This is a genomic window from Flavobacterium chilense, from assembly GCF_001602525.1.
GTDB classification, from domain to species: domain Bacteria; phylum Bacteroidota; class Bacteroidia; order Flavobacteriales; family Flavobacteriaceae; genus Flavobacterium; species Flavobacterium chilense.
The window spans coordinates 576,714-807,399 of the sequence record NZ_LSYT01000002.1 but is presented as its reverse complement, the minus strand read 5'-3'; the positions used below and the strand labels follow the sequence as shown (position 1 = coordinate 807,399).

The 230,686-nt window shown below is 33.3% G+C and carries 221 protein-coding genes and 2 tRNA genes (1 of these 223 running past the window's edge); 97 read left to right on the top strand and 126 right to left on the bottom strand.

Features of this window, described 5'->3' with window-relative positions:
• Window positions 1-63: 63 nt before the first annotated feature.
• From A4F88_RS08670 to A4F88_RS08665, 3 genes are read right to left on the bottom strand one after another with little or no spacing between them, the layout of a single operon-like run.
• Window positions 64-516 (bottom strand): 6-pyruvoyl trahydropterin synthase family protein, encoded by a 453-nt coding sequence (locus A4F88_RS08670; protein ID WP_068842164.1) that lies wholly within the window; start codon window positions 514-516, stop codon window positions 64-66.
• 31 nt (window positions 517-547) lie between these two features.
• Complete coding sequence (locus A4F88_RS25620; protein WP_167349259.1) at window positions 548-724, bottom strand: hypothetical protein; 177 nt, start codon at window positions 722-724, stop codon at window positions 548-550.
• Window positions 725-728: 4 nt separating this feature from the next.
• On the bottom strand, window positions 729-1,493 hold the full coding sequence (locus A4F88_RS08665; protein ID WP_068842163.1) for an enoyl-CoA hydratase/isomerase family protein: 765 nt from the start codon (window positions 1,491-1,493) through the stop codon (window positions 729-731).
• Window positions 1,494-1,601: 108 nt separating this feature from the next.
• Between A4F88_RS08665 and A4F88_RS08660 the strand changes: the two genes are divergently transcribed.
• The 6 genes from A4F88_RS08660 (at window position 1,602) to A4F88_RS08635 (ending at window position 6,198) form a co-directional block, all read left to right on the top strand.
• Window positions 1,602-1,675: transfer RNA gene (locus A4F88_RS08660), tRNA-Ala, on the top strand.
• 114 nt (window positions 1,676-1,789) lie between these two features.
• Window positions 1,790-2,674 carry a hypothetical protein gene (locus tag A4F88_RS08655; protein ID WP_068842162.1) on the top strand — a complete coding sequence of 295 codons (885 nt, stop codon included), beginning with the start codon at window positions 1,790-1,792 and terminating at the stop codon, window positions 2,672-2,674.
• Between the two features lie 123 nt (window positions 2,675-2,797).
• The gene (locus tag A4F88_RS08650) at window positions 2,798-3,094 is read left to right on the top strand and encodes a helix-turn-helix domain-containing protein (RefSeq protein ID WP_068842161.1); all 297 of its coding nucleotides are present in this window, start codon (window positions 2,798-2,800) and stop codon (window positions 3,092-3,094) included.
• The gene (locus A4F88_RS08645) at window positions 3,091-3,984 is read left to right on the top strand and encodes a hypothetical protein (protein ID WP_068842160.1); all 894 of its coding nucleotides are present in this window, start codon (window positions 3,091-3,093) and stop codon (window positions 3,982-3,984) included. Before A4F88_RS08650 ends, A4F88_RS08645 begins: the two co-directional genes overlap by 4 nt.
• A gap of 60 nt (window positions 3,985-4,044) precedes the next feature.
• Window positions 4,045-5,292, top strand: a complete 1,248-nt coding sequence (locus tag A4F88_RS08640; RefSeq protein ID WP_068842159.1) for a site-specific integrase — start codon at window positions 4,045-4,047, stop codon at window positions 5,290-5,292.
• A gap of 36 nt (window positions 5,293-5,328) precedes the next feature.
• Window positions 5,329-6,198 (top strand): AAA family ATPase, encoded by an 870-nt coding sequence (locus tag A4F88_RS08635; protein ID WP_068842158.1) that lies wholly within the window; start codon window positions 5,329-5,331, stop codon window positions 6,196-6,198.
• A gap of 224 nt (window positions 6,199-6,422) precedes the next feature.
• Here A4F88_RS08635 and gapS4b read toward each other — a convergent pair whose 3' ends face one another.
• Both gapS4b and gapS4a read right to left on the bottom strand, forming a co-directional pair.
• Window positions 6,423-7,535, bottom strand: coding sequence for a GapS4b family protein (gene gapS4b / locus A4F88_RS08630; RefSeq protein ID WP_068842157.1), 1,113 nt, complete (start codon window positions 7,533-7,535; stop codon window positions 6,423-6,425).
• Entirely contained in the window at window positions 7,528-8,487 is a 960-nt protein-coding gene (gene gapS4a, locus A4F88_RS08625; RefSeq protein ID WP_068842156.1) for a GapS4a family protein, read from the bottom strand. Before gapS4a ends, gapS4b begins: the two co-directional genes overlap by 8 nt.
• A gap of 552 nt (window positions 8,488-9,039) precedes the next feature.
• On the opposite strand from gapS4a, the gene A4F88_RS08620 reads away from it, so the two are divergent.
• On the top strand, window positions 9,040-9,435 hold the full coding sequence (locus A4F88_RS08620) for a hypothetical protein (RefSeq protein WP_068842155.1): 396 nt from the start codon (window positions 9,040-9,042) through the stop codon (window positions 9,433-9,435).
• 78 nt (window positions 9,436-9,513) lie between these two features.
• Complete coding sequence (locus tag A4F88_RS08615; protein ID WP_068842154.1) at window positions 9,514-9,948, top strand: JAB domain-containing protein; 435 nt, start codon at window positions 9,514-9,516, stop codon at window positions 9,946-9,948.
• Between the two features lie 188 nt (window positions 9,949-10,136).
• Here the strand turns inward: A4F88_RS08615 and A4F88_RS08610 are convergent, their stop codons facing one another.
• Complete coding sequence (locus A4F88_RS08610) at window positions 10,137-10,370, bottom strand: helix-turn-helix domain-containing protein (RefSeq protein ID WP_068842153.1); 234 nt, start codon at window positions 10,368-10,370, stop codon at window positions 10,137-10,139.
• Between the two features lie 100 nt (window positions 10,371-10,470).
• Between A4F88_RS08610 and A4F88_RS08605 the strand changes: the two genes are divergently transcribed.
• Window positions 10,471-10,875, top strand: a complete 405-nt coding sequence (locus A4F88_RS08605; RefSeq protein WP_068842152.1) for a hypothetical protein — start codon at window positions 10,471-10,473, stop codon at window positions 10,873-10,875.
• Between the two features lie 145 nt (window positions 10,876-11,020).
• Window positions 11,021-11,665: a hypothetical protein gene (locus A4F88_RS08600; RefSeq protein WP_068842151.1), complete on the top strand. Its 645-nt coding sequence runs from the start codon at window positions 11,021-11,023 to the stop codon at window positions 11,663-11,665.
• Window positions 11,666-11,945: 280 nt separating this feature from the next.
• On the opposite strand, the gene A4F88_RS25615 is transcribed toward A4F88_RS08600, so the two are convergent.
• A complete protein-coding gene (locus tag A4F88_RS25615) occupies window positions 11,946-12,122 on the bottom strand; it encodes a hypothetical protein (RefSeq protein ID WP_167349258.1) in 177 nt (58 codons plus the stop codon).
• A 225-nt stretch (window positions 12,123-12,347) separates the two neighbouring features.
• Between A4F88_RS25615 and A4F88_RS25840 the strand changes: the two genes are divergently transcribed.
• From A4F88_RS25840 to A4F88_RS08525, 17 genes are all read left to right on the top strand, one after another.
• A complete protein-coding gene (locus A4F88_RS25840; RefSeq protein ID WP_262494449.1) occupies window positions 12,348-12,482 on the top strand; it encodes a hypothetical protein in 135 nt (44 codons plus the stop codon).
• A 112-nt stretch (window positions 12,483-12,594) separates the two neighbouring features.
• A complete protein-coding gene (locus A4F88_RS08595; protein ID WP_068842150.1) occupies window positions 12,595-13,776 on the top strand; it encodes an ankyrin repeat domain-containing protein in 1,182 nt (393 codons plus the stop codon).
• Window positions 13,777-13,814: 38 nt separating this feature from the next.
• Entirely contained in the window at window positions 13,815-14,267 is a 453-nt protein-coding gene (locus tag A4F88_RS08590) for a hypothetical protein (protein WP_068842149.1), read from the top strand.
• Window positions 14,264-14,701: a hypothetical protein gene (locus A4F88_RS08585; protein WP_068842148.1), complete on the top strand. Its 438-nt coding sequence runs from the start codon at window positions 14,264-14,266 to the stop codon at window positions 14,699-14,701. Before A4F88_RS08590 ends, A4F88_RS08585 begins: the two co-directional genes overlap by 4 nt.
• Before the next feature lie 151 nt (window positions 14,702-14,852).
• Entirely contained in the window at window positions 14,853-15,452 is a 600-nt protein-coding gene (locus A4F88_RS08580) for a hypothetical protein (protein ID WP_068842342.1), read from the top strand.
• 14 nt (window positions 15,453-15,466) lie between these two features.
• Window positions 15,467-15,934, top strand: a complete 468-nt coding sequence (locus A4F88_RS08575; RefSeq protein ID WP_068842147.1) for a hypothetical protein — start codon at window positions 15,467-15,469, stop codon at window positions 15,932-15,934.
• 157 nt (window positions 15,935-16,091) lie between these two features.
• A complete protein-coding gene (locus tag A4F88_RS08570) occupies window positions 16,092-16,520 on the top strand; it encodes a DUF2262 domain-containing protein (RefSeq protein ID WP_068842146.1) in 429 nt (142 codons plus the stop codon).
• Between the two features lie 171 nt (window positions 16,521-16,691).
• Window positions 16,692-17,051 (top strand): MmcQ/YjbR family DNA-binding protein, encoded by a 360-nt coding sequence (locus tag A4F88_RS08565; RefSeq protein ID WP_068842145.1) that lies wholly within the window; start codon window positions 16,692-16,694, stop codon window positions 17,049-17,051.
• 151 nt (window positions 17,052-17,202) lie between these two features.
• Window positions 17,203-17,472, top strand: a complete 270-nt coding sequence (locus A4F88_RS08560) for an Imm17 family immunity protein (RefSeq protein ID WP_068842144.1) — start codon at window positions 17,203-17,205, stop codon at window positions 17,470-17,472.
• A 35-nt stretch (window positions 17,473-17,507) separates the two neighbouring features.
• Complete coding sequence (locus tag A4F88_RS08555; protein WP_068842143.1) at window positions 17,508-18,050, top strand: hypothetical protein; 543 nt, start codon at window positions 17,508-17,510, stop codon at window positions 18,048-18,050.
• Window positions 18,047-19,072, top strand: a complete 1,026-nt coding sequence (locus A4F88_RS08550; RefSeq protein WP_068842142.1) for an oxidoreductase — start codon at window positions 18,047-18,049, stop codon at window positions 19,070-19,072. Before A4F88_RS08555 ends, A4F88_RS08550 begins: the two co-directional genes overlap by 4 nt.
• A gap of 87 nt (window positions 19,073-19,159) precedes the next feature.
• Window positions 19,160-19,720 (top strand): hypothetical protein, encoded by a 561-nt coding sequence (locus A4F88_RS08545; RefSeq protein WP_068842141.1) that lies wholly within the window; start codon window positions 19,160-19,162, stop codon window positions 19,718-19,720.
• A 308-nt stretch (window positions 19,721-20,028) separates the two neighbouring features.
• The gene (locus A4F88_RS08540) at window positions 20,029-20,436 is read left to right on the top strand and encodes a YybH family protein (protein ID WP_162268789.1); all 408 of its coding nucleotides are present in this window, start codon (window positions 20,029-20,031) and stop codon (window positions 20,434-20,436) included.
• Between the two features lie 28 nt (window positions 20,437-20,464).
• Window positions 20,465-20,917, top strand: coding sequence for a hypothetical protein (locus A4F88_RS25390; protein WP_143155016.1), 453 nt, complete (start codon window positions 20,465-20,467; stop codon window positions 20,915-20,917).
• A 10-nt stretch (window positions 20,918-20,927) separates the two neighbouring features.
• Window positions 20,928-21,152, top strand: coding sequence for a hypothetical protein (locus A4F88_RS25565; protein ID WP_068842139.1), 225 nt, complete (start codon window positions 20,928-20,930; stop codon window positions 21,150-21,152).
• 291 nt (window positions 21,153-21,443) lie between these two features.
• The gene (locus tag A4F88_RS08530) at window positions 21,444-22,397 is read left to right on the top strand and encodes a hypothetical protein (RefSeq protein WP_162268788.1); all 954 of its coding nucleotides are present in this window, start codon (window positions 21,444-21,446) and stop codon (window positions 22,395-22,397) included.
• Window positions 22,398-22,669: 272 nt separating this feature from the next.
• Window positions 22,670-23,146: a hypothetical protein gene (locus tag A4F88_RS08525; protein ID WP_068842138.1), complete on the top strand. Its 477-nt coding sequence runs from the start codon at window positions 22,670-22,672 to the stop codon at window positions 23,144-23,146.
• Window positions 23,147-23,370: 224 nt separating this feature from the next.
• Here A4F88_RS08525 and A4F88_RS08520 read toward each other — a convergent pair whose 3' ends face one another.
• The 4 genes from A4F88_RS08520 to A4F88_RS08505 all read right to left on the bottom strand — a co-directional run bounded on the left by A4F88_RS08520 (window position 23,371) and on the right by A4F88_RS08505 (window position 27,224).
• Complete coding sequence (locus A4F88_RS08520) at window positions 23,371-24,291, bottom strand: hypothetical protein (protein ID WP_068842137.1); 921 nt, start codon at window positions 24,289-24,291, stop codon at window positions 23,371-23,373.
• Window positions 24,292-24,392: 101 nt separating this feature from the next.
• Window positions 24,393-25,349 carry a lipid A deacylase LpxR family protein gene (locus A4F88_RS08515; protein ID WP_068842136.1) on the bottom strand — a complete coding sequence of 319 codons (957 nt, stop codon included), beginning with the start codon at window positions 25,347-25,349 and terminating at the stop codon, window positions 24,393-24,395.
• A complete protein-coding gene (mtgA, locus tag A4F88_RS08510) occupies window positions 25,339-26,112 on the bottom strand; it encodes a monofunctional biosynthetic peptidoglycan transglycosylase (RefSeq protein WP_068842135.1) in 774 nt (257 codons plus the stop codon). The genes A4F88_RS08515 and mtgA overlap by 11 nt, the downstream gene beginning before the upstream one ends.
• Window positions 26,112-27,224: an NAD(P)/FAD-dependent oxidoreductase gene (locus tag A4F88_RS08505; RefSeq protein WP_068842134.1), complete on the bottom strand. Its 1,113-nt coding sequence runs from the start codon at window positions 27,222-27,224 to the stop codon at window positions 26,112-26,114. Before A4F88_RS08505 ends, mtgA begins: the two co-directional genes overlap by 1 nt.
• A 604-nt stretch (window positions 27,225-27,828) precedes the next feature.
• Here A4F88_RS08505 and A4F88_RS08500 point away from each other — a divergent pair.
• Together A4F88_RS08500 and A4F88_RS08495 are read left to right on the top strand one after the other, a co-directional pair.
• Entirely contained in the window at window positions 27,829-29,730 is a 1,902-nt protein-coding gene (locus A4F88_RS08500) for a S9 family peptidase (RefSeq protein WP_068842133.1), read from the top strand.
• Between the two features lie 180 nt (window positions 29,731-29,910).
• Window positions 29,911-32,349, top strand: a complete 2,439-nt coding sequence (locus tag A4F88_RS08495; protein ID WP_068842340.1) for an ATP-binding protein — start codon at window positions 29,911-29,913, stop codon at window positions 32,347-32,349.
• Here the strand turns inward: A4F88_RS08495 and A4F88_RS08490 are convergent.
• The 13 genes from A4F88_RS08490 to pdxA form a co-directional block, all read right to left on the bottom strand.
• Window positions 32,346-33,695 (bottom strand): sigma-54-dependent transcriptional regulator, encoded by a 1,350-nt coding sequence (locus A4F88_RS08490; RefSeq protein WP_068842132.1) that lies wholly within the window; start codon window positions 33,693-33,695, stop codon window positions 32,346-32,348. The genes A4F88_RS08495 and A4F88_RS08490 overlap by 4 nt on opposite strands.
• Window positions 33,696-33,824: 129 nt before the next feature.
• Window positions 33,825-34,121 (bottom strand): PepSY-like domain-containing protein, encoded by a 297-nt coding sequence (locus tag A4F88_RS08485; protein WP_068842339.1) that lies wholly within the window; start codon window positions 34,119-34,121, stop codon window positions 33,825-33,827.
• Between the two features lie 10 nt (window positions 34,122-34,131).
• Complete coding sequence (locus tag A4F88_RS08480; protein ID WP_068842131.1) at window positions 34,132-34,437, bottom strand: hypothetical protein; 306 nt, start codon at window positions 34,435-34,437, stop codon at window positions 34,132-34,134.
• A 44-nt stretch (window positions 34,438-34,481) separates the two neighbouring features.
• Window positions 34,482-34,778, bottom strand: coding sequence for a PepSY-like domain-containing protein (locus A4F88_RS08475; protein WP_068842130.1), 297 nt, complete (start codon window positions 34,776-34,778; stop codon window positions 34,482-34,484).
• A 28-nt stretch (window positions 34,779-34,806) separates the two neighbouring features.
• Window positions 34,807-35,097, bottom strand: coding sequence for a hypothetical protein (locus A4F88_RS08470; RefSeq protein WP_068842129.1), 291 nt, complete (start codon window positions 35,095-35,097; stop codon window positions 34,807-34,809).
• A 29-nt stretch (window positions 35,098-35,126) separates the two neighbouring features.
• A complete protein-coding gene (locus A4F88_RS08465) occupies window positions 35,127-35,423 on the bottom strand; it encodes a hypothetical protein (RefSeq protein ID WP_068842128.1) in 297 nt (98 codons plus the stop codon).
• A gap of 110 nt (window positions 35,424-35,533) precedes the next feature.
• Entirely contained in the window at window positions 35,534-35,830 is a 297-nt protein-coding gene (locus A4F88_RS08460; RefSeq protein ID WP_068842127.1) for a hypothetical protein, read from the bottom strand.
• A 301-nt stretch (window positions 35,831-36,131) separates the two neighbouring features.
• Entirely contained in the window at window positions 36,132-37,481 is a 1,350-nt protein-coding gene (gene accC / locus A4F88_RS08455) for an acetyl-CoA carboxylase biotin carboxylase subunit (protein ID WP_068842126.1), read from the bottom strand.
• Between the two features lie 110 nt (window positions 37,482-37,591).
• Window positions 37,592-38,080: an acetyl-CoA carboxylase biotin carboxyl carrier protein gene (gene accB, locus A4F88_RS08450; RefSeq protein WP_068842125.1), complete on the bottom strand. Its 489-nt coding sequence runs from the start codon at window positions 38,078-38,080 to the stop codon at window positions 37,592-37,594.
• A 23-nt stretch (window positions 38,081-38,103) separates the two neighbouring features.
• On the bottom strand, window positions 38,104-39,102 hold the full coding sequence (locus tag A4F88_RS08445; protein ID WP_068842124.1) for a beta-ketoacyl-ACP synthase III: 999 nt from the start codon (window positions 39,100-39,102) through the stop codon (window positions 38,104-38,106).
• A 173-nt stretch (window positions 39,103-39,275) separates the two neighbouring features.
• Window positions 39,276-39,470, bottom strand: coding sequence for a 50S ribosomal protein L32 (rpmF, locus tag A4F88_RS08440; RefSeq protein WP_068842123.1), 195 nt, complete (start codon window positions 39,468-39,470; stop codon window positions 39,276-39,278).
• A gap of 9 nt (window positions 39,471-39,479) precedes the next feature.
• A complete protein-coding gene (locus tag A4F88_RS08435) occupies window positions 39,480-40,028 on the bottom strand; it encodes a YceD family protein (protein ID WP_068842122.1) in 549 nt (182 codons plus the stop codon).
• A gap of 106 nt (window positions 40,029-40,134) precedes the next feature.
• Window positions 40,135-41,184 carry a 4-hydroxythreonine-4-phosphate dehydrogenase PdxA gene (gene pdxA, locus A4F88_RS08430; protein ID WP_068842121.1) on the bottom strand — a complete coding sequence of 350 codons (1,050 nt, stop codon included), beginning with the start codon at window positions 41,182-41,184 and terminating at the stop codon, window positions 40,135-40,137.
• 57 nt (window positions 41,185-41,241) lie between these two features.
• Here pdxA and A4F88_RS08425 point away from each other — a divergent pair, with 57 nt between their 5' ends.
• Complete coding sequence (locus tag A4F88_RS08425; RefSeq protein ID WP_068842120.1) at window positions 41,242-41,832, top strand: riboflavin synthase; 591 nt, start codon at window positions 41,242-41,244, stop codon at window positions 41,830-41,832.
• 33 nt (window positions 41,833-41,865) lie between these two features.
• Here the strand turns inward: A4F88_RS08425 and A4F88_RS08420 are convergent, their stop codons facing one another.
• The 16 genes from A4F88_RS08420 to A4F88_RS08345 all read right to left on the bottom strand — a co-directional run bounded on the left by A4F88_RS08420 (window position 41,866) and on the right by A4F88_RS08345 (window position 50,987).
• Complete coding sequence (locus A4F88_RS08420) at window positions 41,866-42,057, bottom strand: hypothetical protein (protein WP_162268787.1); 192 nt, start codon at window positions 42,055-42,057, stop codon at window positions 41,866-41,868.
• 625 nt (window positions 42,058-42,682) lie between these two features.
• Window positions 42,683-43,027 (bottom strand): hypothetical protein, encoded by a 345-nt coding sequence (locus A4F88_RS08415; RefSeq protein ID WP_068842118.1) that lies wholly within the window; start codon window positions 43,025-43,027, stop codon window positions 42,683-42,685.
• 329 nt (window positions 43,028-43,356) lie between these two features.
• On the bottom strand, window positions 43,357-44,346 hold the full coding sequence (locus A4F88_RS08405) for a hypothetical protein (protein WP_068842116.1): 990 nt from the start codon (window positions 44,344-44,346) through the stop codon (window positions 43,357-43,359).
• Window positions 44,347-44,658: 312 nt separating this feature from the next.
• Window positions 44,659-44,895 (bottom strand): hypothetical protein, encoded by a 237-nt coding sequence (locus A4F88_RS08400; protein ID WP_068842115.1) that lies wholly within the window; start codon window positions 44,893-44,895, stop codon window positions 44,659-44,661.
• Window positions 44,896-44,916: 21 nt separating this feature from the next.
• A complete protein-coding gene (locus A4F88_RS08395) occupies window positions 44,917-45,639 on the bottom strand; it encodes a hypothetical protein (RefSeq protein WP_068842114.1) in 723 nt (240 codons plus the stop codon).
• Window positions 45,623-45,949 (bottom strand): helix-turn-helix domain-containing protein, encoded by a 327-nt coding sequence (locus A4F88_RS08390; protein ID WP_068842113.1) that lies wholly within the window; start codon window positions 45,947-45,949, stop codon window positions 45,623-45,625. The genes A4F88_RS08395 and A4F88_RS08390 overlap by 17 nt, the downstream gene beginning before the upstream one ends.
• A gap of 616 nt (window positions 45,950-46,565) precedes the next feature.
• Window positions 46,566-47,522 (bottom strand): hypothetical protein, encoded by a 957-nt coding sequence (locus A4F88_RS08385; RefSeq protein ID WP_068842112.1) that lies wholly within the window; start codon window positions 47,520-47,522, stop codon window positions 46,566-46,568.
• Between the two features lie 85 nt (window positions 47,523-47,607).
• Window positions 47,608-47,892: a helix-turn-helix domain-containing protein gene (locus A4F88_RS08380; RefSeq protein ID WP_068842111.1), complete on the bottom strand. Its 285-nt coding sequence runs from the start codon at window positions 47,890-47,892 to the stop codon at window positions 47,608-47,610.
• A 7-nt stretch (window positions 47,893-47,899) separates the two neighbouring features.
• Window positions 47,900-48,511 carry a hypothetical protein gene (locus A4F88_RS08375; RefSeq protein WP_068842110.1) on the bottom strand — a complete coding sequence of 204 codons (612 nt, stop codon included), beginning with the start codon at window positions 48,509-48,511 and terminating at the stop codon, window positions 47,900-47,902.
• 26 nt (window positions 48,512-48,537) lie between these two features.
• Window positions 48,538-48,843, bottom strand: a complete 306-nt coding sequence (locus A4F88_RS08370) for a hypothetical protein (RefSeq protein ID WP_068842109.1) — start codon at window positions 48,841-48,843, stop codon at window positions 48,538-48,540.
• Complete coding sequence (locus tag A4F88_RS25385; RefSeq protein WP_156062656.1) at window positions 48,834-48,983, bottom strand: hypothetical protein; 150 nt, start codon at window positions 48,981-48,983, stop codon at window positions 48,834-48,836. The genes A4F88_RS08370 and A4F88_RS25385 overlap by 10 nt, the downstream gene beginning before the upstream one ends.
• Before the next feature lie 6 nt (window positions 48,984-48,989).
• A complete protein-coding gene (locus tag A4F88_RS08365; RefSeq protein ID WP_068842108.1) occupies window positions 48,990-49,322 on the bottom strand; it encodes a hypothetical protein in 333 nt (110 codons plus the stop codon).
• 19 nt (window positions 49,323-49,341) lie between these two features.
• Entirely contained in the window at window positions 49,342-49,626 is a 285-nt protein-coding gene (locus A4F88_RS08360) for a hypothetical protein (protein ID WP_068842107.1), read from the bottom strand.
• A gap of 14 nt (window positions 49,627-49,640) precedes the next feature.
• Window positions 49,641-50,255 (bottom strand): DUF6046 domain-containing protein, encoded by a 615-nt coding sequence (locus A4F88_RS08355; protein WP_068842106.1) that lies wholly within the window; start codon window positions 50,253-50,255, stop codon window positions 49,641-49,643.
• 148 nt (window positions 50,256-50,403) lie between these two features.
• Window positions 50,404-50,751 carry a hypothetical protein gene (locus A4F88_RS08350; protein ID WP_068842105.1) on the bottom strand — a complete coding sequence of 116 codons (348 nt, stop codon included), beginning with the start codon at window positions 50,749-50,751 and terminating at the stop codon, window positions 50,404-50,406.
• A gap of 17 nt (window positions 50,752-50,768) precedes the next feature.
• On the bottom strand, window positions 50,769-50,987 hold the full coding sequence (locus A4F88_RS08345; protein WP_068842104.1) for a hypothetical protein: 219 nt from the start codon (window positions 50,985-50,987) through the stop codon (window positions 50,769-50,771).
• Between the two features lie 120 nt (window positions 50,988-51,107).
• Here A4F88_RS08345 and A4F88_RS08340 point away from each other — a divergent pair, with 120 nt between their 5' ends.
• Window positions 51,108-51,629, top strand: a complete 522-nt coding sequence (locus tag A4F88_RS08340) for a helix-turn-helix domain-containing protein (protein WP_068842103.1) — start codon at window positions 51,108-51,110, stop codon at window positions 51,627-51,629.
• 48 nt (window positions 51,630-51,677) lie between these two features.
• Here A4F88_RS08340 and A4F88_RS08335 read toward each other — a convergent pair whose 3' ends face one another.
• The 6 genes from A4F88_RS08335 to A4F88_RS08310 all read right to left on the bottom strand — a co-directional run bounded on the left by A4F88_RS08335 (window position 51,678) and on the right by A4F88_RS08310 (window position 57,342).
• Entirely contained in the window at window positions 51,678-51,896 is a 219-nt protein-coding gene (locus tag A4F88_RS08335) for a hypothetical protein (RefSeq protein ID WP_068842102.1), read from the bottom strand.
• Window positions 51,897-52,011: 115 nt separating this feature from the next.
• Window positions 52,012-53,205 (bottom strand): site-specific integrase, encoded by a 1,194-nt coding sequence (locus A4F88_RS08330; protein ID WP_068842101.1) that lies wholly within the window; start codon window positions 53,203-53,205, stop codon window positions 52,012-52,014.
• A gap of 182 nt (window positions 53,206-53,387) precedes the next feature.
• Window positions 53,388-53,461: transfer RNA gene (locus A4F88_RS08325), tRNA-Ile, on the bottom strand.
• Window positions 53,462-53,608: 147 nt separating this feature from the next.
• Window positions 53,609-54,013, bottom strand: coding sequence for a methylmalonyl-CoA epimerase (mce, locus tag A4F88_RS08320; RefSeq protein ID WP_068842100.1), 405 nt, complete (start codon window positions 54,011-54,013; stop codon window positions 53,609-53,611).
• 1 nt (window position 54,014) lies between these two features.
• Window positions 54,015-56,378 carry a hypothetical protein gene (locus tag A4F88_RS08315; protein WP_068842099.1) on the bottom strand — a complete coding sequence of 788 codons (2,364 nt, stop codon included), beginning with the start codon at window positions 56,376-56,378 and terminating at the stop codon, window positions 54,015-54,017.
• Window positions 56,338-57,342 (bottom strand): hypothetical protein, encoded by a 1,005-nt coding sequence (locus A4F88_RS08310; protein WP_082815723.1) that lies wholly within the window; start codon window positions 57,340-57,342, stop codon window positions 56,338-56,340. The genes A4F88_RS08315 and A4F88_RS08310 overlap by 41 nt, the downstream gene beginning before the upstream one ends.
• 172 nt (window positions 57,343-57,514) lie before the next feature.
• On the opposite strand from A4F88_RS08310, the gene A4F88_RS08305 reads away from it, so the two are divergent.
• On the top strand, window positions 57,515-59,203 hold the full coding sequence (locus A4F88_RS08305) for an Ig-like domain-containing domain (RefSeq protein WP_068842098.1): 1,689 nt from the start codon (window positions 57,515-57,517) through the stop codon (window positions 59,201-59,203).
• 65 nt (window positions 59,204-59,268) lie between these two features.
• Here the strand turns inward: A4F88_RS08305 and A4F88_RS08300 are convergent, their stop codons facing one another.
• Together A4F88_RS08300 and A4F88_RS08295 are read right to left on the bottom strand one after the other, a co-directional pair.
• Entirely contained in the window at window positions 59,269-59,457 is a 189-nt protein-coding gene (locus tag A4F88_RS08300; RefSeq protein ID WP_143155014.1) for a hypothetical protein, read from the bottom strand.
• 353 nt (window positions 59,458-59,810) lie between these two features.
• Window positions 59,811-60,578, bottom strand: coding sequence for an amidohydrolase (locus tag A4F88_RS08295; protein WP_068842096.1), 768 nt, complete (start codon window positions 60,576-60,578; stop codon window positions 59,811-59,813).
• Between the two features lie 233 nt (window positions 60,579-60,811).
• Here A4F88_RS08295 and A4F88_RS08290 point away from each other — a divergent pair, with 233 nt between their 5' ends.
• From A4F88_RS08290 to A4F88_RS08255, 8 genes are all read left to right on the top strand, one after another.
• On the top strand, window positions 60,812-63,967 hold the full coding sequence (locus tag A4F88_RS08290) for a SusC/RagA family TonB-linked outer membrane protein (protein WP_068842095.1): 3,156 nt from the start codon (window positions 60,812-60,814) through the stop codon (window positions 63,965-63,967).
• A gap of 34 nt (window positions 63,968-64,001) precedes the next feature.
• Entirely contained in the window at window positions 64,002-65,531 is a 1,530-nt protein-coding gene (locus A4F88_RS08285; RefSeq protein WP_068842094.1) for a SusD/RagB family nutrient-binding outer membrane lipoprotein, read from the top strand.
• A gap of 213 nt (window positions 65,532-65,744) precedes the next feature.
• Complete coding sequence (locus A4F88_RS08280; protein WP_068842093.1) at window positions 65,745-67,064, top strand: GntP family permease; 1,320 nt, start codon at window positions 65,745-65,747, stop codon at window positions 67,062-67,064.
• Window positions 67,065-67,068: 4 nt separating this feature from the next.
• The gene (locus tag A4F88_RS08275) at window positions 67,069-67,536 is read left to right on the top strand and encodes a RidA family protein (protein WP_068842092.1); all 468 of its coding nucleotides are present in this window, start codon (window positions 67,069-67,071) and stop codon (window positions 67,534-67,536) included.
• 173 nt (window positions 67,537-67,709) lie between these two features.
• Window positions 67,710-68,738, top strand: coding sequence for a sugar kinase (locus A4F88_RS08270; RefSeq protein ID WP_068842337.1), 1,029 nt, complete (start codon window positions 67,710-67,712; stop codon window positions 68,736-68,738).
• 9 nt (window positions 68,739-68,747) lie between these two features.
• Window positions 68,748-69,395 carry a bifunctional 4-hydroxy-2-oxoglutarate aldolase/2-dehydro-3-deoxy-phosphogluconate aldolase gene (locus A4F88_RS08265; RefSeq protein ID WP_068842091.1) on the top strand — a complete coding sequence of 216 codons (648 nt, stop codon included), beginning with the start codon at window positions 68,748-68,750 and terminating at the stop codon, window positions 69,393-69,395.
• Window positions 69,396-69,399: 4 nt separating this feature from the next.
• Window positions 69,400-70,515 (top strand): D-TA family PLP-dependent enzyme, encoded by a 1,116-nt coding sequence (locus A4F88_RS08260; RefSeq protein ID WP_068842090.1) that lies wholly within the window; start codon window positions 69,400-69,402, stop codon window positions 70,513-70,515.
• 18 nt (window positions 70,516-70,533) lie between these two features.
• Window positions 70,534-71,604, top strand: a complete 1,071-nt coding sequence (locus tag A4F88_RS08255) for a dipeptidase (RefSeq protein ID WP_068842089.1) — start codon at window positions 70,534-70,536, stop codon at window positions 71,602-71,604.
• Here the strand turns inward: A4F88_RS08255 and A4F88_RS08250 are convergent.
• Window positions 71,601-72,380: a DeoR/GlpR family DNA-binding transcription regulator gene (locus tag A4F88_RS08250; protein ID WP_068842088.1), complete on the bottom strand. Its 780-nt coding sequence runs from the start codon at window positions 72,378-72,380 to the stop codon at window positions 71,601-71,603. The two genes, A4F88_RS08255 and A4F88_RS08250, sit on opposite strands and share 4 nt — an antisense overlap.
• Window positions 72,381-72,569: 189 nt before the next feature.
• Between A4F88_RS08250 and A4F88_RS08245 the strand changes: the two genes are divergently transcribed.
• On the top strand, window positions 72,570-74,873 hold the full coding sequence (locus A4F88_RS08245) for a family 20 glycosylhydrolase (RefSeq protein WP_068842087.1): 2,304 nt from the start codon (window positions 72,570-72,572) through the stop codon (window positions 74,871-74,873).
• Between the two features lie 66 nt (window positions 74,874-74,939).
• On the opposite strand, the gene A4F88_RS08240 is transcribed toward A4F88_RS08245, so the two are convergent.
• From A4F88_RS08240 to A4F88_RS08230, 3 genes are all read right to left on the bottom strand, one after another.
• Window positions 74,940-75,686 (bottom strand): succinate dehydrogenase/fumarate reductase iron-sulfur subunit, encoded by a 747-nt coding sequence (locus A4F88_RS08240; RefSeq protein ID WP_068842086.1) that lies wholly within the window; start codon window positions 75,684-75,686, stop codon window positions 74,940-74,942.
• A 96-nt stretch (window positions 75,687-75,782) separates the two neighbouring features.
• Complete coding sequence (locus A4F88_RS08235; RefSeq protein WP_068842085.1) at window positions 75,783-77,783, bottom strand: fumarate reductase/succinate dehydrogenase flavoprotein subunit; 2,001 nt, start codon at window positions 77,781-77,783, stop codon at window positions 75,783-75,785.
• Between the two features lie 15 nt (window positions 77,784-77,798).
• Window positions 77,799-78,464, bottom strand: a complete 666-nt coding sequence (locus A4F88_RS08230; protein WP_068842084.1) for a succinate dehydrogenase cytochrome b subunit — start codon at window positions 78,462-78,464, stop codon at window positions 77,799-77,801.
• Window positions 78,465-78,785: 321 nt separating this feature from the next.
• Between A4F88_RS08230 and A4F88_RS08225 the strand changes: the two genes are divergently transcribed.
• Entirely contained in the window at window positions 78,786-80,147 is a 1,362-nt protein-coding gene (locus A4F88_RS08225) for a hydroxymethylglutaryl-CoA synthase family protein (RefSeq protein ID WP_068842336.1), read from the top strand.
• 88 nt (window positions 80,148-80,235) lie between these two features.
• Here A4F88_RS08225 and A4F88_RS08220 read toward each other — a convergent pair whose 3' ends face one another.
• The 6 genes from A4F88_RS08220 to A4F88_RS08195 form a co-directional block, all read right to left on the bottom strand.
• The gene (locus tag A4F88_RS08220; protein ID WP_068842083.1) at window positions 80,236-80,973 is read right to left on the bottom strand and encodes an SDR family NAD(P)-dependent oxidoreductase; all 738 of its coding nucleotides are present in this window, start codon (window positions 80,971-80,973) and stop codon (window positions 80,236-80,238) included.
• Between the two features lie 79 nt (window positions 80,974-81,052).
• Window positions 81,053-81,622, bottom strand: coding sequence for a Crp/Fnr family transcriptional regulator (locus A4F88_RS08215; protein WP_068842082.1), 570 nt, complete (start codon window positions 81,620-81,622; stop codon window positions 81,053-81,055).
• Window positions 81,623-81,675: 53 nt separating this feature from the next.
• Window positions 81,676-81,861, bottom strand: a complete 186-nt coding sequence (locus tag A4F88_RS08210; RefSeq protein WP_068842081.1) for a hypothetical protein — start codon at window positions 81,859-81,861, stop codon at window positions 81,676-81,678.
• Window positions 81,862-81,940: 79 nt separating this feature from the next.
• Window positions 81,941-82,312, bottom strand: coding sequence for a hypothetical protein (locus A4F88_RS08205; RefSeq protein WP_143155013.1), 372 nt, complete (start codon window positions 82,310-82,312; stop codon window positions 81,941-81,943).
• A gap of 294 nt (window positions 82,313-82,606) precedes the next feature.
• Window positions 82,607-83,155, bottom strand: coding sequence for a hypothetical protein (locus A4F88_RS08200; protein WP_068842079.1), 549 nt, complete (start codon window positions 83,153-83,155; stop codon window positions 82,607-82,609).
• Window positions 83,156-83,257: 102 nt separating this feature from the next.
• Window positions 83,258-83,998 (bottom strand): LytTR family DNA-binding domain-containing protein, encoded by a 741-nt coding sequence (locus tag A4F88_RS08195; protein WP_068842078.1) that lies wholly within the window; start codon window positions 83,996-83,998, stop codon window positions 83,258-83,260.
• Window positions 83,999-84,260: 262 nt separating this feature from the next.
• Between A4F88_RS08195 and A4F88_RS08190 the strand changes: the two genes are divergently transcribed.
• The gene (locus A4F88_RS08190) at window positions 84,261-84,446 is read left to right on the top strand and encodes a bacteriocin-like protein (protein WP_068842077.1); all 186 of its coding nucleotides are present in this window, start codon (window positions 84,261-84,263) and stop codon (window positions 84,444-84,446) included.
• An 88-nt stretch (window positions 84,447-84,534) separates the two neighbouring features.
• Here A4F88_RS08190 and A4F88_RS08185 read toward each other — a convergent pair whose 3' ends face one another.
• The 3 genes from A4F88_RS08185 to A4F88_RS08175 are packed head-to-tail and all read right to left on the bottom strand — an operon-like array spanning window position 84,535 to window position 86,775.
• Window positions 84,535-84,912, bottom strand: coding sequence for a nuclear transport factor 2 family protein (locus A4F88_RS08185; RefSeq protein ID WP_068842076.1), 378 nt, complete (start codon window positions 84,910-84,912; stop codon window positions 84,535-84,537).
• Between the two features lie 20 nt (window positions 84,913-84,932).
• A complete protein-coding gene (locus tag A4F88_RS08180; RefSeq protein WP_068842075.1) occupies window positions 84,933-85,373 on the bottom strand; it encodes a GNAT family N-acetyltransferase in 441 nt (146 codons plus the stop codon).
• A gap of 16 nt (window positions 85,374-85,389) precedes the next feature.
• Window positions 85,390-86,775, bottom strand: coding sequence for a polymer-forming cytoskeletal protein (locus tag A4F88_RS08175; RefSeq protein ID WP_245179061.1), 1,386 nt, complete (start codon window positions 86,773-86,775; stop codon window positions 85,390-85,392).
• Between the two features lie 150 nt (window positions 86,776-86,925).
• Here A4F88_RS08175 and A4F88_RS08170 point away from each other — a divergent pair, with 150 nt between their 5' ends.
• Window positions 86,926-87,330, top strand: coding sequence for a helix-turn-helix domain-containing protein (locus A4F88_RS08170; protein WP_068842074.1), 405 nt, complete (start codon window positions 86,926-86,928; stop codon window positions 87,328-87,330).
• A 200-nt stretch (window positions 87,331-87,530) separates the two neighbouring features.
• On the opposite strand, the gene A4F88_RS08165 is transcribed toward A4F88_RS08170, so the two are convergent.
• Complete coding sequence (locus A4F88_RS08165) at window positions 87,531-88,427, bottom strand: hypothetical protein (RefSeq protein WP_143155012.1); 897 nt, start codon at window positions 88,425-88,427, stop codon at window positions 87,531-87,533.
• Window positions 88,428-88,888: 461 nt separating this feature from the next.
• Between A4F88_RS08165 and A4F88_RS08155 the strand changes: the two genes are divergently transcribed.
• The gene (locus A4F88_RS08155; protein ID WP_068842071.1) at window positions 88,889-90,181 is read left to right on the top strand and encodes an aminopeptidase P family protein; all 1,293 of its coding nucleotides are present in this window, start codon (window positions 88,889-88,891) and stop codon (window positions 90,179-90,181) included.
• A gap of 195 nt (window positions 90,182-90,376) precedes the next feature.
• Window positions 90,377-91,153: an alpha/beta fold hydrolase gene (locus tag A4F88_RS08150; protein WP_068842070.1), complete on the top strand. Its 777-nt coding sequence runs from the start codon at window positions 90,377-90,379 to the stop codon at window positions 91,151-91,153.
• Window positions 91,154-91,228: 75 nt separating this feature from the next.
• Here the strand turns inward: A4F88_RS08150 and A4F88_RS08145 are convergent, their stop codons facing one another.
• The 9 genes from A4F88_RS08145 to A4F88_RS08100 all read right to left on the bottom strand — a co-directional run bounded on the left by A4F88_RS08145 (window position 91,229) and on the right by A4F88_RS08100 (window position 103,245).
• Window positions 91,229-91,603: a hypothetical protein gene (locus A4F88_RS08145; RefSeq protein ID WP_068842069.1), complete on the bottom strand. Its 375-nt coding sequence runs from the start codon at window positions 91,601-91,603 to the stop codon at window positions 91,229-91,231.
• Between the two features lie 18 nt (window positions 91,604-91,621).
• On the bottom strand, window positions 91,622-91,942 hold the full coding sequence (locus tag A4F88_RS08140; RefSeq protein WP_068842068.1) for a roadblock/LC7 domain-containing protein: 321 nt from the start codon (window positions 91,940-91,942) through the stop codon (window positions 91,622-91,624).
• A gap of 437 nt (window positions 91,943-92,379) precedes the next feature.
• Window positions 92,380-92,763, bottom strand: a complete 384-nt coding sequence (locus A4F88_RS25910) for a P-loop NTPase family protein (RefSeq protein WP_394332902.1) — start codon at window positions 92,761-92,763, stop codon at window positions 92,380-92,382.
• 292 nt (window positions 92,764-93,055) lie between these two features.
• Entirely contained in the window at window positions 93,056-95,821 is a 2,766-nt protein-coding gene (locus A4F88_RS08130) for a PD-(D/E)XK nuclease family protein (RefSeq protein WP_068842066.1), read from the bottom strand.
• A gap of 63 nt (window positions 95,822-95,884) precedes the next feature.
• Window positions 95,885-97,348, bottom strand: coding sequence for an OmpA family protein (locus tag A4F88_RS08125; protein WP_068842065.1), 1,464 nt, complete (start codon window positions 97,346-97,348; stop codon window positions 95,885-95,887).
• A 112-nt stretch (window positions 97,349-97,460) separates the two neighbouring features.
• A complete protein-coding gene (kbl, locus tag A4F88_RS08120) occupies window positions 97,461-98,654 on the bottom strand; it encodes a glycine C-acetyltransferase (RefSeq protein ID WP_068842064.1) in 1,194 nt (397 codons plus the stop codon).
• 81 nt (window positions 98,655-98,735) lie between these two features.
• Entirely contained in the window at window positions 98,736-101,894 is a 3,159-nt protein-coding gene (locus tag A4F88_RS08115) for a UvrD-helicase domain-containing protein (RefSeq protein ID WP_068842063.1), read from the bottom strand.
• Window positions 101,895-102,299: 405 nt separating this feature from the next.
• Window positions 102,300-102,908: a lipoprotein signal peptidase gene (locus tag A4F88_RS08105; RefSeq protein ID WP_068842061.1), complete on the bottom strand. Its 609-nt coding sequence runs from the start codon at window positions 102,906-102,908 to the stop codon at window positions 102,300-102,302.
• Between the two features lie 121 nt (window positions 102,909-103,029).
• On the bottom strand, window positions 103,030-103,245 hold the full coding sequence (locus tag A4F88_RS08100) for a hypothetical protein (RefSeq protein ID WP_068842060.1): 216 nt from the start codon (window positions 103,243-103,245) through the stop codon (window positions 103,030-103,032).
• Between the two features lie 181 nt (window positions 103,246-103,426).
• On the opposite strand from A4F88_RS08100, the gene A4F88_RS08095 reads away from it, so the two are divergent.
• Together A4F88_RS08095 and A4F88_RS08090 are read left to right on the top strand one after the other, a co-directional pair.
• Window positions 103,427-103,783, top strand: a complete 357-nt coding sequence (locus A4F88_RS08095) for a roadblock/LC7 domain-containing protein (protein WP_068842059.1) — start codon at window positions 103,427-103,429, stop codon at window positions 103,781-103,783.
• Between the two features lie 33 nt (window positions 103,784-103,816).
• Complete coding sequence (locus A4F88_RS08090; RefSeq protein ID WP_068842058.1) at window positions 103,817-104,197, top strand: hypothetical protein; 381 nt, start codon at window positions 103,817-103,819, stop codon at window positions 104,195-104,197.
• A 250-nt stretch (window positions 104,198-104,447) separates the two neighbouring features.
• Here A4F88_RS08090 and A4F88_RS08085 read toward each other — a convergent pair whose 3' ends face one another.
• Window positions 104,448-104,828, bottom strand: coding sequence for a TraR/DksA family transcriptional regulator (locus A4F88_RS08085; protein WP_068842057.1), 381 nt, complete (start codon window positions 104,826-104,828; stop codon window positions 104,448-104,450).
• Between the two features lie 7 nt (window positions 104,829-104,835).
• Entirely contained in the window at window positions 104,836-108,237 is a 3,402-nt protein-coding gene (gene ileS / locus A4F88_RS08080; RefSeq protein WP_068842056.1) for an isoleucine--tRNA ligase, read from the bottom strand.
• A 300-nt stretch (window positions 108,238-108,537) separates the two neighbouring features.
• Here ileS and A4F88_RS08075 point away from each other — a divergent pair, with 300 nt between their 5' ends.
• A complete protein-coding gene (locus tag A4F88_RS08075; protein ID WP_068842055.1) occupies window positions 108,538-109,332 on the top strand; it encodes a T9SS type A sorting domain-containing protein in 795 nt (264 codons plus the stop codon).
• 129 nt (window positions 109,333-109,461) lie between these two features.
• Here the strand turns inward: A4F88_RS08075 and recO are convergent, their stop codons facing one another.
• The 3 genes from recO to gdhA all read right to left on the bottom strand — a co-directional run bounded on the left by recO (window position 109,462) and on the right by gdhA (window position 113,979).
• Complete coding sequence (gene recO / locus A4F88_RS08070) at window positions 109,462-110,175, bottom strand: DNA repair protein RecO (protein WP_068842054.1); 714 nt, start codon at window positions 110,173-110,175, stop codon at window positions 109,462-109,464.
• A gap of 47 nt (window positions 110,176-110,222) precedes the next feature.
• On the bottom strand, window positions 110,223-112,505 hold the full coding sequence (gene porZ, locus A4F88_RS08065) for a type IX secretion system anionic LPS delivery protein PorZ (RefSeq protein ID WP_068842053.1): 2,283 nt from the start codon (window positions 112,503-112,505) through the stop codon (window positions 110,223-110,225).
• Window positions 112,506-112,635: 130 nt separating this feature from the next.
• Window positions 112,636-113,979, bottom strand: coding sequence for an NADP-specific glutamate dehydrogenase (gene gdhA / locus A4F88_RS08060; protein ID WP_068842052.1), 1,344 nt, complete (start codon window positions 113,977-113,979; stop codon window positions 112,636-112,638).
• A gap of 324 nt (window positions 113,980-114,303) precedes the next feature.
• Between gdhA and A4F88_RS08055 the strand changes: the two genes are divergently transcribed.
• Window positions 114,304-115,098 carry a THC0290_0291 family protein gene (locus tag A4F88_RS08055; RefSeq protein WP_068842051.1) on the top strand — a complete coding sequence of 265 codons (795 nt, stop codon included), beginning with the start codon at window positions 114,304-114,306 and terminating at the stop codon, window positions 115,096-115,098.
• Between the two features lie 55 nt (window positions 115,099-115,153).
• Here A4F88_RS08055 and A4F88_RS08050 read toward each other — a convergent pair whose 3' ends face one another.
• A complete protein-coding gene (locus A4F88_RS08050) occupies window positions 115,154-116,296 on the bottom strand; it encodes a cystathionine gamma-synthase (protein WP_068842050.1) in 1,143 nt (380 codons plus the stop codon).
• Between the two features lie 105 nt (window positions 116,297-116,401).
• On the opposite strand from A4F88_RS08050, the gene A4F88_RS08045 reads away from it, so the two are divergent.
• Window positions 116,402-117,145, top strand: coding sequence for a DUF3298 and DUF4163 domain-containing protein (locus tag A4F88_RS08045; RefSeq protein ID WP_068842049.1), 744 nt, complete (start codon window positions 116,402-116,404; stop codon window positions 117,143-117,145).
• Window positions 117,146-117,151: 6 nt separating this feature from the next.
• Here A4F88_RS08045 and A4F88_RS08040 read toward each other — a convergent pair whose 3' ends face one another.
• From A4F88_RS08040 to A4F88_RS08030, 3 genes are all read right to left on the bottom strand, one after another.
• Window positions 117,152-118,309, bottom strand: coding sequence for an ATP-binding protein (locus A4F88_RS08040; RefSeq protein WP_068842048.1), 1,158 nt, complete (start codon window positions 118,307-118,309; stop codon window positions 117,152-117,154).
• A gap of 126 nt (window positions 118,310-118,435) precedes the next feature.
• Window positions 118,436-119,188, bottom strand: a complete 753-nt coding sequence (locus A4F88_RS08035; protein WP_068842047.1) for an SDR family NAD(P)-dependent oxidoreductase — start codon at window positions 119,186-119,188, stop codon at window positions 118,436-118,438.
• Window positions 119,189-119,327: 139 nt separating this feature from the next.
• Complete coding sequence (locus A4F88_RS08030) at window positions 119,328-120,203, bottom strand: aldo/keto reductase (protein WP_068842046.1); 876 nt, start codon at window positions 120,201-120,203, stop codon at window positions 119,328-119,330.
• Window positions 120,204-120,426: 223 nt separating this feature from the next.
• On the opposite strand from A4F88_RS08030, the gene A4F88_RS08025 reads away from it, so the two are divergent.
• The 9 genes from A4F88_RS08025 to A4F88_RS07985 all read left to right on the top strand — a co-directional run bounded on the left by A4F88_RS08025 (window position 120,427) and on the right by A4F88_RS07985 (window position 130,184).
• Complete coding sequence (locus A4F88_RS08025) at window positions 120,427-121,431, top strand: AAA family ATPase (protein ID WP_017497457.1); 1,005 nt, start codon at window positions 120,427-120,429, stop codon at window positions 121,429-121,431.
• 80 nt (window positions 121,432-121,511) lie between these two features.
• Window positions 121,512-122,375: a DUF58 domain-containing protein gene (locus A4F88_RS08020; protein ID WP_068842045.1), complete on the top strand. Its 864-nt coding sequence runs from the start codon at window positions 121,512-121,514 to the stop codon at window positions 122,373-122,375.
• A 63-nt stretch (window positions 122,376-122,438) separates the two neighbouring features.
• Window positions 122,439-122,795, top strand: coding sequence for a four helix bundle protein (locus tag A4F88_RS08015; RefSeq protein WP_068842044.1), 357 nt, complete (start codon window positions 122,439-122,441; stop codon window positions 122,793-122,795).
• 98 nt (window positions 122,796-122,893) lie between these two features.
• Complete coding sequence (locus A4F88_RS08010; protein WP_068842043.1) at window positions 122,894-124,528, top strand: hypothetical protein; 1,635 nt, start codon at window positions 122,894-122,896, stop codon at window positions 124,526-124,528.
• Window positions 124,528-125,529: a vWA domain-containing protein gene (locus A4F88_RS08005; protein ID WP_068842042.1), complete on the top strand. Its 1,002-nt coding sequence runs from the start codon at window positions 124,528-124,530 to the stop codon at window positions 125,527-125,529. Before A4F88_RS08010 ends, A4F88_RS08005 begins: the two co-directional genes overlap by 1 nt.
• A 51-nt stretch (window positions 125,530-125,580) precedes the next feature.
• Entirely contained in the window at window positions 125,581-126,615 is a 1,035-nt protein-coding gene (locus tag A4F88_RS08000; RefSeq protein WP_068842041.1) for a vWA domain-containing protein, read from the top strand.
• A gap of 142 nt (window positions 126,616-126,757) precedes the next feature.
• Complete coding sequence (locus tag A4F88_RS07995; protein ID WP_068842040.1) at window positions 126,758-127,534, top strand: tetratricopeptide repeat protein; 777 nt, start codon at window positions 126,758-126,760, stop codon at window positions 127,532-127,534.
• A 105-nt stretch (window positions 127,535-127,639) separates the two neighbouring features.
• Window positions 127,640-129,388: a BatD family protein gene (locus A4F88_RS07990; RefSeq protein WP_068842334.1), complete on the top strand. Its 1,749-nt coding sequence runs from the start codon at window positions 127,640-127,642 to the stop codon at window positions 129,386-129,388.
• A 49-nt stretch (window positions 129,389-129,437) separates the two neighbouring features.
• Window positions 129,438-130,184, top strand: a complete 747-nt coding sequence (locus tag A4F88_RS07985; protein WP_068842333.1) for a tetratricopeptide repeat protein — start codon at window positions 129,438-129,440, stop codon at window positions 130,182-130,184.
• Window positions 130,185-130,357: 173 nt separating this feature from the next.
• Here the strand turns inward: A4F88_RS07985 and A4F88_RS07980 are convergent, their stop codons facing one another.
• A complete protein-coding gene (locus A4F88_RS07980) occupies window positions 130,358-130,927 on the bottom strand; it encodes a 5-formyltetrahydrofolate cyclo-ligase (protein ID WP_068842039.1) in 570 nt (189 codons plus the stop codon).
• The gene (locus A4F88_RS07975; RefSeq protein ID WP_068842038.1) at window positions 130,914-131,894 is read right to left on the bottom strand and encodes a succinylglutamate desuccinylase/aspartoacylase family protein; all 981 of its coding nucleotides are present in this window, start codon (window positions 131,892-131,894) and stop codon (window positions 130,914-130,916) included. The genes A4F88_RS07980 and A4F88_RS07975 overlap by 14 nt, the downstream gene beginning before the upstream one ends.
• Window positions 131,895-132,030: 136 nt before the next feature.
• Between A4F88_RS07975 and uvrC the strand changes: the two genes are divergently transcribed.
• The 14 genes from uvrC (at window position 132,031) to A4F88_RS07905 (ending at window position 149,620) form a co-directional block, all read left to right on the top strand.
• Window positions 132,031-133,824: an excinuclease ABC subunit UvrC gene (uvrC, locus tag A4F88_RS07970; RefSeq protein WP_068842037.1), complete on the top strand. Its 1,794-nt coding sequence runs from the start codon at window positions 132,031-132,033 to the stop codon at window positions 133,822-133,824.
• A 9-nt stretch (window positions 133,825-133,833) separates the two neighbouring features.
• Window positions 133,834-136,191 carry a patatin-like phospholipase family protein gene (locus A4F88_RS07965; protein WP_068842036.1) on the top strand — a complete coding sequence of 786 codons (2,358 nt, stop codon included), beginning with the start codon at window positions 133,834-133,836 and terminating at the stop codon, window positions 136,189-136,191.
• Between the two features lie 255 nt (window positions 136,192-136,446).
• Window positions 136,447-137,604 (top strand): homogentisate 1,2-dioxygenase, encoded by a 1,158-nt coding sequence (locus tag A4F88_RS07960; protein WP_068842035.1) that lies wholly within the window; start codon window positions 136,447-136,449, stop codon window positions 137,602-137,604.
• A 58-nt stretch (window positions 137,605-137,662) separates the two neighbouring features.
• Entirely contained in the window at window positions 137,663-138,094 is a 432-nt protein-coding gene (locus A4F88_RS07955) for a four helix bundle protein (protein ID WP_317041607.1), read from the top strand.
• Window positions 138,095-138,183: 89 nt separating this feature from the next.
• Complete coding sequence (hppD, locus tag A4F88_RS07950; RefSeq protein WP_068842034.1) at window positions 138,184-139,344, top strand: 4-hydroxyphenylpyruvate dioxygenase; 1,161 nt, start codon at window positions 138,184-138,186, stop codon at window positions 139,342-139,344.
• A gap of 299 nt (window positions 139,345-139,643) precedes the next feature.
• On the top strand, window positions 139,644-140,414 hold the full coding sequence (locus tag A4F88_RS07945; RefSeq protein ID WP_068842033.1) for a DUF3108 domain-containing protein: 771 nt from the start codon (window positions 139,644-139,646) through the stop codon (window positions 140,412-140,414).
• On the top strand, window positions 140,414-141,355 hold the full coding sequence (locus A4F88_RS07940; protein WP_068842032.1) for a tryptophan 2,3-dioxygenase family protein: 942 nt from the start codon (window positions 140,414-140,416) through the stop codon (window positions 141,353-141,355). Before A4F88_RS07945 ends, A4F88_RS07940 begins: the two co-directional genes overlap by 1 nt.
• A gap of 23 nt (window positions 141,356-141,378) precedes the next feature.
• On the top strand, window positions 141,379-142,599 hold the full coding sequence (locus tag A4F88_RS07935) for a M23 family metallopeptidase (RefSeq protein ID WP_068842031.1): 1,221 nt from the start codon (window positions 141,379-141,381) through the stop codon (window positions 142,597-142,599).
• A 24-nt stretch (window positions 142,600-142,623) separates the two neighbouring features.
• Window positions 142,624-143,244 (top strand): hypothetical protein, encoded by a 621-nt coding sequence (locus A4F88_RS07930; protein ID WP_068842030.1) that lies wholly within the window; start codon window positions 142,624-142,626, stop codon window positions 143,242-143,244.
• A gap of 41 nt (window positions 143,245-143,285) precedes the next feature.
• Window positions 143,286-143,621, top strand: coding sequence for a hypothetical protein (locus A4F88_RS07925; RefSeq protein WP_068842029.1), 336 nt, complete (start codon window positions 143,286-143,288; stop codon window positions 143,619-143,621).
• A 113-nt stretch (window positions 143,622-143,734) separates the two neighbouring features.
• The gene (pgi, locus tag A4F88_RS07920; protein ID WP_068842028.1) at window positions 143,735-145,378 is read left to right on the top strand and encodes a glucose-6-phosphate isomerase; all 1,644 of its coding nucleotides are present in this window, start codon (window positions 143,735-143,737) and stop codon (window positions 145,376-145,378) included.
• A 321-nt stretch (window positions 145,379-145,699) separates the two neighbouring features.
• Entirely contained in the window at window positions 145,700-148,510 is a 2,811-nt protein-coding gene (locus A4F88_RS07915; protein ID WP_068842027.1) for a TonB-dependent receptor, read from the top strand.
• A gap of 105 nt (window positions 148,511-148,615) precedes the next feature.
• Window positions 148,616-149,038, top strand: coding sequence for a hypothetical protein (locus tag A4F88_RS07910; protein ID WP_068842026.1), 423 nt, complete (start codon window positions 148,616-148,618; stop codon window positions 149,036-149,038).
• 90 nt (window positions 149,039-149,128) lie between these two features.
• Window positions 149,129-149,620 carry a septal ring lytic transglycosylase RlpA family protein gene (locus A4F88_RS07905; RefSeq protein WP_068842025.1) on the top strand — a complete coding sequence of 164 codons (492 nt, stop codon included), beginning with the start codon at window positions 149,129-149,131 and terminating at the stop codon, window positions 149,618-149,620.
• A 29-nt stretch (window positions 149,621-149,649) separates the two neighbouring features.
• On the opposite strand, the gene A4F88_RS07900 is transcribed toward A4F88_RS07905, so the two are convergent.
• Window positions 149,650-150,105 (bottom strand): DinB family protein, encoded by a 456-nt coding sequence (locus A4F88_RS07900; protein ID WP_068842024.1) that lies wholly within the window; start codon window positions 150,103-150,105, stop codon window positions 149,650-149,652.
• A 77-nt stretch (window positions 150,106-150,182) separates the two neighbouring features.
• On the opposite strand from A4F88_RS07900, the gene A4F88_RS07895 reads away from it, so the two are divergent.
• From A4F88_RS07895 to nadD, 4 genes are all read left to right on the top strand, one after another.
• Window positions 150,183-150,533, top strand: a complete 351-nt coding sequence (locus A4F88_RS07895; protein WP_068842023.1) for an arsenate reductase family protein — start codon at window positions 150,183-150,185, stop codon at window positions 150,531-150,533.
• 199 nt (window positions 150,534-150,732) lie between these two features.
• The gene (locus A4F88_RS07890; protein WP_068842022.1) at window positions 150,733-151,593 is read left to right on the top strand and encodes a YicC/YloC family endoribonuclease; all 861 of its coding nucleotides are present in this window, start codon (window positions 150,733-150,735) and stop codon (window positions 151,591-151,593) included.
• A gap of 77 nt (window positions 151,594-151,670) precedes the next feature.
• Window positions 151,671-152,243, top strand: coding sequence for a guanylate kinase (gmk, locus tag A4F88_RS07885; RefSeq protein ID WP_068842021.1), 573 nt, complete (start codon window positions 151,671-151,673; stop codon window positions 152,241-152,243).
• A gap of 109 nt (window positions 152,244-152,352) precedes the next feature.
• Window positions 152,353-152,934 carry a nicotinate (nicotinamide) nucleotide adenylyltransferase gene (gene nadD, locus A4F88_RS07880; protein ID WP_068842020.1) on the top strand — a complete coding sequence of 194 codons (582 nt, stop codon included), beginning with the start codon at window positions 152,353-152,355 and terminating at the stop codon, window positions 152,932-152,934.
• 190 nt (window positions 152,935-153,124) lie between these two features.
• On the opposite strand, the gene A4F88_RS07875 is transcribed toward nadD, so the two are convergent.
• The 18 genes from A4F88_RS07875 to A4F88_RS07790 all read right to left on the bottom strand — a co-directional run bounded on the left by A4F88_RS07875 (window position 153,125) and on the right by A4F88_RS07790 (window position 166,553).
• Entirely contained in the window at window positions 153,125-154,594 is a 1,470-nt protein-coding gene (locus A4F88_RS07875; protein ID WP_068842019.1) for a nicotinate phosphoribosyltransferase, read from the bottom strand.
• A 13-nt stretch (window positions 154,595-154,607) separates the two neighbouring features.
• The gene (locus A4F88_RS07870; RefSeq protein ID WP_068842018.1) at window positions 154,608-155,543 is read right to left on the bottom strand and encodes an ADP-ribosylglycohydrolase family protein; all 936 of its coding nucleotides are present in this window, start codon (window positions 155,541-155,543) and stop codon (window positions 154,608-154,610) included.
• A gap of 16 nt (window positions 155,544-155,559) precedes the next feature.
• On the bottom strand, window positions 155,560-156,012 hold the full coding sequence (locus A4F88_RS07865) for a nucleoside 2-deoxyribosyltransferase domain-containing protein (RefSeq protein ID WP_068842331.1): 453 nt from the start codon (window positions 156,010-156,012) through the stop codon (window positions 155,560-155,562).
• Between the two features lie 4 nt (window positions 156,013-156,016).
• The gene (locus A4F88_RS07860) at window positions 156,017-156,748 is read right to left on the bottom strand and encodes a metallophosphoesterase family protein (RefSeq protein WP_068842017.1); all 732 of its coding nucleotides are present in this window, start codon (window positions 156,746-156,748) and stop codon (window positions 156,017-156,019) included.
• A 2-nt stretch (window positions 156,749-156,750) separates the two neighbouring features.
• Window positions 156,751-157,311: a prolyl hydroxylase family protein gene (locus A4F88_RS07855; protein ID WP_068842016.1), complete on the bottom strand. Its 561-nt coding sequence runs from the start codon at window positions 157,309-157,311 to the stop codon at window positions 156,751-156,753.
• Between the two features lie 15 nt (window positions 157,312-157,326).
• A complete protein-coding gene (locus tag A4F88_RS07850; RefSeq protein ID WP_068842015.1) occupies window positions 157,327-158,166 on the bottom strand; it encodes an ADP-ribosylglycohydrolase family protein in 840 nt (279 codons plus the stop codon).
• Window positions 158,167-158,185: 19 nt separating this feature from the next.
• A complete protein-coding gene (locus A4F88_RS07845) occupies window positions 158,186-158,740 on the bottom strand; it encodes an RNA 2'-phosphotransferase (protein WP_068842014.1) in 555 nt (184 codons plus the stop codon).
• Window positions 158,733-159,380, bottom strand: a complete 648-nt coding sequence (locus tag A4F88_RS07840; RefSeq protein WP_068842013.1) for a DUF4291 domain-containing protein — start codon at window positions 159,378-159,380, stop codon at window positions 158,733-158,735. Before A4F88_RS07840 ends, A4F88_RS07845 begins: the two co-directional genes overlap by 8 nt.
• Before the next feature lie 115 nt (window positions 159,381-159,495).
• A complete protein-coding gene (locus A4F88_RS07835) occupies window positions 159,496-160,014 on the bottom strand; it encodes an O-acetyl-ADP-ribose deacetylase (RefSeq protein ID WP_068842012.1) in 519 nt (172 codons plus the stop codon).
• A complete protein-coding gene (locus A4F88_RS07830) occupies window positions 160,011-160,424 on the bottom strand; it encodes an ADP-ribosylation/crystallin J1 (protein WP_068842330.1) in 414 nt (137 codons plus the stop codon). Before A4F88_RS07830 ends, A4F88_RS07835 begins: the two co-directional genes overlap by 4 nt.
• A 6-nt stretch (window positions 160,425-160,430) precedes the next feature.
• Window positions 160,431-160,958: a riboflavin biosynthesis intermediates N-glycosidase gene (locus A4F88_RS07825; protein WP_068842011.1), complete on the bottom strand. Its 528-nt coding sequence runs from the start codon at window positions 160,956-160,958 to the stop codon at window positions 160,431-160,433.
• A gap of 8 nt (window positions 160,959-160,966) precedes the next feature.
• Entirely contained in the window at window positions 160,967-162,049 is a 1,083-nt protein-coding gene (locus tag A4F88_RS07820; protein ID WP_068842010.1) for an adenylosuccinate synthetase, read from the bottom strand.
• Window positions 162,050-162,213: 164 nt separating this feature from the next.
• On the bottom strand, window positions 162,214-163,083 hold the full coding sequence (locus A4F88_RS07815; protein ID WP_068842009.1) for a hypothetical protein: 870 nt from the start codon (window positions 163,081-163,083) through the stop codon (window positions 162,214-162,216).
• A 2-nt stretch (window positions 163,084-163,085) separates the two neighbouring features.
• Complete coding sequence (locus A4F88_RS07810; protein WP_068842008.1) at window positions 163,086-163,418, bottom strand: hypothetical protein; 333 nt, start codon at window positions 163,416-163,418, stop codon at window positions 163,086-163,088.
• 120 nt (window positions 163,419-163,538) lie between these two features.
• Window positions 163,539-164,372, bottom strand: a complete 834-nt coding sequence (gene prs, locus A4F88_RS07805; RefSeq protein WP_068842007.1) for a ribose-phosphate diphosphokinase — start codon at window positions 164,370-164,372, stop codon at window positions 163,539-163,541.
• A 74-nt stretch (window positions 164,373-164,446) separates the two neighbouring features.
• Complete coding sequence (locus tag A4F88_RS07800; protein WP_068842006.1) at window positions 164,447-165,139, bottom strand: NUDIX hydrolase; 693 nt, start codon at window positions 165,137-165,139, stop codon at window positions 164,447-164,449.
• A gap of 104 nt (window positions 165,140-165,243) precedes the next feature.
• Complete coding sequence (locus A4F88_RS07795) at window positions 165,244-165,612, bottom strand: PKD domain-containing protein (protein WP_068842005.1); 369 nt, start codon at window positions 165,610-165,612, stop codon at window positions 165,244-165,246.
• A gap of 38 nt (window positions 165,613-165,650) precedes the next feature.
• Window positions 165,651-166,553, bottom strand: coding sequence for a LysR family transcriptional regulator (locus A4F88_RS07790; protein WP_068842004.1), 903 nt, complete (start codon window positions 166,551-166,553; stop codon window positions 165,651-165,653).
• Window positions 166,554-166,638: 85 nt separating this feature from the next.
• Between A4F88_RS07790 and A4F88_RS07785 the strand changes: the two genes are divergently transcribed.
• The 7 genes from A4F88_RS07785 (at window position 166,639) to A4F88_RS07755 (ending at window position 177,188) form a co-directional block, all read left to right on the top strand.
• Complete coding sequence (locus A4F88_RS07785; protein WP_178368484.1) at window positions 166,639-167,400, top strand: type 1 glutamine amidotransferase domain-containing protein; 762 nt, start codon at window positions 166,639-166,641, stop codon at window positions 167,398-167,400.
• Window positions 167,401-167,560: 160 nt separating this feature from the next.
• Window positions 167,561-168,718: an iron-containing alcohol dehydrogenase gene (locus tag A4F88_RS07780; RefSeq protein WP_068842003.1), complete on the top strand. Its 1,158-nt coding sequence runs from the start codon at window positions 167,561-167,563 to the stop codon at window positions 168,716-168,718.
• Window positions 168,719-169,067: 349 nt separating this feature from the next.
• The gene (locus A4F88_RS07775) at window positions 169,068-170,063 is read left to right on the top strand and encodes an NAD(P)H-dependent glycerol-3-phosphate dehydrogenase (protein ID WP_068842002.1); all 996 of its coding nucleotides are present in this window, start codon (window positions 169,068-169,070) and stop codon (window positions 170,061-170,063) included.
• A gap of 375 nt (window positions 170,064-170,438) precedes the next feature.
• Window positions 170,439-173,111, top strand: a complete 2,673-nt coding sequence (locus tag A4F88_RS07770; RefSeq protein WP_068842001.1) for a TonB-dependent receptor — start codon at window positions 170,439-170,441, stop codon at window positions 173,109-173,111.
• Between the two features lie 17 nt (window positions 173,112-173,128).
• Window positions 173,129-174,436 carry a DUF4876 domain-containing protein gene (locus A4F88_RS07765; RefSeq protein WP_068842000.1) on the top strand — a complete coding sequence of 436 codons (1,308 nt, stop codon included), beginning with the start codon at window positions 173,129-173,131 and terminating at the stop codon, window positions 174,434-174,436.
• 11 nt (window positions 174,437-174,447) lie between these two features.
• Window positions 174,448-176,046 carry a DUF6850 family outer membrane beta-barrel protein gene (locus A4F88_RS07760; protein ID WP_068841999.1) on the top strand — a complete coding sequence of 533 codons (1,599 nt, stop codon included), beginning with the start codon at window positions 174,448-174,450 and terminating at the stop codon, window positions 176,044-176,046.
• Window positions 176,047-176,048: 2 nt separating this feature from the next.
• A complete protein-coding gene (locus tag A4F88_RS07755; RefSeq protein ID WP_068842328.1) occupies window positions 176,049-177,188 on the top strand; it encodes a cytochrome-c peroxidase in 1,140 nt (379 codons plus the stop codon).
• A gap of 142 nt (window positions 177,189-177,330) precedes the next feature.
• Here the strand turns inward: A4F88_RS07755 and A4F88_RS07750 are convergent, their stop codons facing one another.
• The 4 genes from A4F88_RS07750 to A4F88_RS07735 form a co-directional block, all read right to left on the bottom strand.
• Window positions 177,331-177,738: a hypothetical protein gene (locus A4F88_RS07750; protein ID WP_068841998.1), complete on the bottom strand. Its 408-nt coding sequence runs from the start codon at window positions 177,736-177,738 to the stop codon at window positions 177,331-177,333.
• Window positions 177,739-177,818: 80 nt separating this feature from the next.
• Entirely contained in the window at window positions 177,819-178,838 is a 1,020-nt protein-coding gene (gene pheS, locus A4F88_RS07745; protein ID WP_068841997.1) for a phenylalanine--tRNA ligase subunit alpha, read from the bottom strand.
• A gap of 100 nt (window positions 178,839-178,938) precedes the next feature.
• Window positions 178,939-179,388, bottom strand: a complete 450-nt coding sequence (locus A4F88_RS07740) for a hypothetical protein (protein WP_233173294.1) — start codon at window positions 179,386-179,388, stop codon at window positions 178,939-178,941.
• A 136-nt stretch (window positions 179,389-179,524) separates the two neighbouring features.
• Window positions 179,525-179,881 carry a hypothetical protein gene (locus A4F88_RS07735; protein ID WP_068841995.1) on the bottom strand — a complete coding sequence of 119 codons (357 nt, stop codon included), beginning with the start codon at window positions 179,879-179,881 and terminating at the stop codon, window positions 179,525-179,527.
• A gap of 272 nt (window positions 179,882-180,153) precedes the next feature.
• Between A4F88_RS07735 and A4F88_RS07730 the strand changes: the two genes are divergently transcribed.
• Window positions 180,154-180,681 (top strand): CvpA family protein, encoded by a 528-nt coding sequence (locus A4F88_RS07730; RefSeq protein ID WP_068841994.1) that lies wholly within the window; start codon window positions 180,154-180,156, stop codon window positions 180,679-180,681.
• 326 nt (window positions 180,682-181,007) lie between these two features.
• On the opposite strand, the gene A4F88_RS07725 is transcribed toward A4F88_RS07730, so the two are convergent.
• The 10 genes from A4F88_RS07725 to A4F88_RS07680 form a co-directional block, all read right to left on the bottom strand.
• Window positions 181,008-183,416 (bottom strand): glycoside hydrolase family 95 protein, encoded by a 2,409-nt coding sequence (locus A4F88_RS07725; protein ID WP_068842327.1) that lies wholly within the window; start codon window positions 183,414-183,416, stop codon window positions 181,008-181,010.
• A 106-nt stretch (window positions 183,417-183,522) separates the two neighbouring features.
• Complete coding sequence (locus A4F88_RS07720) at window positions 183,523-185,469, bottom strand: sialate O-acetylesterase (protein ID WP_082815721.1); 1,947 nt, start codon at window positions 185,467-185,469, stop codon at window positions 183,523-183,525.
• Between the two features lie 103 nt (window positions 185,470-185,572).
• Window positions 185,573-186,808, bottom strand: a complete 1,236-nt coding sequence (locus A4F88_RS07715; RefSeq protein WP_178368483.1) for a glycoside hydrolase family 5 protein — start codon at window positions 186,806-186,808, stop codon at window positions 185,573-185,575.
• 1 nt (window position 186,809) lies between these two features.
• The gene (locus A4F88_RS07710) at window positions 186,810-189,044 is read right to left on the bottom strand and encodes a glycoside hydrolase family 3 C-terminal domain-containing protein (protein ID WP_068841992.1); all 2,235 of its coding nucleotides are present in this window, start codon (window positions 189,042-189,044) and stop codon (window positions 186,810-186,812) included.
• Between the two features lie 80 nt (window positions 189,045-189,124).
• Entirely contained in the window at window positions 189,125-191,131 is a 2,007-nt protein-coding gene (locus A4F88_RS07705) for a glycoside hydrolase family 97 protein (protein ID WP_068841991.1), read from the bottom strand.
• A 309-nt stretch (window positions 191,132-191,440) separates the two neighbouring features.
• A complete protein-coding gene (locus A4F88_RS07700; protein WP_068841990.1) occupies window positions 191,441-193,834 on the bottom strand; it encodes a glycoside hydrolase family 31 protein in 2,394 nt (797 codons plus the stop codon).
• A 129-nt stretch (window positions 193,835-193,963) separates the two neighbouring features.
• A complete protein-coding gene (locus A4F88_RS07695) occupies window positions 193,964-196,411 on the bottom strand; it encodes a glycoside hydrolase family 2 TIM barrel-domain containing protein (protein ID WP_068842325.1) in 2,448 nt (815 codons plus the stop codon).
• Between the two features lie 136 nt (window positions 196,412-196,547).
• Window positions 196,548-197,408, bottom strand: a complete 861-nt coding sequence (locus A4F88_RS07690; protein WP_068841989.1) for a hypothetical protein — start codon at window positions 197,406-197,408, stop codon at window positions 196,548-196,550.
• A gap of 20 nt (window positions 197,409-197,428) precedes the next feature.
• The gene (locus A4F88_RS07685) at window positions 197,429-199,006 is read right to left on the bottom strand and encodes a RagB/SusD family nutrient uptake outer membrane protein (protein WP_068842324.1); all 1,578 of its coding nucleotides are present in this window, start codon (window positions 199,004-199,006) and stop codon (window positions 197,429-197,431) included.
• 12 nt (window positions 199,007-199,018) lie between these two features.
• Entirely contained in the window at window positions 199,019-202,108 is a 3,090-nt protein-coding gene (locus tag A4F88_RS07680; protein ID WP_068841988.1) for a SusC/RagA family TonB-linked outer membrane protein, read from the bottom strand.
• A gap of 489 nt (window positions 202,109-202,597) precedes the next feature.
• Between A4F88_RS07680 and A4F88_RS07675 the strand changes: the two genes are divergently transcribed.
• From A4F88_RS07675 to A4F88_RS07655, 5 genes are all read left to right on the top strand, one after another.
• On the top strand, window positions 202,598-203,314 hold the full coding sequence (locus tag A4F88_RS07675; RefSeq protein WP_068842323.1) for an NUDIX hydrolase: 717 nt from the start codon (window positions 202,598-202,600) through the stop codon (window positions 203,312-203,314).
• A 17-nt stretch (window positions 203,315-203,331) separates the two neighbouring features.
• Window positions 203,332-204,042, top strand: a complete 711-nt coding sequence (locus A4F88_RS07670; protein ID WP_068841987.1) for an NUDIX hydrolase — start codon at window positions 203,332-203,334, stop codon at window positions 204,040-204,042.
• A 162-nt stretch (window positions 204,043-204,204) separates the two neighbouring features.
• Window positions 204,205-206,001 (top strand): translation elongation factor 4, encoded by a 1,797-nt coding sequence (gene lepA / locus A4F88_RS07665; RefSeq protein WP_068841986.1) that lies wholly within the window; start codon window positions 204,205-204,207, stop codon window positions 205,999-206,001.
• Window positions 206,002-206,275: 274 nt separating this feature from the next.
• Window positions 206,276-206,890 (top strand): outer membrane beta-barrel protein, encoded by a 615-nt coding sequence (locus A4F88_RS07660; RefSeq protein WP_068841985.1) that lies wholly within the window; start codon window positions 206,276-206,278, stop codon window positions 206,888-206,890.
• A gap of 129 nt (window positions 206,891-207,019) precedes the next feature.
• Window positions 207,020-207,979 carry a helix-turn-helix transcriptional regulator gene (locus A4F88_RS07655; protein ID WP_068841984.1) on the top strand — a complete coding sequence of 320 codons (960 nt, stop codon included), beginning with the start codon at window positions 207,020-207,022 and terminating at the stop codon, window positions 207,977-207,979.
• A 42-nt stretch (window positions 207,980-208,021) separates the two neighbouring features.
• Here the strand turns inward: A4F88_RS07655 and A4F88_RS07650 are convergent, their stop codons facing one another.
• A complete protein-coding gene (locus tag A4F88_RS07650) occupies window positions 208,022-208,522 on the bottom strand; it encodes a DinB family protein (RefSeq protein WP_068841983.1) in 501 nt (166 codons plus the stop codon).
• Between the two features lie 39 nt (window positions 208,523-208,561).
• Window positions 208,562-209,044 (bottom strand): DinB family protein, encoded by a 483-nt coding sequence (locus tag A4F88_RS07645; RefSeq protein WP_068841982.1) that lies wholly within the window; start codon window positions 209,042-209,044, stop codon window positions 208,562-208,564.
• 221 nt (window positions 209,045-209,265) lie between these two features.
• Between A4F88_RS07645 and thiL the strand changes: the two genes are divergently transcribed.
• Complete coding sequence (gene thiL, locus A4F88_RS07640) at window positions 209,266-210,312, top strand: thiamine-phosphate kinase (protein WP_068841981.1); 1,047 nt, start codon at window positions 209,266-209,268, stop codon at window positions 210,310-210,312.
• Between the two features lie 56 nt (window positions 210,313-210,368).
• On the opposite strand, the gene A4F88_RS07635 is transcribed toward thiL, so the two are convergent.
• The 5 genes from A4F88_RS07635 to A4F88_RS07615 all read right to left on the bottom strand — a co-directional run bounded on the left by A4F88_RS07635 (window position 210,369) and on the right by A4F88_RS07615 (window position 216,254).
• Window positions 210,369-211,067: a response regulator gene (locus A4F88_RS07635; protein WP_068841980.1), complete on the bottom strand. Its 699-nt coding sequence runs from the start codon at window positions 211,065-211,067 to the stop codon at window positions 210,369-210,371.
• Window positions 211,067-213,115 carry a tetratricopeptide repeat-containing sensor histidine kinase gene (locus A4F88_RS07630; RefSeq protein ID WP_082815735.1) on the bottom strand — a complete coding sequence of 683 codons (2,049 nt, stop codon included), beginning with the start codon at window positions 213,113-213,115 and terminating at the stop codon, window positions 211,067-211,069. Before A4F88_RS07630 ends, A4F88_RS07635 begins: the two co-directional genes overlap by 1 nt.
• A gap of 101 nt (window positions 213,116-213,216) precedes the next feature.
• Window positions 213,217-213,528 (bottom strand): hypothetical protein, encoded by a 312-nt coding sequence (locus A4F88_RS07625; RefSeq protein ID WP_068841979.1) that lies wholly within the window; start codon window positions 213,526-213,528, stop codon window positions 213,217-213,219.
• Between the two features lie 112 nt (window positions 213,529-213,640).
• Window positions 213,641-214,447: a LytR/AlgR family response regulator transcription factor gene (locus A4F88_RS07620; RefSeq protein WP_068841978.1), complete on the bottom strand. Its 807-nt coding sequence runs from the start codon at window positions 214,445-214,447 to the stop codon at window positions 213,641-213,643.
• 268 nt (window positions 214,448-214,715) lie between these two features.
• Complete coding sequence (locus A4F88_RS07615; RefSeq protein ID WP_068841977.1) at window positions 214,716-216,254, bottom strand: glycine--tRNA ligase; 1,539 nt, start codon at window positions 216,252-216,254, stop codon at window positions 214,716-214,718.
• Window positions 216,255-216,352: 98 nt separating this feature from the next.
• Between A4F88_RS07615 and A4F88_RS07610 the strand changes: the two genes are divergently transcribed.
• Window positions 216,353-217,036, top strand: coding sequence for a ComF family protein (locus A4F88_RS07610; protein WP_068841976.1), 684 nt, complete (start codon window positions 216,353-216,355; stop codon window positions 217,034-217,036).
• Window positions 217,037-217,115: 79 nt separating this feature from the next.
• On the opposite strand, the gene A4F88_RS07605 is transcribed toward A4F88_RS07610, so the two are convergent.
• Window positions 217,116-219,809, bottom strand: a complete 2,694-nt coding sequence (locus A4F88_RS07605; RefSeq protein WP_068841975.1) for a zinc-dependent metalloprotease — start codon at window positions 219,807-219,809, stop codon at window positions 217,116-217,118.
• 194 nt (window positions 219,810-220,003) lie between these two features.
• Between A4F88_RS07605 and A4F88_RS07600 the strand changes: the two genes are divergently transcribed.
• From A4F88_RS07600 to A4F88_RS07585, 4 genes are all read left to right on the top strand, one after another.
• The gene (locus A4F88_RS07600) at window positions 220,004-220,933 is read left to right on the top strand and encodes a bifunctional riboflavin kinase/FAD synthetase (protein ID WP_068841974.1); all 930 of its coding nucleotides are present in this window, start codon (window positions 220,004-220,006) and stop codon (window positions 220,931-220,933) included.
• A gap of 119 nt (window positions 220,934-221,052) precedes the next feature.
• Window positions 221,053-221,490, top strand: a complete 438-nt coding sequence (locus tag A4F88_RS07595) for a hypothetical protein (RefSeq protein ID WP_068841973.1) — start codon at window positions 221,053-221,055, stop codon at window positions 221,488-221,490.
• Between the two features lie 170 nt (window positions 221,491-221,660).
• Window positions 221,661-222,749 (top strand): biotin synthase BioB, encoded by a 1,089-nt coding sequence (gene bioB, locus A4F88_RS07590; protein ID WP_068841972.1) that lies wholly within the window; start codon window positions 221,661-221,663, stop codon window positions 222,747-222,749.
• A gap of 83 nt (window positions 222,750-222,832) precedes the next feature.
• The gene (locus A4F88_RS07585; RefSeq protein ID WP_068842321.1) at window positions 222,833-223,699 is read left to right on the top strand and encodes a cupin-like domain-containing protein; all 867 of its coding nucleotides are present in this window, start codon (window positions 222,833-222,835) and stop codon (window positions 223,697-223,699) included.
• Between the two features lie 58 nt (window positions 223,700-223,757).
• On the opposite strand, the gene A4F88_RS25740 is transcribed toward A4F88_RS07585, so the two are convergent.
• From A4F88_RS25740 to A4F88_RS07575, 3 genes are all read right to left on the bottom strand, one after another.
• Window positions 223,758-225,614 (bottom strand): T9SS sorting signal type C domain-containing protein, encoded by a 1,857-nt coding sequence (locus A4F88_RS25740; protein WP_245179060.1) that lies wholly within the window; start codon window positions 225,612-225,614, stop codon window positions 223,758-223,760.
• A gap of 45 nt (window positions 225,615-225,659) precedes the next feature.
• Entirely contained in the window at window positions 225,660-227,609 is a 1,950-nt protein-coding gene (locus A4F88_RS25735) for a delta-60 repeat domain-containing protein (protein ID WP_245179055.1), read from the bottom strand.
• A 172-nt stretch (window positions 227,610-227,781) separates the two neighbouring features.
• Window positions 227,782-230,686: the 3' portion of a T9SS sorting signal type C domain-containing protein gene (locus A4F88_RS07575; RefSeq protein WP_068841971.1), read on the bottom strand. The gene runs 1,469 nt beyond the window's last position; the window shows 2,905 of its 4,374 coding nt (coding positions 1,470-4,374); its start codon lies beyond the right edge, outside the window — the gene reads right to left on this strand; it ends in the stop codon at window positions 227,782-227,784.

Sequence of the window (230,686 nt, the reverse complement as noted above, 5' to 3'; positions counted from 1 at the left end):
TGACTTTCGACTTTCGACTTTCGACTTTTGACTTTCGACTTTTGACTTTCGACTTTCGACTTTTTACAAATTATCAGACGCGTACCATTCGGCAAACGAAGATTCTGTTTCCTGAAGTTTAAGAGAGAATAGAGAAATTTCTTTAGGCAAACGTGCTCTGATTCTATCAGCAAAATCAACTACCATATTTTCGCTGGTAGGCTGATAATCGACTAAAATTACATGATGACCACGGTTTTTTAATTCATTTGCCAATTCGATATGTGGTGTTGTTTCGTTAAAAACTGTAGCATGATCAAACTGATCGACGATTTCTTCTTTTACAATTTTCTTCAGATCAGAAAAATCGATTACCATTCCGAATTTCACATTCGATCGGTCTGTGATTGGTGAACCAATAACTGTTACCGATAATTTATAACTGTGCCCGTGAACGTTTTTGCATTTTCCGTCGTAACCGTATAAAGCATGCCCGGTTTCGAAACTAAATTGTTTTGTAATTCTGATATTACTCATCGATTTGAATTTTAGGTTGCAAATTTACAAATTAATAACCGTTTTCATTTCTTTTTTTAGCTTTGTTATACATCCAGTATGCAATTCCGATCAAAACTATGAACGGAATAAACGATCCAATGACCACTCCAATCTGATAACCGCTATCAGGAGCATTTTTAATTTTCTCTGCAACATCTACTTGCTGAAGAAATAAAGCAATATTCATTTTCTTATTTTTTAAATTGTCTTAAGGCATTTCTGGAAAAATCAGACAGGACTAATTTTCCGGTAATTGCTGCACGCTCTATCAGTAACGATTCCCAATGTTCAGTTCCTTCCCAGATAATTTTCTTCATTTCGAATAACGCTTCCGGATTATAGGAACTTAATTTTTGTGCAAAATCTACAACAGCTTCATCCAGTTTGTCTGCCTGATGAAGTGCAGAAAAAAGTTTGTTTTCTAAAGCCCATTCTGCCGGTTTCCATTCGTGTGCTGCCAAAGTCATTTCGGCCATTGCAGCTTTTCCTATTTTACGGGAAACAGCCGGTTCAATCACAAACGGACCAATACCAATGGCTAGTTCAGATAATTTTACGGCACTTTCCGGTGTAGCCAAAACATAATCGCAGGCTGCAATAATACCAACTCCTCCTCCAACAGCTTTGCCCTGAACACGACCAATAATTAGTTTAGAACAATTGCGCATGGCATTAATCAAATGGGCAAAACCGGAAAAAAATTCTGCTCCCTGTTTTTCATTTTCTACCTGCAAAAGCTCATCAAACGAAGCACCGGAACAAAAAACTTTAGCGCCTTCGCTTTGCAAAACAATAACAGAGACTGTTTCATTAAGACTTAAAGAATTGATTTCGGCAGTTAGACGATTTAACAATTCACGCGGAAAAGAATTACTCGCAGGATGACCAAATTGAACCGTTGCGACATTATGATTAAAAATAGTCTGTAAAGAACCTTTCTGATTTTCTGAACTCATAAAAAAATAGATTTGATTGTAAAGTTACGTTTTTGAAAAATAATTTCACCCGAACGCTATTTGAAATTTGTTTTTTGAAAATTAATTGACTTTATTTGCTAACGATTTGGGGGATTAGCTCATTTGGCTAGAGTACTTGCCTGGCAGGCAAGGGGTGACGAGTTCGAATCTCGTATTCTCCACTCACTAAAATTAAGGCTTTACAGCAATGTAGAGCCTTTTTTTATTTCACTAGGTTAAACATAGGTCAAACATTTGTACTTTCTTTGTGTTTATGAGTTATTAAAAAAAGTTTTATGAATTCACCAAATACATTACTTTCATTTTATTTTAATATGCTTTTTGTAAATAGTATACAATCAGTAAGAGAATCCTTTAATAGAAATTCAACTTTTCAAAAAAATGGGTATTCCTACATTCAAGAGTATAATTATTACATGAAGGAGGAAATGGTTGATGATAATGGTACAAATCCAATTTTTGTAATTGATATTATTAAGATAGAAGATTTTTTGGACAAACTAATGACTTTTGAAAATAAATCAATTTACAAAAATATAGAGTCAGAAATTTTAAAAAAACCAGGAGTTGTTAATAATGTTGCTTATTTAAAAGGTATTAATGATGACATTGAGCTTCTTTTAAAGAGAGTCATAAAGCTGGAAGATGCTGATATTAATCTAGTAGAAAAGAAATTGATTGAAATCATAATTCTTATAAAAGACAGATTTCCAACCTTAATAGAATATCATAATGTTTTTAAGTATTTAATAAAAGAAACTGACATTACATTTTTCAGAGATAAAGATTTAAAGTATTCATTTTATATTAGTCTATATGAAATGGCATATACATTAAATATAATTGATGATTCTGAAATCAAGGAGATTGATTTTATAAATGCTTTCACTTCATCAAACCCAGAACTATTAGAAAATAAGATTAGATTTTTTTGCAATAATTATGTTGCAGGATATTTTTTAGAATCTTTAAAACCATTTTTCTATGAATTTAATCATACTAAAGTTGAACTAAGCAAAGTTTTCTTAAACAAGCAAAACAAGCCTTTTAAAGGCAATGATATTTATGTCTCTTTGTCTAGGGGTAAAGATAAGATAGATATAGAAAAATCCAGAATAGACAAATACATTTCAAATCTAAAAAAGGAGTATTTGAAATAACCTTACACAATACCTTACACTTTGACTTAACCCTTTGTTACACTTTGAAAACAAAGGGTTTTTTGTTGCTTTTCTTTGTTCTATTATTAACAAGGATATGCGCATATCCATAACATTTAAGTTATGGACTTATTCCAAAAAATATTAGAAATAGAAGCATTGTTAAAAAAACAATATGCTCTAAGTAAAGAAATTTTAACTCTTGATGAGGGGGCAGAATACTTGAATTTATCAAAGTCTGCACTTTACAAGATGACTAGCAAAAAGGAAATCCCTTTTTATAATCCTGGTGGCAAGAAAATATATTTCAAAAAATCAGAACTTGAAAATTGGGTATTAAGCAGTAAATCAAATTCAATTGCTGAACTTGATAATGAAGTAGGCTCTTACTTAAGTCGAACTCAAAAATTAAAGTCATGATTGATTTTATAAGAGTTCACTATAGTGATAAGAGAAGGCTAGAGACATCTATTCTTAAGCCAGAATTATTCCCGAAAATTTATTCTGTATTGGAAATGAATTCAACAGAAATATTGTATCCATATAAAACAAATCTTGAAAACATGGAGATAGCTGTCAATGAAACAAGTGGTTATGTGAAGAACTCTATGCATAAGCTTAATAACTTATTATTAGAAGGAGATGGACACAACCACAATGATTTTAATTATTCTCAATTATGTTCAACAGTTGATTATTTAAAAGATAAGATAATTGACATTACTACAACAAAACTAACTCAATTAGAATTTGGTTTAAATATTAGAATACCAGTAGAAGCAAAAGACTTAATATCTAAAAGTATTCTAATGCACAAGCTTGAAAGGCATTCAGCTGTAAAAAAGTTTAAAGGCAATGGCTATTTACTGATGTTTGAACACTACAATTACATCATTAAGATTTATGATAAAGCTAAACAGTATGGTATTAAAGACAAGAACATTTTAAGGTTTGAAATTAAGTTTATAAGTCAGAAAGAGTTTAATAAGCTTGGTGTATTTAATATTAATGATTTAAAAAACAAGGAGAAATTGAATAAGCTATTTCATTATTCGTTAAATCGATTTGAGGAATTATTAATTGTTGATGACTTTTCATTTGAAGTAACAGGCTTAGAGGATTTTGAGAAATTAAATATGTATTCAAGTTTTTCATTTTGGGAGCAACTTACATCTCAAAATAAAAGACAGAAAAAGATGACTCACAAAAACAAATATTTATCACTATTGAAAAAGCATAATCTTTTAAAGGAAAAGAACTACTTGAGAAATCAATTGATAACACAATTCAATCACTTAATTACTAACTAAAAAAATGACAAATTCCATTCTTCCTATTGTTGGAATTTGTCAAACTAAATCAAAAATATCATGGCAAGCATTAAAATTATATTAAGAGATAAAATAACTAAAGAAGGATTGTTTCCTATAGTGTTAAGAATAATAAAAGATAGAAAGCCAAAAGTAATTTCATTAAATATGGAATGCTTAAGAAAAGACTGGGATGAAGCTACTGGTCAATTTAAAAAGAATCACACAAACTATTTGCAAAGAAATAGGGTACTCCTTAACATAAAAGTAAAAGCATTAAAAATAATTGATGATTTTAATCTTGAAGGAATTGACTTTACACTAACTCAATTTGAGGAAAAATTCAGAGGTAAATCTGGGAACAATGTAAGTGTTGTTGATTTTTGGAACAACAAGATTAATGATTTGACACAAGCAGGAAGGATAGGAAATGCAAAGGCGTATAATGAAACTAAAAAGTCATTTTTTAAGTTCTCACAAAATAAACAAATGCTTTTCAAAGACATTACACCTCCTTTACTTGACAAATATGAAACTTATTTAAGAGCCAATAAAAATGAAGATGGTGGCATTAGTGTTAAAATGAGACAATTAAGAGCTGTCTATAATGATGCTATTAGAAATGAATTAGTAGACAATAAGCACTACCCCTTTAAAGCCTATAAAATTTCAAAACTAAAAAAAAGCAATAATAAAAGAGCTTTAATGAGATCAGAAATTAAATTGATTGAAGAATTAAATGAAAATAAATATCCTCATTTGGTAGAAGCTAAAAAGCTATTTGTTTTTTCATATTACTCAAGAGGCATGAATTTTCATGACATTATGAAACTTAGGTGGTCTAATATTGAAGGTGATAAAATAGTATATATACGTTCTAAAACTAAAGGAAAATTTGCAGTTAAGATTTTAAAACCAGTAGAAGAAATCCTTAGTTATTATAAAAGTCTTCAAAAATCTACTGACTATATCTTTCCTATCCTACTAAAAGAAGGATTAACACCTACTCAAATTGATAATAGAAAAACTGCTAAACTAAAAAAATTCAACAAAGATTTAAAAGACATTGCACTAGCAGTTGGAATAAACAAACCTATAACAAGTTATGTAGCAAGGCATAGTTTTGCCACAAATTTAAAAGAGAAAGGAATTTCCACAGATATAATAAGTCAGTCAATGGGACATAGAGATGTTGGCATTACAACTGTGTATTTAAAAGATTTTGACAATGATATTATTGATGATGCAAATGAAAAATTGCTTCAAGAACCTTTAGAAAATTACAACCAATTAAGATTTGCTGTTTAGCAAGTCTTTTTTTATTAAACATTAATCTTATAAATTATGCAACTAAGACAATCAGAAAGAAGAAAAGCTAAAATAAAAATGGCTTTACAGTCTCCTTCAGGAGGTGGGAAAAGTATGAGTGCTTTATTACTTGCTCAAGGTCTAGCAAATGGAGACTTTAGTAAAGTAGCAGTCATAGACAGTGAAAATGGTAGTGCTGATTTATATGCCCATTTAGGGCAATATAATGTACTCTCACTCAAACCACCATTTACACCAGAAAATTATATTAAAGCTATTGAAGTATGTGAAAAAGCAGGAATGGAAGTTATTGTTATAGATTCAATTTCTCAGGCTTGGGAAGAATTGCTTAACTATCATAGTTCATTAGCAGGTAACTCATTTACCAATTGGGCAAAAGTAACACCAAGACAAAATGCTTTCATTGATAAAATTTTACAGGTAGATACTCACATTATAGCAACTATGAGAACAAAACAAGATTATGTTTTGAATCAAAAAGATGGAAAGTTTATTCCTGAAAAAGTTGGACTAAAGGCTATTCAAAGAAATGATTTAGATTATGAATTTACTTTAGTCTTTGAAATTGACATCAATCATTTTGCAGTATCAAGTAAGGACAGAACAGGCTTGTTTATGGGTAAACCTAAATTTGTAATAAATTCTCAGACTGGCAAAAAGATTTTGGAATGGTGCAATAGTGGAACTAATTTGCAAGATGCAAGAGAGAAAATCAGAACTACTAAAACTGTTGAAGAGTTGAAAGCTCTCTATAACCAATACAGTAATTGGAGGGAATTATTAGAGTATGATTTCAAACTTCAAAAAGATGTTATTAGCCCAAAAGAACTATTATTGAACCCTAAAACATTGAATATTAATGGAAGTACTACTTACCACAATTGAACTAAAATAAAACCAGGAGACAAATAGGTAATGCCAGTAAAGCAAAATAATATATTCAGGTTCCTGGTACCTCTCAATATGAAAATGTTACTACTTCAATTTAAACAAAATTGACAAGCAAAAGTACTAGTTGGTAATGGAGATTGCTATTGGGTTTGAGTTGAGAAGAACCCAACCTCTTAATTTAGGGGTTGGGTTTGTTATTGGAATATTTTTAAATAGTATTAAGATTGAAGTTCCTCAATGTTTTTACTTTGGTACAGCTCATAGTTATCTAATTTATGACTATTCAAAACACCATTAATTTTTTTTGTAATTGTCCTAAGGGTTACTTTTTCTCTATCTTCTTTATTAATTGATAAATTTGAAATATTAAATTGAAATTCAGAAATGTCCATATTCTTCTTGTCAGGAAATTCAAATTCAATAACACAGTTTCCATCACAACCTAATTTGCTCAATTTATATTTGAATTTTATTGATTTTAATTGTATGAAATTGTGATTTTCTTTTTGAGTTATAAATATATGTCCTTGCAATTTTTTTCCTTTTAGATTTAGAGTATTAACGTTTTCTAAAAAATCTTTCAATGACTCTGGTAATGCCTTGCTGTCCTCATAATCTGGAAGTATATCTATGTCAGTAATCTCCTCAAATTCTAGGACATTTTTAAAATCTTTTGCAAATGAATAGAAAAAACTGAACCTATTTTCATTAGTAAAATCATTAAATAAAATTCTGTCTATTTTTTTACCCTTTCTAGTGTAACCCTTATTATTTAATTGCTCTTCATAGTTGTCTAAAGCAAAATTAAGTACTTTTTCTGAATCTTTTGAGGTGTGGATTTTTGTTACAATTAATTTGTCTTTTTCTTTTTTAAAATTAAGAGAGGCATTATGGTAAGACTCTCTGCTTGACCATCCTTTAATATTAGAAGTTGACTTAAGTCTTATTTCATAATCAATTTCATCATTATTGATAACTAAGATTGGACTACCAATTACTTCATAAGTTGGTTTATAAGTAAGCTTATTACTCAAAATTTCATGAATATTTAAGTCTATACAAAAATCTGCTAATTCAATATTTTCATCTATTGGAATAACCACAGATGCAACTTTCTCCTTTTCTTCTTTTTCACTGTTTTTTTCAGATAAATAATTAAACTCTTGGGGAGAAAGTAATAGTGACATGTATATTGGAAAAGCTGAGTTTTTATCAGAATTCTGAGCTATAATACCTTTATCCCTTAGTAATCTATGTATGTGATTTGTTGTTAAAACAGAATCAGAGAGTAGATCCCTTAGTTCTGTACCATTTGGAAGTATATTATTCATTATTTCTAAAGTCAATTTTATGTTTCACAATTTTTATTTGGCTTCTAAAATTCTCGTCTATATTATTTAGAGCAAGTACTTTTTCTACAATTTGCTCATGTTCAAATTTATTATAATTTGGAAATGAAAAAATAGTGTTATCTGTTGTTTGAAGAGTGTTTAAGTTTTTTGCTAGATTTATCAAGCTAATAAAGCTTTCTTCTGTTAAATCATCTTTAATTAGCAGGTATAAATGTTTTTTGGATTTATCTTCAATTCTTAAAGGTATTATATTAGAATTTAAATATAATAATGGAAGTTTTTGTCCATAACCAAGGTTGTTACTTGAAATATTAAATCCTGTTTTAGGATATATAAAATCTACCTTCTCATAAGTTTGTTTTATAGTTAAAATATTTTCATACAGAAAACCAAAAATATCATTGTCAACTATCAAAATTTTATCATAAACTTCGTTATCAATACTTGTAGCTTTGGCAGTTATTCTTTTTCTAATGTTCCATTCATCATCATTATTCCTGTCTTTATTAGATAGCCAAAATAATATTCCAACATAATCAGAACTAGTCACACCTTCAGCAATATTAGATTGGTTTATTTCAGAATTTAATGTATGTTTTTTAAAACAGCTAATAGTGTAGACTAATTCCTTGAAATACTCTTGAAATTTTGCATCAAATGTTGTAAGGGTTGGATATTTATCAATTGTGTGTTTGATTGAAATAATACCAATTTCTAAATTATTGTCTTTTAAATTGTTTTTGCCATAAATTAAAGCATCAATACCATGAGTTAATCTACTACCTGAAGTAGCTATGGCATGTTTTTGTTTGTAGACACATTCTAATTTCTTACCAGTTTGAATATTAGAGTATCCAATAATTTCCCTTAAAAATTTTTCTACAATTTCTTCTCCGTGTTCTCCACTTCTTTTTGATGTTTCTCCTCCCATTATAAAATAGTTCTAATAAATTTATTTCTCTAGTGTGTTATTTGTTTTAATTATGAGCCTAAAGGTAATTTTTTTTTGTAAAAAAAAATTTATAAAATTTCAAGAGCTCAATCTACCCCTAATAAGTAGCACTGGCTCATTCAGATATCTAGCTATCCCGCCCCAATTTATATGTAATGGCTTTTTTGCTCCACGATTAATATAATGCTAAAGAAATATATTCAATCTAATTTTCATAGCTAATCTTTTTAATTGTTGATTGTAAAGTTGAGATAAGTTTTGGAATGGGTACAATTTGTGAAAATGGAAATCATTTTTGTTCCTGGTACAATTATTTATTAACTAACTCTATTGAAATATATAGCTTGAATTGCTCATTTTTAAAATACTTTACAAAGTCAACTACTCTAAAAACCCTCACTAATTTGGAGCAATGATAATCATTGTGCTAAAATGATATTCAAACAGTAAGTGCAAAATTCAAGGTGATAGTTGAAATTTTAAAGCATAGTAATAATATCTATTTAGAAAACTCAATTCAAAAACTCAAAAATGGTAACAATTATTAATTTTAAAGAAAGACAAACAGAAGAAGGGAAAGTTTTTTTTGTTTTAGAAGCTCAAGGTGGTATTGAAATGATTCAAAGCAAAGTTACTGGCAATTTTTATGCTACAGCAAAGAAAGCTTTTATTCCAGCAACCTTTGATGAGGTGACTTGTAAAGCCCTTATAGGAACTCAAATGCAAGGGCAAATCATAAAAGAAGAATGTGATCCTTATGAGTATATAAATAAAGAATCAGGTGAGGTTATTATGATGTCACACAGATATGTGTATACACAAGAAATACTAGAGGTAAAAAGACCACAAGAACCCAGTTATGAGGATTTCAAACCTAATCAGAATGTTTTTTCAAAGAATGGAAAACTTGAACTAGAACATGCTTAATGAAATATAGAAATAATCTGCTTTGTGTTGAATTGATTTTCAACATAGAGCAGGTTTTCTTTTCCAAAAACTAATTTTATGGAAGTAGCAGAAATAAATGTTAGTTATTCAACTAATCAGACAGAAAAAATAAAACTAACCAATTGCAGGCAAACCTTTGAATTTATTTTATCTCAATGGAATACAGATATTATAGAATTTCAAGAAGAATGTAAAGTTATTTTACTTAATAGAGCAAATTTTGTTCTGGGTATTTATGAACTCTCAAAAGGAGGGACTTCAGGAACTATTGTTGATATTAGAATTGTTTTAGGTATTGCTCTAAAGTGTAATGCTTCAGGTATTATCCTAGCACATAACCATCCAAGTGGAAATCTTATGCCAAGTGAGGCAGATAAAAAAATTACCAGGAGATTAAAGGATGCTTGTGACTTATTAGATATCCCTTTAATAGATCACTTTATTATTAGTAGAATTAGCTTTTTTAGTTTTGTTCAAGATGGTTTTATGTAAAAAGAAAAGTTGCATTTTTTCATAATGCTATATTGCAATAAAGGAAAAAGTGTAACTTTTTTATTTTAAAGAATACTTTTCAATTCCTGGTGTTTTAGAAATTTGAGCATGTATAGGTATTTAAAATATTAATTTTTTTTATTAAACCTTTAAACTTAAATAAACTAAAGATTAATATTAATAGCTTTTTATTTTTCTGAAGTTAAATTAAAATTGAGTAATTCTGATGCTTTTACATCTAGTTTTTCAGAAATCACATAGAGTAAGTAGCTTGAAGGGTTTGTATTACCTGTTTCAATTCTGCTCATATTAGTCCTCTCAATATTGCACAAGATTCCTAATTCAGTCTGAGAAATATTTCTATCTTCTCTCAACTGTCTTATTCTTTGACCTAATGCTATTTGAAAATCCTTTTTATTCAACCTTTAATTATTATAAAATCAAAAGTTGTGATATTTGATAAATTTATTGTTATCAAATATGATACTGTGTATATTTGTAACTAACTAAAACCTTTTTAGAATGAAATATGTAACTACACTTGCAATGTTATTAATAAGTATTACTGTTTACTGTCAAAAGTATGATGTATCAAAAACAGAAGTTTTAATTGATATTCAAAATAATACTTGGAGTCAGACAACTGAAAATGCATTTATTGATTCTGTTACTCTCATTCCTGATGGCAGTCTTGAAATAGATCTTCCTAACAAAGAAACTGTTTTAATATATAAATTAGAGATTGCAAAAAGCACAGATAAAAATGGTAATGAGGTTAAGACCTTTGCTCCACCATTAACAAGAGGTACAAATTCTGAAATTGAAATTACTTTCATTAGAGGCAAGCCAGCCTTTGCATATGGACATTCAAGAGGTTGGAATAGAAGTAAACCTAGTGAGTTAGTAATTTTTAGATTATGGTTCTAATAATCTACTCTTCATATCAATTTCCACATTATCCTATTTTGGCTCCTGGTACTGTAGATATTTTTAAGATTTCAAAAAAGAGGATTCCATATATTATCAACATATAACAAAATCAATTTATATAAATAGAATTCAAAACGTAACAATGATGAAAAAAATGAAAAAAGCAGGGCTAGTTGTATTTAGCTGTATTCTACTAACTAGTTGTGCAGTAGGAAGGAAAGTGAAATATAATGACCTTAAATTAGATTTATTTGATATTAAAACCAAGAATATAGACTTAGCTCTTTTAGATCATAGAGAAGCTGTGATTGATGGATCAAGAAAACCAGATTTTGTTGGATACATGAGAAGTAATGTTGGGATAGCTTACCCAATAGGAACAGAAAGTAAAAACAGTTTAATACTAGACTTAACAAACAATATAGTTAACTCATTAGACAGATATGATATAAAAGTAAATAGCCTGTCAACCAAATGGCAAGAAGATGAAAAAACAATAAAATCACAATTACTAAGCTTACAAGGAGATAAAAAGGTTTTACTAGTATTTGATCAACTAAATACTGATGGCTACATGATTCAATTTTTATACTATAAAATAAACTTATATATTTATGATAAGGATGGTACTTTATTAAAATACAAATCAATTGATGGTAAAGAAAAGTTAGGTGGCAATGTTGCATTTGGTGCAGGCTCATATAAGACTTATATGCCAGAAGCTATGAAAAAATTATTTGAGGGCATGTTTAAAGATAAAGAAATTGCAGAATTGTTTATGAAATAAAACTTTCAATCAATGCAATTATTCAAGCTAAACATAGGTTAAACATAGGTCAAACATTATTAAAATAAAGAGAAAACAAAAGCAAATAGATGAAAAACAGAAAATGTCAAACAACTGGTTTTACTATAAAAAACAATCATCTCTAAACAAAAGATAAATTTTTATTCATGCCTGGCAGGCAAGGGGTGACCGGTTCGAATCCGGTATTCTCCACAAAACAAAACCCTTGTAAATTTAGTTTTACAAGGGTTTTGTGTTTTTCTTCAACAAAGTTTTCTGACTATCTTTCATTTGCAGAATCTTCAGCATCAACCCTGTCTTTTTCAGCCTTTTTAAAATCATTATTCAGCAAGTCTGTTAGTTTCTTTTTTTCTTTTTGGTTTTTTCTAATCGTTAACACAACCAAAATAACGACTAACAATGCTACAACTCCTATTACAATCCAGTTAATTTCCATAGTTCTAATTTTAAATAAAAATAAAGTTTTAAACTATTCAACACATTACCAAAATGTTAAGCATCGTATTTTAAGAATTCAGAGCCAGCCAGATTAACACTTTACATTCCTTCGTAAACTCCTATTCTGGCTTATTTTAATACAATTATAGCTTTTACAAGACCTTTAAAAACTGTAGTAATTCTATTTTTATGCGCGAAGATTTTAAATTCAAATATTTTTCACATGAATAAAAACATTTCAGTACTATTTTTTGTTGCTTTTTCATTTTTACTAAGAATCTCATTATATGGACAAATCAATTTAAAAACCGAACAATTAAATAATTGGGAACTTGGATATACTGTTTTAGCAAATTAATATAAGATTTTAGCCCCTTTTCTAATAATAAAAACTTCAACATTCATTTTTCAATATGACATTATACCTACATCATATATGATTTTAACTAATAAACTCAAAAAGAGATTTTATGTTTACAATAGGTACACTAGACTTTTTAGATGCTCAGGCTTTACACGATTATCTGATACAGGGATATGATTTTCAGGGCGAATGGTCTTTACATGAAAATTTATTACATCCTATACAATGCCTGATAAATGAAGGTGCGGGCAATTTGGCTTATGCCCTGTTTGGCAGTAGTAATTTTGAATTGGATTTATCTAAATACAACACTTTTACAGATACAATTTACTCAGCCTTTGATTACAATACTCCGGCAAACGAAAAAAACATAGCCTTTTTTAGGTATCTGGTTTCAAACACAAAAAACATAAACAAGGAAATAAAAGGCAAAACCTTACTGTCTCACGGGTTTAGTAGCGGGTTAGCACCAGAATTTATATCGCTGCTTATACATGCAGGATGCAATATTAACTACAAAGACAACACAAACTCAGGTTATCTTCATCAAATTATTGATAGTTATTGGCATGTTATAATTGAAGAAACCAAACTAGTATGGTTTGTTTTGTTGATTGAAGCCGGTATTAATATCAATCAAAAAAATAACGACGGCGAAACAACTTTAATTTATGCCATAAAAAAAAGGAACTACCAGTATATAAAAACATTGATGGATTATGGTGCAGATCCCAATGAAACTGATAATTACAAATGTTCTGCATTTTATTATGTCATATCTTATGGTGATCGCAACGAAGCATTTGACTTAATGAAAAAATATGCAGTGCCGGATTTTGAAATGGTTAACCATTATGGCGAGACCTCTTTTATTGCTTTTATGAAACGTTTCAAGGGCAACAATTCAGACTTGCAACTACTTTCTAAACTGATAGAAATGGGTGCGAGCTTTTCGCAAACCGCCACAGGACATTATGGAGAAATTATATCAGCTATCTCTTTATTAGCAAATAAATCCCTGGAAGTTTTGAAATTCGTTTTAGACAAAGGTTTTATAGATGCACATACAAAAGATAATAATGGCGACACTTTGTTACATAAAGTTTGTACATCATATACGGCTGGCGATCGCGAAACAGCAAAAAATGTATATCGCAAAGCCAAACTACTTATAGATGCCGGCGCTGACCCAAATGCATTAAACAACAAAAATCAAACTCCTACAACGCTTGCCTTGTTAGATCATGCCAAACGCAAAACTGTTGAACTTCTGCTTGCTATGTCTTAATACACTAAAACAAAATATTAAACCTTAATCAAAAAAACATGACAGATTTACTTCAGGGAAAAGGACAAAAAGCTCTCTATCTCTACAAAATACTTCCTTTTATAATAATCAGTACAGGAATATTTTTCATTAACACACAGGAAATAAGGCTTGTATTCATTGGATTTTTTATAATTGCCTGTATTGCTTTTCTATTTATTTATCCCGTAAAAGCCTATGTCGACGGAAATAAACTTTTTTATAAAAGAACTTTTGGCAGTGAAAAATCTATTGATTTATCGACTATAAAGTACCTAATCCCCGAATATCGAAAAAACTGGGGATGGACTTACATAATTGCTGTAAAATATGAAAGTAATAAGAAACTTAAAAGACTGGACATTTTAGGTTTGTCTGAAAAAAATCGTGGATTTATACGTAATGTCAATAATCTTCCGCCATTTTATATCATTGAAGAATTAAAGAAAGCCATAAAACAACAATCAGCATGAAACTAACAATTTGCTTATCTAAAACGATAGTCATCTTTTATTCAATATTAGCAATACCTATTACAATTGGTTCATTCTACAATCTCGTTTATGGACTGGTATTAAATCAAAACTCCATAATTTATATTGGTGCTTTTAGCTTATTTGGATTTATACTATTGCCTCTTTTAATAATATCAAGTTATCGAAATAATAAATGCGTTATCGAAACAGATAAAATAATTATTGGTAAATCTGAATATTTATCTTCAGCATACAATTTTGTCATACAGGAAAAACATCTTCCGTTTAAAGAACGACCAATATTTTTTTTATTAAGAAAAACATATTACGATTTTGTAATTAAAGAAAAAGCAACAGGCAAAGTGATATCAATAACAGAATTAAATGTTTTTCAGCGTGATGTAAAAAAGATTAAATCTGCTTTACTTTAAAATTTGTTATCCATTGTTCAAATAAAAACATTGTCTTAGTATGTTTGCTTATGCACACCTAACAAATGAACCTTAGCATGTGGTATTACTAATTTATTGTATTATCTGCCTAACAGCTGGAAAAATAAAAAACTGTAAATTTAACCAAAAAATGAAACACGAAATAGTACTGCAAATTCAAAGATTGGGAGGCAATATAGATAATGTAAAAAGAAATTCTTTACAGGAAGATCTCGAATCAATTGAATTTAAACATCCGTTATACCCAAATGATTTCGACGATGAATTGTATGGAATTGATGAATTTTATTCAAAGAACCGTCAGTTATATTTAGATGACAAACAAGAATTTTACAACAACTTACTGAACCACTTTTTTTCTGACCATGAAATTCCATACGGACAGGCTTTTTATAGAAATTTTCTGTTTACCCCTTTTAAAGAAGGTTCAGATGACTTTGATGAACTCGACGGACTTGTAGAGGAAAGTGAAATTAGAGAAGTTGTAACTGGTCAGGACTTAGATTTTATCTGTATTTGTTATTCGTATGGATTTCCGGATCACTATTTTGTTTGTCTGACAGATCCAAATCCCGAAAATCCAACTGTTTATTCAACAGATCACGAAGTGTTTTTTAGTGAAATTGAAAACGAAGGAACGTTAGAGGACTTTTTTAAACGCTTTTTAACGAAAGATGAATTTTTAAAAATAGTTGAGAATTATATTGAAAATGAAAAAACGGATAAATAGGTTTATTATAAAAAATGAAGCAGACTTTTAAAAACAAAGCAATCCAACTTTTAAAAAAATCTTTCTTATTAGGGTTATTAATTTTTGCAGTTACTATTTTCGAGATTTACTGGTCAATGGGAACTCTTTCTGAAAAAATGTCCAGCGGCTGTCTTGATTGCCTGTTTTTCGAAGATGCTTTTTTTATCTCATTATTGACAACCATTTTTTTAACAATTGTATTTATCCTGGTTTCCTTCATTAAAAACATATACATAAAAGTTGTTCTTGAACTCATATTCTTAATTTCTGTTTGGTTTTTCTGGAATTATAACATCTTTGTCGACAGAGAATCTTCCTGGAGCACCTATGCTTTTGATGAAGAACTTTATTACACCTTTTCTTTTTCTATTTTCCCCATTTTGGTTTTATCTGTTAGCACTGTATTTTTTACAAACTATATTTCAAAAAAGTACAAGCATAAATACTCTGTTCTTGAATAGGCTTTTGCATTAAAACCTATTTTGATACAATTATAGCTTTTACAAGCTATTTTCATGTTTAACTTTTTATAATTTTATGTGTTTCGAAATTTTTTAATCTAAATTGAAGTTTAGATTTTTATTAGACAAAAGGAAGACTACTAAAAAACATATTGCCATGTATACAATTACAAAAGAAAATTTAAAAGTAAATCCTAACATAGAAAATGCTTATCAAACAATTGTGACAATTAATGAACAAAAGATAAAAATTTCCCTTGACCCTGACGATGTAGAAATTGAAAAAACTATTGAATTGGCAAATAAAATAATGGGGAATTTTGACTTTTATGAAAAAAAAGCAAGACAAAAAATTATAGAAGAATATTTAAACAGCTATAATGAAGATTGGAGAGAGGAAGAAGAAGGAGAAGTCGAACTAAACGAAAAGTCATTCAGTAAAAATTTGACTTTAAAAAGTGTTTCATTCTTGTCAGATTCCTGCATTGACTTTTTTTATTCTGAAAACGGAATGTTCGGTAATCACTCCTTAATTGCACAATCGTTTGATGGAGAAAATTTTGACGATGCAACCATGTTTGGGTGATCAATCAAAGTTTTAAGAGCAAACATATTATCGATTCTTTAACAAATTTTGCAAGTCATTTTTAAGTCATTATCTTCATCGTTTTCAAACACATAAATAAAAAAATCTTCATGGTATCCCTTTAATAAAAATATTCAAAATACAAAATCGTTGAACTTTAAATGAAAAACAATGAATATAGAAGAACTTCGGGAATATTGCCTTTCGATAAAAGATGCAACAGAGTATATGCCTTTTAAGGATGAATATCTTATTTTTAGAATATATGATAAATGGTTTGCAGTAATTCCTTTAAACGATCCTGAACTTAAAATCACTGTAAAATGTGACCCCGAAAAAGCTGTCGACTTACGCGACACCTATAACTGCGTAAAAGCAGCATGGCATTTTAATAAAAAATTCTGGAATACTATTGAGCCTAATCGTGATATGAACGATGAAACGTTAAAGCATTGGATCAAACATTCTGTAGAAGAAGTGGTCAAAAAGCTTCCTAAAAAAATACAATTGGAGTATTGGGGAACGGAGTAATACTGATCTAATTTTCAATTGTTTTTTAATTTATCCTATCTACTGACTTCACAAAAGGCGTTTACAGAAAGAGTTACGACATTCGAAAACATTATTTTCAAAGTATATAATCAAACATAAAAAGACAATTCACCATGTTTTTATACCAATCATGAACAAAATAGAATACCTGTCAAATAACATTGATACTTTTTTTAAAGAAAATCCGGCACAGTTTGGCTGGGTATTTATTGTGTTGGGCATAGTATTTTTTATTGGAGCCATTAAACGCTGGAGCTGGGTTTATGAGGACAAGCCGGGTACTATCTGGGGCACACAATGGGTTATAGAGACATTTGGTTTTAAAATTGCCCGAATTCTTAAAATACTATTTAGCCTGATTTGTACAGGACTCGGTATTATTTGGCTTTTAGTATATTAGCAGTTATTAAATCACTGGAATTTGAACTTTAAAATATGACAAGACCAAATCAATATATAACTTTAGGGATTGTTTTCTTTATAATTAGCTGGCTTTTTGTCGGGCTTTTCCGTGATGATGAATTTTATGAACCTTTTCTTTTTATAAAATACCGTCCATCCTTCAAAGTAATTTTTTACTCTCCTATAGGCATGCAGGATTTGTCATTACATGAACTATCTCCTGATAAAAGAGAAGAAGAATTAGCATTTCAGGATTTTGTAGTAAATCATAAAATCCAAAACAATGGCGATGCAAAGCTTTGGTATTTGCCTTTTATACTCATACAACTCACAGTAACCTTTTTTTGTCTGGGAATTTTAAAAACGAAGTACAATATAGTTTATAAAAAATGGCTGTATTTTATGCATCCTGTCATAGGTGTTGTATTCACTTTTTTGGGCATTATTATGCTTTTGTGTATCGACAGTTGGTTTCCACTCATTTTTGGAAGTCTTGCCATAATACTTTTTAATTATGCTTTACTTATGCTGTTTACAAGACGCCAAAGAAAAATAAATATAAACCTGACCCCATGAAAATAAAAATATATGTCTGTTGTACAGCCCTTTTACTCCTGCTTGCCTGCAACAACAAAAATGCTGTTAAAAAAGCTCCTCCGGCTTTAACTAAAAATACCATTGTTAACACAGACACCATAGAGAATGAAGAAGCTCCGCGAAAAGAAAGTATTAACCTGTTTACACTTGAGCCAAGAGACAGCAACGCTGTAGCCTTTACCTCTCTTTCGGACATTTATTCTTTAAGTACCCAAAATGATACATTGGTTTTGCCCGACATAAAAAAAATGGGAATAAAGAAATCCGAATATTTCACATTAGAAAAAAAATACCGAAAAAGATTTTTATCGAAAACCAATATTGCCGAAACTGACTCCGTATTTGTGTACGATTACTCAAAAAACAAACTGGCTTCGTTTGTTGTAAAAAATCTAAATGTCAGTGCCATGATAAACGCTTACATGTCAGAGCAGGATTGGCCTTATGATTATTACAACTATATGATTGGTTTCGAAATTAACAAAAGTGATTTAAAAGGCTTTAGTGACTATTACAATAATATCCTGGTATATGTTGGTAAAGAAAATCCCTTTGCACAAAAACAGTTAAAGCCAATAGTATGGAAAAAAATTGATACAAAAGCCTATCCCAAAAAAGCCATCAGTAAAGAAATAACTGCTTATTTAAAGAATACAAAGGCAGGCAATGCCTATCGCTATGAAACAGACAGCCTGCAATATTTTCTACAGGATTATTTTGCGGCCCAAAAAAACATCTATGGCAGACGTTTGCTTGTTGTTGACTCAAAAACAAATGATATTATTCTTGAAAAAATGATAACCGAAAGCGAAAGTTCTTCACCTTCACTTTTAAACTATGAAAATCCAAGTGAACCCATTAATCAGTGGACAGGTAAACTCTTTAAAAATAAACCGCCTGTTGTTTTTGGTTTCGAATATGTTTCTTTTGGCTGTCCGTCAATTTCTGTTATTGACAAATCAAATGAAGAAATTTTTCTTCAATGTGATAACAGGCATTAAAAAGGTTACAACATTATTAATAAAAAGAAAAAAAAGCATAGCACAAATAATTTCTATTCAAAAAACAACATCACTAAATTTTAAATCATGTCTGAATTAAGCACCTTATTCTGTAAAGTAAAAATCACGAAACCTCAACTGGAAAAGTTTCTAAGCAGTGCGCCGGAAGAACCCGAATTAAATAATAATTGGCTCGAATGGTGGGATAGCCGCCAGATGCATTCTAAAATGGATCTGACCAAAGAACATTTATGCACTTATAATGATACTAACAACCAGGCTATTCTTGATGGCTGGCTTGAGTATGAGCAGGCTTTTGGTTTTTCTGATTATGATGAAACTACTGAAGAATGGAAATGGGGAATGCTGTTTTTTAGTGAAAACTATCTTGAAATGCTGCCTATGTTTGCCTTTATCATTGGCATGGAAAAATATATAAGCGAAAGCAACGAAAACATAGCAATCGTTTACCCTTTTTTCTGGGGAGACAACGAAGTTCAGGCTTATATTCATTTTGAAAAAAACAAAGCTTTTTTAAGCAGTAACGTACAGACAACAGCCGATATAAATCCGGATTTATTAAATACTATAACAGAATATCTCAATAAAAAATGGCAGGATTTATCTAAAAATTTAGAGAACGATTAGTCTCATTCTGCATTTTATAGCTTGTAATAGTAAAAAGTCCTTTTATCAAAATCCGAAAAAAGAATAGCCATTTGTCTTTTAAAAAACTTATTTTGATACAAAAATGGCTTTTACAAGCTATTCCCTTCTCACAGGTTTTATATTTTTATTCTATTGATTATTTGAGCATTATCAACTTATAGTTGTTTGTTTAGATCATAAAAACCGGAAAATATCAATTGCAGATGATAAGCAACTTATGTCATTACTATTAACCATTTTATTTACCTGATAAAATCAACAATATGCGTTACTTAAAATTTATTTTTATGGGATGTTTTCTATTCCTAACAGTCAAAAGCACTTCTCAGACCAAAGTTGTTGAGCAGGTATTAGATCGGCTAAAAGCGCAACAAACATGCTGGAACAACGGCGATCTTGATGGTTATCTGAACTTTTATGCTCCTACAGATTCTGTTCGCATGATTTATAGTGGCGGTGTAGTACAAGGACGTGACAATATCGCTTCTTTTTTCAAAAAATACTGGCCTAAAGAAAGAATGGGAGTCTTAACCATGACTGACTTTGTTGTTGAACCGCTCTCCAAAAAAAGTGTTTTTGTGAGTGCTAAATTTAGTGTCGCTTCGCCTAATGGTAAAAATAGTGCAGGGTACTTTTCCGGAATAATGCAAAAAATAAATGGTTTATGGTATTTGTATATTGATCATTCGGGATAACAGATAGTTAAACTTAAATCAAAACAACATGACAAACAATACAAAAAAAGGAATGACAATTTACTTTATAAAAGTCTGGCTGCTGATTGTCACGTTCAATCTTTTGATTTCAGGTAGCTTATTATATCGTTTATTTGAGATACAAGATGACACTAAAGGATTGTTTATGTTTTTAATAACCAGCTTGGCTTTTTTCTTCTTCTTAAAATCTGTTTTGTTCCTGTCACTCTCATCCGTTACTATTTTTATAAATCTTTATGAGCCTGTCAGAAAGAATCATTTCTATTCATTAGCAACTTATTGTCTGATTCCTTTTGTAATATTCTTTTGCTTTATGGTAAGTGACTTATCGATAGATGAATTTGATTTTGATATGCTGAAATCAGGTTGGAAAATTTCAGCAATACTGACTTTACCGCATTTAATAATAAGTCTTATTGTTTATTTACATTTTAGAAAAAGATGGATCGTAAAACAATAACTCAACTGTTATGAAGAAATTTTTGCGAGAATTAAAAATAGGGTTAATCATAAGTATTGGAATTTTTGTGCCCTACTTAAGCATTGTTTATCTCTTTGTTCAATGGAACATCAGTCAGACCAATAATTTAACTGAAAGTAATTTTTCAGTGAAAGAAGTTGTTGTAACTGCTATTGGAGAAATAGAAGAGAAAAATGCTCACGTCGGCCGGAGAAGCCCAAGCCTTATTTTATGACAGTAAAACCAATAATACCATTATTGAAGAAAATTATATAAACGGTTGAGGACAAAAAGGCCTTAAAGCTTATCCGTTAGAAAACTGCATTGTTAAATATTATGGCAACGGAAAACTGTTTACACTTCAACGAAAAGATTATGTTGGAGACCCTGCGTTAGCAGGCGAGTTTGAAAATTAAAAAACGAAAACAAAACAAATGAAAACTTTTTGCCCTTTTTTTCATCGCCCGAAAAGGAAAGACAACTTTAGAAGTAATCAGGTAACATGAAATTATACTATAAAAAACGTATGCTTAAAGCAAAACTATTACTGATCCTGCTTACAAGTCTGTTGCTAACCCAATGCCATAGCCAGGACAAAAAAACGACACCAGAATTGAAAGCGTATACATACAAGAACGATAAAAGAACAGTTTATGGATTAGATGTTACTATTCCCGGGCCTTATGAAGCCTATATGAATGATGTTTTAATAGAAAGAGAAAACGAGACGGGAATGCATAATACCCTTATTAGCATCAATCAGGCCATATTAAAAAGCGGCACTTACAGTTTCAGGATAATAGTTTATCCCGAACCGGAGGACGCAGCAAAAGGCGGCATTGATCCAAAGACATTGTTCTTTTTAAAAGTAGGACTTTCTAAGTACGACAAAATACCTGTGGGGGAAGGCGCTATGCCCGACACGTATGAATACATAAAAAGTTACCCTATTGAAAAAATAGATAAACGTGTTCCCTATTACGAAGTAAAAGGTGAGTTCACTGTAGAACTGCCTTATGAAATGGAGGGCTGGAGCAAGGGACAGGACTTACGAAAAATGGATAAACAAATATTGCAGCAGAAAGTAGTGGCTTATTATCAGAAACTATGGGATATTTTAAATGATGGCGATGGAGAGAAATGGGGAGCATTAACGCAGCAAAGACGACAGGAGACAATCATATTCAATTATTCAGATGAAAAATATGTTAACAATATTTTTAGCGAAGAAGCAGCCTCTATTAAAGAGCGAAAAAACAGGATGGCTCCGCTCGAAGACTACACAATGAAAATATATGGAAATGGCAAACTGGTAACATTAGAAAGAATACACCACACAAAAGAAATGAACGGAAAAACAATAGATGCTTACGGGGAAAGTCCATTGATAAGAAATGGCAAAACAAAAGGGGTAGCATTTTATTCAGTTAAATTGTATTTGCCTAAAGAAAGTGATGAGTTGGTGATAATCCGTAAATAAACATGGAACAATTGAGATACTCCCACTTTTCTTCCTCTACAACGTCTGGCGGAGTTTGTGTAATAAGACAGTTTCCCCGCTACCCCCGCTACCGCAAGAATCCTTTCGTGTGGCGGTATAGAAAGTAAAGTCCTTTTATGTAATTATAGAAGTTAAGATAATAAAAATGAGCAGAAATTATAAATAACAAAGTGCGTAACAGATGAAAGGATTTCGGTAGTGGAGCAATTTTAAACAAGACGAACTTGACAAATAAACACAATATTCATAGTATGGCAGATAAAATACATTTTGAAGAAATAACACCACTAAAGATAATTGATTTTTCTACCCATTTATTGGAGTATAACTTAAAAAATAAAAAGCCCATAGAACTGGTAAAGACTGAATACATAACGGGACAAACTATTGTATTAAAAGGAAATAAAACAGACTACGATAACTTAATAGAATTTTGGTTATATACTCAAACTTGGTATGGCAGTGAGGGAATGGATAATTTTTATGCAACCTTAATTGTAGATGAGCTTTGGAATTATACACAATGGCAATTATACAGTAACCGAGTAGGAATTTGCAAGGTTGCCGATTCATCAGAAAAAAAGAGGTTTGACATCTATTTATCGGAATGCCTTAAAACCAAAATTGAACAAGAATATTTAATAATGAATCCCAATTGGGACGAAGAAAAAGTACTATTCATTGATGATGACGCCTATTACCTCTATTATTTTTGGTCAGGAGAATAAGTTCAAATAAGAAAAAATATACCAAACATTATCAACCGTTTACAAAAAGCTCTTTTAGAATGAATAAAACACTAAAAATTGTAATTTTTTTGACAGGAATTACCATTCCCCCAGCTAGCGCGGGCATCTTGCCCGTGACCGCAAAGGAGGTACGAGCAAGATGCTCGAACCAGCAGGAGGAAAAATTTGGGAACAATAATTTTTTTAAAAATTGATCTTTATTTTTAACTTTTATTCAATTCAACCCAGTCTTCACTCGTTGCCAAACTTCCGGCGCCTTTTATGTAGTATTTATCGTTTTCTTTTTTAATAGAGAAAGCATGATTAATTTCCTTACACCTGATATCATCATTTTCAACATAAAATAGGTCTAAAACATTTTCATGCTGCAGTGCTTTATATGTTCCCATACATGTTACAGGCTCATGAAAAGATTCCATCTCCAACATAACTTTGTCTTTCAAAATAGAAAAATGATACGTTATATTTGCCATTCCGGTTGACGTTATTTCTGTTTCAACATTTACGGAAAATTTACCCTGAAACTCTTTTGGTATTGGCTTTGCGTCTTTTAATTTATATTCTAAAAGTAAATCATTGTACAGTGTAATGCCTTTTTTATCTATTTTGTTTGATGCTATTTTTTTAATAAAAATCCATTTATTATTGTCATACAAATAGAAATAAATCAAAGCATTGTCTTTCATTTTAAAGTCTTCGGGACTGTTATATTCAGCCATTTCTTCTTTCGGGAAATACTCTGCAATTATGTAATATTTATTTAAATGCTTTTTTAGAACTTCTTTTACCTTTTGATCTAATACTTTAGGATTTTCAATTGCAGCTTTATTTTCATTAGAGAAAAAACCAAACATATAATCTGCTTCCCAAAAAAACTGATCACTTCCTGTTTTTCCAATATAATTAACACTAAAAACACCCAAATCATCAGAAGAAAGATATGACGGATAAGTACGAACCGTTTTTGAAGTATCGGGTAAAACAAAACCATTTTCCTGATATTTTTTATCTAAAAAATTAACAGGTGCTATTTCAAAGTTGATTTTTTCTTTAGGTGTGCATGCTATAAATAACATACAAAACAAAAATGTTATCGTAATTCTTCCGGCTATTTTATAAATCATTTCAAATTAAAGATTAAGATTTTTATTTATGTAATATTCGTTATTAAAATAACACTGCATTTTCAATACCTTGCTGTGTGAAATCTGCTAACTTCATAAACTTAGTTCAGTAAATACCCAAACCTGATCGATCCAAAGAAATAACCTGTATTCGTATTTGTATTGGGATCATTTAATTCACGTCCACGATAAATAAAAGAATACGACATATTGAAGTGGTTGTGTCTGTATTTTAAACCAAACTCGGCATTAAAACGAAGTGGTTCCAGATCAAAAGTTACCGGACTGGTATTGCTAAACATACTTCCTTCAATCGTTGCGTCGTAAAATTGGTAATTGACACTTGGCATGGCATAAAAGTAAAACTCTCTGACATTGTATTGCGGTTGAGAACTTACCGAAGCATCATGCATATTAGAATCGTAAATTGGGAGTAATTTTTTAAAACCAATTCGGGTTAGAAAACCTGTAGAAAGGCCATCAAAGATAGTTCCCAAATTAGCTTCAGACTGAAAATGCAGATCTATAAAATCATTGTGTTTTGTTGGAAATAATTTCTTGGAATACATCACATGCGCCTGAACTGCAAAAGCATTATGCAATTGGTTTTCCCAGCCATATACCCTTTTATATCCTATAAGATGATGAAAACTTTCCTGAGTTTGTCTGCCTAAAGCATTTGGTCCCATAAAACCTAATTGAAAATCTGTTTTTAAAACCGATTCATTTTGGTAAAAAAAGCTTCTCCCCGCTTCGACAAAAAGATACCCCGTAAACGGACGATCGTTAATGCTAACAGCTGCTTCATTAATAAATCTCGGATTATAAATATATTGTCCCAGTCTGAATTCAGTGATTTTTTTATTGATTTCCGGATTATCATTTTTCGATAAAAAACGATAGAAAAGTTCCAGACCATTGGTATAATACATATCATTTTTAGACGATGTGTATAGATCATTATCTGTAATTAAACCAACCTCTGTTGTTTTTGCCTGACCAAAAGCCAAAGCTGTGGTCAGGATTAAAAGCGCAATAAAAGAATTTTTATTTCGCATTATAATTTATTTTTCCAACAGCGCGCATTTCACGAACAATTCTTTCTTTTCTGCGATTGATGTAACTGGAAGAACCTGTGGCTTTAAACTTTCTCGGATTTGGTAATATCGCTGCAATTCCGGCTGCCTGCATTGGAGTTAAACTCGAAGCATCACGACGGTACCAATGTTCTGTTGCGGCATAAGCTCCATAAACCCCATCGCCCATTTCGATACTATTCAAATATACTTCCATGATACGTTCTTTACCCCAGATTAACTCAATTAAAACGGTAAAATACGCTTCTAAGCCTTTTCTAAAATAACTTTTACCCTGCCATAAAAAGACATTTTTTGCGGTTTGTTGCGAAATGGTACTTCCGCCACGAATTCGGCGTCCGCGTTCGTTACTTTTGTAAGCTTTTTGAAGTGCTTTAAAATCAAAACCATTGTGTTTTAAAAACGTTCCGTCTTCACTGGCAATCACAGCTTTTTGTAAATTCATTGAAATCTTATCGATAGGTTCCCAGTCGTGATCAAAATAAACTTCTTTTCCATCTAATTTATTTTCGATAGCACGAATAATCATCAGTGGTGTAAAAGGAACCGGAACATATTTAAAAAATATAACCGATGCGATTGAAACTCCAAAAAACCATAAAAATAATTTTATAAAAAACCATTTTACTTTTTCTCCAAAAGAACGATTGCTCTTTTTGGGTGCTGTTTTAGGTTTTGGTTTGTTTGCGGTTGTTTTTGGTGCCGGTTTTTTGGTTACTGCCATTATATTAAATCTGCTAATTCTGTTCCTATTAGACTCCCAATTGCTACTCCCATTCCGCCTAAACGCACTCCACAGAACACGTTTTCAGACAATTGTGTAACAACAGGATTTTTACTATTTCCTATTCCCATGATTCCGCTCCAACGATGAGCAATCCGGAAATCCTGATTTGGTAAAATTACATTTTTAAGTAAATCCTCCAATTTATTTTGTACAATTTTCGTTTGCCCAAATTCTGTCGTAGTTTCCGTTTCAAAATCAAGGTTTCGCCCTCCGCCAAGTAAAATTCTATTGTCTATATTTCTGAAATAATAATAACCCCGATCCAGATGAAAAGTACCTTTTATATCTAAATCCGGAATGGGTTCTGTAATTAAAACCTGTGCTCTCGCCGGTTGTACAGCACCTTTTGTAATCGCATTAGCAAAACCATTGGTAGCAAAAAGTATTTTCTTTGAGATGAAGCTAAAATCATTCAATACAATTTCAACCTGATTTCCTAAATCGGCATATGAGGTTACGGCTTGCTGATTCAGAATTAAAATACCTTCAGAAACGGCTTGTCTCAGCAATTCCTGCATCATATTTCCGGTATCGATCTGGGCTTCAAAGGGATTAAAAATCAAATATTCCTCAATGTTTTTAAACCCAAACCGATCTGTTTCTTTAGAAAAAACATCAGCTTTAAAAAGTGGTCTTAAAATTTCATTGACAAATGGCAGTTTTGAAAGGCATTCATTGAATCCGCTTTCATCTTCTTTTAGAAACAATTCATATCCGCCATGAGGTTTAAAATCAATTGCCGCATCTCCAAGTCTTTTTCGGAGTAATTGCAATCCTTTCCACCGTTTTTCGATCAGGTTAATTACATCTTCTTCTGAATGGGTTTTTAAATCTTCCATGATTTCAGAAAGGCTTCCAAAACAAGCAAAACCAGCATTTTTTGTACTTGCGCCTTGTGGCAGCATGCCTTTTTCTAAAACCAGAATTTTTGCTGTTGGAAATCTTTCGCGTAAGCGTAATGCAGCATGTAATCCCACAATGCCACTGCCCACAATAGTGTAATCAACATTTGTGAACCAGTTTTTTAATTCCCAGTAGCTTAGTTCCATCTTTAGACTTTTTTATAAAAATAATGATTTTTGGCTCACCATATAAGGAATATAAGTTCATTTAAATGTTTTCTTTTTAACACCTATTAAAAGGATTAACATAGATTTTAATTTTCGTACAGCCGTCAGGTTAAGTGAAGTCGAAGCCCTTTATTGCACAACGAGCCTTCGACTTCGCTCAGGGTGACAATTTTGTAATAAATGACAATTGCAGATGAATACGATCAAATATAGATCTCATTAATTTTAGTTCTAAATTTCTGTCAGGCTGAGCGGAGTCGAAGCCCTTTATTGCACAACGAGCCTTCGACTTCGCTCAGGGTGACAATTGTAATAAATGACAATTGCAGATGAATACGATCAAATATAGATCTCATTAATTTTAATTCTAAATCTCTGTCAGGCTGAGCGGAGTCGAAGCCCTTTATTGCACAACTAGCTTTCGACTTCGCTCAGGGTGACAATTGTAATAAATGATGTTAGTTACATTCTTGCTTTATTGAAATTTAAATGAACTTATATTTCTTATATGGTTTAATGCTTTTTAACATTTACTTGCTAAATTATATTCGTATTTTTAGCCCACGAAAATTAGAATTTTATTATGAAAAAAGTATTATTTACAACCTTAATAATGATGAGTTTAAACGCTATCGGACAGAATGTAATGTCTCCAGAGTTGTTATGGAAATTAGGAAGAGTGAGTGCACTTGGACTTTCAAAAGATGCAAAAAATGTTGTTTTTAAGGTTTCAACACCTTCTGTAGAAGAAAATAAATCATCTTCTAAATTTTACATTATACCTGTAAATGGAGGAACTGCAACTGAAATTAAAGACACAAAAGAGGTTTTGGCTGACAAAAACATTTCGCCTGACGGAAAATTTTTAGTGTACAATGAAGAGGTAAAATTAGAAAAGGTTTTGGGAAAAGATTTCTATCCGAAACTGGACAAATCTGATGCTCAAATTTATGACGGTTTAGATTATCGCCACTGGGATACCTGGAATGAAGGGAAATTTAATCACGTTTTTTATAAAGAAAACAAAGACGGAGCAAAAGGAATTGACATCCTGAAAGGTGAAAATTTCGATTCTCCACAAAAACCTTTTGGTGGCGACGAAGATTACATCTGGTCTCCTGACGGAAAAAGCATTTTATATGTATGCAAGAAAAAAGCAGGAACTCAATATGCGATTTCTACTAATACAGATATTTATGAGTATAATTTAGAAACTCAGAAAACGATAAACAGAACCGAAGGTAATTTAGGTTATGATACAGCGCCACAGTTTTCTCCAACAGGAAACTTAACCTGGTTACAAATGAAACGTGACGGTTATGAAGCTGATAAAAACGACCTTATTGTTGAATTTAAAGGAATCAAAACAAACTTAACGGCAAACTGGGACGGAACTGTAGATAATTTTATCTGGAGTAAAGATGGTAAAACTGTTTATTTTGTGGCTCCGGTAGATGGTACAAAACAAATTTTTACGGTAAACTTTCCTGGTTTGACAAAAATTGCCATTCAGGTTCGTCAGTTAACAAATGGAGATTTTGATGTAAATGATTTGGTTGGTTTTGCAGGTGATGATCTTATTGTTACGCGAAATGACATGAATCATGCTCCAGAAATTTATTCTTTTAACTTAAAGAAAAATACCTGGAAACAAATTTCGAATGTAAATACAGAAACATACAAAACATTAGCACTTAGTAAAACTGAGAAGCGTTATGTTACAACTACAGATGGTAAAAAAATGTTGGTTTGGGTAATTTTACCTCCAAATTTTGATGCTTCTAAAAAATACCCAACTTTATTATTCTGCCAGGGAGGACCTCAAAGTGCCTTGACACAATCGTATTCTTTCCGTTGGAATTTTTCATTAATGGCTGCTAAAGGTTATGTGGTAGTTGCACCAAACCGTCGCGGAATGCCAGGACATGGTGTTGAATGGAATGAGCAAATTAGTAAAGACTGGGGCGGACAGGTTATGGACGATTACCTATCTGCAATTGATGATGTATCTAAAGAAAATTATGTAGACAAATCACGTTTAGGTTGTGTTGGCGCTAGTTACGGAGGATATTCTGTATTTTATTTAGCCGGAATTCACAAAAACCGTTTCAAAACATTTATTGCTCATGATGGTGTTTTCAATACGGTAAGTATGTTAGGGACTACTGAAGAGGTTTTCTTTAACAACTGGGATTTTGGTGGCCCTTACTGGGAAAAAGATAATGCTGTTGCCCAAAAAACATATACTACTTTTAACCCTGCAACTTTGGTACAAAACTGGAACAGACCTATCTTGATTTTTCAGGGAGGAAAAGATTTCCGTGTGCCAATCGGACAAGGACAAGAAGCTTTTCAGGCTGCTCAGTTAAGAGGTATCAAAAGCAGATTTGTATATTTCCCTGATGAAAATCACTGGGTTTTACATCCTCAAAATGCTCAGGTTTGGCAAGGTGAATTTTTTAAATGGTTAAGCGAAACACTTTAATCAAATAAATTTTAAAATAAAAAATAGCCGTAGATTTTATATAATCTGCGGCTATTTTGTTTTTCGGATCTTTGAATTATGTAAATATTTGGTTTGTTTTTACTTTTCTTAGATTAAATTTTTAGATAAATTGCAGTGCATTCCAACATTAAAAAACGTCCTCAATCCCAAACAAATAATATGGAGAGTAAAAAAAGTTATACAGCACTCAAAGTTTTATTCAGTTATGTTGCATTACTGGCTTTGGTGGTTACTGTTGGATGGTTTTTATATTCTGAAAATGTGGTTTACAACAAACTTGAAAGTAAAATTGCTTTCGAAAAAACCAAGATTTTAAGAGTCAGCAAATTGTTTTCGAATGTATACAAAACCGAAAGTTTAGCGCGTAAAACAATCCAGACCAATTCTGAAGAAGATTTTAAAAGTTATCTTATTGAAACAGACTCCTTAAGATCCAGAATTGACACTTTAAAACAAATTGTTACAACAGAATATCAAAAAACATTACTGGATAGTGTTACGTATTTACTGGCTGAGAAAACTAAAAACATTAGACAGTTAAAAACGATAAAAAACAAAGCCGAAGATGAAGTTTCGGTAAATACGGCTATTGATGAAATTACTAAAATGGAGTTTAAACTTCGAAAATTAGAACTTCAGGATTTCAATAAAAACCCAAATCAATTAGGAGCGTATCAGCGAAATGTCCTTCAGAAATATGTTGATTATCTGAATCAGAACATTCCGGATGACAGCACAAATACATTGAGTAAAAAGGCTTCGGATTCTATTTTAGCCAATTCGAAAAAACTATTAAGCAATGTAAAACTTAAGGCGGAAAAGAAAAAAGAATCACTAAATTTTGAGGAAAATAAACTACTCAAAAATGAAATAGCGATTTCTGACCAGCTTCGAAAAGTACTTCGGATTATCGAAAGGGAAATCATCATCAACTCGATAAAAAACAATTCATTAAAAGAAAAATCACTTAAAAAAGTAAACGAAATTGTAACGGCTTCGGCTATTATTGGTTTGGTTCTGACTTTGTTTTTCTCGATTCTAATTGTGAGTGATTACTCTAAATCTCAAGTCTATAAAAAACAGCTTGAAATTGCCAATTTCAAAACCAAGAATTTACTTAAAAGCCGCGAACAATTAATCTCGACTGTAAGTCACGATTTAAAAACGCCTTTGAGCACCATTGTGGGCTATTCTGAGCTTTTAGGGAATTCTGATGTGAATACAAAGCAGTCTTACTTTATTAAAAACATCAAAAATTCATCAGAATATATTACGCAACTGGTTCAGGATTTACTGGACTTTTCCCAAATCGAAGCAGGAAAAATAACGATCGAAAAGGTTCCGTTTTTATTACCTGAAATTATTGATGAAGTTGCCAAAAGTATTCAGACCGTTTACAAGCAAAAGAACATTGAACTTATTATTAATGTTGATGAAAAGCTGAATACAAGAATTGTTGGTGATCCGTTTCGACTGAAACAAATCTTGAGTAATATTATCGGAAACGCTTATAAGTTTACCGAAGAAGGTTTTATTAAAATAAGTGCTTATACTGAAAATGACGGAAATTTCATCATCACGATTCAGGATTCCGGAATTGGAATTGAGAAAGGAAATCAAAAATTAGTTTTTGAGGAATTTGCCCAGGCGAATGAAAGTATTGAAAAGAAATATGGCGGAACTGGTTTAGGCTTGTCTATTTGCCAAAAAATAATTTCTATACTAGGTGGCACTTTAAGTCTTGAAAGCACTTTTGGAAAAGGAAGCACTTTTGAAATTCAACTCCCATTATTATTTGATCATAGCCAAAATGTTACTGTTGAAACTAAAAAACCAATCTTAAAGAATACTCAAAAACAAACTTTTATTGTTATTGACGACGATATTAATTTACTGAATTTAACGAGTGGTGTTTTAAGACAGGAAGGACATCAGGTTTTATCTTTCAACAGTGCTGTAAAGGCTTTAGAAACCATTCAGAACACTAAATTTGATTTTGTAATTACTGATATCCAAATGCCGGAAATGGACGGCTTTATGTTTCTGAAAAAATTAAGGAATTCAGGATATTCCAATTATCAAAATCAGCCTATAATCGCTCTAACCGGAAGAACTGACCTTGATGCTGCCGTTTACTCTGAAGCCGGTTTTACTACGGTAATCAAAAAACCATATTCACCCAGAATATTACTGGAGACGATTCAGCTTATTTTAGAAAATGACACTTTACCGAATGTTCAGATCAATGAAGATGAAATGCAAACTTCATCTCAGCTATACTCTCTTGAAACATTAAAAGAATTTTTAGGAAATGACAACGAGGCTTTAAAAGAGGTTTTAAAATCGTTTATAGAGAACAGCAGCGAAAACCTGACTTTTCTGGAAACTGCAATTACAGAAAAGAATATAATCGAAATTAATACTATTGCCCACAGAATTGCGCCTATGTTTAAACAAATTCAGGCACGTGAAATTGGTGAAATCTTAAAGGCTCTTGAAAGAAAAGATCTGGAAATTTCTGATTTGGATGATCTTTTTAAAGTTTTAAAATCAAAATCAGCATTACTTTTCACAGCTTTAAACAAAGAAATTGTTTAATCGATATTGTATTGTTTCAGTTTATTATACAATGTCTTTCGGGTAATTTTGAGCAATTTTGCCGCTTCAGATTTATTATTTTGAGCTTTTGACAAGGCATGAATGATCGCTTCTTTTTCGTTTTCTGACAAAGAGAAATTCCCATTATTGCTTTGTTGTTTCTGAATCTGAAAGAATTCAGCAGGCAAAACTTCGCTTTCGATAAAATCTCCCTGAGACAAAAGGGTAGCACGTTTTACACAGTTTTGTAATTCACGTAAATTTCCCGGCCAGTTGTAATTTTGAAATATCGTAACAACTTCCGGAGAAAACCCAATAATATCTTTATTTAATTGCTGATTGGCCTTTTCCAGGAAATAATCGGCAAAAACCATCAAATCTTCGTCTCTGTCTTTTAATGATGGCGACTGAATCGAGAATTCGTTGATTCTATGGTATAAATCCTCTCTAAAATCACCATTTTTTACAGCTTCACGCAAATCTTCATTTGTAGCTGTAATAATGCGTATATCAACGTTTATTTCTTTATTGCTTCCAACAGGTTTTATTTTACGTTCCTGTAAAGCTCTTAATAATTGTATTTGATTTTCATATGATAGATTCCCTATTTCGTCCAGAAAAAGTGTTCCGCCATTAGCCGCTTCAAAATAGCCCATTTTGTCGCTTATAGCTCCGGTAAACGATCCTTTTAAATGTCCGAAAAATTCACTCGCTGCCAGTTCTTTCGGAATAGCACCGCAGTCAACTGCAATAAAATTATTGTTTTTTCTCGTACTTTGCTGATGGATACTTTTGGCAATGATTTCTTTTCCGGTTCCGCTTTCTCCAATGATCAAAACCGACATATCTGTCGGGCTAACCAAATGTATATGATCCAGTAATTTTTTTGAAGCAACAGAAATTCCTTTTACAAACTCATTTTCAGTAACGGGTTGCTTTTTAACGGCTTTCTTTTGTTTTACGGGAGTATCTTCAATTTCGGTTTCCTGAGTTTTAAGCGCATTGGTAATGACCAATAAAACCTCATCCGGATTAAACGGTTTTGAGATATAATCTGCAGCGCCATTTTTTATGGCTTTAACAGCAGTATTTACATCAGAATACCCTGTCATGAGTATAACAGGAATTTCAGGATATGCCGTTTTAAATTCAGACATAAGTCCAATACCATCAGAATCCGGTAAACGAAGATCTGTCAAAATCAAATCAAATGATTCTTTTTTGATAGCTACTCTGGCTTCTGCAGCAGAGAAAGCAATAGTTACGTCGAATGCATTTTTTATCAGAAACTTTTCTAATAATTTGCAAAACGAAATATCATCTTCTATCAGTAATATCTTTGGCATCTGTTTTATGGGACTTTTTTGCTAAAATAAGACTATTAAAATTGTCTTTTCACAAAATTATGCAAAAAAAAAGAGATTGCTATAAGCAATCTCTTTTTCACCAAAAACATAAATCTAAATTCACCTAATTTATATCTTCAACCAGTTGCCATTGACATCTGAAAAAACAGTAGCCTTCTGATCCCCAACTGATATTTCAAGTTTATATTCTTTCTTTTCGTTTACATACGCTTTTACCAATTTTGCATTAGGATAAGCGGTCTGAAGAGCTGTTTTTACAGCAGCTGGCACAGCATCTGTAGTCACCTCTGTATATTCTGTCTGAACAGTTACAACTTTTTTTACTTGCTCCTGTACAATGGCAGTATGAGCGTAGGTTGATAAACTTCCCAGAATTATTACTACTGATAGGACTAACTTTTTCATAATATTTATTTTAATATTTTGGAGCGATGACTCCTTTGTCATCTGTAAAAACAAAATGCTTACTCTGGCTTGCACCTGAATTAAGTTCTAGTTTATATTGTTTCTTTGGGTTCACATAAGCCTTTACAAGCGTAGAACCCGGAAAAGATTTCTCTATAGTAGATTTTACTTCTTGAGGAAGAGCATCTAATTTAATTTCTTTAAAATCGTCCTGAACTTTTACAACATTCAGGACCGATTTTTTTATTATTGCCGCTTCGGCATTCATAAATAAACTTCCTAAAACGATTACAGCTGATAAAATTAATTTTTTCATATTGTTTGATTTTTTTAATTAGTATTAGCTGATAAAATTAGGCATTATTTTTTTATAATGTTTCCTGAAGCGTCTGTATAAACAGTGTACTTTTTGTCACCATTTGAAATTTCAAGTTTGTACTCGTTCTTTTCATTTTTATAAGCCTTTTCAAGCTTTGTGTTAGGAAAAGATTTTTCAACAGTTGATTTTACAGCTGCGGGAATAGCATCTAAACTAACTTCTGTAAATTCATCCTGAACCATTACTGCTGGTGTCATTGATATTTTTACTGCCGGAGTAGTTGCCTGAACCGTTAAGCCTCCTAAAATAATTGCTGCTGATAAGATTAATTTTTTCATAATAATAGTCTTTATGGGTTAGTGTTAATTACTTTTTAAGAATATTACCAGAAGCATCAGTATAAACTGTAGATTTTTCACCTCTAACGGTAATCTCTATTTTATACTCTTTTTTATCATTTACATATGCTTTGTCCAGTTTTACTCCCGGATAAGCATTGTCTAATGCTGTTTTGATAGCAGCCGGAACTGCATCAACTTCTTTATATTCGTCCTGAATGTTTACAGATTGCACCATTGAACTGGTCACGACAACATTCCCTGCCTGCATTGACAACCCTCCTAACAGGATAGCTGCCGATAAGATTAACTTTTTCATAGTGATAGTTTTTTACGGTTAGTTTTTAATTATTTTTTAATCCAGGATCCATCTGCATTTGCATAAAGAGAACCTACTTTGTCTCCTACAGTCACCTCTAATTTGTATTGTGAACTTGCATTTTTGTATGCTTTAGAAAGTATTGCATCCGGATAGGCTTTTTTAAGAGCATCAGTCACTGCTGCAGGAACTTCTTCTACTTTAATTTCAGTGTACCCCTCCTGAATTGAAACTGTTTTTACGATTGTATTTGAAATTGGCGAAGTTGAAGCAAATGATGTTAAACCTCCCAAAACGATTGCGGCTGATAAAAATAAATTTTTCATGATAGTTGTATTTTAATATTGTTAATTTAATTTTAGTATTCTTAATTTGAATTTCCATAAGAACCTAATTTAGATTGTTTGATTGTTTTTAATCCTGAGATTGTTTTAGATTATTTTTTAATCCAGCTTCCGTCAGCATTAGCAAAAAGATTACCTACTTTTTCTCCAACAGTAACGTCTAATTTGTATTCTGATTTTTCGTTTTTATACGCTTTTGTAATTACGGCATCAGGATATTCTTTTTTCAAAGCTTCAGTAATAGGAGCCGGTAATTCTTCCAATTTGATTTCTGTATATTCGTCTACGATAGAAATCGTTTTAACGATTGTATTTGTAATTGGAGTTGTTGATGCGAATGATGTTAAACCTCCTAAAACAATTGCGGCTGATAAGAATAAATTTTTCATAAGTGTATATTTTAATTATTTAATAGTTGTTTACGCTTTAGATAATGAAATTATTATGCCGCAATCGTTATATGATACCCCAATGCATGTAAAAGCCTAATTTTAAAGGCTTTTACCAAATCATGCCAAAAACACAAGACTTTAAAAAGTGTGTAATTACCTGAATGAGTGTGTAAAAAGTATACACAAATAGTGTTTACTTTGTATTTGCAAACAAAAAACCCAATAGGTTTTTAAAAACTTATTGGGTTCAAAATTCGTGGTAAAATAAAAAAGGCTGTCAAAATTGACAGCCTTTGTATTATTCTTCTATAGGTTTCATTTTAAATGTATCCATAAATGCAGTTGTATAATCTCCTGCAATATATCTTGGATCATCCATTAATTGTCTATGGAAAGGAATTGTAGTTTTTACGCCTTCGATAACAAATTCATCTAAAGCTCTACGCATTTTACTAATAGCTTCTTCACGGGATTGTGCCGTTGTAATCAACTTAGCAATCATTGAATCGTAATTTGGCGGAATAGTATAACCTGAGTAAACGTGAGTATCTAAACGAACTCCGTGTCCTCCTGGCATATGTAGTGTCGTAATTTTTCCTGGTGAAGGGCGAAAATCATTATAAGGATCTTCGGCATTAATACGACATTCGATAGCGTGTAATTCTGGTAAGTAGTTTTTTCCGGAAATTGGAATTCCGGCAGCCACCATAATTTGCTCACGAATTAAATCGTAATCAATTACTTGTTCCGTAATTGGGTGTTCTACCTGAATACGGGTATTCATTTCCATGAAATAGAAGTTTCTGTGTTTGTCAACAAGAAATTCTACTGTTCCTGCTCCTTCGTACTTAATAAATTCAGCAGCTTTTACAGCAGCTTCTCCCATTGCAGTACGCAATTCATCTGTCATGAAAGGCGAAGGTGTTTCTTCTGTCAATTTTTGGTGACGACGTTGTACAGAACAATCTCTTTCAGAAAGGTGACATGCTTTTCCGTATGAATCTCCAACAACCTGAATTTCGATATGACGTGGTTCTTCAATAAGTTTCTCCATGTACATTCCGTCATTTCCAAATGCAGCAGCAGCTTCCTGACGTGCACTTTCCCATGCTTTCAACAATTCATCTTCTTTCCAGACAGCACGCATTCCTTTTCCACCACCACCGGCAGTAGCTTTAAGCATAACCGGGTAACCAAATTCTTTTGCTAATTTTTGTGTTTGTTCAAAAGATTCTAATAATCCGTCTGAACCTGGTACACATGGAACTCCTGCAGCTTTCATAGTTGCTTTTGCAGAAGCTTTGTCTCCCATTCTGTCAATCATTTCAGGAGCGGCACCAATAAATTTGATTCCGTGTTCCTGACAAATTTTTGAGAATTTTGCATTCTCAGAAAGAAAACCGTATCCTGGGTGTATTGCATCTGCATTTGTAATTTCTGCAGCAGCAATAATATTTGACATTTTTAAATACGATAAGTTACTTGGAGGAGGACCAATACAAACCGCTTCGTCAGCAAACTTAACATGTAGACTTTCTGCATCTGCTGTAGAGTAAACTGCTACAGTTTTGATTCCCATTTCTTTACATGTACGAATTACACGAAGTGCAATTTCTCCTCTATTCGCAATTAATATTTTTTTAAACATCTTATTTTAATTAGATAATTAGACAATTTGATAATTAGATAATTTTAGATGATTAACAAAGTTTTTATTGCGAATCCTTCTAAAATCTAAAATCTAAAATCTAAATTTATTTATGATGGATCAACTAAAAATAAAGGTTGGTCAAATTCTACAGGAGACATATCATCAACAAGAATTTTTACAATTTTACCTGAAACTTCTGATTCGATTTCGTTAAATAATTTCATTGCTTCAATTACACAAAGAACATCACCTTTTGAAATACTGCTTCCAACTTCAGTGAAAACCGGTTTATCCGGAGATGGTTTTCTGTAGAATGTTCCGATAATTGGAGATTTAATAGTAATATATTTAGAATCTTCAGCTACCGCCGGAGCCTCAGGGCTCACATTTACAACTACCGGAGCTACTTGTTGAGGAGCAACTGCTTGTGGCAATGCAGCCTGAGCAGGTAATTGTTGAACATATGTAGTCTCTGTTACATTTCCTTCTAAAGTTGTTCTAATGGTGATTTTTACATCATCCATTTCTAACTTTACTTCTGCAACTCCCGAATTTGCTACAAATTTGATTAGGTTTTGAATTTCTTTTAAATCCATAATGATTCGTTTTTAGTTTTGATTTATTTTTTATCGTAAGCCCATTTTAGGTAAATTGATCCCCATGTGAATCCACCACCAAAAGCGGCAAAAATAATGTTATCTCCTTTTTTGAATAGGTGTTCAAAGTCATTTAACACTAAAGGCAATGTTGCCGAAGTCGTATTTCCGAATTTTTCAATATTCATTAATACTTTTGAATCTTCAAGATTCATTCTGCTTGCAGTAGCATCAATAATACGTTTGTTTGCCTGATGTGGCACTAACCAACTTACATCCTCATGACTCAAATTATTTCTTTTCAAGATCAATTCGCTTGCATCTGCCATATTGGTAACAGCAAATTTAAATACCGTTTTTCCGTCCTGAATAATATTGTGCTGTCTGTTTTTTACAGTCTCTTCTGTAGTTGGAATTAGAGAACCTCCGGCAGAAATTTTAAGATAATCGCGTCCTAAACCATCGCTTCGCAGATATTCATCCTGTAAACCTAAACCTTCATGGTTTGGTTCGAACAAAACTGCTCCTGCTCCATCTCCAAAAATAATACAAGTTGCTCTGTCTGTATAATCTACAATTGATGACATTTTATCAGCACCAATTAATAATACTTTTTTATATCGTCCTGACTGTATGTATGCAGCTGCAGTTGACATTCCGTATAAAAAACTTGAACAGGCTGCCTGCAAATCATAAGCAAAGGCGTTTGTAGCTCCAATCTGTGTTGCAACATAAACTCCTGTAGAGGCTACCGGCATATCTGCAGTAGCTGTCGCCATTATTACCATATCAATCTCTAATGGATCAATATTAGCTTTTGCTATTAAATCCTGGGCTGCTTTTATAGCCAGAAAAGATGTTCCTTTATCAGCATCTTTAAGAATTCTTCTTTCTTTAATTCCGGTACGAGTAGTGATCCATTCGTCATTAGTATCGACCATTGTTTCCAGTACTTTATTTGAAAGTACAAAATCTGGAACATAGGCTCCAACAGCGGTAATTGCGGCTGTGATTGTATTCATTATATTTTATTATTTCCTTTCAAATACAGCATATTTGAAAAATTTTTAAAAGACTTGAAAATTACAAAAAAAAACGAAATTAGTTTGTACATAATTTCCTAAAATACGAAAATTATAACCAACAAAAAAAACTCTCACTATGTGAGAGTTCTAGTATAATTTACAAAAACGTATTAAGCAACCGCTTCAGATTTATCGATAACAACTTGCCCTCTGTAGTACATTTTACCTTCATGCCAGTAAGCTCTGTGGTATAAATGTGCTTCTCCAGTAATAGGACATGTAGCGATTTGAGCTACTGTAGCTTTATAATGTGTTCTTCTCTTATCTCTTCTTGTTTTCGAGACTTTTCTCTTAGGATGTGCCATTTTACTATATTATTTATCCGTTAATAGTTGTTTTAATTTGTCCCAACGCGGGTCAATATCTTCTTCTTTACTCTCTTCTTTTTCTTCTTTGACTGTTTTCACTGTCAGTTCATTTAGTTTTTTCAAAGCTTCAGTTTGCAAACTTCCGTCTTTTACTCCTGGATGAACTCGTTTTAGCGGTACCGAAAGTGCAATCATTTCATAAATATACTGTGCGATATCTATTTCATGCTCTCCGTGTGGTAAGATCAACAATTCTTCATTATCATTATTGAATTCTTCCCCAAAACGAACAATCAATTTCATTTTCCCTTTCAAAGGCAAATCAAAATCTTCGCTTGTCAGATCACATGGCACATTAACTGTTCCTTTGTGTTTAAAATTCAACTCTAACATGTTGCTCTTTTTGTCTAAAACTAAACTCACTTTGATATCCGAACTTTGAAATTCGTCGTAATCAAAGTTCTCAAAGAACGCGTTACTTATTTGATACTCAAAATGGTGTTTTCCTAGCTTTAACCCTATGAAAGGAATTAAAAATTCTTTTGTTTTGCTCATTTCAACATCAATTTGACCAATTCGTATCTAGAACTCAGATACCTGAATTGGGGTGCAAAGATATAAAATTATTATAAAACTAATAATCTTATTCACCTTTTTTTGTTTATAACTGTTTTTCTTTTATTTTAAGAGGTTTTTCACTAATCTCCTCATACTGATTACGCGAGCGAAAAATATCTATTGCGAGATAAACTGCTTCTTTAAAAGAGTTAAAATCTGCCATGTCTTTTCCGGCAATATCATAAGCTGTACCGTGATCCGGCGACGTTCTTACTCTATTTAAACCTGCTGTATAATTTACTCCTTTTCCGAAAGATAATGTTTTAAACGGAATTAATCCCTGATCGTGATACGTTGCAACAATGGCATCATATTTTTCATACTGACCGCTTCCAAAAAAACCATCAGCCGGAAACGGACCAAAAACCATCGTTCCGCTATCGAATATTTTCTTCAAAGTCGGTTTTAAAACCAAATCATCCTCTTTACCAATCACTCCACCATCTCCTGCATGCGGATTCAATCCTAAAACTGCAATTTTTGGCTTTACTATACTAAAATCCTGAATTAACGACTTTCTGATTGTTTCAATTTTTCTTGTAATTAATTCTTCTGTTAAATGTGATGATACTTCACTTAAAGGAACATGATCCGTTAACAATCCCACTCTCAGATTATCCTGCACCATCATCATTAACGCATTTCCTTCTAGCTCCTGATTTAAATAATCAGTATGCCCGGGAAATTTAAAACTTTCAGACTGAATATTATATTTATTTATTGGAGCTGTAACCAAAACATCTATCAAACCTTCTTTCAAAGCTTTGGTTGCCGCTACAAATGATTTTATAGCATATTCTCCTATTTTTTCATCATTTTTACCTAAATTAATATCAACTCCTTCTTTCCAAAGATTAAATACATTGACTTTTCCGGCAACAATCTGATCCAATTTATCTACTCCATGAAACTGAACCGTTGATGTAAAGCTTTTTTTAACAAACGAAAGTATTTTAGCATTTGCAAAAATAACTGGCGTACACATTTCCAACATACGAGAATCTTCGAATGTTTTCAATATAACTTCGCTTCCAATACCGTTTAAATCTCCAATTGAAATTCCAACAATTATATTTTCTGCTTTTTTATTCATGAGCTCAGGTTATTTATTACTAATTTTGATGTGCAAATTTAGTAAAATAAAACAACAATGTTTACAGGAATTATAGAAACCCTAGGAAGGATTCACGAAATACGAAAAGAACAAAGCAATCTTCATATTACTGTAGATTCTTCAATTACAAATGAGTTAAAAATAGACCAAAGCGTTTCGCACAATGGCATTTGCCTGACAGTGGTAGCAATAAAAGATTCATTTTATATCGTAACTGCTATTGATGAAACCATTTTAAAAACAAATATTTCAGATTGGAAAGAAGGCGACATTGTAAACCTGGAAAGAGGCATGAAGCTTGGCGATCGTCTTGACGGACATATAGTCCAGGGACATGTAGACCAAACCGGAACCTGCATTAAAATCGAAGAAGCACACGGAAGCTGGAATTACACTTTTGAATACGACAAAAACCTAAACAATATCACTATCGAAAAAGGCTCCATAACTGTTAACGGAGTTAGCCTGACTGTTGTGAACTCTAAAACAAATGAATTTAGCGTATCGATTATCCCGTATACTTTTGAAAACACCAATTTTAAAAATTTTAAAGTTGGAACAAAAATAAATCTGGAATTTGATGTTGTTGGAAAATACATTTCCCGACTTTACTCAATAAACAAATAACTACACAAAACCATTTAAAAAGAAAAGCTTCAATTACATTGAAGCTTTTCTTTTTAAATTATATTTATATATAGTGTACATTCCAAAAAGCAACGCACATATTAGCAAAAGAATCAAATTTTGATCAATAGCCCCTCCTGGCGGTGGCGGTGGCGGAGCAGCTGCTGCCATTGGAGCTGGCGGCGGAGTAGCGGGTGCAGCACTAGCAATTGATACATTTATCAAAGTCAAAAAAATTGTAACAAAAAAAATCTTTATTTTCTCCATAACTTTAACATGCTGGACTACAGCAAGGTAGGTTGTTAGTTTTACTTCATTTTAATACAATTCGCACAAAAACAGGGGCTTACACACAAATGCTTGGCAAATTTATAAGTTTTTTACAAAAACGCAAGATTTAAATCAAAAAAACTCAACAAAAGCTGCAATAGATTTTTAACGTAAGAATTAAACCCAGAAATACCCTTTTAGCTTTTTATTACTTACGTATAATTCTACAATTTAGTTTTTATAATAACGTATTTTATAAAAGTAAATTATTCAAACTACATACAAAACAATAAATCATAAAAAAACCTTTACATTACTGTAAAGGTTTTCTATTCTAAAAAAGTGGTCCCACCTGAAACTGAACTACTTAGCACAAAACGCTAATTATCAGTGATTTATTTTAATTTTTAATTTTGGGTAGAAATATGGTAAAAAAATTCAAATTTTACATTTTCATATCTAAATATAAGAATAACATTACAACAGTTCCTAGTTTCTTAGTTATGCACCGTTCATTAAAAAGCTCCGAAGTACATAAAGATTTTATTAACAGACTATTTAAAACAGGTTTATGACGAAATTAGTTAGGGTAAAATGGAGCATAGTATCCAAAACTAATTTCATCTATATAAGTACTGCCACTAGTCATAGTATATCCAATTGTCCTATTGGCTTTCAAAAAGTCTATTCCTTTATAAAAATCAGTTTGTAATAGCCAATTTATTTCCAAAAAAAGATCAGCTTCTTTTCTTTCATCAAAGATTAAATGAAATTGTTTTACAGTCAGAAAATCATCTTCATTCGGAGTGCATGTAATATTCAAAATACAATCATTACTATACATCAACTTTTTCATTTCTTCTTCATCAATTTCATATAGAATCGTGTACTTTCTTTTGTCAATTACTGTTTCGTAAGCTTTCATAATATCATTTTTTGTAAATTTACAAAGAAGAAAGGCTCATAGATCAGCTGTCGTTATATTTTTTTAAAGAAGTTAAGAATTACTTAATTCTAAAAATTATTAAAATCTTTACTTACCTCGTTTCGGAATATAGAAATCTACAAATCGTAAAATAATCAACAAAGAGCTAGCTGTAAATACTAAATATTTAAACGGTAAAAAATTATATACAATTAAATTTTTAACATAATAAATTCTTCCAATAGTAATATCTTGCACAAGGAATAAAACTCCAAATACTATTAAAAAACTTCCAAGTAAGGATAATATGTTTAATAATTTATTCATTGTTATTTATCAAGCTGTTTTAATATCTCAATTAATTCTTTTGGATCTTTAATTTCTAAACTATCCATATGCTTTTTAAGTAGTTCGGTTTTTATATCATTGTTTTTGCGTGTAGTCAAAAATTTTCGCACTTTCTCAATGATCCCGTCTGATTTTATTTCGGTCTTTAAATCTTTTTTATAAGTTAAACTAAAGCCACCTCCAGCTATTGCCACAATTATAATTCCTAGTATAATTATCCCACCCATTCCAAGTCCAGATATCTCTATGAAACCAGGAGATTGAACAGCTAGTTTTATATCAAAATCGTCTGATTTATAATCTAAATCCTCAGCTTCGCAAAATTCATCTAGCAAATCCAAAGCAATATCTCCCATTTTAAAAAGACTTCTTGCTTTAACATCATCTTTCGCTTGCACTTCAAGGACTAAATGCGCATGATCTTCTTTTACAAAGATACCATTTATTATTTTATCAATAACTTCCCCGTATTGATCGGCATTTGTTATAGTATGATGGGAAAACATTAGTTTAAACAACTTAGGGTCTAAACTTGCTTTAGTTACTTGCCTAAGTAATTTAATTTGCTTTCTCTTTATTAAATCACAATCAAATTTATTATTTAACTCATTAAAAGCAATTGTATTTGAAATTTCCGCAAATTGTATATATTCGGAATTTTCGCTTGGAATCATAATAATGTCCCCTTTTTTAATTTCATACGCAAATTTTAAAAGCTGTCTGGCAGAGTGTTTTGGTCTTGCTTCGTCTTCTCCATATGCTTTTTTAATTTTATTTGCTAATATTGTAACCCCCACTTCATCACGAGTATTACCCGCCTTAATATCCTCTAGTGTTATTTTATTATATCCAATTCCAATGAACTTTCCAGCTAAAAATGAGTCATAATTTTTTCCGCCCTCAGTTCTAACAAGCCAGTAATTTCTATTACTTATGTGCGGTATTTGATCTAATATTTGTTGTAAAGTCATTATGATTTATGGTTTATTTAATTCCATATTAAACAAAGAAAATAGAAAATGTTTAATAGGATATATTTTGGTTATCTGCTATATTGCATGTGTAAAAATACATTATTTTGTATATGTTATATAAATTTGTAAAAAAAAAGTTACTAAGTGTAGATTTTTAATTCATATATCAACCGATATTTTATGTTTTCTATACCATTTTTCTACCTATAAAAAATAAAAAACATTAAACCATTGATTTACAGACCAAAAACAAAATTAATTCAAGTCCTATACAGACTATTTCAATAGAAAAATGCAATTTTAGGTACTTTAATTTTTTTTGTTTTGTTCTTCATACTCAGACAACAATTTATTTATTGGAGTACATAAAATTTCATAGAGAGTTGATCTTGAAATTGGATAGACCGGATAAATATATTCTTTGTGAATTTTTGTAATTGGAGTATAAGGATGCTCAGCAACCATTTTTTTGTATAAATCCATAATAAGCTTGTATCTTCTTAATTTATTGATCTGAATACCATTTCTCACGTTTTTATTTTGCATATTACTTTAATTCAAATTAGTTTAATTTTTCGGTTTCCTTAGTGGTATTCTAGCAGTTAACCTCATTTGTAATAACGTTTCATTTGCTATTTTTAATTTTTGGATTGCGGTCAATGGTTTGGGAGAAAAATCATTAATTTTTAGAATGTAGGCTTCCTGATCTTTTAAGCATTCGTTTACTAAAAGACTTAAATATTTATTTATTGCATTTGTTCCGTTTACTATTGTATACCCGTTTTTTACACTTACTTGAGCTTTACTTCGACTCTGTGTAAACGGTTTTAACCATTCAAGGAACAGATTAAAATCGTTTCCCTCATGCGAGCAAATAAAGCCTCTCAAATGTACTATCCTGTTCAAATAATCTTTAAAAAAAATATCATGTCGTGTTAGCTTTTTCGGGATTTCAAAATACAACCTTATGCAATTTATTAAACTGGCTTCGCTTGGAGCTGTGTAGTGTGTTCCAACAGCATAAGATATATTGTTTATGTCAAAATCTTTACTATTACCGTTTAAAAACAATATTTTTCCGGCTCTCACTGATTCTTTTTTAAAAGTTTCTAAAAGCATCTTAGCCAAATTATATGTTTTGCCATTAAACGTTATGTAACCACTAGCAGTAGGCTTGCACTCTCTTTTAGTGATGTAATTATATGCCTTGCCTTTATTGGATAAAAACAAACCAATTAAAACAGTTTTTCTGTATCCTATTTTTTGTAATTCTCTAATTGTTACTTTCATTTCTTACTACTTTTAAATATCGTGAAATTGTACTTTGACTCTTTCCTAATGCAATTCCTATTTCCCTATAACTCATTCCCGAGTTATAAAGATCATTTGCTTTTATTTTTATTTGAGTTGTTTCTCTTTGACTTTTCCAGTTTTCAGCTATGTACCATTTTTCTATTGTTCTGATTAGAGTATCAGTAAGCTTTCCCGTTTCGGCAAGTGACAAACCAATTAAATAATATTTTTTTACTTTGGCTTTATCATCAAGCGTGTAGGTATTTCTTTGTTTTGGTTCGGACAATTTTTTTTTCTGGTTTTTCATTTCGGGTGTTTATGAAATTACTTAAATATCGTAGTAGTTAAATGGTACTTAAATCCCTTTTAAGAACAAAAATTCTCATGTTTTCATTAAGGGTTGTTTTTGCTGTTTTTTGATTTTATTTTCAGTAAATAAATTTTAGATACCCCCATCTATTTTTTTTCTGTTAAGTGAGCTACTCTTTATTATTTTCGACCTTTTTAATACGTTCGATTGATTGAAAATAATTTTTCATCTATAAAACATTGTCATTAATCAGTGCTAAGGGTTGTTTTTGAATAATTCAACTATCCACAGTAAAATTCAGTATCATTTCGACCTTTTTTATTATTGGATTCATTTTGTTAAGTAGTTACACTTGTGTTATGCTGTAAATACTATACTAACTCAATAAAAGTGTGGCCGTGCTCCCTATCGGGAGTATATTACAAGTTTCCACAAATTTTTTTTGGGACTATACGTGCGCTTTTTAATTTGTTTTTTTTATCAATAAATATCATTATATATCCTTTTCCTGTTTAATAATTTGTTTTTCAATTAGTTAACTGAGTTACATAAGTGTAACTTCTGTACAAACCGCTATCCCATTCATTTAATTTATCAACACGTATCAATTCATTTAACTAATTGTCTTAACTAATTGTTTTTCAGAATCATAAGCCTGTACCCAAAACGGAACTATTTTACTATTCTTAATGTCAAATTCATGCCTCACAGCTTCCCAATTTTCTAAAAAATCACGTACTGAATAAAATTGTCTTTTACTGAGTACATTGTTTTCATATTGATTTTTATATTGCTTTAAGACCTCATTTTTTCCTTTATATATGATATTGCGTATCAAATCTATTTTACTTCGCTGTGTGCCCTTTGGTGCATTTATATCATTGTAAAAATTGAGATTATCCCATTCATTAAAAAAGGAGTTTTGCAATCTTTGCAAAAATTCAAAATCAAGAAAATTTTGTAAATACACTTTCTCGCATCTCCTATGTACCGTTTCAACTCTGATTATATTTATTCCTGACGGAGTCCTCTTGTGTTGTTTGTCCATCATTTCAAAAACTTTATCATATACTTTAAAATAAACTCTATAATCTCTATGGCGCTCGGTTGTTATTTGACTAGCTCCTTTGTGGTTTGCATCAATTAGAAAAATCTTTTCTTTATGCTTCCCGATACTATGTATCGTTTCTAAAATTGCTTTTGTTTCAATAGGCAATTTTACATTTAAACCTATTTCAAAAAATGTAATTTCTATTTTCACGGGATTTATTCCGGTATTTAAGATCAATTCTTCGAACGTTGCTTTTGCTTCATTCATGGTAAAGCTGTCAAAATTTGTTAAACTTCCATTTTTTAAATAGGAAGAATATTTGTGTAAGCTTCCTGTTATTTTAAGTTTGTTGCTTTGATCAATTTTTATAAATAGTCCTCCAGTAAAATTTTTTGTTGTACGATTGTCATAATAGATCAAGCCGTTTAGCGAATTGCACACTAAACGGCTGGATTTTATAATACTCTTTTTTTCAACCTCTGACAAAGACCTCTTTATCATTGTGATATTGTCAATCATTTTTATATATTTGCAATGTGCTAAACATTAATATTTGCGTATTTGGTTTTAGTTACAATATAAAAACCCCTTTCTAGGGGTTTTTTTATGCCCTGCTTTCAATAAAGAAATCAATATCTGCTCTTTTGATTATTACCTTACTGTATTTTTCCGACTTCATTTTGATAACATTGAAAAAGCCTTTGTCTATATAGCTTTGTAAGGTGTTCCGGCTACATTTTAATACTTCCATTGCTTCTTTTGGTGTGAGATTTTCTTTTTGTCCCTTGTTTTTAATTTCTAATATAGATTTTGAAATATTATTTAATTGGGTTTTAATGTCGTTCCAATCTTGTAAGGGCACCGTAATTACTGCTATATTAGTATCCATAAATTTATTATTTGAATGATTTAATAAAGTGTGAATCTAGTTTTAAAAGATGGTTACTATCCTTTTTCATAAAATCGTTAAGCTCCATATCAAGAGATATTTTTCGACCTTGTAAACTGTTGATTTCATTCATTAGCCTTTCAATCTCTTTTAATTTATTATAGGCTAGTTGCTGGTTTTCATTTTCAATAAACAGGGAATATTTATTTGCAATAAATTCGAGTGTTTCCGCACTTATTACAACATTTCTATTTTCTATTTTATAGTTTTTTACGTTCCATACAAAATATTCTCTTTTAGTCTTATCTAAAATATCGGCTTCAATTTCCATAATTAAAGATTCTGTACCGGCTGGCTTCTCCAGTAATTCAAAGACCTTTTCTTTATTTAAATTCATTCCGGCAACTTGCAGGGTTTCGCCCTTAGTAAGTTTATCAGTAATAAAACACTTTGGATTTGCAAACAATTGTTCTAAATCATCACTTTCAATATCTGTAATGCCCAAGTCAAAGACTTTGTTTATATAGTCTTGAAAATAATTCTGTCCGGTTTGCAATTGGTTTATTTCGCCATTAATTGCACTATCATTTTTTTCTATAAATATTTTTTTGAAACTCATAAATTTTATTTTTAAGTATTTTAATGTTAGTTGTTTGTGTTTCTCTCTACGTAATCAAAAAAGTAATCTTGCCTTTGCTCATTTGAAAAATCGGCTTTGATCACATTGTCAATTTCATCGATTACTCTAGCTCTAAAAAGCTCCATATTTGAATGAATTCGCTCCCAAAAATCATTTGTTTTAGCTATGGCAGAACTGATTTTTCTTTTGGAAAGCATTTCAAAAACTCTTTGAACAGTTAGAGCCTTAAAGTCATTTTGATTTGTCTTAAAATCGATTAGCATATCTTCGCTAAAATCGGGTATCATTGCCTCGATATCTTCTATTTGCATAATTGTAAAGTATTTAAATTGCTTTGTTTTTGGTAGCTTATGATTGCTTTTCCAAAAAGCTTAATTCTTGTTTTTGTCGCAGTTAAGATCATGTTTTCATTATGAATCAATATATTTTCAATTCTTATTATTTTTCCCATATTGAATTATTTTTTAATTTCTATGAAATCGTTTTTATTTTTATCCGTCTTAATTAAAAGCCTGTCTAAAAAATCCAGTTCATCACTCGGAACTAGTTTTTGTGCAATACCCGCAAGACAGGCACAAAGCGCTAAATCAGAAGGATGACCATTAAAGCCAATAATTTCAATTGCGTTTAAAATTGTTTTTAAATCACTACCAATACATTCGAAATCTGAATAAGTAATTTGTTTAATTACAGGCTCGTTTTCATTAGTACTAAAAAATAAATCCTTATCTATTTCTTTAAATGCTTTGGGATTGTAATCTGTAATTGTAGTCTGTTTTGCTGTGCTCATTTTTTTTGCGTATTTGATGTTAATAATTTTTTACTGTGTGTGGTTTGTGTGTATTCGTCGGTTCATTATTCCATAAGTTGGCTCTATTTTTAGCGCCTTGTATCGCACTTTCAAACTCACATTCGCTGGAATAATTTTCAGCAATTTTATTGCAAATTTGATTTTCGAATCGTTCTAAATTTAATTTAGCATTTTGCAATTCAAGCTCTTTGCTTTGAACTTCAAAAGTCAATGAATTTGCTAGTTTACCCATCCTTTTTATGGCATGGGTTTTCTGGTCTAAAAATTCGCTCCAGTGTTTCATTTATGTATTTTAGGTTAGTCTTTTACTATTAAACTGACTGGAAAATCACTTAAGGCTTTTATTTCGTAGGCTTGTACATTTTCGCCTTTTGTGAATGGAAAACTATAGTCTACAATTACAATTTGATTTATCCCCATAAGTTCCAGTACATGTGAGTAGACATATATATGACCTGAAAAAATTAAATATTCAAAAAGTTCCTTCATTTGTGTTCTCGGGAAACAATCTTCCGGTTTACCTGTAAGTTGTTTGCCTATAAGTACTCCGGTAATAGTAATTTCATAATCTTTCACATAAGATCGCGTTTTCATTGTGCCTGCATAAGCATGCCCTTTTTTATCTACACCGTGCTTTGATACATTCGACTTTGTTATTTCATTACCACCAGTAATATTAATAATAGGCTCAAATGGAAATAACCATTTAGTACCAGTCGAGGTAAAAGAAAATGATAAAGGAAAATATTGTTGATTTTCCGGTATTCTATCAACTTCTTGTTTGGTACTTAAAAAAGGGATATTTGGTAAACCTTTTACGGTCAAATCATTTTGTACAATACTTAATCGCTCTACAGTTTTAAATGATTTGCTTCCCATCAAAGCACTAAATACTAAATCTTTGTTATTCATTTTTAAATGGTGTTTAAATAAGGTTTTATCTTGTTTGGACGACTTTTATATTCTTGACCTTTTATAATTATCAATACCTGAACTTGCCTTAAGTTTTTGAAAGGATAGCTTTTTATTTTTGGCTTTATATTTATTTTTCAATGAGTTATTAATTAAAAAGTGTTGGTTGTATTGGTTTTATCGGTTCAATCCTTTGTAGCAGAACAATGCAAATTTTTTGTTTTTTAAAGTCAATATGTGGGTACATCTTTTTTAAAATTGCTGTAGTCTCTTCTTTGTTATATCCTGTATCTAAATAACAAACGTAATCGCTTAGTTGATCTAGTTTTGTTAGTATAGTTCCTAATACCAGTGCTTTAGTTTTAAACTTTTTTTGTAAAAAAACTTCGAACTGATTTCCTCTAAAATGCTTTGATAGGTTGTAAATCCTAATAGTTGTAAAACATTTGCAATCCAGTTTATTATTCCAGTTTGTTGAAAATTCTAGCTTTTCCATAAGGTTTTCTAAAAATCTTACGCACTTGCAACTGCTTGAAGTTCTTTTTCAGCTTCATATTTTGCCGTTTTATATTCTTTTAAAAATTCAGTAGTAACTTTTAAAAGATTTAAGTTTTCTTTTGTTTTTTCTCCACTGAAAAAACGCTGAACTGTACAATAATTAACACCACTTCGAGATGCTATTTGTTTTACTGCTCCACTAGGTAATTGTTTTTTAATTTCTTGAATGTCCATGTTTTTAATTTTTAATGATACTTTTTTTGTATTTTTTACTCAAAAAAGAGTAATATTGCTTCACAAATGTATAATTAAATATTTTATTACGCATTAAATTACTCAAAAAATTACTCAAATATGGATAAAAAAGATGTTAATCTAAAGCAAATACGTGAAAGTCAAAGACTTACGCAAAGCGAGTTTGGAGAAATTTTAGGTGTTAGTAGGAGTACAATAACAAAAATTGAAGCTGGGGAAGTGAAATTGTCTAAAAAAATGATTTTGAAATTGCAAAATTCTTTCCCTAAAGAAATGGGATTGCCTTATGAAAAATCTGGTTTAATTGGCAATGAAAATGAGAGTGATATTTTGATAACTATTATTGCAACAAATCTGGGAAGAATTGATCAAGTAAAAGATTTGATAAAAGCAATGTGTATTAATACTGACTATACCTATGATGAAGACAAATTTCTACAACAATTTCTGAGAACTTCGGATAGACTAAATTTAAATGAAAACAACATTTTGTTTAGTAAATCAATTAAATACGAATATAGATTTCTAATTGATTTTTTGAATATTACTAAAGAATGTTTGTTTTCCATTTATGAGGATTTATATAATTTTACAAGTGTAAAATATCATTACAGTAAATAAAAAACCGCCTATGTAGACGGTTATAATCTTAAAAGTTAGAAATAAAATCTAAACTGATTCAATTAATTTATTCTTTAAAATAAGTTTTAAAGCATCACTTAGTAACTCAACTTCGTTTTTTTCTAGTGTAATTCCTATAGAGTGCGATTTATCATCTAAGATATTAATTTGTAAAAATTCGCCGTCTGTAGCTAATGTTATATTTCTATATTCGGGACTATTTTCATTTGGATATATTACACTAATTTTCCCTAAATTGATTTCCATCTTGTTTCCTTTTAAATTGAAATATAAAAGTAATACTAATTGCTAATAAATGTTTGACGCCTGAATTCAGTTATTAACATTGTAATAAAATATTGTTTTATAGTCTTTTATACATTTAAAAATTTACTGCAATCAATTCTTTTTCTATAGTATTATCCATAATATGCCCGTAAATCTGAGTAGTTGCAATTTTCTTGTGTCCTAACACTTTTTGGACTGTTGTTAAGCTCACACCTTTATAAAGTAAATATGTAGCCGTTGTATGCCTTGCAGTATGAAAAGTAATTTTTTTGTTTATTCCGGCCAGACCGGCTAATATTTTTAAAGTCCTATTTGCATACTGGTTTGTGATCTGTTCAAAGCAAAATATACTATTGAATCGATTGTATTTATTAATTATTTCAATCGGCTTACCGTTGAAAATCGTATAAATTGGTATCCTAACACTTTCATCCGTTTTCTCCATTTTCTTTATAAGCCAAGTGTTACCACCGATTGCAACTAGTTCTCGTTTTTGCATACTTAAAACATCACTAAACCTTAATCCAGTATAAACGCTATACATGAACAAATCTTTGATATATTGAAGCTTTATATTGTCGCCCGTTAGTACTAAATCCTGCATTTGATCAATTTCTTCTGGAGTAAGAAAAACTTTGTTGCTATCCTGTTGCTTTACTTTAAATTTTCTAAATGGATACTGCTGTACATTCATTAAATCCTTATTTATAGCAAGATTTACATAGGTTTTCATATTTTTAAAATATTTCCAAATAGTATTTTGCATTAGCTTTTTAGATGGTGCATCCTTAAACGTAATTTCTATTTTTCGCAAAAAAATGTCAAAATCATTTAAAAGTTCAAATGTTATATCTTCAAAATAGATTACCTTTTTAAATTCTTTTAACCTTGCTAACGTTGTCCTGTGATTCTTTTTGGTAGATTCTGTCAGGTTCATTTTTTCAATTTCTATTTCCATAAACTCCGTAAAAGAATTTACGCTCTCTCCTTTAAAAAAATCGGTTAGCATTCCTAAATTAAATGGCTTTCCCGCATTTATCTTATCCAGTTCGAAATTTTCAAGATTTCTAATTGTTTCAGCAATTTGCTTGTTTAATTTAATTGCATTGGGATAATCCGTTTTAATCGTTCTGTTTTTATTGTTCCAATAGATTGGCTCAACATAAATTTGGGTAGAAAAATATTTATTCTTACCATTCAAATAGCACTCAATTTGTATAAGTGCTTTCCCTAATGTATTCAACTTTTTCTTACGGTTGAAAACAGGTGTGTAACGTGTTTTGTTCATAATATTTGCGTATTTAGAAAGCAAATGTAAACAAAGATTTTATATAAATTTGGTAGAACTCCGGTAGAAAACCAGTAGAAAAAGGATTGATATTTATTGATAATTTTATTTATCAATAAAACGTAAACCCTTGTAAAATAAGGGATTTAAACAAAAAAACCGCACTAAATTAGTGCGGTTTGTGGTCCCACCTGGGCTCGAACCAGGGACCACCTGATTATGAGTCAGGTGCTCTAACCAGCTGAGCTATAGGACCGGTTTAGAGGTTGCAATATTACTACTATTTTTCATTCACTCCAAATATTTTAAGACATGATTTGCATTTAATTTCAATTCAAAGGCAATGTTTCAAAAACAAGATTGATTTTCAATGCATTATTCAGAACAAAAAATTGATATTTTTTTATCTAATTTCCTGACAAAGCTCCACCAAAACACCATTTGTGTTTTTTGGATGTAAAAAAACCACTAATTTATTATCCGCACCTTTCTTTGGTTCTTCATTAATCAACACAAAACCTTCGTTTTTTAGCCGTGCTATTTCAGCATGAATATCTTCTACATCAAAAGCAATATGATGAATTCCCTCTCCTTTTTTTTCTAAAAACTTTGCAATTGGACTTTCCGGATTTGTTGCCACTAATAACTCAATTTTATTTGTTCCGGTTTGAAAAAAAGAAGTCAAAACCCCTTCACTCTCTACAGATTCCATTTTATAGGACGGGACGCCTAATAATTTTTCAAACAAGACATTTGCATCATCTATGTTTTTAACAGCAATTCCGATATGTTCTATTTTATTTACCATCTTATTTTAATTGATTAACATACGTATTAAAGTAACCACATTCTGCAATTACATCCTGGTAATATTTAGTATCCGAGTAATCCTTCTGAAGCATCTTAAATCCATCCCAGGCAATAAAGTTTACTTTATCATCATTTGCATCCCACCAATATCTAACACTATTATACTTAGTGTTATAATACTCATTTCGTTCGCACTTCGAAATTAAATAGACACATTTCGCTTTCTGCTCTTTTGTTGTTGCTGCCTGTAAAGCTTTTTGATAATACATTTTAGGAACATCACAATTAGTAATCATTTTTTTCATGGAATCTCTAAACGAATATGGACTTGAACCATAACCTACAATCGTAATTTCGTAAAAAGTTCTTCCGTTTCCAAAATGCGAAATATTGTAAAAGGCATTTCCTAACAATAAACTATTGGTATAAACATCTTCATTTTTAGCCAGCTTATCCTGCATTTCCTTAATAGTAGTCAGGAAATCCATTTGTGTATATTTTCTTTTTTGATAAGCAGCATGATCGCAATCGTGGCAATCCTTTATACTTCCGTTAAACGGATTGCCTAAAAACTTATAATACTGTACGGAATCTGTCTGCTTCATAAATTCAATTGCTTCCGGAATTTTATTTTTGAAAGTCGCCTGAACAGCCTGAAAATTATTAATATCTTTTAGTTTCAAACTATAAATTCCTGCTCCAATATTCTCAATTTCGGTTTTATTTGGCTTAGCCAAAAATGTTTTTATGCCCTGCAGATTCTTCTCATCATCATAAAAAGCATTTCCATCGTTCCAATAACTGTAACGTGATTCACCAAAAATCTCAGCCAATACCGGATTTCCTTTTTCTCTGTAAAGCGTAGACAAATAACTTCTGCTCCATGAAGAAGCATTTTGATAACGAAACTCTTGTCCTTTATAGTTTTTTGGAAGCTCGTTGTATAGCCAATTCAAATCAGCCAGAATTGTTTTTTCGTTTTTGTCCGTCAGCTTATCAATTTTGTTCAGGTTATTGACAAAACGCAACAAACGAAGCTGCATTCCTGCCAATTCTGTTTTAGGAAGCGTTTTTACCGCTTTATCAAAATTCTTATCTGCATTTGCATAATCTCCCTTTAAACTCTGTAAATACCCAAGAGACAAATCCCACAAATAAGGTCTGTCTGTATTTCCTGCCGCCGAAATTTTAGCAACTAAATCCAATGCTTTTTGATCAACTTTAACTTGATTTTCTTTTTTATTTTCTGCAATAGTCAATATTTTTTTAGGCTTATCGTCTCCTGCATCCTGCTGAAATGAATTATTTATAGATTGTTCAAGCCCATTTACCAATCTTGTTGCGAGATAATTTAAATGCTCACTTTTAGGATCTAATTCATAGATTTTTTCAATTGCCTGTTTTTCATCTTTATAATATCCGTGAACAGCCCAAAGTGCCGCTTTCTCTTTATTATTTTTTGCCATTGTGAGCGCTTTATTCCAGTCTGTTTCATTTTTTGGACTAAAACTATAAGCTGTAACTATTCTTAATTCCGGACATTTGTCAAAAACCTGCGCATATAAATAGTTAGCAACCGCATATTTCTTTTGTGCATGATTGATTCCGGCAACATATGAAAGCGCACGGTAATACAATGTATTTTTAGGAACCGAGCTTTCCGTTTTATTAAAAAACTCAATTGCTTTTTGTTTATTATTACTGTAAAAACGAGCTTTCATGGTAAGAAACCAATATCTGTTTCTCAAGAAAGGATCTGAAATAGTATTGTAAACATTCTCTATTGACTGAATCATTTTCGCATCATTGAATGTTTTTGCCACAACAGGCTCATAACTCCAATAATCTTTATTAATTGAAACCGTTTCTATTTTTTGTGCCAAATACAGAAACTCAACAAAGCTTTTTACTTTTTCATCTTTCAGTGGTATTTTTTTACCCCATTTTAAAGACGATGCATTCTCTTTTTTATTTTTAAAATAGACATGAAGACTTGCAATCTCTTCTTTATTTTTAATCGTATTTTTATTATCCGAATAATAACTCGGTTTTTCATCTCCAATTAAAAAATAATTTACTGTTGTAGTATCAATTTTTCCTTTAAGATAAGTTCCCCAATCTGATTTAATATCTTTATTGAAACGGGAATTATGCTCGGTATCAAAACCAATTCCGTAAAAAATACTACCCGACAAAAAAAGTGGCGTATAAGATTTGTCTGCAAAGGTTTCCGGAGTGAAATTCGAGTTATAACCAAAAAAATCCCAATCGTCTCCTCCTCCACAGGCATAAATTATTCCGTAGGCAAAAAGGAAAGTCGCACTAAAACCAAGAAACAACTTGCTTAAAAATATTCTTTTCATAATTATTTAAATTGAATTCGTCTAAATCGTAAAATATAATTTCTTTTGGAGACTGGGCTTTATTGTCATTTAAATCCTCAGCCATCTCTTTTAAATCTTCTGGAGAAATCATCTCTGTTTTAAGCAGATCATTTTCTTCGTAATAAACACCATTTTTGTAATTAGATTGTTTTACCCTGAAAAATATTGGGCTAATCTGCTCAAAGTTTTTATCTTTTTTGAGTTCACTGACATTTAATTTCGAACGCAATCCTAAAACTTTCTGGTTCCTGATATGAATTGCCCACGAATAAATAGGCAGTGCATAATCAAGATGCATAGGATATTTTTTTAAACTTTTAAGATATCTTTCTGAGATTTTTCGGCTGTAAATCGAGTTTAATGAATCTGGCGCAATATTTCCCATATTATAAAACATCAAAACACCATTATCTACATTTGGAATTTTGGTTTTCTTAAAGTATTTAACCTGATGAAGCCTGATGGTTGCCGAAAGTTTTTTCTTTGAAAGCTTTTTAACCTGCTCAATAAATTTAAGATAATTGTCTTTACTGTTTAAAGTCCAGTCGCAATCGATTTGAATTTCGGCACACTTAATTTTATTTTTAGTGTTGATTTCAGTAATTAAATGAATCGTCTTTTTTGCCAGATCTTCAATATCAGGATTCTTTTCCAGCATTACTTTATTTTGAATAAAAACAACCGGAACAATTTCAAATTCCTGCATGTTTTCATAAAAATGAATAGGACTTACCGGAAATGGTTTTTGGGTTTGAGGATGAAGTCCGATGTCAAAATAGCGAACATAAAGCTTATGAACATCATTATCTTTCAGAGCCGTTTTTTCTGCTTCTGAAAATTTCAGATTAGTTTTCCAATAATAAAAAGCTACAATTGGCTTTTCATTTTTGCTGCAGGAAATCAACAAAAAAAACAGTAAACCAATAAAAAACCTTCTTATCAAAACCTGGAAAAATTATATTTGAAACCAAAAGTAAGAAATTATATCATCCTGATAATTTCAAAATCAAAAAAAATTAGAACGAAGCTCAGTGTGAAATCCTAATAAATGGATAAAATATTTCAATTAAAGCAAATATAATCGTTATTTTGTGCAATCAAATTCAGAAACAATTATGTTGAAAAACAACTTTAGATATATTTCATTTTTACTTGCACTTTTAATGATGAGCTGCGCCAAAAGAGGCAGTATTACAGGTGGACTAAAAGATACTCTGGCACCCGTTTTAAAATTCAGTTCGCCTAAAAATATGACTACTAATTTTAAAGGCAACGAAATTATCTTGGGTTTTGATGAATATATAAAACTAAAAAACCTCAACAAACAGCTTATTATTTCACCACCAATGAAACATGAGCCATTGATTTTACCTACTACGGCAACTAAAGTACTTACTATAAAAATAAAAGATACTTTACAGCCCAATACTACTTACAGTTTTAACTTCGGACAAAGTATTGCAGATAATAACGAAGGTAATGCTATCAATCAGTTCAAGTATATTTTTTCGACAGGACCATATATTGATTCCCTTTCTATTAGTGGACAAATTAAAGATGCTTACGAAAAAAATGTAGACAATTTTGTATCGGTAATGCTTTACGAAATCAATGATACTTTTAAGGATTCAGTAATTTACAAGCAAAGCCCAAGATATATTACAAATACTCTTGACAGTTTGCGAACTTTTAAATTAGAGAATTTAAAGGCCGGAAAATACCTTTTAATGGCTTTAAAAGATAAAGGCGCAAATAACAGATTTAATCCGAAAGACGACAAAATAGGCTTTATTAAACACTATATTACAATTCCTAATGATACTGTTTTTGAGTTGGAGTTATTTAAAGAAACGCTTCCGCTAAAAACACTGAAACCAATACAGGCTTCGGGAAACAGATTATATTTACCTTATGAAGGAAAACAGGATTTTAAAACTTCCAAACCTAAAATTGTCCTGAAAAACCATAACGATATTCTGGAAACCATTGTCACACAATTCCCTAAAAAAGATTCCCTGCAGGTTTGGTTTAAACCAATCAAGGCAGATTCATTGTCTATGGAAGTTACCGCACCAAATTATGACAAGAAATTCAATTTTAAAATTAAGGACCAAAAGAAAGATACTTTGAATATTACAGCAGTTCAAAATGGTATAATCAATTTCAGGGAACGCTTTACTTTAGAGTCTGCCACTCCTTTAGTTAAATTTGACAAGTCAAAAATCAAATTAGTCAACAAAGACTCTGTTGCTGTCGATTTTAAAACTGAATATGACGAATTCGAGCAAAAGCTTTATATAGATTTCAAGAAAGAACCTGTAGAAAAATACAACTTTACTTTTTTACCGGGAGCTTTAACTGATTTCTACGAAAAGTCAAACGATACTCTGGTATACAAATTATCAACAAAAGAATATGCTGATTACGGTAATCTGGTTTTGAATTTACAAAATGTAAAACGCTTTCCTATAATAGTTGAGGCTACTAATGCAAAAGGAGATGTGGTATATGCCAGCGATTATTCTGAAGGGAAGACTAAAATTGAATTCAATTTATTAGTTCCTGACAAATTCACTATTCGAATCATCTACGATGACAATAAGAATAAAAAATATGATTCAGGAAGCTATCTGAATAAAACATACGCAGAAGAAGTATTTTATTATCAAACGCCAGTCGATGTGCGAACGAATTGGGATGTGGATCAGAATATCGACTTAAGTGTTCCTTTTAATCCCGAAGTCGAGAAGAAATTAGACAAAAAGAAGAAAAAAGACGATGAAAAAAAGAGAAAAGCGTTCTAAATAAAAAGCATAAAAAAACCTCGAAGTTTAAAAATTTCGAGGTTTTTTCATTTAGAAGCTATTATTTAACAAACTACGCTAAAATTCCCTACTCCACAGATAGAAGTTGCAATACTAGTTGTGTAAGCATAAGGCGAATTACCAGTCTTTCCTGATGAAGTTCCACTAATACAAGTCCATTTACAATATTGTGTACCATTAACATCATCATCTGGCTTCTCTAAGGGTTCATTTCCGGCAAAGGTATTTTTCATTTCATTTACAGTAAGTGAACTAATAGTGTTCAATTGAATCAATTCTTTAATTTTTTTCATGATTTTGTTCAAAGGTTAATTAATAGATTTAAAAATTTCTTCATAATATTTCTCAAATCCGCCATGTGCACCCGGTTTCTTTTTAGAAAAAATTATAAAATAACTTCAATAAAAATAATAATTTTATATTAATATGCTATTGAAAAAACAAAAAAAAAGTAGAAAAAACAGACATCTAAAAAATATTCCATTAGTCGCAGGAATTTGATTTACATTCTGATTAGAATCAGAATAAAGTCTTTAATTTAAATATTCTTTACGGCTCTTAAGTAGCTAAAAAATAAAAAAGCATTCTAGATTTTAATCTCAAAAAAATCTTTATCACTTAAAAAATCAAGTTTTTTTCGGGTTTCCAACATTGCATTTTTATCTAATTCTACTATAAAAGTAGCTTCAGCTTCTTGTGGCTCCAAAGTAAAATTTCCTAAAAAATCAACCACTTGCGAATGTCCTACGTGTTCATAATTGTTGGCATCAAGTCCTATCCTATTTACACCTACAACATAACTTAAATTTTCGATTGCACGTGCTTTCAACAAAGAATCCCAGGCATTTGTGCGAACCTTTGGCCAATTGGCAACATATAAAAGCAAATCATAATTTTCGACATTTCGGGCAAAAACCGGAAATCTTAAATCGTAACAAATTTGCAGACAAATCTTCCAGCCCAGATATTCTACGATAACCTTATCATTTCCTGCGGTATAAAATTTATCCTCACCCGCAAATGAAAACAAATGACGTTTGTTATAATACTGAATTTCGCCAGATGGAAAAACAAACAACATTCGGTTATAATATTTCTCGTTTTCTACAACAATCAAACTTCCTGTAATAGCGAAGTTTTTTTGTTTTGCTATAGTTTGCAGCCATAAAACCGTTTCACCATCCATACGTTCTGCAACTGCCGACGCATTCATCGTAAATCCTGTTGAAAACATTTCCGGAAGTACTACCAAATTAACACTCGAATCGATCTGATTTATTTTCGATTCAAAGCTTTTTCTGTTTGCCGAAGCATCTTCCCAATGAAGATCTGATTGTATAAGTGCTATTTTCATATTTCAAAAATACGAATTTTCAGCAAAAATTTATTTGCAAACAAAAAAACACATCTTGCAAAATTTTCTCAAAACACCTTTGCAAACGGCAGTTCTTTAAGATTATAAAAATACTTCAATAAAAAATATTGCAAAAAAAATGCATTTTGTGCAAAAAAAATGCAAACGTGTAAAATAAATATATATATTTGATCGCCAATAAAAACCAAAAAAAACATGAAAACCAAAGTATTATGAAAAAAAAGCTAATTTCATTAGTGTTTGTTGGGGGGATGATCTTCTCTGCAAATGCAAAAGAGGCTGCAATTAAAAAGCATCTTTTTGAACAAAAAAGCAGCCAGGTTGAAATCACAGGCCAGGTAGTGGGTCAGGATGACGGAATGCCAATTGCCGGAGCGACAATTTATGCAAAAAGCAATAACAAAATAGCGACCATAACTGATGAAACCGGAAAATTCAAACTAAATATCCCCGAAAATGAAACTCACATCATCATTTCATACATGGGTTATGGAACTTTAGAATACAAACTTGACAATACCAAAGATTTAGAAATTCGTTTAAAACCTGCAGAAAATGTTTTAGATCAGGTTTTAGTAACCGCATTAGGAGTTAAAAAAAGCAGTAAAGCTGTTGCTTATGCTGTAACAGAGTTAAAAGGAACTGAATTCACAAAAGCTAAAGAAACCAATATTGCAAATGCTTTGGTGGGGAAAATTGCCGGTGTTAACGTGAGCAGCACTGCAACAGGACCTAACGGTTCAAGCAGAGTTGTAATAAGAGGAAATGGTTCCCTGAACGGAAACAACCAGCCTATGTATGTAGTCAATGATTTACCAATTGACAATACACAACTTAATTTACCAGGAATTGGAAACGGACCTGGATCTACCAGAATTAATGTTGACCGAGGCGACGGAACTTCTGTTATTAACGCTGATGATATTAAAACCATAACAGTCTTAAAAGGTGGAACCGCAGCTGCACTTTACGGAGCAAATGCTGCAAATGGTGTTATCCTGATTCAGACCAAAAGAGGTGCTGCTCAAAAAGGAATTGGAGTAGATTATAATACTTCATTCACTTTTGAAACACCATCTATTATTCCGGACTGGCAATATGAATACGGTTCAGGAGCTAATGGAAAAAAGCCAACCAATCAGGCCGAAGCCATTGCTGACGGACGATGGTCGTGGGGTGCTAAAATAGACGGAACTGATGTGGTTCAGTTTGACGGAGTTGCAAGACCCTATGTAGCACAAAAAAACAATATCAAAAACTTCTATAATACAGGAACAACTTTCATTAACTCGCTGGCTTTATCAGGAGGAAACGAGAAAGCTACCGGAAGACTTTCATTTTCGAACATGGACAACAAAGGTGTTGTACCCAATTCTGATTTTAATCGAAAAAGTGTCAACATTGCCAGTAATGTAAACTTGACCAATTGGTTAAAATTTGATGTCGTAGCGCAATACAATATAGAAAAATCAAACAACAGAGTTACGGTTTCTGATGCTGAAGCAAACCCAAACTGGGGAACTTATATGATTGCCAATACTGTTGATATCAGAAATCTTTCTCCGGGATATGATGCAAATGGTATCGAGCAAGCATGGAATCCGGTTGCTGTGGCTACAAACCCTTATTTTGTTATTAATAAAATTAAAAACAGCGATACTAAAAATCGTTTTATCGGAATGTTGAATGTAAAATTAAATTTTACTCCGGAATTATTTCTACAAGGTCGAATTGGACAGGATTTCACTGACTATGAATTCTTCGGATATATTCCAAAAACAACTTTAAACAATCCGGTTGGTTATGCTCAGGGATCAAGAATGAAAATATCAAATCTGAATTCTGAAGCCATTCTTAACTATACCAAGAAAAATATTGTAGACAACTTCTCTTTAAATGCTTTAATTGGAGTGAACTCCCGCACCAACTTAAGAGACGAAACCAGAGTTGAAGGTTCAAACTTTGTATTAGATGACTTTTATGCTTTAAGCAATTTATCTACATTAACATACAGCTATCCTTACGGAAAAACCAAAACAAATTCAGTTTATGCTGCTGCGGATTTAGATTATAAAAACATCGTATTCTTAAACATTACAGGCCGCCAGGATTGGTTCTCTACACTTTCAAAAGAAAACAATACTGTATTTTATCCTTCGGTAGGTACCAGTGTAATTTTATCAGATATTGTTACAATGCCGGAATTTGTTTCATTTGCCAAACTAAGAAGCTCTTGGGCACAAGTAGGTGGCGCAACTCCGGATCCGTATGCGTTAAATCAATCTTATTCTATGATTCAGGGCGGACATAACGGACAGCAATTACAAGGGCCAACAAGTTCAAGAGTTCCAAATCCAACTTTAAGTCCGTTGACTTCTACTACATTTGAAATTGGAACCGATTTAGGATTTTTCCACAACCGTTTAAACCTTGATTTTGCCTGGTATAATCGTGCTACAACAAATGATATTGTCGAAACTACAATTTCTAATGCTTCAGGATCAAGTACAGCTTTACTGAATCTTGGAAAAATGAGAAACAAAGGAGTTGAAGTTTTATTGAGCGGAAAAATCATTAACTCAGAAAACTTCTCCTGGGATGCAAGTTTCAACGGATCTTACAACAAAAACACTGTTGAAGCACTTACAGATCAGTTAAACTCAATTACAATGGCAACCTCTGTAAACGGTTATGTTACGATAACAAGTGATGTGGGGCGCCCTTACAGTATTATAAAAGGATATAAACCTCGTGTTGACGCTAACGGAAATACGGTTTATAATGTAAGCGGAGGTTCTGCAACTATAGCACAAGGTCCGCTTCAGGAATTAGGTCAGGGAGTTCATCCTTGGGCAGCGGGAATCAGCAATGAATTCAAATACAAAAACATCTCATTCAGTTTTTTAATTGATGGTAAATTTGGAGGAAGCCTATATTCCGGAACTGATTTGTACGGAACCCGTATGGGATTAACTAAATTGACACTTGAAGGTCGTGAAACCGGTTTACCAATTAAAGGTGTTGACACCAACGGAAACCCGGTTGACATGGTAATTGCACCAGAAAACTTAAGAACCTATTATGATGGTTTAAGAAACATTTCATCAACATTTGTTTACGATGCAAGTTTTATAAAACTAAGACAAGTAATTCTTGGATACGATTTACCAATCCAGAAAATAAAAGGATTATCAAAACTTCAGGGAGCATCTGTTTCATTTATAGCAAGAAACTTATTCATTCTTTACAAGAAAACACCAAACGTAGATCCTGAATCTGTATTTAGTGCAGGAAATGCTCAGGGTGTAGAACAATTTGGAGTACCAAAAACCAGAAGTTTCGGTTTAAGTTTAAATGTTAAATTTTAAACTCGCCTATCTCTAATTTTTAAATTAAAAAGACATGAAAAAGATAACCATTTTATATATAGCAGGTATACTTTTAGGAGGTATGACATCCTGTTCTAAAGATTTTGAAGAAATCAACACCAATCCGAATGTTGTTGACAAACCAAATCCGAATTTTATTTTCAGCAAAGCACAGCTTGACGGTTTAAACAACAATTATTTCTTTACCAATATTCTGGAATGTGGCGGAATGTTACAGCATTATGCTACTTACAAAGAAGCTTCGGGTGTGGGAGACAAGTATTTAAGCAACGAAGTTTATTTTTCGGCATATTTCAATCAGGCGTATCCAACAGCATTAAACGAAACTGAAATTGTAATCAATGCTGTAAAAAACACTCCGGGTGACAGTAACAAACTAAATATTGCCCGAATCTGGAAAGCATATTTATATCATAGGATTACAGATTTATACGGAGACGTTCCTTATTCAGATGCTGCAAAAGCAATTAGTACCGCTATATTTCTTCCAAAATATGACACTCAGGAATTCATCTATAAAGACTTATTGAAAGAATTAGACGAAGCTGCAACCGCATTAGACCCTGCTAAATCAAGTTTTGGAAAAGCTGATTTTATCTATGATGGAGATGTAGCTAAATGGAAAAAATTCTCTTACTCTTTAATGCTACGTTTAGGACTGAGATTGAGCAAAATCGATCCTGCTTTATCAAAAACATGGGTAACCAAAGCCATTGCAGGCGGAGTAATCCTTAACGGAACTGATAATGCTATCATGAAATATACAGACGGACCAAATGATTTTAACCGAAATCCTGTTGGTTTTGATGCAAGAAGACAAGATTTTACAGCTGGTTCATACGGACAAAAAAATGTTGAAGGTGGAAAATTAGCTAAGACCTTTATCGATTTACTGAAAACAACTAACGATCCAAGAATTAGTGTCTATGCAGGAGTTTGGCAAGGAACAGTACAAAACACATCTCTTGCTGTGCAAAAAGGTTTTCCTAACGGAACCAAAACAGCACCAACAGCAGCTGAACAAGGTACTTATTCTGAACCTAATCAAAGTACGATTTTCAAATATGATGCCCCACTTGTACTGATTAGCAATGCCGAAACGAATTTATATTTGGCTGAAGCTGCAGCAAGAGGCTGGTATACTAATGAAACCGATAAAGACTTATATGAAAAAGGTGTTAAAGCTTCTTTCTTAAACATGGGAATTTACGGAGCAACTTATGCTATTACAGATGCCACACCTTATTTAACCTTAAACCCGTATAATGCTGCCGGATCATTTGATGCAAAAATGAACCAGATTCACACACAAATTTACATCGCTTTATTTGTAGACGAGCAGGAAATTTATGCCAACTGGAGAAGAACCGGATACCCTGTTTTAACTCCTGTAAACTTTCCTGGAAATGTTACAAACGGCACAATACCAAGACGTATAAAATATCCAACCAGCGAATATTCAGTGAATTCAACTAACTTAGCAGAAGCAGTTAAGCGTCAGGGCGAGGACAGTTTTACAACCAGAATGTGGTGGGATAAATAAAAATAATAACCATTGAAGTAATTGATTTAAACACATAGAAACCTAGTTTTTAATTAAAAATTGAGAATTAAAAATTAAAAACTATCAAACTGCATTTCACATAGCGCTATGAGATTTATTATAAGTGAAATGTCTTTTTAAGTTCCAAAAAACTATGTTTCTATGTGTTTGATAAAAATTTTCGTCTATTTAGGTTAATAATACAAAAGATAAATGAGCATTTTAATTCTTACGGCATGCATTGCATTTTTAATCATCCAGATAGCCTGGCTTAAAATCAATCCGTTTATTGCCTTTATCATAACAGCTTTATTAGCAGGTCTGTTTTTAGGCCTGCCAATAGCTACTTTGTCACAAACGGTTCAAAAAGGTCTGGGCGAAATGTTAGGCTCTATTACGCTGATTATTGTTTTCGGAACCTGTATTGGTAAACTAACCGTTTCATCAGGTGCCGCCAATGTCATTGCCAAAACAGTCATGGGATGGACGGGCAAAAAATATGTTCGTCTTGGCTTAATGATTACCGGATTTATTGTTGGGATACCGCTGTTCTATAGTGTTGGATTTGTTTTGTTAGTACCCTTAATCTTCTCAGTAGCCCATCAATTTAAGCTTTCAAAAGTATATCTGGGAATCCCAATGCTGGCGTCGCTTTCAGTAGCACACGGTTTTTTGCCGCCACATCCGTCTCCAATGGCTTTAAGCAGTATTCTAAATGCTGATATTGGACTTGTTTTAGTTTACGGAATCATCATTGCGATTCCGACCATTTTTATTGCGGGATTGTTGTTTTCGAATTTATTAAAAAACATCAAAACCGAATCAGATCATGAAATTCTGAATGTTGAAGAAGTAGTCAACCAAGGCAAGCTTCCAAGTTTTTCGTTAAGTTTATTTTCTGCCCTGTTTCCGGTTTTCGGATTAACGCTGACTTCAATATTACCTATGGTTTCTAAAAATGAAACTCTGGATAATATTTGCAAAACAATTGGAGAACCAAGTATGATTATGCTGATTTCGTTATTGATCTGTACGTATACTTTAGGAATCAGAATGAACAGAAGCATCACTTCGGTAATGGATGATTACGCTGTTGCTATAAAAGATGTTGCTCTAATTGTTTTGATTGTTGGCGGTGCCGGAGGCTTAAAAGAAGTTATGATTGTAAGCGGGGTAAACGAAACTATCGTAGCATCATTAACACAAACAAACATTCATCCGTATTTATTGGCATGGATAATGGCTGCGATTATTCGCGTTTGTGTAGGTTCTGCTACAGCAGCCGGATTAATGACAGCAAGTGTTTTATTACCTCTGTTGCAAACCACAGGACTCGATCCTAACTTATTGGTCTTATCCGTAGGAGCCGGAAGTTTAATGTGTTCACACGTAAACGACCCAAGCTTCTGGATGTTCAAAGAATATTTTAATATCAGCCTGAAAGACACATTCAAATCATGGACTGTCATGGAATCTCTCGTATCTGTTTTAGGAATCATTTTCGTTTTTATTTTAAACTCTATAATACATTAATATCATGAATTTATTACCACAAGAAAAATTTGACACTCTTGGTTTGTCACTTCCACCGGCGCCTCAGCCTTTGGGTATTTACAAACCCTATTTAGTTGATGGTAAATATTTATATCTTTCAGGTCATGGTCCTGTTAGAGACGACAAGTCCTTAATCATTGGCCGAATTGGTGATGATATGGATATCGAAGAAGGAAAACTGGCAGCAAGACAAGTAGGCTTAACAATGCTTTCTACAATTGTAACTAATTTTGGAAGTCTGAACAAAGTAAAACGTGTTATAAAAGTTCTTGGAATGGTCAATTGTAATGGCGATTTTCTAAGACATCCTTACGTTATAAACGGCTGCAGCGAATTATTTGCTGAAGTTTGGGGACAGGAAAATGGAATTGGAGTAAGAAGCGCCGTAGGAATGGGGTCTTTACCGGACAATATTCCTGTTGAAGTTGAAGCCGTTTTCGAATTATTTTAGATTAAAAAATTTAGCCCACAGATTTTACGGATTAAACACATTCGCACAGATTAAATATTTATTTGCCACGAATTCACGAATTAGCTTAAACGCGATAATTAATAAAAATTCGTGAATTCGTGGCGAAAAAAAATCATTTTAATAATTTTAATCCGTGGCAAAAAACAAAAAATATGAATACAACACCACAAACCAGAATTGCAACTTTTGGAGAATTATTACTCCGGATGAATGTTGCTAATGGAAACAGGTTTACGCAGGCCAATGAAATAAAAATTCATGTAGGCGGTGCCGAAGCCAATGTTTGTGTTTTACTTTCTCAACTCGGGATTCAAACCGATTATATTACCCGATTACCCGAAAATGATTTGGCACAACTTGCCTTAAACGAACTTCAGAAATACAAAGTAAATACTTCAAAATGTGTTTATGGCGGAGAACGTTTGGGATTGTATTTCGTCGAAGCCGGAAATCATATCAGACAATCGCAGGTTATTTACGACCGAAGCAATTCTTCTTTTGCAACAATCCAAAAAAACCAGATTAATTGGGAAGAAGCTTTATCAGATGTAACTCATTTTCACTGGTCAGGTATAAGTCCGGGAGTTTCTCATGAAGCTGGCTTAGCCTGCAAAGAAGCAATTTTGGCTGCACATAAAAAAGGTTTACCCATTTCATCCGACTTTAATTACCGGTCAAAATTATGGCAATACGGAAAACATCCGTCTGAGATTATGCCGGATTTGCTTCAATACAGCACGATTACAGTAGCTGATTTAGATGCAATTGAAATCTACTTCGGAATCAAAACGGATCCTAATGAATCCGATGAAAATCGTTTCAAAAAAACATTCGAATTACTAAAAGCAAAAATGCCGCATCTAAAAACATTAGCGATGAGTTTTAGAAAATCAGATGGTCCGGCGCATTTATATAAAGGATTACTCATTCATGACGGTAATTTTTATCAAACCCAAGAACACAAAATACACGTCGTAACAGACCAGATTGGTTCCGGAGATGCTTTCAACGCCGGATTACTATATGGATTATCGCATAAATTATCCGGACAGGAATGCATCGAATGGGCAACTGCCTGCGGTGTAATCAAACAAAGCATTCATGGGGATTTTGCCATAACAAATTGGAACGAAATAAGTCATTTTATTAAAAACGGCTCAAGTAATAGAATTAACAGATAAAAAAAGAACATGTACAGCATATTAAAAAAGCAAGGTGTACTTCCGTTAGTAACCCAAATCAACATTGAAACAGCCCAAATAGTATTACAATCAGCGGCTGATGCTGGCATACAAATTATCGAATTTGCTGCTCGGGCAAGTAATGCGAAAGAAGTTTTTAGCCAAATGATAGCCTTTAAAAAAGCAAACAATTTAGATGTAAAAATTGCCGTTGGATCTATTTTAAGTGTTGATGATGCTGAAATATTTCATCAATTAGGCGCAGATTGTATTGTTTGCCCACATACAGATCTGGAAATTGGTAATTATTGTTTCAAAAACAATATCTATTGGATTCCCGGAGCTGCAACCTTAAACGAAATACTTCAGGCAAATAAATTAGGAGCCGAAATTGTAAAACTTTTTCCAGCTGATAAAATTGGAGGTCCGGGATATGTAAAAGCAATCAGAGCGCCTTTCCCGAATTTAAAAATAATGCCAACCGGCGGCGTAACGCTCGAAGAAAGCAATTTAAAATCATGGTTCAAATCCGGAGTGGTTTGTGTGGGAATTGGTTCAAATTTATTTTCGAAAGAAATGCTTTTAAATTTAAATTATGAGCAATCGTTACAAGCTTTTCAAAGTTTAATAGATGTTGTAGAAAAAACCAGAAACTAAAATTATGCAAGACAATTGGTGGAAAATTAATTCCGAACTCCGCGTTGACACACCATTTCTGGCTGTTTATGAAGATCGCGTTCAGTCGAATATTGAGCGTTTAATTGAATCCGTAAATGGCGAAACTCAAAAATTAAGGCCCCACATCAAAACGCATAAAATTGGTGAAATTCTGGATTTGTTTAAAACCTACAATATCCACAAAATAAAATGTGCCACAATTGCTGAAGCAGAATTGGCGGCTATACATCAAATTTCAGATATACTGCTAGCCTATCAGCCTGTTGGAGCAAAAAAGGAAAGATGGATTTCATTAATAAAAAAATTCCCAGATATTGTTTTTTCTACCATTGTTGACAATTTAGATTCGGCGAAAGCCTTAGATCAGATTGCACAGAAAAACAATTTAAAATTAACCGTTTACTTAGATTTGAATACCGGAATGAACAGAACCGGAATTTCGGTTTCTAAAAACTGGAGCGCTTTAATTGATGAAATCGTCAAATTAAAAAGCATTCACTTTGCAGGAATTCATATTTATGACGGTCATTTAAAAGGTGATGCAGAACATCGCTTTTCTGCCGCTTCGAATTTGTTTTTTAGCATAAACGAAGAGATCCAAGCAATTAACAAAAAACTGGAATATGAATTAAAAATTGTCGCTGGCGGATCGAATACATTTCCATTTTATGCCACACAAAAAAACGTGGAATGCAGTCCCGGAACTTTTGTTTTTTGGGATTCAAATTATCAGATTCATTTACCCGAGCAGCATTTTGAACCGGCGCTTGTTATTGTGGGAACCATAATTTCAAAACCAACCAGTGCTACTTTTTGCATTGATATTGGCTACAAAGCCGTAGCTTCTGAAAATCCAATTGACAAAAGATTAGTGATTTTAAATGATGAAAACCTAATCCCAACAGCACATTCAGAAGAACATTTAATTATAGAAAACAAAGGAAAAAACGAGTATGCAATTGGTGACACTATTTATGCCCAACCTTATCATGTTTGCCCAACTTGTGCACTTTACGATTCTGTTCAGGTAGTAAATGCAGCGCATGAGATTTGCGATGAATGGCTGGTTGTCGCCCGCAGCAGAAAGATTAATATATAAAATTTAAGTCGAAATACTATGTTTATAATAGACGCCCATTTAGACCTGAGCATGAATGCGATGGAATGGAATCGAGATTTAAGAAATGACGTTGCTACTTTACGTCGTCTCGAAAAAGGAATGACTGACAAACCAGATCGCGAACGGGCAACAGTTTCGTTTCCTGATTTGCGAAAAGGCAATATTGGAATCGTTGTAGCAACTCAAATTGCAAGATTTGTAAAACCGGACAGCATTATTCCGGGTTGGAATTCTCCTGAACAAGCCTGGGCACAAACTCAAGGACAAGTGGCCTGGTATAAAGCCATGGAAGAAGCCGGAGAAATCACTCCTATTACAGATAAAAAATCGTTACTCAAACAAATTGATTTATGGAATGACGGAACTCCAAACGATAAAAAACCTATTGGTTATATTTTGAGTTTAGAAGGCGCTGATTCTATAATTGACATTTCGTATTTAGAAAAAGCATACAACTACGGATTGCGCGCCATTGGTCCTGCACATTATGGCCCCGGACGTTACGCAAACGGAACGGATGCAACAGGAAAAATGAATCAGAACGGTCTTGATTTATTAAAAGAAATGGAACGTTTAAATATTATTCTGGACGCCACTCATTTATGCGATGATGCTTTTTGGCAGGCATTAGATCATTATCACGGACCCGTTTGGGCAAGTCATAACAATTGCAGAAGTCTGGTAGATCACAATCGTCAATACAGCGACGAAATGATTAAAGCATTAATTTCTCGAGGAGCCGTAATTGGAGGTGCTTTAGATGCCTGGATGCTGGTTCCGAATTGGAAAAGAGGTGTTTCCATGCCTCTGGAAATGAATTGTGATTTAGAAACTGTCTTTAAACACATGGACCACATTTGTCAATTGGCAGGAAATTCAAACCATATTGGCGTAGGTTCTGATCTTGACGGTGCTTTTGGCACAGAACAATCGCCGTATGACTTAAACACCATTGCCGATTTACAAAAATTGGTGCTGATCTTTAAAAAGAATGGTTATTCTGATGAGGATTTAAATAAAATCTTTCACCAGAACTGGATTAATTTTTTAATGGAAAATTGGGATTAAAGAAAAACTAAACTTGGAACTGCCTTCTTATAAGATTGTAACTTTTCGTCGTTTGGATCAACTTCTGTAACTACATAATTAACCTCAGATAAGTTGGCAATTTTCATTTTTAGAACCGTATCCAGTTTCTCAGAAATAGTAAGAATGGCTGTTTTTTCAGAAGCCTGAATCATGGCTTTTTTCACCTGAACAGTTTCCCAGTCAGAGTCTGAAAAACCACCTTCGATATCTAAGGCATTGGTTCCTAATATTAATAAATCGACTTTAATATTCGCCAATTGATTATAGACATCGCCGCTTACACACATTTGGCTATAAGACGAAATGCTGCCGCCAATCATGATAATTTTAACATTAGGTTTATCCAAAAGTTCAACAGCAGATAAAACGGTAACGGTAAAAATGGTCAGATTTAAATCATTAGGAATTAAACGGATGAATTCCCGAATAGTAGTTCCTCCACCAATTAACAAAACCATTCCGTCATGAAGTAAACCTAACGTTTTTTGCGCAATAATTTGTTTTGATTCACCTGCATAAGTCTGATTATTGGTAGAAGAATGGTGATAGGCTTTTGTCATTGCACCGCCTTTTACCTTTATCAATAAAGATTCTGACTCAAGTTCGTTAATATCACGTCTTACAGTATCTTCAGAAACAAATAATTTCGCTGAAAGTGTTTCAAAACTTACACGGGTATGCAAGTTAATCTCTTTTAAAATAAGATTTTTACGTTCTTCCTTAGTGTAATTGATCACTTCATTATCATTATTCATGCAAATTGATTTTTGTTATAGGCAAATGTAAACAATAAATGCAATATTATTGCGAAACAAATTATAACACAAAGTAATTAAAAAGTTAATTACGCTATTTTAAAGCTATTTAATACAAATTGCTTTTGCAAAAAAAATGCAAACTAATTTACAAAACCTAAATTTGTTTAACAAACCAAACAAACAACCATGCGAAAAAGTCTATTTTTATTTTTAATATTCTGTTATTCCATCGGAAATGCCCAAACCTCTTCCGGCAATAATTCGATCATTCCTGCTCCAAATTCATATAAGGCAACCGGAGACAGTATCCGTTTAAACGGACAGATAAAAGTTTCTTTTGAAAAAAATAAATTCAGTGCAAGAGAACTAAAAACTGCACAGATTTTCGAATCGGCTATAAACACCAACACATCAAATAAAAAGAGCAATACAGAAGTTTTATTCATTGCCAAAAACCCAGCTGAATCTTTAAAAAAAGAAGCGTATAAAATCACTATTGCTCCAAAAAAAATCACCGTTACCGGAAGTGAAGAAGGATTATTTTATGCCGTTCAGAGTTTGTTGCAGCTTTTACCGAATCAACCCAAAAATCAGGAGATAAAATTGCCTTGTGTAGTTATCGAAGATGAGCCCAGATACAGCTATCGCGGACTTCACTTAGATGTTTGTCGTCATTTTTTCTCAGTCGATGTTATAAAAGATTTTATTGCGCAAATGTCCAGTTATAAATTAAATAATTTTCATTGGCATTTAACGGATGATCAGGGCTGGAGAATTGAGATAAAAAAGTATCCAAAACTGACTGAAGTAGGTTCAAAAAGAGCACAAACTTTAGTAGGGAATAAATTCGAAAGATCTCCATACTTTTTTGATGGGAATCCTTATGGAGGTTTTTACACACAAGAAGAAATCAAAGACGTTGTAAAGTTTGCCGAAGATCATTATGTAAACATTATTCCGGAAATCGAAATGCCAGGTCACGCTACAGCAGCTGTTACCGCTTATCCTAATTTATCCTGTTTTCCGGATCGTCAATATAAAGTTATAGAATACTGGGGTGTTTTTGATGATATTTTCTGTGCTGGAAAAGAAGAGACTTTTACTTTCCTTGAAGATGTTCTGACCGAAGTGATGGCTTTATTCCCAAGTAAATACATTCATATTGGTGGAGACGAATGTCCGAAAACCAGATGGAAAGAATGTCCAAATTGCCAAAAGAGAATTAAAGAATTGGGGTTAAAAAACGAACATGAACTACAAAGTTACCTTACCACCCGAATCGAAAAATTCCTTAATGCAAACGGAAGACAAATTTTAGGCTGGGATGAAATGCTCGAAGGCGGACTTGCACCAAATGCCGCAGTAATGTCATGGCGAGGTGAATCTGGCGGAATCAGTGCGGCGAAACAAAAACATTTTGTCATCATGAATCCGGAGCAAGTGCTTTATCTCGATTACAATCAGGGATATTCCCCACAGGAACCTTTAACAATTGGAAGATTAACAACAGTTGAAAAAATATACCACTACAACCCCACTCCTGTAGACAGCTTAACGGTTAACGAGCAAAAGTATATTATGGGCGTACAATCTAATCTTTGGTCTGAATATCTCACAAGTCCTGCCAAATTAAATTACATGATTTATCCGCGATTATTTGCTTTAGCCGAAATTGCCTGGACAGAACCTCAAAATAAAAATTACAATCATTTTATTTTAAATCAATTACCGCATCATTTAGAGAAATTAGAATTACAAAAAAGATTATATAAAGTTCCAATTCCCTTTGGAGCAGAAGTAACCGCATTAATCACATCAAAGTATGTTCTGGATTTAAAACCAACGATCAAAAACGGACAAATTTTCTATACTATTGATGGTTATAATCCGGATGAAACGGCTGCATTATACACCAAACCCACAACGATAAATATTCCCAAAGGAGAATTCAGAACTATCAAAACTGTTCAGATTAGTCCGAGTGGCAGAAAAAGTTCCATTAGCAAAATATTGGTTCGAAATCCGGAATTAAAATTGGCTTTAGCCATAAAACCGACAAAGAAAGGTTTAAAATTCGATTATTATACCGGAACATTATTCCAGCAAGTTCAGGATTTAGAATTGGCGAAACCCGTTAATTCAGGTATTTTTGAAGGCGCAATAAGCAGCGAAAAATGGAAAACGAAAACAGAGCGTTATATTGGCTTAAAATTCGACGGATACCTCTATATTCCCGAAACCGCAAATTATACAATTTCAACACTTTCAGACGACGGATCGAAGCTCTTTATCGACAATGAACTGGTTGTAAATAATGATGGTATACATTGGTTAAATGAAGCTTACGGAGCTGTAAAACTCGAAAAAGGTTTCCATAAAATCAACATTAGTTATTTTGATCAGGTTGGCGGAACCACTTTAACCTGTTTTATCCAACAGGAAGGAAAAACAAAACAGGAAATTAGTGCTTCGCAATTGTATTATGAATAGGCATAAAAAAAAGGATCAACAAAAGTTGATCCTTTTTTTTATTTAAAACTAAACTAGTTTTTTAGATTATCCTTTTAAGCTTGCCGCTAAATACTCACGGTTCATACGTGCAATATTTTCAAGAGAAATTCCTTTAGGACATTCTACTTCACAAGCTCCGGTATTGGTACAGTTACCAAAACCTTCGTGATCCATTTGGTGAACCATGTTTAAAACACGATCAACTGCTTCTACCTTACCTTGAGGTAATAAAGCATATTGAGATACTTTTGCAGCAACGAACAACATTGCTGATGAGTTTTTACAAGTTGCAACACAAGCTCCACAACCAATACAAGCAGCAGCATCAAAAGATTTATCTGCATCATGTTTGTTAATCGGAATAGTATTCGCATCGATTGTATTTCCTGAAGTATTTACCGAGATAAACCCTCCTGCATGTTGAATTCTGTCAAAAGAACTTCTGTCAACCACTAAATCTTTAATTACCGGAAAAGCTTTTGCTCTAAATGGCTCGATAAAAATCGTATCACCATCTTTAAACATACGCATGTGCAACTGACAAGTAGTTACACCTCTGTCTGGTCCGTGTGCTTCTCCATTGATAAACAAAGAACACATTCCGCAGATTCCTTCACGACAATCGTGGTCAAATGCTACTGGTTCTTCTCCTTTATTGATTAATTGTTCATTAAGAACATCAAGCATTTCAAGAAAAGACATATCTGGTTCGATTCCGTCGATTGGGTATTCAACGATTCCCCCTTTATCTTGGGCGTTTTTCTGACGCCATATTTTTAATGTAAGTTTCATACCGTTTTAGTTTGAAAGTCATAAAGTCGAAAGTCGAAAGCCACCTGACATATTTTGCCTTTTGGACTTTAAGACTTTGGACTTTCGACCAAATTCTTATTTGTAGCTTCTTTGAACTAATTTAATGTTTTCGTAATTAAGAGGTTCTTTGTGTAATACCGCATCACTTGGTTTTCCTTTATATTCCCAAGCTGCAACATAAGCAAAGTTCTCATCGTCACGAAGTGCTTCTCCTTCTTCTGTTTGGTATTCCTCACGGAAGTGACCACCACAAGATTCATTACGGTGTAAAGCATCTTTCGCGAACAATTCTCCTAATTCTAAGAAATCGGCAACACGGGTTGCTTTTTCTAATTCCTGATTAAATTCGTTAGCGCTTCCTGGCACTTTTACATCTTTATAAAACTCTTCACGTAAAGCGGCAATTTCTTCGATAGCTTCGGCTAAACCTTTAGCGTTACGAGCCATACCTACTTTATCCCACATGATTTTCCCTAATTTCTTATGGAAATAATCTACAGAATGAGTTCCTTTATTATTGATAAATCTATCGATTTGATCTTTTACTTCTTTTTCTGCTGCTACGAATTCTGGTAAATCTGTAGAAATTTCTCCCATTTTAATATCCGGAGCTAAGTAATCTCCAATAGTATAAGGTAATACGAAATATCCATCAGCCAAACCTTGCATCAAAGCAGAAGCTCCAAGTCTGTTCGCTCCGTGATCAGAGAAATTAGATTCTCCAATTGAGAAACATCCCGGAATTGTAGTCATTAAGTTATAATCAACCCATGTTCCTCCCATTGTGTAGTGAACCGCAGGGTAAATCATCATTGGTGTTGTATAAGGATCTTCGTCAACAATTTTGTAATACATCTGGAATAAGTTTCCGTATTTACTTTTCACGATTTCAGCTCCTAATTTAGTAACCAAAGCTGCATCATTTGCATCTAAACCTTTTACGTAAGCTTCTTCAGTTCCGTAACGTTTAATTGCTGCTGCGAAATCCAGGTAAACTGCTTCTCCAGTCTTGTTAACTCCAAAACCAGCATCACATCTTTCTTTAGCAGCACGAGACGCAACGTCACGAGGTACTAAGTTACCAAAAGCAGGATATCTTCTTTCTAAGAAATAATCTCTTTCTGCCTCAGATAAATCTGTTGCTTTTTTCTTTCCTTCACGAATCGCTTTTGCATCTTCTAGTTTTGCTGGAACCCAAATACGACCGTCATTACGTAACGACTCAGACATCAAAGTCAGTTTTGACTGGTGATCTCCTGAAACCGGAATACAAGTTGGGTGAATTTGTGTGTAACAAGGATTTGCGAAAAATGCTCCTTTTTTATGAATTTTCCAAGCTGCTGTTGCGTTACTTCCCATAGCATTTGTTGACAAGAAAAATACGTTTCCGTATCCTCCTGAACCAATTACTACTGCGTGAGCAGAATGTCTTTCTATTTCTCCGGTAATTAAGTTACGAGCGATAATACCTCTCGCTTTTCCGTTCACGATAACAATATCAAGCATTTCGTGACGGTTGTACATTTTAATTTTTCCACGACCAATCTGACGGTTCATTGCAGAATAAGCTCCTAACAATAATTGTTGTCCTGTTTGTCCTTGTGCATAAAAAGTACGAGAAACTAAAGTTCCTCCAAAAGAACGGTTATCAAGTAATCCGCCATATTCACGAGCCAATGGCACCCCTTGAGCCACACACTGGTCAATAATATTTGCCGAAACTTCAGCCAAACGGTGAACGTTTGCCTCACGTGCACGGTAGTCACCTCCTTTTACAGTGTCATAAAATAATCTGTAAACTGAGTCACCGTCACCTTTATAATTTTTTGCTGCATTGATACCTCCTTGTGCTGCAATTGAGTGCGCACGACGTGGAGAATCCTGAAAACAAAATGCTTTTACGTTATATCCCTGCTCAGCCAAAGTTGCCGCAGCTGAACCTCCAGCCAAACCTGTACCAACAATAATAATATCTAAATTACGTTTGTTTGCAGGGTTTACTAAATTAATATGATCTTTATAATCTGTCCATTTGTCCGATATTGGGCCATGTGGAATTTTTGAATCTAATGCCATTATAATTTATATTAATTATTGTTTGAAATGATGAAATAATGCAATTATGATAAAAAGTGCCGGTACTATAACCGCAAAACCATAACCGATTTTACTTAAAAATCTAGAATATTTATTGTTCATTCCTACTGATTGAAGAGATGAACCGAATCCATGCCAAAGGTGAAAACCTAATAACACAAATGATACACAATAAATACCTGTACGAATTGGATCATGAAATTTATGAACTAATTCCCCGTAATACCTTGTAGCATCCGGTGCAGTACCTGCGATATATTTATAGGTAACTTCAGGAAACCAAAAATCATAGAAATGCAATCCTAAGAATGCTAAAATAACTAATCCAGAAATAATCATATTTCTAGAACTCCATGAAGCATTAGCCGCTCCATTGTATTTTGCATACGCAATTGGTCTTGCAGCGCTATTTTGAGCAGTCAATACAAATCCCATAACGAAATGGAAAATTACTCCGATTGCCAAAACTGGTTGCATTACATATTGAATCAGCGGATTGTATCCCATAAAGTGAGAAGCTTCATTAAAAACATCTTCACTAATAATAGAAATAAAATTTAAGGAAACATGCAGCGCTAAAAACGTGATTAAGAATATTCCCGAAAGAGCCATAGCCACTTTCTTTAAGATGGAAGCATTCAATAGTGCAGATTGTGCCATAAGTGTTTAAGTAGTTTGTTTTAAAAAATTATACAAAAATAAAGCAATTAGACATGAACTACAACCATTTCGTTGTTATTTATAATGATTTTAAAGAGCTTTAAACGATATTAATGCAAATTATTTAAAAACAATAAAATAGATTTTTTTCGAGAGACGTTTTAACTAAATCCTGATTTTTATATAATTACCAAATTGTTATTTTTTACCGCTTTTTGATTTGTTTTCCTCAAAAATAAAGTCATCATGAATTTTATTGAACCAAAAGAAGTGAATTTTAATAGCATAATTTTACCTTTATCGGCTTCAAAAAAAATGAGAATGAAAACAGGAATTGACGCTATCTCTTTTGATGTAGCCAACATACATTTACCTATAAAAACTTTGGCTGTTGCCAGAAATATTGAACCCGAAAAATTAGAAAAAGGTCTTGGGTTAATTAAAATGACTTTACCGGACGTTCATCAGGATGCTGTTGTTTTTGGAGCAAACGCTTTGACCAGACTTATTCTTGAAAACGAAATAAACTTAAACGAAATTAGCCGGATTTATGTAGGTACCGAAAGCGGAATAGACAGCTCGAAACCAATCAGTTCTTTTTTAATTAGTTTGATGGAACAAAAATTTGGTGAAGATTCCCTGGCTGAATGTGATGTTGTTGATTTTACCTTTGCCTGTATTGGAGGTGTTGATGCTTTGCAAAACTGTATTGATTTTGTAAAATTAAATCCAGCCAAAAAAGCCATTGTGGTTACAACAGATTTTGCCAAATACGATTTAAACTCTACCGGAGAATACACACAAGGTGCCGGAGCGCTGGCAATGCTGGTATCTTCAAACCCAAGAATTATTGCTTTTGATGAAAATTGGGCAACAAGTACTAAAGGTGTTTTTGATTTTTTCAAACCTTACAGAACTATCTCAAAAGAAACGATTACACAAAACGAAAGCAACGATCCCTGGTTTGACAATTTAGAAGCCGAAATCGAAATTCATAAAGATCAGCCGGTTTTTGACGGACAATATTCGAATCAGTGCTATATGGATCGTACGAGATCTGCTTATTTTTCATTCAAGAAATTAAAAAACACAAGCGAAACTTTATACAATTCCTGGAATAGCATTATCATGCACCTTCCTTATTCTTTTCAGGGACGCAGAATGTTATCTGAAATCTATGCTTTAGATCACGCTGATAAAATTATTGCAGAACATATCGAACCAGCAGATTATCAAACTAAAATTAAAGAAGTTGCAAAATCTGATGAATACAAAAAGTTTGTAACCGATAAATTGCAACCTGCAGAATTGGCTTCATCTTTAATTGGAAACCTTTACACAGGCTCTATTTTCATGGGATTATTATCGACTCTGGCTCATTATTATGATACAAAACAAGAAGTTGCCGGAACTAAATTTGGTTTTCTGGCTTACGGAAGCGGTTCAAAATCAAAAGTATTTGAAGGAACAATTCAAGCGGAATGGCAATCGGCTTTAGCCAAAACTAAACTTTTTGAAAATCTGGAAGAAAGCATTGAAATTGATTTTGAAACTTACGAAAGTCTTCATAAAAAAGAACAAAAACAAAGCATCAGAACTCCTAAAAACGAATGGATTTTAGACCGAATCGAAAAAGAAATTCCTAATTTAATTGGAGCGAGATATTATAAATGGATTGATTAAATAACAAAACCCGAAACTAAATTGTTTCGGGTTTTGCATTTTATTACCGTAAATCAATTTGAAAATCGGCTTTATTCAAAATTACTTCTTACCAAGGGCTTTCTTCAGTTTCATCTTCAATATCATTACTAAAGAATTTTCCTGTAGGCGCATTGCCATCTGTTAAAGTGTGTTTAATGATAAAAGATGCAGCACTTTCAACGGTTCCAGGACCATTATGATGATTAAAATCAGTTGCAGTATAACCCGGATCAATTACATTTACCTTAAATGGTAAATCTTTCAACTCATAAGCCAATATAATTGTGTAAGTATTTAAGGCAGCTTTCGAAGTTACATAACTAGTCGCCTTGTAATCGTAATATTTCCAGCTTGGATCACTGTGCAACGTTAAAGATCCAAGACCAGAAGTAATATTGCTGATTCTTGGACTTTCCGACTTTTTAAGCAATTCTAAAAACACCTGTGTAACACTAATTACACCAAAGAAATTGGTATCAAAAACATTTTGAATATCTTTTATTGATGCATCTGCAGTCTTTTGAGGAAACACTCCACTAATCCCGGCATTATTAATTAAAATATCCAATTTTCCCTGCTCGATTTCAACAATATTCTTTGCCGCTAAAATTGAATCAGAATTTGTAACATCAATTTCAATAGCCTGAATATTCTCAAAACCATTTTCCTTTAATTCTTTTACCACAATCTTACCTTTTTCTAGGTCGCGGCTTCCTAAATAAACAAATAATCCTTTTTTCGAAAGCTGTTTTACTATTTCCAAACCAATACTTCTGTTGGCTCCTGTTATCAATACTGACTTCATTTTTTACTATTTAAAATTAATCATACAAAGGTGATTGGTTTAGGAATGAAATCATTTGCCATTTGGCAAAAAGCAATTTTCATCGGATGTTTTTTCTAATTCTGCTCAACGAAGATTGTGTCATACCCAAATAGGAAGCAACATAAGAAAGCGGAATACGATTAATAGCATTGGGATAAATTTTCAAAAACATCAAATAGCGTGTCGCAGCATCTTCTGTAACCAAAGGACTTCTTCTTTCGACTTTCTGTATTAAGGCTCTTGAAATAATTTTATTTACAATAGTATTCCACGGAATAATGATATCTAAAAGCTCCTTCCAGTCTTTTTTAGAAAAAACTATAAGCTTGCAATCAGTCACCGCCTGTACATAACAATGGGAACAAATGTCATTATTGAAGCTTTCCAAATCAACTACCATATTGTTTTCGTCAATAAAATATTTGGTAATTTCATCGCCTTTGTTGTTGTAATAACAAACTCGAACAATACCATCCAATACAAAGCCAACTTGTTGCGCAATTTTTCCTGCTTCCGAAAAATATTCATCTTTTGGAAGCTCCAGTACAACCGCTTTTTTGGCAATTAAGTCAATTTGCTGTTGGTTCAAATCGCCATACTGCAAGATATAATCTATAAACTCTTTCATAACTGCAAGTTACTTAAAGTTATTTTTACTCGATTTGTCATTTGGCAAAAAAATCAATCTTTCTTATCCTGTTGTTCCGTCTGCACAAAACTTCCATTAATTGATCGATCTTCGGCATTCATTCCGTTTGCCATTCCTAGCATAAAGGCGGTTAATACAATTGCAATTTTTCTTTTTATCCAATGAAGAAGTGGTCGCTTAGATTGCTCTAAACGTTTTTTATTTTTGTGTTTATACATTTTGAAAATGATAAATGATTAGACATTATTTTATCATTTTATGCCTAAAAAAGACATAAAGGCTCAGAAATAAAATTTCTTAAGCAGTGTATAAACTTTTATATGAAATGTTTGAAGTGAATACTTCATTTATAAAAACAGCTTGTTTAATAAATGAATTTATTTTTTGATGAAGAAGTGCTTGCCATTTTAGTTTCATCTGAATTTGAAAACTAAAAACAGCTTTTAATTGAATATAAGTAACCGGAATTAAAAACGGAATTTTTACTCCGGTTTTTAATTGATTGAAGATATATAAACGAGAAGTTGTAAAATCTAATTCTCTACTTGAAGCAACTTGCGAAACCTGATAATATTCGGCTGATTTTGATTGAGAATCTATTGTACAATCCGTCGCAATCATAGCAAAAACTAGAAAGAGCGAAAGAAAGTATTTTAGATTTTTATTCAATTTATTTTTGACTGTCAGATTATTTAAGCGAAAATACAAATTCCAAATAGAAAAACCGAAGTAGATGTTTCGTTTTTTTTTCAGGCTGAGCGAAATCGAAGCCCACGCAAGAAATTCCGTAATTAAAGTCGCCAATCTTTGTCTAGCAACTAACGTGTCCTTCGACTTCGCTCAGGATGACAAACTTTGCGTGTAAAAAACCTTTGTCAAAGTTCTAAACTTTGACAAAGGTCCTAGCGTAAACAATTACTACTTTTTAATATGTCGGCTCCGTTGTAACAAAACTTCTGTTTTTCAATTATTAATTCCTTTTTTATGAAGCAAAAAACCCAATCCAAAAACAAAAACAACGCAACTCAACAACATATAAATTCCATCTTTCAAAACAAAAAATGAAAATCCAATTGCTACGGAACTCAGCATAATCATTAAAACAATTACAAAATTTGTTTTAATAAAGCGCAAAGCATGCAACGTTAAACCAATAAACAACAAAGATGGACCAATAACAATAAAAGGATAAAAAACAGAGGGCGTTTTACCGATTTGAATACTTAACGCCTCTTTTGCAATTTCATCGGTTCCAAAACTCGACATTACGAAGTCAATTGTGCAGAGACCAATGTGAGCGATAACTCCCAAGGCCGTTGCAATTGAAGCGACAAAACTCAAAGTGTTTTTCGGAAATGCATCATTAAATGACAACAACAAACAAGCTCCGATTAAATTAAACCAATGTGCAAAATCAATTGGTTTCTGAAAATTGGGTAAAACTTTAGCAAAGAATAAATAACTGATCAAGAAAAATAATAATCCGAGAAGGCAAAGATGTTTTGTTTTCATAATTTATTTTTAAAATTGATGAAGCAAAACTAAAATGAAAAACTTGCTTAAGTGCTTATTTTACTGGCTTAGGTACAAAACCTATTCTTTTAGGTACGAAAATTACAATGTCAATACACTTTCTTTAAAACTCTTAGAAACCGGAAGCTCTATTTGAGTCAGTATAATTGTATTTTGATTTCTCCAGGATTTAAAATGCATCGGATTTATTAAATGTGAACGATGTATCTGAACTAAAAAACCAAAATCATCCTGAACTTTTTTGAGCGAAGACCGAATAAGTTTTGAATGAAGCTTATCATTTTCGATATAAAAAATCTCGACATAATTTTGAGCGTTAGAAATGCAAACCAAATCAGTCTTGTTGATTTTTAAAACATCTAATTTGTTTTCTCCACGAATGACCAAAACACCTTCTTTTATTGGAATAAGTTTAATTAAATATCTCCTTGCTAAAACAATCACCGGAGTTAAAATTAGTGCCACTTTAATAAATATTATCAGAAAGAACGCTGTAAAATTATATCCTCCGTTTAAAACCGGACTTTTATAATACCCATAAACACCTATAAGATATGTGAGATAAAAAAACAAAAGACAAACTACTTCAAACTTAATATTCCATTTCCCTAGTTTTTCGTAAGCTTGTTTTTGAACAATGGCAAGAATGGAATAACACACAAAAGCGATTGAACTAAAGCCAATACTCATTAAAAGCCATGCACGAAAATTTAATGTTCCGTCATCGAAAGGTTTTATGATAAAGGCGAAAACAAAAATCCATAGCGCAATAAATAAGCCTACTATTAAATTATGCTTTATGGATATATTAAGTTGTTTCATTTTCTGCCAAATAATTATTTACATGCAATATTATACTTTAATACTACTTGCGTCAAGTAAGATGTACCAGTTTTCTACTTATTTTCAAGATCAACAATTATAATAAAAAGCACAAAAAGAAAGAAGAAGATTTTAGATTCTTAAAGAATCAATTAGCATCTAAACACTTTTTGTAAGTATTTATTTAAAAATAATTTGTATTTTTATCAAAGTCGTATCCGAAAAACTTATAGAGTAGGAAAATCCAAAAAACAAATTACTTATGAAAAATTTCCAAAAATTATCAAAAGAAGAATTAAAATCAATTAACGCTGGTAATGGCAGACCTTGCGAACCATGGCCACTATGTGAAGGTAACGGTGTCGATTTTTATGCGATAAATTCATGTGGCTGGTATTTATACAAAACATCAACAGGCAGCACCTGTATGGAATATGGAGCAGTATAATCGTCTGTTTATTAAAACTGCTATCCTAAGATAGCAGTTTTTTATGTTCAATTTTTGAATTCTTATACAATTTTAATCTGCTACATAACTAACTTACATCACTCAATTTTATAATTTTATTATCTAAAAATTCAAAAACAGACTTTCCTTTTAAGTTTAATTCCTGTCCTCTTTTCATTCCGTTAGGAAAATCCATAGCCAAAACAGCACAATAAGCAATTTCTATCTCTGTTTTAGATTCAAAATGATTGAAAACTGTAATTACTTGCGATCTCTTAGAAAAATACGATTTTGCCTTTTCTGCTTGTTCTTTAAACTCATTCAATCCGGTTAAAGTCATATTTACTTCACTATTCTGAATATTCTCAAAAACAATTTCATCACCAAAATCAGCTATCATTTTATCGGTATCAAATTCATTATAACCATCAATATAATTCTGTATTATTTTTTCTCTGTCAATCATAATGCCAAATATAGATTTTATTAATTTTTATAAATAGTGAACTTATTGTGTGTTAAACCAAAACCAAGATTTTCATAAATCAGCACATTTTCTACTCGTCTTTTATTGGTGGTTACTTCAATACTTTTCAAATTATTCTGATCAGCATATTGGAGAATCTCATTGATTAATTGTCTTCCAACACCTTTTCCACGATGATTTTGATGAATAAAAAATTCCTGAATTTCTCCCACTAATCCGCAATGATGTAATAAATTTTGGGTATGAAAACTAATAAAACCCAAACCTTCATTTTCGTTTTCGGCAATGAGATAAAGATTTTTTGGGTTTGAAATGTTTTCATTGAATATTGCTTCGAAAACTTCGAAATCTAAAATTTCATTTTCGAGTTCGCAAATTGCTTTGTAAACAAAATCTAAATCTTGTTTTTCTACTTTTCTGATATTAATCTGTAACACCATAATCTATTTTACCGTTTTACAAGTATTCTTTCAAATCAATACGCTCAAACTTCTGTTTGTATTTTTGAACATATTTACTCCAATCCTCTTGATTTTTATAAACCGAAAAAGCATACTCAACCGCTTCTTTACTGAAATGATTCCCAAAAACATTATCCAGATATTCAATTCCCGAATCGATTACTTGTTTTAAAACCTGTAGTTTATCAATTCCAATTGCTTTGCAAGCTTTATCGAGCCACAATCCTTTTCCAATTTTCACATATTCTACAAGAAGATTTTCTGTTATAAATTGAGAAGGAACATCATTAATATCAGGTTCATGTTTTCCGTTTTTAAAAACCAATAGTATCAATTCTTTCGAATAATAATCTTCTGGAACTAATCTCAACATTGTACCGTTTTCGGCTGCTTTAAAAGAAAGTTCTTTTGTGATAAATTCATCTGGAATTGCCTGAATCGCAAAACCATCTTTGCTGACTAATTTTTCGCAAAGCTCAGAAGTTATTAAATCCTGATCGATAAACGGCAGAGCATGAAATGTAATATTTAATGCCAAATTGCAAAGTTCTTCGGTTTTAAATTGTTTTGGAACCAGTTTAAGATCTCTGTAATTTGCCAAAACACGATCACGCCAATATTCATAAGTTTTCGTAGGCGGATTATTTTGTTTCAAAACCAATTCGCCTCTTGCCAAATCTCTTTCTAACTCTTCAAAAGTTTCAATTAGCGGATTATCGAGTAATTTTCGAAGTTCGTTTGAGATAATTTCATCGCCGGTTTCATCATCATATTCGCATTCATTTTTTAAATCAACATCATTGGCTCGATCGTTATAATAGAACAAATTATTTTTTCTATCAACAAATCCTGTATTATGATCTGTAACAATAAAAACAGGTGAATCGATTAAACCTGAACAATTAAAATTTCCGTGATTATAATACGTCATCACTACTTCTTTTGCTGTAACATTTCCCTTTATTTCAACATTGGCACCACCAAGCAAAAGACTTTGACAATTTACGCTTCCGCTAATGAAAACATACGGCCCATAATCACCTTCGGCATTAATAACCGAACCGTTAACAGAGAAATTTCCATTTATAAAAATGCCTTCAATTCTTATTTCTACCATTTCTTTAGCTGGAAGATTTAGTAAATTAGCTAGCCATTTTTTCTCTTTTTCTTCATAAAGGTCCAGATAAAAATTCCCCTCAAAATTGACATCTTCTTCCGAAACCAGAAAAAAATCTTCATCTCTCCAATCTTCATATAAATCGAAGTTTTGATCTTCAATTAAAAAAGGGTATTTTGTTTTGATTTCGAATATTGTAGTTAATTTAAGATTGAAAGTCTGCATTTTATTGGTATTAATCGAAGTGATTTTTTTGAATATCAAGATTACGTAATTCTAAATTCAAAATCAAACGATAGTCAGAAAAATTGTATTTTTACATCATAGAAATAATCTTCAGATTGTATCACACAAACGAAGACTTGTTTTGTACCGAAACTAAAAATATAAAAGAATTTTAAATATCTTTGAATCATGAGCACAGTAAAACCAAAACATATCGGCAGAAACATTAGCCGAATTCGAGAACTGAGAGATATGAAGCAGGAAGCACTTGCTTATGCAATTGGTGTAAGCCAACAAACTGTTTCGAGCATTGAAGGAAGCGAAAATGTTGATGATGAAAAACTTAAAGCAATTGCACAAGCTTTAGGAGTTACACCTGAGGTAATTAGAAATTTTTCTGAAGATGCGGTTTTTAATATGATTGGAAATACATATAATGACAATGCTTCTTCTGCAATTAATTTAGGTTGTACTTTTAATCCGTTAGATAAGCTTTTTGAATCGTACGAAGAGAATAAAAAACTTTACCAACAGTTAATTCAAGCTGAAAAGGAAAAAGTTGCTCTTTTAGAAAAGTTATTGAGTCAGAAATAATTTTTTAGAAAGATATATTTATAGAAAAAACCGAAGTTTGATTAGCTTCGGTTTTTTTTAACTCTTTTTCTATTTTTTAGCTGACTCCATTTTTTTTACTTTGGCTTTCAGTATTTTTAATTCTTGCTCTTGTTTCTCACTTTTCATATTTTGTTTCTCCAGTTTTTTGTTCTGCTCAATTGTGTATAAAGTCAGCTCTTCTATTTTTGTAGCAGCTTCATCTGAAATTCTTTCATTTCAAGTCCGTTTGCAATCATTTCTTTTTCCGGAGCAATTTCTGGAAGATGTTTATTTTTTGTTACAAATTCTTCTAATTTATTTAAATCCATTAATTTATAATCATCCTCAAAAACAAAATCACAACCTCCCAATAAATCAACTTTTACTTCTTTTGCTCTAATTGTACCGCAAACATCAAGTTTGTAAGCTGGATTAACTGTTCCAATTCCAACATTTCCCTGCCAGGTAATAACCATTCGATCATAATTACTATAATCTGAACCATTCCAAGCTGTTGTATGAAAACGAAGATCACCATACAATGGGCTTCCTGCAGGGTTAGGATTTACAGAATAAACACCAGGACCTCCTCTGCCAAAACTTAACCCTCCCCGGTAGGTAACTTGCCCTTCCATTGAAGCAAGTGTTCCTGAAATTTTCTCACTAATAACCAATGTAGGCTCTTTACCATTAGGCAAAACATTATTTACTGTTGTTCCAGAATAGGAAACAAAGTCACTATAAACAGCAGAATTACCACGCACTTCAAGTTTTGCTGTTGAAACATCTGTTCCAATACCAACCTTTCCATTATTTGGCTGTATGCTTGTACCGCTTTTTCCAAAATTAAATCCCCCATCTATAATAATACCTGTATCAAAAGCTAATTTTAATTGTTGAAAATTTGGGCCTTCCCAAATTCCACTTGTTCTATATATTCCATAAGAAAAAGGAGAAGTTTTATACCAGGTAATTCCATCGGAAACATTTCGACCATCATCAACATCCTTGAAATTTATAGAATTATGCAATTCATAAGTCTGTGAAGTCATTAACTGAACTAAAGTCAGCATAAAAAATAAAATTATTTTTTTCATTTTGGTAAACAATTTGGTTTTGAACAATTATTTTTAGTGTTTTATTTATGTTGCTAAAGTAGTACTTCTAATTATTACAAACGCATAACAATACACAATATTCTTACAAAAAACATTAAAAAAAGATCAAAAGAATACAGATCTCAATTAGCAAAATCCATTTTACTGGTAATCTTTTCATCGCAATGAAAGAGATCAAATTTGCAACTCTATAAAAATTAGCAATTTTGATAGCGGAGTTTCTATTCTGATTTCTCCTTTGTTGAGATGGCAAAATTGTGTAAAAACTTTACGCTAATCCTTCGACTTCGCTCAGGAAGACAAAACAGGATGCAAGCTTTGCGTCTTTGCTCCTTCGCGGCAATACACAGAACAAATAAGAAAACTTTAATAAATCTATTATACGCCACTTCTTCAAAAATCACTAATTTTGAAATTCGAAGTTCAAAAACGAAATTATTATGAAATATCATCAAATAAACAGCGCTCTTTTTGTAAAAAACCGCAAAAAATTCACGGCAGAAATGAAACCTAACAGTGTTGCCGTTTTCAACTCAAATGACATTTATCCAGTTAGCGCCGACAGTACTTTGCCGTTTGCACAACATAGAGACATTTTTTATCTAAGCGGTGTTGACCAGGAAGAAAGTATTTTACTTTTGTTTCCTGATGCGCCTTATGAAAGCCAAAAAGAAATGCTTTTCCTGAAAGAAACCAGCGAACACATTGCGATTTGGGAAGGAGAGAAACTAACTAAAGAACGTGCTTTTCAGGTTTCGGGAATTAGAACTGTTTATTGGTTACAGGATTTTCATAAAGTTTTGAACGAAGTGATGACGTATGCTGATACGATGTACATTAACACTAACGAACATTACCGCGCAACGGTTGAAACCGAAACCCGTGAAGCTCGTTTTGTAAAATGGTGGAAAGAGCGTTATCCTGCACACAATGTGGCAAAAAGCAACCCAATTTTACAACGCATTCGTTCTGTAAAAGAAAGCGAAGAAATCGATTTGATTCAGCAGGCTTGTGATATTACGGAGAAAGGTTTCCGCAGATTATTATCATTTGTGAAACCAAATGTTACAGAATACGAAATCGAAGCCGAATTGGCACACGAATTCATCCGCAACCGCTCTAAAGGTTTTGCTTATACGCCAATTATTGCTTCAGGAAACAATGCAAATGTTTTACACTATATCGAAAACAATCAACAATGTAAAGCCGGAGATTTAATTTTATTGGATGTTGCGGCAGAATATGCTAATTACTCAAGCGATATGACAAGAACGATTCCGGTTTCGGGAAAGTTTTCAGATCGTCAAAAAGCCGTTTACAATGCGGTTTTAAGAGTTAAAAACGAAGCTACAAAAATGCTGACTCCGGGAACACTTTGGAAACAATATCATATCGAAGTGGGTAAAATCATGACTTCGGAATTACTTGGTTTAGGTTTGCTTGACAAAGCAGATGTTCAGAACGAAAATCCGGAATGGCCAGCGTACAAAAAATATTTCATGCACGGAACGTCACACCACATGGGACTTGATACGCATGATTACGGATTACTGCATGAACCAATGAAAGCGAATATGGTTTTTACAGTTGAACCAGGAATTTATATTCCGAACGAGAAATTCGGAATTCGTCTGGAAGATAATGTTGTGGTTCAGGAAAAAGGAGACCCCTTTAACCTAATGCGCAATATTCCCGTTGAGGCAGATGAAATCGAAAGCTTGATGAATTCTTAGGGAAGAAATCCTAGAATATAGATTACAAAATAAAAACGGCCTCGCAGAAATGTGGGGCGTTTTTTTTAGCCATGAAGTGATATAAGTTTTATTTAAATTATCTCAAATGATGATTATTTTTAGCTGAAATGAACTTCTATAACTTATATAGTTCACCAATTATTACCTTTGTATTTTACACTTTAAAACGTCATTTTGAAAAATATTTTATACAAAAACACCTCAATTTCTTTTACAGATTCGGGCGAGGGAACTGCAGTTGTACTGCTTCACGGTTTTCTGGAAAATAAAAAAATGTGGTCAGCATATGTTGATCTGTTTTCAGAAAAACATCGTGTTATTACCATCGATTTATTGGGTCACGGCGAATCTGATTCTTTAGGTTATGTGCATTCTATGGAGGATAATGCAAATGCTGTTCATGAGGTTCTGGAACATTTAAAAATTTCGAAAGCTACCATTCTGGGACATTCGATGGGTGGTTATGTTGGTTTGGCTTTCGCCGAATTATTCCCAAACAACATTAGTAAATTAGTTTTACTGAATTCGACTTCAAAAGAAGACAGCGCTGAGAAAAAATTAAACCGAACCCGTGCTATTAAAGCGGTAAAACAAAATTATGTAGGTTTTGTAAGTTTAGCTATTGCAAATCTATTTAGCGAAAACAACAGAATACGTCTGGCAAATGAAATTGAAAAGGTAAAAGAACAAGCCTTAAAAACACCATTACAAGGAATTGTAGCATCGCTGGAAGGCATGAAAATACGTAAAGACAGAGAATCACTTATTCATCAAAATTTATTTCCGGTTTTATTGATTTTAGGAAAAAAAGATCCGGTTCTAAATTACGAAGAAAGCATTATTCAAATCGAAGACACAACTGCCGAACTCGTTACATTTGAAGACGGACATATGAGCCACATTGAAAACAAAGAAGAATTAAAATTAATACTATTGGATTTTTTTGAATAATCAGAAAACCAATAAAATCAAAAAAGGCTGCTCAAAAATTTTGAACAGCCTTTTTCTCATTCTTGGGGGCAAATATTATAATTTTGTTATAATGTCTTTTTTAAATTTAGACAAGGTTGCTCTTGTTAAACCAAGATTTGCTTTTGTAGAATCGACAGCCAGGTAAATAAAATACTGACCATCTTCAGAAACATCTATAATATGTATTTGATCTGTTAATGTAATTAAGATATCATTGATTTTTTGATCTAATCCTAAAGCTTTAATCGCATTTAATTTTGCTTTTACAACTTCTAAATTATAAGCAGAAGCTAATTCCGGGTCAAAATTTGGATTTAAAGAAAGTGAACAATAAGACATCCCTGTTTCAACCTCTGTAACTGAAACTGCAATAAATCCGTTAATGTTCTCTTTTAAATCGTTTTGAAAATTTTGTAAAAAATCTGACATGTTTTAATTGTATTTAAATTAATTGTTGAAAATAGTATCCATTTTGCGAAGCAAAAGTCCCATTTTACTTATATCTTTAGAAAGCAGCGCAATACAATTATCGTCCTGATCTTTACTTGCTACTACAATACCGTCGTTATTCTTAATCATGATTTGCTTAAGATCACCATTATTAAGATCTTCAGACATTTCTAAACTCATTTTTAATATCATGCCAATCATTGCTGCCACATTTCCATCGTACTCTAAATTAACAGACTCCAGTAAGATACCATCAATATTAAAACTCAATCCAGACTCTGCTCCAGTTTCTTCTACAAGTGTATTTAAATCAATCATTTTGCTATTTTATCATTTTAAGTAATTCAAAGATATTTCAATAAATAGAATTGTCCGATAAACACTTGTTAAAAAAAAGGCACACGTAACCATTTGAATTACTTTTATTTATAAAATAGTGTTTCTTTATTTTTAAAATAATATTTGTAAAAAATACAAACAAAAAAAGCAGATTTTACCAAAAACGTAACATTCTGATTCATATCTCCTAATTATCATCGCGAGTGGTATAACAAATTTAGATTACAACAAGTTTTTTATAGCTTTGCAAAAAAAATTTAATTCGATGAAAACAGTTGACGAATTACGCTTTGACTTAAATGTAAAGCTGATGAAGTTTAGAAGATTTCGTTTTGAGAACGGAAGTTTAAACACTTTAAATTCGCAAGAGCGCGAAAAGAAAGGTTTTTTCAAAAAAATATTTAGTTAAAAAGCCCTTACAAAATCCCCAAATCTACCAAATAACCTTTTTCTACAAGTTCCGCATTATTCCTGATATAATGCGTTTTACCCTCCTTAATCAAAATAATCTGAGACGAAATTTTGATTACATTTTCAAAATTATGATCTGTGATAATGATCCCTTTTTTGACTGAATTTATCTTTATCATTTCATTTACCCTATCAATCATTAAAGGCGATAATCCGTTATGAGGTTCATCCATCAAAACAAATTTCGAAGGATTAAAAAGAACAATCTTAATCTCTAAGTAACGTAATTCACCGCTTGATAAGTGTCTTATTTTTTTCCTGACAATAGATTGAATAAAGTCGTCATTGCCAAAAAGTGCCCTGTTTTGTTTATCGACCGATAATTCGATCGTCTTTTTTACGGATAAGTGATTCGGAATAAATTATTCTTGGGATAAGTAACTCACTTCATTCAGCAGAATATTTTTATCATTTTTAGAAATAGAATCGATTCGAATAAAAAAGATATTCCTGTTTTCTGTATAATTCTTTGTAACCAATGCTGATCAAAAACCCAAAACTCAGGAAGATAATAAAAAAATAATCAAAATCACCCATCAAAACAGCAATAGCACAAACAGCCAGATTAACTATCAAAGTGGTTTTAAAAAATTCAAATATGTTAGAAAACTTTCTGATGATTTAAATGATTTTTTCTTCGAAAGGAATAGTAACATCAAAAATCTCTCTTAACAATAATACTATTTCCTCGAGATATTGATGTAAAATTTCTTTTGTAACCGTCAGGTTCAATTCTTTATCTTCTTTAAAACCAAAAGGTAAAAAACCGGATTTTAGATTTTTAAAGGAAATGATTCCAACTTCAATCGGAATTTCTCCCGCTTCTTTTTCAAACATAAACGCATACGCCAAAACCTGGATGATTTTATCATTTTTAAGCTCCTGAGTTAATCCATTCCATGATTTCAATATCACATTAGTCTTTTCGACTTTACCGGTCTTATAATCAATAATTCTTATTCTGCCGTTTCTTAACTCAATTCTGTCTACATTTCCTTTAATCAAAACAGGAAATGGTAAATCCGGATGAGTTAATTCACGACTATACGTTTCTTCCAAAGCAATAATCCTGACTGCATCACCATTTTTAAGAGACTCCAGTTCCATTCTTAAAAAATTAGATACATTTCGTTTGGCTACTTCAAAAGCCAAAAGATTTCGGCCTTTTTTAATTTCGCCTTCTTTATACACCAATTTAAATTGTTTTAAAACTTCATCATCCAGCAACTTAAAACAGTTTTCAAGATCAGATTCTGAAATAAATTTACCAATAAATGGTTCGTACAAAGCCTTTAATGTTTCATGAATTATCGTTCCAAGTGTATTTAGTGCAATGTTTTCCTCTACTTCTTCTACTTCACGAATTCTGAGTATCTTTTGAAAATAAAAATCAATGGGATTTCGAATATAACTCGTCAATGCTGATGGAGAAAATCCTACTGACGCTATTTCTTTCAAGCGTTCAATAACAGATTCAGATTTTGGAACCACCATAGGCTGATACGCAGTATTTGGCAAAACTGGATTATAGATATCAAAAGTCAGATTGTGTTTCTTTTGCTTTTCGACTTCAAGCTGCGTAATGAATCGGCTTCGTTCTCCGGCATCCAAACCGTCATTCTCTGTATTATAAATCAGATAAATATTTTTAGCCCTTTGCAAAACATGATAAAAGTGATAGGTATAAATAGCATCCTTTTCTTTAAAAGTTGGCAAGCCTAATTCTCTTTTTACATCATAAGGAATAAAGGAATTTTGAGATTTCCCAGCCGGAAACTTTCCTTCATTCATCGAAGTAATAATTACAGTATCAAAGTCCAGCACACGGCTTTCTAAAACTCCCATAATTTGCAATCCGTGTAAAGGCTCTCCTTCAAACGAAACTTCTGCAACATCAATAATCTGTTTGTAAATAGCATGCAAAGTATCGATGTTATCAATATGATGGTGTTGCGTATAGTAATTAATCAATTTATTAATGACTTTAAAAACAGCATAAACAAATGCTTTTGCTATTTTCTCTTCTTCATTATCATTGCTAAAATTACCTTTTATCAAAAGTAAAATTGCTGAGACATTTTCAAGAACCGCAATCGATCCGTTCTCCCATTTTTGAAATAACATTTTAAAGAGTTCTGACGGATATAAATTGAGTTCCATTATTCGATTATGAGTGATAAACGTATAATTATTCTCTTTTATAATTCTCACTAAATTTCTCGCATTTGCATAAGGCTCCACTAATGGATGCGTTAATATATCGAGCACATCTTTATAATAAAAAACATAACTTTCTCCTTTACGTGAAAGCGCATTAGTATGCATTTTAAATAATTTGGCAATCAATATTTGCGAAGGATTATTTTTTCCGGAATATCCCATTGTAATATTCAAACTCCCAACAGATGAAGGCAATGAATACAAAACGGGCATTAATAAATTTTCTTCACCAAGAACAATTGCTACTTTATCAAGAGCTGCAGTTGGATTTTCAGTAATTAAATTTTCAATTATACTGCCTGCTAACTTGGCCTGACCAATAGTTTTTGGCGTTCCTATTACCTGAATGTTTTTAGATTGCGAAAAGTCGTCAACAATCCATTCAAAATGGTTTGCCTTATAATGTTTCCAGCTTTCTTTAAAACGTCGCACAAAAAGTCCGGCATCATGATAAGGGTCATTTAAAAAAGTCTGATCAACATCCCAGTAAATTTTGGCCAGATCTAAAGCCAGAAGATGTTGTACAATTTTTTCTTCGGCAGCATTTAGAGCATTAAAACCTGCAAAAATAAAATTGCGATTTGAAATTGTATTCGAAAAATGATTCAGGTTATTTACAGCTTCTCTGTAAATCAGACCTTGATATCCTATTGATTTACTTAATAAGTGACTGTACAATGACTCATAATACAAAGGCAGAAGTTTCCAGAAATCAATATAATTTTCTAAAAGTTTTGTTTTGTTTTCTACTTCGATCCCCCATTTTTTAATATCTTCAATATCGCTCAAATAAGACAAAACATGAGTTGGATCTAATAAATATCGATCAATTTCATTAAAGTCCTGCAAAAGTGTTTTTGCCCAATTGGCAAACAATTCAAATGATTGCTGATGCTGTTTTTCGGTTACAGAAAGATAAACTTCATAAAACTCAAATAAAAGCTCGATTGAATCGACAGATCTAATGGATGCGACATCTTGCACAAAATCTTCAATGCTAATAATTTCCGGACAAAGAATAGTTTCTGTAGTTGCATTTTTTAATGCTTCTATTAAAAAAACCTTAGCTCTTTTATTAGGCAAAACTATCGTAGTATCAGCCAATTTTTGCGAATAATCCTGAATTACAACAGTTGCTATTTTTCCGAGAAAAGAAGTATTTATCATTTGATAAAAATAAAAAAAGCCATTCAATTAAGAATGGCTTTTAGTATTTATTTAGAAAGTAAATTAGATTTTACCTTGGTATTTAGAACCAATGTGTCTAATTTCTGTTCTTCTGTTTTGTGCTTTACCTGCAGCAGTTTTATTACTTGCAACTGGTTGAGAAGATCCAAATCCTTTAGCAACTAAGTTTTCTGGATTAACACCTCTTTGGATTAATGCATTCATAACAGCCTCAGCTCTTTCTTGAGAAAGTTTGTCATTGATTTTAGCAGAACCTGTACTATCTGTGTGTCCTTCAATAGAGAATTTCGCGTTTGGATAGTTTTTAAGGATTTCTTTAATTGCATCTAATCTAGCTGGAGTTTCTTTGTCACCAGTTTTGAAAGTAGCTTTTCCTGAGTTAAAGTAAACTGCTCTTGCTTGAACTTTAAGATCTTCTAAAGCTTCGTTAGTTACTTCAGGACAACCTCTGTTACTAGCAGGACCGTAAACTGTAGGACAATCATCATCTTTATCAGCAACACCGTCTTTGTCAGCGTCTAAGAAAGGACAACCACCGTTTTCTTTTGGACCAGCAACTGTAGGACATTTGTCATCTTTGTCTGGAACACCATCTCCGTCTGTATCAGGACATCCGTTGAATTGTTTTGGACCAGCAACATCTGGACAAGCATCATCTTTATCAGCGATTCCGTCTCCGTCTCTGTCTGGACAACCGTTTAATGCAGCTAAACCAAATTCAGTTGGACAAGCATCACTACCATCAACGATTCCGTCTCCGTCTGTATCAGGACATCCGTTGAATTGTTTTAAACCAGCAACATCTGGACAAGCATCATCTTTATCGTAGATTCCGTCTCCGTCAGTATCTTTACCTCCGAATTTGAAAACTAGACCTGCAGTGTGTTGGAAGTGAGATGGAGCATCTGGAACACCAGCTGCATCTTGTCTATCACCACTAACTGACCATTTGTATCTTGTAGCAAGCTCAAGACCAATAGCATCTGTAAACCAGAATGTAACTCCAGCACCTGGATTAACTGTTCCGTAGCTACTATCTCCAAAGAAAGTATAACCACCACCAACAGATAACGAAGGATCGATTACTTTAGATTTGATTAATTCCTGGAAGCTATATTTAATAGTAGCATCAATTCCATAATACATCAAATCACCAGGGTTAGTAACAATATTACCTCTTCCGTCATGCCCTGGAGCATATTGAGAAAAAATAACATACTTATCAATTTTGTTTACAGATCCTTGTAAACCAACAGAGAATCCGCTACCAACGTATCTAGTCACACCAATGTAAGATAAAGAAGGAAGAATATTCCAGTTGTCTTTCACTTGGAATGGCTGCGAAAAGTGTTGATCAAAGAAACCGTGTCCAGCACCAGAACTAGTTCTAGTGTCTACGGCATTAACTCCAAAAGAGATAGCCCATGGATTGTTGCTGTCTTGTGCGTGAGAACTTAAACCCATCACCATCATCACAGCAACTAAAAGTTTGTTAAGATGTTTCATACTTAATTTTTTTAATTACAATTTAGTTAATTACAAGCAAAAGTAACACCAAAATTTTTAAATACAAAATGAAATGTTAAAAAAAACCTACAAAAATTTCGGCAAGTGGAAATTATATAACTTTTAACATTTTACCGACAACTTCAAACGCAGCTATCGCTCTATCTAAATGCTCTTTAGTATGTGCAGCAGACAACTGCACTCTAATTCTGGCTTTTTCTTTTGGCACAACAGGAAAGAAGAATCCGATTACATAAATACCTTGCTTTAAAAGTTCATTTGCCATTGTTTGAGATAATTTTGCGTCATAAAGCATCACCGGAACTATTGCAGAATCTCCATCAATGATATCAAAACCTGCTTTTTTCATTCCTTCTTTGAAATAATTGGTATTCCACTCTAATTTATCACGTAAAGAAGTATCTTTTTCTAATAATTCAAAAACTTTTATTGATGCCCCAACAATAGCTGGTGCTAATGAATTTGAAAACAAATAAGGTCTTGAGCGCTGACGCAATAATTCTATTATTTCTTTTTTAGCTGTTGTATACCCTCCCATTGCTCCACCTAATGCTTTACCAAGTGTACCGGTTATAATATCAACTCTGCCCATCACTCCTTTTGCTTCAAGCGTACCTTTTCCTGTCGCCCCAATAAATCCGGCAGCATGACATTCATCTACCATTACCATTGCATCGTATTTATCAGCCAAATCACAAATCTTATCTAAAGGCGCTACAAGACCATCCATAGAAAAAACCCCGTCAGTAACAATTAATTTAAAACGAGCTCCTGCTTCGTTTGCTTTTATTAATTGTTGTTCAAGGTCTTCCATGTTACTATTTTCATAACGGTAACGGGCTGCTTTACACAAACGTACTCCATCAATAATTGAAGCATGATTTAGACTATCTGAAATAATAGCATCGTTTTCTCCCAACAAAGGTTCAAAAACACCACCGTTAGCATCAAATGCTGCTGCATAAAGAATTGTATCTTCTGTACCGTAAAAATCAGCGATTTTTTTCTCTAATGTTTTATGAATATCCTGGGTTCCACAAATGAAACGCACTGACGACATTCCAAACCCATGGGTATCCATGGCATCTTTTGCTGCCTGAACAACTTCAGGGTGCGAGGAAAGTCCTAAATAATTGTTGGCACAAAAGTTCAAAACTGTTTCTCCTGTAGAAATGGCTATTTCTGCTCCCTGTGCTGAAGTAATAATACGTTCTTTTTTAAAAATTCCGTTGTCTTCAATAGTTTGCAACTCATTTTGCAAATGTTCTTTTATTTTACCGTACATTTTCACTTATTTAAAACGTTAAAAATTAACAACTTAACCTTAAAAAGACTAAATCAAACCTTTAACATCTGATTAATTTTTTCACAAATTTACTACATCGATTTCTGTTCCTATATACACCAATGCTTTTTTTAACACTTTGTATCCTAAATTTTCAATAGCATCCTGATATTCTTGAATTTGTTGCGAGTATTTTGAATTTACTACACCTGTTTTATAATCCAAAAGATAAGCTTCTTTATTTGGGGTTAAAACAATTCGGTCCGGTTTCAAAATTCTTCCCTCTTTCTGAACAATGGTTTGTTCATTTAAAATCACATAATCTCCATTAAAGCAAACACTCAGCTCAGGATGATTTACAATCTCCTGAACAGATTTTTTCACCAAGCTTACTTGATCAAGCGTAATTAAACCATTTTCAATTGCTTTTGTAATTGCCAGATCAACATCAGATTTATCTTTTACAAAGGCCAAAATCTCATGAACTATATTTCCGTAAGCTATTGCTTCTTGCTGATGCGTTCCCCACATTAAAGCTTCCCGTTGTGCGATTTTAATATTTTTTGGTTTCAAAACATCTGCAACGAACGGTATTGACTTTACTAAATCAATTGACTTTGCAGAAACCGATAATCTGGTTTTATTTCCAAATTCATATTCTAATTTTTCAGCATCATAAATTCCTTCATGAATTAGATATTTTATAAAAAAAGAAGCCATATTGTTTGGAAGTTCACCATCTTTTCTTTCTTTTAATGATTGTGAAATAACATACAATTGTTCTTCTGCACGTGTTAACGCTACATACAAAACATTAATATTATCCAATAATTCTTCCTGCTTTTTCAAATTAAAAACTGCCGAAGCATTTTCTCCAAAACCCTCAACGGCACTGCTATTATCTATCAAAGCCTTTGGAACATCCAGATTAGCATCATCTGTATCAAGCCATAATTTATCTTTTGGTTTTCGATTATAATCTTCTTCTGCAAACGGCATAATAACCACCGGAAATTCCAAACCTTTCGATTTATGAATTGTCATTATTCGAACTGCATTGTTTCCTTCCGGAGAAGGAATACTGAATCTATCTCCATTTTTATCCCAAAAACTTAAAAAATCAGCTATTCCTGCCTGATTCCTAATATCTCTTTCTAAGACAATATCAAGAAAAAATTGCACATAGGCATTTCCTTCAGAGGGAAGTATAAATTTTGAAATTATAATTTCAACAGCTTCATACAATGATTTTTTACGAACATCTTCAAAAGAAAGCAAAACATCAAAAGTCAAAAGCCACTTCTCAAAATCTTTTTCGATTTTCTGCTCCATTCCCTCAGCAATAAAATCATGAATCGGCATTTCAATTATTGTATTGAGTGCTAAAAAATGCAGAAACTTAGCTTTTGATTCTAAATCAGCACTATTATTTAGATATTTCAGCAAATAAACAATTAAACGAACTTCTGTCGCGTTTTGAATCATTAATGTTTCTGAAGACAAAAGCGGAATGTTTTGTTCTGTTAAGTAATTTGCAATTGCAATTCCCTGATCTCTTTTTCTGGTCAGAATTACAATATCTTTATATTCAAAACCTTCGCGAATTACTTTCTGAATTGTATTTAAAGTTGCCAAAACATACAAATCTGATTTATCAACCACTTCTTCTTCATCTGCAAATTCATTTTTTTCAATTATTGGAAGAAAAGAGATATTGACATATCCACCTTTTTTTGAATTTGAGTTTTGAAAACTATGATTTTCATACAAATCTTTATAATCGGCATTTGAAAATTCAGTCGAGATCAATTTAAAAAAGGCATTATTAAAATTGATTACCTCACTATAACTTCGATAATTGGTATCTAAATGCTTAACTTGTTTTTCGTGATTAAAAAAAGCGTTTTCTTCTTTTCCTAATTCAATAAACTGCTCTGCTTTTCCTCCTCTCCAACGGTAAATAGACTGCTTTGGATCTCCCACAATCATCAAAGTCCCTTTATTTCCAAAATCATCTTCACCGGAAAGGGAATTATGTATCAATGGAATTAAGTTCTGCCATTGCATTTCCGAAGTATCCTGAAACTCATCAATAAAAAAATGACGATAACGCTCTCCTAAACGCTCATAAATAAATGGCGCGGGCTGGTTCTGAATTTCTCTGTGAATAATTGCATTGAACTCTGAAATCGACAAAACATTTTGTTCTGATTGTATTTTAGCCAATTCATTACTAACTGTATTTAAAAGAGAGAGTGGTGTTATATTTTTTAGAAATGCTTTATAAAAATCTCTTTTCTCGAAATTCTTATAAACTTTTTCGAGAGCAAGCAACAGTTCAGGAATCAAATTTTCGATCAAAGCACGATCTTTTGCTGTTTTATTTATTGCAATATCATCAAACTCATGAAAAGTTTTATTACGAGGGTTAAATTTTCCATCTCGTATACTTTCTAAATGATTTGGAAAGGTCCCTCTTGAAAATGATTTTAAATCAATTCCGTTTTTATCAATTAAAGCGAGAGCCTCAGTTGCAAATTGTTCATTTTCTGCTTCTAGGTCTTTGCAGAGCCCCAGCATTTTCTTTTTGATTTCTACAAATTCTTCAATAGATTTATCTTGAAAATGCAGGATCTCATTACGATTATTTTCATTCAAAACCAATCTTCCGGTTTCAAGAATCTCGCGAGAAACATCCCAACTTTTATCATCGTCGGTTTTTTCCATCGTAAAATCGATCAGCAGTTTTGTCAATGTTTCATCTTGCCCAGCCTGGGCAATAATTGCATCAACGGCTTCAATCAATAAATTTTCTGTATCCAGAGTGACTTCAAATGTCATTGGCAAATTAAGGTCATGTGCAAAAGCACGAACCACCTTGTGTGTAAATTTATCTATTGTAGAAATATCAAATGCAGCATAATTATGAATTAGATGCTTGATAATATTTTGAGATTTTGTTTTGATCTTGATTACAGAAAGCCCAGTGTCGCGGGATAAATCTTCCATTAAATCCACAGCTTTTGCAGAAGGTGCTTCTTTTGCAAATTCAGACAAGCTTCCCACAATACGGCTTTTCATTTCATGAACCGCTTTATTAGTAAAAGTTATAGCCAGAATATTTCGATAAGCGTCATTTTTAGGAGAAGAAAGAATAATTTTAAGATATTCTTTAACCAGGGTATAGGTCTTTCCTGAGCCTGCAGACGCATCATAAATAGAAAAAGATGGGCTTTGCATAAGCTTGTTTGTTTGTATGGTAAAAATAACATTTCTATTGCACTATTGACATCAAAAAAAACAGAACAAAGAAAATTTAACTAAAAATCAGAATGAAATAAAGAATCATACTTGAGAATAAGCCTGAATTTATAAATACTTTTTCCCAATTGAGTGCTTTTAAAAATCCCAAAACGACCAGATCTGCTAATAGCAAAAAAGTAATTACAGGAAAACCAATAAAAACAAATGGTAAAAGCTCCGGAGGACCAAGACAAGATCTCTGATCAGAATTTATAAAAAGTATACTGAATAATACAAAACTCAAAATAATACTGAGAAAGACAATAAATCTAATTACAAAATGCGACTTATTATCTTTGTATTTTTCAAGCATTTATTTTCAAAGATTAAATTACAGCGATGTTATGCCGTTTTTGGAAAAGCTCTTTTGTTAAAAACAAGCAAAATACCAACTCCTGTAGAAATTGCCACATCGGCAACATTAAAAATAGCATTAAAAAAAGACACTTCTTCACCTCCCCAATATGGAAACCATTCTGGCAACTGACCTTTCCAGATTGGAAAATAAAACATATCAACCACTAAACCATGAAACCAGGTTCCGTAAGGTTCAGGAGAAAAAATGGTTGCCAGCTTACCATGACTGTCATCAAAAATAACTCCATAAAAAACAGAATCAATTATATTTCCGGCAGCACCAGCAAAAATCAATGCTATAGCTACGATCAAATAAGTAGAATGACGTTTTTTTACGGAGTCAGCCAGCCAGTATCCGATCCCGAATACTGCAAAAATTCTAAAAACCGTCAAAATCAATTTACCATATTCTCCTGGTATTTTTGTTCCCCAGGCCATTCCTTCATTTTCAATAAAGTGAATTCTAAACCAATCAAAAATCTTAACTTCATTATCCGGATAATCTAATGTAAAATTTGTTTTCACATAGATTTTTGAAAGCTGATCGACAATTAAAACTAAAAATATAAGTAAATATGCTTTTCTTAATGACATTTTATAAAATTTTGATGGGCAAAAGTAACAATTAAATCAAAAAAAACGCTCCTTAAGGAGCGTTAATTCTTTTGTAATAAAACTAAATTGATTTTAATCGGGTTTTAAATGTAAATATGATTTATTTTTTAGCAACAGGTTTCGCTGGTGTTTTAGGATTGTCACTAAAAAATTCCGAGATTGATTTCAGCAATCCTTTTCCTTCTTTTCCGGCCGCTGCCTTTTTCGCTTCGGCTTTTTTAACATCAGCTTTAAACTTAATACGAATTTTTTCGAAATCTTTCATTCTACTTTCGACATCAGAGTTTACTTCTTTGAATTTCAATACTTTAGCCATTGTGTAAGTTTTTTGTGTTAAATAAATAAATTATTAATGATTTGGTATTACAATGATACATAATTTAATTTATATTTGTTTATAAAAAATTAACACTTGTTTAGAACAAAAATCATATTTCCTACCAATACCACATGAAAATGAAACGAATTTAACAACTCCCCTCAAATCCTACAAAAATATGAATGAAATCACCACTACTCTAAACGATTTTCTAGTTAATACTAAATCTTCTGCTGCCTTAATCTTAAATGGAAAAGGAAAACTAATCACATCACTGCATTTAGACTATGGAGATAGCATTGCTGCAATGAGCGCTGCCATTTTATCTATGAGCGAAAAGTTTTTATTAGATCTGGATAAAGGCGCTTTAAAACAACTCTTTTTAAAAACCTCAGAAGGTGTTGTTATTGGAAACAAAATAAGCGGTACAAACTTTATAATAGCATTTTCAAAAGACGGAAGTAATTTGGGGCTATTAATGCGATCGACTGATGAAGTCGCAACTGAATTAAGTAAAAATTCCCTATTAAAATAACATAAATCCATTAACAACAAACCCCAACAAACTATGAGTAACGACTTCTTAAACGTTTTTTTAAATGAGATGAAAACTAACGTAAACGGCTTTATCGCTGTCGCTGTAACCGAAATTGAATCAGGATTAAGCTACGGAAACCTGACAATAGATCCTGCATTTGATCCTGAACTTGCAGCTGCCTACAATCTGGAGGTTGTAAAAGCAAAATTAAGTGCCGTAAAAGCATTAAATTTAAATCAGGATATTGAAGATATTTTGATTACACTTTCAAACCAAATTCACATTATTGACATTTCACCAAACAAAAAATTCATGATTTATCTTGCTGCTGATGCAAGCAAAGCAAATCTTGGAATGACAAGAGCGGTTTTAAGAAAACACAAAGCTGATTTAGAAAAAAATCTAGCCTAATTTCAGGTTTATTTTTCTTAATTAGAACTGCCCTAACAAAGGACAGTTCTAATTAAGACTTTATATTATTATATCTTAAGCCCAATCTCAATTTCTTCTTACAAAATAAAAAAGCCTTCATATACATACTTCCCGTGCAATTGCAATCAAATTCTTTCAAAAGATAACAAATCAGATTCTTTTGAATCTCAACAAACATTAAACAAAAAAACGCCCCTAAAAGGAGCGCTTATTTCAATAGATATTTTTATTATCTCTGCAAGTTTTTGGCTTCGATACTCATTGTTGCATGAGGAACGATTTTAAGCCTTTCTTTGCTAATTAATTTACCTGTTACTTTGCAAATACCGTATGTTTTATTTTCTACACGGAAAAGCGCGTTTTTTAAATCACGAATGAATTTTTCCTGTCTGATCGCCAACTGAGAGTTTGCTTCTTTAGACATTGTCTCACTTCCTTCTTCAAAAGCTTTAAAAGTTGGAGAAGTATCGTCAGTTCCGTTATTCAAATCATTCATGTAAGCACTCTTAATTAAATCAAGATCTTCTTGTGCTTTTTTTATTTTCGCCTGAATTATTTCTTTGAACTCTGCTAAATCTGAATCAGAGTATCTTGTAATTTCATCTATCATTTTATAACTATTTTGAAATTAATATCATTGTTTTAATATCATCAAACTCAATTTCTGTGCCGCTTTCTAAAGCGTCAACAAAAACCAAATCATCTGTCAGTGTCTCAGACTTAATATAGTCTTCATTTTTTAAGACGGCTTGTTCTAATATACCGTTACTTTTTATTTGAACCTTAATTTTATCAGTAACTTCAAATCCTGAATCTTTACGGATATTCTGAATTCTGTTTACTAACTCTCTTGCGATTCCTTCATTTTTTAATTCTTCAGAAATTGTGATATCAAGTGCAACTGTAATTCCGTTAGAGTTTGCAACCAGCCATCCTTCAATATCCTGAGATGTTATTTCGACGTCTTCTAGTGATAAAGTTACACTATTTCCAGCAATTACAATATCTAACGTTCCCTGCTTGTCTAATTCATTGATCTGATCCGCAGAAAAACCTTGTATCTCCCTAGAAATCAAACCCATATCCTTTCCAAAACGTGGTCCAAGTGCTTTAAAATTAGGCTTAATTTGTTTTACTAAAATACCCGAATCATCATCTAAAAGTATGATTTCTTTCACGTTTACTTCGGCTTTTACTAAGTCAGAAATAGCCTCGATCTCAGCTCTCTGATTCTCGTCAAGTACCGGAATCATTACCTTTTGCAGAGGTTGACGCACTTTAATCATTTCCTTTTTACGAAGTGACAAGACCAAAGATGATATGGTTTGAGCCTTCTGCATTTTGCTTTCTAACGTTTTATTAACAAAGTTTTCGACAAATTTTGGAAACTCAGCCAAGTGAACACTGGCAAATTCTTCGGTTTTAGTGGAATTTGTCAAATCTCTGTACAATTTATCCATAAAGAAAGGAGCAACAGGAGCACTTAATTTACTGATTGTTAACAGGCAAGTATAAAGTGTTTGATATGCTGCAATTTTATCCTGTGCATAATCCCCTTTCCAGAAACGACGACGACACAAACGAACATACCAGTTACTTAAATTTTCCTGAACGAAGTCAGAAATTGCTCTTGTAGCTTTTGTTGGTTCATAATCTTCATAACATTCATCCACGAATTTGATTAAGGTATGAAGTTCAGAAATAATCCACTGATCGATTTCCGGTCTTTCGTTTAATGGAATTTCTGCTTCAGCATATTTGAATCCATCAATGTTTGCATATAACGAGAAGAAAGAATAGGTATTATATAATGTTCCGAAAAATTTACGGCGAACTTCAGCAATTCCTTCAAGGTCAAACTTCAAGTTATCCCAAGGATTTGCATTCATAATCATATACCAACGTGTGGCATCAGGACCGTATTCTTCAATGGTTTTAAACGGGTCTATCGTATTTCCTTTACTCTTAGACATTTTAATTCCGTTTTTATCTAAAACCAAACCGTTTGAAACTACATTTTTATACGCTACTTTATCAAAAACCAAAGTTCCGATTGCGTGTAATGTATAAAACCATCCACGTGTTTGATCTACTCCTTCTGCAATGAAATTCGCAGGAAAATCTTTGTTTCCATCGATTTTATCTTGATTTTCAAAAGGATAATGCCATTGTGCATACGGCATTGCTCCAGAATCGAACCAAACATCAATTAAATCGCTCTCGCGTTTCATTGGCTGGCCAGAAGCTGAAACTAAAGTAATTTGATCCACTACATTTTTGTGTAAATCAATTAAATCATAATTTGATTCAGACATATTTCCGATTTCAAAACCTTTAAACGGATTTTCTTTTTGAAAACCTGCTTCGATAGATTTCTCAATCGCATTGTACAATTCTTCAACAGAACCAATAAGAACTTCTTCTTTTTTGTCTTCAGTTCTCCAAATTGGCAACGGAATTCCCCAATATCTAGAACGAGATAAGTTCCAGTCGTTGGCATTTTTAAGCCAGTTTCCAAAACGTCCTTCACCAGTAGATTTAGGCTTCCAATTGATAGTCTCGTTCAGGTCGAACATTCTATCTTTTACATCGGTTACTTTGATAAACCATGAATCTAGAGGATAATATAATAACGGCTCGTCGGTTCTCCAGCTGTGTGGATAACTGTGCACGTATTTCTCAACTTTAAAAGCTTTGTTTTCTTCTTTTAAACGAATTGCGATTTCAACATCTACAGATTTCTCTGGAGCTTGTCCTGCATCGTAATATTCGTTTTTAACGTATTTACCAGCTAAATCACCTAAATGTGAAGTGAATTTTCCTTGTAAATCAACCAATGGAACTGCATTTCCTTCTTCATCCAAAACCAACATTGGTGGAACTTCAGGTTTTGCTTCTTTTGCTACTTTAGCATCATCTGCACCAAAAGTCGGCGCTGTATGCACAATTCCTGTTCCGTCTTCTGTAGTAACGAAATCTCCGGCAATTACTCTAAATGCATTTTCAGCATTTTGATAAGGCAATACATAAGGCAATAATTGTTCGTAACGGATTTCTACTAAATCTGCTCCTTTTGCTTCAGTTAAGATTTTGTATGGAAGTTTCTTGTCGCCGTTTTTCACATTGTCAAAATCAGCGTCATCTTCACTTAAGAAAAATCCTTTTCCGAATTGTTTTCCAACTAAGTTTTTAGCCAAAATCACATTGATTGGCTCAAAAGTATATTGATTGAAAGTTTTAACTAAAACATAATCGATTTTTGGTCCAACTGTCAAAGCTGTGTTTGAAGGCAATGTCCAAGGAGTTGTCGTCCAGGCCAAAATGTGAATATCTCCAAAACCTTGTAAAAAGCTTGGAAGCGTTTCTGGCAAAGTTTTGAATTGTGCTACAATCGTAGTATCTGTAACATCGCGGTAAGCTCCAGGCTGATTTACTTCGTGAGAAGACAATCCTGTTCCAGCCTTTGGAGAATAAGGCTGAATCGTGTATCCTTTGTACAACAAACCTTTATCATAGATTTGTTTCAAAAGCCACCAAACAGATTCCATGTATTTTGGTTTATACGTCACATATGGATCTTCCATATCAACCCAATATCCCATTTTTTCGGTCAAGTCATTCCATACGTCCGTATAACGCATAACGGTTTTTTTACACGCTTCGTTATATTCTTCGATTGAAATCGTTTTGCCAATATCTTCTTTTGTAATTCCTAATTCTTTCTCAGTACCCAATTCTACAGGCAAACCGTGAGTATCCCATCCGGCTTTTCTTTTTACCTGAAAACCTTTTTGAGTTTTATATCTGCAAAAAATATCTTTAATCGCACGCGCCATTACGTGGTGAATTCCTGGTAATCCGTTTGCTGAAGGCGGACCTTCAAAAAATACGAAAGGTTCAGCACCTTCGCGAGTTGTAACACTCTTTTCAAATATATTTTCTTTCTTCCAAAAATCAAGAACTTCAGTAGCTACAGTTGGCAAGTCAAGTCCTTTGTATTCAGTAAATTTTGTACTCATTTTATCCTTTTCTTAAACGAGGTGCGAAAGTAATAAATTTAAGTCAGAACTAGAATATCTAAAGCCAAAAGTTGGAGCTATTAACTCAATTTTTAAAACGAAAAGCTAAAAATTGTTCAAAAACAGAATCGAAAAGCGATTTTTTTATTGATTCTTAATTTTTCACCTGTTTTTTCCAAAGAGAAATGCATTAATCAAAACACAAACTTAATCCTGTTAAAATTTCAAAACAATACATGCGAATCTATAGGAATTATAAGATTAATAATTGTAGTTTTACGCCAACTTTAAAAAAATTTTATGAAAACAAAATTACTTATTTTATGCTTGCTTACAGCAAGTTTTACTCAAAGCCAAAACCTTCTTCAAAACAACAGTTTCGAACAATTTACTGCGACAACCCCAAACTCATGGACACTTTTGAGCGGTTCATCAGACAAAGAAACTACCATATTCAATCATGGTACAACAAGTTTAAAAGCATTACCTGAAAGCTCAGTTCCTTTTTCAGCTCCTTTGTTCTGGATTTCTCAAGATTTCACTTTAAACAGTACAGAAGTATACACTTTAAAATTTGATTATTATGTTCCTGGAAACATGGCAACTAATTATATTAGCCGTATTGGCTTTGAACTTGCATTAAACGATTCATCAGAGGCTTTTTTCTTTCCTAACTACCCAACAATTCCGGTAACTTATGGAACATGGAAAACAGTAACATTTGATTTCAACATACTTATGTTTAGAGCTCCTGCTACTTCAGCTTCAATCAAACTTATACTGCAAGCTGGTTCTGACTCAGGTTTTACTGGTACTTATATGTATTTTGACAACGTGGTTATAGCTAAGAAAAGCACACTGTCTACACCTGACTTTTCTAAGAAAAACAATCCAATTGCTTATGTATCAAAAGATGAAATAAAACTAAATAATGAATTTGAAAATTCAGCATATTCAATTTTTTCTATTGATGGAAAAACAGTAAAAACATCAAAAAGTACTTCTGGAAGTATTGGAATATCAGGATTATCTAAAGGTGTCTATCTTTTAAAATTAAACGATTCAAGTAATGCAATTAAATTTGTAAAACAATAATCATAAAAACCTCTAACTAGACCAAGACAGCATGAAGTCTTGGTCTTTTTTATACATATTAAAAAAACATCTAAAGAAAAGGCCTATTTTAAGGTAGATATTCTAACAAATAACATCTTTTGAATCAGCTTAAGAGAAAACTTCCTTTAAAATATCCAGTGATTTAGGTTTTTTGAATCCATCCAAATGAAGACTATAGTAATCAATTAAAATCTTCAACAGTATCTGTCTTTCTGTAACATGAAAAATTTTCTGATCATTTTCAAATTTCAAATCGATCAACTTTCTAAACAAACTTGTTTCTTGTTCTGGTAAAGTTGTGACCCCGGGAAATTGCACAAAAACACCATCAATCATCTCAAAATAAGCAGAATCTACTTCAGAAACATCAGGATAGAAACCTAAAAATTTGGTTATTTCTAAAAGTAAGATCAAATGGAAATTTGAAATTTCATCATGGTGATCGAGCCATGTTAAAGCTGTTTCTAAAAAGATAAAAAGCGATTCATTTTTTTCTTCTTCCTGAATAGAATAATGAAGCATTTCTGAAAGAAACATCACCATTGTACTTTTTACGATATCGGTATGTATACTCTGGAACGGGATTGCTGTTTTTATTTCTTTAAAGTTTTCTAAAGTACCTTTATTTTTATGTACCGCCTCGATTTCAAGTATTGAAAGTGGCTGAAAATAAGCAATTTTCTGACTTGCTTTCCGAGCCGAAAAAGCATCACGAACAAAATAAGATTTCAGGCCATTTGAAAGCGTAAAACATTTTACGATCAGACTTTTTTCCTGAAATTTCAACGAAGATATTACGATTGCTTTTGTTTTAACTAACAATTTTAGATTTTTAGGCTTCTTAGATTTTTCTACTTTTGACTTTCAGACTAACGAATAATCATCACTTTTTTAACCTTGGTTTCACTTCCATCCTGAGCAGAAATAAATATCATATACACACCGGAAGCCACTTTATATCGTCCAAAAGCAGTAGTATCCCATTCTATTGTTCCTCCTGCTGATGTAGTTTCATAAACCAGATTACCTTCTATGTCAGTAATCTTGATATTCGCTTTATCAATTAATCCGGCAACTTTTACGGTTCCCGAATAAGTTGGCCTTACGGGATTAGGATAAACAAAAACATTGTTTAAGTCTTCATTTGCACCAGTTGCAATACCTTTAAAAGAAACCATTCCTTTATCTGTGGCAATAAAAACCTCACCTGTTGTGCTATTAATTTTAATATCATTAATAACATTACTTGGCAATGGGGAATTATTAATTGTAAAATGATATTTTGTTTCCTGACCATTTGGAGAAACCATAAAAACCCCCGAATCAATTGTACCAAGCCATTTATTATCGGCTCCATCTACAGCTATTGAAGTTACAAATTGTTCATACAATAATTCCTGAGCCAAATTATCTTCCACAATAATAATTGGGTTGGCTTTTAACTGTCCTTCGGTCGAAAAATTATTTACGTTTGACAAAACTCTTAACCCCTTCGTTGTCCCTATCCAAAGCTGGTTTTTGGTATCTATAGCAACAGTTCTAACATCATTTATAGGTAAATTTCCGAGATCAGCGCCTGACGTTATTTTCTTATACATATTGGTACTTTCATTAAAACCAATCACACCATCTCGATTTGTTCCCATCCATTTTGTATTATTCCTATCTATCACAATATTTGCATAACTTGAAGATTTAAAATCAACAAGAATCGAATTCATTGCATAGCTTTGCCATTGCCCATTAGTCTTTAAAACTTTCAATCCATCTTTAACCAGACTATTGGTCACCCAGAGATTTCCTTTTTTATCAAAAACAGTCCCATTAATACGAACATCAATATAATTTGGGCCAACAAATGTCAATGTTTCTAAACCACTATTTTTTTCATTATATAAAATAGTCGGAACATCATTTTCTATTTTTAACATTCCTGAGAAAAATGAACTGGCATAAACCTGCTTTTCATTACTTGGATTTATTGTAACCTTAGTTATCGATTTAGCATCAAAAACATCTTTATTCGAAATATTCAACCATCCAGAATTATTGTACCTACTAATCCCATAACTATCTAAAGGATACGGATTATAATAAACATCATAATCCCCATACACCACCCAAAGCAAATCTGAGCCGACATCTAAAGAAAAAATATTGTTCCGGGTTGGTCCGCTTGGTGTATTATTGACAAAACTTGATGAATTTGATAAGGTAGACGAGAACAATCCCTGATCTTTTGTCCCTATATAAAGCAAATCACCAATTACAGTTGCACAAGTAAAACTTAATGTATTATCTAAAACCTGAGTATTGACAATCTGACGAGTTAAAATCATTTGATTGTTGTACACAAAAACCGCATTAGGTGTTGTCACAAACAAACTGTGACTAACAGCCCGAACATCTGTTGCTGCCTGCGGAAGCTGAAAAAACCCGACAAATGTACTTGAATTATACCGATGAATATATCCTGCTGAATTTATTGCAATAAGTTCTGTATCTAAAGTTTCAACACTCGACCAATCTCCGGGATTAACCAAAGTCCATTGATTAAAATCAATTAGATTTGTATTTGTACTGTTTGCTTTTCGAATTCCGTTAGAAGTGGCAGCATAAATAAATCCGTTGGAATAAGCCGTTTGCCTTACACTAATTTCCGCTCCATTATCACCAATAAAATAAGTATCGCCAAATTGCAAAGTGGTCAAATTAAATTGCACAATCCCAAAATCACAAGAAACATACACCAAACCATTATGTTCCATAAAATGATTGATTTTTTTAAGATTTGCAGGCAATTGTTTGTTGATTATATCGACGACTTTCAAAATACTGCCATCAACTTCATTAACTACAATCATTAAACCATTTTCATAACCTATAATTGTTTTCTTAAATCCATCACTGTGATATAAGGAAGAAATGGTCTGACCTGAAAGCCCATCAATTGTAGTCGTTGTTTTAGTGGTATTTGTTGCTGCGTTTTTAGAAAACAACGCATTCTCTGAAGCCGCAAAAACCGTAGTTGAAGATTGTGAAATATCTTTTATTTCGTTAAACGAAAAATAACCCTGCCACAACAATTTATTTTGCGAGAAAGCAAATTGAAATAACGCTAAAAACAAAATATACAAAAACCCTTTTTTCATTATTTACTATATTGGGATAGACAAATATACTACAAACGAAAGTATTTGTTTTTTGTTCTTTAAATAAATAAAAAATGCTCCCAATTTATCTTAACAGACAAATGAGAGCATTTTTAAATTGTAATTTATCTTAAACTACACCCTGAGCAAGCATAGCATCGGCAACTTTTACAAATCCGGCAATGTTAGCTCCTTTTACGTAGTTTACATAACCATCTTCTCCGGCACCATATTTTTTACATTGGTTGTGAATTCCAACCATAATGTCTTTTAATCTTAAGTCAACTTCTTCACTCGTCCAGTTTAAACGAATTGAGTTTTGCGTCATTTCTAATCCAGATGCAGCAACTCCCCCGGCATTTGCAGCTTTTCCAGGAGCAAAAAGCACTTTATTATCTAAAAACAACTTAATTGCATCTAAAGTAGAAGGCATGTTTGCTGCTTCAGTAACACATAAAACTCCATTATCAATAAGTTTTTGTGCATCATCTCCATTTAACTCATTTTGTGTAGCACATGGAATAGCAATATCAACTTTTACTTCCCATGGACTTTTTCCTTTATGGAAAATAGCATTTGGATATTTCTTTACATACAATTCGGCTCTGTTATCTCCAGTTGCTCTCATTTCGACCATGTGATCGATTTTTTCTCCTGAGATTCCTTCTTCATCATAAATATATCCATCAGGTCCTGAAATCGTAACTACTTTTCCTCCTAATTCATTTATTTTTAATGCAACTCCCCAGGCTACGTTTCCAAAACCTGAAATCGCTACTCTTTTACCTTTTATCTCATGTCCGATAGTACGGAGCATCTGGTCTGTAAAATAAACAACCCCATAACCCGTAGCTTCAGGTCTGATTAATGAACCACCGTAAGCAAGTCCTTTTCCGGTTAATACTCCGGTAAATTCATTTCTTATTCTTTTGTATTGACCGAACAAATAACCAATTTCTCTGGCACCAACACCAATATCTCCTGCAGGAACATCCAGATCAGGACCAATATGACGACATAACTCTGTCATAAATGACTGGCAGAAACGCATAATTTCACCATCAGACTTTCCTTCAGGATCAAAATCAGAACCTCCTTTTCCACCACCCATTGGTAATGTTGTCAAACTATTCTTGAAAACCTGTTCGAAAGCAAGAAATTTTAAAACTGATAAATTTACAGTATGATGAAATCTGATTCCGCCTTTGTATGGTCCGATCGCCGAGTTCATCTGAATTCTGAAACCTCTGTTTACAATTATTTCACCTTTGTCATCTACCCACGGAACTCTAAAAATTATAGATCTTTCCGGTTCAGCAATTCTAAGAAGTAAGTTCTTCCCATCATATTTTTTGCGTTCTGCGATAAATGGAATTACTGTTTCTGCAAATTCTCTAACGGCTTGAAGAAATTCCGGCTCGTTTGGATTTTTTGACTCAACAAGAGCCATAAATTCATTTATTTTTTGTTCCATTTTTAAATAAATTATTCAAATAATAGTTTAAAATTTTTATCAATTAAAATAAGAAAAAACGCTTTAAGAAAACGTTTTCGTAACAACATGCAAAGATAGTTGAAATCAATCATGAATTGTTATTTTTTTTTGTTTTTAGGATAGAATTGTGTAATTTTTAAACAATCCCAAAAATAGAATTTTACACTTCCGAATTTACATCGAATCATCATGCTTAAAGTCAGAAAATTAAGTGTTTTGTTATTAATTTTTTAATAGCGCGATTTTATATTTTGTTTAGACTATGTTTTTTATATATTTGCCAAGATTTGTAAGCCCAAAAACATGCTCAAACCTATAGTACTCACGATATTCGCCTTATTTGGCATTACCACAATATCAACTGCCCAATCCAACTTAGCACAAGAGATTGGAGTTATCTTCGGCCCCGTATCATTTCAATCTGATTATGGACAACGAAATAATTTTGATACCAACATCGGAAACACCGGATTTGGAGTGGGAATTGTTCACTTTATAAACTTTTCTGCCAACAACAACAGAGAAAGCTTTTTTACAGAACATTTCAAAGTTAGATCTGAATTATCTTTCAACAAAACCAATTTAGAACATTTTGGTAAATGGGTTGAAATAGAAAAACAAAAAGGACTTGTACAACATCTTAGAGGAATGCACGGTAGTTCTACCCTTGTAAACCTTGGTGCTCAGTTAGAATTTTCGCCTTTTATGAAAATTCATGATTTTGAGAATACAATAGGTAGTTTTAGCCCTTATGCGAGTTTAGGTTTTCAGGTAAGTTATTACTCTGCTAAAGTAGATTCAAGACTTGGCACATTAGGACTTCCTGCAACAACTTTTCCAAAATACTTAACTCCTTCTGACGGGCGCCCGTATGGTTTTTCAAATGAAAATGGTGTAGTTTTATCAGTAACCGCAGGTGTTGGAGTTCACTACAAATTAACCACAATGAGCGACTTGATGTTCGAAGTCCGTTATCAGGGCTTTAGTTCTGACTGGGTCGATGGTTTAAATCCAAATAAAGATCTTTACAAAGAAAACAAGACAAACGATTCGCAGGTTTGGTTTAATGCCGGATACATTTATTACTTAGAATTTTAAGTACAATTAAATATAAACAAAAACCCCAATTCTTTCGAATTGGGGTTTTTTATTTTTATGCTAAAGCTTGTTCTAAATCTGCAATTAAATCTTCGGCATCTTCAATACCTACACTTAATCGAACTAAATCATCTGTAATACCAACTTCAGCTCTTTTATCTGCCGGGATAGAAGCGTGTGTCATTAAAGCCGGATGGTTTGCCAAAGATTCAACACCTCCAAGAGATTCTGCCAAAGTAAAGACTTTAAGCTTCTCCAAAAACGTAATAGAATCTTCTTTTTTACCTGATTTAAATGTAAACGAAACCATTCCGCCAAAAGCTTTCATTTGCTTTTTAGCAATTTCATGAAACGGATGATTTTTTAAACCCGGATAATAAACGGTGTTGATTTTAGGATGATTGCTTAAATATTCAACTACTTTTTCTCCATTTTCACAATGTCTCTGTACTCTTAACGAAAGTGTTTTGATACCTCTTAAAACTAAAAAACTATCCATTGGCCCAAGTGTTGCACCAGTTGCAAATTGCTGAAAATGCAATTGATCTCCTAATGCCTCATCTTTTACAATCAAAGCACCTGCAATAACATCAGAATGTCCGCCTAAATATTTAGTAGCCGAATGCATTACAATATCTGCTCCTAAATCAAGTGGCTTTTGTAAATAGGGTGTTGCAAAAGTATTATCTACTGCAAACAAAATTTTATGTGCTTTAGTGATTTTAGCTACTTCTTCGATATCTGCTAATTTCATCAACGGATTTGTTGGCGTCTCTACCCAAATCAATTTTGTATTCTCATTGATTAATGATTTCAATTTCTCAATATCCGTCATATCAACAAAATGAAATTTAATTCCGGAGTCTTTGTAAATTCTGGAGAACATTCTGTAAGTTCCTCCATATAAATCATCCATAGCAATAATTTCATCTCCTGCCTTAAACGATCTTAAAATACAATCTGTTGCTGCCAATCCAGACGAAAAAGCCAAACCACGAGTACCATTTTCAATACTTGCCAAAGCATTTTCCAGAGCTGTACGCGTTGGGTTTGATGCTCTGCTGTACTCATAATCTGCCAAAGGTTTTCCCGGACTTGATTGTACAAATGTAGAAGTTTGATAAACCGGAGGCATAACTGCTCCAGTACTTGGGTCATGATGCTGACCACCATGTATTACTTTTGTATTGAATTTCATATAATTACAAGTTTTAAGTCCTTATTTAAGGTACAAATTTACCTTTTAATTTATTCTAATCCTGACACAACTCCTTACCTTTGTATATAATTAACACTTTTTGACATGAAACATTCCACTTTATTAGTCTTTTTGTTCGTACTACTTAGTAGTTGTAATAAAGAGCTTTCATTTGAAAATGAGACATTTGAAAAAGAATCCAATATACCTTGCAAAAACGATTGTCCAAAAATCACGATCGAAGTTCCTATTGCAAAAAATATTCCGATAGTCGCTGACAGTATCAACAAAAAAGTTTTTTCGGTGATTAAAGAAATCGTTTATTTTGAAGATGATGCTTCAAAGGCAAATGACTACAAAACTCTAGCCGCTTCTTTTATTAACTCTTATGAAGAAATGCATAGAAAATTTCCAACAGAAACTTTTGGCTGGGAAGGAAAAATAAAAGGAGATGTCGAATTTGAATCAAATCAGGTCTTAAACATCAAAATAGATCATTATACTTTTACAGGAGGAGCACATGGTTATCAAGGTTTTAGTTCCTTAATCTTCAATTCAAAAACAGGAAAAATTATTTCAAACAATAAGCTATTTAGAAACGCTGAAGAATTTAAGGCTTTCGCCGAAAGAGAATTTAGAAAGAAATACCATATTCCCGAAAAGTCAAATATTAACGCAACAGGTTTAATGTTTGAAAACGACAAATTTCAATTGCCACAAAACATTTTTTACACCAACAAAGGCCTGCTTTTATATTACAACTCTTATGAAGCTGCTTCGTATGCAGATGGACCAAAAGAAATTTTATTTCTCTATGATGAAATCAGTAAATATTTAATTTATCACTAATCCACTTTATTTAGAGCCTTCCTGAAAATCATATTTCATTTTACGTAAAACCCTCAACGCCTCTTTAAAAGACAAATAAACGGGGCCAAATGGTTTTAGAAGCAATTTAGCATCAATTAGTTTCTGTTTCGCATCATCAAAACCATTTAAATAACAAATCATAAAAGTCGATGGAAGATTTTCCAGATCTTTTAATTCACGATCTGATAACGGAATGTCTTTTTGCAATTTTTGAAGCAATGCCATATTCGAATTATAAATATGGTAAAGCATTTTTCTATTGAATTCAGGAGGCTGAAAAAGCATCTCGCGATCAATTTTATAATAACCATTGTCAAAAAAATGAATGGTTTGTTTTTCTAATGGATAATAACTTGTTTTATCATTTAGCCCTAACGGAACATATTCTGTGATCGTAAAACTGTCATCATCAAAAACAATCGTAACAACATCCTGAGCCGAATAAAAAAGTTTAATTTGTTCGTTGATCAATTCGATATCTACTCGTGATAAAAAGGTTTTATCTCTTGATTTTTTAGGAACTCCTGCCCAGCAAATCACAAACAATTCTTTAAAAACTCGGTATTTAGGCGACATATCTTTATGCCTGAAATTCATAAAATCAATTACACCATCAAGTGTATACTGAATACTGTTGCGGGAACTGTTTTCGATCCCAATAACTGTTTCTGTATTCTGATTGTTTTTTTCAACTTCTTGTCCTTCGTCTACCGGAATCGAATTACTGCCACGTCTCACAAAAATGCTGTTGGCAAGAATAGTATGAATTCCTTTTTTAAAATACGAAATTTTACTTTTGGGCTTAATGGTAACTAATCCAATTACTTTATCTTTTGGAAGGTTAGGAAAGGGTACATTTTCATATTGAATCTTGGGTGGATTCTCTAAAAAAGCATTTACGAGATTCTGGATTCTGCTATCATCAAAAAAATCATCACCTACAATTTCATTGTCATGATCTTCGACACCAACCACAATATAAGAGTTGTTTGTTGGATTTGAATTGGATAACGCACAAATGTGTTTCAGGAATTTCCCTTTTCCTTCGCGTGAATGCAAATTCAGCTGCCTTTTTTTATCATAAAAACTGCTCTCGTCATTATGAGCCAGTAGGTTTTTTATTAAAAGGCGTTTATTGATCATTTTTATAGATTGTTAGACTAGCTTAGATGATTTAGACTTGTTAGATTATTGAAATTTAGACCACTAGATTTCTTAGATTGTGTAAATATTCAAAGCTAAGAAATCTAAGCTAGTCTAAAAACCTAATTAATCTCTTTTCACAATTGTTGATGATGCCTGTGCTGTACTCATCACCACCAGATCGGCAATATTTACATGATACGGTCTTGAAACCACAAAATGAATAATATCAGCAATATCTTCTGCCTGCAACGGATCAAAGCCTTTATAGACATTCGAAGCTCTTTCGGTATCACCTTTAAAACGTACTTCGCTAAATTCGGTTGCAACCATTCCGGGATGAATTGCCCCTACTCTGATCCCAAACGGATTTAAATCGATTCGCATTCCTGCAGTAATAGCATCAACAGCATGTTTTGTTCCGCAATACACATTTCCGTTAGGATAAACTTCTTTTGCCGCGGTTGATCCAATATTGATAATATGTCCCGATTTTTGCTCTGTCATTTTCGGAATCACCGCTTTCGAAACATACAAAAGTCCTTTTACGTTAATATCAATCATAGCATCCCAATCATCTAAATCTCCCGTTTGAATTGGATCTAAACCATGTGCGTTACCGGCATTATTGATTAAAACATCAATTGTCGAAAATGCTGATGGCAGAGAATCAATGCTTTTTAGAACAGCATCTTTATCCCGAACATCAAAAGATAAACAATGAACTTCTGTAAAAGCCGAAAGCTCTTTCTCCAGTTCATCTAAACGTTCTTTTCGTCTTCCGCAAAGAACAACTCTATAATTATTTTTTGCCAGAATCTGAGCGGTTGCTTTTCCAATTCCGCTTGTAGCTCCAGTAATTAAAACTGTTTTTTTCATTCTATATTTTTTATTTTTTTACCACAGATTAAAATGATTTCAATGATTTTTAATCTGTGGCAAAATATTTTCTGCACCAAAGTGAATTTCAAAATAATCTAGTCCAACTGATTACTGAAAACTGAGACTAAAAACTTGATTAAGCTACATCGTCGCCCATGCTTTCTGTCCAGATAGCAAACCAGTCTTCTTTATCCATTTCCAGTTCAACTGCTCTCATCAAAGATTGGATTCGCGCAATGTTTACTGTTCCGGCAATTGGAATAACTGCAGCAGGATGTTTTAAGATCCAGGCTAGTAAAAGTGTATCAGAACCAAATCCGTATTTTTGAACTAATTCTGCCAGCAATTTTTTCAAACGACGTGTTTTTTTAGTGTCTTCTCTAAAAACAGTCCCAAGCGGATTCCATGACAATGGTCGAATTCCGTGTGTTTGCATATAATCAAAACTTCCGTCAACCATAGGCTCATAATTAGTTGCTGAAAACTGCACCTGATTGTAACTTACTTCTGTTTTCTGACGAATTAATTCTGTTTGCGAACTCGTAAAATTCGAAAGTCCGAAATCAATAATTTTCCCTTGCCCTTTTAATTTCTCCACTGCTTCAGCAATTTCATCAGCCTGCATAAGCGGACTTGGTCTGTGTAATAAAAAAACATCAACATAATCTGTTTTTAAGTTTTTTAAAGATTGTTCTACAGACCAAATGATATATTCTTTTGAATATTCGTAGTGTTTGATTTTGTTTTCCGGGCGTTTTTCAGCAATCATCTGAATTCCGCATTTCGTAATTAATTGTAATTTTTCACGTGAAATTTTACTGGCATGAAATGCTTTTCCAAAATCAGCTTCGGTAGTATATGAACCGTAAATGTCGGCGTGATCAAAAGTGGTGATTTTGTTTTCGATACAAAGCTGTATCAGGTTTTCCATTTCTTTAGTTGTAAGGTTTTTATCCCATACTCCCCAATTCATAGTGCCCGAAATTATAGGCGATAAAGTTGTTTTACTCATGGTATTATTGCGTTATTTTTGGTAATAAATATGCTTTTGTAAAGCATAATCATCAAAGTTCTTAAAAATATAAAAATAGAATCACAATTCGTCCTTAAAATTAGAGCTTTGGTCGAAGTTTTAACCATTCTTTAACATCTTACTTCTCAAAAAATATTCAATTTGCACTCTCAAAAGTAACGCTTAAAAATCAACGTTTCAAAAAGGTTTTAAAAATATTTATATGGAAGAAAATACAACGACTTTAGACATCAGAGCGATAAATGAAAAAATTGAAAGAGAAAGTGCTTTTATAGACCTTCTTACAATGGAAATGAACAAAGTTATTGTGGGCCAGAAACATATGGTCGAGCGTTTATTAATCGGGCTTTTAGGTCAAGGTCATATTTTACTTGAAGGTGTTCCCGGATTAGCCAAAACTTTAGCAATAAATACATTGTCGCAAGCGGTACAAGGTTCCTTTAGCCGTATCCAGTTTACTCCGGATTTATTACCTGCCGATGTTATTGGAACGATGATTTACAACATCAAAGCAAACGAATTCTCGATTAAAAAAGGGCCAATCTTTGCAAATTTCGTCCTTGCTGATGAGATTAACCGTGCTCCTGCAAAAGTTCAGTCAGCACTTTTAGAGGCGATGCAGGAAAAACAAGTTACGATTGGTGATACCACTTTTAAACTGGATCGTCCGTTTTTAGTATTAGCAACTCAAAACCCTGTTGAGCAAGAAGGAACATACCAACTTCCTGAAGCACAAGTCGATCGTTTTATGCTAAAAACTGTAATTGATTATCCAAAAATTGACGAAGAGCGTTTTGTAATTCGTCAAAACTTAAAAGGATCTTACGAAAAAGTAAATCCTGTAGTTTCTGTAGAGCAAATTTTGCGCGCACAGGAAGCTGTTCGTGAAGTTTACATGGACGAAAAAATCGAAAAATACATTCTAGATATCATCTTTGCTACTCGTTATCCAGAGAAGTACAAACTTGCCGACCTAAAACCTCTTATTAGTTTTGGAGCATCTCCACGTGGAAGTATCAATTTAGCTAATGCAGCAAAATGTTACGCTTTCATCAAACGTCGCGGATATGTAATTCCGGAAGATGTTCGTGCAGTTGTACATGATGTTTTACGTCACAGAGTTGGAATAACGTATGAGGCTGAAGCCGAAAACATTACTTCTGTAGACATTATCAACAAAATCGTAAACGAGATTGAAGTACCTTAAAAATTTGTTTCAAGTTTCAGGTTTCAGGTTGTTGCAAGACAGACTTGAAACTTCTAAACTTTAAACTTTAAACAAATAAAATGGATACAAAAGAGCTTTTAAAAAAAGTACGGAAAATAGAAATCAAAACCAAAAGACTGAGTAATCACATCTTTTCGGGAGAATATCACTCTTCATTTAAAGGACGAGGGATGACTTTTAGTGAAGTACGTCAATACCAATATGGCGATGACATTCGTAACATCGACTGGAATGTAACTGCACGCTACAACGAAGCCCACGTAAAAGTTTTTGAAGAGGAACGGGAATTGACCATGGTTTTAATGGTTGATATTTCGGGTTCTGAAGGTTTTGGTTCAAAAAGTCAGTTTAAAAAAGACATCGTCACCGAAATTGCGGCAACGATGGCTTTTTCGGCTACACAAAATAATGACAAAATTGGTTTAATATTATTTTCTGACAATGTAGAGTTGTATATTCCGCCCAAAAAAGGTCGCTCGCATGTTTTGAGAATCATTCGTGAATTGATCGAATTTGAACCAAAAAGCCAAAAAACAGATGTTGGAGCTGCTTTAAAATTTTTGTCAGGAACTCAGAAAAAGAAAGCAATTGTTTTTATGATTTCTGATTTCATGTCTGAAAATTATGAGCAGACTTTAAAGATTGCTTCTAAAAAACATGATATTACAGGTGTTAGAGTTTATGATATTCGTGAAGAAAAAATCCCAAACTTAGGAATGGTTACAATGCTGGATGCCGAAACAGGGAAAATTCAATTGGTCGATACTGGCTCGAAAACTGTGAGAATGAATTACGAAAAGCATTATCACGAAAGAGTAAATTATTTCAAGGATATTTTCAGCAAATCCGGCGCAGGTGTTGTAAACACAAGAGTCGACGAAAACTATGTGACCAAATTACTGGGCTATTTTAAATCAAGGTGATTATTTTTGATTTCTGATTAACGATTACTGATTTGGGATGGATTTGATTAATGAATAATAAAAATGACTAAACAGGAGCTAGAAAATAGATTGATTGATTTTGCTGCAAGCATAATAACATTAACTATTAAATTTGAAAAGAACTACGCTGGAAATCATTTATTAGGACAAATAACAAGATCCAGCACATCACCTGCTCTAAATTATGGAGAAGCACAAAGTGCAGAAAGCAAAAAAGACTTTGTTCATAAAATGGGAATTTGTTTAAAGGAATTAAGAGAAACTTTTGTTTGCTTGAAAATAATTGAGAAAGCAAATTTATCAACTGATGTAGAAAATCTAACAAAGGCTAAAATAGAAGTTAATGAATTAATATCAATATTCGTTTCAAGTATTAAAACATCGAAAAATAATTCATAATAAAATAAAAAAGATTACAATTTAAAGGAAATAGTAAATCATTCCATTTCAGACAAAAATCTGAAATCAAAATTCGTTAATCTTCAATCGTTAATCAAATGAAATTAAAGTTTTACATATTTTTATTTTTACTTTCCTCAGCTATTTTTGCGCAGCAAAAACAAGTAGAGACAAGCATTGATACTACAAAAAATAAAATTGGGGCTGAGTTCAAGTTAACACTCAAAACCGTTGTCAGTTCAAAATCAAAAGTAGTATTTCCAAAACAGAAAAAATTTGGTGCGTTAGAAGTAATTCAATCCTACCCTGTTGACACTGTGAAGAAAAATGACACTTATGAATTAATAAAAAAATATGGCTTAACTCAATTTGATTCCGGAAAATATGTAATTCCGAGTGTTCAGATTTTAATTGACAAAAAACCTTATTTATCTGATTCTATTCGTGTTGAAGTTGCTAATGTAAAAGTAGACACATTGCAACAAAAAATGTACGACATCAAAGACATTACAGTTGATGAAACTGGTATGGGCGATTGGTGGAAATATCTTTTGGGAGTTATCGTTCTTATAGGAATTGGTGTTTTTGTGTATTGGTTTATTAAAAAACGTCAGCAGAAAAAAATCGAAGAAGAAGTATACAAAACTCCAATTGAAAAAGCGACAAGCTTACTAAACAATCTGGAGCAAAAAGAATTGGTTCAAAAAGGTGAAATTAAAGAATACTACAGTGAACTGACAGATATTGCCCGTAATTATATTGAAGAAGCCATTCATATTCCGGCAATGGAAAGCACAACTTCTGAATTGATTCTGGCAATCAAAACTGCTTCTACTAAAAAGAAAATGACACTAACTCCTGAAACAGTTGAGAATCTGGAGCGTGTTTTACGTCAGGCGGATTTAGTAAAATTTGCAAAATCTAAACCGCTGGATTTTGAAATTACCGAAGACCGAAACAAAATTCAAAAAGTAATCTTAACACTTGATAATGCAATCCCAACTGAAGTTCCGGCTGAAGAAGAAGATCAATTATTAAATGAAGCGCAAAAACAAAAGCAAATCAAACTTCAATTATTAAAGAAACGCAACAAACGTATTGCTATTGCAGTTGGAACTGTTTTACTTTTATTAGTTGGAACTACTACATTCTTTATCGCTACTAAAGGATTCAGTTATGTAAAAGACAATGTTTTTGGACATCCGTCAAAAGAATTACTAGAAGGTCAATGGGTAAAAAGTGAATACGGAAATCCTGGAATTTTAATTGAAACGCCAAAGGTTCTAAAACGTATGGACACACAAAAAGTGCTTCCAAAAGAAACCATGGCTTTAATTAAAGAGATGCAACTGTTTGGTTACGGTAGTATGACCAGTAATTTTTATGTTACGGTTTCAACCAGCATGTTTAAAAATCCTACCGAAATTGATTTAGCAAAAGCTTTAGAAGGTTCTCTAAAAGTAATAGAAGCTCAGGGCGGACAAAATATTATTGTAAAACAAGAAGATTTTCAAACCAACCAAGGCATTCAGGGATTAAAAGGATACGGAACCATGTCTGTATTTAATCCAATTGACAAAACAAGTACAAAGGCATATTACGAACTTTTGCTTTTCAAACAAGATCAGGGATTACAACAAATTCTGATTATACATGAAGAAGGCGATAAATATGCTAATGATATCACAACCCGAATTTTAAATTCTGTTGAACTTAGAAAGGCAAGTAACTAATGAATAAAATAACTTTTTTAAATCCAGAATTTTTTTGGCTCTTTCTATTAATTCCAATTGCAATTGCTTGGTTTTTCTGGAAACGCAACCAACAATCGGCTACTTTAAAAATGAGTTCGACTCAGGGTTTTAAAAATAGCGAGTCCTGGTTAACGAAACTAAAACCTTGTTTATACGTTTTTAGAATTATCGCATTAAGTTCTCTAATTATTGCTTTGGCAAGACCAAGAACAGTAGATATTAGCAATCAGACTAAAACCACTAAAGGAATTGATATTGTAATGGCAATTGACGTTTCAGGAAGTATGCTTGCCAAAGATTTAAAGCCAAACCGTATGGAAGCTTTAAAAAGAGTTGCTTCGGATTTCGTTGAAGAAAGACCTAATGACAGAATCGGATTGGTTTTATATGCTTCTGAGGCTTATACAAAAACTCCGGTTACAAGTGATAAAGCAATTATTCTGGAAGCCATAAAAGGAATTAAATACGATACAACTTTACAGGACGGAACCGGAATTGGAATGGGATTAGCAACTGCCGTAAACCGCCTTAAAGACAGTAAAGCAAAAAGCCGTGTTATTATCTTATTGACAGATGGTGTAAATAATGCTGGTTTTATTGAACCTGAAACAGCATCTGATATTGCAAAACAATACGGAATTAAAGTGTACACGATTGGTTTGGGAAGTAATGGAATGGCAGAATCTCCATATGCATACGCGCCAAACGGAGGATTTTTGTTCAAAATGCAAAAAGTAGAAATCGATGAGCAATTAATGAAAAGTATTGCCCGTAAAACCGATGGTACTTATTTTAGAGCAACCAGCAATGATAAGTTAGCCGAAATATACAATTCGATTAATAAATTGGAAACAACCGAAATCCAGGAATTAAAATTCTACGATTATGACGAAAAATACAGAGGTTTTGTTTTACTCGCAGCATTTTTATTATTGTTGGAAGTTGGTTTAAGAAATACGGTTTACAGAAGCTTCATTTAATTTTAGATTAAAAAAAATCTAAAATCTAAATTCAGAAATCTAAAATTTAAAATGGAATTAGACGAAAAAAAATATTTATATCTTTTAGTATTACTCCCAATTGTGGTGTGTATTTTTCTTTTCAATATGTATTGGAAAAGAAAAAAGCAACGTGAGTTTGGTGATTTGGAAATGGTTAAGAAACTGAGTCCGGAACGATCTGTTTTTAAACCAGTATTAAAAATATCCGTTATTCTTTTAGCCCTTGCCTGTTTAATTATTGGTTTAGTAAATCCAAAGATTGGAACTAAAATGGAAACGGTAAAACGTGAAGGTATTGACATTGTTTTTGCTGTTGACGTTTCAAAAAGTATGCTTGCCGAAGATGTGGCGCCAAGTCGTTTAGAAAAAAGTAAACAATTGGTTTCGCAAATCATCAACAACTTAGGAAGTGACAGAATTGGAATTGTGGCTTATGCAGGAAGTGCATTTCCGGTTTTACCTATTACATCTGATTATAGTGTTGCTAAAATGTTCCTGCAAAGCATGACGCCGGATATGGTTTCATCACAAGGAACTTCACTGGATGAAGCCATCAAATTATCTTCGACTTATTTTGATGAAAAAAGTAAAACCAGCAAATTACTGATTTTAATTTCTGACGGAGAAGATCATTCTGAAGGAGCTGCGGCAGCTGCTGAAGAAGCCAACAAAATGGGAATGAAAATTATCACCATTGGTGTTGGAACAGAAAAAGGAGGTACAATTCCGTTAAAAGAAAACGGGATCGTTAAGAGCTTTCAAAAAGATTTAAATGGAGAAACTGTTATTACCAAACTAAATCAGGAAGGATTAAAAACGATTGCAAAAGCGACAAAAGGTGGTTATGTTTATGGAGGAAGTACTAAAGATGTTTTAGAATATATTAAAAATGCCTTAAACAACATTCAGAAAACAGAATTTGAAGCGACGCAAATGGCCGATTTTCAATCACAGTTTCAATGGTTCATTGGTTTTGCCTTCTTATTATTGTTTGTTGATATTTTCCTTTTAGAAAGAAAAACAAACTGGATAAAAGAGTTGAATTTATTTAACGAAAAGAAATAATAAAAAGCGAATAGCTAATTACATGAATTTGCACAAAAAAAGAATTGTTTTTAACTGTTCTGATTGGTAAGAATTCAAATATAAAAAATCTAATTAGTGATAATTGGTGCCATTCGTGGCAAATAAAAAATAAAAAATTAGAATGAAAAATTTACTTCTTTATATTTTACTAACGTTTTCTTTAGCCGTTTCAGCTCAGGAAAAAGATAAGACATTGCCTGATGCCAATGAAGAATATAAGCAGAATAAATTTGTTGATGCTGAGGCAAACTACAGGGTTTCAGAATCAAAATTTCCAAAACGTGCCACGGCTCCTTATAACCTGGGAAATACGATTTATAAACAAAATCAGATTTCTGAGGCTAAATATGCTTATGCAAAAGCCATAAAAAATGCTAAAACAAGACCTGAAAAACATAAAGCATTTCACAATCTTGGAAACGTTTTTATGAAAGAGAAAAATTATTCTCAGGCAGTTGAAGCTTACAAAGAAGCATTACGCAACGATCCTACTGATGATGAAACTCGTTACAATTATGCTTATGCCAAACAAAAGCTAAAAGAAAATCCGCCTAAAAACGATAAAAACAAAGACAAGAACAAGGATAAAGATAAAGACAAGGATAAGAATAAAGATAAAAACAAAGACCAGGACAAAAATAAAGACAAGGATAAAGATAAAGACAAAAAAGACGACAAAGGCGATAAAGACAAGGATAAAAAAGATGGTAAAAATGATCCTAAAAAAGACGACAAGTCTGATAACAAAGGAGAACCAAAACCACAACCTGGCGGAATCTCTAAAGAGCGCGTTCAGAATTTATTAGATGCTGTCAATAACGAAGAAAAGAAAATTCAGGATAAAGTAAATGCCCAAAAAGTAAAAGGCAATCCGAGAAAAACAGAAAAAGACTGGTAAAATAAAGTTGAATCGTTTAAAGGTTAATTTGTTTATTTGCACAAAAATCAAATATTCAAAAAACGATTAAACAATAAAACATTCAAAAAAACGATTAAACAATTAATGAAAAGATATTTAATTCTATTACTATTCACTTTTCAAGGGCTTATGGCTCAAGTTCAATTTGAAGCCAGAGTAAGCAAAAATACACTTGGAGTAAACGAAAGGCTTCGCATTGACTTTATCATGAATGTCGATGGAGATAATTTCGACCAGCCTTCATTTGATGGTTTTAAAATTGTAGCAGGACCAAGTCAGCAAATTAGTCAGTCCTGGGTAAACGGAAGAAGTTCTTTTCAAAAAATATACTCCTATATTTTACAGCCTAACCAAAAAGGAACTGTAAATATCAAACAGGCTGCGATTGAATATAATGGGCAAACTTACAAAACATCACCTATAAAAATCGTAGTTACTAATGCGGTTGCCCAAGAGAGGGATCCAAATGACAGGCCTCAGGGATCGCCAAATGAGATGTTAAATCTTGTAGCCGAAATTTCAAAAACATCACCGTATCTGAACGAACCTATTACAGTTGTTTATAAATTATATTTCAACAATATCAATGTAACAGGCTTTAAGGAATTGGCAAAACCTAAATACAATGATTTCTGGAATCAGAACATTGATATCAAACAATTATCTGTTGAACAAGGAAGTTATCAGGGAGAAAGATGTTATTTTGTTGTCTTAAAAAAGACTATTTTATACCCTCAAAAAGCAGGAAGACTTACTATTGAGCCCCTTTCATTAGATATTGGAGTACAATTGCCAACCAATCGTCGTGATATGTTTGGTCAGATGATTATAACTGATGATAACAAAGTAGTTTCGGCAGGAGCAAAAACCATCAATGTAAGACCTCTTCCGGAATCTGGTAAACCAGAAGGTTTTGGCGGTGCTGTAGGTAATTTTGATTTCACGGTAACACCTTCTAAAACGACCTTGAAAAACGGAGAAAGCCTTGATTTGTTTGTTACAGCTTCAGGAAACGGAAACATGAAATTGTTTACTTTACCAAAACCTGTTGTTCCAAATGCATTAGAGATGTATGATCCTGTTCATGACGAAAAAGTGACCACTTCACTTTCAGGAATGTCAGGAAAAATTACAGACAAATACACTATCATTCCGCAATACAAAGGGAAATATGCAATAAAACCAATGCAGTTTTCTTATTTTGATCTTAATTCGGGTTCTTATAAAACAATCACTTCTAAAGAAATTATGATTGATGTTTTAGATGGTCCAATGCAGGCAGAAGCAAATGCGAGTGCCAATACAGCGAAAAATGTAATTTCGAAAACAGAACAGTTTAAATATATCAAACCTAAAACAACTTTAGTTGCTATTGCCAGAAACGATTTCTACGGCTCTGATTTATATTATACATTACTGTTCATGCCTTTTGTAATTTTGCCTATAATTGTTCTTGCTAAGAAACGAAAAGAAGCAATTGATGGTGATGTAACAGGAAACAGAATCAGAATGAACAATAAGCTTGCGAAGAAATATCTATCTCAGGCCAAGAAACAGCTTAACAACAAAGAAGCATTTTATATTGCTTTAGAGAAAGCGATGCACAATTTCCTAAAAGCAAAACTGCATATTGAAACCTCAGAAATGAGTAAAGACAATATTCGCGAATTGCTTTTATCAAGAAACGCTAATCCGGAAACGGTTCAAAGTTTTATCAACTTGACAGAAAACTGTGAGTTTGCCCGTTATGCTCCTGCATCAAGTGCATCAATTCAGCAGGATTATGACAAAGCTGTTTTGATCATTTCAGAATTAGAAAAACAGATTGTTTAGTTTTTTAACCGCAAAATGCGCAAAGTTGAAAATATTACAAATCAGGAAAATGAAAAACATATTATATCTCTTTTTATTAATCTCTCAGGTTTTCTTTGCTCAAAGCAGCTTTGAAAAAGGAAATGCTTTGTATCAAAAGGGACAATACAAAGAAGCTATCGATGCTTACGAAAGCATTATTAAAGAAGACAAACAACAATCGGCAGAATTGTATTTTAATTTAGGCAACAGTTATTATAAACTTAATAAAGTTGCACCTTCTATTTACAATTATGAAAAGGCTCTTGTTTTAAAACCGCACGATCCTGAAACTCTAAACAACTTAAAATTTGCTAAAAAGCTAACGATAGATGAGATTAAAGAAGTTCCGAAAGTAGGTTTTGCGAAACTGATTCAAAACTTCACCGGAATTTTTGATTACAATATGTGGGCAAAAATTTCTGTTGGAATTGCCTTCGCTTTTCTCTTAACTTTTATTGGTTATTATTTCTCTCAGCTTACCCTTTCGAAAAGAATCTATTTCATCGGAATGTTCATTCTTTTCGTTGCTTTGTTATTAAGTGTTTCTGCTGGAATGTCTGAGAAAAACCATTTCGATAACGATCGCCCTGCTATTGTTTTTGCCGAATTAAGTGAAGTTCATAGCGAACCACAAAAAGGAGGTTCAGCTATTTTCTTACTACATGAAGGTGCAAAAGTGTATGTAACCGAAACGGTAGGACAATGGAAAAAAATTGAATTAACAGACGGAACCGAAGGCTGGATTGATGCTTCGACCATCAAGGAAGTAAAATAAAACGTTTAAAAGAAAAATCCCAAATTCCAGGTTAAAACCAAATGGAATTTGGGATTTTTCTTTTTTAAGCTTACCTGTTCTAATCCTAAAAATCAGGCAACTGTTATAAGTAAAGTTAATTTTAGTTTCGTCTCAAAACTAAATTAACTTATATCACTTATAGAGTGAAAAAATTAAAAAGTATAAATTTTCTCCGGGGTTACACAGAAATCTAGTTTGATATCTGATTCAAAAACATCTTCAATTTCGTTTTCGGCTTCAAAAAAAGAAAGTCCAATCTTGATTGTTTCCGGTTTACAACCTGCCAGGAATTTATCGTAGAAACCTTTTCCGTAACCTACTCTGTTTCCAGAAACATCAAATGCTAAAAGTGGGACAAAAACAACATCGATAGTTTCTGACGGAACTGGCAAGCCATTTACAGGTTCTGGAATATTATATTCATTTTTTTTTATTCTTGTATTATCCGTCAATAAAAAATGAGTCATTTCTCTTGTTTCAAAATCACTTTTCGAAACCACTATTTCTTTATCTTTTCCGGATAGCAAGTGCAAAACATATTCTGTATTTACCTCCTTTTGTTCTTCAATAGGAAGAAAAACATGATAATAACCTTTATCCCAAATAGCCAATTGAATCAGATTATTGGCAATTGCCAGACTTTTTTCTTCAACAGCGTCAATAGTTAATTCTTTTCGGAGATTTTTATAATAGCTTCTTAATTCTTTTTTATTCGTAGGCATTATCGGAGTTATTTTTAGACATATGATAAATAGCATCACCTTCGTACACAATTGGAGAATGATTGGCATTGATAACAAAACCATCGTGAGGCGCTTTTACTTTTTGTTCAAATTTACCAAACGGATCTGTAATGATAGCCAAAATTGAACCTTTGGTCACAAATTTACCAATCAAATTATAATCATGAAGCAAACCGGAACATTTAGCACGAAGCCAAACCGAATTTTTAATATAAATTGACGGTTCTAAAGCATATTCGACCACCTGCTTGTGATCCAGCATCCCTAAATGATTTAATAAACGCTTCACTCCCATTATACCTTCATTTGCAATCACGTTATTAATGTCCAATGATTTTCCACCTTCAAAAAGCAGCATTTTTATATTCGCTTTCTCACAGGTATTTCTAAAAGATCCATTTATGTTTTTGGAATATAAAGTAAATGGTGCATTAAAAATGTCTGCCAAAATTTTCAGTTCCGGATTATTTTCTGTGATTCTGATTTGTGGTGCATTAAACCTGCTCGCGCCTCCCGCATGAAAATCGACGGCATAATCTATAATAGGCAAAACTTCTGCCACAATATGATAAGCAAAACGACTCGCAAGAGAACCTTTTTTACTTCCGGGAAAAACACGATTTAAATCTCTCCCGTCAGGAAACTCACGCGATTTGTTCACAAAACCGTACATATTAATAATCGGAATACAAATAATAGTTCCTCTTGCAGGGCGATTGATCTTTTTACTGATAATCTGGCGAACAACTTCAACTCCGTTAATTTCGTCGCCATGAATTCCGGCTGAGAATAAAACTACCGGGCCTTCGATTTTTGAGCGACGTACAATAACCGGAATATTAAGTTTTGTAGTCGTATGTAATCTCGCTATTTCAACGTTTACTGTTCTGTTTTCTCCCGGCAAAATCGATTCGCCAAAAATAACCAAGGGTTTACTATTTTTCATGTAGAATTATAAAATCTAAATATAGAAATTATTCTTTTGATTTCGTAAATTTGAAACTAAATCAGTGTTAAGCTTTTTTCCGGAATCAGAATGATTTCTAAAAATGCTTTTCAGCTATCTTCACAAATAAAACAGAATGCAAAAACCGTCCTTAGATCTTCAAATCCTAACCTTGCCGGACAATCCCGGTGTGTATCAGTATTATGATAAAGACGGGAAGATCTTATATGTGGGAAAAGCCAAAAATTTAAAAAAAAGGGTTTCTTCTTACTTCAATAAAATTCATGATACTGCCAAGACAAATGTATTGGTAAAAAAAATTGTGACCATAAAACACATTGTAGTTCCTACCGAAACCGATGCGCTTTTATTAGAAAACAATTTAATCAAAACCCTCCAGCCCCGTTACAATGTATTGCTTCGTGATGATAAAAGTTATCCATGGCTTTGTATTAAAAAAGAACCATTTTCGAGAATATTTTCAACTAGAAGAATGGTCAAAGACGGTTCTGAATATTTTGGACCTTATACAAATTTCAAAACCGTACATACAATACTGGAACTAATCAAGGAATTGTATCCGTTACGAACCTGCAATTATGATTTAAGCAAATCAAACATCGATTCAGGTAAATTCAAAGTTTGCTTAGAATATCATATTGGCAATTGCAAAGGCCCTTGCGAAGGTTTAGAATCTCTGGAAGATTACCAAAGACAAGTTGATGCGATCCGCGAAATCCTAAAAGGGAATTTCAAAGAAAGTATGAAAGATTTTAAACGTCTGATGAATCAATATGCTCAGGATTTACGCTTTGAAGAAGCTCAAAAAATAAAAGAGAAAATCGAAGTTTTGGAAAATTACCAATCGCGATCTACGATTGTAAACCCAAAAATCACCAATATAGATGTTTTCTCTATTGTGTCTGATGAAAGTGCGGCTTACGTTAACTTTCTTCAAATTTCGCACGGATCGATTATTCGTTCACATACTTTAGAAATGAAGAAAAAACTGGACGAAACCGATGAAGAATTATTAGAATTAGCCATTATAGAATTGCGCGAACGTTTTCAGTTACTGTCAAAAGAAATCATTGTTCCTTTTGAAATTGATCTGGGAGAAAATATCAAAACAACCGTTCCGCAACTTGGGGACAAAAAACAGATTCTCGATTTATCGATCAGAAATGCTAAGTTTTACCGAATTGAACAACTAAAACAATTACAAATTGTAGATCCGGACAGACATACCAATCGTATTATGGCGCAAATGCAAAAAGATTTACGATTGCCAACAGAACCAAGACACATAGAATGTTTTGATAACTCGAACATTCAGGGAACAAATCCTGTTGCGGCCTGCGTTGTTTTTAAAGACGGAAAACCAAGCAAAAAAGATTATCGCCATTTTAATGTAAAAACTGTCGAAGGTCCTGACGATTTTGCATCGATGACCGAAATTGTATATCGTCGTTACAAAAGATTATTAGATGAAAACCAGCCTTTACCACAATTAATTATTATTGATGGTGGAAAAGGACAATTATCAGCAGCCTTAAAAAGCATAGACGAATTAGGATTACGTGGTAAAATTGCGATTATTGGAATCGCAAAACGTCTCGAAGAATTATTTTATCCCGGAGATTCAATTCCGTTATACCTCGATAAAAAATCAGAGACTTTAAAAGTAATCCAGCAATTGCGAAATGAAGCGCACCGATTCGGAATCACTTTTCATCGTGATAAACGCAGTAAAGCAGCACTTAATTCTTCTGTAGAGAGCATTCCGGGAATAGGCGAAAAAACAATGCTAACGTTAATACAACATTTCAAAAGTGTTAAAAGATTAAAATTAGCTACCGAAAAAGAAATATCTGATGTCGTAGGAGTATCAAAAGCCAAAAAAATTGTCGACTTTTACAAAACCAATTAGCTATTTTTTATGCGCCTGAAACAGCTGTCCATTTCAAATACTCGGTCAAAAGGATTTTTTTCCAATCCCAAAAAAGGAGCTTCTTGGGTCGCTCTTTTTTGGCAGGAAAAAACAACCTTTTGTCTCTCGCAGTTTTCCATTACCATCTGGGGCGTAGCATCAGTGCTTTTTACATTACTTGTACTTTTTCCTGAAAAATCATTTTCACAGGAAAAAAAAGAAGACAGCATCAAAAGACCTAAAATTGGATTGGTATTAAGTGGCGGCGGTGCAAAAGGATTTGCACATATTGGTGTTTTAAAAGTTCTGGAAGAAGCAGGAATTAAAATCGATTATATTGGCGGAACCAGTATGGGATCTGTTATTGGCGGACTTTATGCTTCTGGTTACAATGCTTCGCAAATCGATTCGATCTTTAAAAAAACCAATTTCGACGAACTCATAAACGATTATATTCCGCGTTCCTCAAAAAATTTTTATGGTAAAAAAAATGACGAATTGTACGCCATTGTTTTACCCTTCAGTAATTTTAGAATTGGTATTCCTGAAGCACTTTCAAAAGGAATGTACAATTACAATTTACTAAGCAGCTTAACAAGAAACGTGCGTCATATTCGCGATTTCAACAAACTGCCAACTCCGTTTTTATGTATTGGAACCAACATCGAAACCGGTGAAGAAGTCTTGCTTAACAAAGGAAATCTTGTTCAGGCGATGATGGCTAGTGCTGCATTTCCTTCATTATTTACTCCTGTAGAAATCGACGGAAATTTATTGGTCGACGGTGGTGTGGTAAACAACTATCCTATAAAAGAAGTTCGCAATATGGGAGCTGATATTATTATTGGGGTTGATGTTCAGGATGATTTAATGAAGCGTAAAAATCTTAAAAACGCTACCCGAATTTTGGTACAGATTACCAATCTGCAATCCATTGATAAAATGAAAAGCAAAATAAAAGATACAGATGTTTATATCAAACCGGACATTCGTGATTATGGCGTTGTTTCATTTGACAAAGGCGAACAAATCATCAGAAAAGGTGAAGAAGCGGCATTTGCTGTCTACGAAAAAATCAAATCTCTCGTAAACGAAGACAATTTTTATAAGAAACCAAAACTAAAAATTATAACAGACACGATAGAAATCAAGAAAATAAACAGTGATCAGTTAGACAATTATACTAAAGAATATATTCGTGGAAAACTTCGTTTTAAACCCGGAAGCACCATAACTTACGATGACCTTAAAACAGGAATCAACAACCTGAATGCGACACAAAACTTTAGCACCATATCCTATTGCCTGCAACCAGACGGAAAACAGGATGATCTTGATTTAGTTCTAAAAGAAAATCCAACACAAACCTTCCTAAAACTAGGATTACATTACGACGGACTTTATAAAAGTGCTGTTCTTTTAAATCTTACGCACAAAAAAACCTTTCTAAAAAATGATGTCACATCGTTAGACATTATATTGGGAGACAATTTTAGATACGATTTAAATTATTATGTCGAAAATGGTTTCAATATCAGCTTTGGTTTCCGTTCAAGATTAAATCAGTTTAACCGAAATGTTACCACCAGCATAAGTAATTTAGCAACACAAAATCCAAATGTAAATTTGATCAATGTCGACTTTTTAGATTTGACCAATCAGGCATACTTTCAAACTATTTTTGTTCAGAAATTTTTAATGGGCGGAGGTCTTGAATACAAATATTTAAAAATAAACTCACCAACACTTACCAATAGCGAAGATATTATTGAGAAAAGTAACTACTTTAGTGTTTTTGGTTATTTAAAATACGATTCGTTCGACAACAAAAGCTTTCCGCGTTCCGGATTGTATTTTTCAGGAGATGTACAAACCTATTTAGCATCATCAAACTACACCAAACAATTTAAGCCTTTCTCGACTGCAAAGGCCGAAATTGCATTTGCGAAAACATTATTCAGAAGAGCTACCGTAAAAATTGGTGCCGATGCCGGATTTAATATTGGCAGCGATAGTGTACCCTTTTTCGATTATATTCTAGGAGGTTATGGTTACAGTAAAATAAACAATTTCAACTATTTCTATGGTTATGATTTCCTGAGTATTGCAGGAAACAGCTTTATCAAAAGCGATATTACTTTAGACTATGAGATCTTCAAAAAGAACCATGTTAACCTTTCTGCCAATTATGCGAATCTTGGCGACGATATATTTTCTACCGTAAACTGGATCTCGATGCCTAAATATTCTGGCTATGCTGTTGGTTACGGACTAGAAACTATTATTGGTCCAATCGAGATAAAACATTCATGGTCTCCGGAAATGTCAAAAAGTTTTACGTGGTTTAGTATAGGATTTATGTTTTAAAATATATTTTTACAAAAATTTTATGTTATAAATAATATAATATGTAATTTTGATCAATAAAAATTACGACATTTGTTATAATGAAAACAGAATGGACAGGTTTATTAGAGTATCTTCAATTCCTCATCAAGAGAAATCCTGAGTGAAGCTATCGAATTGAGATAATTAGTCAATACAAATATTGAGCTGATTATCTGTTCAAACAATTCAAATTTTTCGAATTATCTAATTTACAAATTATCTAATAGAAAAGCCATGCCATTATATCATAAACTTGGAGATTTTCCTCAAAAAAGACACACCCAATTCGAAAAACCTAACGGAGGTTTATACTACGAACAATTATTTGGAACCGAAGGTTTTCACGGACATTCTTCTTTGTCTTATCATGTTCACAGACCAACACAGGTTAAAGAAATTTTAAACTCTTATTCGGTTGAACCAAAAATTGCAATCGGAAAAAATATAAAATCATTACTTTTTAAAGGTTTTGAATTGAAACCGGAAAATGATTTCCTGGATAGCCGCAAAGCTATGTTAGTCAACAAAGACTGCATTATTGGCTTAGCCGCTCCAAAAGAATCACTTCGAAATTATTTTTACAAAAATGCCGACGCAGATGAAATGCTTTTCATCCATAAAGGAAAAGGAAAATTAAGAACTATGTTAGGGAATATTCCTTTTGAATATGGTGATTATTTAATTATTCCGCGTGGCATTATCTACCAAATAGAATTTGAAACAGAAGAAAACCGACTATTTTATGTCGAGTCTTATTCTCCATTTTACACCCCAAAACGTTATAAAAACCAATCCGGTCAGCATTTAGAGCATTCACCATTTTGTGAACGTGACTTTATTTTGCCTGGGGAACTGGAAACACACGATGAAAAAGGTGATTTTTTAATGAAAATTAAAAAAGAAGGCATGATTCACGAAGTGGTTTATGCAACACACCCCTTTGATGTTGTGGGTTGGGATGGATACAATTTTCCATACGGATTTTCAATCCACAATTTTGAACCTATAACGGGTCGCGTACACCAACCGCCGCCAGTACATCAAACTTTCGAAACGGCTACTTTTGTCGTTTGCTCTTTCTGCCCAAGACTTTACGATTATCACCCAAAAGCAATTCCGGCACCATACAATCACAGCAATATAGATTCAGACGAAGTGCTCTATTATGTTGATGGTGATTTTATGAGCCGTAACAATATTGAGCAGGGTCATATCACTTTACACCCAAAAGGAATTCCGCATGGTCCGGCACTAGGCGCAATGGAACGCAGCATTGGTCACAAAGAAACTTTAGAATTAGCCGTTATGGTCGATACTTTCCGCCCACTTATGGTCACGGAAGAAGCTATGGGTCTTGATGATGGACAGTACTATAAATCCTGGTGTGAATAATTAGTCAATGTGCCAATTTGATAATTAGTCAATTTCTTTAATTAGAAAATGTGTCAATTTGGAAATTAGACAATTAAATATTGTAATTTTAAACTTACAAAATAAATTATCTAATTATCAAATTAAAAAAATGACTTTCAACGAAAAATATAAAGACAACGCTCTTTTAATAAAAACATTCAATTTTGCGCTAAATATAATTGATTACACAAATGAACTTCAGGATCAAAAGAAATTTGTAATCGCAAATCAGTTATTAAAAAGCGGGACATCAATTGGAGCAAATTCAAAAGAGTCACAAAACGCAGAAAGCAAAGCAGATTTTATTCATAAACTAAAAATTGCAATTAAAGAAGCAGATGAAACTGAATATTGGTTGTTTTTATGCAATGCACATAAAGCCTATCCAGATTGCAAACATTTATTAAATGAATTATCAGAAATTTTAAAAATTTTAAATAAAATAATATCAACATCTAAGAGGAATTAGAAAATTAGAAAATGTGTCAATTAGAAAATTAATTCAATTAAAACATTTCAAAAAATTATCTCATTTTCTCATTATCAAATTATCTAATTATGAGCAAAGAAGTAAAATCAGTAGAATACGGATTAGAGAAAATATTTGAAGGAGCACAGGATTTCCTTCCATTATTAGGAACAGATTATGTAGAATTTTATGTAGGTAATGCAAAACAATCTGCACATTATTACAAAACTGCTTTCGGATATCAGTCATTGGCTTACGCAGGATTAGAAACCGGAGTAAAAGACAAAGCCTCTTATGTTTTAAAACAAGACAAGATCAGAATTGTTTTGACAACGCCTTTAACAGCAGATTCTCCAATTAACGATCATCTTAAAAAACATGGTGACGGTGTAAAAGTTGCTGCGCTTTGGGTTGAAGATGCAACCAAATCATACGAAGAAACTATGAAACGTGGTGCACGTTCGTTTATGGAACCAACAGTTGAAAAAGACGAATTTGGAGAAGTTGTTCGTTCAGGAATTTACACTTACGGAGAAACCGTTCACATCTTTGTAGAAAGAAAAAACTACAATGGTGTTTTCTTACCAGGTTATAAAGAATGGAAATCGGATTATAATCCGGAACCAACTGGATTAAAATACATTGATCATATGGTTGGAAATGTAGGATGGAATGAAATGAATACCTGGGTAAAATTTTATGAAGACGTTATGGGATTCGTAAATTTCCTTTCTTTTGATGACAAACAAATTACTACAGAATACTCTGCTTTGATGAGTAAAGTAATGTCAAACGGAAACGGTAGAATTAAATTTCCAATCAATGAACCAGCCGAGGGAAAGAAAAAATCTCAAATCGAAGAATATTTAGATTTTTATGGCGGACCTGGAATTCAGCATATCGCTATTGCTACAGATGATATTATTAAAACAGTATCACAGCTAAGAGCACGTGGTGTTGAATTTTTATCAGCTCCTCCACATACCTATTATCAGGCAATTCCCGAAAGATTGGGCGTTCATATGGAGATGATGAAAGAAGACATTAACGAAATTGAAAAACTTGCCATTATGGTTGATGCCGACGAAGATGGTTATTTATTACAGATATTTACTAAACCAGTTCAGGACAGACCAACACTTTTTTTCGAAATTATTCAAAGAATGGGCGCAAAAGGATTCGGTGCAGGTAACTTTAAAGCGCTGTTTGAGTCAATTGAGAGAGAGCAGGAATTGAGAGGAACATTATAAAATCGCATTTTTTTTACATTATGCAGAAAAATTCTCTGTAAAATGATGGTTTTTATGCAAATGTTATGTTAAACTTGCCTTTTGCTATTTATTTTTTGAACTTTCTATCTATCTTTGCACTCGCAAATCAAGAAGGGGTGGTTTCCTTCTGAATTGATATAAATTTCATAATTTATAGTTTTTTGGTTAGTTAATAGCATAAAAACTCAGTCATTCCTTGACTGAGTTTTTTTGTTTTGGTACATTTGGAATAGAATTTGCATTTATTTACCTTTATAATAAAATGTAAAAATTGTACTATGAAAAAATTAGTCCTACTCATATTCATTCTCACGACACTTAGTTTTGACACTCAAAAAGAAGACGCTTTCGATACGGGAGAATACTTCAAATTTAGAATTCATTACGGAATTATAAATGCAGGTTACGCCACACTCGAAGTAAGCGACGCCACAATAAACAACAAAAAGGTGTTTCATGCTGTGGGTAAAGGTTATACAACCGGAATGTCAAAGTTCTTCTTTAAAGTAGAAGATTTGTACGAAAGTTATTTTGACAAACAAACCGGAAGCCCTTATCGTTTTGTTCGAAAAATTGATGAAGGCGGTTACACAAAAAATCAGGAAGGTTTTTTTAACCAAACTGAAAACAGGGTTTTAGTAAAAGACTATAAACGAAAGACGGAAAAAACAATTGTAGTTACAGACGAAGTACAGGATATTGTATCTTCTTTTTATTATTTAAGAAACCATCCCAGTATAGACAAACTAAAACCGGGCGAAGCCATAACAATTGACATGTTTTTTGATGATGAAATCACAAAATTTAAGTTAAAGTATGTAGGCCGTCAGGATATTACAACTAAATTTGGAACCGTTTCTACAATGATCTTTAAACCGCTTGTACAAACCGGTAGAGTTTTCAAAGAAAAAGAAAGCTTAACACTCTGGATAACAGATGACGACAATAAAGTTCCGATTAGAATAAAAGCAGATTTAGCCGTTGGATCACTTAAAGCAGATCTTGATGAATACAAAGGATTAAAAAATCCATTTAAAGTAAAAAAATAATGAATCTTACTGATAATTCAGAATCAATTTTAAAAGAAATTGACCTTAAATTCCAATCTATAAATCAAAAAACTGATGTTCAGTTAGAAGGTTTACTTTGGGCAAAACCAATTACATATTGGGATTATATTCAAACTGATGCTCTTTTAAATTTACAAATACAACGCACAACATTACCCGACGAAATGGTTTTTATCATGTATCATCAGGTAAATGAATTAATTTTTAAAATGATTTTGTGGGAAATAGATCAGATTGCCGACACACAAAACATTCAGGTTGATTTTTTCAGTGAGAGATTATCCAGAATTACACGTTATTTTGATATGCTTACCAACTCGTTTAGCATCATGGAAAACGGAATGGAAGTAGATCAATACATGAAATTCAGAAATACCTTAACACCTGCAAGTGGTTTTCAGAGTGCGCAATACCGATTAATTGAATTTGCTTCGACAGATGTTATCAATCTAACCGATCGCAGATACAAAGCAAACTTTGACGAAAACACTGATTTAGAAACCAGTTTTGAGCATTTATACTGGCAGGCTGCCGGAAAAGATTATCATACAGGCGAGAAATCTTACTTGCTCCAGGAATTCGAAAACAAATACAAAGAACAGTTTTTAAGACAAATGTCTACTTTTAAAACTAAAAATATCTGGCAAAAATTTACCCAACTACCAGAAAAAGACCAACAAAATAATGAGCTAATCCAGGCAATGCGTCACTACGACAAAACAGTGAATATCACTTGGGTAATGCAACATCTTAATACTGCAAGAAAATATATTTTGGAAAGCGGAAAAGGAAATGGAGAAGCTACAGGCGGAAGCGACTGGCAAAAATATATGCATCCAAAATACCAAAGACGCATCTTTTTTCCTAAATTGTGGACCGAAGAAGAATTGTCCAATTGGGGAAATGAAGCAACCGCTTAATTTTCTTAGAAAAATTTAAAAGTTTGAAAAAAGCATTTGTACTTGTAGTACTTTTATTTTCAGTATTTTCATGCAATAAAACAGAAGTAAAAGTAGAAAACAAAATTAGCAAACCTAAAACCAAAAAAGTAGAATTCGGTTTTAATTATGCTGACTTTAATGTCGTAAATGATACTATAAAAAAAGGAGATTCTTTTGGTTCTATTATTCAGGGACAAAATATTGGCAACAAAAAAGTCTATGATATCGTAGAACAAATAAAAGACTCTTTTGATGTACGAACCATTCGATACAACAAACCCTACACTATACTTCGATCAAAAAATAAAACAAATAATTTACAGGTTTTTATTTATCAGCCCAATCCACTTACCTATTATGTAGTCGATTTTAGGGATAGTATTTCAAAAGCATATAAAAAAATAAAACCGGTTACACTGAAACGCAAAATTATTGGAGGCGTTTTAAAAAGTTCGTTATCTGAAACTTTAGGAAACGAAAGTGTAGAAGCGGCACTTGCCAGCAGAATCACAAAAGTATTTTCATGGTCAATTGACTTTTTTAAACTTAAAAAAGGAGACCGTTACGGCTTAATTTTTACAGAACGCTTTATAAACGGAAAAACCTATGACGGTGTCGAAGATCTTGAAGCGGCATTTTTTGAATATAAAGGTAAAATCGTTTACGCTTTTCCGTTTGAAAAAGACACTACTTCCGGAAAAGTAGAATATTATGACGATCAGGGAAAAACACTTAAAAACTTTTTCCTGAAAACACCAATTAAATTTAGCCGGATTACCTCAAGATTTACTGCAAACAGGTTTCACCCTGTTCAACATACCTGGAAAGCCCATAAAGGAACAGATTATGCTGCTCCAACAGGAACACCAATTTCTACCACAGCATCTGGAGTTGTAGAAGCTACCGGATATACTGCAGGAAACGGAAACTTTGTAAAAGTAAAACACAACGGCACCTACTCTACCCAATATTTACACATGTCACGAATTTTAGTTCGTCGCGGGCAACGTGTTACACAAGGACAAACGATTGGATTAGTAGGAAGTACAGGTCTTGCAACCGGACCTCATGTTTGTTACCGTTTCTGGAAAAATGGCGTTCAGGTAGATGCACTTCGACTTAATTTGCCTACCGGAGAATCTCTGACAGGAAATGACAGAACCCGTTTCATGAAACAAATCGAACCTTTGAAAAGAGAACTGGATAGTATTGGCAATTTGTAAATCTCTCAATCAGAAAGAAAAAACATGAAAAATGCACGTCTTAAAGCAATTTATAATGAAACGTTTTCAGGTTTAAAACTATTTTACAGAGATACTGATATACCTGAAAACTTAATTGCAAATTATAAAATTGGGCAGATCATTCAGGAAAAAGGCTTTACAGACATGACTTCTATTGGCGGCGGTTTATCCGGCAACTTAAGATATTTAATTGCCAGCGCACATCCAAAAGACTTATCAAAATTCAATCCTGACTCAGCAAAAATTGGCCACTTTCTTTTAGACACTATTACTTACTTTAAAGTATTAGACATTCAGAAAATTGGAAATAAAACACAGGTTTTTATTTTAAACATTCCCGATAATTCAATTTCGCTTTTCAAAAATTCAACTTCAAATCTGGAAGAAGAAATTACAGAAAAAGCAAGGAAAAAATTCAGTGATAAAGTTAATTTAGCTTTAATTGAAGAATTACAAACTCAGGACTGGAAAAACAGAACAAAATCTCCTCTTGGAATAAACGAGCATGGCGAAATGTTTTTTGATGATTCTAAAATCAAAACAGAATCCTTAAAAAGAATTGAAATCAATATCGCAAAGAAAACTATTGAAGTAAACAAAAAACCGTGGTGGAAGTTCTGGTAAAACTTTGATCTAAAAAACATGTTACAAAATCCTTTCAATTAATGAAAAAGATTTCATTTGTATTCTCATCAATACTCTTAATCGGATGTACTAATCCAAAAGCTTTTATTTTAAATGATACAGAGAAAAACAAATATTATGTTTTAGAATTAGTCAATACTACATTTGAAAAAAATCTAATTGGCAAATCTCCCTTAATCGTGATAAATGAAATTCCTTTTAAATATGATAAAAAACAAGAAACTATTTTATTACCTCTCAAAAAATCCAACATTACAAGTTTAAATTTTTTAAACCAAAACAGTAGTCGTATTATATATAATGAGAAAGAAAATGATGGCGCTATCATAATTACTACTCAGATTGAAAAAAAATAATCACATAAAACGTTTTCGTAACTTATTGTTATATAATTATAAACCGTTATCCTTTTAAAAGTTATTTCAGTATTTTTGTGTTTCTAAAAAACGAATTTTCAATAAAAACACAAATGGCTTTAAACACAACAAACCCAACCGGGACTGAAGCGTGGAAAAATCTGCAAAATCACTATAACGCAATTCACGAAACTACCATACAGCAATTATTTCAACAAGACAATGCGCGTGCTGGAAAATTCAACCTGCAGTGGAATGATTTTTTAGTTGACTATTCTAAAAACAATATCAGCCAGGAAACTATTTCTCTTTTATTAGAATTGGCTAATTCAATTGGACTTAAAGATGCAATTGCTCAATATTTTGGAGGAGACATTATTAATCAAACAGAAAACAGAGCCGTTTTACATACTGCATTACGTGCTCCGGAATCGGCAGTTATTAAAGTTGATGGCGAAAATGTAATTCCTGAAGTTTATGAAGTAAAAAACAAAATCAAAAACTTTACAAACGAAGTTATTTCCGGAGAAAGAAAAGGTTTTACAGGAAAAGCTTTTACTGATATTGTAAATATTGGTATTGGAGGCTCTGACCTTGGTCCTGTTATGGCAGTTGAAGCTTTACAATTTTACAAAAATCACCTTAATACACATTTTGTTTCAAATGTTGACGGGGATCACGTAAATGAGATAATTAAAAAACTGAATCCTGAGACAACATTGTTTTTAATTGTTTCTAAAACTTTTACAACTCAGGAAACTTTATCCAATTCTGAAACGATAAGAGAATGGTTTTTAAAATCAGCTTCACAGGAAGATGTTGCAAAACATTTCGTGGCGGTTTCAACTAACATTCAAAAAGTAACAGAATTCGGAATTAACCCAGACAACGTTTTCCCGATGTGGGATTGGGTTGGCGGAAGATTCTCTTTATGGAGCGCCGTTGGCTTAAGTATTGCATTGGCAATTGGCTATGACAATTACAATGATTTACTAGTTGGTGCAAATGAAATGGACGAGCACTTTAAAACTACTGAATTCGACGAAAACATTCCGGTAATTTTAGCTTTGTTAAGCGTTTGGTACAATAATTTCTTTGGTGCCGAAAGTGAAGCTTTGATTCCATACACACAATATTTGTCAAAATTAGCCCCTTATTTACAACAGGCAACGATGGAAAGTAACGGAAAAAGCGTTGGTCGTGACGGGAAACCGGTTAACTACCAAACCGGAACTATTATTTGGGGGGAACCGGGAACAAATTCTCAACATGCTTTTTTTCAGTTAATTCATCAGGGCACAAAATTAATTCCAACAGATTTTATTGGATTTGTAAAACCATTATATGGTAACGAAGATCACCATGATAAATTAATGTCTAACTTTTTTGCTCAGACAGAAGCTTTATTAAACGGAAAAACAGCAACTCAGGTTCAGACTGAATTTGACAAACAAGGCCTTGCTTCAGAAAAAGCATCTTACTTGTTACCTTTTAAAGTTTTTACCGGGAATAAACCAACCAACACCATTTTAATTCAAAAACTGACTCCAAAAAGCTTAGGATCTTTGATCGCTTTATACGAACACAAAATTTTTGTTCAGGGTGTAATCTGGAATATTTTTAGCTTTGATCAATGGGGAGTTGAACTTGGAAAACAGTTAGCAAACTCTATTTTAGATGAAATTAACACCAAAACTGTAAAAAATCACGACAGCTCGACTTCATTTTTGTTAAATCATTTTTTGAAAAACAAATAGAACTATAGTTTTAAACAAAATATAACTAACTGAAACGCCTTAATTTAATAAAAATTAAGGCGTTTTTTCGTATAAAATACCCAGAAAAACACCTTAAAGCACTGATTCTTGCAAGTTTAGCACTACAAGACAGTTTAAATCTTTACGATTTTAACAATATATAGCCACAATAATTCAAAAAAACATCATTTTATCTAATGAAAAAAGAAAAAATCATTTTAATGCGCAATGGATTATATAAAACTTATTTTTCTTAACATTTTGATAACACTATCTGATTTAATTGTTATAATTTTGCCAAAAACAATAAACTAATAACAAATGAAGACAATGAAAAATTGGTTACTTACTGGACTATTGTTCATGATAGTTTCAACCGCATTTTCTCAAGGAAAAATTACAGGTATGATTACCGACGGTAGTGGTTCATTACCTGGAGCAAACGTAGCCATCAAAGGTTCTACTGTTGCTACTTCTACAGATTTTGACGGTAAATTTACTCTTAATGCAACGACAAGTACAGGAGAAATCGTTATTTCTTTTTTAGGTTACGAAAATTTAACTTTGAAATTTTCAGTTTCAAACGGTGGGACTACTAATTTAGGGACAATCGTTTTGACTTCTAATTCTAACGAATTAAGCGAAATTGTTGTAAAAAGTAGCATCGTTGACATTGCAAAGGACAGAAAAACTCCTGTAGCAGTATCTACAATTAAAGCTGCTGAAATTCAGGAAAAATTAGGAACTCAGGAATTTCCGGAGATCTTAAGAAACACTCCATCTGTTTATGTAACTAAATCTGGTGGTGGTTTTGGAGATTCAAGAATTAATATTCGTGGTTTCAACCAAAACAACATTGCTGTTATGATTAATGGTATGCCAGTGAACGATATGGAAAATGGTTCTGTATACTGGAGTAACTGGGCTGGTTTATCAGATGTAACTTCTGCAATGCAGGTTCAAAGAGGTTTAGGTTCTTCTAAACTTTCAACTCCTTCTGTTGGAGGAACAATTAACATTGTTACTAAAGCTTCTGACAGAAAAGAAGGCGGATCTTTCTCTTCTGGTTTCGGAAATGGTAGAAACTTCAAAATTCAGGGTTCATACAATACTGGAAAATTAGACAACGGTCTTTCTGCTTCTGTTTTGTTATCTCAAACAATGGGAGATGGATATATCAACGGAACTCAATTTGAAGGATCTAACTATTATGTTGCTTTAGGATATGGTAACAAAAGTGGAAAACATGATTTCCAACTTACAGTAACTGGTGCTCCACAATGGCACAACCAAAGATCTACAGTTTCTACAATTGCTACTTACCAAAAATATGGTACTCTTGATAAACCAAACATTAGATACAATGCAGATGCTGGATATTTAAATGGTGAAGAATACAACATCAGAAAAAACTATTACCATAAACCTGTTGCATCTTTCAACTGGGATTATAAAATCAACGAAACTACAAAACTTTCTTCTGTTCTTTATGCTTCTATGGGACGTGGTGCTGGTGCTGGTGCAACTGGTGGAATCAGAGGAAAAGTTTACAGTGACTTAACAGCTTTCAGAACAGCTGACGGATTAGTTGACTATGACTTAATTGCAGCTTACAACTCTGGAAAACCTGTTTACATCAATGGTTTTACAGGATTACAAACAAGAGCTAAAGTAGGTGGTGTTTACCAAAATACTAGCTCAACAGGTTCTAATGCAGCAACTGGTGCAAGCACAGGAACTTCAGGAATCTCACAAACTTCTTCAATCAACTCACATGACTGGTTTGGAGCTGTAATCAACCTTAACAAAAAATTATCTAATACTTTAACTTTAGATTTTGGTTTTGACGGAAGAACTTATACAGGATACCACTTTACAGTTGTAAATGATTTATTAGGTGCAGATGAGTATTTTGATACTACTAAGAAAAGCGACCCTGCAAGACACATTACATCAACTTACCCAACAGATGTTCAGTGGAATGTTTTTGACAAGAAAAACTACGAAAAAATTTCTTTCAACAGTACTGGAAAAGTTACATGGTTAGGAGCATTTACTCAATTAGAGTACTCTAAAGACAACCTAACTGCATTTGTACAGGGAGCAATTTCTCAACAAGGATTTAAAAGAGAAGATGACTTTGTTTACTTACCAACAGATCCATTATCTTCAACATCTTACAAAAACATCTTAGGTGGAAATGCAAAAGGTGGTGCTAACTACAACATTAACGAAAAGAATAATGTTTATGTAAATGCTGGTTACTACTCAAGACAACCATTCTTTAACTCAGTATATCCAAACAACAGATCTACTGTTAACCCTAACCTTACTAACGAAAAAATTATTGGTTTCGAAGCTGGTTACGGATTCCGTTCAAGATTCTTTAACGCTACTGTAAACGTTTACAATACAACTTGGAATGACCGATACTTAAAAGGTAATGCTCTTCCAACTTCAGCAACTATTCCTGCAAACTCAACTTATACTGAATATGTTGGTTTAAATGAGGTTCACTCTGGAATTGAATTTGAAGGATATTCAAATATTACTGACAGATTAAAAGTTACAGGTATGTTCTCTTACGGTATCTGGGAATACAAAGGAAACGCTACTGTAAATGCATACTGGCAAGCAGACAATACTCCAGTTCCTGGATATACAGCTGCTACAGTTTACATGGACAAAGTAAAAGTAGGTGATGCTGCTCAAATGACTGCTTCTTTGGGAGCTTCTTATGAAGTAGTTACAAGAGTTACAGTTGACGCTAACTATAACTTCAACGATCATTTATATGCTGGAATTAGCCCAAATAACTTTACAAACCCTGTAAACAAAGGTTCATTAGAATTACCTTCTTACGGATTAATGGATGCTGGTTTCTCATACAAAATGTTAACTGGTAAAAACAAAGACAAATCTGTAAACTTCAGATTAAACGTAAACAACGTTTTTGACAGAATTTATATCGCTGAGTCTAGAACAAATACTTTTGCTGATGATTTCATTTCTGGTACTTCTGGACCAACTTACCAATCAGCTGGACAAGTTTACAAAGGAGTTGCAACAAGCAACCAGGTATTCTTCGGATTTGGTAGAACTTGGAACTTCACATTACGTTACGATTTCTAATATTTAGAATCTAAATAAATACCAAAAACGGCATTGACTTTTAGTCTGATGCCGTTTTTTTTATACCCTTTTTTGTTATATTTGTTTCAACAAAAAATCTAATTTATGTACTATTTTTTACAAAAGTTCCACTCAGGATGGGCTTATTTAGCTTTATTACTTTTATTGGTTGCCGTTGTAAATGCTATTATTGGCTTTACTTCTAAAAAAGATTTCACAGCTAAAGACCGCAAGATTGCCTTATTTGCCTTAATTGGAACCCACACTCAATTATTAATCGGAATACTGTTGTATTTTGTATCACCATTTGGAAAAGCAGCTTTTGGACAAATGTCTAATGCTGAACTACGATTAACTTCATTAGAACACCCGCTAATCAATCTAATAGCTATTACCCTAATTACTATTGGATGGTCTAAACATAAAAAATTAATTAATAGCGAAGCAAAATTTAAAACATTTGCTATCTATTACGGATTAGGATTACTACTTATATTTAGTAGAATTCCATGGAACCTATGGTTCTAAAAATACCAATTAAAGCCCTAAAACAATAGGGCTTTTTTTATCTCGGCATATTATTTGTACAAACTCCCCAAGTCTGAAAGAAAATAAAACATGAGAAATAAAAAACATATTATACTCACTACAATTGCTATAACTTTTTTAAGCTGTTATACTTATATCATAAGTCAAACAAAACCTGCTACAGAACCTAAAATCATTCAGGATACTGTAAAAACAATTAAACCAAATTTAATTGCTCTGCCAACTGATTCTGTTTTTACGGATAAGGGTTTAAAATTAAAACCATACAAGAAAAATGCACATGCCTCCTATTATGCTGACCGTTTTAATGGAAAAAGAACAGCAAACGGAAGCAGATTTAGCAATAGCAGCTATACCGCAGCACACAAAAAACTTCCGTTTGGAACCCGAATAAAGGTAACAAACGAAGCTAACGGAAAATTTGTCATCGTAAAAGTTACGGATCGTGGCCCGTTTGTTAAAACAAGAGAGCTTGATTTGTCAAAAAGAGCTTTTATGGAGATCACTAAAAACAAAGGAAGTGGCGCTATGAAAGTCACCATTGAAACAATAGTAGAATAAAAAAATCCCGCAATTGCGGGATTTACTTTTTAAACAAACTTTCTGATGCTCATTACAATTCCGGTATGAATGCCTTCATGATAATTATTAAAATCCAGCGCTCCGCTTATATTTTTAAGCGTAAAACCTAAACTGGTGGTATATTCATTATAATCAACAAAAATATTATTAGTAAAGTCTTTTTCTGTTTGCTCTAAAGTCGTCAATAAAAGAGACCTTATTTCGTCAACCTCAACTTGAGAAACATCCCCCTCTGGTTTGGTTCCTTTTCTGTATTTTGCAATAAACTCTTCAGAAACCATTGTTGGCAAACCTGACAATTTATAAATCAAAACCTGTTGAGACGAAATGCAATGCGCAATATTCCAAATTAGATTATTACTGAATCCCTGTGGAATTTTATTTAGTTGTTCTAATGAATGATTGTCCAAAATCTTTAAAAAAATTTCTCTAATCGTTTTCTGTACTTCAAAAACTGAATTCATAATTTTATTTTTTTTCTAAAATTAGGCATTTTTCAGATTTAAATGAATTTTCTTTGTAGTCTCTTAAATTAAAAACAATGAACAAAATATACTACTTAGCTTCTTGCGATACATGTCGAAAAATCATCAAGAGTTTACCTGAAAACAACCTTGTCTTTCATGATATCAAACAAAACCCAATTACTGAAGCAGAATTGGAAGAAATGTATCAGTTATCTGGCAGTTACGAAGCTTTATTCAGCAAAAAAGCACAATTATACAAGTCAATGGATTTAAAAAACAAATCTTTGACCGAAGCTGATTTTAAAAAATACATTTTAGAACATTATACTTTTTTAAGTCGTCCGGTTTTTATTATTGATGGCCAGATTTATATTGGCAACAGTCAACAAAATATTTTGAAAGTTATGAAAGCTTTAGAACAATAACATAAGTTCTAAAGAGTTCTGGTTTGCGTTAGGGATAGAAGCGGAAATCCTTTTTTTGAGCTTTTTCTGCTCAAAAAAAGATTGGGAGCGGATAGCCCGACCGAAGGGAACGCCCAAAATAACTAAAATTTTGGCACTAAAAAACTAGAAACTGTCACTGTGAATTTTTTAGTATCTTTGCGCCTTTATACTCAATTATATGATACAGTCTATGACAGGGTTTGGCAAAGCTTCTTTGCAATTGCCTACAAAAAAAATTACCGTTGAAGTAAAATCCTTAAATAGTAAAGGTTTAGATTTAAACGTAAGAATGCCGTCGCTTTATCGCGAAATGGAATTAGGTTTACGAACACTGATCTCTACTAAACTGGAAAGAGGAAAAATTGATTTCGGGATTTACATCGAAAGCACCTCTGAGCAAACTTCAACAAAAGTAAATGTACCTGTCGTAAAAAACTACATTGCCCAATTAAAAGAAGTGTATCCTGATGCAGATGAAACTGAGTTAATGAAAATGGCTGTTCGTATGCCGGATACTTTAAAAACGGAACGTGAAGAAATTGACGAAAACGATTGGGATCAAATCCAGGTTATCACCGATGAAGCTTTACAAAATATCTTAACTTTTAGAAAAGACGAAGGTGAATCTCTTGAAAAAGAATTCAATCTTAGAATTGGAAATATCCGCCAATATATGAATGATGCTTTGGCTCTTGATCCGGAACGCATTCAGGCTATCAAAGATCGTTTGCAAACTGCAATCTCTGAATTACAGGTTAATGTGGATGAAAATCGTTTTGAACAGGAATTGATTTATTATTTAGAAAAACTGGATATAACAGAAGAGAAAGTTCGTTTAACCAATCATTTAGATTATTTTCTGGAAACCATAAAAGGTACTGAAGCTAATGGCCGTAAATTGGGTTTTATTACTCAGGAAATGGGTCGTGAAATCAATACTATGGGTTCAAAATCGAATCATGCACAAATGCAGAAGCTTGTTGTGATGATGAAAGATGAATTGGAAAAAATCAAGGAACAGGTTTTGAATGTATTGTAACCGCTATAATTAATAAGCAAAATATAGACACAAAATGAAAGCTTAAGGCGTACTGCCTAAAGCCTAAAGCATATATAATGAACAAAGGAAAATTAATTGTTTTCTCAGCACCTTCGGGATCAGGAAAAACAACTATAGTAAAGCATTTACTAGGGAAAGAAGATTTAAACTTAGAATTTTCGATCTCGGCAGCTTCTCGCGACCCACGCGGAGAAGAAGAACACGGAAAAGATTATTATTTCATTTCGCTGGAGCAATTTAAAAAGCACATTAAAGCCGAAGAATTCTTAGAATGGGAAGAAGTGTACCGCGATAACTTTTACGGGACTTTAAAAGCCGAAATTGAAAGAATCTGGGCCATGGGGAAAAATGTTATTTTTGATATTGATGTTGCCGGAGGATTACGTATTAAACACAAATTTCCAGAACAAACTTTAGCCGTTTTTGTAAAACCACCAAGTGTTGACGAATTAAAACGCCGACTAAAACAACGTTCTACAGAAAGCGATGACAAAATCAACATGCGTATTGCAAAAGCTTCTGTCGAGCTGGCAACTGCGCCTCAATTTGATACTATCATTAAAAACTACGATTTAGATACGGCTAAGGAAGAAGCATATCAATTGGTAAAAGAATTCATTAATAAGTAATTTTATTACACGAAGATTCACAAAGCAAAAACGCAAAGATTCACAAAGTGCTTTTAAAACTTTGTGAATCTTTGTGGTATCTTAGCGAATCTCTGTGAAACTCTAAAAAATGAAAATAGGTCTTTACTTCGGAACATATAATCCCATTCATGTTGGGCATTTGATCATTGCCAATCATATGGCCGAGTTTGCAGATTTAGATCAGATTTGGATGGTGGTTACGCCTCATAATCCTCTAAAAAAGAAAGCGACTTTATTAGACGATCATCATCGTTTGCAAATGGTTTATCTGGCAACAGAAGAATATCCGAAAATCAAGCCCTCTGATATTGAGTTTAAATTACCTCAGCCTAACTATACGGTTATTACTTTAGCACATTTACAGGAAAAATATCCTAATCATGAATTCTCTTTGATTATGGGCGAAGACAATCTGAAAACACTTCATAAATGGAGAAACTATGAAGTAATTCTCGAAAACCATGATATTTATGTGTATCCAAGAATTTCGGACGAACCCGAAAATGTGGAATTAAAATCACATCCAAAAATTCATGTCATTGATGCACCGATTGTAGAGATTTCTTCGACTTTTATTCGAAACAGTATTAAAGAAGGCAAGAACATCCATCCTTTATTACCGCCAAAAGTTTGGGAATATATTGATCATAATAATTTTTATAAGAAATAGAATAAAGAATTACACCCAATATTGTCATTTCGACGAAGGAGAAATCTTCGTTAGAAATTCTACAAAGATTGGCGATTTACTGTATGGAGTTACTTGCGAAGATTCCTCCTTCGTCGGAATGACAAATAGAACGCAAAAAACTCAAATCACAAAAAAGCCTGAACTTACATTCAGGCTTTCGTTTTTATAATTAAGCTTCGATACTCACGTCGCTTTTTACTCTAGTTCTAATCTCACTCAGTGATTGATCCACTAAAAGCTTTCCATCTCTGAAAATCTCTTTCAATTCGCCTTGTTTTTCTTCTTCCCAGGAAACATTATCACTTAAATGATACTTCCCATCGATTAAATCAATTTTCATCAATCCTTTGGCCGATTTTTTAGTTCCATCATCTGTAATTGGATCTTTGAATATAGCTCTTCCTTCTCCGTTTACTTCTCCGTAGGTTGCTTTCATCGCAAATCCAAAAGTATCTCTGGTATTGTATTGATACGTAAAAGATCCAATTCCTAAAACCACGTTGGTAGATGCAAATCCTTTTTCTTTTAATCTTTCGCAAATTTGAGTTGCTCTTGCTACAGTAATACTATCACCGTAAATAGCCCCAATTTGAGGAACCAATTCTTTGAAACCTTTAGCATTTGTTGTTCCGCCAAAAACATCCCAAAGTAGTTCGATTACTCCTTTTTTCTCTTGTTCTGTTTTTCCGTCAGGATTTCCGCAGATAATGTCAACCGGATCACCGCTATCAGGACGAATCACCACTTTTCCTTCTCTTGAAACAATATCCTCTCTCAATCTTGGTAAATAATCTGTTAAAACCTTCCACAAATCCCAGGTATCAGAAACGATAGAAACAATTCCTTTTGGATATACTTCTGTGATTAATCTTTTGAAAGTTTCATACTCTCCTTCTGTCGTTCCCATACACATTACAGAATGTTCTGTAGCAGCGACTGAACCAGCGATTAATTCTGAATCTGAATTGGCTTTATAATATTCTTCGAAGAAATCTATTGCCGGAATCGTATCAGATCCTGTAAAACTTAATAAATGTCCAGCTGCAGAAGTTAGTGCCGCTTCGATTCCGCCCATTCCTCTCATGGAGAAATCGTGCGCCTGCCAGTCTACAAATTCTGGAACAGACGACGTTTGGTCTGCATATTTATCCAATACTTTTCTATATTCTTTTGCAATTGTTGCTGAATTACAAGGAAGCCAGATTACGGCTGAAAGTAAGGTTTCGAAATAATTCGTAAGCCAGAAAAACTCTGGAATTGTATTGTACATCGTAAACATTGGTACTCGCAACGGAACGCTTGCTCCTTCTGGCAAAGCTTTGAAAACCATCGGAATATATCCTAAATCATGTAAATCTTCGATATGTTTGGTACCAACCTGATTTTCGCCTAAATAATTATTGATTCTACGAGAATATTTCTTAATTACTTCTTCTTTTGGCTGTTTGAAAAAATACTCTTCAAAATCGTGAATGATATATTTTTTGATGAAATACTGCAATCCGAAAAACACAACCTCATCAAGACCTTCAATTCTTGATTTACGAGGTGTCCAGTTAGAATAAACTAAAGTGGTATTATCTGGATATTGTCTTCTGTGGTCAACTTTGTAACCGTCGGTTAATAATAGTGGGTTCATATATTTTTTCTATTTATATTTTTTGTGATAATCGGTATGCTAAATCTTCAATATCATTGGATCTTGCTAAATTGTCAATCCACTTTTCCGGAATATTTTCGATTCCATAATAAATTCCTGCCAATCCTCCGGCAATTGCGCCCGTTGTATCGGTATCTTCGCCTAAGTTAACTGCTTTTAAAACTGTTTCTTCGTAAGAATCTGAATTTAAAAAACACCAAAAACTGGCTTCTAAACTATGCAGTACATACCCAGATGCCCGAATTTCATTTTCAGGAAATGTCCAGATATCATTTTTCAGAAGCTTATCAAACAACTGAATTTCGACAGGATTATATTTTTTATCTTCTAAAAACTTCGAAAGAACATTTTGCATTTCTTTATAAGCTTCGAATTTATCTTTATCTTTTAAAATCTCCAAACAATATACAACATAAATAAAACAGGCAAACCCTGAACGAAAATGAGCGTGTGTAATTGATGAAACTTCTTTTACCTTTTTATAAATAACTTCAATATCATTCTCTTTCTGAAGATAAAAAACTAATGGCAAAATACGCATTAAAGAACCATTGCCATTATCTTCTTCAAAAAAATTACCCGAATTTCTAGCCGATTCTCCTTTTACAACTCTTGCCAGAGAATGTTTGGTTGTTCCTCCAATATCAAATACTTTGTTATGCGCTCCCCAATATCCTTCCTGCATCCATTTTACAAAAGTCTGAGCCATATCTTCTATATCGTAACCTTTACAAAGACTTTCGGCAGTACAAAAAGCCAATGAACTATCATCGCTAAATGTTCCTGGCGGCTGGTTCCAGGACATAAAACCCATCATATCTACAACCGGATTCTGTTTTAATTTTTCTCTGGATTTAAATTCAACCGGAACACCTAAAGCATCTCCAATTGCAACACCAAATAAACCTGATTCTATTTTACTTTTCATGATTTCTTTCTCTTCTTTAGTCAAGCAAATTTTGAATTAACTCTTCTAAAGTTTTAAACTGTTCTACTTCATATCTTTCGCAGACAATATCAATATTGCCTTTACGCCAAAAATCTTCTTCAACAACCACTTTCATCTTTTTAGATTGCGCATAAAGCCCAAACTCCAGTAACGATATCGGAGACATTGTATTAGCTGCAAAATACATGATAATAATATCTGCTTTTTCTAATGCATTAAGTTCCCAGCTAACCTGTTCTTTAAAATTAGGATTCTCTATGCTTTGCGACCAGCTGCTGTCCCATTCATTTCTTCTTGGATTAAAGACAATAAACTTATCCTGCAGCAATTCTTCGCAATGTTTTTGCCAATCTACAGCTTTATCCATTTCTATAGAACCAGCCAAAAAAATAGTTTTGGCATCAATTTGTAAAGGAATCTCTTCTGGTGCTTTATAAATTCTTTTCATGATTTTATTTATTTCTTCCTTTTTCATTCGGATAAAAGATCTGCACAACATCACTTTGCCAAAAGGCTTTCGTTTCAATATCCAAACAAGTCAATTTTCCGTAAAAACCAGCTCCCGTATCAATATTCCACACATTGCATCCCTGCATTGGAATTTCAACATTATAATGAAGCGTTGGCGTGTGGCCGATATAAATTTCATTAAAAAGCAATAATCGTTTTGGGTACAAAAGAGAATCTTTTTGGATTCTTTTATCCATTGTTAAAGCCATTTCCCAAAGTGTTCTATCCCACGAATAATTGGTTTTGTAATGTTCTTTTTCAGGACCATGCATGGATGAAAAACCGGCATGAATAAACAAATTGTTATTTTCGTCTACAAAATAATCTTTCATTTGATTGAAAAAATGACGATGTTTTTCTTTTTCTGAAAAGGCAATATCGGCATAACTTTCTATCGTTGATTTTCCTCCGTGCAAAAACCAAACATCGTTTATAACATCATTCTCTAACCATTCTTGACACCAGGCATCATGATTTCCTTTGATAAAAATACATTCCTGTTTTTGGGATAATTCAATAAGGAAATTGATTAATTGTTTGGATTCGCTCCAGCCGTCTACATAATCTCCGAGAAAAATAAATCGGTCATTTTCTGAATAATCGATTCTTTCTAATAACTGAATTAAGGCTTTTAATCCGCCGTGAATATCACCAAAAACTAAGGTTCTTTTCATTTTTATATATTCTCTTTAAGCTTATACATAATATCGCTTCTTAAAACATACTTGATTCCCGAAATCAAAGCGGCACCTTCATGGCGCTGACTGTGTTCAAAAACAAGCGCTGTTCCGGTTTTTGGAGTAATAATTTCACCCGAAGCAAATTTGGTTTCTCCTCCTTCATATTCTTCATTCAGATAAATGAGAAACGTATAATAACTAAATTCAGACTCACTGCGTTTATAACTTCCGTCACGGTGCATTTTAAAACGCTGACCCGGATTATATTTATAAAATCGGAACATTTCATTTAATCCTATAGCTGTACTGTTTCCTACTTCAGACTTAATATAAGGCTGTAGTTTCTGCCATAAGAAAGAAGCATATTCTTCATTCTGATACAGGATACGTTCGTTATTACGTACCATTTTAATCATTTTTTGTGCTCCATCAATATTTACTCCTGCTTCTTCAAAGCCAATTTGTTCACTTTTCTGTATTAATTCATGACATTCATCAACTGTAAGGAAATTTTCAATTGTATAAATTTCCATTGTTTCATTAATAATGTTTTGCATAATTATACTTTTTAATTAATTGAACTTATTATCAAGAGCGGCATCTAGTTTTATTAAAAAATCTTTTCCGAATTTATCATTCTCCAGTTCATCATATAAAAATAAAGGCAGTGTTTTTTCACAGTTTTGTTTATGACTTAAGATTGCCATACACAAAGCTGCAACGGTATCGGTATCGCCGCCATAACCTATCCCAGTTTTTAAACAATCTTTCATAGAAGTGGCTTCTGAAACCATTTTAATTACAGCTTGTGTCGTTGGATAACCATGCATATCGATTGGAGAAGTGATTCTATAGTTTTCATTCTCTTTTAAAGTTTCGTTTAAAAACGTTATCAGAGTTGATCCGTCACCTAAATTATATTTAAAATAATGAACTGCCAATGCAATACGTTTCGCACAGCTTATTCCTTCAACAGTAAGATGTGAGGTTTTTGCCTGAATCTCACAGAACTCTAGTATTTGTTTAATATCTTTTAAATAGCCTATTGAATATGCTCTCATAGCTGAACCATTTCCGCTACTTCCATTATCAATTATTTTGATAAAATCAGAACCGTTTTTACTGGCATCTAAAGCATTGTAAACCCTGTCTGAATAACCACGTCTTTTATCCCTTTGAAAAACCTCAACAAACTTATCTGCCACTTTTATTTCATTCCAGTTATCCTCTTCCAGCAGTAATTCTGAAATTGCAATTGCCATTTGAGTATCATCTGTATATCTTTTATAAATCTCAGTGTACATTCCGTGTTTGTGATACTTGGTCAGATCATTATTTTGAGAAATAAAATCCAAATCCCTAAACTCAAAACCTGCACCGTATGCATCACCTATTGCCGCTTCTAAAATCATAACTTTTTATTTGATTGTTTTAAGATTTAAACTCGATGTACTTTGCGGGAACCTCATCGGTCAACCAGACATTGTTTTCGGACAAATAAAATTTGAATCCGTCTCTAAACATGGCACCGCTTCTCACAGTTAAAATTTGTGGGACGCCTCTTCTGCTTCCTACTTTTACTGCCGTTTCTTTATCTTTGGAAAGATGAACATGCTGACGGCTCATTTTTTTCAAACCTTCTTTCTGAATGCTTTCCATAAACTTCCCAACGGTTCCGTGATACAAATATTCTGAAGGTTCTGTCTCTGCTAAATCTAATTCAACCGAAATAGAATGTCCCTGGCTTGCACGGATTTTGGTTTTATCTTCATTATAAGCAAAACGCTTTTTATCGTTATTTTCTACAACGTAATCCAAAAGTTCTGCTGTCATCTGATTTTGACTTCCTTTTTTATTACATTTTACGATTAATTCTTCTACATCTGCCCAGCCATTTTCGTCTAGTTTTAATCCGATTTTTTCTGGCGAATGTCTGAGCACTAAGCTTAGAAACTTACTTACTGTTTTTGCTGTTTTCTCATTCATGATTTCCAGAAATTTTTAATTTTTTATTCAATTCTTCATCCTGAAAAATCAAAGGTTTTTCGGCAGGAATCAATAGATTTTCCAATTGTTTTTTCTGCACAAACTCATATTGTTCTTGTACAAAAGCCGAAATATCTTCGATCAGCAAAATATCTTCTTTAGCAAACGATCTTGTAAATTCATCTCGTAAACCAATCTGAATGGCTCTTCTTTCTAATTTTGCTCCATAAGGATCGTGATCCGGATCCCACTGTAATCTCACTGAAGATGTTTTTACTTCGGTCTGCCACTCCTCATAGCTTTTTCCAAGTGACGAATCGTGAGTGGAATAAACGGCATTTTGCAAATATTTTTCAAATGCTTCTCTTTTTAGATGAATTGCCAAAACAACTTCTTGCCCTTCTTTTGTTCCCCAGCCGTTTCTGTACATCATCCAAAGAAAATTAGGCTTGATCCATGTCATTCTTTCCAGACTAAATGCCCCTCCAAAAAACTGATTTTTTACGGCAAATTCACCGATTTCTTTTCGATACGACTGATAAACTATTATTTCCTTATCATCGTATTGAGCCATTATGTGATAACCTGATTTCGGCCATTCTTGTATTTGCTCGCTATATTTTTTTAATTCTATTTTCATTTTATAAATACACAATAGTGTGATTGTGTTTGTTTTCTAATTAATGTTTTGATCAAACGTTCCTATGGAACGCAATTACGATCTGGCAACATTTTATTCTACCGATGAAATGTTCTTATGGAACATCTTGTAGAATGTTTTGGTAAATCTTGTAATTTTCATCATCGAAACATACGAATATTACCTTTTCTATTTCTTCTGATTTATCGAAATCTTTTATTGTGTTTACTGCAATTTCTGCTGCTTTATCTTTTGGAAAATGATAAATTCCGGTACTTATATTCGGAAAAGCAATAGATTTTATTCCATTTTGAATAGCTAGGTTCAAACTATTTTTATAGCAATCGGCTAATAATTTTGATTTTTCTTCTTTATCGCCATTCCAAACCGGACCTACAGTATGAATAACATATTTTGACGGCAAATTTCCCGCAGTTGTTATAACTGCTTCACCAGTTTTGCATCCGCCTTGTTTATTTCGAATTTGGACACATTCCTCTAAAATAGCTTCTCCTCCCTTCCTGTGAATCGCGCCATCAACTCCGCCGCCTCCCAGTAAAGAAGTATTTGCAGCATTTACAATAGCATCAACATTAAGTTCAGTTATATCTGCTTTTAGAAGTTCTAAAATCATTTTTTAAATTCATTTAATTTGTCCATTAATCCAACATTTGAACTTACTTCTGAACGATCTGTGAAATGCACTTTTATTACTTCAATTTCACCAATAATATTAGAATTAAAATCATTTAAATCTTCAGACGGAATCCACAGTTCATTGTGATTTCTATCGCCAACATTTTGGATTTCATACTTTTCTAAAAAAGAAGTTTTAACTTCAAAAGCAGTAACAATCCCAATAAAACTGGAAAATTCATCAACGGTATTCCATTCAAAAGCAATTTGTTCTGCATATTGCTGATTCATTACCGGATAAAAAATAGGCTGCCATTCTAATCTCGGAGGAAAGGACTTGTAACCTAAATCTGCTATCAGTTCCATTTCTTTTAATCCAACAGGGCGATATAATCTTGTTGTTTCCATAATCATTTATCTCAATTCATCTCTAACTTCCATCAAAGCAAAACCTAAAAGATTCAAACCTTTCCATTTTTCAGGATTTAAAGCATCTTTATGATCGCCTGCCATTCCAATTCCCCAGATTGGATCAACTGGACTTGCTTCGACAATAACTCTTTCGTTAGTGTTTAACAGAAACGTTTTCAAATCATGATTTTGACTGAACTTATGATAGTTTCCTTCTTTTACAATTTCAAATCGGTTTTCTAACCAGATTTTATCATCGTAATTTCTCACTTTACGGCCTAGTTTTTTAGCTTCGGCAGGTGAATTGCATTTTATGATTTTTTCTAAAATTTCCTGATCGTTAAACAATTCGGCTTTCTTTGCCATCATCCAGTGTTCAGCAGTTTTATAAGTTATATCATTTACTTTGAATGTACTTAGCCACCACTGGCTGAAACAGGTTTTAGTAATCGTTCCGTCATTACTTGGCTGATGTCCCCAGAAAAATAAAAACTTACTTTCCGGAACTATAGTATCTATATTGTATTTCATTTTTTCTGTTATTGAAACAAAGAAGTTATCTCTTTAAAATCTTTAGAATCTGGCGAAAATGATCCGTAAATTGTGCTGAAATCCGTTGTCAGGTTTTCAAACTCATAATCCTTTTCAAGCTGATCCATGCATGTTACTACCAAATTTCTTTTTGCCATTGGACTGTAAGCCGTATCTAGTTTTAAAGCGTAGTTCAACAAATCGTAGTTCAGATCCGCAAATCTGAGCTGTTTTTGGTATTCGTTGAAAACACAGGTTTCTTCTTCGTTGTTTTTTAATTGTATTTCTCTCTCATTCGGCATCCAGCCGTGGCCGTGCCTTGTGGTGTAACTTCTGGTTACGTAATATATTTCTACCTCTTCAATCTTCAGTCTATTACAGATTTCAACTGCATTTTTTGAGGTTGTATTGGCATAAGTCACATTCGGGAAAACGCCGTGATCCATATCCAAAAGAATGCCCTGACTCCCTTCAAAAATCAGATTATCGTATTTTGAAAGAAAAGTATAATCGACAATATTCCATTTTAGGTTATCAATTGCATCAAGATAAGCCTGAACTTCTTCATCGATTTCACTTTCATTTAAAAAACCATAATAATAAGCGATCTGATTTAGCTTTTCCAAAAGCATTTCGCGAGGCGCAATCAAATCGATGGCGAACAATTTATACGGACCTTCGTTTCTTTTCATGGTTGAACCAATGCCTTTTCCACAGGTTCCGTGATCAATATTTCTGGTATTTCCTCGATTGTGCCAAACATCAAATGGAGTGGTCACTTTTGCTAACGGATGAATGTATAAATCCAGATTAGCGTTTTTTTCTTTTAATTCTTCTCTTTCATTGTACAAAAAGAGCGGATGAATCGTACAGTGTTCGCTGTAATAAGATGGAAGTCCGCGAAGGGCACCGCTGGCAAAACTGGAATGAACGTGTTTTTGATCGCCAATCATAACCGTATGTGCCGCCTGTTGTCCTCCCGAAAACCGAATAACTATAGATTCAGGATTTTGTTTTGCCAGAAAATCTGTTGTTATTCCTTTTCCTTCATCGCCAAATCCTAAACCTATAACTATTTTCGCTGTTTTCATTTCGTTTTATTTATTTTAAACACATAGAAACATAGATTTTTAGAAACTTGAAAAAGGCGTTTCACTTGCATCAATACACATAGTTGCTATGTGTTAGAAACTAGTTTCTTTTTGTTTTCTTTTACTCACAAACAAAAGCCTATGTTTCTATGTGTTTAAAAAATTTAAAGCATTTCTATATTGTCTAAACTACTATCACTTGTACCTGAAACTGGTATAGTTCCTAAACCAGAACTTTTATGTTTATCGCAGATTATTTTCTTGATCACATTTGGAATTTCTCTGTGATCTTCGATAGATAAGCAATTTTGTCCTAGCAATTCTTTCCATTCCACATCGGCATTAATCGCTTGTCCTGAATGCAATACACTGATGTGGTATACATCGTATTTTTTTTGAGCTTCTGCCAACAATTCAAGATGCGTATAAGTCTGTTGTCCCTGACCCATAATTTCTTTAATTGCTGATGCCGGAAGTGTTTTTAAACCTGGCTCATCGCCTACTGTAAACAACAATCCTTTTTGTCCTCTTTTTTCGAAAGCATCAGTTTTAGTATGAAATGCTGCGAAATACCATGCTAAAAGATAACTTTCGCCAGCGTTTCCTCCTCCTCCGCCTTCAATGTAAGTTCTCGTTAACCACATATCCAGCTCTTCGTCTCCAGATTCAAATTGTCCAACCTGAAGCGGATATCTGTCACATTCGTGATCTCCGATTCCCAAGAATAAAAGTGCCGGATCCGGAACGCCTCCCTGAATAATTCCTCCCATTAATTTTGGAAGTCCTTCTTTTATCAATTCGTGCGGAATATGTCCCATACTTCCTGTAACGTCCAGTCCTAAAATAATTGGAACTGTATTGGGATGAACTTCTGAATCTCTCGCTTCTCTAAAAATCACTCCGTTCGGATTCATAGATTCATGCGCCATTCTTAGTGCATTCTGTGTAAATATCTCGCTAGCTGATTTGCTGGCATATCCTACTTTTTTTGCTCTGTCTTCACGAGCACCGAAATCATATCTTGTACCTCCCATGACTAAAATGTTTTACCAAATAAATACTCAAATCTCTTTTTTGTTACTTCAAACTGGATATTCAAATTTCTGATGGTCAGCGCAAGTTCCATATCTTTTTGTACAAAAGCTTCTGGCTGAAAATCGGCAAAGGTTAAACTGTTTTTATCCAGCGGACTAATATCAATCAATCCTTCTTGTTCTCTTTCGAGTCTTTTTATTTTTAATTCGATGTCTTCGACTCTTCGTCTGTATATTAATTCTGAATCCTCGCCAATTGTTTTGGCTCTGTCTTCTCTAATCTGATCATTGTTTCTTCTTAAAGACTCAATAAATCTTGGTTTTAAATCGCTCATTGTTTTGTGGTTTTTGTTTCAGGTTTTTCTTGTTTCAAGTTTCAAGCTGTGCACTGAACTTAAAATTTGGGTTTTAAACTTGAAACGGTTAATAGTAATTTTTTGTTTCAGGTTTCATGTTTAAACTAATTGATCCAATCCGATCACCTGAACACTTTCGCCTTCAAAGTCTTTAAAAGAGTTCGTTGTAAAAATGCCATCAAAACAATTTAAAACTTCGAAACCTTTATTGAAAATTCCGTGGCTTACGGCTAGGTACAGTTTTCCTGCATTTTTCTTTTTCAATTCTTCGGCTAAACCAACGAAAGTTCCGCCGCCGTCGCAAATATCATCTACAATTAAACAGTCCATTCCGTTTAAATCCTCTTCATAAACTTTAAATCCAGATAATTTTCCTGTTTTTACATCTCGGCTTTTACTGCATTCTACTACTTCAACACCTCCTAAAAATTCAGAAACTTTATAGATTTTCTTTAAAGCGCCTCCGTCCGGAGAAATCAATTTTACATTCTGACCAATTCTATTCAAGACTTCTTGGATAAAAGTATAGTTTGGAATTACTGTACTGTTGTTCAATAAAGCCGGAGTTACTTCAGAGTGTGCATCAAAAACAAACACTTTATTCAATTGCATGGCATTGATAATGTCTGCGTACACTTTTACAGATAAAGGTTCGCCCGGAATCATAACACGATCTTGTCTTGCAGCCGGGAAGTACGGAATAAAAAGATCGATGATTTTAACGTCCATTCTGCGTAACGCATCCACTGTGACACATAACAATCCTAAATCATTGAAAGAATTTAGCCTGTGTGTAATGGTTATTTTTCTGTTTGCATCAAAATCCGGACTGATTTTAATGTGGGGTTCTCCACCAGAAAATGTAAAACTTTGAAATTTGATTTCTTCCTGATTTTGGAAAGGAGCGAATTTTGGGTCGAGATTTAGTATCATAGTTTTTTATTTTGCGTTAATTATACGCAAATGTAGAATTAAATTTTTAATAAACAATTTATTTTGTGTAAAAATTACGCAAACTTTATTTCAAAGTGAAAACCTTCTTTAGTTAATTCACTATATTTCAACTTATTGAACTTAAAAAGCTTTGCCGGACGACCCGTTTTTATTGGTGAAAATTTTTCAGTTTCTTCTAAAATACCATAACTGAGTATTTTTTTCCTGAAGTTTCTTCGGTCAATTTCTTTTTCTAAAATGGTGCAATACAAATTTTCAAGATCCGAAAACAAGAATTCTTCCGGAAGCAAATCAAAACCAATTGGCTCGTAAGTCAGTTTTGCTTTTAATCTCTCAATCGCTTTTTGTAATATCAAATTATGATCAAAGGCCAAAGCCGGAATTTCATCTATTTTAAACCATTGTACTCTTTCAGCATCTGTGTCTGCTTTAATCTCCAAATTTGAAGCATCAACCAAAGCATAATAGGCAACCGAAATTACACGGTTTCTGGAATCCCGGTGAATATCATCCCCAAAAGTGTACAACTGTTCCATAAAAGTGAGCTGTACGTTTGTTTCTTCATGTAATTCACGTATTACCGCATCATTTAATGATTCATCATTTTTAACTAAACCACCTGGTAAAGCCCAGTATTTTTCTGAAGTACCAAATTGCTGTTCAATCAATAACACATACAAATCATTGTTTTTATAACCAAAAACAATCGCATCAACCGCAATTCTAATATTTTGTAAATTTTCCATAGTCCTAAATCATATCAAACAAATATAACGAATGAGAGTCAATTTTATAATCTAATGCAGGAGCATAAATTATAAAATTGACTCTTTAATTATTATTATCTCAGTTAGTTTACTGTTACAACTTTCTTTGGAGTTGTATTGCAATCTGTGCTACTATTTATTCTGAATTTCATATCTGCCTTAACTTCATAGTTCTCTACTGTTTCGTAAGTATGTGTTACTTTGATATCAGTTGTAGTTTCTGTTGTTCCATCACCAAATATCCATGTTATAGAAATTAAGTTTCCTGTTCCCTCGTATTTATATTTAAGTGAAAAATTAATTTTCTTGGCATTAACAGGATCCAGAGAATATTTGATTTCTGCCTTGGCTGATTGTCCCAGACAATCCGTTATGATTTCTAGTTGCTCATTACAGGAATTACTAATAAAAAACACTATTGTAAGCACTAAAAACTTTGCTGTATTTCTCATACTATAAGGACTATTTAAATATTTGTTTAGGATAAAACTTAAGCATTTCTTAAAGATAATTGTAACTCCGAAACAATCTTATCAAATAAAGTCTTAGAACCGTTATTTTTTCGTGCTAATAAATATACTTCCACCTCAGGTACATGAAAACTATTCCATAACAATTGTAATTTATTTTCTTTTACAAATTTTCTGGCATTACAATTCCAGGTTATAGCAATTCCGGAGTTTTTAGAGAGCATTTCCAGCATTTCATATTCTGATGGAATAATATAATTAGGAACCATAGATGGTCTTTTTTTATTGAAAGCATGCAGCCAGAATAATTTAATATGCGGAATTCGGGCATCATGACAATACCATTTTTGTTCGTTAAGCCATAATTCTGCTTCCGTAAAATTATCCGATTTCAGTTTTTGACGAAATTCGGTTACATCCATTTTTATTGGTGCAACCATAACCAGTTTAATTCTGCCTACCAATTCCTGAATAGTATCAAACGTATCAAACTTTTTTGTTACAATAGCAAAGTCGAGTTTTTTAGCATCTACAAGGGCAAAAAGAGAATCATTATCTGTAAATGTAAAATCAATTAAATCAAACTTTGAAATTAAACTGCTGCCAACGCTACTGAAAAGATGTTTTGAAATTCCAACAGAAATTAAGCGGGTTGCATCTTCGGCTTTCGCCCTAAATGTAGTTTCGACATTTTCGAGCCTGTCAAGTGCATCAATAATTAAATTATTGAGTAACTTAGCGTAATCTGTTGGTTCTACGCCTTTTGACTTTCGATTAAATAATTTATTTCCAACATGAGCTTCAAGCATTGAGATCTGCTGACTAACGGCAGGCTGACTCATAAATAACTCTTTTGCGGCAACCGAAAAATTTCCATTTTTATAAACCGCTTTAAATGTTCTGTACCATTCGAGATTTACCATGACATAAAATTATTTATAACAAACATAGTTTATTTTATTTTTACTGATATCACTTAAGCTGTAAATTTGTTAAAAATTTAAAGTTATGAAAAAAACAGCATTACTCGCAATTATAGCATTTACAGCTTTTAGCACTTCGGCTATAGCTCAAAAAACAAATAAAAAAAGTATGAAAAAAGTATTATTTGTTGTGACCAGTAACGATAAACTGGGCAATACAGGAGAAAAAACAGGATTCTGGTCAGAAGAATTTGCTGCACCTTATTATGAATTATTAGATCAGGGAGTTGAAATTACAATTGCTTCTCCGCTTGGAGGTCAGCCACCAATTGATCCTAAAAGTGCTGATCCGGCATCTGCAACAGAAGACACTAAACGTTTTGATGTTGATAAAACATTACAGGAAAAATTAAAACACACTCATAAACTTTCTACTATCAATCAAAAGGATTACGATGCTGTATTTTATCCAGGAGGTCACGGACCACTTTGGGATTTAGTGGAAGACAAAAGCTCAATCGCTTTGATCGAATCTTTTTATACACATAAAAAACCGGTTGCTTTTGTTTGTCACGCTCCTGCAGTTTTAAAAAATGTAAAAGTAAACGGTGATTTTTTAGTAAAAGGTAAAAAAGTAACTGGATTTACAAATGCAGAGGAAGAAGCGGTTGGCTTAACCAAAGTAGTTCCGTTTTTATTAGAAGATGCCTTAACTAAGAATGGTGCTCAATTTTCAAAAGGTGCTAACTGGCAACCTTATGCTGTAGAAGACGGACTTTTAATTACAGGTCAAAATCCAGCCTCGTCTAAATTGGTAGCGAGTAAGTTATTACAGAAATTGAATTAAAAAAAGGTGCTAAGGGTCTGAGTTGCTAAGCGACTAAGCTTTCTCTTAGCAACTTAGACTTTTGTCAAAATTTAAAATAATTAAATTAACTCGATGCTAAAATTCTAGGCTAAAAAACTTAGTCCCTCAGAACCTTAGTATCTTAGAAACTTAAAAAAACATGCTAAACTTTGAATTATACAATCCGACAAATTTAATTTTCGGAAAAGGACAAATTGAGAAACTTTCGACTTTAGTTCCTAAAGATGCCAAAATATTATTGGCTTACGGCGGTGGAAGTATCTTTAAAAATGGCGTTTACGATCAGGTAATTGCTCACTTAAAAGGTTTTGAAATTGTGGAATTTGGAGGCATTGAACCCAATCCAAGATTTGAGACTTTAATGAAAGCTGTTGATGTTATTAAAGCTGAAAAAATAGACTTCATTCTGGCTGTTGGCGGTGGATCTGTTATTGATGGTGTGAAATTTATTTCGGCAGCCGTTAATTTTGACGGAAATCCAATTGACATTTTGCAAAAACGCATTTTAATTAAAGAAAATGCAATGCCTTTTGGAACTGTTTTAACGCTTCCTGCAACGGGAAGTGAGATGAATTCCGGTTCTGTTGTTACGATCGAATCTACTCAGGAAAAACTGGCTTTTGGCGGAAGTGCCATGTTTCCAAAATTTTCTATTTGTGACCCAACGGTAATTGCTTCTTTACCAAAAAGACAAATTCAAAATGGTGTTGTTGATGCTTATACTCACGTAATGGAGCAATATTTAACATATCCGCACGAAGGCTATTTACAAGATCGAATTGCCGAAGGAATTTTACAGACTTTAATAGAAGTTGGTCCAAAAGTGGTTGAAAACCCAACCGATTATGCTTTGGCTTCTAATTTTATGTGGAGCTGTACAATGGCACTAAACGGATTAATCCAAAAAGGTGTTCCGCAAGACTGGGCAACACATATGATTGGGCATGAATTAACTGCTCTTTACGGAATTGACCATGCGAGAACTCTCGCTATCATTGGCCCAAGTTTGTACAATGTTATGTTTGAAACTAAAAAAGAGAAACTGGCTCAATACGGAAGAAGAATTTTCAATTTAACCGGTTCTGTTGATGAAGTGGCTAAAGGTGCCATTGATAAAACGGTTGAATTTTTCCATACAATGGGAATGGACACTAAACTTTCTCAATACACTGATGATTACAGCAAAACAGCAGATTTTATCGTAAATCGTTTTGACGAAAGAGGCTGGAAAGGTCTGGGAGAAAAACAACTGATTACTTTAGACAAGGTAAAATCTATTGTTGAAATGAGTTATTAAAAAGTGATTAGTGGTCAGTACATGATGTATTCTCAAAGTGCTATTACTGAACACTAAAAAACTGAACACACTACCAAATAAAAAAGGCGTTCCAACTTGCTCGTGAACGCCTTTTTACAATACTAAAACAAAACTAACTAACTCAATTTTTGCTAAACTCATTAAAATTCTAATTTATAAATAATTACAACGTAAGAATTATACGGTTATTGTGTAGAGAATAAAATATTTTTCATTTTTTTGAAAATGGCTGAAAACATTGTCTTTAAAGTTATGTTTTAAATTTCTTAAATGAGATTTTGTATTATTACTACATTATTAAGTACTTTTGTTTCAAATTAATAAAATAATGAGCGAAAAGTTAAAATTTGCAGTAATTGGAGGAGGAAGCTGGGCCACGGCAATTGCAAAAATGTTATGCGTTAATCTTTCCGAAATTGCCTGGTATATGCGCAATGAGTCTGCAATAGAACATATTCAGAAATACAAACACAACCCAAATTATTTAAGTTCTGTTGAATTTGATACCAACAAACTCAGATTAACGAGTAATATAAATGAAGCGATTGAATACGCGGATTATATCATTTTCGCCATTCCTTCTGCTTTTTTAGATGCCGAGTTAAAAAACATGACAGTTTCTCTGGCAGATAAAATTATCTTTTCGGCAATTAAAGGGATTGTTCCGGAAACGAGTTTAATTGTTGGTGAACATTTCCATATTCAATACGATATACCTTATTACAATATTGGTGTTATTACCGGTCCTTGTCACGCAGAAGAAGTGGCACTTGAAAGACTTTCTTATTTAACTATTGCCTGCGGTGATCCTGAAAAAGCTTCTGTGGTAGCTAAATCACTTTCAGGAAATTATATTAAAGCAAAGATTTCTGATGACATTATTGGTACTGAATATGCTGCAATGCTTAAAAACATTTACGCTATCGCAGCAGGAATTGCACATGGTTTAGGATATGGTGATAATTTTCAGTCGGTTATGATGAGTAACGGAATTCGCGAAATGAAGAAATTCATCAGAAAAGTGCACAAAATGAAACGTAACATTAATGATTCGGCTTATTTAGGCGATTTATTAGTGACAGGATATTCTATTTTTTCAAGAAACAGAATGTTCGGGAACATGATTGGTAAAGGTTACACAGTAAAAAGTGCCATGATGGAAATGAGTATGGTCGCAGAAGGTTATTATGCAACTAAAAGTGCTTATAAATTAAATCAGGGTTATGGTGCAAAAACTCCTATTATTGATGCAGTATATGCTGTTTTATATGAAGGTAAAGATGCGAAATCTGTCTTCAAAAAACTGACCGAATCTTTGGATTAGTTTTTTTTAAAAGAATAGAATAAAGAAATATAGTAAGAGCCGGAAATAATTTTCCGGCTCTTTTTTTTGTATAAATCCCAAAAAATAAAAATAAAACTCTAAAGAAACGAGTCAATTAACAAGAAATATTTTATTTCAAAATACATCAAACCTACATCTTACCAAAAAAAAGTTAAGACATTACTCTTACAAAGTCATTCAAACGATATCACACTATATATCAACAACATAATCATTCTATTTAAAAACTTATTGAATATGATTTTCTCACAAATTGAGCTATTTACAGTTTTATAATTCGCTTATTTCTTGTTGCTTCACAAAGAATAATTGATAAATTCGCATTATTATTTTTATTGATTCTAATTAAACACAATGCGTTCTCTTTTATTTTTTCTTCTCATTTCGAGCACCGTTTTCTCTCAAAGAATAATTACCGGTAAAGTTGTAGATAAAGAAACCTCAGCATCTCTAATGGGTGTTTTTATTCGGGACACCAAATCTGAGAACTGGAGTATTTCTGAAAAAGACGGAACTTTTAGAATTACCATTCCGTACTACGAAGATATAGAGTTAAATTTTTCTCTTTTAGGAAAAATGGAATCTAATATAGTATTAAAAAATGACCAGAATTATATTCTTGTTACCCTCGAAGACAACACGCTTCGTTTGAAAGAAGTTGTCGTTACTGCGAATAAACAGAGGCAGTATTCTGAATTGACATTGGGTACAAATGCCATAAATAATGTTCAGGCTTTTTCACTTGATGATGTTTTACAGCAGCTTCCGGGACAAATCACAACTACTTTTGACTTAAACGGATTTAAAAATATTGCATTTCGAACCGCAACCCCTTCTTCAACTACTTATGGTATAAAAGCATTTGGAACTTCTTTTGTGATGAACGATATTCCGATATCCAATAATGAAAACATGCAGTCCTTTAATCCTAATGGCCTGACATTTGACACTTTTGGAACGAAAACGAAAACTTTTACAAACGCAAATGCGGGAGTCGACTTAAGAGAAATTTCAACTGATAATATTGAAGAAATAAAAGTTATTCAAGGAATCCCGTCTGCAAAATATGGTGATTTAACTTCCGGATTAGTTTTAATAACAACCAAAATAGGAAGTAGTCCTTATCGGGTATCTGCTTCTATAAGAGATGCAACATCAGAATTAAATTTAACAAAAGGCTTCAAATTAAATCCGAACAATTCCATGAATGTAGCCATTAATTATCTGGATTCTAAGGCTGATCCAAGAGATAATTTATTAGACTATGAAAGAATAAATGGAAACATGTCATGGCTTTATAAAAATGAATCTTCGACTATAAAAAATATTATTAACACCTCTTTTAGACTAAACCTGGACGAAGCCAAAACAGATCCGGATGATATTAATGCAGCGGTAGCCAGAAATGAAAAAAAGGGATTTTCTATTTCTGATAATTTTATGTGGAAACCAAAAAATCTATGGGTGGATGGTATAAATATAAATGGAAGTTTTAGCTATGACAGACAATTTTCAAGAAGAGACAGATGGACAAATACGACTTCTGCAGCCGCTACAGACACCTATGAAGAAGGTATTCATGAAGCTATTATATTACCAAATCAATATAACAGTGTAAATACTGTAGAAGGTATTCCTGTTTCGAGTTTTATAAGTTTAGAGGCGACAAAAGTACTCACAAATCAAGACAGGTGGGTTCATAGTTTGGTTTTTGGAGTTTCAAACAGAACAAGTAGCAACAAAGGAGAAGGCAGAAAAAATGCTGTTACAGGTTTATTAAATTTTTACGCTCTTTCAAAAAATGGAGATAGTACTTTAGGTTACAGAGATTATGCTTTTAACAATACCAAAACAGAAACTCAAATATCTGCCTTTATAGAAGACAGAATCTTTAAAAAATTTGAGAACGATCAGATTCTTAATGTTGATTTGGGTTTACGATTCGATAATCAATTAGGAAATATGTCTTTTCAACCTCGTATAAACTCTTCTCTTTCGTTTAACAAGATATTTAAAGTTCGTGGTGGATTTGGATTATCATCAAAAGCTCCTTCTCTTAATCAGCTTTATACCGGAGAACGTTATTTGGATAAAATAATTGGAAGCGGGATTTATACTTATCCGGGAATTTATCAAAAAGCCTGGATTCAGACTATTATAACGCCAGGAGACAACTTAAATCTTAAACCATCAAAATCATATCGATCTGAAGTAGGTTTTGATGTTAGCCTGCCTTTTGCACAGATGAATTTTTCAGGGTATTACAACAAGCTTTATAACGGTTTTTCAACTCAGAAAAATCCGGAATATAAAGTTATCCCAAAAGCTCAGGTTACAATAGTAGGAACTGAAATTCCTACTTATCAAATTGTGGGAACTGAAAACTTTTATTATTTCACCAATACCATTACAAACGATAATTCGTCAGAAGATAAAGGTATTGAGGGCACAATAAATTTCAGAAAAATTAATCCTTTAAATCTGGATATTAGTCTGAATGCCTCCTATGTGCACACTAAAGATTTTTCGAATGTAAAAAGTTATGAAGTTTCTACCAGTCTTTTATCACCAGAAAGATATGGAGTTTATGATCCCAGAACGAGTTTGTTTGACAATTTCACCATCAGTTCTAATTTTAATTATCATATCCCTTCTGTTGGATTGTTGATTTCGATGAGAACGGAACATATTTTACTGCGAAATACAAAATCACCTACCGCCAATTTTCCAAATGGCTACTTAGACTCTGAAATGATATATCATGAAATTCCTGTTGAAGACAGGGCAAATGTTCAAAAATACGGGCATCTAATAAAAAAGAGCACCGAAACTGAAAATAAGCTACAAAATGCCTTACACAATTTTCATTTACGTGTTTCAAAAGATTTCTTAAACGGATTCAATGTTTCATTTTATGCAACAAACTTCTTAAATCTAAAACCATATTACTATGATGATTCTGGCTTAAAAACATTATCAACCATTGCCAGTTTCTCATTTGGAACCAGACTTGAATATCAATTTTAAACTAAATATATAACATTATGAAAAAAACTGTTCTCTCTATTATAGTATTACTTGCATTAGTAATTCAATCCTGTAGCAATAATGATGAAAATGAAGCTTTAAAGCCTGTAAATTTTTCTATTTCGGTTAAATATGACGAAACATTTAATAGTCTTATTACAAAAAGCTCATCCGTTACTATTGTAAACAATGAAACAGGAAATAAATATACCGTAAAATCAGATGATAGTGGAAATGCCCAGTTCAACCAGATTTTACCGGGAGTTTATTCTGTTTCTGCCACTAAAGTTATGCAATCAGCAGAATTTACAGATACTTTTGGTTATACACCTACTGAAACCGAAATTAATTTTAACGGTTCTGCAAGCAGTGTAACAGTAAATAATAAAACAACACCGATTAATGTTGTAATGAAAACTTCTAAAGTGGGTGATTTTGTACTTAAACAAATTCATTATGGTGGTTCTGATACCCAAAAAGGAGCTTCTATAAGAGATCAGTTTATTGAAATTTACAATAACTCAAACACCGTGCAATACGCAGACGGATTATATATTGCTCAATTGTATGGTTCATTTGCTACTACAGTTTATCCGTACACTTTGGCTAACGGTCAGTATGACTGGAGTAAATCTACAGGAATGACAATTGGAAATGCAGCAAATACAGATTATGTATACGCTTCTAACATTTTTATTATTCCCGGAAACGGAACACAATATCCTGTACAACCAGGTAAAAGTATTGTAATTGCTCAAAATGCCATTAACCACAAATCTAATTATATGGATAACAATGGAAAATCAGTCAGCATTTTAAACCCTGACCTAACACTTGATCTAAGCACTGCTGATTTCGAATCATTCCTGGGCACCTATTTAGGTGACACTTACTTATATGATATTCAAAATCCAGCTGTACCAGACTTAAATATTGCATATTGGGGTAACAAGAATAAAGACATGATATTAGATACTGCAGGTCGATATGGATATGCTATTTTTAAAATGCCAAGTGCAGACTTTGCCAGCCTTAAAAGTTACAAAAACCCAAAAGGAGAAACTACTTTATACCTTCAGGTTCCAAATTCTGTAATTATAGATGGTGTTGATACTACAAAAGATTTAGGTACAAATTACATTCCTAAAAAACTAGCAACTCAAATAGACGGTGGAACTACTTATTTACCATCAGGTGCATTTTCATCTAAGTCAGTAATTAGAAAAACTAAAACAACAATTGCAGGAAGAATTATTTTACAAGACACGAATAACTCAAGCAATGATTTTGTTGAAATAACTGCAAATCCAAGAGGATTCAACTAAAATTTTCATTAATGAAAATCAACATTTTTAAAGATTTCAATATAAAAAGTAATGCTCAGGAAAACTGGGCATTACTCCTTTTATTCTTTTTTTTCTCCCCTTTTTTACAAGCACAGGATAGTATTGTTATATCCAATCATCTTACGGACTTACAGACAAAAAACCAACTGTACAGTTACCCTATTGTGTTCACGAACAAATACATTAAAGATTTTACTTTTAGTGAGGTTTCATACAAATATCAAAAAAATGAGTTTGCCCGAACACAGGTTGCAAATGAGATTAACACATACCAATTTTTAGCGCAGGGACATTATACAACAAAATCTAAGTGGAAATTATTTGGTGATTTATCGATCCAAAAAACAAATGAGAAAGATATTGGCTGGGTGCTTTCTGATGACAGGGCAGAAGATCAGGAAATTATAGCACCACACTATTTTTTTGTTCCCAGAAAAGCAAATTGGACGAATCAAAAATATTATCTAAGTGGCGGACTCTCTAAAAACATTACTAATAAAATATCAATTGCTACTAAGATAAATTACAATGCTGAAAAATTCAGCAGAAATCTTGACCCCAGACCTCAAATAATTTCAAGAAAATTAGGCGGAGAACTACAATTAGGATATCAGATAAAAGAAAATCATAAAGTTTTTACCTTAGCAGGTTATACACGTTCAGACAAAGATTTTTCATATTTATACAAAGATGATCACGCAAATGTAGAAGCTAATCCGGATACTTATCTAAGGTTTAATACCGGATATGGCAGAATTGTAAATTATTTCAAATCTAACTATTATAATAGCACTCGTTTTCTTTATAAAGATATAATTGGAAAAATTGGCTTAGGATACAGCTTTACTAATAAAAACAATACATTCACGGCTTTGTATTACAATCAGAAATCAAATGATGATTTTTACACCAGTGTTTTTGGTACAGAAGACTATGTAAGATTTAAATACGAAACCAAAACAAATCATGCTGAATTATTTGCACTACATAAATGGAACAACAAAGAATTAAAATCGACTTTTAAATATGATAACAGTAACAGCATTAACTATGATGTAAAAAGTAAAGGACATAATTACAAAAGTTCTTTAAATACAATTAGCTGGTTAACTTCTATTTCAAAGAAAACAAATACTAAAATTGATTACTTATTGGGTCTGGATGTAAAATATCAACAAAACAGTTATAGTGATGTTTTGGCTACAACTAATATCGATATCAATTCACTTAATACAGGAATTTTCGGAAGCCGTGATTTTGCTTTTGAAAAAAGTAAGCTAAACGCAACCGTAAACTTTAATATGTATTTTGCACTCCCGTCTAAATTAGATTATTATGATACGTCAGGTGGCAGTAACAGCTCCTTTTTTAACGAAGTCATCATACATGATTACGCTGTAAGCACCACAAACTATTTTGCTCCGGCAGTAAGACTTGAGTATAGTTATCCGGTAAAGAATAATAAAACAGTGGTATTTTTTACCAATTTGAGAGAAAAAATTGCCCTGAAAAAACAAAATGATTACAACGCCATTATTAATACCAATACTACTTACTGGATTCAATGTGGTGTACAATTAAATTACTAAAAATGAAAACAAAGTTTATTGCCATTGGGGTAATGGTATTTTCACTTCTTATCGTTTCTTATTCCAAAATTAACCCAACGCTTTCTATAAGCGAACTAAAAAATTTATACAGCAGTGGCGATTATACCAAATGGCCAAAACCAGAAGTAGATTCTATTGTTTACGCTCAGGGTTTTCAGGATATAGGCACTTTAGGCAAGCCTGAATTTCCTGAAGATAATCCATATACAGAAGATAAAGCCGCTTTAGGTAAAATCCTGTTTTTTGATCCGAGATTATCAAAATCCGGGCAAATTTCATGTGCAAATTGTCATGATCCGGAGTTAAACTGGGGCGACGCCAGAAGGGTTTCTTATGGAGAAGGAAGATTACAAGGCATTCGAAATTCTCCCAGTTTAATGAATATCGCTTATTCGAAAGTTTTCTTTTGGGACGGAAGAGCCAATACTCTTGAAGACCAGGCAAGCTTTCCAATAAAAGATACCAAAGAAATGAACTTTCATATCGATTTAGCCACCAAAAGGCTGAATAAGATAAAAGGGTACAGACCTCATTTTAAAAAGGCATTTGGCAAAGAAAAGCTCACACAGGAAGAAATTCTAAAAGCCATTGCGACTTTCGAAAGAACTTTAATCAGTCCGAAAAGCAGGTTCGACAAATTTGTTGCAGGAGACTCTACACAGTTAAACAATAAAGAGGTTGAAGGTTTGCATTTATTTCGTACCAAAGCACGTTGCATTAATTGCCATAATACCGCTAATTTCTCTGATAATAAATTCCACAATATAGGCCTAACGTATTACGGACGAGAATATGAAGATTTAGGACGCTATAATGTAACCAAAAAAGCCGAAAATGTAGGTGAATTTAAAACCCAGTCTTTACGGGGAGTTGCGCAAAACGCACCCTATATGCACAATGGTTTGTTTCCTAATATTCGAGGTGTCCTGAACATGTACAATGCCGGAATGCCTCAACCCAAAAGAAAAGAAAGCCAGCAAAATGATACTTTGTTTCCAACCACTTCTAAGCTGATACAGAAATTAAAACTGAACGCATCAGAGCTGGATGCACTAGAAGCTTTTATTAGTAGTTTATCAGCCGGAGCTTATAAAATGCGCCCACCGGAATTACCACAATAATTTTTTTTAAGAAACAAGAGAATAGAGCAAAGAGAATAGATTTCTGTACTTTGAGAATAAAAAAAAGAGAAAAGAGTCAAGACTAATTAAATTTCGTCTTGACTCTTTTCTCTTTTATCTATTTTTCTAAAGTCTATTCTCTTTACTTCACCATAATTCCTTCAACAAACAAAATAGGCACTTCTTCTGTATTGTTTTCATCAATGATGTTGGATTTAAAGATAAACTTCTTATCGTATAAAGTATTACCTATAAAGAAAGTAACCATAAATTCGTTATTAAGCGATAAAAGGCTTTTTTCTACCAATTCTATTTTTACTACTGAAACAGCAGGAACTTCAACAAAAGCATGACGTAAAACGGATGTTTTTTTCATTTCGCCATCTATAGTTCCAAATGCTTTTGAAACGACCATAACGCTGTCTAAATTAAAGTCACTGTCGTTTACAAGATAAGCATACCATACTTTCTCCATAAAATCATCACTCCATTCCTGAACTGCTGCCAGAAATACGTTTTCTACTTCGGGGATTGTTATATCTTTTTTCATAATCTGAGTAATTAATAAAAAGTAAATAGTGATTAGAAAGAAAACTTCTCACTAATCACTATTTACTAATATCTTTATTTTTAAATATTTGCTTTGAATTGCTCTAAGAAACGAACATCATTTTCGTAGAACATACGGATATCGCCAATTTGGTATAAAAGCATCGCAATACGCTCTACTCCCATTCCAAAAGCAAAACCATTGAATTCGTCCGGATTGATATCACAGTTTTTAAGAACGTTTGGATCAACCATTCCGCAGCCTCCAATTTCTAGCCAGCCAGTTCCTTTTGTAATACGATAATCTGTTTCGGTTTTTAAACCCCAATAGATATCAATTTCGGCACTTGGTTCTGTAAATGGAAAGTATGACGGACGCAAACGAATTTTCGATTTTCCGAACATTTCTTTGGTGAAATAAAGCAAGGTTTGTTTCAAATCAGCAAACGATACATCTTTGTCAATATATAATCCTTCAACCTGATGGAAAATACAGTGCGAACGTGACGAAATAGCTTCGTTACGAAATACACGTCCCGGAGAAATAGTACGAATTGGCGGTTTGTGATTTTCCATGTAACGTACCTGAACAGATGATGTATGCGTACGCAACAACACATCAGGATTGGTCTGGATGAAAAACGTATCCTGCATATCACGTGCCGGATGGTATTCCGGTAAGTTCAAAGCGGTAAAGTTATGCCAGTCGTCTTCGATTTCCGGACCTTCAGAAACGTTAAAGCCAATGTTGGCAAAAATATCTATGATTTGATTTTTAACAATCGAAATTGGATGACGAGAACCAATAATAACCGGTTCTGCAGCACGTGTTAAATCACCAAAAACTCCTTTTATCTCCTGTTTGCTTTCCAGTTCTTCCTGAATAACACGAACTTTTTCTTCGGCAACAGCTTTTAAAGTATTAATTACCTGTCCAAAGTCTTTTTTCTGGTCGTTTGGAATGTTCTTGAACTCAGCAAAAAGCTCTCTTAACAAACCTCTACTACCTAAATATTTAATACGGAATTGCTCTAAAGATTCTTTGTTTTTATCATTAAAGGCTTTGGCTTCCTCTATATGTTGTTTTATCTTGTCTATCATTTTCCTTCAATAATTGAAGCAACAAATTTAAGAAATTTGTTCCAAGTATGGTGTTTAAAGTTTAAAGTTTCCTTTACAAGTCATGATATTCAATCTGCGACTATTTTATCAGACTTATTTTGCTTTCGATTTCCTGCACTCTTTTTAACCAAAAATCTATTCCTTCCTGATTTTTAATAATTTCTTTTTTAGATTGAGACGAAACCCTGCTTAATTCGTACCAGTTTTTCTGATAGTCTTTTTCTCTCTCCTGTTTATTGACTGGTTCTGTTCTGGAACGCCAAAAATCCATATTTTTAAGATATGTCTCTTTCTTGTCTTCAAAATATTCGATTAGTTTTTCCTTAGAATTAGGGATGTAGCCCGGACCACTACAGCCACAGGAATGAAAAGCAATCCCAACCGAATATAAGCTTTTGATGTGTTCCCAACTTTTGAGATCATCTTTTTTGGGCGATTCAAAATCGAGTCCCATATTCGCCATTAAATCCCCACATTGTGGACATTTGGCTTCTACAACTGATTTCGCGCCTCTTTCTATATCATTCATCAATCTTCTCTTAAATGTCTTTCGACAATTAAAACAAGCGTAATGTGGTTTATAGGAAACCATTGCATATCTGCACATCTCTTTTTTATCTGTTTACCGTTAATCAGTTATTAAAAACTGAAATCATGAAATAAAACTACTCGATCAATTTTCTTTCTAAAAAATAATTCACAATCGCTTCTTTCATCAAAACGGATTGTTCTCCTGCTTTTAGTGATGGTAATTCTTCTTTGACTTTGTAATGTGGCCAGCCTTCGGCATCAAAAAAATCAAATTCATAAAATCCGTATGGTTCTAATAATCGACAAATGGCGATGTGCATAAGGTTTAATTTTTCATCTTTTTTGAATTCGCGGTGCACTTTTCCTAGTTCCTGAACTCCAATAAGGTAAATTATGGCATCTAAATCTAAGTCTTCTCCTTGCGAAAACTGATTAGATAGTATATCGACGAGCTTTTCCCATCGCTCTTTAAGTTGTATATCTCTGGACATTAATGTGATTTTAGATTGTTGATTTTAGGTTGCTGATTGCTGATTTGAGATCTTCTATAATCTAAAATCTGCGATCTGAACTCTAAAATTAGATTTGCAAAGATACGGCTTCAAACTTAAACACCTTAAAAAATTCAACACTTAGGAATATCAATTTAAATTTATCAAAAAAGTGCTTCATTAAAAGACTGAAACCTTTGCTTCTTTGAATCTCTGAACCTAAAAAATAATTCGTTTATATTTGCGCCTTAATTAAAACGAAAACAGAAAACATGAGTTTTTTTGATATTATTGTTGGTGCCCTTTTAGCTTTCAGTTTATACAAAGGCATCAAAAATGGGCTTTTTGTAGAGGTAGCTTCTTTTATTTCTTTATTGCTGGGAATTTATATTGCGATTAAATTCTCTTCTTTTATGAAGGAACTGATTATGAAACATGTTTCCTGGAACCCAAACACGATTCAGGTTACCGCTTTTATCCTGACTTTTATTCTGGTGGTTATTGGCGTTTATTTCCTGGCTAAAATCCTTACCGGAATTGCTGATTTTGCTTTTCTGGGATGGGCAAATAAACTGGGTGGAGGTTTTTTCAGGATTTTAAAGACCATTTTGATTCTGAGTATTTTTATTGCACTGTTTGAGAAAATAAACTTCAACCATACTTTTGCCAAAAAAGAAACTTTAGATCATTCGATTTTTTATAATCCGATAAAAAAAGTAGCTGCTTTTGTGTATCCTTCGATTGAAAAATGGTATGATACCTTTAAAGAAGAACATTCTGAAAAAACAGAAGAAAAGTAACAAAACACTAAAAATAATTCTATTACCTGGAAAAACAAAGCCCGGCAGTTTTTAAACTATTTTAGGTTTTGTTTTTAATCTATTATATAAGTTTTAAAAGTCCCAGCGGGGCAATATATTTATAGAAATTTAATCGCGCGATTGCAAAAGAGCTTCAGCGGAGCGAAACATATTGCGTTTTTTTATATCGCTCCGCAGGAGCTTAATATTCTTGACATTAATTGTTTTCTATAAATATTTTGCTTCTCCGAAGCTCTCCATTAAAAACAAATCCAACAGATTTTTAAAAACTGTCGGATTTTATCAAAATTGCGTTTATAATTATTTTACCAGTTTACTTCTAGCTTTTCTCCTTTTTTTAATGTGACATTTTGTTTTTTATCTCCATTAATCAAAGTTGTTTTCCCTCCGGTTTTTGAAGAAATGGTCGCTTTTTTCAGCATTTTATTCTCCCAACTCATTTCGATTTCAAATCCGCCCCGGGCACAAATACCGCTTACAGAACCGGTTTCCCAGGCATCTGGTAAAGCAGGCAATAATCTGATTTCGTTTTCGTCTGATTGAACGAGCATTTCGGCAACGGCTGATGCTCCGCCAAAATTCCCATCTATTTGAAATGGCGGATGCGCATCGAATAAATTAGGATAGGTTCCTCCTCCTCTTCTTGGTTTATCTGTTTTCTTTCCGTCAGGATCTACATATCTCAATAATTCTCTGTACATTTTGTATGCGCGATTTCCGTCCCAAAGTCTTGCCCAAAGATTAATACGCCAGCCTTTTGACCAGCCTGTCGTTTCGTCGCCTTTGATTTCTAAAGTCTTTTTTGATGCTTCGGCTAAGTCAGGGGTTTTCTCCGGTGTGATATGATTTCCAGGGAAAAGTCCGAATAAATGCGATTGATGACGGTGTTTGGGTTCTTCGTCATTCCAGTCAAAATACCATTCCTGCAAATTCCCTTTTTTACCAATTTGATAGGGATGAAATTTAGAAAGTGCTGTTTCTAGCTTTGTTCTGAAATCGGCATCGATATTTAAGACTTTTGACGCTTTTATCGTTTTATCGAAACATTCTCTTATCATGGCTAAATCAGCAGTTCCGCCATACATTGTAGCACCAATAAATCCATCTGGTGCAATGTATTTATTTTCAGGAGAGGTTGATGGTGATGTAATCAGATTTCCGTTTTTATCGGTAATCATCCAGTCCAAAAAGAATTGCGAAGCTCCTTTCATAATCGGGTAACCTTCGGTTTTTAAATAATTCTTATCTTGTGTAAAAACGTAGTGCTCCCAGATATGTGTACTTAACCAGGCTCCTGATAACGGCCAGCATGCCCAGCTTGGATCTTCTTTTCCAAAGTTTCCAACCGGATTGGTCATTGCCCAGATATCTGAATTGTGTGCCGAAGCCCAACCCTGATTTACACCATAAAAAGTCTTTGCCGTAATTTTTCCTGTTACCGAAAGGTTTTTGATAAAGCTTAAAAGCGGCAAATGCATTTCTGAAAGATTAGTGTTTTCAGCCAGCCAGTAATTTTCTTCCAGATTGATATTCATGGTATAATTACTGCTCCAGGGCGGATTTAAATATGGATTCCAAATGCCTTGTAAATTTGCCGGAACACCCAATGTTCTGGAACTGCTGATAAGCAAATAACGTCCGAAATTGAAATAGAGGATTTCCAGATTTTTATCTTCTTTTCCGTCAGCATATCTTAATAAGCGTTCGTTTGTTGGTAAATCCGGTGCTGTTGTTTTTCCTAAATCTAAAGTTACTCTGTTGTAATATTTTTGATAATCGGCAACATGAGCTTCTTTTAGTTTATCGAATGGTTTTGCAAACGCCTTGTTCAGGTTTTGCAATGCAATTGATACATCGTCTAGTCCTTCTGTTGCAGGATTTTTGTCAAAACCATTAAAACTTGTGGCAACAGACACATAAACATAGGCTTCGGTTGCATCTTTTAGCGTTAATGTTTCTCTGGAACTCGTAACTTTTCCATCTGTTTTTTTGATTTGGATCAGAGTTGTAAATCTTGTTCCTCTTTCTTTTACCTGCAGGTATTTTGGCTGAACCGGATATCCTGCATTTTCATGAATTGGAGCAGAGCCGGTCATCACCAGAATATTATTTCTTACTTCGACATTTGATTTTAGTAAACTCTTTAAGTTAAGATCAAAATTTAAAGCTCCTTTTTGATCAGCCGTGAATTTGATTACCATGATTTGATCCGGAGCTGACACAAAATATTCCCGTGTATATTTTATACCTGCCATTTCGTAACTAACTTTTGAGATGGCGTTTGAGATATCCAGTTCCCGATGATAGTTTACAGCTTTTCCTTTCTCGGAATTATTGATTTCTAATGTTCCTAAAGGTGCAAATGATTCAGAGTTTTTGCCTTCAATTTTTTTATTGAGCTCTTCGGCTAGTTTATAATTTTCATTTTTAAGCGCTTCACGAATTGCCGGAATATTTTTGTAGGCTTCCGGATTCATATTGGCATTTACGGGTTCACCAGACCAAAGCGTGGCATCGTTCAGATAAATTTTATCTGCGTTAACACCGCCAAAAACAGTTGCTCCGAGTTTTCCGTTGCCCAAAACCAAACTTTCTTCAAAATATTCGGCAGGCTGATTGTACCATAAAACATGACTGGATTGCGCTGAAATGTTTATATAGTAAGATGTGAAAAGTAAGATGAGAAATGTTTTTTTGATGAGGGCTGAATTCATTTTTTTATGCATTTTAATGTTACCAATGAATTGTTCCAATGGAACATTTTTAATTACCTTTTATTGTTTTTTAAAATGTAATTATAGAAAAACTTTTCACTAATCACTATTTACTAACCTTATATATCTCATTTGCTGTAATCATTTCCCAATTATCGGTCCTGAATGGCGATGCAGGAAATTTTTCTTTATTGAAAAGATTAATTACTGTATCGTCGTCTGCCCAGCCATAATGAACGGCTACGGGATTTTTTACATTTTCGCATGAAACAATAACTTTGTTATTTTTGATTATCGCTTTCGCGGAATAAAAAACTTTGTCGGCTCCTGCGATTTCGAATCCGTTAAGATTTTCAGCATTATCAGAAGTTGACAATCCACTTCCTGAATTATCGAAAGTAAGAATAATTTCGTTCCCTTTTATTTCCTGAGATTTAAAAGTTGGTCCGCTATAGATTTGTTTTTTACCGTAGACATTATTGAGGGCAATTGCCGCCAGGCGCAATCCAACGTCTTGTTTGTTTGTTGGGTGAATGTCTTTTGCATTGCCAATATCTGTAGTAACGACCATCCCGGTATTGGGAACTTTTAATGTTTCGAGCTGTGCTTCGCGGAGTTCTGCCCAACGGCTTCCAACTTTACTGTTTCCGTTAAACTCGTTAAAAGTAGACAATTGCACGAAGTAAAAAGGAAAATTACCCTGATGCCATTTTGTTCTCCAATCCTGAATCAGAAGCGGAAATGCTTTTTTATATTGTTTGGCTCTCCAGACATTGGCTTCGCCCTGATACCATAAAACACCCTGAAACGCATACGGAATTAGCGGATTTACCATAGCATTGTACAATAATGACGGATAAGTATTTGGTGAAATGGCTATTTTTACCTGTACAACATTAAATTTCCAAAGTCCTTCGAGTGGTATATTTTTGTCTTTAAACTGAATTTTCAGATCAGCAGGATCGCCGTAGATTCCGCCGCCACCTGAGTAATCTGCAATTCTGACCGCAATTACATTTTTACCTTCTTTTAAAACTCCTGTCGGAATTTTATAAACCCGAAGTGTTTCCCAGATTTTATTGGTTCCTACCTGAACTCCGTTTACATATGTTATGTCTTCATCGTCGACTTTAGACAAATGTAGAACGGCATCGGTTTTGGCTTGTTCAGCTGTTAGAATGATTGTTTTTCGCATCCAGACTACGCCATCGATATTGCCTATTTGCTGGTTTTCCCAAAGTGAAGGTACTTTTATTTCAGGCCAGTTCTGATCTTCAAAATTGGGATCTTTAAATTGGTTTTCATTTTGCATGGAAACATCAAAACCCTGAACTTTTTTCAGATTTTCTAAAACTGATTTTTTGTAGACTTCAAAAGCAACATCCATATCTACCTGAGGAACATTTGCAATCATGGTTTTAAAATCATTGCTTTTTTCGAAGGCTTCGCGACTTGTCCAGGTTTCTACATTGGTTCCGCCCCAGGAAGTATTGATAATTCCGATTGGGATTTTTAATTCGGCGTATAGTTTTTTAGCAAAAAAGAATCCTGCGGCGGTAAAATCCCGAATGTTCTCTTTATTGGCAACTAACCATTTTCCTGCTTTTAAATCTTCTTTTGGTGTTCCGCTTAAATCCTGAGCAACACCAAAATGACGAATCATGGGATAATTGGAATCCGCCATTTCTTTTTCAGCATTCATGACTTTATACATCTGAAATTCCATATTAGATTGTCCGCTACAAATCCAGACTTCGCCCACCAGAACATCTTTTATGATGATTTTATTTTTTCCTGTAATGGATAATTCGAAAGGTCCACCAGCATTTTCGGCGTTGAGTTTTATCATCCATTTTCCGTTTTTATCGGTCTGAATGGTTTTGGTTTGTTTGTTAAAATGAACTTCGACTTTTTCATTGGCATCTGCCCAGCCCCAAACCGGAATTTCTTTGTTGCGCTGTAACACCATTCCGTCAGAAAAAAGCAAAGGCATTCTAACATTGGCGCTTGCTATTGTACTGAATAGTAAAAAAAGAAAGATTATTTTTTTCATTGTTTTTGTTATTTAAACCACATAAGTGATATAAGAAAATTTAAGCCTGACAGGTTGTTTCAACTTATATTTTCTTATATCACTTATATGATGTTTTTTTATTCTATTGTAATCCTTCGATCATTGCATTTAATGCCTGAGTATCAAAAACAGTATTATTAGCTCTGTTCATAATTCCGAAACCATTGTTACCCAAATTCCCTTCATCCCAGTAAAAGGGTAATAATCCGTTTGCTTTAGCTTGTTTTACTAGCGTTTTTAAATAATAGGCTCTTGAATTTAAATGTAACGTTAAGGCAGCACCGGTTAAAGTTGTTCTTCGAATAGCACCAAACTCTCCCAATAAAACGGGAATTCCTTTATCTACAAATTGGGTTTTCATGAGTTTGAAGTTTTTCTCTAAATCGGCTTCTTCTCCATACGTTGCATTACGTTCTGTATCTGTTGCTGAATGGTAATTTGCTCCCCAATAATAAAACATTTTCCCCCAGGATTCGTCTTTGGTTAATCCGCCAAAATTCCACGGAGCATAATAATGTACTTCGACCATCATGCGGCTTGTTACTTTATCTGTAGGGAGTGTCAACATTAATTTATTGGTTTTCTCAATATCTGTTGTTGGTCCCTGAATGACTAATGTCCTGTAGGCATTTTTACCTCCGGTTGAGCGAACGGCATCAATAAAGGTTTGATGGTAAGAAGTCAGAACTGCCATTTGTACAGCATCTTCTACTGCAGGTTCATTGGCACTGGCAAAAAGCAAATGTTCATCGAAACCTCTTAATTGTGTTGCAATTTGTTCCCAAAACGCTTTTTGTTTGGCGTTGTTTTCTGCTTTTTTGGCTTCGGTAATATTGTTTTCAAGCCAGCCACCATCCCAGTGAATGTTTACCACTACATACATATTATTGTCTGCACAATATTGCACGACTTCTTTTACTCTGTTTAACCATTCGGTCTTTATTTTGGCTGTTGCCGGGTTTTCTAAGTACTGATTCCAGGAACACGGAATTCTGATCGCATTAAATCCATTTGCTTTAACGGCATCGATCAGGGCTTTGGTCACTTTTGGATTTCCCCAGGCAGTTTCGCCTCCGGTTGCCTCGAGTGTGTTGCCTATGTTCCAGCCTAATTTTATTTTGGCTGCCAGTTGTGCTGCTGTACTGGACATTCCGCTGGCATCTGCCGGAATTGGATTTGTATTGTAACTTGGATATAATCCGGTAACTGAAACTTTTTCTGTTTGTTTTTCTTCTTCTTTATCTGAACTGCATGCCCAAATACTTAGAAAAGAGAAACATAAAACAACGCTAAGTAAACCTCTTTTTATCGTTTTCATCTTATTTGATTGTTACAACAATTTCTTTTTTGATGTCTCTTGAAGAATTTCCTAATTTCAGGGTATATTTTCCTGGTTCAACTGTCCACTTTTTAGTTGTTACATCGTAATAAGCCAGTTCTTTTACCGGAACTTTAATCGTTACTGTATTGGAGCTTCCTGCTTTTACTAATGTTTTCTGAAAACCTTTTAATTCCTGTGCGGCACGTGTTATTTTCGAATCTGATTTTGAACTATACAGCTGAACCACTTCTTTTCCGTCTGTTTTTCCGGTATTTTTTACGTCTACAGCAACAGAGATTGTTTCGTTTTCTGTGTATGAAGTTTTGTCTGTTTTTGCATTATCAAAAACAAAAGTGGTGTATGATAATCCGTATCCGAAAGGATATAATGGTGTGATTTTTTTAGTATCAAACCAACGGTATCCAACCAGAATTCCTTCGGCATAATTTACGGTTTTTCCTCCGGGAAAGCTATTTGTGGCATGTGCCGGAGAATCCATGATTTGTTTTGGCATCGTCCAGGGTAATTTCCCTGACGGATTTACTTTTCCTAAAATTACATCTGCCAATGCGTTTCCTCCTTCTGAACCATTGAACCAGCTCCAGATTAATGCTGATGTTTTTTTGCTTACGGCATCAATATCAAAAGGCGCCCCGGCAATCATCACAACAATTGTTTTTGGATTTACGGCTAATACTTTCTGAATTAATTCTTCCTGACCAAATGGTAATTTTAAGTTTCTACGATCTGATGCTTCTGTCTCGTAATCACGATTAGAGCCGGCAAATATAATCGCAACATCTGATTTTTTAGCAGCCTCAACAGCTTCTTGTACTTTTGCAGGATCTAACTGATCGATAGTTACCGGACCATTTGAGGTAATGTTTCCTAAATTTCCTTTGTTTTTTTCTTCGTAACGTTCCAGATATCCTTCGGCATAATTAATTGCTATTGATGATGGTAATCTGTTTTTTAAACCTTCAAGTGGTGTAATTTCTCTTTTGGTTTTTACTCCTGCACCAAATCCGCCAAGGGCATTTTTTTTTGTGGCATTGTTTCCAATTACGGCGATAGATTTTACTCCGTCTAATTTTAGTGGTAATGCATTATTATCGTTTTTTAATAAAACGATGTCTTCGGCAGCAATTTTATAGGCATCCTGATAATGTGCCTCGGTTGCGATGCTTCCTTTTACACGATCTTTTCCGCCCATTGCTTTTACCTGAAATAATACGTGCAAAATTCTTTTGACATGTTTATCGAGCTCTGCTTCTGAGATTTCTTTGTTTTTAGCCGCTGCGATTAATTTATCGGCAAGGAAAAATTCGTTGAATGGTTTTGGTGTTCCCATTTCAATATCTAATCCGCTGTTTAGCGATTTTACTGTTGAGTGTACAGCTGCCCAATCTGAAACTACAACGCCTTTAAACCCCCATTCGTCACGAAGGATTTTATTGAGCATATAATCATTCTCACATAAATATTCTCCTCTAAATTTATTGTAAGCGCCCATTACGCTATAAGCATGAGCTTCTTTTATCGAAGCTTCAAATGCCGGAAGATAGATTTCGCGAAGTGTACGTTCGTCAATTTGTACATCTACAAAATCTCTGTTGGTTTCCTGATTGTTTGCTGCAAAGTGTTTTACGCAAGCCATCACATCGTTGTCTTGCAGACCAATAATTAAGGGTACTGCGATTTTTTTATTCAAAAACGGATCTTCAGACATATATTCATATGTTCTTCCGCCAAGTGGTGTTCTTACAATATTTATGGCTGGCGAAAGCAGCATGTCTTTATCTCTGGCACGTAATTCCTGCCCAACACTGTTCCCGAATGTGTAGGCCATATCTGCATTCCATGTTGCAGCCAAACCTCCTCCTGCCGGATAATAGGTTGCAAAATCATTGGTTAGTCCTGCGGGAGCCCAGTTGTCACGAGAAATTTCTTCGCGAACACCAAGTGGTCCGTCGGCCATTTTTAATTCCGGAATTCCTAAACGTTTTACACCACCGGAAGTAAACATACTGTTTCCGTGCAACATTCCGATTTTTTCTTCCAAGGTCATCTGAGCAACCAACTTGTCTATTTCTGCATCGTGTTCTGAACCTATTTCTTTTCCTGCGTATTCTTTTTGAATTTCATCAGAACCTGAACTTTGCGTTTCATTTTTACATGATGTAAATATTGCTAAAGTCAATGCCAATGAGAGGTATATGATTTTATTTTTCATGCGTAATAAATTTTAGTTTTTGAAATTCCACTATTTTTATTCCTAACAGATTTTTAAGACGGGTTAGGAAAATCAATTATCTATATTTTTTTGAATCTAACTGCTGCTCCACCGGCTCCGCCCAAATGTAATTTTAATGCATCTGTAGCTTTGACGGTTTTCTTCGAAATGGCGATTTCTGCCGGATTATGTGTTTCATCTGTTCCTTCGGCATCAGCATAAATTTGTGCTTCGTATGTTGCTTTTGGATCTAAGAAAGATAACGAAATATTTACGTCTCTTTTATTTTCATTTGTGATGGTTCCTAAAAACCAATCGTCACTTTTTTTGTCTTTACGTACGGTTGTAATGTACTCCCCAATTTTACCTTCTAAAACTTTTGTGTCTTCCCAATCTGTCGGGACATCTTTTAAAAATTGTAATGCCGGTTTTCCTTCGTAATTTTCAGGAAGGTCTGCCATCATCTGAATTGGTGCATAAATCGTAACGTATAATGCCAATTGCTGTGCAGCAGTTCCGTGTACTCTTTTTCCGGGATAACCTTGTTTTACCTCAACATCAAAAATTCCGGGTGTAAAATCCATTGGTCCTGAAAGTAATCTGGTAAATGGCAAAATTGTCAAGTGATTTGGCGGATTTCCTTCGCTCCAGGCATTATACTCTTGTCCGCGAGCTGCTTCTCTCGAAATCATATTCGGAAAAGTTCTGCGTTCTCCGGTATCTTTTATCGATTCGTGGTACAAAACGGCTAAATCATATTGCGCTGCTTTTTCTAAAATGTATCTGAAATAATTTACTCCAAATTGTCCAAAGTGCCATTCTTTCATATTTAATTTAGAACCTACATGTCCAATTTTTACAGTATGAATTCCGAGTTTTTTGTATAAGGCAAAACCTTCATCCACTTCTTTTAAATAGTTAATTAGGTTTGAACCTGTTTCGTGATACCCAATCAGTTCTACATTTTTCTTTTTTCCGTATTCTACCACTTTTTCTAAGTCGAAATTATCTGCGTTTTTTGTAAAGCTGAACATGTGCATATGGTTTTCGTACCATTGCGGCGTCCAGCCTTTGTTCCAGCCTTCGATTAATAAATGGTGAAATCCTTCTTTGGCGGTAAAATCTATATATTCTTCGGCATGTTTGGTTGTGGCGCCTTGTTTGTCGCTTTCCCAAAATGTATATTTCCCAATGTGCATTCCCCACCAAATCCCGAAGTATTTGTAGGGTTTGAAATAACTTGCTGTGTTTTTTAATTTATTGGGTTCATTCAGATTTAAAATCAGATACGATGTGATTAAATCTGCCGGTTTTTCACCTATTTGAAGTGTTCTCCAGGAAGAGGTAAATGTATCTTTTACGCGAACTTTTACGCCATCTGACCATGGTACCAAATCTGATTTCAGTTGTGTTCCGGTTGTATTTACCAAAGTCATACTCGCAAAATCAACCAAATTAGCTTCGTGAAAACTCAAGGCTAATCTGCTTTTACTTTCGATTGTAAGTGGTGTCAAAACGGTATCAAGTGTACTTACGGGAGCATCTTTAAAAAGATATTCGTCACGGTTTTCTCTGTTTGCCGGAATCCACCATGCTTTTCCATCTTCTTTTAGGTTGAAAGTTGTTTTTTCATCCATAATGAAAATACTGTCTTTTACGTTTTGCTTTGGATAGACATATCGAAACGCAATTCCGTCGTCGAAAGCACGGAACTGGATTTCCAGCTTACGTTTGTTTCCGCTTTTTTGTTGTAATTCAACGGATAATTGATTGTAATGATTTCTGATGTTTTTCTTTTCTCCCCAAACTTGTTCCCAGGTTTCATCAAAAGTCGATTTTTTGACATTTTTGATTTCGAAATCGGTACTTAAGTTTTCATTTCCTTTTAGTGTAAACCCCATATCTGATGGTGAAATCACTTCGGTTTTTCCGTGTGATACCGCATATTTTGGAGCATTTTTTACTAACTCAAATTTGATTTTATTTTGCCCGTTTGGTGAAGCCAGTTCATAAGCAGTTTTATTTTTCTGACTGTATCCAATCGTAATTGAAAGTAATAAAGCGGGAAGAATCAGGTGTTTTTTCATGATATTTTTCTTAATTCATTTTTTAATAAATCGGGTGTTGCAAATGCTTTCACCCGATTTAGAAACTCAACAAAAACTTATTTTTAATATTCTATGTGCCTTTTTTAAACACATAGAAACATAGATTTACTAAACTTATAAAAAGGCATTTCATTTGTTTAAACAAACATGCTATGTGTTAAGAAACTAGTTTCTTTTTGTATTCTTTTTCAAATTCTACTCACTACATTTTCTATGTTCTATGTGTTTAATTTTTCACGCAGATTGAGCAGATTTTTAATTTTTAATTCTCAATTTTTAATTCTTTTTTTATTTTATCCACTCGGTTTTAAAAGTGGTTTTTCCGTTTAATGGGTTTGAAGTTACGTCAAAATTGTTTCCGTTTTTGGTTACTTTTATTTCCTGTACTGCACTTCCGTCCGGTAAAAATACTTTGGCTGTAGCCGATGTTGTTTTGTCGCTGGCATATACTTTTAATGTTAATTTACTCCAATCCATATCTTTTGTAGATTGTGCTAAAGCAATGTGAGGTAATGCTGTTCCGTCTTTTACCAAAACTACGATTGGCACTTCGCCAGCTTTGATTTTATGCCAGCCAGATTGGTACACTTTTTTAGTCTGGTAATCGATCCATGTTCCTTCGGGAAGGTAAACATCTCTTTCTGTTACTTCTTCAAAAAGTGGTGCTACCAAAATACTGGAACCAAATAAGTATTCATTGTCAACTAACCAGGCTCCGGGATCATTTGGATATTCTACAAATAAAGCACGCATCATTGGTAAACCTTTTTGAGAACTTTCTTTTGCCTGGGCGTAGATATAAGGCATTAATTCATAACGCATATTATCTGCTTTTCTAAATCCTTCTAAGAATTCTTTGCTGTATAACCAAGGTTCGCGCGGAGGTTCGCCGTGGCTTCTTACGTGTGAAGTAAACATCCCGAAAGGTGCCCATCTTCTGTATAAATTCTCTGGTGATTTTGTTGCAAATCCACCTACATCATGACTCCAGAAACTGAATCCACTTAGGCCTAATGAAAGTCCGCCACGTAATTCTGCCGACATTGCTCCGTTTGAAGTTTCGGCATCTCCGCCCCAATGTAACGGATAACGCTGAGATCCTGCCCAGGTGCTTCTTGCCCAGATTAAAGTGTATCCTTTTTCTTTTTGTGTAATTTCGGCGACAGCCTTATTATATCTTAACGGGTATAAATTGTGTTCGTAAAATCCTGTTCTACCTGAATGGTAAATTCCGTCTGGCGGAGCGGCTTCTCCAAAATCAACTTTGAAAACTGAAACGCCTTCATCAAATAGTTTTTTCAATTTGCCCTGATACCAACTAACTGTTTCCGGATTTGAGAAATCCAGAACGGCATCTTCATACGGAAGATTTCCTTTTCTGTCTCTTACCGCTAAGTTTTTATCCATGATTTCAGGAAACAAGGTATTCTTTGATGTGAAATATGGTAATTGCCATAAACATACATGAAATCCCTGATCTTTTAAATCTGACATCATTTTTGTAGCATCCGGAAAACGCGCTTTTGCAAACTCGTAGTTGTTTCTCCAGTCTACATCAAACCAGCCCGTATCAAAGTGAATAACATCCGTTGGGATTTTGTATTTACGTAAATCTTTTGCTACTTCGCGTCCTTCTTTTTCAGAAAAATAAGTGATTCGGCTCATCCAGAATCCGAAAGACCAAAGCGGTGGCATTGCGGCTTTTCCAGTCAAATCTGTATATTGGTCTAAGATTTCTTTTGGCTCACCGATAAAGAAAAACAAATCGGCTTCGTCATCTCCAATGTACATTTCATTGGCGCTTCCAAAGTATTTTCCAAAGTCAACTGTGATTGGTGTTGAATGATGCATAAAAACTCCGTAACCACGACTGCTCATATAAAACGGAATTGGTTTGTACATCGTTTCATTTTGGATTCCGTTAGCGTCATCTGTCCATAAAACAACTTTTTGTCCGCGTTTGTTGAATTGGGTAAATGATTCTCCACAGCCAAATATTTTTTCGTCGGGTTCTAAGCTAAATGCAGCGCCCATACTTCTTGAATAATCGCTGTTTCTACGAACATACGAAAATGGAAGTGTTGGTGTATACGTGTTTTTAAAATCGGTATCATGAAGTGTACTTGTCAGTAATTTTCCGTTTTCATCGTAGATTTTTACGTGCCACGGTTTTGTCAAAATTTCAACTCTTCCATGTTTGCTTGTATAGCAGTGACCGCCTTCAATTTTAGAATATTTCCACAATTCAGGATGATTTGGCGCAACGCCGTTAATCAACATTAAAGATTCTTTTTGTGGATGAAATTGCGGACCAGAAGTGGTTTTGATTCGGATGGTTCTATCAGAAACAAACTGAATTTCGAATGGTAATTCTGGTGAAACTTCGTATTCTGTTGTTGGAAATTCGTTTGGTTTCTCAACATCAGGTTTCATCATCATATTATTGAAAGCCTGACGTGTTTTATAATTGTATCTCAGATATTTTATGGTTCCTTTTCCGGTTGCCGGATCGAAAGAAGCCAATTCATCAGCAAAATAAAAGGTGTTCAGATAATTCTGAAAATCTTTACTGATATCTATTGGAGCATTTAGCACATCTGCATTTTGAATTTGTGCCGATGCTTTTGGCGTCAGCAACAAACTCGCAAATAAAGACAAGAACGCTATTTGTATTTTTTTCATTTGTTAATAATTCTAGATGTTAGTTTATCCTAACAGGTTTCAAAAACCTGTTAGGTATTTAATTTAATATCTTAATATAAATCTATCAATACCTAACAGGTTTTTGAAACCTGTTAGGATAGTGACTTATTATTCTGTTGTAATTACTATCGTTGCGGACTTTAATCCGTTTGCTTTTGCAGTCAATTCTAACCTTCCTGATTTAGTATCTGATTGTACAATTACCAAACATTTTCCGTTTAACGCCGTATGTTTTGAACCTTTGTAAGATTCATGACTTACTGGATCTCCACTGCAAACGCCAACTATTTTTCCGTTTCCTTTTAACGAGAAATTGATTTCGTTGTTTGCATTTGGAGCCAAAGTTCCGTTGGCATCCAGAATATCTACGGTTACAAATGACAAATCATTTCCGTCAGCTTTAATTGTGCTTCTATCTGCCGTTAATTTTAAATTATCAGGATTTCCGGCTGTTTTGATTTCGGTTTCTAAAACTGTTTTTCCGTTTTTACGAGAAACTGCTTTTAATATTCCGGGTTGAAAAGGAATTCTCCACATCACGTGCAAATCGTCTCCTTTTTTACTTCTTTTTCCAACTGATTTTCCATTAAGGAAAAGTTCTACCTCATCGGCTTTATTATAATATGCCCAAACATCTACGGTTTGTCCTGCTTTCCAGTTCCAATGCGGAAAAATATGCAGCACCGTTTTATCTGTCCATTCGCTTTGGTACATATAATAAACGTCTTTTGGAAATCCGGCTAAATCTACAATTCCGAAATAGGAACTGATCGACGGCCATTCATACGGAGTTGGTTCTCCAATATAATCGAAACCTGTCCAGATGTACATTCCGGAAAGGAAATCATATTTTTTAATCACTTTCCAGGTGGCTTCGTGTGTTGAACCCCAAGGCGTCTGAACCTGATCGTAAGCTGAAACGGTGTTGCCCTGATTTCCATCTGTAAATTTAAGATCCCAACGAACTGGCCATTTTTTTACAACATCAGAAACATTGTCATAATAACCGCGAGTTTCTAATCCCGAAGTTGTTTCAGTCGCGATGAAAGGTGTATTTGGGAAATTTTCTTTGTGATGTGCATAAGTTTGATGCGCATAATTATAACCAATTAAATCCAAAACTCCAGATGCAGCGATTGGATTAACCTGAACATTCTTTTTTTCGAATTGCAAAGTAACTTCATCGATATTCATATTAACCGGCGGATTCATCGCTGCGGTAATCGGTCGTGTTTTATCATTTAGACGCACAATTGAAGCTAATTCTTTAGCGATTTCAACACCATTTCCATTCCATTGTTCCGGAATTTCGTTTCCTATACTCCATATAAAAATACTTGGATGATTACGGTCACGACGCAATTGATCTACTAAATCTCTGTCATGCCATTTGTCCCAATCATTTGCATAATCATATTTCGTTTTGTTTTGTTTCCACATATCGAAAGCTTCATCCATTACAATGAAACCCATTTTATCGCAAAGATCAAGAAGTTCCGGAGCGGGAGGATTATGAGAAGTTCTGATTCCGTTTACGCCCATTTCTTTCAGAATTTCTAACTGACGTTCGATTGCGCGTGTGTTGATTGCAGAACCTAAAGGTCCTAAATCGTGGTGCATGCAGACTCCTTTTATTTTAACTTGTTTTCCGTTTAAAATAAAACCTTTGTTTAAATCAAATTTAAAATCCCTGATCCCGAAATTGGTTTTGTATTGATCAACAACTTTATCATCAACAATAATTTCGGTAACTGCTGTGTATAATTCCGGTTTTTCTATTGACCATAAAATTGGCGAATCAACTTGTGCATGTACATTTAAAATTGTTCCACTTTTTGGAGTAAGAGTGATATTTATAATATCAGCTGATCCTACTTTTTTATCTTCTTTATAAATAGTAGTTTCCAGTGTGAATTTCTTTGATTTCGAATAGTCATTCTGAATTCGAGTTTCAATATTAACCGAAGCTTTTTCAGCTGTAACTTTTGGCGTTGTCAAGTAAGTTCCCCATTGCTCAACATGTAATTTGTCTGTGGTTTCAATCCAGACATTTCTAAAAATTCCTGAACCTGAATACCAGCGCGAATTGGGTTGTTTTGAATTGTCAACCTTTACAATTATTTCGTTGTTTTGATCTCCGTAATTTAAATAGGAAGACATATCATATTGAAAACCTATATAACCGTTTGGACGTTTACCTAAATAATGTCCGTTTATCCAGACTTCGCTGTTTTTGTAAACGCCATCGAAAGTGATCGACGTTATTTTTGTACTGTCTGCAGCAGCGACTTTAAATGTTTTTTTATACCAGCCTAATCCTCCGTTAAGTGCTCCGCCTCCATATCCGGCAGGACTTTTTTCGTCAAATTTCCCTTCGATACTCCAATCGTGCGGAAGGTTTAAGGTTCTCCATTTTGTTGAAGCGCCAATAGTATCTTTGTCTTTTATGCTGTCGTTTAAATGAAAACTCCAATCTGAATTAAAAGAAACTTTTCGGTTAGCAAAAGCATCTTCTTTTTTATTGCAGGAATCTAATAAGATAACTGCTATCAGCATTAATAATACTAATATGTTATTTAAGCTTTTTCTTCTATACTTCATTTCGACAGGGTTTTAAAGTTTAAAAACAAATATAAACATACCGATAGGTGACTTTGTAAATCCCCTACCGGTTGTTTTATATTTTTAAGTATTATGGTTTTGGTTTGTAATGAAAAACAATCAAACAAACGCCTTCTCCTGTTCTGCTTTTATCTCTAATTACACCTAATCGTAAGGATGTTGCAGTAAGTTCTACTACTTTTACACTATACCAGTTGCTTACATCTCCATAATAATCTCCTCCATACAGCATTTCTAATCCTCCATTGAAGGCTAGTTTATTGTTTGTTATATCAAAAGAATATGTTCCTGTTTTTGTGGTTTGAACTTCTGTGGTAAGAGCGGTTTGTACTACTTTGGTATTGTAACCTCCGTTTAGGTCAAAGCGCATTTCGCCCCAGTTTTTGTTTGGCATTACCCATGAATTGCTTGCATAATCCGGAAACCAGTTCCAATAATCTGATCCTTTTGGATTGTATGGAAAATCTAATCCAGCCCATCCTACAGGATCAATAAAATCCAGTACCCAGGTTTTCCCTGTTACTCCGTTAGTGAGCATTGCCCATTTTGGGTCTCTAAAATAAGTTTCGTCGTTTTTTGCAATATCAACCACTACCGGAGCTGCCTCTACAGAACCTCCTCTTACATAAGCGGTATAGTAAATGGTATATTTACCTGCAAAAGGAAATGTAACCTGATCATCGCTTTTGTTCGAATGTCCCAGCTCATTACCATTTGCATCTACATATTTCCAATACGGAATTACGGTTGGATCTGTATTTTTTAATAGTACTTCGTTTGCGTTGGTAGTACTTTTTGTTACCGAAAATTTAATGGTTTCCGGTGTTAGTGTAACTGCCGGTAAACTGTTTCGATCTTCTGCCGGTTCGCAGGAAAATAATCCTGAACCAATGGTTATTGCAGCTATTATTATGTATAATATACGTTTCATAGTCATTTGTTTTGAGTTAATTACCAGCCTGGATTTTGTGTGATTGTACCATTTGAAAGCACTATTTGGGATTGTGGCAATGGCAACCAGCCCAAAGTTTCGGTTCTAAATGTTACTGCAAATTCTGAACCTGCATCATTGTTGTCAATGGCTGCTTTTGCTACATCAACACCTTGTCTGATCAGGTCAAAATAACGTTGTCCTTCGAGTGCTAATTCTAAACGGCGCTCGTTCATAATAACAGTTTTTGAAACGGTTATTCTGTGTGTGGTATTTTTAAAAGCACGGTCACGCACTTTATCCAAATCGGCTTGAGCCAATGCTGTATTTGTTCCTAAATTTAGTTCGGCTGCCATTAGCAATACATCGGCATAACGAATAATTGCATAATCCTGATAGTTATCGATTTGGAAATTTCCTCCGTTTGCTTCTACAACAGCAACTCCTGCAGCATTGGTAATTGGGCAATATTTTTTCCATGAATATCCGGTGTACTGACGTTGTTCTCTGGCTTCGGCATTAAAATTCAAACCTTCGCCTGCATAATTAATGATTGTTGCATCTCTTCGTGTATCTCCTGCTTCATAAGCATTATACAATTTCGGATTTACGGTTGCTCCGCCCCAGCCTGTTGCATATCTGCCTATTGATCCGCCACGAGGTGCAATATTTACCTGAAAACGGTTTCCTTCGTTTAGGTTCCAATCGCCTTTTCCGGAACCATTAAAGCGAACTGCCCAAACCATTTCGGTATTGTCTTCTCCTGCAAAATTTTCAAAAGAAGCTGCTAACCAAAGATTGGCAAAGTCGGTAACCAAACCGTGTCCGCTATTACTTACCACATCATTGATGTAAGTTATCGCTTGTGCTTTTGTTATTACACCCGCCAAATCGGCTTTTTTGTAATAATCTGTGTAGAATAAAAAGGTTCTGGCTAAATATGCTTCGGCTGCCCATTTTGTAATGCGACCATAATTTGCATTTCCTTTTTGCGAATAATTATCGTTGTTTAAGTTATCAGCAGCAAATTTCAAATCATTGGCAATCAAAGCATAGGTTACTTCTGCTGGTTTTCTTGGCAATTGAAACTCTGTTGAACTAATAGTATGATCTAACGGAATAATATCTCCAAACATTTTAGCTGCCTGAAAGTGAAAATGTGCTCTTAAAAAACGGGCTTCGGCTTCGTATCTGGTTTTTAAAGCGGTGTCTGCTCCCCAGTTTATTTTGCTTAAGTTTTCTAATAAAATGTTGGCTCTGTAAATTCCTAAGTAAGAGTTTTTCCAGACATCGGCATTCATATCTTTATTGGTCACGTATAAAAAGCGATCCCATTCGATATCTGCCTGTGCATCGGCAACACCATATCCTCCAAAACAATCATCAGATGCCTGCTCACTAATTAGTAATGGTCCGCCATAAGCTTCACGCTGCAAAACATCATAAATAGCAACTAATCCCTGATAAGCATCGTTTGGGGTTTTATAAAAATTTTCTTCAACTTTAGTCGTAGAAGGTTCAGTATCCAGGAAATCACTTGAACAAGCTCCTAAAACAAATAAGCTTGAAACGGCAAATAATTTTATATATGTTTTCATCGTTTTCATCATTTAAAAGTTAACATTAAGCCCCATCATATAAGTTCTTGGCTGCGGATAATATCCTACGTCAATTCCTCTTGCCCAGGTTTGGTTGGTGTTCCCAAAACCAATTTCAGGATCCATTCCCTGATATTTTGTAAAGGTGAATAAGTTGTTGGCTGCTACATACAATCTGAATTTGCTAAAGAAGTTTAATTTTTCTGTCAGTTTTGTCAAATCACATCCTATAGTAACACTTTTAATTCTGTAGAAATCTGCATTCTGAACATACAAATCAGAGAATTTAGTGTAGTTACCATTGGCATCTGCTCCATAAGTTACTCTTGGTACTCTGTTTGAACTTCCTTCTGTAGTCCATCTGTTTAAAACATCTGTAGTATTGTTGGTGTAAGCACGAATTGGGTCGTGAACTCCAAAAACGTTTTGGCTGCCTGCTACTCCGTAGGTATAAATCGACAGATCAAATGCTTTGTATGAAAGGTCAAAGTTTAAACCGTAAGTAAAATCAGGATTTGGATTTCCGATTTTGGTTTTATCATCTGCATCAATTTTTCCGTCACCATTTAAATCTACGAAACGTACATCTCCAGGTTGTGCATTTGGCTGTACACCAGCTGCAACTTCGGCAGCATTTTGGAAAATTCCGGCTGTTTTTAATCCGTAGAAATATCCTATTGGCTGTCCTACCTGAACACGGTTCAACTCATCTGTTCCCTGAAACAATAAGTTAGGATCTCCGTGAATGATTCCTTCACTGTTGGCTACTCTGATTACTTTATTTTCGTTGTGTGAAATATTTCCGTTTACAGAGAAGTTCCAGTCTTTTCCAAATTTAGTATGATAAGCAAGGGCAACTTCAAACCCTTTATTCTGAATATCACCACCATTAATATAAGGAGCTGTTGCACCTGCATAAGCCGGAATAGAAGCCAATACCAGCCAGTCTTTTGTTTTTTTATCATAATAATCAAACGTTAAAGTCAGATTATTGAATAAAGTGGCATCGAAACCAAAATCTAATTGCTCTGAAGTTTCCCATTTGAGGTCTTTGTTTGAAAGCTGATCCGGGCTTGCTCCAGTTTGAAGGGTTTCGTCTGTAGTACCAAAATGATAGTTTTTATTGTATGTACTAATGGTAGACATATAAGAAAAGGCAGGAATCTGGTCATTACCATTTTGTCCCCAGCTTGCTCTGATTTTTAGATTGTTTACTACTTTATTTTCAGGAAAAAAACTTTCTTTATCGACATTCCAGCCTGCAGAAACAGATGGAAAATTTCCGTATCGGTGAGAATCTGCAAAGTTTGACGAACCGTCTCTTCTGATGGTAGCTGTAAATAAGTATTTGTTATTGTAATCGTACAATAAACGTCCAAAATAGGATTGAATCGCATAATCTGCACGGTTTCCTTTTACGGTATTTGAGGTTTGATCTGTAGCATTGCTTAGATAAGCATGTGCAAAATCATCAAATGTTAAGTTTTTACCTGTTGCCTCCATAAAATCTGAGGTATTTTTTTTGGCAGAAGTACCAACTAATACATCAAAATTGTGAACTCCGGCAACGGTCGCTTTATATTGAATGGTATTTTCGAAAATCCATCCTAATGATTTTGTTGAATTTTGAGTTACACTCGAAACGGTATTATTGTCGTTTGATGAAAGCGAATAAACCGGTCTGAATGAACGGTAATTGCTATCATTCATATCGACTCCAAAACTGGTTCTGTAGGTGAAGTTTTTTAAGAACTTTAATTCTGCAAAAATATTCCCTACATAACGGTTCGATTTGGTTTCATTGAAGTTATTATAATACAATGATCCAACGGGATTACTAATATCTGCAGAAATAACTGAATGTGCAAAATTGCCATTTGCGTCATAAGCAGCATCAATTGGAGCAGCGTTCAAAAAGCTTCTGATGCCGTTGCTGTAAATTCCCTGATCTGCCACTCCTGAACTTTTAATGTTGGCAAATGAGAAATTTTCTCCAATTTTTAAATGATTTTCAATTACTTCTGAGGTTGAGTTTACATTGAAAGTAACACGATTATAATCAGACTGATTGGTTACTCCGCCAATTAAACCTTCTTGTCCGTAATAGGATAATCCGGTAGAAATAGTTGATTTTTTATCTCCGCCACTAATGGTAAGCGAGTGATTTTGTTTCATTGCACCATTATTAAATAAGTCATCCTGCCAGTCGTGATTGGGAAAAGCGGCGATTTGTGCTTTGGAATATAAAGGTGTTGAACCAGAATTTACGCGGGCTTCATTCATGATAGTGGTATATTCCTGAGTGTTTAGCAAGTCTAGTTTTTTAGCTACTTGCTGAAAACCGGTGTAGCTATTAAGCGCTACATTCATTTTACCGTCTTTTCCTTTTTTGGTGGTTACCAAAATAACTCCGTTTGCAGCTCTTGCTCCATAAATAGAACCTGCAGAAGCATCTTTAAGAACGTCGATTCTTTCGATTGCAGAAGGGTCCAGATATCCAATTCCGTTATCGACAACCACACCGTCTACAACATAAAGCGGCGTACTGTTTCCGGCAGTTCCTACTCCACGAATGTTTACGACCATTCCGGCACCCGGTTGTCCTGAAGCCGAGGTAACATTTACTCCCGAAGCCTGTCCCTGCAAAGCATTTACCACATCAAGACTGGCAACATTCTGAATATCTTTTCCGGATACTAATGAAGTCGCTGCCGTGTTTACCTTTTTCTTTTGTGTACCGTAACCGATTACCACAATTTCTTTAAGTTCAGCAGTTTCAGCCTGTAGTTTTACATTGATTGTTTTTTGGGTTCCAACTGTAATGGTTTGTGTTTTATATCCCATAAAGCTAAATACCAGTACATCTCCGGCTTTGGCTTCTATTTTATATAATCCGTCAAAATCAGTTGCTGTACTTGTTTTTGTTCCTTGTACTAAAACCGTAGCACCCGGAACTCCCATATTATCATCTGCCGATGTTACATTTCCGCTTACAAATTTGGATTGTTCCTGGGCGAAACCAAATTGTATCATAAACACACTAAGCAACACCGCCATGCAAAACGAGAGCGACATTGTTTTAAAATGATATTTGCTTTTCATAATAGTTAAGAATTGGTTAAATTAAGTTAGGTTGTATATGTAATTAAAGTGTAAGTTTCTGAGTAAACCTTGTTCGAAAACGTCTTATCACCAAATCGATTTTGTTCATTATTTTCCTTTTTAAAATTATTTTTCAAACTTATAGTCAAAATGATATTATCTTATGGTATATTTGACTACAAGTGTAAAACTTTTTTTCTATTTTAGCAAAATATTAAGGTTATTTTTTTTCTATTCTGATTTATTGGGATTCATTTTTAGCAATACAATAACTTTGAATCCTAAACTGAATCAGGAAATGACACATGAAATACCAGACTATAATTTTGACATTCAATTCTTTAAGAAGTTTCTGCTTTTTTTGTTATTTTACTTAACAAATCGCAAACAACTGACTGTCATGTTTTTGAACTGTTAAAAAATTATTAAGTGACCAACAACGGCAGTTATGCATTTTATTTGTTTAATTTGTCAAAATTAATTTCGTATATGGCTAAGAAAGCAGAGACCGGGGCTATTGCAAATACTGAGCAGAATGCAATGAATGCAATCACGATTGACTGTGTTGTGTTTGGTTTTGATAAGGGAAGTCTGGAAGTACTTTTGGTTCAGCATGCAGAAGGAATCAGTAAAGGAAAATGGGGACTTCCGGGTGGATGGATTTATAAAAGAGAAAGTACTGATGATGCAGCACACAGGCTTCTAAATGAACTTACGGGACTGGATAATATTTATCTGGAACAATTGAAGGCATTTGGAGATCCGGATCGTTTCCCGCTTCGTCGTGTTATTACTATTGGCTATTATGCTTTGGTTAAACGTGAAGATTATAACATTAAAGCCGGTTTTACTGCTTCTGATGCAAAATGGTATAAGATTGACAGTATTCCAAATTTGATTTATGATCATAACGAGATTTTGTCTTATAGTATAAAAAATCTGCGCAACAGAGTTCGTCAGGCGCCAATTGGTTTTAACCTTCTGCCCGAAAAGTTTACGTTATTACAACTGATGCATTTGTATGAAGAAATACTAGGTGTAGAGATGGACAAATCAAACTTTAGACGAAAAATTCTGCATATGAAACTCTTGGTAGCACTGGAAGAAAAGCAACAGGACGTTTCTCACAGGGCTGCAAAATTGTATAAATTTGACCCTGCGATTTATAATAAACTTACTGAGAAAGGATTTAATTTTGAGTTTTAATATTCTCTTATAATAGCATGGCATTCGAACCTTTAACAACATCAGATATTCAACAACCTGCCATAGATGGCATTACGATCGATTGCGTTATATTTAGTTTTAATAAATCCAGCCTTGAAGTCTTACTGGTACAGCATGCCGAGGGTGAAAGCATTGGAAAATGGGGACTTTTGGGAGGTTACATGAAAAAAGAGGAAAGTGCAGATGATGCCGCTCACCGAATTGTATACGAACTTACCAGTCTGCATAATATATATCTGGAGCAGTTAAAAGCTTTTACAAATCCTAATCGTGTATTAGAAAGACGTGTGGTAACTATTGGTTATTATACTCTGGTTAATCGTGAAGATTATAATATAAAAGCGAGTGTTGCTGTAACCGAGGCAAAATGGTTTAAAATTAAAGATGTTCCAAATTTAATTTTTGATCATAACGAAATTCTGGATTTTAGTCTGACACAATTGCGTAATCGGGTTCGTCAGGCTCCTATTGGTTTTAATCTTTTACCTGAAAAGTTTGCTCTTTTGCAATTAATGCAGCTGTATGAAGAAATATTAGGTATCGAACTGGACAAATCTAATTTTAGACGAAAAATTTTACATATGAAATTACTGGTTGCGCTTGACGAAAAGCAACAGGATGTTTCGCACAGGGCCGCAAAACTTTACAAATTTGATCCCGAAATCTACAAGAAATTAACAGAAAAAGGATTCAATTTTGAATTTTAGAAGTGATTTTGAATTTCAAAATCTAACTATCGGGCAACTACACTTCAGAATCCAAAACTTTGCGCTATCTTTGCGCCTTAATAACATGTGCTAAAGCAATTGCTGTAGTGCCATTTATACCCAAAAAGACTTAAACTCGAGATAGAGAATTTATATATTAAAATGAAGAAGATACGTAACTTTTGCATTATTGCACACATTGACCACGGTAAAAGTACATTGGCAGACCGATTATTGGGCGCTACACAAACGGTTACAGCTCGTGAAGAAAAAGCTCAATTGCTTGACAACATGGACCTGGAGCGTGAGCGTGGAATTACCATTAAAAGTCACGCCATTCAAATGGAATACACGTACAAAGGCGAGGAATATATTTTAAATTTGATTGATACTCCTGGTCACGTTGACTTTTCATACGAGGTTTCACGATCTATTGCTGCCTGCGAAGGGGCACTTTTGATTGTTGATGCTGCACAAAGCATTCAGGCACAAACAATTTCAAACTTATATTTAGCTTTAGAAAATGATCTGGAAATTATTCCGGTTTTAAATAAAGTAGATTTACCAAGTGCTAATCCTGAAGAAGTTAGTGATGATATTATCGATTTATTAGGATGTAAATTAGAGGATATTATTCATGCTTCCGGAAAAACAGGTTTTGGTGTTGAAAATATCTTAGCTGCCATTATTGAAAAAATTCCAGCTCCGAAAGGAAATCCTGATGAACCATTACAAGCTTTGATTTTTGACTCGGTTTACAATCCGTTTCGTGGAATTGAAGTAATTTTTAGAGTTGTAAACGGTGAAATTAAAAAAGGGCAAAAAATTAAATTCATGGCTACGGACAATGAGTATTTTGCTGATGAAATTGGAACTCTAAAATTAAACCAAGTTCCTAAAAGTGTAGTTTCTGCCGGAGATGTTGGTTATTTAATTTCAGGAATTAAAGAAGCACGCGAAGTAAAAGTAGGTGATACTATTACCGATGCAAAAGTACCTACAACAAATATGATTACTGGTTTTGAGGACGTAAAACCAATGGTATTTGCCGGAATTTATCCTGTAGATACTGAAGATTATGAAGATTTACGTTCATCAATGGAGAAATTACAGTTGAATGATGCTTCGTTAGTATTTACTCCTGAAAGCTCTGCGGCGTTAGGATTTGGTTTCCGTTGCGGATTCTTAGGAATGCTTCACATGGAGATTATCCAGGAACGTTTAGAGCGCGAATTCGACATGACTGTAATTACTACAGTTCCTAACGTTTCGTATCTGGCTTACACTAAAAAAGAACCAGAAAAAGCATTAATTGTAAATAATCCTTCAGATTTGCCAGAACCTTCAAAACTGGACAGAGTTGAAGAACCATATATCAAAGCAACAATTATTACTAAATCTGACTTTGTTGGAAACGTAATGAGTTTGTGTATCGAAAAACGTGGTGTAATTACCAATCAAACGTATTTGACTACAGAACGTGTTGAATTGAATTTTGATATGCCATTGGCCGAAATTGTATTCGATTTTTACGATCGTTTAAAAACTGTTTCTAAAGGTTATGCTTCTTTTGATTATTCTCCTATCGGAATGAGAACTTCGAAACTGGTAAAACTGGATGTTCTTTTGAATGCACAAACGGTTGATGCTCTTTCTGCTTTGATTCACGAAGATAACGCGTACAACATCGGCAAAAAAATGACCGAGAAATTACGTGAGTTAATCCCAAGACAACAATTCGACATCCCGATTCAGGCTGCAATTGGTGCTAAGATTATTGCCCGTGAAACGATTAAAGCACTTCGTAAAGACGTTACCGCAAAATGTTATGGTGGAGATATTTCGCGTAAGCGTAAATTACTTGAAAAACAGAAAAAAGGTAAAAAACGTATGCGTCAGGTAGGAAACGTTGAGATTCCGCAAGAAGCATTTATGGCTGTTTTGAAATTGAATGACTAGATTTTTTTATTAAGAATAAAGAAACAAGATTATAGAGAAACCTGATGATGAAAATTGTCAGGTTTTTTATTGAAAAAAAGTATTTCTTCCTTTCTTGTAAACCTCATTACTTATAAAAAATCCTTAATTAATTATCCAAAATAAACAGGTAAATACTTATAAAAAAGTAGGATTATTAACTCAATAAATTGAATTTTAATTCATTCGATTAGTAACTCTAAGGTTTTAACATTAAAAACATAACTTTAATCTTACAACCATAAAAATTACTATTATGAAAACTAAATTTTTAATTATTGTATCAATGTTAACTTTTTCATTTGCCAATGCACAACAGGCTGAAGTTGACTCTGAAATGCATTCTGCCAAAGGCATTACTTTTCAAAGCGGAGACATGTTCCTCGAAGGTTCTATAAAAATTAGTACTGGCGGTGACTCAGATTATTACGGATTTAGTCCAAAATTTGGTTATCTGCTGAATGATAAATTTGCTGTTGGGGCAAAACTAAATTACTCTAGTGAAAAAGTAGAAGCTACGAATGTCAAAACAAATGTATTTGGAGTTGGCGCTTTTGCACGCTATTACTTTTTAGAATTAGACAAAAAACGTTTTAAAGCTTTTGCTGAAGCTGGTTTAGGTTACGGACGTAATAAAATCGAAACTCCGCCAAACAGTGATACCAGTAACAGTATTACAGCAGATATTACTGTAGGTCTGAATTATTTTGTGACCAAAAATGTTGCGGTAACTTTTACACTTGCGAATGTATTGGCATACAACAGCGTTGCACCAGAAAATGGTAAATCATCAGATACTTTTAATTTAAACATTAATTTATTTGAAAACATTTTTGATCAGCCACAATTTGGACTTTTATACCGATTTTAGGTTTATAAAGAATCACATATCGAAAAGCTGTCTCAATTTGGGACAGCTTTTTTATTTCTATTCATTTTCAACCTTTGTATCTTTGATTCTCAAAACCTCAACAATTCAAAATCATATTAACTCATAAAAATGCTTGACGAAACCCCAAAACGATTTGACCGTATTGTTGCTATTCTTATTCAGTTACAATCTAAAAAAATTGTAAAGGCTCAGGAATTGGCAAACCGCTTTGAGGTGAGTTTAAGAACGATTTACAGAGACATCAGGACTTTAGAAGCTTCGGGAGTTCCTATTTACAGCGAGGCAGGTGTTGGATATGCTTTGATGGATGGTTACAGATTGCCACCCGTTATGTTTACCCGTGAGGAAGTAAGCAGTTTTATTGCTGCTGAAAAACTCATGCAAAAATTTACTGATCCTTCTCTTGGTTCACATTATGCTTCGGCGATGTTTAAATTAAAATCGGTTTTAAAAAGTTCTGATAAGGATTGGGTTTCGAATATTGAGTCGAGAGTTGTCATGCAAACCGCCGGACCCTTATTTCACGATAAATCACCTAATACTCTTGTGCTTTTATTTGAAAGTATTGCCGAGAAAAAGCAAATCCTGCTATCCTATAAAACCCTTGAGTCAGCAGAACCAAGTCATCGAAATATTGAACCTGTTGGTGTTTTTCACGATAACAACAATTGGTATTTTCTGGGCTATTGTCACTTACGACAAGATTACAGACAATTTAGAACAGACAGGATTCAGGGAATTCAGAAAACAGAATGTGATTTTACGATCGAACATGATTCTTTAGAAACATATTTAAAGAAAAACGAAACAATCCCAACAACAAAAGTCCGGATTTTAGTTTCCAAAAAAATCCTGAATTATCTTCGGTATGAGCAAAAATATCATGGGTATGTTTCTGAAAAAGAGGCTGGAGATCAGGTAGAAATGACTTTTATGTCACGCGACATTCAGGAAGGGTTTCCGAGATGGTTTCTGATGTTTGGTGATTATGCCACAATTCTGGAACCTGAAAAACTCAAAACCAGAATACTGGAATTACTTGAAAATTATAAAAAGAGACTTACATAAAAAAACTCCCAAAAAGAATTTCGTTCTTTGGGAGTTTTTTTGCTATTTCTGTGTTTTGATTACATTATAAAAATTATAATCTGTATTTGAGGCATCAGTAATTCCTATACTTCTGCCTATTGTTACAATTTGGCCTCTATGATAAGTACCGTGATTAATAACCTGTATCAAATAATCAGAAACAGGCAGTTCGCATTCAAACCAAGGGTTAACAATTTTGACTTCTTTCATTAAATCATCATCAGATAATGAATGAATTAAATCTACAAGTTTAGCAGATGAGTTTAATAATCCTGCAAATATTTCTTCTTTTGACAACTCGCTTAACTCTTTCTTTTTTGTCATTACAGTTTCAGAAATAACAGAAAACCAATATTCTTCGGTTCCCCAGATATGATCAAGTGTTTTTAATATACCTGAAAAGCTCGAAGGCACTTCGGCATAAAGCAATTCATCAGATTTAACTGAGAGCCAATTCACAAATTGTTGATTTACCCACAAATTGTAATCTGCATAATTTGACATTATCTTTTTTAAACTCATAGTCTTTGAATTTTAATTCTTAGTGAAATGCAAGCCTCATTATCTTTCCCAGAAAAAAGGAGGATCAATTCCCAATGCTCTTAAATACACATATCCTTGTCCGCGGTGATGTACCTCGTTATCAACAAAATACAAAATATTCTGAATTACCGGAAATTCATACTGACCAAAAAGATTAAATGTTTCATTAAAATCTTCGACAGATAATTTTTCCCAATACTGATTAATTTCTGCAGTTGCTTCGTCCCATTTTTCAAGATATTGCGCTTTAAAAATCAGTTTTTCTGATGCTTCTTCTGTGAATGGTTTTACTTCTTTAGTTACAATTCCTTTAAGTCCAGGAACTGCAATTGCTAAAAGTTCATCGGCTAGTTTAGCAAAAGGACGCATTCCTCCTATTGAAAATTCGAAGAAATCTTTTTCAGGAAATGCCTCAATTACACGACGTGTAAGGGCACGGTGACCTTGCCAGTGTTTTAATAAATCTTCAGGAGTGATCACTTGAGCAGCTAATGTTTTCATAGTTTTTAATTTTTAATATTTTAATACTTCAAAAGTATTGAGGGTCGGTGACAACAGTTTGTCAACAGGAAAAAAAACATTTCAATTATTTTTTACCTCTGTTACAAAGATGCACTTTTACAAGTGTTTACAAGCAAATAGGGCGATCCGGGATAACATTTTCATAAATTAGATAAAACCTTTGTACCTTTGCGCCTTAGAAACTTTGGAACTTAAAAGAAATGATCGAAGATAAAAATCCGCAACGTACCAGTATAGCGCAATTAGGTGAATTTGGCTTAATTGACCATTTAACCAAAAATTTTGATGTCACTCAGGAATCTACCATAAAAAGTATAGGCGATGATGCTGCAGTTCTGGATTTCAAGGATAAAAAAGTAGTCGTTTCTACTGATTTATTGATTGAAGGTGTGCATTTTGATTTGGCTTATATGCCTTTAAAACATTTGGGCTACAAAGCAGTTGTTGTAAACCTGTCTGATATTTGTGCCATGAATGCCAAACCAACTCAAATAACGGTTTCTGTGGCTGTTTCTAATCGTTTTCCGTTAGAAGCCTTAGAAGAATTGTTTGAAGGGATTTCACATGCTTCAAAAGAGTATAAAGTTGATGTTATTGGCGGAGACACAACCTCATCACAAAAAGGATTAATTATTAGCATTACTGCAATTGGTGAAGCAAATGAAGAAGAACTTGTCTATAGAAATGGTGCCAAACAAACCGATTTACTTGTGGTAACCGGTGATATTGGTGCTGCGTATATGGGATTACAGGTTTTAGAACGTGAAAAACAGGTGTTTCAGGTTAACCCAAACAGTCAGCCTGACCTGGATATGTACAGCTATTTAATTGAGCGCCAATTGAAACCAGAAGCACGCAAAGACGTTCGTACTTTATTGCATGCTCTTGAAATTAAACCGACTTCGATGATTGATATTTCTGACGGATTATCTTCTGAGATTATTCATTTGTGCAAACAATCAAAAGTAGGTTGTAATTTATATGAAGATAAACTTCCGTTAGATCCGCAATTTATTTCGACTTGTGAAGAATTTAATATCGATAGTACTACAGTTGCCATTAATGGCGGAGAAGATTATGAACTTTTATTTACTATTGACATCAACGATTTTGACAAAATAAAAGGAAATCCAAATTTTTCTATTATTGGTCATATGGCAGACGAAAGCGAAGGAGTTCATTTAGTAACCCGTGCCAATACAAAAATTGCCTTAAAAGCCCGCGGTTGGGATGCTTTGAGCGAGTAATTTTAAATATCTCAAAAACAAAAACGACATCTGTAGAGATGTCGTTTTTGTTTTTATTAGAAAAGCCCTTTACTTTTTGCTTTTCGTATCAGTTCTTCATCAGAACCTGATTTTATTTTGAGTAATTCTTTGAGACTTGATTTACGTTTCTCGATCGCATTTAAAGAGATAGGAATGTATTGCGGCATGTCTTCTATCGCTGTTCCTTTAGACAAATGAAACAAAATTTGTTTGTCGAACTCGTCAATCTCTATTTTATTATGAGCCGACTGGTTGAGTATTTTTTGTACCGACTGACTGTAATATTTATCATTTTTCATGACTTTATCGAATGCAAAAAGCAATTCATCAAACGTGAGATCGTTTTTTATAATCAGGCCATTGGGGCGTATAGTTCTGATAATTGTTTTTATTTTTAGCAATTCGGTATACATGGTCAGGAGAATAATTTTGCAATTGGGCATTTTCTCCATAAGGAGTTTTGCCAGATCTTCTCCTGAAAATATATTCTTTTCTTCATAAGCGGGCATACTTATATCCAGAAAAGCGACATCAAAAGTTGGGGTTTGCTGGTTTTCGATTAAATCATATCCTGATTTACAATCATGAGCCTGCAAAATATGAAATTCATATTCTTTAGGATGATAACGCGTTATGGCATTTTTATAGCCTTCGATAATAAAGGGATGATCATCGACAATTAAAATGTTTCGCTTAATTAATTGCGTAATGGGGGTTTGTGAATCAATTGTCATTATGTATGTAGGTTAATTTTTTGATCAATTGGAACTTTTATTATCAAAAGCGTTCCTTGCCCTTTAGCAGATTTTATGTTTACTGTACCGTGACATTCTGCCGCTCTGTATTCTATATTATGCAATCCTATACCGTTTTTTGTTCTCTTGGTGTTAAAACCAACTCCATCATCTTCGATTGATAAAAACAAGTAGTCAATTTCGCTTTTAAACTTGACTGTAATGGTATTTGCATTTGCATATTTATTGCAATTCTGAAGTGCTTCCTGGATAATCCTGTACAAATTAATTTTGATGGTATTACTCACCAGATCCCATTTGATATGAGGATCGAAATAAGTCATTAATTTTGCCTCGTACGTGTTTTGCTGACTTTCAAACAATTTGTTTAAAATCGCTACAAAATTATTAATTAATTCTGATTTTTCTCTGTTTAGATCATGCGAAATTTCGCGTATATCTTCTTCAATATGTTTCAGTTCGGTTAGATATTTTTTCCTTTTGGCGGCAGCTTCAGCCTCATCTATTTTATCTAAACTATCTAAACTGATCCTAACACCAAACATTCTGCCCAAAACACCATCATGCAATTCCTGAGCTACTTTTTTCTTTTCTTTAATACGAGTGAGTTCGATGTCATTTTGCTGCGAAATCATCAGGTTATAAATATCTTCATTGGCAATTTGCTGCTGTTGTTTGAAAAGTAACTCCCGATTTTTTGCCTGCTGCGTTTTGTAAACATAGAAAAACAATCCTATCAAAGTACAAATACTAAAAACATAAATTAAGGTTTTATTTTTCTCTTGTAAATTTGAGTTTTGATCTTTTATTTCGTTGGTTTCGTACTCAATACGAGAGAATTTTTCTCCCATTTTTCGTTCTGCTTTCACCATTTTTTCATTAATTCCTATATATTCTTTTGAGTATTTCGGAGCATTTTGAGGATCAACATTAGCAATTTGTTTAAGAGCATCTAAGGTATTACCTAATTGATTGGATGCTCGGGAAAGGGTTAGTGCTTGTTTTGAAAACTGAATTGCTCTAAATGTATCTTGTTTAAAAGCATAATATTCGGAAAGATGGATCTTACTGGAAATAACTCCTGAAGTAAGATCAAGACTGTCCCTAATCTTTAAAGATCTATAAAACAAATCAGGCAATTTATCAGATTCTTTTAGTTTAAATTTTGAATATCCCAGATTGTCTAATAAAATTGCATATAGACTTGTTCTATCTTCAGAAAGATTTTTTTGAGCCAATCCTTTTTCAAAAAAAAACTTAGCCTGTTTGTAATTCCGCATATTCATATAGATGAAGCCTATATTATTTAATGAAGCTGCTCTATATTGATAAAATGGTAGTATTGATTTGTCTTCTAAGATTGCCAAAGCTTTATTTTGAAATTCTAATGCCTTGGTATACTCCTCTCTTTCATTATACAATATTCCTAAAAGATTATAACTTTCATAATAAAGGTCATTTACTTTTTGTTTTTTCTTCAAACTACTTAAAGCCTTAAAAACAGCTATTTCGCTTTCAAAAAAATCACCTTCATTATATTGTAGGCTTGCTTTGTTTAAAAAAGTTTTAGCTAAATTATATTGATCATTTATTTTTAAATAAAGCTTTTCTGCTTTAAAATAATTCATAAAAGCACTATCTGAAATTGATTGAGATTCATAATAATCACCTAAATACATGTATGCCTTAGCAATATGTACTGAATCTTTAGAATTTTGTGCTCTTTCTAGAACTAATTTCGTTGTTTGAAGATAGGATTTCCAATCGCTCATGTTATAGTAACGATTAGCGACTTTAAAAATGTTTACTTTATTAAGTGAGTCATCTTTTTGACTTAAGATTATCTCTAAAGCTTTTCGGCAGTAATTTTGTTTAATTTCTAAAGGCAAATTATTTTCATTTGCTAATGAAAGATATGTAGGAAGACTATCTACTGACGAAGTTATACTTTTATCTAATTCTGTTTTCTTGGTACATGCCAATAAAACAAAGAATAAAAGCAATAATATTTGAGATTTTTCTTTCAATTTATGACTTTGAGTTTTACCAAAAATACTAAAACTATAGACATAAAAAAAGGCTGTCAAAAATTTAACAGCCTGGCGATATTCTTTATAAAAATTAAAATTTAATCTACCTTCTTATCTGTTCTAACAGATTGATTAACTCGGTCAAATTTCAATTCTCCTTTATTATCTATTTGATTGTTTCCTGGATAATAATCCCCTTTCTTCTGTTTTCCTGTCGCGCCACTTCCATCTGTATCAACAAGAGTATTTAGAATTCCTTTGTTTGTATCACTTTTTGTTGGGTTAGCAAATGAAGTTGCTACCATTACTAATGAGAATAATCCGAATGTTAAAGCTGCCTTTTTCATGATCTGAGGTGTTTTATGTTTGATTTTTTTGTTATGGGTATATGATTGCTTGTTGTTAATCATGGTGTAAAACTACACCCACATTTCAAAAAAATTTATACAAAAAATCTAGTTTGTGGTAAACCATACCCAATTGATAGTCAATGGGCACCAAATCAATGTAAATACTTAATTATTAGACTTCTAAGTAATTTCCTGCAACAAAATCAGCGATAATTATATCGACATTTGATTTATAAGTTTTAGAAAACGGAATCTTTTTAGAGGAGTTTTTTATGTAACAAACTGAGTTTCCGTTATGAATTCTCGAAATATAATTTCGGTTAATGATATAACTATTATGAATTCGTATAAAAGGATACGATAATATGTTCTCAAAATGCTTTAAAGTTTTAAAAGCAGTTATCATTTCACCGGAACTCAGGTAAATATCGGTTGAGTTATTATCGGCCTGAAAATAGCAAATATCAGCTGCATTGATATAGCGATAATCGCCATAAGATTTGATACATATAATAAGTGGCTGCTCAACAATGGTTGTTGTTTGTGTAAACGGCAGTACTGAAGAAACTATTTCTTTAGTTTCAGGGAAATTGGTTTCTAAAATGTTTCTTTTTAGCTTCAAAATAGTTTTTAATATATCTATTGATACAATTGGTTTTAATATATAATCAAAAACACCATATTGAATGGCCTCAAAAGCCAGTTCTTTTTTAGCCGTTGTAATAATTATTTTAGGCAAAAGGGACAAAAACCGATACAGTTCGTTTATCAGATTCAATGACAGATTGCTGGACATATCCAGGGGATCAATTTCTAGAAAAACAATTGAAGGCCTGTGTTCTAAAACCAAATTTAATCCATCCTGATAATTTCCAGCCGACGCCACAAAAGTTAATTCTGAAAACCCTTCTGCAATGGTTTTAGTTTTCAAAACACTTTCAGCATCATCATCAATTATAATATACGAATACTTTTTCAATTTTGATTTTTATTGATTTTTCATGAATCCCCTACAATTGCCCATTTAGTTTCATCAATACTTTTTGAAAAATTCTGTTTAGCATTTTATTCGCAATTAAAAATACGAATTTCAGTTATTCTGCAATTTCATTGTTAATACATTGCAAAAAAATGTTAACACATAAGGATGAAATGCAAAAAAGTCCGATCAAATACTTATTTTAAGATTAAAAAAATCCCAAACTCCGTTAAGGAATTTGGGATTTATATGATTTTAATAAAGAAAATTACATTTTCATCAACCAGTTTTTCATTGAAACTTCGTTTTCGATAATGTCTTTCAATTCAGAAATTTTCACTCGATCTTGTTTCATACTATCTCTATGACGAATTGTTACCGTTTCGTCTTCAAGCGTTTGATGATCTACTGTAATACAAAACGGAGTTCCAAGTGCATCTTGTCTTCTGTAACGACGACCTACTGCATCTTTTTCGTCATATGCCACATTGAAATCCCATTTTAAATCTTCGATTATTTTTCTTGAAATTTCAGGCAATCCGTCTTTTTTAACAAGCGGTAAAACCGCTGCTTTTGTTGGCGCTAACACTGCCGGCAATTTTAGGACTGTTCTTGTTGAACCGTCTTCTAAAGTTTCTTCTTTTAATGAAGTTGCAAAAACCGCTAAGAACATACGATCTAAACCAACTGAAGTTTCTACTACATATGGCACATAGTTTTCATTTAATTCCGGATCAAAATACTGAAGTTTTCTTCCTGAATATTCTTCATGTGCTTTTAAGTCAAAATCTGTACGGGAGTGAATTCCTTCTAATTCTTTGAAACCAAAAGGGAAATTAAATTCAATATCTGCAGCAGCATTTGCGTAATGTGCTAATTTTTCGTGATCATGAAAACGGTAATTCTCTTTTCCTAGTCCCAGAGATAAATGCCAGTTTAAACGGGTTTCTTTCCAGTGTTGGTACCATTTCATTTCGTCTCCCGGACGTACAAAAAACTGCATTTCCATCTGTTCGAATTCACGCATACGGAAAATAAACTGTCTTGCAACAATTTCGTTTCTAAACGCTTTACCTGTCTGAGCAATTCCAAAAGGAACTTTCATACGGCCTGATTTCTGAACATTTAAAAAGTTCACAAAGATACCCTGTGCTGTTTCCGGACGTAAATATAAATCCATTGCAGACTCTGCAGAAGCTCCTAGTTTAGTACCAAACATTAGGTTAAACTGCTTTACATCTGTCCAGTTTTTAGAACCGGTTTCAGGATCAGCAATTTCTAATTCTTCAATTAAGGCTTTTACATCCTGAAGATCTTCGCTCATTCCTTTTGCAAGTCTTTCCAGAATCTCTTTTCTTTTTGAAAGATATTCAACAACACGTGCATTTGTCGTAACAAACTCTTCTCTGTTAAAAGCATCTCCAAAACGGGCTTTTGCTTTTTCGATTTCTTTTTCAGCTTTTTGATTTAACTTTTCAGCGTAATCTTCAACTAAAACGTCAGCTCTATATCTTTTTTTCGAATCTTTATTATCAATTAACGGATCATTAAAGGCATCTACGTGACCAGAAGCTTTCCATGTAGTTGGATGCATTAATATTGCGGCATCAAGGCCTACAATATTTTCATTCATCTGAACCATTGATTTCCACCAATATTCACGGATATTCTTCTTTAATTCGACACCATTTTGTGCATAATCATAAACTGCACTTAATCCATCGTATACTTCGCTTGACGGAAAAATAAATCCGTACTCTTTTGCGTGCGAAACCACATTCTTAAATATATCTTCTTGTTTTGCCATAGTGATGCAAAAATATAAAAAGTACGTTTAAAAAAAAGAAAAATTATAAAGATTGAAGTATTGATTTCGTTATTTTTGTAACTAAATTCTTTCTATTTGTGTTTAATTATATAATCAACCTGTTTTTCCCGAAAGTTTGTGCCGGATGTCGCGCACTTTTAATTGTAAACGAAACCGTTTTATGTACGCATTGCCGTCATGAAATGCCTCTTACTCAATATCATTTAGATGCAAAAAATGAAGCTGTAAAAAAGTTTTTCGGCAAGATTGCCATCGAATATGCATCGGCACTTTTGTATTTTAACAAAAAAGGAATCGTACAGGAACTCATTCATAATTTAAAATACAGAGGTCATGAAGAAATTGGAACTGTTCTGGGAAACTGGTATGTGGAAGATTTGAAAGAACTGAACTTAGAAACACCTTTTGACGTTGTAATTCCGGTTCCGCTTCATAAAAGAAAACTAAAAGAAAGGGGATATAATCAGGTTACTACTTTTGGAAAGGCATTAGCCGAAGGTTTAAAAATTGACTTTAACGATTCGCTTTTGTACCGAAAGAGTTATTCTAAAACCCAGTCTAAAAAGAACCTTTTAGGAAGATCTGATAATATTGAAAATTTATTTGATGTGATTTCAGCAGAAGAAAACCAACACAAACATTTTTTGATTGTTGATGATGTTTTAACTACAGGTGCTACTCTTGAAGCGTGTTCGAGAGCTTTACAAAAAATTCCGGGAGCTAAAATTAGTATTGTTTGTATGGCAATGGCAAATTCATAAAACATAAATTCCAAATTCCAGGCTATATTAGTTTATAAAACACTGGAATTTGGAATTTAAAAAATTGGCGTTGAATCGCTTAATTCACTATTATTTTCTTAACTGTTCTTCTGTCACCATCAATTACAGTAACAAGGTAGATTCCTGAAGCTATATCAGACAACTGAATATTATGATTGAAGAAAGGTGTTGGATCAAACGAATTAGAATAAACTTTTTTACCTAAAATATCATGTACATAAACCTGAACCCGGTTTATGGAATCGCTTTGAAACTGAACTGTAAAGCTCCCTTTATTTGGATTTGGATAGAGAACAAAATCTACGTTTTGTAAATCCGGGGTTCCAAGGGTAAAAGTCTGACTACAAATATTTACTGATGCAGAGTTAATTTTTCCAAAATTACCGGTAACGGCATCACGAACTCTAAAAGTCCAGGTTCCTTGCTGACTTTGACCATTAAAAGCACTTAATGCATCAACAGGAACAACAATTTGACTTGTCGTTTTAGAGCAGTCTAAAGCAACTCCTGCATCATCAAACTGTAATGCCAAAGTCGACTGAACACCGCCGCAGCTTTTATTATACAAATTCACAATTGTGCCTTGCGGACTCACCATTTGAAGTTCGAAATCAGATAATCTTTCGTGTGTTACATTTACTAAAACATTTACATCAGAAACGGTTCCGGTTGAAGCCGGTACATTTACAGTTCTGGTGGTAAAACTTGTTGAAAAAGGAATATCAAAAGAATTTCCGAAACTGTACGAATCGCAGGTTGTAGTCGAAGTATATCCAACTGCAAAAGATTTACTGTTTATAGCATAGTAAACATTTCCTGTTGGCTGAACCATAACTCTGCAACTGGTTGAAGCGTCTACACTGGCTGGAATCTGAACGGTTTCGGAACCGTCGTTTGGTGTATTCGAAGCTAAAATAATAGGAAATGTCAACCCTCCATCTAAAGATAATTTAATATTTACATTTGAAGAGCCTTGTAAGGTATTGGTATTGTTTACTGACCAGGTTATGGTCTGGAATGATCCTTTTTGCCAGCCTATATCGTCAGTATTTTGAGAAGTAACCGCAAACGGCCCTGCAGTTGTGACTACATTTAAGGTCATCGAATCAGTATTGGTCTGAGCAGTTCCTAAAGCTGCATTATCTCTTGCTGTTAAAGTAAAATGCAATGTTCTTGCAATAGACGAAACAGACTCCCAGGTCGTGGTTAATTTATTTTGAAGTACTGTATTTAAAGCCGGGAAATAACGAACCGGTGAACTTATCGGATTTAAAGATCTGAATAACGGCCCATCAGGTTTTGTTGGATAAGCTACACTGTTATTATTTGTTGTTGTTGACGATGTAGCACTATCATATTGTTCCCAGGTATACGTAAGCGTATCACCATCAGGATCTGAGCCTGTTCCTGTCAGGACAAATGGTGTACTAATTGGAATGGTATAATCTGAACCTGCATTTACAACAGGAGGATTATTTGTTAATGGAATATTTACTGCACAGCTTTTTGAAGCAAGATTGTTTTGAATTTGTAAAATACTGGCGTAAGTAAAATAATCATCTGAATTTGACTGAACATCATAACCTTTTGAAACTCCTGCATAACCCATAATTGTAGATCCGCTGCCAGGTTCGACATTTAAGCCTGTTCGTTCACGCCCATCAAAAGAAAAAGTATGACTTCCTCCTAATTGATGTCCCATTTCGTGTGCCACAAAATCAATATCAAAAGTATCGCCCTGAGGTCTTCCGTCAGATGGCGATGTATAAGCACTTCCTTTTCCGATAACATCTGAAGGTGTCGGGTTATCACAAATACAGCCTATACAGGCTGCGTTTCCACCTCCGCCTGAAGCACCAAATAAATGCCCAATGTCATAATTTGCATCCCCAATTACACTGGTTAAAGTACTCTGAACTTCTTTACTCCAAAAATCATTTCCATCATTATCTGTTGATACTCCTTTAGCAGCATCAGAATAAGGATCTGTTTTGGGATCTGTATAAATAACTGCATCATTATTGGCAATCAAAACTACTTTTACGGCCAGATCTTTATTAAAAACACCATTAACTCTGGTTAAAGAAGCATTCATTCCGGATAACGCCCCAACTTTTGTACCACCAAAAAAAGCAGTATATTCTCCTGTACAGGAAAGAGCCAGTCTAAATGTTTTAAAAACTTTATTGTTTGCAGCCGATTTTGCAGTGGTATTATTCGAGTTTTTAGCAGCATCTTTAACATTACAAACTAATCGCGAAGCCGTATTAACACTGTTCTTTGAGGTAAACAAAACATAACCGGATTTATCATCCTGATTTTGCTCTATAAATTCTGATGGCTTATCTGCACGAAGTACCATCGTTTGTATTCCGATTGGTGCTACACTAAAATGAATTTTAGCCGTTTTATCATCTAACCCGCTTCCTTCATAAGCTCTGATTTCAGGATATTTTGCTTGTAATTCCGGTTCAAAATTTGAAGATTCCCAAACAGTAAATCTTTCTAAAACACCTTTTGAATTTGGGATTGTGATTTCAGCAGTATTTCTGGTAGATGATTTATTGGTTGTTGCAGCCAGTTTTGCTTTTAGAAAATCTGAATTAAGCTTATAGTATAATATTTCTGAATCAGACAAACTCCCTCTTTTGCCTGTAGCATCAGATGTTACTTTTTGCCACAAATCATCACTTTGAGCATGGATGTTTACACAACAAAAAATAATCAATAAAAAAAGTAGTTGTTTTTTCATATAGTTTGGAGTTTGGATTATCAAAATTAAGTCAATTAAATTAAATTCTTACACATTTACGACAATTAATGCTTTTTGACCGACCAGCGTCTCCTTTTTCACAAAAAGAAATATAATCTCATTAAAAATCAATTGAGCTTAGTACAAAATTTAAAATAGATACCATAAATTTGCACCATCTTAAATTATTTGTTTTGAAGCTCTTTCATTCTATAAACGATTTTCAGTCAACCAAGAAAACAATTTTAACTCTTGGTACCTTTGACGGTGTACATATTGGTCATAAAAAAATTCTGGAACGAATAACTCAGAACACAGAAAACGGAAAATATGAAAGTTTAGTATTGACCTTTTTTCCGCATCCCAGAATGGTTTTACAGGAAAAATCAGAAATCAAACTTTTGAATACGATTGCCGAAAAAACAAAACTTCTGGAAGCTACGGGAATTGAAAATCTTGTTATTCATCCTTTTAACGAAAGTTTTTCAAGGTTAACGGCTGAGGAATTTGTTCATTCTATTTTAGTAAATCAGTTTCATATTCAGAAAATAATTATTGGTCACGATCATCGTTTTGGAAGAAACAGAACAGCCAATATTGATGATTTAATTGCTTTTGGAGCCGAATATGGCTTTGAAGTAGAACAGATTTCTGCTCAGGAAATTCATGATGTTTCGGTAAGTTCAACCAAAATCAGAAAGGCACTGAATGAAGGCAATATGGATTTGGCCAATGAATACCTGGGTTATGCTTATTTTTTATCCGGTGAAGTGGTGAAAGGAAAACAATTAGGACGAACTATTGGTTTTCCAACAGCAAATATTCAGATTGAGGAAGATTATAAATTAATTCCGAAAAACGGAGTTTATGTTGTAAAAGCAATAGTAGACGAAAAAGAAGTTTTTGGAATGATGAATATTGGTTTTAATCCTACTGTAAACGGACAAAAACAAACCATCGAAGTAAACTTATTTGACTTTGATGCAGATATTTATGGTCAAAAAATTGAGGTTTCTTTATTGCAATATCTTCGTGAGGAGCAAAAATTTGGATCGGTTGATTTATTAAAAGCACAATTAAATCAGGACAAGACAAATGCTTTGGCATTTTTAAGTAAACTTTAGGAAAGCGCATGTATATACTTTTCGCCAATTTCAAATCATCGTAGTTATTTTTTTAGTAAATTTGACATAGAATTCTGTTTATCAAACATTTACTATTAACTTCTTTAAAAATAACCACTATGAAATTACCTAAAGAAATTACCAACGGTTTTTTGATATTCCTCGGAATAGGCATTTATTTTTTATTGATGAACGTTTTAGGTCTGGCTCATTTATTCTATTTACGTACCCTTAATGTGTTTTTTATATTTTATGGCGTAAATAAAACGATGCGAATGAATCTTCACGAAGGTGAAACCAATTTTGTATCGAATGCCGTTTCTGCAATGGCAACTTCTGTGGTTGGTGTAGCATTAAGCGTTTTTGGGTTATTGATATATAGTTATGCCAGAGGCGGAGATGCTTATGTAAAAACATTATCTGAAACATTCATGTTTGGAGGAAATCCATCAGTTCCAACCTATTGCATTTGTTTATTATTTGAAGGGGTCGCCTCTTCGGTAATTGTGACTTTGATGATGATGTTGTATTGGAATAACAAATATGCAGCAGATTAATTTTTAAAAATAAATCAAACTTTTTAACACTCTAAAATCATAAAAATTTACAATTATATGATTTTAGAGTGTTTCTTTTTTGAAAATACCTGTGAAATATTCATTTAAGTAATCAATATTGCTGATTAGAACAATTTAATTACTTTTGAAGCTTCAAAAACAATGTATCTATGAGCATTACCAAACACAACTGGACCAAAGACGAAATAATCGCCATTTATAATAAACCTATGATGGACTTGCTATATGAAGCAGCAACCATTCACAGACAAAAACATGACCCGAACGTTGTTCAGGTTTCTACTTTACTTTCTATCAAAACCGGAGGCTGTCCGGAAGATTGTGGTTACTGTCCGCAAGCTGCCCGTTATAGCACAGGTGTCGAAGGAAATGATTTAATGAGTGTAAGTCAGGTAAAAGCACAGGCTTTACGTGCAAAATCAAACGGATCATCCCGCGTTTGTATGGGTGCTGCCTGGAGAAACGTAAAAGATGGTGAAGAATTTGATCAGGTTTTAGAAATGGTTCGTACCATTAACAAACTGGATATGGAAGTTTGCTGTACGCTGGGTATGATTACCGAAAATCAGGCACAACGTTTGGCAGAAGCAGGTTTATACGCCTACAATCACAATCTGGATACTTCTGAAGAATATTATAAAGATGTCATTTCGACCCGTGGTTTTGAAGACCGTATACAAACAATCGAAAATGTTCGTAAAACGAATGTTACGGTTTGCAGCGGTGGAATTATTGGTATGGGAGAAAGCATCGAAGACAGGGCCGGAATGCTTGTGGCTCTTTCGACTTTAAACCCTCAGCCTGAATCAGTGCCAATTAATGCTTTGGTTGCTGTTGAAGGAACTCCAATGGAAGAGGAAAAACCAGTTGAAATCTGGGAAATGATTCGTATGGTTGCTACCACAAGAATTATTATGCCGGACACTCAGGTACGTTTATCTGCAGGAAGAACGGCTATGAGCCGCGAAGGGCAAGCGATGTGCTTTTTTGCAGGTGCTAATTCTATTTTTGCTGGTGACAAATTACTTACTACACCAAATCCGGATGTTCATGAAGACATGAAAATGTTCGAGATGTTAGGTTTGATTCCGCAAAAGCCATTTACGAAAGTTTCTCAGCCTAAAACAGTTGAAGCTGCTGATTCTCAATTTGCTTCATTGGGCGAAAAACCTAAATGGTCAAGACCGGGACACACAATTGAAAGAAACCTTGATGCTTCGATCAAATCAAAAATTTAAGTAAAAGAGTACATATATCTCGATAAATATTTTTAAATTGCTTATACCACTGAGTTATAAGCAATTTTTTTTTATTTATGAATATGAAATTAAAACAAATTGAAAGGGTAAAAAAGACCTCAAAAGCCGATTTTATTTCCCAATATGTAAAAAAACAGATCCCCGTTGTTATTGAAGAATTAACCGAAGAATGGCCCGCTTATCATAAATGGAAATTATCCTATATTAATGAAATTGCCGGAGATACCATTGTCCCTTTGTATGACAACAGACCCGTAAATCATGAAGATGGTTTTAATGAAGCTCATACAAAAATGAAAATGAGCGACTATATTGCTCTTTTAGAATCAAAACCTACCAATTACCGCATCTTTCTTTATAATTTGATGAAAGAAGTACCCTCTCTCAACAATGACTTTCTCTGGCCCGATATTGGTTTAAAACTGGTAAAGCAAATGCCTATGTTGTTTTTTGGCGGAGAAAATTCGAAAGTATTTATGCATTATGATATTGACTATTCTAATATTCTGCATTTTCACTTTCATGGAGAAAAGCAATGTATGATTTTTCCACCGGACCAGTCTAAATTTATGTATAAAGTACCTCACGCTTTGATTTCGAGAGAAGACATTGATTTTGACAATCCGGATTACGAAAAGTTTCCTGCTCTTCAAAATGCAGAAGGCTACATCACCAATCTAAAACATGGTGAAATGTTGTATATGCCGGAAGGATACTGGCATTATATGAAGTATCTCACACCCGGTTTTTCGATGAGTTTAAGGGCTTTTCCTAAAAACATTACCAATTTATCAAAGGCGGTTTATAATGTTCTTATTATGCGCTATTTTGATATTTTAATGCGAAAGGTAAAAGGTCAGAAATGGATTGATTATAAAAATGAAAAAGCAATTCAGAATACTCATGAGAATCTGCGAAAGAGCGCCTGACAGAAAAAGAAAGCCAGTTATAATTTATTGCAACTGGTTTTCTCTTTCAGCTAAAATTTCAGAATATAACTTTTCGAGTTGTAGTAAGATTATTTTCTAAAGTCACTTTGATTAACAAAACCTGATTTCCAGATTGCAAATTAGATATGGGCAATTCTAAACTTCCAACTTTCTTCTTATTGTAAAGCTGTCTTCCTGAAACATCAAAAACTGTGACTTCTTTTATGTTTTCACTAAAGGATATTATATTGATTGCTTTATTTTTTACAGATACCAGAATATTATTCTCATTATTTCCAAAATCGTTGGTTGCTAAAGTTGTATTTGTATATCTTAAAACCAGGCGATCTGTAAAAGTTCCTGATGTAGTTGTAAATGTGTAATTACCGGCACGCAAATCATGTATAACACCAGCTACTTTGTCTTCTATGTAAATAGGCATATTGCTTAAATCACCATCTGTATCGGATATTGAAATCGTAAAATTTCCTCTCATAATGGTTTTATATCCTAATGGAACTACATCTGTATCTGTAAATGGTAAAGCACGACCCTGAATTACCAAATCCTTATTTTTGATTATACTGTAAAAATCTGCGTACGAATTACCATTAAAGGATTCTGCATCATAATCTTCGTCATACAAATTGGTTGCTCCCTTGATGTAACCCACCAGAATTTGTTTAAAAACGCCTTGTGTATTCTCCAGATTTAACCAGATTCGGTGTCGTTCTATTCCGCTTTTATTTTTTTTAGTGTTTCTTCCCGGTTTAAAAAAGACTGAATTTCTTTCTTTAATCCGCATACTATTATTAAACACTACATTGCCCTGATTTTTACTGAGAACAAAAAAAGCCTGACCTGAAGCAATTGTTCCATCAGGAATTGTTTGATTCATTCCTGACGACAAAGAACCTCTGGTTGCAACTCCTCCCAGAGAATTATAAACGGCGTAGTCATCTGCATTATACTGATCATTTGAATAAGGTGTGTTATGTGTCCAGAAATAAAGCGCTCCTTTTATATTTGATTTGTTTTGCGATAAGAATAAATCGGCATCTAAAGCTGAAGGATATGGGTTTCCAATTAAGTTAGGAGTATCCATTGTTCCTAAATCCAAACTAATTTTTCCGTTGTTTGGCACTCCTTTAAATATTGCTTCGAATATCGAAGGAAGAGTGGTCGAAAAGTCTTGCGGACCACGAATAATATAACCTTTACCCAACACCATGATTTCTGACGGATCTTCTTCTTTCCAATCATTCAGAACATAATTAAAAGAAAAGTATTTATCTTGTAATGTATTGGAAGAAACATCAAACAATGTTTGATGACTTACAGGAGATGACCAGTAGGTATAATCGAATTTTAAGATTGGTGATGATTTTCTTTTTGCATGAACAATTCCTGTGTTTACTATTTCATCATCTGATTGATACAAACTGGCTGAATCTTCCAGTACTAATGTTCCTAATCCTGAATAATCAAATTCGAGGCCTAAAGTATTTGCATTTAGAAGTGTTACTGTTTTTCCTTCATCAATTTTACAGCTACAAACATTCGCTGTTTGTAAATTAGGATAATCTTCTTTAAAAACTAATTCTTTTCCGCCTGACGGAAAACCATCAGACCATGAAATACCATTCCAAATTGTAGATTCCAAGCAAAGTTTTAAACGTGCAATTCTGTGTTTAGAAAGCCCTGATACCGAATTAAAATCTCCTCCTATCATTAACCTCTGATCTGACGAAAAGCTCATCGTATTGAGTTTTCCATTTACACTCGCATTAAAAGAAGAATCGTAATCTCCTGATTTTAACAATCGGATTAATCGTAAAGCAGGGATTGTTTTATATGTTCCCGAAAAGGTTCCGCCAACTAAAATTTTATCATCAGGCTGCACTAAAAGACTCAAAACATCTCCGTTACTAAAACCAACACCTGACTCGAAAGTAGTATCTTAACTTCCGTTAGGATTTAATCTCAGAATTCGTTTTTGAGAAACTCCGTTATAACTTAGAAATGAACCTCCAATAATTATTTTCTGATCAGATTGGAGTGCCATAGTGTATACATATTTATCAAAGCCGGCTCCAACATTAAACCCCGAATCAATACTTCCGTTATAATTTAATCGGACCAAGCGGGAAAAGGACTGACCATTAAAATTATTAAAGCGTCCGCCAACCAGAATTTTTCCGTCGGGCTGAATCAGGATACTTTCAATTATTGCATCAGCACCAAAACCGGGATTGAAACCGGGATCAGGTGAACCATTTTCTAGTAATCTCACTATTCTTCCGGCAGGTGCATCATTGTAAGTGGTAAAATTTCCTGCGACAATGATTTTCTCATCCTGCATGGCAATAGCATATACCTGACTTTTAAATCCTGAACCCGTATTAAACGTATTATCAATTGCTCCGTCAGGCAAAATCCGAACCAGACGATTACAAGTTATACCGTTGTATTTGGTAAAATTACCTCCTAAGATTATTTTACTATTAGATTGCAAAACGGCTGTTTTTATTAAATTATTGGCTCCGGATTGTCCTGTATTAAAAGTATCATCAGATAAACCATTCTCTAATAGCCTTGTTATTCTTGAGGTTAAAACGGCATTGAATTTAGTGAAATTACCAAATACCATTGTCTTACTATTTTGCAATGACAAAACTTTATGAACTGCATTATCAAAGCCAATTCCGGCAGCCAGAAATCCTGTATCGTGTTCTCCGTCTTCATTTATCTTTGCTAATCTTCCCTGATTCTGACCATCAAAAACAGAAAACGATCCTCCTACATACCATGATTCATCAGGAGTATTTGCCAAAGCCAAAACAGATGCCGAACCTGGACCAGCTCCAACATCAAAATTTGGATCTATACTTCCGTCCGGGTTTAGAAGAAATATTCGGTTGACTGCAATTCCATTATAAAAACCTTTAAAAGATCCGCCAATCATAATGCGACCAAGATCATCCGTTTTAATAACCTGAACCGCATCGACAGTTAAACCTGATCCGGATAAAAAACCTGTATCAATCGTTGCATCTTCATTTAGCCGGATAATTCGATTAGCTGTTATTCCATTGTATTCTGTAAATTTTCCTCCCAGAATAATTTTACCGTCTGCCTGTATAACCATGGCATTTACATCATTGCTAAACCCTGAACCAATATTAAAACCGGGATCAATTGTACCATTTGAAAATAAACGTGCAATACGATTAATTGCAACTCCATTAAATGCTGTAAAATTACCTGAGATTAAAACTTTTGCATCAGGCAATATCTTAACATTTGTTATATTAAGAGCTGAACCCGAACCTGTATTGAAGGAGGTATCCAAATCTCCATTTGGAAGAATCCGGGCAATTCTGTTTACTGTTACATTGTTGTATTTTGTAAAGCTCCCAACGATTATAATTTTCCCATCAGGCTGCTGACAAACTTTATAGATAATTCCGTTCGTTGCTCCTATTGAAGTATTGAATGTTGTGTCCTGTGAACCGTCTTCGTTTAAACGAATAAGTCTTCCTGAACTATTTCCGTTATAAGAAGTAAAACTTCCCGCTATAATTATTTTTTGATCACTCTGGATATAAGAATCATAAACTTTACCATTTAAACCTGTTCCTGTATTAAAACTTTCATCTATAACACCGTCTGGCTCTAAACGGCTTAAATAAGAATTTGGAATTCCGTTTAGGCTCAAATAATCTCCACCTACAATAAGTTTTTGATCTGACTGCAAGGACAATGTTCTTACTGTATTATCAAAGCCGTCTCCATACAATCCGTTATCAATTGTATTAAAGGTAATATCTACTTTTCCTTGTTGTCCATACAGATGAATTTGAATAAAAAAACTAAAAAGAATCAGTGAGAAAATATATTTATTCATCATACTAAAAGTATTTAACTACAATTAAACATGGCTTAATTGTAAGAATTAACTGCAATGATAATTCTTTTAATTATCTATTACAATACCCACTTTTAGTGATATTTAGATTTGATCCCATAAAAAAAATCCATTCCGAAAACGGAATGGATTTTTAAAATTTAGTCTTATTTTTTTATTTAAGGATAATCTTTTTTGTAGTTACATATCCATTTTCTAATGTAATATTTACTAATAGAACCTGATTACTTATTGGTAAATTTTGCAGCTGCAATTCTGTAGCACCTACTTTATTTTTACTATAAAGTTGTTTTCCTGATACATCAAAAAGGGTAACTTGTTTAATGTTTTCTTTACTAGAAGTTACTTTCACCACTTTATCTTTAACCGAAACCAGTATACTATTATCCGGATTTTCTACATCTCCAATACCAAGTGTTTTGTTAGTGTAACGCAATACAAAACGATCTGTAAAAGTTCCTATTGCAGTTGTAAAAGTATAATTACTGCTTCTTAAATCATGGATTTTTCCTGTTGTTTTATCTTCAAGATAAATATCCTGATTCGATAAATCACCTTCAACCTGATCTATTGAAATTGTAAATTTACCTTCAACAGAACTACGATAACCTAACGAAACCATATCTGTATCTGTAAATGGTAATGCTCTACCCTGAATTACATATTTGTTTCCGTTACCAACACTATAGAAATCTAAATAAGGATTACCGTCAAAACTAACTCCATCATATCTGTTTTCAAATTCATTTGTAGCACCTTCTACATAACCAATAAGCATTTGTTTAAACAATCCATCGTCATTCGTCATATTTAACCATAGACGATTTGTTTCAGTACTTTTTGATGTTTTTCCTGGTTTAAAAAACTGTGTATTATCTGCTGCCGGTAAACGCATTAAATTATTAAAAGTAACTGTTCCTCCTGCATTAGTACTGGCAAAGAATGATTGTCCTGCCGCTATTTTACCAGATGGCATACGGGAATCATTTCCTGGTATACTACCACTAGGTGCTGGTAATGATGTTGCTGTACCACCTGTAAGGTTATAAGATGCATAGTCATTCCCATCATATTGATATGCACCCGAAAGATTTACCGGCGTATTATGAGTCCAGAAGTATAAGGTTCCATCCAAAAATAAGTTTGCCCCTAAAAACTTTTTAGCGTCAAGAGCAGATGGATATGGATTTCCAATTAAATAATTTTTATTTGCTACTAAAGTTTCACCTGATAAATCACCATTATTTGGCGTACCTATAAAAGAAGCTGGATAATCTGCTTTAGCAGTAATAGAGAAGCTTGATGGTGCGCGTATGATATAACCTTTACCAACCACCATTGTTGTATTTGAATTTGTCTCAACCCAATTATCACCATTAAAACCAAAATACTTATCAGATAAAGTAAAAGGAGAAACATCAAATAATTTTTGAGGACTAACCGGTGTCGACCAATACACAAAATCTCCACGACGGATTTGTACTGCTATACGTTTGTAAGTAATATTTCCGGTGTTGATCGTTGGGCTCGTATTTGATTGCATTAAAGCCGAATGATTTTCGAATACTAACGCACCTGTTCCTAATACTGTTATTCCGTCTACTACATTCAAAGTATAAGAACTCTGAACGGATAAAGAAGCATTATTATTAACTGTAAGTATCTGAGCAAAGGCATCTGCTGTCGAAATAACCGGTTGCGGCACCCCGGTTGGTACTACAACACAATCTGAACTTGTTGGTATACCATTTGGAGTCCAGTTTGCAGCTGTATTCCAAATAGTACTACTACTACCATTCCATGTTTTAACAGTAGGAGGATTAATACTTACTGGTGTAGCCGGTGATACGCAATTTGAGCTGTTTTTAACAGTAACATTATAAGATCCTACCGCTACGTTATTAAATACTCCTGTAGTATTTGTATAGGTTGATCCATCGATGCTATAAGTTATTCCCGCTGCAGGAGAAGGTGCTGTAATTGTAATAGTTCCTGTGTTTACTGTACAAGTTGGCTGGCTCGTTGCTGATGCAGTAGGAGCAGCTGGTAATGCATTAATCACAAAAGCTGCTGATGTTCTACAGCTAGGATCACTTGGATAAGCAGCATAATATGTTGTTGTTCCTGGTGTATTCGTATTCGAAAGACCTGAACCAGCTACACCAACAGGATTAAATGGTGAACCAGTTGCAATTGGATTTCCACCTGCAGATGATGTGTACCAATTTACTGTTGTACTAATTTTCCCGCCAACTGGTGGAGTAATCTTCCAACTAAAAATTCCAACATATGGAGTTGTATTAGTTGCCCAGGTAGTTGAAATCAAGGTATAAGTTGTTCCTGCTGTTAAAGTAGCTGTAATTAAAGGTTCATTATTAGATCCGCTATCATCATCTCCTGCTACATAACCTGTACTACAAGTTCCCGGTACAAATGAACCAGTATAAATGTATCCCATTCCATCATAAGCTGTGTTTGGGTTCATTTCAAGAACATACGTTCCTGTTATATTAACCTGAAAAGTGGTAGCCACATAATTTCTTGCAGTGGTAGTAAAACTACAAGCACTAGCACTCGTTATAGAATTTGCCGGCCTGTTTGCTGTAGGATCAGTAGCTGTCCATGCGCCAGCAATTGTAAGTCCTGAGCTTGCAACAGGAGAAGCTACGATACTCCCAGATCCACCTACACAAACTGCTGCGTCTGTGATTACAATTTTATTCATCGTAATATAAGCTAATGAAGAATAAACAACAGGACAGCTTCCACTTTGAATAACGGCGCGATAGCTAGTTGTTGAACTGACATTTGTAGCCGTATAAGTTGTGGTAGTATTTGATATAGAATTAATTACTGTCGCAAAATCATCTGTAGAAGATTCCCATCTAAGGATCGTTCCTGTTTGACCACTCAATGTCAAAACTGTACTATTAGTCGCAGAACATACTGAAGTGCTTCCGGAAATTGTACCGCCAATACTAGGACTTACTGTTACAGGCAAACTTCTTGCTGCATTAGGTGTACAACCATTTACCGCCTGAACTGTAATATTTCCGTTT

Excerpts from the sequence above, each read along its gene's own strand:
- A4F88_RS08015 (WP_068842044.1), top strand. The coding sequence starts at position 122,439 with ATGACTAAACAGGAGCTAGAAAATAGATTGATTGATTTTGCTGCAAGC.
- gapS4b (WP_068842157.1), bottom strand. The coding sequence starts at position 7,535 with ATGAATAATATACTTCCAAATGGTACAGAACTAAGGGATCTACTCTCT.
- A4F88_RS07635 (WP_068841980.1), bottom strand. The coding sequence starts at position 211,067 with ATGACAATTGATTCACAAACCCCCATTACGCAATTAATTAAGCGAAAC.
- A4F88_RS08200 (WP_068842079.1), bottom strand. The coding sequence starts at position 83,155 with ATGAAAACAAAACATCTTTGCCTTCTCGGATTATTATTTTTCTTGATC.
- A4F88_RS08645 (WP_068842160.1), top strand. The coding sequence starts at position 3,091 with ATGATTGATTTTATAAGAGTTCACTATAGTGATAAGAGAAGGCTAGAG.
- A4F88_RS07645 (WP_068841982.1), bottom strand. The coding sequence starts at position 209,044 with ATGAAAACATTAGCTGCTCAAGTGATCACTCCTGAAGATTTATTAAAA.
- A4F88_RS08005 (WP_068842042.1), top strand. The coding sequence starts at position 124,528 with ATGAATAAAATAACTTTTTTAAATCCAGAATTTTTTTGGCTCTTTCTA.
- A4F88_RS08540 (WP_162268789.1), top strand. The coding sequence starts at position 20,029 with ATGGGATGTTTTCTATTCCTAACAGTCAAAAGCACTTCTCAGACCAAA.
- A4F88_RS07830 (WP_068842330.1), bottom strand. The coding sequence starts at position 160,424 with ATGGAAACAACAAGATTATATCGCCCTGTTGGATTAAAAGAAATGGAA.
- A4F88_RS08525 (WP_068842138.1), top strand. The coding sequence starts at position 22,670 with ATGGCAGATAAAATACATTTTGAAGAAATAACACCACTAAAGATAATT.
- gdhA (WP_068842052.1), bottom strand. The coding sequence starts at position 113,979 with ATGGAACAAAAAATAAATGAATTTATGGCTCTTGTTGAGTCAAAAAAT.
- A4F88_RS07790 (WP_068842004.1), bottom strand. The coding sequence starts at position 166,553 with ATGGTAAATCTCGAATGGTACAGAACATTTAAAGCGGTTTATAAAAAT.
- A4F88_RS08580 (WP_068842342.1), top strand. The coding sequence starts at position 14,853 with ATGAAACACGAAATAGTACTGCAAATTCAAAGATTGGGAGGCAATATA.
- A4F88_RS07735 (WP_068841995.1), bottom strand. The coding sequence starts at position 179,881 with ATGTCCAGAGATATACAACTTAAAGAGCGATGGGAAAAGCTCGTCGAT.
- A4F88_RS08505 (WP_068842134.1), bottom strand. The coding sequence starts at position 27,224 with ATGGAACTAAGCTACTGGGAATTAAAAAACTGGTTCACAAATGTTGAT.
- A4F88_RS08375 (WP_068842110.1), bottom strand. The coding sequence starts at position 48,511 with ATGAGTTTCAAAAAAATATTTATAGAAAAAAATGATAGTGCAATTAAT.
- A4F88_RS08140 (WP_068842068.1), bottom strand. The coding sequence starts at position 91,942 with ATGATTGATTTAAATACACTTGTAGAAGAAACTGGAGCAGAGTCTGGA.
- pheS (WP_068841997.1), bottom strand. The coding sequence starts at position 178,838 with ATGATAGACAAGATAAAACAACATATAGAGGAAGCCAAAGCCTTTAAT.
- A4F88_RS07985 (WP_068842333.1), top strand. The coding sequence starts at position 129,438 with ATGAAAAACATATTATATCTCTTTTTATTAATCTCTCAGGTTTTCTTT.
- A4F88_RS08560 (WP_068842144.1), top strand. The coding sequence starts at position 17,203 with ATGAACAAAATAGAATACCTGTCAAATAACATTGATACTTTTTTTAAA.
- A4F88_RS07605 (WP_068841975.1), bottom strand. The coding sequence starts at position 219,809 with ATGAAAAAACAACTACTTTTTTTATTGATTATTTTTTGTTGTGTAAAC.
- A4F88_RS08335 (WP_068842102.1), bottom strand. The coding sequence starts at position 51,896 with ATGGAAATCAATTTAGGGAAAATTAGTGTAATATATCCAAATGAAAAT.
- A4F88_RS25390 (WP_143155016.1), top strand. The coding sequence starts at position 20,465 with ATGACAAACAATACAAAAAAAGGAATGACAATTTACTTTATAAAAGTC.
- A4F88_RS08575 (WP_068842147.1), top strand. The coding sequence starts at position 15,467 with ATGAAGCAGACTTTTAAAAACAAAGCAATCCAACTTTTAAAAAAATCT.
- A4F88_RS08195 (WP_068842078.1), bottom strand. The coding sequence starts at position 83,998 with ATGAAACAACTTAATATATCCATAAAGCATAATTTAATAGTAGGCTTA.
- A4F88_RS08495 (WP_068842340.1), top strand. The coding sequence starts at position 29,911 with ATGGAGAGTAAAAAAAGTTATACAGCACTCAAAGTTTTATTCAGTTAT.
- A4F88_RS07900 (WP_068842024.1), bottom strand. The coding sequence starts at position 150,105 with ATGAATTCAGTTTTTGAAGTACAGAAAACGATTAGAGAAATTTTTTTA.
- A4F88_RS07865 (WP_068842331.1), bottom strand. The coding sequence starts at position 156,012 with ATGAAAAGAATTTATAAAGCACCAGAAGAGATTCCTTTACAAATTGAT.
- A4F88_RS08290 (WP_068842095.1), top strand. The coding sequence starts at position 60,812 with ATGAAAAAAAAGCTAATTTCATTAGTGTTTGTTGGGGGGATGATCTTC.
- A4F88_RS07765 (WP_068842000.1), top strand. The coding sequence starts at position 173,129 with ATGAAAAAAACTGTTCTCTCTATTATAGTATTACTTGCATTAGTAATT.
- A4F88_RS07940 (WP_068842032.1), top strand. The coding sequence starts at position 140,414 with ATGAATCTTACTGATAATTCAGAATCAATTTTAAAAGAAATTGACCTT.
- A4F88_RS08115 (WP_068842063.1), bottom strand. The coding sequence starts at position 101,894 with ATGCAAAGCCCATCTTTTTCTATTTATGATGCGTCTGCAGGCTCAGGA.
- lepA (WP_068841986.1), top strand. The coding sequence starts at position 204,205 with ATGAAGAAGATACGTAACTTTTGCATTATTGCACACATTGACCACGGT.
- A4F88_RS07925 (WP_068842029.1), top strand. The coding sequence starts at position 143,286 with ATGAAAAAGATTTCATTTGTATTCTCATCAATACTCTTAATCGGATGT.
- A4F88_RS08075 (WP_068842055.1), top strand. The coding sequence starts at position 108,538 with ATGAAAACAAAATTACTTATTTTATGCTTGCTTACAGCAAGTTTTACT.
- A4F88_RS07795 (WP_068842005.1), bottom strand. The coding sequence starts at position 165,612 with ATGAGAAATACAGCAAAGTTTTTAGTGCTTACAATAGTGTTTTTTATT.
- A4F88_RS08095 (WP_068842059.1), top strand. The coding sequence starts at position 103,427 with ATGAATGAAATCACCACTACTCTAAACGATTTTCTAGTTAATACTAAA.
- A4F88_RS08210 (WP_068842081.1), bottom strand. The coding sequence starts at position 81,861 with ATGTATAAACACAAAAATAAAAAACGTTTAGAGCAATCTAAGCGACCA.
- A4F88_RS08295 (WP_068842096.1), bottom strand. The coding sequence starts at position 60,578 with ATGAAAATAGCACTTATACAATCAGATCTTCATTGGGAAGATGCTTCG.
- A4F88_RS07755 (WP_068842328.1), top strand. The coding sequence starts at position 176,049 with ATGAAAACAAAGTTTATTGCCATTGGGGTAATGGTATTTTCACTTCTT.
- A4F88_RS07685 (WP_068842324.1), bottom strand. The coding sequence starts at position 199,006 with ATGAAAACATATATAAAATTATTTGCCGTTTCAAGCTTATTTGTTTTA.
- A4F88_RS08105 (WP_068842061.1), bottom strand. The coding sequence starts at position 102,908 with ATGTCATTAAGAAAAGCATATTTACTTATATTTTTAGTTTTAATTGTC.
- A4F88_RS07945 (WP_068842033.1), top strand. The coding sequence starts at position 139,644 with ATGAAAAAATTAGTCCTACTCATATTCATTCTCACGACACTTAGTTTT.
- A4F88_RS08280 (WP_068842093.1), top strand. The coding sequence starts at position 65,745 with ATGAGCATTTTAATTCTTACGGCATGCATTGCATTTTTAATCATCCAG.
- A4F88_RS08330 (WP_068842101.1), bottom strand. The coding sequence starts at position 53,205 with ATGAACAAAACACGTTACACACCTGTTTTCAACCGTAAGAAAAAGTTG.
- A4F88_RS08030 (WP_068842046.1), bottom strand. The coding sequence starts at position 120,203 with ATGAGTAAAACAACTTTATCGCCTATAATTTCGGGCACTATGAATTGG.
- A4F88_RS08485 (WP_068842339.1), bottom strand. The coding sequence starts at position 34,121 with ATGAAAAAGTTAGTCCTATCAGTAGTAATAATTCTGGGAAGTTTATCA.
- A4F88_RS08190 (WP_068842077.1), top strand. The coding sequence starts at position 84,261 with ATGAAAAATTTCCAAAAATTATCAAAAGAAGAATTAAAATCAATTAAC.
- A4F88_RS07730 (WP_068841994.1), top strand. The coding sequence starts at position 180,154 with ATGAGTTTTTTTGATATTATTGTTGGTGCCCTTTTAGCTTTCAGTTTA.
- A4F88_RS08475 (WP_068842130.1), bottom strand. The coding sequence starts at position 34,778 with ATGAAAAAATTAATCTTATCAGCAGCAATTATTTTAGGAGGCTTAACG.
- A4F88_RS07625 (WP_068841979.1), bottom strand. The coding sequence starts at position 213,528 with ATGATTAACAACAAGCAATCATATACCCATAACAAAAAAATCAAACAT.
- A4F88_RS08340 (WP_068842103.1), top strand. The coding sequence starts at position 51,108 with ATGGATAAAAAAGATGTTAATCTAAAGCAAATACGTGAAAGTCAAAGA.
- hppD (WP_068842034.1), top strand. The coding sequence starts at position 138,184 with ATGAGCAAAGAAGTAAAATCAGTAGAATACGGATTAGAGAAAATATTT.
- A4F88_RS08530 (WP_162268788.1), top strand. The coding sequence starts at position 21,444 with ATGCTTAAAGCAAAACTATTACTGATCCTGCTTACAAGTCTGTTGCTA.
- gmk (WP_068842021.1), top strand. The coding sequence starts at position 151,671 with ATGAACAAAGGAAAATTAATTGTTTTCTCAGCACCTTCGGGATCAGGA.
- A4F88_RS07815 (WP_068842009.1), bottom strand. The coding sequence starts at position 163,083 with ATGGGAGGTACAAGATATGATTTCGGTGCTCGTGAAGACAGAGCAAAA.
- A4F88_RS08490 (WP_068842132.1), bottom strand. The coding sequence starts at position 33,695 with ATGCCAAAGATATTACTGATAGAAGATGATATTTCGTTTTGCAAATTA.
- A4F88_RS08465 (WP_068842128.1), bottom strand. The coding sequence starts at position 35,423 with ATGAAAAATTTATTTTTATCAGCCGCAATCGTTTTGGGAGGTTTAACA.
- A4F88_RS08255 (WP_068842089.1), top strand. The coding sequence starts at position 70,534 with ATGTTTATAATAGACGCCCATTTAGACCTGAGCATGAATGCGATGGAA.
- uvrC (WP_068842037.1), top strand. The coding sequence starts at position 132,031 with ATGCAAAAACCGTCCTTAGATCTTCAAATCCTAACCTTGCCGGACAAT.
- A4F88_RS08025 (WP_017497457.1), top strand. The coding sequence starts at position 120,427 with ATGGAAGAAAATACAACGACTTTAGACATCAGAGCGATAAATGAAAAA.
- A4F88_RS07840 (WP_068842013.1), bottom strand. The coding sequence starts at position 159,380 with ATGAAAATAGAATTAAAAAAATATAGCGAGCAAATACAAGAATGGCCG.
- nadD (WP_068842020.1), top strand. The coding sequence starts at position 152,353 with ATGAAAATAGGTCTTTACTTCGGAACATATAATCCCATTCATGTTGGG.
- prs (WP_068842007.1), bottom strand. The coding sequence starts at position 164,372 with ATGATACTAAATCTCGACCCAAAATTCGCTCCTTTCCAAAATCAGGAA.
- A4F88_RS08235 (WP_068842085.1), bottom strand. The coding sequence starts at position 77,783 with ATGGCATTAGATTCAAAAATTCCACATGGCCCAATATCGGACAAATGG.
- A4F88_RS08155 (WP_068842071.1), top strand. The coding sequence starts at position 88,889 with ATGAAATATCATCAAATAAACAGCGCTCTTTTTGTAAAAAACCGCAAA.
- A4F88_RS08380 (WP_068842111.1), bottom strand. The coding sequence starts at position 47,892 with ATGGATACTAATATAGCAGTAATTACGGTGCCCTTACAAGATTGGAAC.
- A4F88_RS07720 (WP_082815721.1), bottom strand. The coding sequence starts at position 185,469 with ATGAAAAAAATAATCTTTCTTTTTTTACTATTCAGTACAATAGCAAGC.
- A4F88_RS07595 (WP_068841973.1), top strand. The coding sequence starts at position 221,053 with ATGAAATTACCTAAAGAAATTACCAACGGTTTTTTGATATTCCTCGGA.
- A4F88_RS07875 (WP_068842019.1), bottom strand. The coding sequence starts at position 154,594 with ATGAACCCACTATTATTAACCGACGGTTACAAAGTTGACCACAGAAGA.
- A4F88_RS08215 (WP_068842082.1), bottom strand. The coding sequence starts at position 81,622 with ATGAAAGAGTTTATAGATTATATCTTGCAGTATGGCGATTTGAACCAA.
- A4F88_RS08355 (WP_068842106.1), bottom strand. The coding sequence starts at position 50,255 with ATGAATAACAAAGATTTAGTATTTAGTGCTTTGATGGGAAGCAAATCA.
- A4F88_RS08265 (WP_068842091.1), top strand. The coding sequence starts at position 68,748 with ATGTACAGCATATTAAAAAAGCAAGGTGTACTTCCGTTAGTAACCCAA.
- A4F88_RS08390 (WP_068842113.1), bottom strand. The coding sequence starts at position 45,949 with ATGAAAAACCAGAAAAAAAAATTGTCCGAACCAAAACAAAGAAATACC.
- A4F88_RS08545 (WP_068842141.1), top strand. The coding sequence starts at position 19,160 with ATGTCTGAATTAAGCACCTTATTCTGTAAAGTAAAAATCACGAAACCT.
- A4F88_RS08300 (WP_143155014.1), bottom strand. The coding sequence starts at position 59,457 with ATGAAAAATACCTTTGCCGGAAATGAACCCTTAGAGAAGCCAGATGAT.
- A4F88_RS08220 (WP_068842083.1), bottom strand. The coding sequence starts at position 80,973 with ATGAAGTCAGTATTGATAACAGGAGCCAACAGAAGTATTGGTTTGGAA.
- A4F88_RS07980 (WP_068842039.1), bottom strand. The coding sequence starts at position 130,927 with ATGCCTACGAATAAAAAAGAATTAAGAAGCTATTATAAAAATCTCCGA.
- A4F88_RS07740 (WP_233173294.1), bottom strand. The coding sequence starts at position 179,388 with ATGAATGATATAGAAAGAGGCGCGAAATCAGTTGTAGAAGCCAAATGT.
- A4F88_RS08180 (WP_068842075.1), bottom strand. The coding sequence starts at position 85,373 with ATGGTGTTACAGATTAATATCAGAAAAGTAGAAAAACAAGATTTAGAT.
- A4F88_RS08425 (WP_068842120.1), top strand. The coding sequence starts at position 41,242 with ATGTTTACAGGAATTATAGAAACCCTAGGAAGGATTCACGAAATACGA.
- A4F88_RS08145 (WP_068842069.1), bottom strand. The coding sequence starts at position 91,603 with ATGTCAGATTTTTTACAAAATTTTCAAAACGATTTAAAAGAGAACATT.
- A4F88_RS08275 (WP_068842092.1), top strand. The coding sequence starts at position 67,069 with ATGAATTTATTACCACAAGAAAAATTTGACACTCTTGGTTTGTCACTT.
- A4F88_RS07990 (WP_068842334.1), top strand. The coding sequence starts at position 127,640 with ATGAAAAGATATTTAATTCTATTACTATTCACTTTTCAAGGGCTTATG.
- A4F88_RS08010 (WP_068842043.1), top strand. The coding sequence starts at position 122,894 with ATGAAATTAAAGTTTTACATATTTTTATTTTTACTTTCCTCAGCTATT.
- A4F88_RS08040 (WP_068842048.1), bottom strand. The coding sequence starts at position 118,309 with ATGATCAATAAACGCCTTTTAATAAAAAACCTACTGGCTCATAATGAC.
- A4F88_RS07725 (WP_068842327.1), bottom strand. The coding sequence starts at position 183,416 with ATGAATTCAGCCCTCATCAAAAAAACATTTCTCATCTTACTTTTCACA.
- A4F88_RS07890 (WP_068842022.1), top strand. The coding sequence starts at position 150,733 with ATGATACAGTCTATGACAGGGTTTGGCAAAGCTTCTTTGCAATTGCCT.
- A4F88_RS25385 (WP_156062656.1), bottom strand. The coding sequence starts at position 48,983 with ATGGGAAAAATAATAAGAATTGAAAATATATTGATTCATAATGAAAAC.
- A4F88_RS07850 (WP_068842015.1), bottom strand. The coding sequence starts at position 158,166 with ATGATTTTAGAAGCGGCAATAGGTGATGCATACGGTGCAGGTTTTGAG.
- A4F88_RS08500 (WP_068842133.1), top strand. The coding sequence starts at position 27,829 with ATGAAAAAAGTATTATTTACAACCTTAATAATGATGAGTTTAAACGCT.
- A4F88_RS25565 (WP_068842139.1), top strand. The coding sequence starts at position 20,928 with ATGAAGAAATTTTTGCGAGAATTAAAAATAGGGTTAATCATAAGTATT.
- A4F88_RS08445 (WP_068842124.1), bottom strand. The coding sequence starts at position 39,102 with ATGAATACAATCACAGCCGCAATTACCGCTGTTGGAGCCTATGTTCCA.
- A4F88_RS07845 (WP_068842014.1), bottom strand. The coding sequence starts at position 158,740 with ATGAATGAGAAAACAGCAAAAACAGTAAGTAAGTTTCTAAGCTTAGTG.
- A4F88_RS08415 (WP_068842118.1), bottom strand. The coding sequence starts at position 43,027 with ATGAAAGCTTACGAAACAGTAATTGACAAAAGAAAGTACACGATTCTA.
- A4F88_RS08100 (WP_068842060.1), bottom strand. The coding sequence starts at position 103,245 with ATGGCTAAAGTATTGAAATTCAAAGAAGTAAACTCTGATGTCGAAAGT.
- A4F88_RS08370 (WP_068842109.1), bottom strand. The coding sequence starts at position 48,843 with ATGCAAATAGAAGATATCGAGGCAATGATACCCGATTTTAGCGAAGAT.
- A4F88_RS07870 (WP_068842018.1), bottom strand. The coding sequence starts at position 155,543 with ATGAAAAGTAAAATAGAATCAGGTTTATTTGGTGTTGCAATTGGAGAT.
- A4F88_RS07855 (WP_068842016.1), bottom strand. The coding sequence starts at position 157,311 with ATGCAAAACATTATTAATGAAACAATGGAAATTTATACAATTGAAAAT.
- mce (WP_068842100.1), bottom strand. The coding sequence starts at position 54,013 with ATGGTAAATAAAATAGAACATATCGGAATTGCTGTTAAAAACATAGAT.
- A4F88_RS07690 (WP_068841989.1), bottom strand. The coding sequence starts at position 197,408 with ATGAAACGTATATTATACATAATAATAGCTGCAATAACCATTGGTTCA.
- A4F88_RS07835 (WP_068842012.1), bottom strand. The coding sequence starts at position 160,014 with ATGATTTTAGAACTTCTAAAAGCAGATATAACTGAACTTAATGTTGAT.
- A4F88_RS08670 (WP_068842164.1), bottom strand. The coding sequence starts at position 516 with ATGAGTAATATCAGAATTACAAAACAATTTAGTTTCGAAACCGGGCAT.
- A4F88_RS07930 (WP_068842030.1), top strand. The coding sequence starts at position 142,624 with ATGAAAAATGCACGTCTTAAAGCAATTTATAATGAAACGTTTTCAGGT.
- A4F88_RS07860 (WP_068842017.1), bottom strand. The coding sequence starts at position 156,748 with ATGAAAAGAACCTTAGTTTTTGGTGATATTCACGGCGGATTAAAAGCC.
- A4F88_RS08285 (WP_068842094.1), top strand. The coding sequence starts at position 64,002 with ATGAAAAAGATAACCATTTTATATATAGCAGGTATACTTTTAGGAGGT.
- A4F88_RS25620 (WP_167349259.1), bottom strand. The coding sequence starts at position 724 with ATGAATATTGCTTTATTTCTTCAGCAAGTAGATGTTGCAGAGAAAATT.
- A4F88_RS08640 (WP_068842159.1), top strand. The coding sequence starts at position 4,045 with ATGGCAAGCATTAAAATTATATTAAGAGATAAAATAACTAAAGAAGGA.
- A4F88_RS08435 (WP_068842122.1), bottom strand. The coding sequence starts at position 40,028 with ATGAGCAAAACAAAAGAATTTTTAATTCCTTTCATAGGGTTAAAGCTA.
- A4F88_RS07670 (WP_068841987.1), top strand. The coding sequence starts at position 203,332 with ATGGCATTCGAACCTTTAACAACATCAGATATTCAACAACCTGCCATA.
- A4F88_RS07675 (WP_068842323.1), top strand. The coding sequence starts at position 202,598 with ATGGCTAAGAAAGCAGAGACCGGGGCTATTGCAAATACTGAGCAGAAT.
- A4F88_RS08315 (WP_068842099.1), bottom strand. The coding sequence starts at position 56,378 with ATGAAAAGAATATTTTTAAGCAAGTTGTTTCTTGGTTTTAGTGCGACT.
- A4F88_RS08585 (WP_068842148.1), top strand. The coding sequence starts at position 14,264 with ATGAAACTAACAATTTGCTTATCTAAAACGATAGTCATCTTTTATTCA.
- A4F88_RS08650 (WP_068842161.1), top strand. The coding sequence starts at position 2,798 with ATGGACTTATTCCAAAAAATATTAGAAATAGAAGCATTGTTAAAAAAA.
- A4F88_RS08305 (WP_068842098.1), top strand. The coding sequence starts at position 57,515 with ATGTTGAAAAACAACTTTAGATATATTTCATTTTTACTTGCACTTTTA.
- A4F88_RS08655 (WP_068842162.1), top strand. The coding sequence starts at position 1,790 with ATGAATTCACCAAATACATTACTTTCATTTTATTTTAATATGCTTTTT.
- A4F88_RS07800 (WP_068842006.1), bottom strand. The coding sequence starts at position 165,139 with ATGGAAAATTTACAAAATATTAGAATTGCGGTTGATGCGATTGTTTTT.
- A4F88_RS08085 (WP_068842057.1), bottom strand. The coding sequence starts at position 104,828 with ATGATAGATGAAATTACAAGATACTCTGATTCAGATTTAGCAGAGTTC.
- A4F88_RS08240 (WP_068842086.1), bottom strand. The coding sequence starts at position 75,686 with ATGAAACTTACATTAAAAATATGGCGTCAGAAAAACGCCCAAGATAAA.
- A4F88_RS08405 (WP_068842116.1), bottom strand. The coding sequence starts at position 44,346 with ATGACTTTACAACAAATATTAGATCAAATACCGCACATAAGTAATAGA.
- A4F88_RS07680 (WP_068841988.1), bottom strand. The coding sequence starts at position 202,108 with ATGAAAAGCAAATATCATTTTAAAACAATGTCGCTCTCGTTTTGCATG.
- A4F88_RS07965 (WP_068842036.1), top strand. The coding sequence starts at position 133,834 with ATGCGCCTGAAACAGCTGTCCATTTCAAATACTCGGTCAAAAGGATTT.
- A4F88_RS07770 (WP_068842001.1), top strand. The coding sequence starts at position 170,439 with ATGCGTTCTCTTTTATTTTTTCTTCTCATTTCGAGCACCGTTTTCTCT.
- A4F88_RS07705 (WP_068841991.1), bottom strand. The coding sequence starts at position 191,131 with ATGAAAAAACACCTGATTCTTCCCGCTTTATTACTTTCAATTACGATT.
- A4F88_RS08555 (WP_068842143.1), top strand. The coding sequence starts at position 17,508 with ATGACAAGACCAAATCAATATATAACTTTAGGGATTGTTTTCTTTATA.
- A4F88_RS08550 (WP_068842142.1), top strand. The coding sequence starts at position 18,047 with ATGAAAATAAAAATATATGTCTGTTGTACAGCCCTTTTACTCCTGCTT.
- A4F88_RS08125 (WP_068842065.1), bottom strand. The coding sequence starts at position 97,348 with ATGAAACATCTTAACAAACTTTTAGTTGCTGTGATGATGGTGATGGGT.
- A4F88_RS07785 (WP_178368484.1), top strand. The coding sequence starts at position 166,639 with ATGAAAAAAACAGCATTACTCGCAATTATAGCATTTACAGCTTTTAGC.
- A4F88_RS08165 (WP_143155012.1), bottom strand. The coding sequence starts at position 88,427 with ATGAAAAAAATAATTTTATTTTTTATGCTGACTTTAGTTCAGTTAATG.
- A4F88_RS08020 (WP_068842045.1), top strand. The coding sequence starts at position 121,512 with ATGGATACAAAAGAGCTTTTAAAAAAAGTACGGAAAATAGAAATCAAA.
- A4F88_RS07655 (WP_068841984.1), top strand. The coding sequence starts at position 207,020 with ATGCTTGACGAAACCCCAAAACGATTTGACCGTATTGTTGCTATTCTT.
- A4F88_RS08595 (WP_068842150.1), top strand. The coding sequence starts at position 12,595 with ATGTTTACAATAGGTACACTAGACTTTTTAGATGCTCAGGCTTTACAC.
- A4F88_RS08350 (WP_068842105.1), bottom strand. The coding sequence starts at position 50,751 with ATGGAAAAGCTAGAATTTTCAACAAACTGGAATAATAAACTGGATTGC.
- A4F88_RS07700 (WP_068841990.1), bottom strand. The coding sequence starts at position 193,834 with ATGAAAAAAATACAAATAGCGTTCTTGTCTTTATTTGCGAGTTTGTTG.
- A4F88_RS07660 (WP_068841985.1), top strand. The coding sequence starts at position 206,276 with ATGAAAACTAAATTTTTAATTATTGTATCAATGTTAACTTTTTCATTT.
- A4F88_RS08185 (WP_068842076.1), bottom strand. The coding sequence starts at position 84,912 with ATGATTGACAGAGAAAAAATAATACAGAATTATATTGATGGTTATAAT.
- A4F88_RS07895 (WP_068842023.1), top strand. The coding sequence starts at position 150,183 with ATGAACAAAATATACTACTTAGCTTCTTGCGATACATGTCGAAAAATC.
- A4F88_RS08615 (WP_068842154.1), top strand. The coding sequence starts at position 9,514 with ATGGAAGTAGCAGAAATAAATGTTAGTTATTCAACTAATCAGACAGAA.
- porZ (WP_068842053.1), bottom strand. The coding sequence starts at position 112,505 with ATGAAAAAAGGGTTTTTGTATATTTTGTTTTTAGCGTTATTTCAATTT.
- A4F88_RS07775 (WP_068842002.1), top strand. The coding sequence starts at position 169,068 with ATGAGCGAAAAGTTAAAATTTGCAGTAATTGGAGGAGGAAGCTGGGCC.
- A4F88_RS25615 (WP_167349258.1), bottom strand. The coding sequence starts at position 12,122 with ATGGAAATTAACTGGATTGTAATAGGAGTTGTAGCATTGTTAGTCGTT.
- A4F88_RS08130 (WP_068842066.1), bottom strand. The coding sequence starts at position 95,821 with ATGATAAATACTTCTTTTCTCGGAAAAATAGCAACTGTTGTAATTCAG.
- A4F88_RS08245 (WP_068842087.1), top strand. The coding sequence starts at position 72,570 with ATGCGAAAAAGTCTATTTTTATTTTTAATATTCTGTTATTCCATCGGA.
- A4F88_RS08050 (WP_068842050.1), bottom strand. The coding sequence starts at position 116,296 with ATGAAATTCAATACAAAAGTAATACATGGTGGTCAGCATCATGACCCA.
- A4F88_RS08635 (WP_068842158.1), top strand. The coding sequence starts at position 5,329 with ATGCAACTAAGACAATCAGAAAGAAGAAAAGCTAAAATAAAAATGGCT.
- A4F88_RS08385 (WP_068842112.1), bottom strand. The coding sequence starts at position 47,522 with ATGATTGACAATATCACAATGATAAAGAGGTCTTTGTCAGAGGTTGAA.
- A4F88_RS08000 (WP_068842041.1), top strand. The coding sequence starts at position 125,581 with ATGGAATTAGACGAAAAAAAATATTTATATCTTTTAGTATTACTCCCA.
- A4F88_RS08570 (WP_068842146.1), top strand. The coding sequence starts at position 16,092 with ATGTATACAATTACAAAAGAAAATTTAAAAGTAAATCCTAACATAGAA.
- thiL (WP_068841981.1), top strand. The coding sequence starts at position 209,266 with ATGATCGAAGATAAAAATCCGCAACGTACCAGTATAGCGCAATTAGGT.
- A4F88_RS08565 (WP_068842145.1), top strand. The coding sequence starts at position 16,692 with ATGAATATAGAAGAACTTCGGGAATATTGCCTTTCGATAAAAGATGCA.
- A4F88_RS08345 (WP_068842104.1), bottom strand. The coding sequence starts at position 50,987 with ATGGACATTCAAGAAATTAAAAAACAATTACCTAGTGGAGCAGTAAAA.
- A4F88_RS07995 (WP_068842040.1), top strand. The coding sequence starts at position 126,758 with ATGAAAAATTTACTTCTTTATATTTTACTAACGTTTTCTTTAGCCGTT.
- A4F88_RS08460 (WP_068842127.1), bottom strand. The coding sequence starts at position 35,830 with ATGAAAAATTTATTCTTATCAGCCGCAATTGTTTTAGGAGGTTTAACA.
- A4F88_RS08260 (WP_068842090.1), top strand. The coding sequence starts at position 69,400 with ATGCAAGACAATTGGTGGAAAATTAATTCCGAACTCCGCGTTGACACA.
- A4F88_RS07820 (WP_068842010.1), bottom strand. The coding sequence starts at position 162,049 with ATGAAAACAGCGAAAATAGTTATAGGTTTAGGATTTGGCGATGAAGGA.
- A4F88_RS07780 (WP_068842003.1), top strand. The coding sequence starts at position 167,561 with ATGCTAAACTTTGAATTATACAATCCGACAAATTTAATTTTCGGAAAA.
- A4F88_RS08270 (WP_068842337.1), top strand. The coding sequence starts at position 67,710 with ATGAATACAACACCACAAACCAGAATTGCAACTTTTGGAGAATTATTA.
- A4F88_RS08250 (WP_068842088.1), bottom strand. The coding sequence starts at position 72,380 with ATGAATAATGATAATGAAGTGATCAATTACACTAAGGAAGAACGTAAA.
- accC (WP_068842126.1), bottom strand. The coding sequence starts at position 37,481 with ATGTTTAAAAAAATATTAATTGCGAATAGAGGAGAAATTGCACTTCGT.
- A4F88_RS07905 (WP_068842025.1), top strand. The coding sequence starts at position 149,129 with ATGAGAAATAAAAAACATATTATACTCACTACAATTGCTATAACTTTT.
- A4F88_RS25735 (WP_245179055.1), bottom strand. The coding sequence starts at position 227,609 with ATGATGAATAAATATATTTTCTCACTGATTCTTTTTAGTTTTTTTATT.
- A4F88_RS07760 (WP_068841999.1), top strand. The coding sequence starts at position 174,448 with ATGAAAATCAACATTTTTAAAGATTTCAATATAAAAAGTAATGCTCAG.
- pgi (WP_068842028.1), top strand. The coding sequence starts at position 143,735 with ATGGCTTTAAACACAACAAACCCAACCGGGACTGAAGCGTGGAAAAAT.
- A4F88_RS07585 (WP_068842321.1), top strand. The coding sequence starts at position 222,833 with ATGAAATTAAAACAAATTGAAAGGGTAAAAAAGACCTCAAAAGCCGAT.
- A4F88_RS07975 (WP_068842038.1), bottom strand. The coding sequence starts at position 131,894 with ATGAAAAATAGTAAACCCTTGGTTATTTTTGGCGAATCGATTTTGCCG.
- A4F88_RS08605 (WP_068842152.1), top strand. The coding sequence starts at position 10,471 with ATGAAATATGTAACTACACTTGCAATGTTATTAATAAGTATTACTGTT.
- A4F88_RS08170 (WP_068842074.1), top strand. The coding sequence starts at position 86,926 with ATGAGCACAGTAAAACCAAAACATATCGGCAGAAACATTAGCCGAATT.
- A4F88_RS07810 (WP_068842008.1), bottom strand. The coding sequence starts at position 163,418 with ATGAGCGATTTAAAACCAAGATTTATTGAGTCTTTAAGAAGAAACAAT.
- A4F88_RS07715 (WP_178368483.1), bottom strand. The coding sequence starts at position 186,808 with ATGAAAACGATAAAAAGAGGTTTACTTAGCGTTGTTTTATGTTTCTCT.
- A4F88_RS07750 (WP_068841998.1), bottom strand. The coding sequence starts at position 177,738 with ATGAAAAAAGATATAACAATCCCCGAAGTAGAAAACGTATTTCTGGCA.
- A4F88_RS08400 (WP_068842115.1), bottom strand. The coding sequence starts at position 44,895 with ATGCAAAATAAAAACGTGAGAAATGGTATTCAGATCAATAAATTAAGA.
- A4F88_RS08365 (WP_068842108.1), bottom strand. The coding sequence starts at position 49,322 with ATGAGCACAGCAAAACAGACTACAATTACAGATTACAATCCCAAAGCA.
- A4F88_RS07695 (WP_068842325.1), bottom strand. The coding sequence starts at position 196,411 with ATGCTGATAGCAGTTATCTTATTAGATTCCTGCAATAAAAAAGAAGAT.
- A4F88_RS08055 (WP_068842051.1), top strand. The coding sequence starts at position 114,304 with ATGCTCAAACCTATAGTACTCACGATATTCGCCTTATTTGGCATTACC.
- A4F88_RS08665 (WP_068842163.1), bottom strand. The coding sequence starts at position 1,493 with ATGAGTTCAGAAAATCAGAAAGGTTCTTTACAGACTATTTTTAATCAT.
- rpmF (WP_068842123.1), bottom strand. The coding sequence starts at position 39,470 with ATGGCACATCCTAAGAGAAAAGTCTCGAAAACAAGAAGAGATAAGAGA.
- pdxA (WP_068842121.1), bottom strand. The coding sequence starts at position 41,184 with ATGAATAAAAAAGCAGAAAATATAATTGTTGGAATTTCAATTGGAGAT.
- kbl (WP_068842064.1), bottom strand. The coding sequence starts at position 98,654 with ATGTACGGTAAAATAAAAGAACATTTGCAAAATGAGTTGCAAACTATT.
- accB (WP_068842125.1), bottom strand. The coding sequence starts at position 38,080 with ATGGATTTAAAAGAAATTCAAAACCTAATCAAATTTGTAGCAAATTCG.
- A4F88_RS08035 (WP_068842047.1), bottom strand. The coding sequence starts at position 119,188 with ATGAAAAAAACAGTTTTAATTACTGGAGCTACAAGCGGAATTGGAAAA.
- ileS (WP_068842056.1), bottom strand. The coding sequence starts at position 108,237 with ATGAGTACAAAATTTACTGAATACAAAGGACTTGACTTGCCAACTGTA.
- A4F88_RS07650 (WP_068841983.1), bottom strand. The coding sequence starts at position 208,522 with ATGAGTTTAAAAAAGATAATGTCAAATTATGCAGATTACAATTTGTGG.
- gapS4a (WP_068842156.1), bottom strand. The coding sequence starts at position 8,487 with ATGGGAGGAGAAACATCAAAAAGAAGTGGAGAACACGGAGAAGAAATT.
- A4F88_RS08230 (WP_068842084.1), bottom strand. The coding sequence starts at position 78,464 with ATGGCACAATCTGCACTATTGAATGCTTCCATCTTAAAGAAAGTGGCT.
- A4F88_RS25840 (WP_262494449.1), top strand. The coding sequence starts at position 12,348 with ATGAATAAAAACATTTCAGTACTATTTTTTGTTGCTTTTTCATTTTTA.
- A4F88_RS08090 (WP_068842058.1), top strand. The coding sequence starts at position 103,817 with ATGAGTAACGACTTCTTAAACGTTTTTTTAAATGAGATGAAAACTAAC.
- A4F88_RS07825 (WP_068842011.1), bottom strand. The coding sequence starts at position 160,958 with ATGAAATACAATATAGATACTATAGTTCCGGAAAGTAAGTTTTTATTT.
- A4F88_RS08395 (WP_068842114.1), bottom strand. The coding sequence starts at position 45,639 with ATGAAAGTAACAATTAGAGAATTACAAAAAATAGGATACAGAAAAACT.
- mtgA (WP_068842135.1), bottom strand. The coding sequence starts at position 26,112 with ATGGCAGTAACCAAAAAACCGGCACCAAAAACAACCGCAAACAAACCA.
- bioB (WP_068841972.1), top strand. The coding sequence starts at position 221,661 with ATGAGCATTACCAAACACAACTGGACCAAAGACGAAATAATCGCCATT.
- A4F88_RS08515 (WP_068842136.1), bottom strand. The coding sequence starts at position 25,349 with ATGCGAAATAAAAATTCTTTTATTGCGCTTTTAATCCTGACCACAGCT.
- A4F88_RS08590 (WP_068842149.1), top strand. The coding sequence starts at position 13,815 with ATGACAGATTTACTTCAGGGAAAAGGACAAAAAGCTCTCTATCTCTAC.
- A4F88_RS07960 (WP_068842035.1), top strand. The coding sequence starts at position 136,447 with ATGCCATTATATCATAAACTTGGAGATTTTCCTCAAAAAAGACACACC.
- A4F88_RS08470 (WP_068842129.1), bottom strand. The coding sequence starts at position 35,097 with ATGAAAAAGTTAATCTTATCGGCAGCTATCCTGTTAGGAGGGTTGTCA.
- A4F88_RS08225 (WP_068842336.1), top strand. The coding sequence starts at position 78,786 with ATGAAAACAGGAATTGACGCTATCTCTTTTGATGTAGCCAACATACAT.
- A4F88_RS08480 (WP_068842131.1), bottom strand. The coding sequence starts at position 34,437 with ATGAAAAAATTAATTTTATCAGCTGTAATCGTTTTAGGAAGTTTATTT.
- A4F88_RS07915 (WP_068842027.1), top strand. The coding sequence starts at position 145,700 with ATGAAGACAATGAAAAATTGGTTACTTACTGGACTATTGTTCATGATA.
- A4F88_RS08360 (WP_068842107.1), bottom strand. The coding sequence starts at position 49,626 with ATGAAACACTGGAGCGAATTTTTAGACCAGAAAACCCATGCCATAAAA.
- A4F88_RS07910 (WP_068842026.1), top strand. The coding sequence starts at position 148,616 with ATGTACTATTTTTTACAAAAGTTCCACTCAGGATGGGCTTATTTAGCT.
- A4F88_RS07710 (WP_068841992.1), bottom strand. The coding sequence starts at position 189,044 with ATGAAAAATAAAATCATATACCTCTCATTGGCATTGACTTTAGCAATA.
- A4F88_RS07615 (WP_068841977.1), bottom strand. The coding sequence starts at position 216,254 with ATGGCAAAACAAGAAGATATATTTAAGAATGTGGTTTCGCACGCAAAA.
- A4F88_RS08600 (WP_068842151.1), top strand. The coding sequence starts at position 11,021 with ATGATGAAAAAAATGAAAAAAGCAGGGCTAGTTGTATTTAGCTGTATT.
- A4F88_RS08045 (WP_068842049.1), top strand. The coding sequence starts at position 116,402 with ATGAAACATTCCACTTTATTAGTCTTTTTGTTCGTACTACTTAGTAGT.
- A4F88_RS08520 (WP_068842137.1), bottom strand. The coding sequence starts at position 24,291 with ATGATTTATAAAATAGCCGGAAGAATTACGATAACATTTTTGTTTTGT.
- A4F88_RS08620 (WP_068842155.1), top strand. The coding sequence starts at position 9,040 with ATGGTAACAATTATTAATTTTAAAGAAAGACAAACAGAAGAAGGGAAA.